The following is a 230,686-nucleotide window of genomic DNA, read 5'->3' on the forward strand; positions in this document are numbered from 1 at the left end:
GGCAATTGCAGAGCCGCGGCGGTTTGCTGCAAGTATTCGAGCGGAACACCGGCGTCAACCAGCGCGCCCAGAATCATGTCACCGCTGGCGCCGGCGATGCAATCGAAGTAAGCAAGAGGCATGAGGGATCAAATCCTGGAAACGATGAGGTCCATCCCAAAACGGCGCGCCGCGGCGGCAGACGGGATGAAGTGAAGAGACCGAATGTCACTGGCTGAATTTTACAGGGCGATGATTGCCGATCCAGTCCACGATTGAAATGGCAAGCGAAAAAAACGATTGATCACCCACACGCCGCCTGCCGCCTTCAGGCGGCTTCAGCTTTTAGCCTGAGAATTGATTCTCAGGCGCGCTGGCTTACCACCGCACCGCGGCACTCGCCCAGGTGAAGCCGCTGCCAAAGGAAGCCAGAATCACATAATCACCGGGTCTGATTTTGCCCTGCTCCTGCGCTTCATCCAGGGCAATCGGAATCGAGGCCGCGGTGGTGTTGCCGTAGCGTTGAATGTTGCTGAACACTTTTTCCGGCGGCAGTCCCAGGCGCTGGGTCACCGCCTCGGTGATGCGCAGATTGGCCTGGTGCGGCACCACCAGCGCCACCTGCTCGAGCGTCAGGCTGTTCGTCTGCAGCGCTTCCATGATGACTTCCGGGAATTTGGTGACCGCGTGTTTGAACACCTCCCGGCCGTTCATCTGCGGATAGCAGGAGCCGTCGGTGAGAATGCCGTCGTACAGCCGCGGAATGCGGCGGCTGCCGGGATTCTCCGCCCACAATTCCTTGGCATGGCGGCCGTCGGCGTGGAGATGCGTTGACAGCACGCCGTAGCCCTCTTCATTCGCTTCCAGAATCGCGGCACCGGCGCCGTCGCCAAACAGCACGGCGATGTGGCGGCCGCGTTCGTTGTATTCCAAACCGGTGGAATGCACCTCCGCGCCCACCAGCAGCACGCGGCGATACTGCCCGGTGCGGATGAAGGCATCCGCCACGGCCAGGCCGTAGATGAAGCCGGTGCATTGCGTGCGCACGTCCAGCGCGCCGATGCCGGGGATGCCGAGCATCTGCTGCAGCAGGCAGCCGGAGCCGGGAAACATGTAATCGGGACTCAGCGTGGCAAACACGATGAAGTCGAGGTCCGCCGGTTTGAGTTGGGCGCGCGCGAGCGCGATTTTGGCGGCCTCATAGCCGAGATCGGACACGCCGATCTCGCGGTCCACAAAATGCCGTTGTTGAATGCCGGTGCGCTCGCGAATCCACTCATCGCTGGTGGGCACGAGCTTGCTCATGTCTTCATTGGTCATGACTTTTTCCGGCGCGTAGCGGCCAGTGCTGATAATGCGACTGCGGATCATAAGCCTCTCTCCTCTTCAGCCAAAGAGCGTTAACCACCGTCAGGATGCCGCGGGCGTCATGGCGCGGGAAGCATCTTCCTTCGGCTCGACGAAGCGCGCGAAAATCTTGGGATAAAGCAGCCGGGTCGCGATTGCGTAAGCGGCAAAAATGTACAGTCCACCGATGAGCAAATCAACAACATAATGCTGATTCAAATACACCGCCGAGAACCACACCCCCAGCGGATAAAGCACCATCAAGCCGAGATAGCGGCGGAATTTCTTGTAGGCGAAGAACACGATCACGATCGGGTAAGCGCCGTGCAGCGAGGGGATGGCGGCAAAGTGGTTGGCGTTGAACTTGCCCCACAACGTGGTGAAGAAATCGAAACCGATGAAGCGGTCGATGTCGATCATGCGGCCGGCGCTCGTGCCCCAAAAGGTGGAGTTGGGTTCCGGCTGGCCGAAACCGAAGCTGTAGACATACCACGGCGGCGCCGCCGGGTAGAGCATGAACGTGATCAGCGCGAGCAGATTGAGCGTGGTCAGGGTGTAGACGAATTTATAGAACATCGGGCGGTCATTGGTGGTGTGCCAGAAAATCCAGCCCAGCACCAGTGGCAGCGCGAAGTGCATCACGTAGAGATTGCCCGCCAGCAAATCGATGGTCACCTTGAGCCAGTGCCAGTCCTGGTCGAAGCGCAGGGTCTGCAAGTCGAAGGGCGGCATTGCCATTCCCGGCAGCCACTGAAAGAACCAGTGTTCCAGGCGATAAGGCTCGGTGACGTGAATCGCGCCGCGCACGGTATCGGCGATGCCCCGCATCATGTCATAAGCCACCCAAAACAAGATGAACGGCAGCCAATCCAGCAGGAAGCGTTTGGCGCGCCCCCGGCCCAGCACGAAGGAGAAAACGAGCAACGCAAAAAAGTAGTGATCGGGGCGGCGGTTGGTGACCTGGTTGATGAGAATGAGGTAAACGATCACGCCCACGAAGATGAACCACTTCCAGCGCTGGTCGGGATGCTGCAAATGCTCGCGCAGTTGCTGCCAGCGTGATCGCCACGCCGGTGGCGGGGAAGAGGAGTGACTGTTTGCAGGCGGCAAAACTGTCTCCGTGAAAGGTAGCGTTCAGGGCTGGAAGAAATGCTGTTCATCCTGCACTTGCTCTTCGCGCAGGAGGGCGAGCGCATGGGGCAGAACCGGCAGCACCACCGCCAGATTCTCGCGCACGCCTTTGGGACTGCCGGGCAGATTGATGATCAACGTCCGGCCGCGCACGCCCGCCACGGCGCGCGACAGCATCGCATACGGCGTTTGGCGGAGGCCTGCCGCTCGCATCGCTTCTTCGATGCCCAACACGCGCTGGTCGATCACCGCGAGCGTAGCCTCGGGCGTCACGTCGCGGCGGCTCAAGCCGGTGCCGCCGGTGGTGAGAATCAAATCAGCGTGTTCCACCTCCGCGAGGTGAATCAGGCGATCGACGAGCTGGCCGGCGTCATCCGGCAGCACGAGCTGTGCGAAAACCGGCAGGCCGTGCTGCTCGAGCAGTTCCCGCAGCACTTGTCCACTTTCATCGGCGCGACTGCCGGCGGCGGCGCGATCACTCAACGTAACGAGCGCGATGCGATAAGAGGCTTGATTCATGGCTCAGCGACTTCGGCATAGTAACGGTCTGGTGATGCGATTTTGGCGTCCGGGCGGGCCGGCGGAGCGGGGAAACGGTTCAGTTGAGCGGAGTATCGAATTCGTCGAACAGCTTCAGGATTTCTTTGGGGGAGGCGGCGGTGAGGAGTTTGTCACGAAACTCGCTGCGGCGGAGCAACCGGCATAGTCGGGCGAGAATTTGCAGGTATTGGTTGGCTTCGTCTTTCGGGGTGCCCATCATAAAGATGAGTTGCACTCCGTCGCTGCGCGTGGCCGTGAAGGGGATGCTCCGGCTGGTGCGCGCGAAAGCGATGATCGGTTTCTTGACACACATGGTGCGCGTATGCGGCAGCGCCACCCCTCTTCCAATGCACGTCGGCTCAACGGCCTCGCGCTCGATCACTTCATGCAAGAATTGGGCAGGCTCGGCGATGGCCTCTTGCTTCGCCATCTGCGATACCATCGCGCTGAAGGCCTCGTACTTGTCGTCCGCGTCGAGATCGAGAAAGATCAAGTTCTCCGACAAGTAATCGGACAATTGCACGGGGAAGACTCCAAAGTCCATTCTCATTCGACAAATGATTAGGTCGCTTTGTCGTCCTGACGCTCACCCTCTTCCCGGGGCCTTGCCCAAGATATTCTCCTCTCTCCGGTCATATCGTTGGGGATGATTGTGCGAGTTGTTTTCCTCTCTCCTGCCCGGCGCAATGCCGAGGCTGCGAAATTTTTCAACGCAGCAAAATATAGCTTAGCGCCTTCTAAGAGTCAACAAGTTTGTCGCAACACGCTCCTCGAGCAGCGCAAGCATGGCCGGCATTCAGTGAAAAAGACTGGCGCTCGCATGCGATTGTTCAAGCGGCGGCTTGGGGCACACCAGCCGATTTCGCGTGCTTGCCAGGAATGGTGTACCGATTCACCACTCGCCTTTCAGTCCGAAAATGGGCAGCACTTGACTTCACTGCAACCGTTCGCGCCGCGCTTTCCGCTCGCTCGCAAAAACAGATTGCATTCGTAGCAAACTTTTTCGTTATATCCAGGCTGAAGAACCGCCGCCCCCGTGACTTCACTGCTCATTTTGAAAAGGCAGCACTGCATGTTTTTCCTCATCGCTTTCAGTCTCTACGCGTTCGCTTACAGTTATGTCGGCTGGCGCCTGTTGGCCCCGCTGCAAATGAACGCGCTCAGCACCGGCCTCGCCTGGTTGGGCATCCTGGTGTTGATCGCGTTGCCGCCGCTCACCTTCAGCATTTCCCGCCGCCCGCAAAAGCCGTGGTGGCAGCGGCCGCTGGCGTGGCTCACCTTTTTGAGCATGGGCGGTTTGAATTTTCTCTTCTTTCTTTTGTTGCTGCGCGATCTCGCCGGGCTGGCGCTGTGGGGTGTGCAGCATGCCATTGCCCTGGTGCAGCTCTCGCCGAATGGCGCGGCGTTGCTGAACGGAAAGCAACTGCACGAGCTGCTGCTCACCACCAATCTCGCGGTGCTGGGATTGACCGCGGTGCTGGTGGGCTACGGTGTTTATCAAGCCCGCCGCACGCCGGCCGTGGTGGAAGTGACCGTGCCACTGCCCAACTTGCCGCCCGAGCTTGAAAGCCTCCGCCTGGTGCAGATCAGTGATTTGCATGTCGGAGACACGATCTCTGCCGCCTTCGTGAAAAAAGTGGTGGTGGCCGTCAATCGTCTGGCGCCGGATGTGATCGTTTTCACCGGCGATCTGGCCGATGGCCGGGTGGCTCATCTGCGCGAAGACGTCGCGCCGCTGGCCCAACTCACCTGCCGCTACGGCAAGTTTCACATCACCGGCAATCATGAATACTATTCCGGTGCCGAGGCCTGGCTGGCGGAGGCGCGCCGCCTGGGCTTCACCGTGCTGTTGAACGAGCATCGCATGGTGACGCACGGCAACAGCCGTGTGCTCATCGCCGGTGTGCCGGATTTTGGGGCCGGGCCGTTTGTGCCGCATCACGATTCCAATCCCGGCCAGGCCCTCGCCAACGCACCGCACGCCGAGGTAAAAATTTTGCTGGCGCATCAGCCGCGCAGTGTTTTCGCGGCAGCCGAGGCCGGTTTCGATCTCCAACTCTCCGGCCACACGCACGGCGGCCAATTTTATCCCTGGAATTTTCTCGTGCCGTTGCAACAGCCTTATGTTTCGGGTTTGCACCAGCACGGCAGCACCTGGATCTATGTCAGCAACGGCACCGGTTATTGGGGTCCGCCGATTCGCCTGGGCGCGCCCGCGGAGGTGACGTTGATCAAGTTGAAGAGGGGATAGGCAGAACCAGCGCGCAGGCACAGGTTGCTGCGTCAGTCCTAATGGTATCGACATTCTTATTTCACCAGAATGGTCTGGCATTGGTGGGGAAAAATGTTATCATTTGCCCCAACCGCCCCGAACGGGGCAGCATGCAGCAGCGAAGGGCAACGCCCTGGTGAAGAAGCCGATCACAGCATCCGCAAGCCCCATGGGGCGGAATAGGACCGCGGTGTCGGGATCGTTTGCAGGCAATTCTATCTCGCCCCGTCGGGGCTTCATACCCGAGGCGGTGGCGTTTTCCAGGGCGATGCCCTTCGATCTCACCTCTGTCCTCGTTGGGGACGCGAAATTGCGGCGGGGACTTTTTCCAGGGCGATGCCCTTTGCTGTCACATTTGTCACCGTTGATCTGATACCGTTACCCACTTCCCATTCCAAGGAAGAACCTTGAACCCCTCACACGATGCCCCCGCACGCACTTCTTCTGCTGCCCCGCCGCAACTCTCCCGGCGGCTCGGTTTGTTCGACGCCACCATGCTGGTCATGGGCGGCATCATCGGCTCGGGCATTTTCATGAATCCCTACGTCGTCGCGCAGCAGGTGCACACGCCGTTTCTCATCTTGGGCGCGTGGCTGTTCGGCGGCGTCATTGCCTTGCTCGGCGCCTTCATCTACGCCGAGCTGGCTGCGCGCCTGCCCCAGGTGGGCGGGCAATATGCCTATCTGCGCGAAGCCTATCACCCGCTGGTGGCGTTTCTTTACGGCTGGTGCCTGTTGCTGGTGGTGCAAACCGGCGGCATGGCCGCGGTGGCCGTCACCTTTGGCCGCTATTTTCTCGAGCTCACCGGTTTGGCGCTCGCGGATTGGCTGGTCGCGGCCGCGGCGCTGGCGGTGCTGACGCTGGTCAACTGCCTGGGCGTGCGGCCAGGCAGCACGGTGCAGAGCATGCTGATGCTGCTGAAAATCGCTGCGATCGTCGGCTTGGTGGTGTGCGGCTTCTGGCTGGCAGGCGAATCCCACCTCACCTGGCAGCCCCTGCTGGACCGCCCGCCGGGCCTGCCGTTGCTGTCGGCAATGGCGGCCGCCATCATTCCGGTGTTTTTTGCGTACGGCGGCTGGCAAACGTCGAGCTTTGTGGCCGGCGAAATGCGCAATCCCGGCAGAGATTTGCCGCGCGGCTTGCTGCTCGGCGTCGCAGGCGTGATCGTGCTGTATCTGGCGGTCAATCTCGTGTGCGTGCACGTGCTGGGCGCGGCGGGACTCGCGCAAACCAACGCGCCCGCCTCGCAAGTCATGCGCGTGGTGCTCGGCGAAAAAGGCGCGGCAGTGATCGCGATCGGCATTGCCATTTCCACCCTCGGCTTCCTGAGCCAGGGCATTCTCACCGCGCCGCGCGTGTATTTCGCGATGGCGGAAGACGGCGTGTTCTTCAAAGCCGTGGCGCGGCTGCATCCCAAGACGCACGTGCCGGTGACCGCGATTGCGTTGCAGGGACTGTTCGCCATCATCATCGCCTTCTCCGGACGCTATGAACAGATTCTCAACTACGTCGTGTCCGTTGATTTCATTTTCTTCGGATTGACCGCCACCTGCCTGTTCGGGTTGCGCCGGCGGGAAAAAGCGCGGCCGCCTTCCGCGGGCTATCGCATGCCGGGCCATCCCTGGAGCACGGCGTTCTTCGTGGCCGCGTGCTGGTTGATCGTGCTCAACACCTTCATTGCCTATCCGCAAAACACCTTGATCGGCCTGGTGATTTTGCTCGCCGGCATTCCGGCGTTTTTCTGGTGGCGGCGAGAAAAACCGCAGTGAAAGAATCATTCCCAAGGCTATCAGGTGCAATCATGAACCGCGTCATGAACTCGCCCTACATGGAATGGGCCAAGCTGCATTCCGGCAGCCGTTACAATCTCGCCTCCAGCGGTTTGGTGAACTATCCGCTGGCGGAATTGCAGGTGACGCTGGCCGATCTCGAATTGACCGGGCCGGCCGGCTATGGCTACGAGCCGCTGCAGCAGGCGCTGGCGCGCCATTGCGGGGTCGATCCCGCCTGCGTGGTGACGGCCAACGGCACGTCGATGGCGAATCATCTGGCAATGGCGGCGGCGTTTGCGCCCGGCGAAGAAGTTTTGATCGAGCACCCGACCTACGAATTGTTGACTTCCACCGCGCAATTTCTCGGCGGCCGCGTGCGGCATTTCAACCGCAATTGGGTGGACGGGTTTCGCGTCGATCCCGCCGAGGTCGAACGCGCGCTCACGCCGGCCACCAGACTCATTGTGATTTCGAATCTGCACAATCCCAGCGGCGTGTACACGGACAATGATACGCTGCGGCGCATCGGCGAACTTGCGCAGCGGGTGGGCAGCCGCGTGCTCGTCGATGAAGTCTATCGCGAAGCCATGTTCGAGGCCAGGCCGCCGAGCGCGATTCATCTCGGCGAGCAGTTCATCGTCACCAGCAGTCTCACCAAAGCCTACGGCCTCAGCGGCCTGCGCTGCGGGTGGATCCTGGCCGCGCCGGACTTCGCGAAGCAGATTTGGCGCTTGAACGATCTCTTCGGCGTCAATCACCCGCACGTGGCCGAGCGCTTGAGCGTGCTGGCGCTGGCACAAATCGCGGGCATCACTCGCCGCGCGCAAACCATCCTGCAGGCAAACCGCAGCGCCTGGCATGCCTTTCTCGATTCCCGGCCCGATTTGCAGGCCGTGCCGACCGAGTTCGGTATGATCAGTTTTCCACGGCTGCGGCCGGGCAACGTCGAGGCTTTGTGCACGCGGCTGCGCGCGAAGTATGACACCACGGTGGTGCCCGGTCACTTTTTCGGCATGCCGCAGCATTTTCGCCTTGCCCTCGGCGGGCAGGTGGAAATGGTCGCCACGGGTTTGCAGCGATTGGCGCAGGCGCTCGATGATTTGCAGGAGTGATGCACTTGCCCTGCCCTTAGTCCTACAACGTTGAGTCGAATTCTACTGCACAGACAACGAGCATCAAGAGGGCGAAAGGTAGCAGCGAAGGGCAACGCCCTGGAAAATCGATAACCATTGCGTTACCACCAAGCCCCACCTGGGCGCCATAGAACCACGTCAGGAATACCGCCTCTGCAGGGCTAAATGCGACAAATCCTATCGGTTCCCAGGGCGCTGCCCGTGGACTATTCCATGCGACCCCGTCGGGGTCAACCCGGCCTTCTCAACGCGGAGAGTGTATACCTAATTGCAGTATTAGATAATCACCCGTTGTGGCGGTGCTCCTTCCACAAAGCCCGATGAACCCTGCCGGCAGCAGCCATTCGTCACAAGGCCGGCAACCTTTCCCCCTCCACCTCCGTCGAAGTCGCAGAGTTTTTTCTCTTCCCCCCTGGTAACTTTTTAAGATTTGCGTTGTCTTAAGGGCCAGCAAGCCACGGGCGCAAAGTTGGGAATGGCCTCCGCTCCCACCCTTGCTGTGCCGCATTTCTCTTTTGCAGGAGCTTCCGCATGACCAGCAAGTTACTCACTGCCGTGCTGTTGCTGCCGGCCGTGGCACTCGCCGCGGCCACCCAGCCCGCCGCCAAAAAGATGTATCACACCAAACACCTCAATCCGCATCCGCCGGTCATCGACGGCCGCCTGGACGATCCGGTCTGGGAAAAACTCGAATGGGCCGGCGATTTTACCCAGCGCGAACCGAATGACGGCAAACCACCGTCTCTGCAAACCAGCTTCAAAATCACTTACGACGACAAAAATCTCTACATCGGCATTCGCGCGCACGACGACCAGCCGGAGCAGATCGTGCGCCGCGTCACGCGCCGGGATTCTTTTGACGGCGACTGGGTCGAGATCAACATCGATAGTTACTTCGATCACCGCACCGCTTTCTCCTTTACCATCAATGCCGCGGGCGTGAAGGGCGATGAAGCCGTTTCCAACGACGGCGAGAACTGGGACGCCAACTGGAATCCGGTGTGGTTCGGGGAAGTGGCGGTGGACGACCAGGGCTGGTGCGCGGAGATGCGCATTCCCTTCAGCCAGTTGCGCTTCGGTGACAAGGAGGCGCACGTGTGGGGCATGCAAGTACAGCGCCGCATCTTCCGCAAGCAGGAACGCTCGGTGTGGCAGTACATTCCGCAAAACACCGCGGGCTGGGTGAGTTACTTTGGAGAATTGCACGGCCTGAAAGGCATTCAAGCGGCGCAGCGCATCGAGATTCTGCCCTATGGCGTCAGCAGCCTGCGACGCGCTCAAGAGCAGGCGGGCAATCCCTTCGCGACCGGCGAGCATCGCAAACTCTCCGGCGGACTCGATGCCAAAGCCGGCGTCACCAGTGATCTGACTTTGGACCTCACCCTCAATCCCGATTTCGGCCAAGTCGAAGCGGATCCTTCCGAAGTCAACCTCACCGCCTTTGAATCCTACTTCCAGGAAAAGCGGCCGTTCTTCATCGAAGGCCAGAGCATTCTCGATTACCGGCTGACCGGCGGCGACGGGTCTTTTTCCAACGACCGGCTGTTCTACTCCCGGCGCATTGGCCGCGCGCCGAGCCTCGCACCGGAGCTGGCGGACGGCGAATTCATTGCAATGCCGGAGAATTCCTCGATCGTGGGTGCCGCCAAATTGACCGGCAAAACGCAAAGCGGACTTTCGCTCGGCCTGCTCGAAGCCGTGACCGAGGAGGAGGAAGCAGAGATCGCTTTCAACAGCGAGCGCCGCCGCCAAGTCGTGGAACCGCGCACCAATTATTTCATCGGCCGCGTGCAGCAGGATTTCAACCGCGGCACGAGCGCCATTGGCGGCATGCTTACCGCCACGCATCGCGATCTTGCGGGGACCCGCATCACCAGCCTGAACCGCGCCGCTTACTCCGGCGGCGTGGACGTACGCCATCAATGGCATGACCGCAAATACTATCTGGAAGCGCTGGGCGTGGTCAGCCACATTCGCGGTGACCGGGCGGCAATTGCCGAGGCGCAACAAGCCTCGCAGCGATACTTTCAGCGCCCCGACGCCGATTATCTCGAGTTCGACCCGAACCGCACCTCCTTGACCGGACACGGCGGCAATTTGAGCGTGGGCCGCGGCGGCAACAGCCCCGTGCGCGCGAATCTCGCGGTCACCTGGCGGTCGCCGGGCTTGGAGTTGAATGACGCCGGTTTCATGCGCCAGGCGGACCGCGTGATGCAATCGCTGTGGCTGGGCTACCGCTTCACCAATCCGGTCGCGATCTTCAATCGTTTGAACCTCAATGTGAATCAATGGCAGGGCTGGAACTTCGGCGGCGAGCCGGTTTTCAGCGGCGGCAACATCAATGGCGGCGGGCAACTGAAGAACTACTGGTACGTCTGGCTGGGCGTGGGGCGCGAGGGCGAGGATTTGGCCACCACGGCCTTGCGCGGCGGGCCGGCGTTGCGGCTGCCGGCGCAGTGGAATCAGTGGATCACCGTGGAAAGCGATCAGCGCAAGGCAGTGCAAGTGGGCGTGAACAGCTTCAACAGTTGGGAAGACGTGGGCGGCACGCATTACCACGAAGTCGGCCTCTGGTTGGCATTCCGTCCCCTCAACGCGCTGTCACTCCAGTTCAATCCCTACTACGGCTTCAATCGCGATGAATTGCAGTACGTGAACACGCTTGCGCACGGCGCGCAGAGCCGCTATGTGTTCGGCCGGTTGCAGCAGAAAACCGTGGCGTTGACCGCGCGCGTGGACTACAGCATCACGCCGAATTTGTCGGTGCAATACTACGGCCAGCCGTTCGTCTCCGTGGGGAAGTTCTCCCAGTTCAAGCGCATCACGGCGCCGCGCGCCGATGATTATGCCGAACGCTTCCACGTTTTCACCAATGAAATCGCGCGGGAGGAAGCGAAGGGACTGTTGCAGGTGGATGAGGATTTGGACGGCAACACGGACTACGCCTTCGAAAACCCGGATTTCAACTTCCAGCAATTCCGCTCGAACTTGGTGGTGCGCTGGGAATACAGCCCGGGCTCGACTGTCTTTCTGGTGTGGTCGCAGGGCCGCACCGGCACGAATCCGGCCGGCGGATTTTCCTTCCGGAATAATTTGAATGATCTGTTCAACGTTTATCCCGACAACGTCTTCTTGATCAAACTGAATCGCTGGTTTTCGCTGTGAGCGAGGGCGCGCCGGCGGCCGGCAGAAGAGGCCGGGGCATCGGCAGAACTCTCCAGCCGCGTCCGGACTCTGCCACACGAAAACGCCGTGACTGCTCGCACTCGTGCCGCGCGGACATGGGCGATGAAGGCGGCGGTCTCAGCCGGTGACCGTGAGGCCGCCAACCACTTCCGGCTCGACGACCCTGGCAGCGCGCGCTGCCTTCTGCAAGTCAACAGCGCGTGCCGAGGCGGCCGCTCGGGCCGGTGTTGTTTCCATGCCTGCATGCCGGGGAGGATCCCGCCGAACGCGAGGGGTTGAACGTCGCCGCGACCGAGCAGTCTCAAGCCTCGCAAACCCTGAAACAAGTTGCCGCGGTTTTTCCCGGCCGCGCAGCGTCCCACCGTCGAGGTGAAACGAAGAAAACAAGACGGCTTGGTGTCGACCTGTCACAATCGCGCGCGGCTCCCGTATAAGCCTGCCGTCTTCTCTCACCCCTCGGCACGCCGTCACCAGGAGAATTGAACATGCGCACTGCAGCCACGCTTAGCCTATTGCTCATCGGCCTAGCGGCTTTTGCCCGCAGCCAGCCGGATGATAGCCGCCCGTTTCAGCCCAACGTTCTACCGGCGCTGGAAATTCGCCGAGCGGCCGCGCCCATCCAAATCGATGGTGAGCTTGATGATCCCGGTTGGCAGGAGGCCGTGGCGGCCACGAATTTCGCCGAGATCCGTCCGGGCGATCAGAGCCGGCCGCCGGTCAACACCGAGGCCCTGGTGGCCTACAGCGACACCCATCTTTATCTTGCCTTCAAAGCGGCGGACAGCAACCCGGGCGCCATTCGCGCCTCCCTGCGTGACCGCGATCAAATGTGGCAGGACGATTTTGTCGGCATCATCCTGGACACCTACGGCGACGGCGCCTGGGCGTATGAGATTTTCGCCAATCCGCTGGGCGTGCAGGGCGACGCGCGCTGGACCGCGGAGAATGAGGACGACGGTTTCAATCTCATCTTTGCCTCCCAAGGCAAGATCACCGCCGCCGGCTATCAGGTGGAAATGGCGATTCCCTTCAGCAGCCTGCGCTTTCCGGACAAGCCGAAGCAGAATTGGCGCATCACTTTCTTTCGCACGCACCCGCGCGACAGCCGCCGCCAGTATTCCTGGGCGAGCGTGAGCCGGGACAATCCCTGCTTCCCCTGCCAATTCGGAACCCTGAGCGGAATCAACAACGTCAAGCCGGCCGGCAAGCTCGAGCTGCTGCCCTCGGTCATCGCGTTTCAATCGGGCCGCTGGCGGGATTGGGAGGATCCCGGCGCCGGCCTCGCCAACTCGAAGGTCGACGGCGAAGCCTCGCTGGGCGTGCAGTTCGCCTTTACCCCCAGTCTCACCGCGGAAGCCACTTACAATCCGGATTTCAGCCAAATCGAATCCGACGCCAGCCAAATCGACGTCAACACGACGTTCGCATTATTCTACCCCGAGCGCCGGCCGTTCTTTCAGGAGGGCAGTGATCTGTTCAACACCTGGTTCAACGTGTTCTACACGCGTTCGATCAACAATCCTGTGCTGGCCACCAAACTGGTCGGGCGCCTGAATCGCACCAGCATCGGCTACGTTCTGGCGCGCGACGAAAACTCGCCAGTCATTCTGCCGTTCGAGGAACGCAGCGCGTTCTTGAGCGCCGGACGCAGTACCTCCAACGTGCTGCGTTTGAAGCGAACTTTTTTGGAAGATTCCTATCTCGGTGCGCTCATCACCGACCGGCGCCTGGAGGGCGGCGGCGCGGGCAGCATCATCAGCATCGACGGCCTCTGGCGCTTTCGCCGCAATTACCGTCTCGAACTGCAAGCGCTGTTGAGCCACACGCAGGAACCGGACAACGCCGTGCTCACCGCCGAGATCAGCGCGCGGCAAAGTACGTTTGATCGCGGCCAACACACCACCGCGTTTGATGGCGAATCGTTTTGGGGGAATGCGGTCTACGCCAGCTTCGAGCGCGAGGCGCGGCACTGGAGCTTCGATTTTGATTATGTCGGATCGAGCGCGACCTTCCGGGCGGATAATGGCTTCATTACCGGCAATGATCAGCATCAGTTCGTCTTGTGGAACGGTTACGATCTCTACCCCAATACCCGGGTGGTTGACCGCCTCACGCCCAGCCTGGTTTTTGGCCGCTTTTTCAATTACGCCGGCGAGCGCAAGGATGATTGGATCCGGCCGCGCTTGAACCTGCAGCTCAAAGCGCAAACCAGCGTCTTCCTGGGCAGCGTGTTCAGCACCGAACGCTTTCGCGGCAAGGAATTCCCCGGCATTCGCCGCCTAGAAATCGAAGTCAACAGCAATTTCAGCAAACCGCTGAATCTGGGATTTTGGCTGGCGCACGGCCGCTTCATCGCCCGCAACCTGGCGGACCCGGTGTTGGGCAGCGGCACGGATCTGCAGGCGTGGGCCACGATCCGGCCGCTGAGCCGCCTGGTGATCGAGCCTTCATTCCTGCATGCGCGACTGCGCCATCCCAACCACGGCCCGGAAATTTTCAACGGCTACATTGCGCGCACGCGCCTGAACTATCAATTCACGCGCGAGCTGTTTCTGCGGCTGGTGGCGCAATACAATGATTTCGACCAAGTTTTGAATATCGAGCCGCTGCTGAGCTACAAGCTCAACCCGTTCACGATTTTTTATCTCGGCACGACGCATGCCTTCGAAGAGCTGGGCGCGCACCGCGATTTCACCCAAACCCAGCGCCAGTTCTTCATGAAATTTCAGTACCTCTTGCGCGTGTGAGCGGCGCCGCGGCGCACTGCGCAAGTTTCCGGGCAATTCTTGTGCAGTCCCCGGAATCCCCTCACGCCTGCAAACGGCAATCTTCGCAGCAGGGCTGGACTACCTCAAAAAAACATTAGGAAATTGTGGCGTTCGTGCAGTGAGGTTGGCGGGCGTTGGCGTGCGCGCGGCCGGGCAGGGTTTCCGACATAACGGCCACGACAATGATTCCGGAGAGAAAAGTGAGGCCGGCAACCGCCGCGATTGCGGTGGTCAAGTTGAAAACATCGGCAAGCAGTCCGGCCGCGAGCGCGCCCACGGCATAGCCCGCGTCGCGCCAGAGCCGGTAAACACCCACTGCCGAGGCGCGCCAGGCCGGCGGGGCAACGTCTGAAATCGCGGCCAGCAAAGTGGGATAAACCAGCGCCGTGCCCGATCCCAACAACACCGCGCCGGCCAGCCACGCCGAGAAATCCTTTCCGACGACGAACAGCGCAATGCCGAGCGCCTGCACCACCATGCCGAGGGCGATCATCCATTTGCGGCCCCAGCGGTCGCTGAGCGCGCCGGTAAAGAGCTGGCTGATTCCCCACACGCCGGGATACACTGCCGCAATGAGGCCGATATGGCCGAGCGACAATCCCGCGGCCGCGAGAAAGATCGGCAACATCCCCCATACCATGCCGTCGTTGAGATTATTCACCAGGCCGGCCTGGCTGGCGGCAAACAGCGTGCGATTGCGCCAGGTGGTGAGCCAAAACACGGAGCGGAAGGAGGCGGACGCATTGTTGTTGGCGGAGGGTCGCGCCGGCGGCAGCAAGGCAGCTTCCTGCGCAACGTGCCGTCGGGTCTCGTGCACGAAAAAAATCGAAAACAACAATCCCAGCAGGCCGAACGCCAGGCCCGGATAGAAGGGCGCCGGCCGCAGTCCGTACTGCGCCGCGAGGTAGCCGGATGCCAGCGCCGCGAGCGCGACGGCAAGATAGCCGGCAAATTCGTTCAAACCCATCGCCAGGCCGCGCTGCTGCGGGCCAACGAGATCGATCTTCATGATCACCGTCGTTGACCAGCACAAGCCTTGATTGATCCCCAGCAGAACGTTGGCGAAGACAATCCAGTTCCAATTGGGCGCGTAGATGATGAGCAGCGGCACCGGCAGACCCAGCAGCCAGCCTGCAATCAAAATGGGCTTGCGGCCGAAACGATCCGACCAGCGCCCGGCCATGACGTTGGCCAGGGCTTTCACCACGCCGAAGCTCACCAAAAAAGAAAGCACCAACGATTTCGAGACCAGCCCGAAATCGTGCTCGGCGATCAACGGCACCACGGTGCGCTCCAGGCCCACCAAGCCGCCGACAAAGGCGTTGATCAGCACAAGCAGGGTGAATTGCCGCCAATTCGGCCGCAATCCCAATTCAACCGGCCCGCCTTCATGTTGGTGCTTGCGAAACATTCAGATGACTCAAAGCCTGCCGCCGCTCGGCAACAGGATTATGCCGCGGTGATATCCGCTATTCTCATCATGGCCGCGCCGGTTTGGCCGGGCAGGTGCTCAATCCGAAAAGCGCGTAGAGCGGGCACCAGGAAACCAGGCCGGTGAGCAGGGGAATGAATCCCACCAGCGCGAGAAAGCGCAGATTGCCCTCGAGCACGAAATACAGGCTGAAGAGCACCAGCGCCAGGATCAGGCGAACGGTTTTATCAAGGGAACCGACATTTGCTTTCACAACTCACCTCCGTAGCGAGTGATACTTCATTCAAATGAGTTTTCATTCAACAGCGTGTCCGCTGCTTTGCACACCAGCTAGCACATTGACCGCTGGTCTTCCGTGACTATGCCGCAGAGCAATCAAAAAAAGTGAGCGGACTGCATTCGTGGTTCCGGTGAGAATCCGGCGAGAAGAAAAACCTCACGGCTCAGCACGCCGCCTGGATCCATTCGTGTCTGTCGGAAAATACACCCACCTCGGCTGAGCCGAGGTTGCTAAAACTTCGCGTGGCGTGGAAACTCTGAGGATTTTGAGGCAACGGCCAAGCCGTTGCAGGAACATTCTCCCAAAAGCTCGCGCTTGCGGACAGACACCAGGCACACCCGTTTTCTTACGCGGCACGGACGCCGCCGCGCGGGCCTAATTCGCGTCTGTCGGAAAACGTTCCCACCTCGGCTGAGCCGAGGTTTCCAAAACGCCGGGCGTCGTCAAAACTCCCGGGATTTTGAGGCAACGGCCAAGCCGTTGCAGGAGCACTTCATTCAAAAGACCACAATTTCGGACGGACACTAATTTACATCCCTTCAAAAACACTACCGCCCGGGCGCTTCGTCATGAAGAGCAGCGAGTTCTATTCGGCTTGTGCACGCTGCGAGGCCGAGCGCCCGGGCAGTCTCTTCATTTCCGGACAGACGCTAATTCGCCAGCACTTGATCAATGTGGCTGGCAATGACTTTTTGCGGTACGGCGCCGACGATGCGATCCACCACTTTGCCGCCCTGGAACAGCAGCAGCGTGGGGATGCCGCGAATGCCCAGCTCCGAAGGCATGAAATTGTTGTCGGCGTCCATCTTGCCGACTTTCACCTTGCCGGCGTATTGCGAGGCAATGGCTTCCACTGCGGGCGCCACCATGCGGCAGGGCATGCACCAATCCGCCCACACATCAACCAAAACCGGAATGGCGGATTCCAATACTTCCTGCTTGAAATTGGCATCAGTGATTTCGATAGGCTTGCTCATGATCATCTCTCCTGTTCAAGATTGATTTCATCCGTTTTGCAGCATTGCTGGCGGAATCAGCGAACATAGGCACGATCACCTCGTGCTTGCTTGCCTTGCTTTGTGCAAGTGATCCCGCGTGTCATTCAAAAGGAATCCGGTGAAAAACTTGGCGCTGTGCTCACCTCTTCCCAGGATCCTTGCGGGATGACACTGGTGGCGACCATCCTTTCGGCTTCAAGCCGTTTCCACGCGGGCGGCCGCACCAGCCACCGCACGCGCCGCTTTGGCCTTGCTCTCCCGCAGGCCGTAAAGGTAGGTGCCGAGAAAAACACCGAAGAGCGTGAACAGCGCGCCCAACTTGCCCTCGCCCAACATCGCGAGCGCCGTGCCCGGGCAGGCGCCGGCCAGGCCCCAGCCCAGGCCGAACAGCACGGAGCCGGGGATGAGCGAGGATTTGTAGGGCTTGCCCTTGAAGGCGATGGGCTTGCCCTCGAACAGCGTGCGGGCTTTCATGGCTTTGAGCAGCGCGACACCGAGCGCGCCGAGCGTCGCGGCCGTGACAATGACCCACAAGAGCTGGAAATGCTCAAACAAGAACAGCTTGGCGTAGAAATCGTAGGTGGTGGCACCTGCGCGGCTGAGAATGAAACCGAACAGCGCCCCGAACAACAGAAACGAGTATTTCTTCATGATCATTCTCCTGAATCAGGCCAGCAGCCGGAAGAGCAACTGCACCATGATAATTCCACCCACGAAGAAACCGGCGGAAGCGAGCACGCTGGGCGGATTGAGCATGGACATGCCCGCAATGGAATGGCCGCTGGTGCAACCGCCGGCCATGCGCGAACCGTAGCCGATCATCACGCCGCCCATGATCAGCACCAGGCCTTTGGCCCACAGCGCCTGCGGCAGCACGCTGTCATACATCTGGCCCATCGAGAAGCTGGCGACGATTTCACCCGGTGAGGTCAAAGCGCCCAGCAGGCCGCCGAGCGGAATGCCGATGATAAACCAGAGCCGCCAGTTGTTGGCGGTTTCATATTCGCCCTCGTGAAAAAACGAGGCATTCGAGACAAAGCTACAGACGTTGCCGAAACCAGTGGAGGCGCCCAAGGCATTGCCGGAGACGAGCCACTGCAGCAGCGCATACGTGCCCACTGCCAGCCCGCCGACCCAGCCGCTCCAAACGATGACTTCCGTCATGTTCGAACCTCGCGAAGAGTGAATGAATGGACTTGTGTTTGATTTGAATAATCAGACTGCGCGGCAAACCGGAAGCGCAAGCCCTCCGGTGTGCGGCAGGAGATCCGGCAGCAAACGATCGCCCGCCTAGTTGACCGCTTCGACTTTGCCGCCGGCACTCTGCCAGGCGACATACCCGCCGCTGAGATGAACCACCTCATAGCCGTGGCGCTGCAGCCAGGCCGCGGCAATCGCGGAACGATTGTCGGTGCGGCAATGCAGCAGGATGCGGCGATCCTTCGGCACCTCGGCAACGCGCTTGGGCAACTGTGTGTAAGCGAGATTCTGCGCCTGCGGCAGATGTCCGGCTTCGAATTCCGCCTCCCCGCGCACGTCCAGAATCAGTGTGCCCGGCTGATCGAGGTTGCCGTTCAGCTTGGCGATCGGCAGCACTGCGATTTTGGCGACTTTGCCGCCGCCGGCCTGATATTGCGCGAAGGTTTCCGGCGTGGCGTAACCCGCCACCGCATCCAGCCCGATGCGAATCAAGTCGATCACCGCTTCTTCCACGCGCTTTTCCTCGACGATGAGATAGAACGGCTGGTTGGGCTGGAGATAGGAGCCGGTGGCATTGGGGAAATAATTGGACAACGGCGCCCACAGCGCGCCGGCGATATGGCTTTCGCGGAATTGCGGCCACGGCCGGGTGTCCACGATAACGGCGTTTTCATTCACCAACCGCTTGAGCGCCTGCACGTCGAGCGGCTTGGGTTGCGGCAGTTTGCCCAGGATCGCCGGGCCTTCTTTGTTTTCGCGTTTCATGCGGGCGAAATAAAGCGGCGGCTCCGGCTGGCCCGCGAGAATGGCTTGCACAAACCGGCCCTCTTCCGTGGCGTCGGCAAGCGCGGCGTTGAAGCGTTTTTCATAGCCCACCGTTGATTGCGGCACTGCGCCCAGGGCCTTGCCGCAGGCGCTGCCGGAGCCGTGCGCCGGCCAGACTTGCATGTAATCCGGCAGGTTCTTGAAGCGTTGCACGGTTTGATAGAGCACGCGCGCCGCCGGCTCCTTGGCGCCGCTTTGTCCGGCCGCAGTTTCCAACAAATCCGGCCGGCCGACATCGCCGACGAAAACGAAATCGCCGGTGGCAATGCCCATCGGCTCGTTGGCGCCGCCGCCGAGATCCGTCACCGTGAAGCTGATGTGCTCGGGCGTGTGGCCGGGCGTGTGAACGGCTCGCAACTCGATGTTGCCGACTTTGAAGGTGTCGCCGTCTTTGAGCAGTTTATGATCATAGCTGCCGCCGCCCTGTTTTTTGTCGAGCCAGCGGTACTTCCAGTTTTCGTCGCCCTCATCCGAAACGTACAGGCGGGCGCCGGTGCGTTCCGCCAACTCACGCGCGCCGGAAAGGTAGTCCGCGTGGATGTGGGTTTCCGCGATGGCGGTGATCTTCATGCCCTCGCGCGCCGCCGCTGCGACATAGCGGTCAACGTCGCGCTCGGGATCGATCACCACCGCTTCCCCAGTGCGCTGGCAGCCGATCAAATAACTGGCCTGGGCCAGCTTCTCGTCATACAGCATGCGAAAAAGCATGAGAGAACCTCCTTATGATGGTTTGAGTTTTTTCGAATACAGCCCTTCGTCGCCGGCCATGACATGCGCAACCGCTGCGCGCCGGCGGTTTATGCCAGAAACAACTCTTTGGTCACAATGTAGGCGCCCATGATCAGCACGAACCAGCCGAAAGCCATCTTCAGCTTGCCCGCGGGCGCGTGTTTGTTGAGATAGGTGCCCAACGCAATGCCCACCAGCGGCAGCAACGTGATAAGCATCACGAAACCGTAGTCGATGTTGGCCACGGCCTGTGCCTCACCGATGAAACCGATCAGTGACTTGGCAGCGATGATCAGCAAATCCGTGCCGATCGCCACTTTCATGGGCAGGCCGCCCAGCAGCACCAGCACCGGCAGGATCATGAAGCCGCCGCCCGCGCCCACGAATCCGGTGATGATGCCCACGCCCAGCCCGAGCGCGAAGATGAGCGGAATCTTGCTGCGGTGCAACTCCACCGGCGGCCCGGCCAGCTCCGCCTCCTTCTTGCTGCGAATCATGGCGATTGAAGTGATCAACATGAAAATCGCGAAAACGATCATGACCATCACATCTTTGCTCAGCACCAGGCCGCCGGATTGCAGTACCGGATCGGGAATCGCGGGAAAGATGAAACGCCGGGTAAGATAAACGCCCAGAATTGCCGGCGTGCCGAAAATCACGGCCATGCGCGGGTTGGATTGCCCGCGGCGCAGATATTCAATGGCGCCGGCCAGCGCGGTGGCGCCCACGATCGCCAGCGAGTAGCCGGTCGCTTGCGTGGGCGACACGGCGAACAAATACACCAGCACCGGCACGGTGAGAATCGAACCGCCCGCGCCAATCAATCCCAAGACCACTCCCAACGCCAGCATCGCGACATAGCCCATTGCCATACTCATTTCCACAGAATCTGCCCTCTTGAGAATCTATCGCTTTTTCCACAACCAGGGTATTGACCGTGCTCTTTGGCACTCTCAGGGTTAGAGACACAGTTGCGAAAAAGGTTCCCGCAGGTTGCTGTGGGCTGGGCTAAGCGCCAGATTGGAAAAGAATTACGTGGCCGCCGCGCGCGTTGTCATGAGGATGTGAAAGCTGTGTTCAACCGGTACACGCTTTGGGGCTGAGCGCCCGGGCGGTTTTTTCATTTTTTGGACGGACACGCGCCTGATCTCCCACGGCTGAGCCGTGGGATTTCCGAATGCCAGATTCACGCTCACAAGAATCTCGAAAAAAAACTCGGCTCTGCCGAGGCTGAACATCCACACCAGCCTGATCTCCCACGGCTGAGCCGTGGGATTTCCAAATGCCAGATTCACGCTCACAAGAATCCCCAAAAAAACCTCGGCTCTGCCGAGGCTGAACGTTTCCCGGACGGACACGAATATGACAGCGGGGAAATTCTCAGGCGGGTCGCTTGACCGAACGCTTGCTGGCCGGCCGGCCGGCGTGTTTGAATTCCTGCAGCAGCAAACGATGCAGCGGCTCGGGCAAAGGCCCGCGCTTGAGATTCAAACAAACTTCGTGGGTCAAATCGAGAGTGGCGAACAGAGATTGGCAGCGTGAGCACAACTCCCCGGCGGCAAGGGGAAACTCCACGCCCCGGTCGAGCGCTTCCTGCTTGGCATGCAAAAGATGCAGGCAAACTTGTTTTTCATGATCGGGCGGCGGCGCCTTGCGCTTCGGCAGTTTCTTCACCAGTTCCTTGCGCAACAGCAGCCGGCCGCGATGCACGCGCGTTTTGACCGTGGCTTCCTTGATCCCCAAAACCTGCGCAACTTCTTCCACGGAGAATTCCACAATGTCCTTGAGCAGCAGCGCCATGCGAAAGGGCGGGGGCAGCTTGGTGAGGCCGTGTTGCACCGCCTCCTGAGCCTCGCGGCGCAGCACGTACTCCAGTGGGCCGTCGTGGCCAGAGGGCAGATCGGGAATCTCACCCTCTTCCGGAGTCGGCATTAGCTCGGCGAGGGATTGCATGCGTTGGGGCTGGCCGGCGCGTTTGCGCTTGATGCGCTTGCACGTACGCACCGCAATGGTATAAAGCCAGGTGCCCGGTTGCGCGCGGCCTTCGAACTGCTCCCACTTGCGAAACGCGCGCAGGAAGGTCTCCTGCACCAAATCTTCCGCATCGGTTTGCCGGCCGCACATGCGCAGACCCAAATTGTAGATGAGTCCGCCATGCGCTTCCAACAGGCGGGGAATCGCCTGCTCAGCAAGCTCAGTAGCGGGAGGGGCCGGCATTCGCGGCTTCACGGGCTTCATGCTCTTGCTCATTTGCTGTGATGCGCAAGACGACAGCCGTTTTCAATTGAATGAAAAGTTTGTAGTCTCCACTCCTTGTGAGCGGCTGTTGAAGCCAATGGACTCGCGGTTGCAACAGTGCCCCACGAGGGGGCAGGACTACGAACCTGCACACGGGTTTGAAAAATGCTGTCATGAGAGAAACCGCCCGGGCGCTGGACCCCGCAACATGCACAAGCGAAAAAAAATGTGCTCCTGTTCAAGACAAAGCGCCCGGGCGGTGGCGTTCTGGGACGGAGCAAATATAGTAAACCGGCAGTCCACTTACAAACATTCTAATACCGGCCGGCATTCCCGGCCACTTCAGCCGCGCGATTTCATCGCTTGACAAAGTAGTATTTTTTCGCTAAGCTGCCGCGACTTCAGGATTGATTCCCCCCTCGCGCCGTTCTGGACCCCGGCCGCAGACTCATGATTCATGAACTCAGCAAAATAGGTATCCGATGAACACCAAAAGAGCAGATTTCACTCATTCCCAAACCCGTGAACCACATCGTGAACGCACCAAGGAAATTTTGAGCAAGCACCCCGAGGTCCGGCAGCTTATCGGAAAGAACCCGTACACTTTTTTGATCATTTGCGGCATTGTCGGGCTGCAGATTGTGAGCGCTTACCTCATCAAAGACCAGCCGTGGTGGGCGGTGCTGCTGCTGGCCTACACCATCGGCGCCTTTGCCAACCATGCCCTGTTTGTCATGATCCACGAATGCGCGCACAACTTGCTCTTCGAAAAGAAAGCCTTCAACAATCTCGCGGGCATCATCGCCAATTTGCCGATCGTCGTGCCCAGCGCGATCTCGTTCCAGAAGTACCATCTCAAGCATCATGCCTTCCAGGGCGTGTATGAATTGGATGCCGATTTGCCGAGTCACTGGGAAGCCAAGCTCATCGGCAATTCCTGGTGGGGCAAAGCGCTGTGGCTGCTGTTCTATCCCTTCTTTCAGGCCACGCGGCCGCTGCGCTTGAGGGAGCTGAATCTGTGGGACGGCTGGAGCATCTTCAATCTGATCGTGCAACTCGGCTTTGACGTGGCCGTGTTCGTGTTCTGGGGACCGTGGGCTTTCATCTACCTGCTGGCTTCGCTGTTTTTCTCGATCGGCCTGCACCCGCTGGGCGCCCGCTGGATTCAACGGCACTACATGGTCGACGAAAAAGGCGTGCAGGAAACCTACAGCTACTACGGCCGGCTCAACACCCTGGCCTTCAACGTCGGCTATCACAATGAGCATCACGATTTCCCCTCCGTGCCGTGGAACAAGCTGCCCGACATCAAGCGCTCCGCACCCGAGGCCTACAATAATCTGATCTCGCATCAGTCCTGGACCCGCCTGCTGTTCCAGTGGCTGTTCGATCGCGACCTGTCGCTGTATTCCCGCGTGGTGCGCGACGAGCGCGGCCAGGTCAAGCTCAGCGACGAAGCCCGGCATGATCTCGACATGATCAAACAAACGCCGGCCATGAAAGCTTGAACCCCTCCGCCGGCAAGGTTGTGCGCGGGCCGGCGCTGTTTGCGGTTGTTTGCACGAAAGGCCGGTGCGTGACCGGCCTTTTGCATTTCCTCTTTCAATTCGAGCAGCCTGTATGCCTCTCCGCGAGGAAGAGCGCACGGTGTTGACCACACCGCGCGCGCTGCTGGTGCACATCGAGAAGGGCGAGGTTCGCCACGCCCAGGAACGCTGGACCAGCGGCCTGACCATCGGCCGCAGCGCCGGATGTGACATCAGCTTCGTCAATCCCGAAGTCAGCCTGCGCCACGCGCAAATCGTCTTCGAAGCCGGCCGCTGGTGGGTCATGGATTTGAACAGCACCAACGGCACCTTCCTCAACGGCAATCGCATCGATCGCGCGGCGCTGCCGGCGCGCGCCGATGTAGAACTCGGCCGCAATGGGCCACGCCTCACGCTGCAACTCGAGCCGCTCGGCGAAGCAGTGTTGCCCCTGCCGCCGGTTGCGCCCGCCTCCCTCACCCAAATCGGCAAGCGCTACTTTACCCTCTCCATGCCCAGCAAGATTGGCGAGCACACCCTGCTCATTCGCCGGGCGTTTCAGCGGGTGCGGCGCCAGCACGCGCGGCGCTACTGGGCGATCATCGGCGTCATTGCCACGCTGCTGCTGGTCACGGCCGGGGCGTTGTATTATCAAAGCGTGCAGGTGAAACGGCTGGAGCAATTGCATGCCCGCGCGGAGAGCATGTTTTATGCGATGAAAGCCCTGGAACTGGAGATTGCCACGCTCGCGCCCGCTGCTGCCGCGCGGCCGGGCGCCGAGCTGCGCCGGTTGCAGGAAGATTACAGCCAGTTCGTCGCCGAGGCTCTGGGCATCACGCCGGACAAACTCTCGCCGCAAGACTGGCTGATCTACAAAATCGCGCGCGACTTCGGCGAGTGCGACGGCAGCATGCCGGACGATTTCAAGCAAACCGTGCGCGAGTACATTGCCAAATGGCAAACCACGCCGCGGCTGCGCCAGGCCATTGCGCTGGCCCGGCAAAGAGGCTACACCAATCGCATCAAGGAAATCATGCGGCAACACGGTCTGCCGCCGCAGTTTTTCTATCTCGCGCTGCAGGAGAGTGATTTCGAAGTGACGCGCTGCGGCCCCGAGACCGTCTACGGCATTGCCAAGGGCATGTGGCAGTTTCTGCCGCGCACCGCCAAAGATTACGGCCTGCGCGTTGGTCCGCTGCAGGGCTATGCCGAATTCGACCCCAAGGACGACCGCCACGATTTCGAGAAATCCACCACTGCCGCGGCCAAGCATCTGCGCCTGCTCTATGACACCAAGGCGCAGGCTTCCGGCTTGCTGGTGATGGCTTCCTACAACTGGGGGCAGGGCAATGTGCTGGCGCGCATCGAGCGCATGCCGAGCAACCCGCGCGAGCGCAATTTTTGGCGGCTGCTGAAAAGCGAAAAAATCCCCGCTGAAACCCGCGACTATGTCTTCTACATCATCGCCGCTGCCGTGATCGGCGAAAACCCGCCGCTCTTCGGTTTTGATTTCGCCAGCCCATTGCAGCAAAATTGACTGCTCCAACCGCAATCCCTCTCTTACTCTTACTCTTACTCTTACTCTTACTCTTACTCCTACTCCTACTCCTACTCCTACTCAACCCTCCCCAGAAAACCTCCCACCCCTGCGTGAATCCGCCAGAACTGTGCCTCCCAGCCTGCGGACAAAATGCCGGCGCTAAATCCCGAGCGCCCCGGCTTTGAGCACTCTTCCCGCTTGCATTTCGCGCACGTCGTGCCTATACTTTCGCCATGCATGAATCGGCAACTTCCCCGCAAATCTGGCAGCTCGAGCGCGAGATCTTTCAGCTTCGCACGCTGCTGGAAGTGGCGCAGGCGCTGGGCGAATGCCGGGAGCGTCGCAGCCTCTACAGCGAGGTGCTGGCGATTCTCGCGGGCACTTTCGGCGCCGGCAAGGCCGTGGCGGTGGCGCAGGACGAAGACGGCCGCTGGCATTGCACAGCCAGCCGCGGCGAATTGCTTCCGGAAGCCGTGACCGCCGGAATCAACCAGGCCGGCGCCTTCACGCTGGAGAAAATCCTGGCGGCGTTGCGGCAGTTGCTCGACCCCAGCCTCGGCATCGAGCATTTTGCCGCCGGAACCTTCAGCCTCGGGCGCGATCACCGCGCGGGCGCTTTCGTGCTCGGCCCGCGCTTGCTGGGCGAGCCTTATGCCGAGGCCGATCGCGAGCTGCTCGAAGCCGTGGCCGGCTTCAGCGGCCGCGCCCTGGAAAACCTGCGGCTTTACGAAGCGCTGCAGGAAACCCAGGAGAAATTGCGCCTGGAAAACCTCGCGCTGCGCGAAGCGGCCAAGCGGGATTTCAGTGATGCCGCGCTGCTCGGCAAGAGCGAGGCGATTCAGCAGGTACGGCAGCAGATTCGCAATTTCGGCAGAAGCGACGCCAATGTTTTGATTACCGGTGAAACCGGCACCGGCAAGGAACTGGTGGCGCGCGCCCTGCACTATCATTCTCTGCGCGCCGACGGCCCGTTTCTCGGCGTCAATTGCACCGCCATTCCTGAGAATTTGGTGGAGACGGAGTTTTTCGGCATCGAGGCCGGCACGGCCACCGGCGTGAAGAAACACGTGGGCTGGTTCGAGCAGGCGCACGGCGGCACGCTGTTCATCGATGAAGTCGGCGACATGCCCGCGGCCTCCCAGGCCAAGCTGCTGCGCGTGCTGCAGGAACGCCGCCTGCGCCGCATCGGCGGCGACCGCGAAATTCCGGTCAACGTGCGCGTGATTGCCGCCACCAACAAGAAACTTGCAGAGGCGATTACCGCCGGCAGCTTCCGTGAGGATTTGTTCTATCGCCTGGCGGTACTGGAATTGCGCATTCCGCCGTTGCGCGATCACCGCGATGACGTGGCAGTGCTGGCGCAGCATTTTCTCGGCGTGTTCGAAAACAAGCTGCGCCGCAAAACCGGCGGACTTTCCCCGGTGCTGTTGCAGCATTTGGAAAACCATCACTGGCCCGGCAATGTGCGCGAACTGGAAAATGAAATCGAGCGGCTGGTCACTCTGGCGGAAGAGGGCCAGCTTCTGCTGCCGGAACAGCTCTCGCCCAAACTGCGCAGCACCGCCGCGCCGGCAGCACTGCCGCGGCCAACCGCCGCCCGCCTGCGCGATGCCGTCGATCAGCTCGAACGCGAGATGATTGCGGCAGCGCTGGCGCGCTATCACGGCAACAAGAGCCAGGTCGCGCGCATTCTCGGCCTGAGCCGGCTGGGCTTGCAACAGAAAATGGTCCGGCTGGGCGTGACGAATCCGAGTGCGGACAAGCAATAGCCAATTTCCGGATAGTTTCTCTGTAAGTGATCGTGAGGAATTTGAGTCGATAACCAAAAAATTCACAGGTGATGTCTCATGCGACAAGTCATCATTTATCCTGGCGAAGATGGTTACTGGGTGGCGGAATGCCCGAGTTTGCCCGGTTGCATTAGCCAGGGCAAAACCAGACAAGAAGCCCTCATGAATATCAAAGAAGCTATTATTGGATACCTGGCGGCTCTTGAGGAAGACGGCCTTCCGGGTCCGGCAGAAAATTTTGAGGCGATGCTGGTGGCCGTATGAGCAAACTGCCGGGAGTTTCCGGACGGGATGGTGTCAAAGCACTGGGAAAAGCACGTTGTCAGTTCAAAGGGCAACACGGGAGCCATATGATCCTGCGGCGAGACAATCCATTCTCTCAAGTTGTTGTGCCCGGGCAGGAAGAACTGCACCGTGGCATTCTCGCGCGACTTTCAGGCAGCCGAGACTCCGTGTTGAAGAATACATGAGTCGATTGTGAAGCATCGATTCTGCCGTCGTATCATTTCGCCGTTCATCAACCCCCATGAAAATCCGCTCCAAACTGCTGCTCGCCGTTCTGCTCGAAATCGCGCTGACCATCGTCATCGTGATTCTGTGGGCCTATCAAGGCGCGCAGGATGAGCTGGAGCAGCTTGCGCGCGACCTGCTGCGCGCGCAAACCGATTTCGCCTACGCGCTCTGCGACCGCTACAACCAACGCTACGGCGGGCCGACGGAGGAGTTGAAAGAGCAGCTCAGCGCGGTGCGCATCGCGGTGGATGGCTACATCGTGGCCATCGACAACTCCGACACGCCCGCCAAGGGCAACCTTATCATTCACCCCACCAACGTGGGCGACAATCTCAACAGTCCGCGCTTTCCGCACATTCAGAAGATCATCAACCGTATCGATCGAGCCGGCAAGCCCGACCGCTATTCCGCCTACGACGAATATCATCAGGAAACCGGCGCGCGCGGCCGGCAGGGCGAGCGCAAGATCGTCTACTACATGTATTACAAACCGTGGGATTGGATCCTGCTCTCCTCCGCTTACGAGCGCGATCTCTTCCAAAGCGCGGACGTCGTGCGTCACCGCACCGTCGAGGCCATCGCGGCCGTGGCGATTCTCACGGTCATCATCATGACCCTGTCGATCCGCAAGATTCTCGCGCCGCTACGGCAGTTGAATCAAACCAGCCAGGAGGTGGCCAACGGCCGGCTGGATGCCACCTTTGCCATCGACTCGAAGGATGAAATCGGCGAGCTGGCGCGGTCTTTCAACAAGATGCTGCAATCGCTGCAGCACAATCTGCGCATCACGCAGGAGTTCGAGATCGCGCGGCGCATGCAAACCGAGATGCTGCCCGCGGCCCCGCCCAATCTCCCCGGCCTGCAACTCGAAGCGACCTCGCTGCCCGCCACCGAGGTCGGCGGCGATTTCTATGATTTCATCACGCTGGACGAGCACCGGCTGGCGATCATCGTCGGCGACGTGTCGGGCAAGGGCGTGTCGAGCGCGATGGTGGTGAGCGCGGCGCTCTCCGCGATTCGCTTTGCGGCGGAGGGCCATCAAACCCCGGCAGAAATTCTGGCGCTCGCCAATCGCCGGCTGGCGGTGGATCTGCAACGCGGCATGTTCGTCGCCGCCTTCTGCGGCATTCTCGATCTGGCCCGCGGCCGCCTGCTCTACGCCAATGCCGGCCAAACCCTCCCGATTCTCTACCGCAACGGCGAAGCCATGCTGCTGCCCTCGCCGGAGGAGGGTGATCGCTTTCCGCTCGGCATCCGCCCCCAGATCGATTACGGCCAGCGCCCTCTCGAGCTGGTTGCCGGCGACTTGCTCGTTTTCTACACCGACGGCATCGTGGACATGATGAACCGCGACAACGAGCCTTACAGCTTCGAGCGCTTGCGCGCCTCGGTGCACCGCCACGCGCGTGAATCCAGCAACGGCATGATTCAGGGATTGATCCAGGACGCCGAAGCTTTCTCCGGCAGCCGCGATCATTCCGATGATCTCACTTTGCTGGTCGCCCGCTTTGAGGGCGTGCCGGCCACGGTGCGGCGGTTCGAAGAAAACGGCCGGAATGCCGCCGCCGCGGAACAGGCCATCGAAATTCGCCTCTCTCTGCCTTCGCAGCCCGGCTTCGAGAAAATGGCGATGGAGGCCGCGGCCGAGCTGGCGCAGCAGCTCGGTTTTCCGGCAAACCGCGTGGAAGATTTGCGCACGGCCGTGGCGGAAGCTTGTTTGAATGCCATCGAACACGGCAACAAACTCAATCTCATGAACCGCCTCGATGTGTTGCTCCGGCCCAGCGCGCACAGCCTGACCGTGCAAGTCATCGACAACGGCAGCGGCTTTGCCTTCGCGCTGCCGCCAACGCTCAGCCTCGAACGCAAGATCAGCGGCGAGGAAAGCCCGCGCGGCTTGGGATTGTTCCTGATCGCGAAACTGGTGGATCACGTCGAGTACAAAGTCCTGCCCGAACTGGGGCACGTGACCACCTTGCGGATGGACAAGGATTGATTTCCGCTCGTGTCCGCTCCGGATGAAGCGGAATTGCACGCCGTCAATTGAACATTTGCGGAGTTCCGACCTGATGAAGATCTACTGCCCCATTTGCCGGTGGCAACCCACGGCCGACGCACGGTGGATTTGCCATCCCGGTTGCGACCATTGCTGGAACACGTTTGACACGCACGGCCGCTGCCCGCAGTGCGGCAAGGTTTGGCGCAACACGCGCTGCCTCGTTTGCCTGGAATGGTCGAAGCACGAGCACTGGTATCACGATCTCGAACCGGCGGTGCTGGAGGAGTTCGAGGCGAGTATGGTGTTGAATTGAATTTGCAGGTTGGATGGTCATCGACTTCAGGATCATGCCATGCAGCATTTCTACTACACTGCTTCACAATTGCACTGCGAAAACGTGCCGCTGGCGCAGGTAGCGGCCAGGGTGGCAACGCCGTTTTACTTGTACAGCCGCCGCACCTATCGCGAGAATTTTGCCGAGATCGATGCCGCGTTCGCGGATCATCCGCACCGGATTTGTTATGCGCTCAAGGCGAACTCCAATCCCCATGTGTTGCGTGATTTGGCCGGCTTGGGCGCGGGCGCGGATGTGGTTTCCGTGGGCGAGCTGCAGCTTGCCTTGCAAGCGGGCATGGCCGCCGGCCGCATCGTCTTTGCCGGCGTGGGCAAGCGCGATGATGAAATCATGGCAGGATTGCAGGCCGGCATTCGCGGCTTCAATGTCGAATCCGCAGCCGAACTGGCGGTGATCAACGAACTGGCGCGGCAGCAGAATCGCGTGGCGCCGGTGGCACTGCGGGTCAATCCCAACATCGACATTCACGGCCATCCCTACATTTCCACCGGCCGGCAGGCCGACAAGTTCGGCGTGGAATTGCCGGCCGCGCGCGCGCTGCTCGCCCGGCTGAAAGACTTTGCGCACGTGCGGCTCGTGGGTTTGCACATGCACATCGGCTCGCAAATCACCGAAGCTGCTCCCTTTGCCGCGGTCGGCAGCGCCATGGCGGAATTGGCGCAACAGGCGCTGGCCACCGGGCAGCGGGTGGAATATCTCGATGTCGGCGGCGGACTGGGCGTGCTCTACGAAAACGCGATTACCCCGGCCACGGAAACCGCACCGGCGGCAGGACTGGCGCTCGCGCCGGCGCAGGTGGCGGAGTTGTTGCTCGCGCCTTTGCGGCAATTCGATTGCGAGATTCTGTTCGAGCCGGGCCGGGCATTGGTCGCCACCAGCGGCGTGTTGGTGACGCGCGTGTTGTATGTCAAGGAAGCGCAAGGCAAGCGATTTGCGGTGGTGGATGCCGGCATGTCGGATTTGATCCGGCCGAGCCTGTATCAAGCCTATCATCAAATTGTGCCGGTTCAGCTCACGGCGGCCGAGCAGGGGAAGTATGACGTGGTGGGTCCGATTTGTGAATCCGGGGATTTTCTGGCGAAGGAGAGAGAACTGCCGGCGCTGCAGCGCGGGGATTTGCTGGCAGTGATGACCGCCGGCGCGTACGGCTTTTCGCTCAGCTCGAATTACAACGCGCGGCCGCGGCCGGCGGAAATCATCGTGGACGGCGGCGAAATCTTGATCGCGCGGCCGCGTGAAAGTCTGGAGCAGATTTGGGTGGCGTGAATCAAATCATCGCAGGCAGGAGCATTGACCGGGTTGCGCCCGCAGCGGGCGGCTTCATTCGCGGCGGGGCGGCGGAATGCCGTCATCACCCGGCCCGATGACGCGCGCGGCGGTGAAGCCCTTTTCATGCACCTGCCGCAGCGTGCGCCGGGCGCGCCCTTTGGTGGCATAGGTGCCGACGCACACGCGCCATTCGCCTTCATACAGATACACGAAATTGTTGATGCGTTTCATGCGCAATTGATAGGCGAGATGATCGGCATCGAGCCGCTGGGCAAACGCATCGACCAGCACCGAGTAGGCATATTCGCCCAGTGGACTGGCCGGGGGTTCCAGATCACCGCCGGCAGGCGGCTTACCGCCTTCGGGCGGCGGAGCAGGCGCCTCAGAATCCGGCGCGCCGGTGGAGACGCCATCCCGCACCGAAGGAGGATTCTGCCCGCGATCGGTGCACGCGACAACGAAGAGCAGGGCCACGACAGTGCAGAAGTATCCCAACTTGAGCTTGGGAAAGAGCGGCAGCGCAATCATAATCGTCCTATCGCATTACTCTGGAAAAGCTTTTACGCCCGCGAAGAGGTTGCAGCGCAAGCTTCAAACTTGCTTCGTTTGCAGACGGGAAGCCGGCGCTAGTGATGTTCGCGACACTCGATGTCCTTATCGCCGGGTTTGCGAATCTTTGCCTTGCTGTAGCCAAATTCAAACACCAACTTGTTCAGCATTTTCTGCGCGGGTTTGGCATCCCAATAACGCCCCACGGAAACCACCCAGCAGCCGTTGCTCTGTGGGTAACAATAGTTGTGAATACGGTCCTCGCGCAGTTTCTGCGAAAATCCGCGTGCACTGACCTCGCTGGGGAAGACTTTGATCACTACGGTGTATTCATCGGGACGGGGCAGGCCTTGGGTGTAGATGGGTTGTTGGCAGCCCGAGCTGGGTGTGCCGATGGACTCCTGAACGCCGTCGCCATTTTCTTGCTCTTCTCCATTGTCATCGACGACGCAGATGCACGAGTTTCCGAACCCCAAGAGCAGCGCCACCATCAAGATGGCGAACAGCGGCTTTGATATCATGTCCTTCCGCCTCAGCGTTTGGCCAAATCCCTTTGTTGCGGCGGAATTTAGTCAAAATTTCCGCCGGGCGCAATATCATTCTCGAAGGTGAGGGGTGTTTCTCGTGCGCCGTAACGGCACCGCCGCGATTGACATTGAGTCTGCGGCTGGCTATTATGGGACAAAAACCAAGCGATGTCAGTCATGAGCCGAACGCCGTTGATCTCCGTCATCATCCCGACTCACAATCGCGCGGCGTTTTTGCGCGAGGCGGTGGCTTCGGTGTGGGCGCAAACCGAGGCGGATTTCGAGCTGTTAATCGTCGACGACGGCTCCACCGATGCAACGCCGCAAATCTGCGCGGCCTGGGGAGAGCGCGTACGTTACCTGCGGCAGCCGCGGCGCGGCGTGTCGGCCAGCCGCAATCATGGCCGGCGCGAGGCGGCCGGCCGTTTCCTCGCCTTTCTTGATTCCGATGATTTGTGGGCGCCGGAAAAACTGGCAGGCCAGCGGGCGTGGCTGGAGCAGCATCCCGGCGTGCTGTTGTGCCACACCAATGAAATTTGGATTCGCAACGGCCGCCGCGTCAATCAAAAGAACATTCACCGCAAGGCCGGCGGCTGGATTTACCCGCTGTGCCTGCCGCGCTGCGTGATCAGCCCGTCGGCGGTGTGCATGCGGCGCGAGCTGTTCGAGGCTGTGGGGGAATTCGATGAAGAACTGCCGCTCTGCGAAGATTATGATCTGTGGCTGCGCGTCACGGCGCGCCACGAAGTCGGCTTTCTCGATGCGCCGCTGGTGATCAAGCGCGGCGGCCATGCCGATCAGCTTTCGCGCAGCGACTGGGGGCTGGATCGCTACCGCGTGCGGGCGCTGCTCAAGATGCTGCACCACGGCGGCCTCCCGGCCGATTGGCAGCACGCAACACTTGCAATGTTGCTGCAAAAATCCCACATTCTGGCGCACGGATACGCCAAGCACGGCAAAACACTGCCGGCGAGCTACTATGCTTACTTGATGGAGGCCTTTGGCGCCGAAGCCGCCGGCCAGGTTTGAAACCATGATGAGGCGAGGTGTGGCATGATTCAGATCCGCGAAATCCTGATCCCGACCGACTTCTCGGAGCCGCCGGCGGCGGCGATTGGGCACGCTGCCATGCTGGCCGAGCGGTTCGGCGCCCGACTCACCATGTTGCACGTCATCACTGCCAAAGAGGGCAAAGCCGCGGCGGAGTTCCCGGAGCTGGATCCCGCCCGTGACGAAGAAGAAGCGGCGGCAGAGGAGGAGGTTGCAGAGCGCTTTGGTCTGCAGCCGCTGCAACGGTTGCAGGTGCGGCGGGAGCTGCGCCACAACGCCCATCCCGCGGAAGAGATCACGCGCTTCGCCGCGGAAATCCAATCCGACTTGATCGTCGCCGGCACGCACGGCCGCAGCGGGCTGAGCCATCTGTTCATGGGCAGCCTCGCGGAAGACTTGATGCGCTCGGCAAACTGCCCGGTGCTGGTGGCACGCACGGCCGGTCCGGCAGCCACCGAGGAAGTGATGCCCTATCTTCAAATCCTCGCGCCCATCGACTTCTCGCCGGACAGTGAGAAGGCCCTGCGCTATGCCATTGCGCTCAGCCAGTTGTTCAATGCCCAGCTTCAGATTCTGCACGTCGTCGACATGCCGGTTTATCCCGCGCACTACGCCGTCAATCACGCGCTCGCCGAGCAGTTCAGCAGGGATTTCATCACGCTGTCACACGAAGAAATGGAACGCTGGCTGGCCGGCTTCGAGCAGAAGCCGCGCCGCCACCAAACGCACGTGCAGGTGGGCCGGCCCTATCACGAAATCGTCAAATTCGCCGAAGCGCAGGACATTGATTTGATCGTGATGGGCACGCGCGGTCTGAGCCGGCTGCAGGAGTTCTTCCTGGGCGGCAATACTGCCCGGGTGATCCGCCATGCGCCGTGCCCGGTGCTGGTGGTGAAGTTGAATGAGAGGGATTTCGTGCAATGACAGAGCACGGACTACGGCAATTGCAATTGGCGGCCGCGCTGCAGTCCGGCCGGCAGATTCATCGGCACTTTTTTGGAGGCATTCATGCAATACGGCACGGTCAAGAGATGGGACCCGACCAAGGGGTTCGGCTTCATCACCACCGATGAGGACGAGGATCTTTTCGTGCACGCTCATGATTTGGACGCCAGCGTGCCGGGCCGCCAGCTCAAACCCGGCCAGCGCGTGGGCTTCGACGTCCGGCGGGAGATGAAAGGCGATCGTGCCGTGCGCGTGCGAGTGATGAAGGGGTAGAGGTCGAAGGACGCTGACAGGAGGAATGAAGATGAGATTGTCGGTAAATACCTCCGTGCTTGCCTGGGCGCTGGCGCGTTCCGGCCGCGCTCGAGAGTTACACACCAGCTTTCCGCGCCTTTCCGATTGGTTAAGTGGTGAAGCCAGCCCGACTCTTCGCCAACTCGAGGACTTTGCAAGGGCATCTCGAATGCCATTTGGATATTTGCTGCTCGAAGCACCACCCGCCGACCCGCTTCCCATTGCTCTTTTCCGCACAAAAGAAGAAAAAGACACGCCTCCCGGCGTGGCCAGTCCGGAACTTATTGATACAGTGCATTGGATGTTGCGGCGTCAAGCCTGGTTTCGTGAGCAGCTTATCGAAGAGGGGTGGGAACCGCTGCGGTTTGTTCGCTCGGCATCGCTCACCGCTCCTCCTGAAGAGGTTGCACACCAAATGAAAGAGATTTTGGGATTGGGCCCGACGTGGGTTGACGATCATCGCAACTGGACGGGCGCACTGAAAGCTTTGATTGATAAGATTGATCAGGCCGGAATTCTAGTGGCTGTCAGTGGCATTGTGGGCAACAACACGCACCGCATTTTGAAAGTCGACGAGTTTCGCGGTTTCGTTCTGGCAGATGAATATGCTCCGCTCGTCTTTGTCAATGGTGCGGATGCCAAGGCTGCGCAAATGTTCACACTGGCACATGAACTTGCCCATGTCTGGTTCGGCCAAAGTGCTGCGTTCGACCTACGCAATCTGGAACCGGCACAGAATAGGATCGAACAGGCCTGCAACCGCGTCGCGGCAGAATTCCTCGTTCCTGCCTCGCTATTGCGCCGTTTCTGGCCCTCGGTCCGCAAGATGAGCAGCCGTTTCCAGGCTATTGCTCAACAATTCAGGGTTAGCGAGATCGTGGCCGCTCGTCGCGCTCTCGAGCTCAGTCTCATCACAAAAGAAGAGTTCTTGAAATTCTATCTTGCCCAAACCGAACGCGAACGCCGGTCACAACAGGGTAGCGGTGACTTCTATGCAACTCAGAATCTTCGTATCGGAAGGCGTTTTGGAGAGGCAGTCATACGTGCTGCCCGGGAAGGTCGTTTGCTTTATCGCGAGGCCTACCGGCTTGTCGGTCTTCACGGCCAAACTTTTGACCGCTATGCACAGGCGATTTTGGGGATGGTGGCATGAATGCAATGCCCACCTATGTTTTGGATGCCAATGTATTCATCCAGGCAGCGCGTCGGTATTACGCCTTCGATATTGCGCCGCGATTCTGGGAGGCGCTGGTGGAGTATGCTGAGCGAGGGCGCTTGATAAGCATTGATCGTGTCAAAGTCGAGTTAGATCGCGGCAAAGATGAACTAACACAATGGGCCAATGGTCGATTTCAACAGTGGTTTCGCCCCACCAATCGTGACGATGTGCTAATTGTCTACCGTCAAATCATGCAATGGTCGCAAAGCCAGCATCAATTTACCGCAGAGGCGAGAGCGGATTTTGCCGACGGTGATAATGCCGATGCCTGGCTTGTGGCTTTTGCCCACGCCGATGGCAAAATCATTGTCACCCATGAAGAGTATGATCAATATGTGCGCCGGAAGATCCCCATCCCCAATGCCTGCCAGCCATTCAAAGTCAGGTGCGTAGATACCTTTCAAATGCTTCGTGAGCTTTGTATCCGGCTGGGCTGATGCACTCCATCTCTACCCACAGAGCCATTGAGGAAAGACCAACGGGAGGCTTCAGTCATGCGCACTGCCCGGAGTTGGAGCAGCAGTTGGCCTTACACATTGAACCGAATGTTCAAAATGTCGCCATCCTTCACCACGTAATCCTTGCCCTCCAGCCGAAGCAGGCCTTTTTCCCGGCAGGCATGTTGGCTGCCCTGGGCGATCAAATCCTCATAGTGCACCGTTTCCGCGCGGATGAAGCCCTTCTCCAAGTCGGAATGAATCACACCGGCGGCCTGCTGTGCCCGCGTGCCGCGCCGGATCGTCCACGACCGGCACTCGTCCTCCCCCACCGTGAAAAATGAGATCAGGCCAAGCAGCTCGTAAGAAGTGCGGATGAGCTTGTGCAGCGCCGGCTCGGTGATGCCGAGATCGGCCATGAAAGTGGCCGCATCTTCGTCGCTCAGTTCTGAAATCTCTCGCTCGATTTCCGCGCTCAGCGAGGTCAGAGCACAATGCGGGGTCACGTGCGCCGCCAGGTTTTTTTCGATTTCGGCGGCTTGCGCAATTCTGTCCTCCGCGATGTTGATGACGTAAAGCAGCGGCTTGAGCGTGAGAAACTGATAACCGCGAATCATCTTCTCATCCTCCGCTGCCAGCTCCAGCTCGCGCAGCGGCTTTTCCTGCTCGAGTTGCTGGCGGAAGCGCTGCATCAACGCCAGCTCCCGGACCTGCAGCTCGTCCTTGATCTTGGCCAGGCCCTTTTCCAGGCGCTCGATGCGGGTTTCGACCACGGCGAGATCGCTGAGCAGGAATTCGCTGTTGATGAAATAGATATCCTGGCTGGGATCGATGCGGTTGAGCGGATGAGGCATGTTTTCATTCTCGAAGGCCCGCACCACCAGCATGATGGCGTCCACGTTTTTCAGATTCGCGAGAAACTGCGGAGACAGGGCCAGGGGCTTGTCGCCGCTGCTGTCCAGGCCCTGAACTTTGACATACTCGATGACGGCGTTGACTTTTTTCTTGGGATTGAACATCGCGGTCAGCCGGTCGAGACGGGCATCAGGCACTTTCACCATGCCGCGCTCCATCTCGGGCTTGTGAAAGGCGCCCTCGGTGCTCTTGTGCTTCAGCAGAGTGGAGAAGATCGTCGTCTTGCCGGCAAAAGGCAGGCCTACAATTCCAATTTGCATATGGCAATCCTGGTTGAGTTGCGGTTCATTCGTGCACCGGCAAGATAGCAAAGGGCACCCGCCAAAGTCAAGGCGCGTCAGAGATAGGCAGTGGTGAATCGGACGGGCCGTTCTGTGGCTTCCCGCACGCGAAACGGAATGCGGCCGAGCAGGCGGCCGCTTTGCGTGCGCACTTCGACGCGCCAGAGGCCGGGCTCGGCGTTGCGTTTGCGCGTATACCAGCGCCAGCCGCCGTCCCGGCCGCCGCGCGCTTCGTAGGAAATCTCGTCGCGCGTCACCCAGTCGCCGGCCGCGTTCTTCTTCTGCCAATGATGCACGATGCGCTGCTTCAAATCCGTGGGCGCGAACACCGCGGCGAAACAGTAAATCGTGTCGCCCGGCGCATAGGCAAAGTCGCGGTCATCCTTCTTGAACACCTGCCACCAGGCCGGCGCCGTGTACTTGACTTCATAGCGGTCCTCGACGCGCCGCACACTGCGGTAGATACCGCCATCCTTGAGTGCCAGCGGCACGGGCGGCATCCAGTTGAGAAAATAGAACAGAATCTGCGCGGCGAAGATCGCGGCGGGCGGCCACAGCAGCCGGCGCAGATCGTTTTTCATCTCGGCCAGCGATTTGCCGTAAATGGCGAGCCAAACGCCGGCGATCAGCGCCAGGCTCAACATCCCGCTCGCGAGAAACATCAGCGCGTTCATCACCCGCGTCACCACCGGCAGAAAGAAGGTGAGAAAGGCGAAGCAGCAGAAGAAGTAGATTGCGACCAACAGACGAATGTGGCGCAGGCGATGCGAGAAGAATTCGTTGATCAGCATGAGCGCCACCAGCAGGCCGATGAAGAGATAGGAGGTGAACACGCCCGCGCTCTTGAAGTAGAACACAACGTAGCTCGACAGCAGGCTGCCGAAGAGGAAATGCAGGCCGAAGATGATCCAATCCCGGCGCTGCTCCAGCCAGGCCGGGAAGCGGTACCCGCGCTCAAGCCGGCCCAGGATGATGAGCAGCACGCCGGCGCACAGGGTGTAGATCAGCAGGATGACATTATCCAGCCAGGCATCGATGCGCGTCAGCGTCAGGGAATCGTAGACGAAACCCGTGGCAAAAGCGGCGAGGGGAAGATATTTTTCGTAGCGGCGGTACGTGCTCTCGCCCTTTTGCTTGAGTTTCTGCGCCTGTTCCAGTTGTTGTTGATAAAACGTCTGCCATTTCGTGCGGTACGCCTCCAGGCGCTGCCGGCACCAGGTAATCTGACCTGCGAACATGTTCTCCCTCGGATTGGTGAGGCTTGATCGTGCGCCAGCGCCTGCCGCTGCCGGAAAAAGCGCTTGCGTCTCAGACAGGCTGGCCGTACATTGCCGCCGCCAATGTATCGAATTCACGCTTGCGGTTCAAGGGTGACCAATCAATTCGCAGGGACACGGCATGCCATCCTTTGATATTGTCAGTGAGGTGGATTTGCAGGAAGTCGATAACGCCCTGAACAACGCCAGGAAAGAGTTGGCGACCCGCTATGACTTCCGTAACTCCAACACGCGGCTCGAGCTCAACAAGAAGGAATTGACGATCGCGCTGCACACCGAAGACGAGATGAAGGCGCGGGCGGTGCGTGAGATTCTCTCCATTCACCTGGCGAAGCGCAAAATCGATCCGCGTGCTCTCGCGTTCGGCGACCCCGAGCCCGGCCAGGGCAAAACCATCAAGGTCGAAGTCAAGATCAAGAAGGGGCTGGACAAGGACACCGCGCGCGAAATCGTCAAGATCATCAAGGACAGCAAGCTCAAGGTGCAGGCGGCGATACAGGACGAGCAGGTGCGGGTGACCGGAAAGAAGATCGACGACTTGCAGGCGATCATCAAGCTGGTGCGCGAGAGCAACGTGGAAATCCCGGTGCAATTCGTCAACATGAAAAGCTGAAAGAGACGGGAACGTCCCCTCCTCTTCAATCACGGGAGAACTGCCATCGACACCCCTTCCACGGGCCGCGTGCGCACGGCCTATCTCACCCTGATGACGTTGCTCGCGCTGATCGGCGGGATGATCGGCGTGATGGTGATCAGCGTGGTCACGCTCGGGCAGGCACAGAACTTCATCACCACCACCTTCGGCAGTTGGATCGGGCGCTTCGTGCTCGCCTGCGCCGGCGTCAAGATCAAATTCCAGCATCTCGAAAATCCGGTGCGCCGCCCCGCCATCTTCATCGGCAACCACAGCTCAACGCTCGACATCTTCTTGATTCTCGCGCTGCGGCTGCCGCGCGTGCGCTTCGTGGCCAAGCACGAGTTTCTCTACAATCCCATGTTCGCCGTCATGGGCCTGCTCAGCGGCCAGATCTTCGTCAAGCGCCAGGATTCGGCACAGGCGGTGGCCACGCTCAATCGCGCCTATGCGCGCATCCGGCGGCAGCGCTACAGCCTGTTCGTCATGCCGGAAGGCACGCGCATCGAACACGGCGCCATCGGCGTCTTCAAAAAGGGCGCTTTTCGCATGGCGATGGATCTGCAGTATCCCATTGTTCCAATCTACTTCGGCGGCGCGCGCCGGCTGTGCCCGGGCAAATCGCTGCAGGTGCGGCCGGGCACGGTGTTGCTGCGTTTTCATCCCGCGGAAGAGACCAGCACCTGGACGGCCGACAATCTCGACGCCCAGGTCGCGCGCATCCGCGAAAACTACGTGCGTTGGGATCAGGAGTTCATGGCGAATTACGAGACGATGATCGCTGCTTGAGGTGCGTCCGCGCTGCGGATCACCCGCCGGGCTTGCCCGGTACACCCGCTGTTGCCGCAAACAGAAGAAGAGGTTCCGCCAAGACGGCTCGCCTGCCATTCCGGACTGGACCAAGGAAGAAGAAAAATGAAACGAGTTGCCTGGGCAATCTGCCTGAGTTTCTCCCTGCTGGCGTGCACCAGTGAACCGGCGAAGCGGTCGGGTTCGCAAGCGGCGCTGCCGGCCCTGCCGCCCGGCGATCCCCGGCGCGATGAGATCCTGCAAGAGATCAGGAATTACTACAGCGATTTCAGCGCGCGCAATTGGACCGCCTTTGCCGAACACTTCTGGCCCGGCGCCACGTTGACCACCATTTGGCAGCCGCCGCAGGAAACGCAACCGCGCGTGGTGGTGACTTCACTGCCGGAGTTCCTCGCGCAGACGGCCCAGGGCCCGGACAGCAAATCGATTTTCGCCGAGCGCATGCTCGACGCTGAAGTGCACGCCTTTCAGGACCTGGCCCAGGTCTGGGCGCGTTACCAAGCGCGCTTCGGCGAGCCCGGCACCGTCGAGACGTGGACCGGCATCGATGCCTTCACCCTGATGCACCATCAGGGCCGCTGGAAAATCGTGTCACTCGCCTTTGCCAGAGACTGACCATGAAACGTTACGCCGAAGTACTGCGCAACTACCTGGGCCGGCGCGGAGAGTTGCGGCCGGTCTACGGGGGCTTCCACTTTGCGGTGAGCAAATCTGCGGCCGGCAGCGCGCAACTCGTCGAAATCGGCGCGGACTATGCCGAGTTCGCGGTGGCGCCCGGCTACCTGCTCGTGCCGCTCTCTTTGCTGGTGCTCGAAATGGAATCAGTGCCGCAGCCCGCTGCCGGAAAGACGTGAGATCTGGTAACTGCAAAACGAGGAGTATTTCTCAAGATGATAAGTGTGCAGCCGCCGAGCGGCACCCGCGACTTTCTCGCCGATGAATTGCGCAAGCGCCGCCAGGTGATTCGCGTCATTCAGGAAGTGTACGAGTCATTCGGCTTCGAGCCGCTGGAGACGCCGGCGTTCGAGAATCTCAGCACGCTGCTAGGGAAATATGGCGAAGAAGGCGACCAGCTTTTGTTTCGCATTCTTCGCCGCGGGGAGAAATTGCAGGAGGTGCTGGCAGCCGGCGCGGGCGCGCAAAACGAACTCAGCGATCTGGCGTTACGCTACGATCTCACTGTTCCATTGGCGCGGGTGATGGCGCGCTATCGCAGCCAATTGCCCAAATTCTACAAGCGCTATCAAATTCAGCCGGTGTGGCGTGCTGACCGTCCCGCCAAGGGCCGCTTTCGCGAGTTCATGCAGTGCGACCTCGATGTATGCGGCAGTTCGTCACTGGTGGTCGAAGCCGAAGTGTTGGCGGCTGCGTGCACCGTGCTGGATCGCCTGCAGTTCAGCACCTACAGCATCAGCCTCAACCATCGCGAAGTCTTGCGCGGGTTAATCGAGGCGGCGGGCGCGCCGGCTGAGCTGGAAGCCACCGCACTGGTGGCGGTCGACAAGCTCGACAAGCTCGGCACTGCTGGTGTGCGCGCGGAGCTGGTGCAACGCGGGCTGGCCGTGCCGGCGGCAGAAAGACTCCTGCGGCTGTTGGAGCAGGTGCAGAATCTCCCGGACAACGAACAGCGGCTGGCGCGCCTCGGGGAAGAGCTGCACCGGCCCGCGGCCGTTGCCGGCCTCGAGGCGTTGCGCACGATTCTGGTACTGAGCCGGGACACGGCTGCCGGGCCGCGATTGATGATCAACCCCAGCCTGGCGCGCGGCCTGTCTTACTACACCGGCGCGATTTTCGAAGTGATTGTGCCGGGCGCGGCCGGCTCATTGGGCGGCGGTGGCCGCTATGACGGCCTGGTCGGCATGTTTGCCGGGCAAGTGATTCCCGCCTGCGGCTTTTCGCTTGGGCTGGAGCGCGTGGTGTTGGTGCTGGACGAACAGGGCCGGTTTGATGCGGCGGCGGGTGCAATTCAAGTTATGCTCATGAATTTTGCCGAAACCCAGGCCGAAGTTTTGGCGCTCGCCAACCGGTTGCGCGGCCTGGGCGTGTCTTGCGATGTCTATCCCGAGGCCGCCGGTTTGAAACAGCAATTCAACTATGCCGCCGGCCGCAACGTGCAGTATGTCGGGTTCTACGGCGAGCGCGAGCAGGAAAGCAACCAACTTCGCCTGAAGCGCCAGACTGATGGCGCGGAGTTGAGCCTGGCTCTAAATGATTTGGAGAATGAGTGGAAAAAGCTGACTAGGCTGTAGCGGCCGCGCCAAAAACAGCTTGACTTTGGCCGGCGGATTCTTTATTGTACTGCCGCTTTTTGGGGCTGTAGCTCAGTTTGGGAGAGCGCTTGAATGGCATTCAAGAGGTCGCCGGTTCGATCCCGGTCAGCTCCACGTCAACTTGCAAAGGCGCTTCGCGGTAGCGCCTTTTTCATTTTCCCGCGGCCAATGATGAAAACCAACTGCCGCGGCGCCGCCACCGCCGACTTTCTGCTTGATTATCGCTCTGATTCTTTTTAATATTGCGCCGTCTGTGCCAGCAACTTGTGACCGGCGCTCATGTGTCGTTGAGGAAAGCAGCCCATGTCGATGCTCAAGGAATCAATCGAAATCAAGCGGCCGCTTGCCGAGGTGTGGCCCTATCTCGACATCGCGCACTGGCCGAAGGTCTCACCGATCTTTCAAGAAGTCGAACCGCTCGATGACACGATGAAAACGGGCGCGCGCTACCTCGTCACTGCCGGCCCGGGTGAGGCCAAGGTCAAGTACAATCTCGAAGTCGTTGCCTGCGATCAAAGCCTCGGCCGCCTGGTTTACAAGCGCACCGGCGGGCCGCTGCCCGGCACCAGCGAATGGTCACTCGCCACCACGCCCTCCGGCACCCGCGTCGTCTACACCAACTACTACCAGCACGACTTGAATTCCACCGTGCTCAGCTCCATCATGCGCGCGATGGAACGCTTTCTGAATGACTTGCGCAACGCGGTGGAAAACTCAGATAAGAAGCCGCAATAAAACGGCAGGTCCACTGCCGTCTTCTGTTTTCACCCGCCACGGCTGTTGCTCCGCCCGGATTCTGCTTGCCCGCCCCCGCCGATCGTCGCATCCCGGCAGCCACCCCGGTCACCTGAAATAATCTCCACCTTCGTTGAACAAAACATCCACCACGCTGAGATTGGCGATGAATTCGCCATAGAGTTGATGATAGCTCATCTCCCGCCGCGGCACATAATGCAACTCGAGGCCGGCATGGGCAAAGGCTGCTTCCGGCAGATTGGGCGCCGCTGCTGCGGTGAGGTAAGCCGTGCCGCCCAGTTGTTTGATTGCCGAAATCAGCCAGGGCTGCTCTGTTGCCGCGAGCGCGAGTTCTGAACTGAGGTAAACCGGTTTCGTGATTTTCAGACAAGCACAGATCGTCTCGTACAGCGCCAGATTGAGATCGAGCAGCCGGGTCCAGTCGCGGCGATAGATCGCCGCGAAACGATCGGCGAATTGCAGGAAATAGGGCGCGAGATTGTAATTCGTCTGCAGGCTGCGCCAGTGGCGCCGCGCCCAGGCCTCGTTGCGATTGATCTCGACCTCGCGAATCGCCTGGCGGCCCCGGGCTTTGGTGAGCACCGGCACGGTCAGCCAGCGCGCCCCCTCCGGCGTCTTGATGCGGCCGCGATTGATCACGCCATGTTTGGAATACTGCAGATGGTCGGCGAACAGCAGCGCCTCCGCGCGTGCCAGCTTGCAAAAAAGATCAGCGCCCGGCAAATAGGCGGGAAGATGTGCGGCAATGATTTTCATTCGGGTGGCTTCGAAGTGATCGCACTGCGGTAATCCAGCCCTCATCGAAACACAAAAGCCATCCGGCAGTTGCCGGATGGCTCGAGGTGTTGCGCCCGGCCTCAGCGCTGGGCGCCAAACAAAAACGACAGACCGGCGAGGTCAGGAGGCTTTGGGCGCCAGACGGCCGCCGAGCACCCGTCCCACCATCGCCACCACCGTCGCGATGATCGTGTTGACGATTAGACCGGAGACGCGCAGTCCCGTTGCCTTCGCCAGCGTCACCGCCTGATCCGGCGGCACGTTCAACGCATCCCAATGGCGAAAGTAGGAAGTTTCAAAACTGCCAACATAGCTGACGAGGGTCAGTACCAGAACCCAAAGCTGCGCGTACACGCCGATGCTGGCGCCGGTGAGCGCGGTGCCCAGCCAGTTGAAGCCGGCGCGCTGCGACAGCGCGCCGAAGTAGAAACTGCTGATGACGGTCGCGCCCACCACGGAAAACATGGCGTTGCCGCGCGGCGCATAGGGCACCCCGGCGAGGCCGAGAATGAAGCGCGAAATCGCGTAAATGCCGATGAGTACGTACGCCAGCCGCACGAAGCGAATGGATTGAGCCAGCATGAATTCCTCCTCTCCTGATTGATGTGAAAAATACCTGGCGCGTGTGCGCCGTTGACTGCGACTTGCGACCCGACCGCCGAACCTTGTTCGGTGGCCGCGGTCATGATCGCCCGGCAAACCGGCCGGTTGGCATTACTGCATCACGGTCAGCTTTTGAATGGCGCGCAGGCCCGCCGAACGCAATTCCACGAAGTAAAGGCCGGCCGCGACCCGCTCGCCGTTCGCCCGGCGGCCGTCCCAGCGGGCTTCGTAGTAGCCGGCAGCCTGGTTTTCATTCACCAGGCGCCGCACCTCATGGCCGAGCAGATCGAAAATGCGCAGCGCCACCGGCTGCGGCGTCGCATGCGGCAGCTCATAACGAATCACGGTAAAACCCTGGCTGGTGAGCAGCGGGTTGGGGTAATTCTGCGCCAGCAGAAAACGCTGGGGAACGTTCACATTCACACTGATTTCCGGCGAATACTCAAACGCGCCGTTGAAATCGACCTGGCGCAGGCGGTAGGTGTACTCCCCGGGCTGCAAATCGCGATCAACAAAATTGTAGTACCGTGTTTGCGTGGTGGTGCCGTGGCCGGGCACGAAGCCGATGGTCTGCCACGCCCGTGCGGCCTGCCGGCGTTCCACTTGAAAGCCGAGGTTGTTGGTCTCGCTGGCAGTGCTCCACTGCAGCTCGGTTTGATTGCGCTCGACCTGCGCGTGAAAGGCGACCAATTCGACCGGCACGGCATCGATGGTGGCAATATTCGAGTAGGGCGAGACATTGCCGAAGGCATCGCGCGAGCGCAGCACGAAAAAGTAACGCGCTCCCGTGGTGAGGTTTTCGATGATCACTGATTCGGTGGTGCCAGGCACGCCAGACGCAGGCAAATTACCGGTTCTGCTGGCCGTGTTTTCAAACCAGGCATTGACGTCAGCACCCACCGCTGTGGTCGAGTAACCCAGCTCATAGCTGGCCACGGTTGAGCCGACATCTGCCGGCGCGGTCCACGACAGGGCCACGCTCGTGGCGGTGGAGTTGGAGACACGCAAATCCGCCACCGCCGCCGGCGCGATGCCGTCGTAGGTTTGCAGATTCAGAATCTGGCTCACCGGCGCTTCGGCATTGGCATTGAGCGCCACGGCCTGCGCGCGCGTCAAATTCGGGCCGAGAATGTAGGAGATGAAGCCGAGTTGAAAGGTCGCCACAATGGGATTGTTGTTGATGCCCTGGATGATGAAGCCGGTGTCGCCATAGGAACGGCCGTCGCCGGTGTCGCTGGTGCCGTCGCCGGTGCCGCTCATCGCATCCCAGAAGTAATATTTTTGCGTGGTGTTCGGGATGTTGTCGATCCCGAAGATGCCGACGAAGCTGCCGTGCTGATTGGAGCTGGCGCTGAACCAATTGCGCTTGGGCAGGATGTCGATGACGCCCTCGGCCTCGCTGATGCCGCCGGAGGCGCCGGTAATGGTGCGTGGCGTGGTGGTATTCTTGTTGTACCAGGTTTGATTGGCCATGTTCGAGTTGAAGTCAAAGGTCGCGCGCAGCAGCCGCGCGCCCAGGGCCGAAGGCAGAGGAATCTGTCCGGACAGTTGCTGGGAAAAGGGATAGAAAAAGAGCGCGATGGCAACGGTGTCGACGTTGACGTTGAGCACGGAAACCGAAACGTTGATCCGCTCTTGCACTTCGCGAATGACGCGAATCTTGCCCGCAACGGTTCGCAGGCTGTTGTCCAGCGCGATCAGGTTGTCCTGCTCATTCGCCGTCACCGTCTGATTGCCGATAATCGGAACCGAGACGACGGCGCGAATGCGCAATTTCAAGCGGTCGAAAAAGTCGATGCCGGAACCGCCGAATGAGGCCGGCACCGCGAGAAAATCCGGCACACCGTTGTTGGCATGTCCTTGAATGTAACTCACGCCGCGCACCGTATCGGCGGCCACCCGGCCTGCCGGACTGGGGGAATACCGCATGTAGGAAGCCACCGCGGGGTCGGGCGCCAGCGTGCTGGAACGATGCAAGTACACATACGCCTCGCGGGAAGTTTGCGGATCGAGCAGCCGGATTTCATAGCGCGGGAAGCTGCGCGCCGAGGGGTCGCTAATCCAATTCCAGAAGGCGGCCTGCTCGCCGGCGTCACGCGCCATGAAAAGAAGCTGGTCATTGTCGTCCAGGCGGCCGTCTTTCGGCGCAAAGTAGCTGTTGGGCAGGGAATCGCCCTGCACCACTTCCAGCCCGCGCTCATCAATTTGAAAGGGAATCTGTTGCCACACGCCGCCGCGATAAGCATACATGAAAAGTTGATTGACCGGCGCAATGTCACCGGAGAAATCCGGAAAACTGAAGGCTGCCATTTGCACGGGCTCATACTGCCGATCTTGCGTCAAGGTCTGTGCCGGCGCAGGCGGCGCGAGCAGCGCGGCCATCAGCAGGGCGCAACCGGTGAGGCCCCAATGAACGCGATCGTAACGAAGTTGCCGCATGTACGCCTCCGTGAGGAAGAGGTGAATCACTGGTTTGTTGGCGTCGCTTCGCTGTCCTCAAAACTCTTGCTGAAAGAGCCCTGGTCCGCGGGGTTCTTGGTTGCAGAAAACATGCGCGCGTGTCCGGCATGCGTTGCGGGAGCGGCGGCTGCGCGTTCGTCACGCCAGCCAGCAGAAGCGGCACTCGCTGCCGGCCGCCGCCGGGCGGAATTCGAACGTGAAGCGATCGGCGGTGCGCGGCGTCCACACGCAGGACCAGTTCGGGCACTGGCCGGCGGTGCAAATGCGCCTGCCGCGATGCGTGACCACCACGCCGAAACAGAGCAGATCGCCGCGGCGGTCGTGAATGTCATCCGTGAGTTGTTCCAAGCCCTTGCCGAATTGCCAGCGCAGCACCGGAAACTGCAACTCGCGGCCGCGCTCGGCGAACAAGCCGGCGACCAACACGCCCGCGAGTGCCTGCAGCACCTCCGGCGTCACTTCACGGTCAACGTATTTCGCCGACGCAAGCACACCGGCGCGCAATTCGCCGCCCTCCGGCAGCACGAGGTCCGGATGAAAACGCAACTGCTCGAGTACGCACAAGTCTTCATCGTACAGCAACTGGCCGTAGAACTCCTGCGCCAGCACCGCGACCGGCTGCGGCGGCTGGAATTCCTGCAGCGGCATTTCAATCACCTCGACGCGGCGGCTGATCGCGGCCGGCAGTCGCTCGAGCCGCTGCCGCGCGAGTTTGGCCAGCAGCGGATTCTGCTCGACGGCATACACGTGCCGCGCGCCCAAACGCGCCATCTCCACGGCAAACACCGCGAGGCCGCAGCCGCCTTCCACGCAAACTTGACCCTGGATCCGTTTCTGGTGCCGGCGCAACAGGGCGCGATAGACGCTGGTGCGGCGGGTATCCTCATAAATCGAAATGAAGGCGAGCAGATCGTCAACGGCACGGAAGCGCCGCGGCGAAAGATGGTTGAGAATGTCCATGCCGAAAATCCATGGTAGCTGCCCGGCGTCAGCGCGCGTGCGGGAGTTGCCTGGTTTGATGAAAAAGGCGCGCAGCCTTGCGCGCGGTGGTCATGCGATGCGTGTCCGTTCGCGATCCTTCGTGGTGAGACGTCCGGCGGCAGCTTCACAAGCCAAAATTGGCGAAATAATACACTCAAGGAATTTGAAACGCAAGGCATTTGTGGCGCCCCGCCTGCGACTGCGTCCGTGTCGTTTCCGCTCTTGCCTTCGCTGCGATTTCTGTTTACCTTGGCCTGCCTTTGGGCCGGCTTGTCCGGTTTCCGATTTCTCATGAAGGTGAAATCACCCACAGCGCGGAATTCCCTTATGCCGATCCCCTCTCCCTTCTACTCGCGCATGGCGCCGCTCTGTCAGAGCCTGGACTGGCGCAATTGGGCGGGCTATGCCGCGGTGAGCGTCTACGAATTTTCACACGAACGTGAGTACTATGCCATTCGCAACGCCGCCGCTTTGATCGATGTTTCGCCGCTGTTCAAATATGAAATCCGCGGACCGGAAGCACGGCGGCTGGTGGATCGTGTCATCACGCGCGAGGCGCAAGCCTGCCGCGCTGGCCAGGTGCTGTACACGCCCTGGTGCGATGAACAGGGCAAGATGATCGACGACGGCACCGTGGCGTGTCTCGCCGAGGATCATTTTCGCATCACCTCCGCGGATCCCAATCTGCGCTGGTTCCAGGACTGCGGTTACGGCCTGCAGGCCCAAGTCGAAGACGTCAGCGCAGCGCTGGCGGCACTCTCACTGCAAGGGCCCAAGTCGCGCGAGATTCTGCAGCAAACCGTCACCGGCGTGGACTTCACCGCGCTGAAGTATTTTCGCCTGGCACACGGCCGGCTCGCCGGCAGGCCGCTCACCGTCACTCGCACCGGCTACACCGGCGATCTCGGCTATGAGCTGTGGTTTGATCCCATCCATGCAGAAACGATGTGGGACGCGCTGATGGACAAAGGGAAAGATTATGGCCTGCTGCCGGCCGGCATGGTCGCGATGGACATCGCGCGGGTGGAGGCGGCCCTGCTGCTCGGCGACGTGGATTACATCTCCAGCCACAAGGCGCTCACGGAAGCACGCAAATCTTCACCGCTGGAAGTGGGGTTGGAATGGGCGGTGAAATTCGACAAGGGCGACTTCATCGGCCGCCCGGCTTTGTGGGCTGAAAAAACGCGCGGCCCGAAATGGCGCTTCGCCGGACTCGAGGTCGATTGGCAGGAATTGGAAGCCCTCTATGCCGCGGCTGACCTGCCGCCCCAAGTGGCCGGCCGCGCCTCGCGCCTGGCCGTGCCGATCTATCGTGACGGCCGCCAAATCGGCCAGGCGACCAGCAGCACGTTTTCGCCGATTCTGAAGAAGTTCATCGCCCTCGGCACGGTCGAGAGCCAATATGCCGCGCTCGGCACCAGGGTCGAAATGGAAATCACGGTGGAGTTCGCGCGCGAGCAAGCCGGCGCCACAGTCGTGAAGACGCCGTTCTTTGATCCGCCTCGCAAGCGGCTGTGAGACGGCCGCTATGTCCAGCCTTGACACGACGAATATCTTTTATTTTCTTCACATTAGGAGGCCACGGCCCGGGAATTGTATCCCTACTGACCGCAGATCGAATTCAAATCAGCATTCATTTTTCGAAAGAGGTGAAACATGCGGAAGTACGGGTTGCTCCTGGCGGGCTGTTGGTGCGGGTTGATGATCGGATGCGGCGAAGAGAGCACGGCGCCGGAGCCGCAGCAGGCCACGCTGCGCCTTTGGCTGACCGACAAGCCGGCCGCGTTCGACGCCGTCAATATCACCTTCACGGAAGTCAGTGCTCACCGCAACAATCAATGGGTGGTGCTGAGCGGCCAGACGCAAACCGTCAATCTGCTGGACTGGAACAACGGCAAGACCCTCTTGCTCGGCCAGGCCGAGGTCGAAGCCGGCGCATACACACAAATCCGTTTGCAGATTGCGGCAGCGGAAGTGGTCTGGCAGGGGCAGAGCTTCAGTCTCGATGTGCCGAGCGGCGCGCAAAGCGGCTTGAAGCTGCTCGCCAACTTCGAAGTCGCCGCGGGGTCGACTTACGATCTCGTCCTTGATTTCGACGCGCAGCGTTCGATCGTGATCACCGGACCGCGCCAACAACCCAACGGCTTCAAGCTCAAACCCGTCATTCGTGCGGCGGCGCTGGCACTCACCGGCTCGATTTCCGGAACCGTCGTGAACCGCGAGGCCTTGCCGATGGCCTATGCCATTGCCGGCGGCGATACGGTGACCGCGAGCGTGATCGAGTCCGGCACCGGTTTCTTCCGGCTGGCATTTCTGCCGCCCGGCGGCTACACCGTCAGCATTGCGGATACGCTGGGCCGCAGCTTCCTCCAGGAGCAAGTGCCGGTCACGGCCGGCAAAGACTTCGGCCTGGGCACTGTAACCTTGCAGTAATTCTGCCCGCCCCCAAAAATCGAAAGCCGGCAGCATGGTTTATGCAGCCGGCTTTTCTGCTTCATCCGCTAGCCGCGAGACGAGGTGCGTCGCGGCTGGCTCACCAGTTTCACCCTCTCGCTTTGTTACTCCTCTGTCGCAGGGCTCACGCCGGCCAGGCGCAAAGCAATGGCGGCCGTGCGCTGACTGGCGCCGGGCGTGCCCAACCGCTCGCGCACCTGCAACAAGGCTTGGCAAATCGCTTCCCGCTCCGGCGTGGGCTGCAAATAGGGTGACAGCGCCTCCGCCACGTGTTGCGGTTGAAACGCCTCCTGCACGAATTCCGGCGCGATTTTGCGATTCGCCACGACATTCACCAAACCGATATGCGGCAGCTTGACAAGACGCTTGCCAATGGCATAAGACAGCCGCGAAACGCGATAGACGATCGCGAGCGGCGTGCCGAAGCAGGCGGTCTCCAGCGTGGCCGTGCCCGAACACACCAGGCAGGCAGTGCTGTCGCGCATCAACTCGTAAGTGGCATCACTGAGCAAGCGCACTTCGCCATTGGGGATCATTTCTTGATAGAGGCGCACCGGCAAAGTCGGCGCCTGTCCCACGGCGATTTGCAGACCGGGGTGGCGTTGACGCAATTGCTGGGCGGTGGTGATCATATCCGGCAGCAGACGCATGATCTCATGATGCCGGCTGCCGGGTAAAAGTCCGAGCAACGGTTTGCCTTCAACGAATCCGTGCGCCGCAAAGAATTCCCGGCGGGAGAGGCGGGGCGACAAACCTTCCAGCAGCGGATGTCCGACGAAATGCGTGCGCACGCCGGCATCGGCAAACAACGGTTCTTCGAAGGGAAACACCACCGCCAGCTCATCCACCAATTTCGCCATTTTGGGGATGCGGTTCTTGCCCCACGCCCACACTTGCGGCGCGATGTAGTAGAGAATCTTGCAGCCGTGCCGCTGCAGCCGCCGCGCCAGCCGCAGATTGAAGCCGGGATAGTCGATCAAAATGACAACCGCGGGCCGGCGGCGTTCGACTTCGGCCAGCAGCGTCGCCATGACTTTGCGCAGGAACGGCAGATGGCGAATGACTTCCGAGAAGCCGACCACCGCCATATCGCGAATGTGAAAAAGCAATTCCATGCCGGCGCCGGCCATGCCATCACCGCCGATGCCAAAGATGCGGCAGGTGGGCGCCGCAGCCTTGAGCGCCTGCACCAGACGGGCGCCGTGCAAATCGCCGCTGGCTTCGCCGGCCACAATGAGAATGTCGGGAGAGGTGGGCATGGGTCAAGATTTTGTTTTGTGCTTCGCCGCGGCGGAGCGCTTTGTCTGTGCCAGAGAATTCGGCTTGACGGTATGCGCCAGCGGGGCTATTTGCCTGTGCAATAGAATTCGACCTAACGTTGTAATGCCAAAAGCGTATCCCCAGACTCATGCGCTGCTACCCGGCAAGAAATTTCCGCGCCGGTTGCGTTTCCAACGCCTGGCCGAGCCGGCTGCCTGCGCGGTTTCACACGGCTCTAAAATCTCCAGATCAGAAAGATCGCCAAGCTGACCGCGGTAAAACTCATAAGCGTGTTGCGCTCGATCTTGAGTGCGCGGCGGAGTGGCATCACGTCGACCGGTTGCTTATTGAAGGGCGTCAAGCGTGGCAGAAAGCGCGGCACGTTGTTGAAATAGTCGGTGTAGACCTGGCCAAAGCGCTGCTGCAAGTGTTCCTCTTCCAATGCGATGATCATGCGGTATTGCCAGGCAAAGGCCGCCACGAACACCAGCAGCATCCACGGCATCCAGGCATTGGCCATCAAGCACAGACCCAGGCTCAGAATGAAATTGCCGAGATAAAGCGGATTGCGGACGTAGGCAAACGGTCCGTGCGTGATCAACACCGCGCCCGCGCCCACCTGCCCGGTGGTGCGGGTGGCGCCGCCGGCGTGCCGCACGCCCCACAGCCGCAGGCTTTCCCCGGCCAGGGCAACCAGAAAACCGGTGATCAAGCTGACGGGCGTGGGCTTTGCCAGCAGCAGAATTGCGATCAGCAACGGAATCGGGGTGTAACTCCGATACTTGAACAACGACGCGCGCAGATCCATGTTCATCTCGATTCAGGTGGAACGGCATTCGCCCGCAAGCTTTGCCAACTGAGCTTGAGGCCGGCAACATACAAGACTCCGATTACCAGCGCAACGCCGGAAAAGATCACGTAGCGCAGCGGAAACGCCGGCGGCGAGAAAACCTTGAACGCCAACTCGGAAAAGACGCTGAGGCCGCGCAGGCTGTAAATGGCGGCAATGATGACCAGCACGGGCAGCAAGCCGGGCAGCCGCCGCAGCCAGCCGGCGCCGGAGAAGGCATACAATCCCGCGACGGCAAACAGCAGCGCGATGCCGAGCGTCAGCACCGCAGGCAGTAGCGAGCCGGCGGCAGCGCGGCGCGCCAGCTCTTCACCGGCGCCGAAAAAACGATAGCCGGGCGCGCCGGCAATGACAATGGCAACATGCAGCAATGCCACCAACACACTCATGATGCCGGCCAGCGTGAGCATATTCTTGCCGGTGAAGACCATGATTTCTCCCTTCTCACAAGATCTGCTTCGCAAAATTCAAATCCTCCGGCGGGCAACGGGCGCAGATGGCACGCGCCGGCGCCGGCCGGGGATTCATCTTCAGTTTGCGACGGCGCAATATAACAAGCGGCCGCCGCGAAAGCCAAGTGTTTTTGCGAGGGAAACCTGCCAGCGCCGCCCGCGATTGCCGTGCCTTGCCGGTATCCTCTGCTGCTGGAAGCAGGCGGCCGGCACCAAGTTCGAGCTGGAGACACTTCGGCTGAGGCGGCGCGGCCGCGAGGCTCTTGTCTCCGCGATTGGCCGCCAGCGCCAGGCTCCTCTCCCGTGAGAAGCCTGGCCGCGCTCATGGATTCTTCCGTTACTTTGCAAGGATGGCTGCATGTTCATGGATCTGAAACTCGTGAAACCGGCGGCGCTGTGGCTGCTTTGGCTGCCGCTGCTCGCCGTCGCACAAACAACCAGTGATAGTGCGGACTTCCCCCGCACCTCTCTGCGTGTAATGGCCGGCCGGCCTTCACCGATGGAGAGCCAGGCCCAGGCGGTGTTGCTCAGCAATGCCGACGACACGTTTCTCCCGGCCGCACAGAGATGGCGCACCCGGGGCGTGCAAGTGTTCTTCAGTCTCGGTGTCAATCGCGGACCATATCAAGACTATGTGCTGGGCATGTGGGACGGCACGCCTCATCCGGGGGAATACCAGCTAGCTGCGCCGGAGAGCCACAGCAGCAGCAACACCGTGTTGTTTCCCACGCCCTCCTTCATCAGCTATCTCAACGCCAAAATCACGCACGCGCTAGATTGCGGCGCCGAAGCGATCATTCTCGAAGATCCTGCCTTTCTTTCAGGCGCGGATTCGAGCGCAGCGTTCAAGCGTGCCTGGCAGGAAGCCACCGGCAGCGACTGGCAGCCTCCGGCGCAGTCGGCCAAGCTGCGCTATGCCGTGGGCAAGCAGCAACAACATCTCTATTGGGAGGCGTTGGTCAGACTTTTTGCTCACGCCAAACAACGCGCGCAAGAGAGCAATCGCGAAGTTGCCTGCTATCTCGCCACGCCCAGCCTGCTGGCCAACAGCCGGCGCGGAGCCATCGGTCCGGCCACGCGCGGTCTGCACATTCCTGACTGCGACGGCCTGTTGGGAATGGTGGGACCTGAAGCGCTGACCGCGCCCAGCCGCTACGCCGGTGTCGTGGCCGCGCGACCGTTCGAGAATGCCCTGCTGGAATACGGTCTGTTTGCCAATCAAGTGCGCGGCCATAACAAACAACTGTGGTTGCAAATCAATCCGTTTGAGGCGAAGGAACCGATTTCGGCAGCGGAGGCCGAAAGCCGGCTGCGCGCGCAGGTCACGGCGGCCTTGTTTTACCCGGAGCATTGGCGTTTCGAGCTGCCCAACTGCGCGGAAGCCTGCGACCGTGTGCCCGCAGATGGTGCCAATCGTTTTCAGCAAATGCTGCTGACCATCGCGCACGTACTCAGCGACATGCGGCAACCGGCAACGCCGCCGGAGGCCGCCGAGCGCGGGGTCGGCATTCTGTTGAGCGAGGCCATGCTGCTGCAGCGCGCCGCGCCCGCGTCGAGTGATTCGCTGCTGTCGTTCTTCGACGGCCTGGCCCTGCCGCTGCTGAAGCACGGCGTTTTCGTTGCGCCGCTGGTCATGGAGAACCTGCATCTGCCCCAGTATCTGAACGGCTACAAAGTGATTTTCCTGAGTTATTCTTTCATGAAGCCGCAGGATCATGAATGGCATGAGCGCCTGACCAATTGGGTGCGCGCCGGCGGAACACTGGTTTTCATTGATGACGGCAGCGACCCGTACAATCGCGCCGCGGAGTGGTGGCGCCGCGGTATGTTTGACTACGTCCTGCCGGCGGAGCATTTGTTCGAGACGCTCAAGCTCGGTTACTGGCCCAAGCCCGGGCGCAATCCCGTAGGCATGGGTTCGTTCATCTATTTGACCGAAGATCCGGCAAGCTATGCGCACCGCACAGCGGCGGCCGATCACTTGCTGGAATTGGCGGGCGCCGCGCTGCCGGCCGGCCGGAAGATCACACCACAAAACTATCTGCGCTTGCGCCGCGGGCCATATCTCATCGCCGCCACTTTTGCCGAAACCGCGGACACCAGCGCCCAAATGCTCGCCGGTGATTTCATCGATTTGTTTGACCCGCAGCTTCCGCACCGCAGCCGGATCAGTGTTGCGCCCGGTGAGCAAGCGCTGTTGCTCGATCTCGCCAAAATCGACAGCTCGGCCGCCCGGGTTTTGGCAGCCTCCGCCGGCGTCACGCAGGATCGGAAGCAGGAAGGCGAGTATTCCTTCGTCGTGAAGGGGCCGGTGGGCTTGCCTGCGCGCGTGCTCGTGTTTGCGCCGGCGCGCCAGGTGCAGGCGATGGCAAGCCACGCCGGCACACCGGTGAAATTTGAAATCCAGCATGATGGCATGCTGCATTGGCTGGCATTCGAGAATCAGGCGCAGGGTGTGATGGTGCGGTTGAATTGGAAGGCGGAGGAACCGGGCGGGAAGGCGGAGGCAAATTAGTGGTCGGTTACTTTGAAGAGGGCGTCCTGCAAAAAAATTGCTTGCCCCATCCTTTGGCTGACTCGCAACACGTTCGAGACCAAGTTGATTGCGAGCGCGGCCAAAGCCGGCGCCGGCGCTCAGGGTCAGAATGAAATTCTGGAAATTTTGATGGCAAAACCACTGGGGCAAGACGATTGAATGGTTTTGCCTGAAATTTTTCTCAGTGCCGCCCGCAGCGTTTCAGTTTCCACTGGTTTGAAAACTGGCGCAGGATGCCTGCAACAAAAAATCCCACAGAAGAGGCTGTTGTTCTTCTGTGGGATTTCCGTTTGGACGAAAGCTGTACCGAACGCGGCGCGCGGCGTCGCGGCTTTCAAGCGGGATGACGGCCGCTCAGAATCGGCCGCTCGAGTGCAGGCATTGGCAAAGGAACCGTCGCACAACCGCGATCGCGCTCAAACTTTATAGAACACGATGGGGCAAACCACGGTCATCGCGCCGCTGGCAATGGTCTCATATTTCCAGCGCTTGATGGCATCGATGATCTCATTCTGGAATTCCGAGATGGCGATTTCCGAGCTGAGCACGACGGCTTTCGCGACCGTGCCATCGGCGTTGATGGTGATCTCGACCTGCACCTTGCCGCCCATGTCGGGATTGAGCTTGAGATACTTGTTGTAGATGTATTGCAGCCGCCCCATGTTCTTCATCAGCACGGCGCGCAGCGATTCTTCGCTGCGTGCGCCCATGGCTTCCTGCGAACCGCCGGTCTTGCTCATGGTTTCGACGCGCACCCGCGCCGCCTTCTCCAGATTCACTTTCTTCTGTGAACCGACGTCGCCGGCAAGGATCTCATCGATCTTGGCGCCGCCACCGCCCTCGCCCTCTCCGATCAAGCTGGCGGCGAGAATATCGTTCGGGTCTGCGGCCTGGCCTTCGCCTGCTTTGCCGCGGCCGCCGGCGGTCAACTTGGTATTGGTGACCACGCTGGTCAAACTGGTGGCCAGGTCATCATCCAGCAATTGCCGCAAGACGCCACTCTCCTGATCGCTGCTGCCGCTGCCGGTCAGCAGTGCCAGCGCCGCCATGTTTTCGAGATTCACGCCCTGGCCGGGATTGTCGGTCTTCTCGCCATAGCCCACGTTGCGTTTGCCCTCACGCTCTTTGGTGGAGCCGTCTTCCGCGCCTTCTTTGTTTTCTTTCTTGGCATCGTCCGCTGCCGCATCAACAGTGGTGGCTTGCGCAAGCTGTGGCGGCGGTGGCGGCTCTTCAATTTTGGGGATGAACTTGCTGATGCGGCGCACGATCTGCTCGACGGCAACTTCCTGCCGGGGCGGCGCAAACGGAATGGTGCTGAGCCAGTAGGACATGCCGGAGGTGAGCGTGAGCAGGGTCAGCAAAACCGAGCGAAACAGACCGTCTTCCCGCAGGCTCTTGAAAAACGCCCGGGTCGGGGAGAAGCCAGCAAAGACGAGCGTTTCGACCGGTGTGTTGTCGAAAGCAAAATCAATGCGCACCTCGTCAAGATAGACGTAGCCGGCTTTGCCCGGGGTCAGCGCAATGTAAGGGTAGCCGTCGCGTTTGGGCAGCAGGCCATGCGACAGCAAATCCGTGAAGTCCAGCCGCTTGCTTTCCTGCACCACCTCGCCGCGGCAGCCTTCCAGCAGCCGCAGCTCGTAGCCGCTGCCGTTGGGAACGAACATCTGCATCTTCTTGGGGAAACGCTCACCATAGAGCACGATGTCGTTGTCCGGGCCGCGGCCGATGCTCAAAGCTTCCTTCTGGCGCAAATGGCGTTCGCGCACTTCACCGTTGCGTTCGATGCGCAGCTTTAAGTGTTGCATTCCTGCCATTCTAGATCGAGTGTTTGGTGAATTCGCATCCCTGGCTCACGAAGGATTGCCGTAAACCAGCAGTTCCATGTTGTTGTAGCCGGTGGCACCGCAGGTGGCCATCACGCGCTTGATGATTGCAAACGGCGTGTCGCGATCGCTCATGATCACCACCTTGCCGTGAAAACCGAAGCGCTCTTCTTTCGCGCCCAAACCTTCCGCCACCGAGCGCGAGAATCGCAGGGACTGCTGCAGCGCCGGAATCTGCAGCCCGGCGCCCAAGTCAATCTCGTCGATCTTGACCAGGGGCTTGTCGTCCAGCATGACCCATTCCTTCGTCACGGCCACGATCGGCGCCACTTTCGGCTTGATCGTGCTGGTCGATTTGGCCAGGGTCAATTCCGGACTGACCGTGACGAACTGGCCTTCCGCCGAAAAGCTCTTCAGCAGAAACACCAGCAAGATCGTGAACATGTCCATCATCGAAGTGAGCCGCAGCGACAGATCCACCCCCTGGCTGCGGCGATTCACTTTCTTGAAACCATCGGCGGAATGTCCTAATTTCAACATACCTCAACCTGAGATTGAAACGTTGGGGAATCCGGCTTCGCGGCAGCGGTCCATGATGTCGATCACCACCTGGTAGCGGATGTTGTCCTCCGGTGCAATCACCACGTCGACCGCGTCCGGGAACTTCTGCTTGACCTGCGCCAGATAGGATTTCAACAGGTTGTAATCATAACCATCCGTCTGGCGCGGAATGAGGCCGAAGGTGAAGGTCGGGCTTTTCAGCTCGATGCCGTTTTCGCGGATCGCCAGCAGATTCAGCACCGCCGGCTTGCGTTCCTGCGCTTGCTGTTGCTGCTGCGCCTGGCGGCTGCTGGATTGCATCTCCGGCAGGGAAATGTCCAGCACCGCCAGCTCCACGAAGGTGGCGGTCACCAGCAGGAAGGGCACCAGGATGAGAAACAGGTTCATCACCGGCATGAGATTGAGATCGCCGGCGGACTTGCGCTGGCTTCCCAAGGCTGCTTTGAGATTCATTTCGTGGTCCTGGAGCGGCTCAAACGTTGAAAGATGCGCGCGGCATTTTCGTTGATCTCGTCGGTGATGGAGGAAATGCGCTCATTCAACATCGAGTAGAAAATCAGCGTGGGAATGGCGACGATCAGGCCGAAGGCGGTGGTGTTCATGGCCACCGCGATGCCGGAGGCCAGCAACGCGGCTTTCTGCGAAGCATCGGCGTTGGTGACCGCGGCGAAGGAATCGATCAGGCCGAAGATCGTGCCCAGCAGCCCGAGCAGAGTCGCGATGTTGGCGAGCAGCGAGAGATACGAGGTACGCTTCTCGATCTTGGGGATTTCCGACATCGCCGCCACTTCCATGGCGTGCTGCACGTCACCGGGATTCTTCATGAATTCTTCCAGGCCGGCGCGCGTGATGCGCGGCAGGGCGGCTTGCGACATGCTGCACAACTCCATCGCGTTGGCGATGTTGCCGCGTTGAATCAGCTCCAGAATCTTGTTGACGAAGGCGGTGGAATCGATGCGATTCTTGAAATTCAACACAATGAAGCGCTCGATGATGATCGCCATCGCCAGAATCAACGTGAGCAGGATGGCCCACATCCAGCTTCCGCCTGATACGAAGAAATTGACCATTGCACCCATACAGGTTCAAACCTCCTTGACTTGAAACCGAATTGAAACGAAAGAAAAATGTCAGAAAACTGCGTCCCCACCGCGCCGCCGCCGGGCACAGCGCTCACAGCCGGACGGCGGCAGTGCCGGCCGGGTGAATGCCCATCCTGTTCCCTGCAGAATTGAATCGCGATCAATCACCAGAGTGTTTGATCCTTGAGATAGCGGCGGGTATTCTGAGGATGGTAGTCCTTCTCGACCGGCCGGAAGATGTCGCGAAAGAAGGAACGATCGATTTCGATGCCGTCCACTTTCGGATCGCGGCCGGGGATGATGAACAACGCCTGCGGCTTGGCAATCGTGCCCAGCACCTCGATGTTCTTCATGAAGATTCTTGCGCTGGCGGCGTCTTCATCGACCGCGGGCGTGTAGCTCGTGTCCTGCATGGCGGCCGATATGGTGGTGTCGGGCACGGCCGTTTGCTGCGCCCAAGCTCCCGCCGCCGGCCCGAGCAGCACTGCCAGCAGCGCGGCGCCACCCAGCCTGGTAAACGTTCTCATCATGCCACTCTTTGATTCCACGTAAAACCGGTTCCTGGCCTCCGGCATTCTGCGCCGCAGACCGGAACGCGCATCACTTCTGATTGCCTTTCGCGGCCGCGGTGGCAGCCGACTGCATCTCGGCGGGTTTGGCCGTGCCCGTTACTGGCGGCATCGATTGCGCACCGCCCTCGCCGACGGGAGAAGCGTTGAGATGGCCGTTGGTGGCCGGCATGGCCTGTTCTTCCGCGGGCAGCTCTCGGCCCAGCTCGACGGCGAGCGTCTGCAAACGCGCGCGGCTCTGGTCGACCCATTCATTCGCGATCTCGTTCTCGCGCGCCTGGCGCAGATTGGCTTCGTAAGTCTCAAAGGCCTTCTCTTTGAATGGGCGAATCCGTTCTTCCAGCTTCTGTTCGTATTGCACCTTCAAATCACCTTCGAGCGCGGGCCGCGGCGATTCCCAAAATGCGCGCGCAAACTCCTCGAACGCCGCGCCGATGCGATGCACCGCGGCGGTGGCCCATTCTCCCACTTGATATTTTGCCGCCGTCGTGTAGGCCGTCTGCACGTCTTTGAACAGCGTTTGTTTGCGCTGCAGGCTCTTGTCGAGCGGCGGTTCGAGATTCACCAGGCGATAAGATTCAAATTGAATCTCACCCAGCATGAATTGCGCCTGGGCGGGGAAATAAGGCTCGACCGGCCGGCCGCTGCGCTGGGCTTGCAGGAACACTTCCGCGACGCGGCCGAAGTAGTTGGCGGCCACACGGTGGTCCTGGCGCTTGAAGCAAATGTCACCGGCGCGGCAAAGCGCTTCCATCATCTGCTCGGTCTCCGTGGGATTGCTCGCCAGGAAGCGATCATACGTCTTCAGGGCGTTCTCCTGCAATCCGGCGCTTTCATAGCAGCGCGCCGCCGCGAAGATGGCCTTGCCGGCATAGGGCGAATTGGGCCGGGCCGTAACCAGGGCCAGGTAGTTTTGCGCGGCGCGCGTCCATTTGCTGTCTTCCTCGCACAGCAGCGCGGCGCGGTACAGCGCTTCGTCAACGCGCGGCGAGGCTGGGAAGCGGAAATGGAATTTCTCATAGATCTCGACGGCTTTGACCTTGTTGCCGGCCTTGTCATATGCCGTCGCGGATTCCGCCAGCGCCAGCTCCGCAATGGTGGAATCCTGGCTGCTGGCGGCGACGTTTTCGAAAGCGATGGCCGCGATGTTGTGCTCGCCCTTGGCTTTGAAGCCGTCCGCCAGCTTGAATTTCGCCGAGCTGATCACGCGCCGGGCGCGGTCGATCTGCAGGACGGAATCGGGAAACTGCTCCACCACCTTGCGCGCCCATTTTTCGGCGAGCAGATAGTTTTGCATTTCCATCGAGCATTGCGCGTGCAGCAGATGCGCCTGCACCACAAAGCGGGAATTCGGAATGGTGGTGATGATCTTCTCATAGACTTGCTGCGCGGCCCCGTAATTCTTCAGGTTGAACAGGGTCTCGGCATACTTCATCAACACGTCGGGATAGCGCGGACTCGCGCTCATCAGCACGGCGAAATCATTGCACGCCGCCAGCAGTTTCGGATACACCGTGTTGGGCACGCTGAGCGTGTCCGGCCGGCCGCTGCCCAAAAAATTGGCGAGCGTGAAGGCGGTGGTGTCGGGATGATTGACCGTGGCCAACTCGTCGAAGTGGCTGATGATGCGGTTGTAGGCGGCGTCGTCTTTGAATTCCGACTTGGGATAATTCATCATCACGCGCTTGTAAGCCTCGGCGGCATTGGCAAAATCGCGCGTCTCATAAAAGCATTCGGCGAGATAGTAGCTGATCTTGGGCGCGTTCGGCGTCTCCGGGAATTTGGCGACATATTCCTGATAGCGCTGAATCGCGAGCTGATAGGCGGCGATGTCCTTGTTGGCCTGCGCGCGCGCCTGTGCTTCGGTGCCCAGGATGTAGAGATGCTGTTCCGCCAGCGCCAGCGCTTTCTCGCGCTTTTCGCCCTCGGGGTGTTTCTCCAGCCAGGCGCTGCCCGGGCCGTAATTGTTCACCAGCGTGAGGCGCGCCGCCTCCGCCTTTTCGGGCTGATCGCTGCTCAAGTAGCTTTCCACCACTTCGTTTTGCAGCAGCGGCGCCTGGTCGTTGAACGGCCACATTTCCAGCGTGATTTCCACGGTGCGGATGGCTTCGTCATAGAAGTTGCGGGCGCGATAGGTTTCCGCCAGCTTCAGGAAGATCTCGATGCCGTAATCCTTGCCGCTGTACTTGACCAGAAACTCGCGCGCCTTCTCGGGACCGCCGTATTCGGCAAAGCTCTGCGCGATGTATTCGATCGCCTCCTGCCGCAAATCCGCCGGTGTCTTTCCCAAACCTTCGGGGTTTTTGACCTCTTTGATGTTGTTGATGTCGTCGATCAGGTAAATGAAAGTGCTGATAGCCTTGGAATAGTCGTTGATGTTGTAGTAGGACCAGGCGAGCTTGTAGAGCGCCATGCTGAAGAAAGGATTCTGCCACTGATTGAGCAGCTTGGAGTAGTACTGCGTGGCGGTGGCATAGTCCTTTTTCTCGAAGCAGGCCTCGCCGATGCGGAAGTTGGCCTCCAACACATAGGCGCTGTTGGGATACTCCTGAATCAGGCGCTGGAAGAAATCGCGCGCCTTGTCATTGTTGCCCTCTTCAAGATGGCAGAGCGCCAGGCGGTAAATGATCCTGTCATTGAAGGGGGCGGTGGGATACTGGTTGAGCACCTTGTAGCCCATGGCGATGGCCTTGCCGTAGCTGACGCGCGGCAGTACCGGCTCGTTCTTGATTTCACCGGCGTCGAAGCGTTTGAGCTCACGCTCGTAGACGGCCATTTGCTTTTGATAGTCCCAGGCCGCGCGTTTCACGTACAATTCCAGCAATTGAAACATGACGCTCGGCGAGAAATCGTTGTCCGGATATTTGCGGAGCAGTTCTTCGGCGTTGGTGATGGCGGCGTTCAGATCACCGACGTAGATGCTGTCGCTTTTGAAGTAGGTGTTCCTCTTTTCCGGCAGGCTGGCGGGCGTGTTTGCCGCCGGGGCCTTGTTTTCCGGGGCGGCAGCCGCTTTCGGGGCCGGCGTCGCAGCCTGGTTTTGTGCTTGCGCGCCCCGCCCGCACAGCAGGGCGGCGGCGAGCGCAAACACGAACAACGGGGAAGTCGCGGCAGCCCCGGCTCGCTTGATGACGTGTTTCATTTTCGGCGTGACCTCATTTTGCAAGGCAAACAACCTGCATCACCTCGGCATTCCCTTCAAAAACAACGCCCGCGCCTTGCCATATTCGGCATAAGCTCGCCAATGGCGCCGCGACTCCATTCGCGTAATATCCGAGCGAACTTGCTCGACTTTTTGCGACACTTCCTCGAAAATCCTGCGCTCCGCCAGCATGCTGTCCACCAGGTCATCTCGCGACTTGGCGAGATGGTCATAATGATCCTGAATGTACTTGGGCACCTGGCCGGCGCCGTCCAGCCGGATGGAATCGATCAGCTTCGACTCCAGCACCAGCAACTGCACCTTGAGCTGCTCCAGCGCCTTCTGCTGTTCGCGCAGACCCAGTTCAACCAGCGCGACCCGGTCGGCCACGTTGTTGCCCTCCGGGTACTTGCGGATGATGTAATCGTATTCCTGCACCGCGAAGTCGTAAAACTCGAGTTTCAAGTAGGACTGGCCCAGCAGGAAATGCGCCTCTTCGCCATATTCCGAGTCATCGAATTTCTTGATCAACTCATTCAGCGTGATCACCGCGCTCTGAAAGTCGTTCATCTTGATCGAAGACCAACTGCGTACCAGCAAAGCCCGCGGGTAATCCTTGTGGTTGACCGGAATGTTCCGCAGATGCGAGATCGCTTCGCGATAGTATCCCAGCTCATAGTAGATGAATCCGAGCGTCAGGTGCGCATTGACCTTGACGTCGCGCTGCTGCTCCGGACGGATGATCGGCAGGCCGACTAGCTTACGCAAGGCCGCCAGGGCGTTGTTGATGCTTTTTTTTTTAGGTGAGAAAGCCCGATCGTGTACAGGCTGAAATCGTAGAACTCGCTGCGCGAACCGACTTTGCTGAGAACGGCGATGGTGTTGTCATAGTCGTGCTCGTGAAAGTAGGCCATGCCGGCAAAATAGTGCACGCCGTCGATCACCTCGGTGTGCGGGTAATTCGCGAGGATGGCCTCGTACACCTTGACGCTCTCGGGGAAATTCTCCGCCTGATACTGAATGCGCTGCAGTCCGTGCAGCCCCTGCGCCACGTATTCGCTCTTGGGAAACTTGGTCACCAGAAAGCGGAACATTTTGTGCGAAGACTTGAACATGTCCATCGAATACAGGCATTCGCCCAAATTGGCCAGTACGCCGTCGGCCTGGCTGAACGCGGGATAGTAGTCCAGCAGGATGATGAACTCGCGCGCCGCTTTCCAGTAAGCGCGATCATAGTAGAATTTCAATGCCTCGCGGTAGATGCGCGAGGCCACTTTTTCCATATTGCGGTCGACGGTACGGTTGCCGGCGGCCAGTTTCTCCTGTGCCGCCGCCGGCCCAGCCAGCAGGCCGGCGCCGCCGATTACCACCATTGCGACCAGCACCGACAATCGTCTCAATCCAGTCTGCCAAATCAGATGCGCGGAATTCATGGCTTCTCTTTTTTCTCAGAATCGTTGCTTTCCTGCAATGATTTTTCCATATCCTCCAAGTCTTCCCTGGCACTCTCACGTTTCAAACGGACCCGCTCCAGCTCGGGGTCGGCGCGGCGGCGGCTGCGCTTGCTGGAGAGCGCCGGGGAAGCGCCGCCTTCCCGGTTGAAAGCCATCTGATAGTTGATGCCCAGGATCACCTTCCAGTCCGCATAGTCCTTTTGGAAGACGGGATCGCTGCGCAGGGCCGCCGGCTTGTCCAGCCCCACATCCACCGCCAGATCCATGATCAAGTTCCACGGCCCCAGCACCTTCATGCCCTGCGACACGCGCGTGGAATTCTCGGCATAGCTTAACAGCTTGTGGTGGGCGAAAATCTCGCCGGTATATTCGGTGTAGAAAGTGATCGAACGAATCGGAAACTTGAGGCCCACGCCCAGCAGATACTGATCTTCATCATCGACGAAGAAGTCGCGATCGAGCGTGTGATCATAGTAACCGAAATTCAGGTATGCCTTCAGCGGCACCAGCGGAAAGCTCTCGGTCATGTCGATGGTGAGCAGGCCTTGCAAGCCCGCGCCGACATTACCGGAGGAATAGGGCTCGAATTGCACGTTGTGATTTTTGGCCGTGGGCAGGCTGACGAAGCCGCGCAAGCCGGTGGAGAGGCCGGCGGCGGCGAAGGGCAGCGCCAGCTTCAGCCCCAGTTGCGTGTCGCCCGGCGGGCCCCAGGCGTGGCGCTGGTCGTCTTGATACGGCACCACGTGCAGGCTGAATTCCAGGCTGTTGGTCAAGCCGAGTGTGATGCCCAGCGACAGCGTGTGATCCTTGCCGAGATTGCTGCGCTCTTTGGGCGGCTCGAGGAACGTTTGAAAGTACGAATTGAGAAAGATCTGTTTGCCGCCCAGCGGCTCGGCGGTGAAGACGCGCATCAAGCCGCGGCCGCCGTAAATGGTGGTTTGCGCCGGCGCGGAAGTCGCACCCACGAGTGCGAACACAAGGAGGAAGCCAAGAGACGTCGAACGAGTCACGAGAAGAACCATGATGCATTTCGGGTGAACAAGCCGCGACGGCAACCCGCCGGCCAGGGCGCGCTGTCGTCGATGGTGATTTGGTGGAGCTGTCCTGCGTGTGCGCCCGGCCCGGCGCCGATACCGGCGCAGGTTTCCAGGGTCGCGCGCCGGACAGCTTTCTCATGAAGCGTTATATAGCGACAAAGGCAAATGATTGCTTAAACCTTTTATCAAATTCAGACAGCCAAGCGCGAAAGACAAATTCGTAAGTCTGCCACGGTGAGAGCAGGAGGCTGCTCAAATCGATGGAATGACCTTGACAAGTATTATGCCAGGGTGATGATGGACAAATCCCGGCCAGGCCGTCATCATCCAGAATTTGCCAACAGTGTATATTTGTTATGACGTACACAACAGCGCTGCGCTGGCTCCGTGGCCCCAAAAGCGTGAACGCGTGGCTCACGCTGAGACACGCCGATTGCAGGAATTCCGTTTACGTAACTCTCGAAACTTGCGACAGCCCTCGTTATTGCCAGGCGGGCCACGCAGAGAGGCGGGCGCGACAATGAATTATCCTTCTAGTGTGGGCGGGAATTCGAAGCCGGTGCACCAAAGATCATGACATGCTGATGAGAGTTGCGGTTTGCAGTGTGGCGGGAAATATGCTGCCGTTCGGGTGGTGGGACCAACGGTGCGCCTTATGAAATCAAAATCGGCGCGGCATGCACCAAAACAAGAATCCCCAAGAGCAAATTGCTCTCGGGGATTAGCTGGTGCCGAAGGGGGGATTCGAACCCCCACGGGCGTACGCCCACTGCGCCCTGAACGCAGCGCGTCTACCAGTTCCACCACTTCGGCGTTTTTTTGAAGCGGGCGCAATGTATTAAAGCAGCCGGCGAAAGTCAACATTTTTGTTGGTGCGCGAAGACCCTTGATTTTCTTGGCGGCAAATGTTATGTTGCGGGCGTTTTGCTGTCCCTGATCGACCTGACTTGCGAGACCCATGGCACAATCCGAACGAAAAATCATCGCGCAGAACCGCAAGGCGCGACATGACTACGAGATTCTCGCCACCTATGAAGCCGGCATCGTGCTGCAAGGTACGGAAGTGAAGAGCCTGCGCGACGGTCGCGCCAATCTCAAAGACGCTTATGCTGCCGTGCGCGAAGATGAGGTCTGGCTTTACGGCGTGCACATCAGCCCATACTCGCACGGCAACATCAATAACCATGAGCCCGAGCGCGACCGCAAGCTGCTGCTGCATCGCAACGAGATTCGCCGCTTGATCGGCAAGACCAAGGAAACCGGTTTGACGCTCGTGCCGCTGCAGCTCTATTTCAAGAACGGCAAAGTCAAAGTGGAGCTGGCACTCGCCAAAGGCAAGAAACAATACGACAAACGCCAGGCCATTGCCAAACGTGATTCCGACCGCGAGTTGGCGCGCACGTTTCGCGCCAAGCGGGCAGCCGTGCCTTGACCCGCGGCAGGCGCTTCCAATCGCGATTTGGCTTGCAACCTCATTTTCAATCCGTCACCCATTTGGTAAACCATGACCAACGCCTACGACATTCTGCTCGAGCGCGGCTTTGTGGAACAAGTTTCCGAGGAAGAACGGCTGCGCCAGCTTCTCAGCGAAACCACCATCACTTGCTACGTCGGCTATGACCCGACTGCGGCCAGCCTGCACGTCGGCAATCTGCTTTCCATCATGATGCTGGGGCATCTGCAGCGCGCCGGGCACCGGCCCATCGCATTGTTGGGCGGCGGCACTGCCATGATCGGTGATCCCAGCGGCAGGACCGAATTGCGCAAGATGCTCTCGCGCGAACAAATCGTCGACAACGGCCGCCGGATTCAACAGCAATTCAGCCGTGTGCTGGATTTCGGCGCCGGCGGCGCGCTGTTGATTGACAATGCCGACTGGCTGCTGGAGTTGAACTACGTCGAGTTTCTGCGCGAGATCGGCCGGCACTTCAGCGTCAATCGCATGCTCGCTGCCGAAGCCTACAAGATCCGTCTCGAGACCGGGCTGTCGTTCCTCGAATTCAATTATCAACTGCTGCAGGCGTATGATTTTCTGATGCTGTATCGCCGCCACGGCTGCCGCCTGCAAATGGGCGGTAACGATCAGTGGGGCAACATTCTCGCGGGCGTGGAGTTGATCCGCCGCGTCGAGGGGCAGGAAGCCTTCGCGCTCACTGCGCCGCTGCTGACCACTGCCGGCGGCCAAAAAATGGGCAAAACCGCCGCCGGCGCAGTCTGGCTCGATCCGGAATTGATGCCGCCTTTTGATTTCTATCAATACTGGATCAACGTCGATGACCGCGACGTGGTGCGGCTGCTGCAGTTGTACACCTTCCTGCCGCTCAGCGCGATCAGCCGTTTCCGCCAAGTGCAAGGCGCGGAGTTGCGCGAGGCCAAATCCCTACTGGCCTTCGAAGTGACCAAACTCATCCACGGCGAAGCGGCGGCGCGCAACGCCCGCGAGGCGGCGTTGGCGCTGTTTGCCGAGAGCGGGGATGGCACCGGCGCGCCGCAAGTCGTCATGAATTCCGGCTTATTCAAAGAAGGTATCGGCATCGTCGACTTGTTTCACGCCGCCGGCTTGGCGTCTTCGAAGAGCGAGGCGCGCCGCCTCATCCAGCAGGGCGGTGCGTATGTCAATCGCCGCCGCATCGAATCGATCGCAGAGCGGGTGGGCTTGTCTGATTTTGAAGAGGGGGAGTTGCTGTTGCGCGCGGGCAAGAAGCGTTATCAGCGCGTGGTGATCGAATCGGACTGAGGCGCGCGAGGTGGGCCGGCAAGCGATGTCCGCCGGCGCTGCCTTGCGGGAGGAAGCCTGCGGAGAATCAGGCCCCGGGGCAGGAATTTTCAAGATGTTGCAGCATAAGATTTTGAACAGCCGAGCGACTGTGCGAACTCGCCGACTTTTGAGAAAGTGTTTTTGCACCGGCCTGGCCGTTGCATCAAAATCCTCAGAGTCTCACGGCACTCCCAGCCTTCGCCACTTCGGCTCAGCCGGGGTTGAAGCCATCGCGGACTGACAGCAACCGACTCCTACAAACCCGAGCAAGCGCGCGTCCGCATTACCTCTGCCAGTTTGATTTCGAGCGGCGGGCCCAAGGCACCGCCGCTTTTTTTGCTGCCGCTCGTTGGCGGGCTTGCCGTGCGCAGCAAACTGGCGCCGCAGGGAATCACCTTTCACCATTGCGACCGTGCGGCTGGCTCCAGCACCCGCCGGCCGGCGGTTGTGAACGAAAGCCGCTCGGCCTGCTCACGTTTTTCTCGCCGCGTCATCAGCGCTTCGACCGCCACCGCCACCAAAATGCCGCCGACTGAGTCGATGATGTAGTGATACTGAATCACAAACGTGGAGGCGGACAGCAGCAGCACCAGCGGCAGCACCGTCCAGAACAATCTGCGAAAGCTTTGGCGCAAGGTGAACAGCGCCGCCCAGGCAGCGGCAACATGCGAACTCGGAAAAGCGGCGCCCACCACCGAGCCTTTCGCCTGAATGAACAATATCGAGCTGTAGAACCAGCCACCGGCAAACAACAAGTCGTGATCGAGATTGAGCACGTGATGCGGGCCGCGCGCGGGCAGCAGCAGAAAGCAGGCATAGCAGGTGTACATCACCAGGCACAGCCGCGCCATCACACCGTCAAAAGCCGGCTTAGTGGGAGCAACGTCGCGGCTCAGTCGCAACGGCAGATAATGCACGGCCGCCACCAGCGGGATCAGCAGATAGTAGCTCCAATACGCGAAGGAGAAGATTTCCGTCGTCAGCGGGGTAAGGTGCCGCGCAAAGAACTCCCAGGGATGCTGCTGCAAAAACCAAACGTCGCTGCGCAGCAGAAACGGCTCGAGCCAAAACGGCAGGAAGAGCGTGACCAGACGGCCGATGGTGCTGAAGAAGAAGGTGAACAGCAGCACCGGGTACCAATCGCGCAGCCAACGCAGCGCAACGGGCAGTCGTTGCTGGTATCGAATCAGCGCGAGGAGGCCGGCAATAAGCAGGGGATGAGCCACGGCAATGACCGGCCACAAGTGCACGTGCTTGCCGGAAAGCAGAATCAACACCGGCACGAGAACGAGATAACCGAGCGTCAGTTTGTCGAACAGCAACAGGCGGTGCCGCCAGAAATCGTGAAAGTGAGGGATGTGATTCTGCATGAAAGCAACCGTGACTCGAGATGAATTCCCAGGTTCGGTTCAATCCGCGGCGGTTGCCGCTTGCCGCACGAAATCAATAATCTGCAGATAAACAGCAGCGGGCACTTCCCGGCGAAAACCGTGATGCAACCCTTTCCGGCGCAGCAACAACTCGGCACAGGCATCCGTCGGGCACAGATAGGCGCCGCGGCCGGGCAAGTTTTGGCGGGCGTCAATGACAAAGGTGCCGGACTGATGGCTGATGCGCAACAGCTCGGTTTTTGCCCGCTTGCGGCCGCAGGCCAGGCACGTCCGCTCCGGCGTTGCCCGTCGTGAGCGGAGATCAGCCAACCCGGCCACCCGCGAGCCGCCGCTGCGCGGCGAGAGTTTGAGGTGAAAAAAACATGGGCTGACAATAGCACGATTTCCGCAAAAAATCAATGTCAAACTCGAAACCGGCTGCGGCCAATGTTATGCTTGACTTTTAGGGGATGGTTTCATAATATCGCGCGTCAATTTTCGCCATGTCCGATTGATTTTTCACGCGTTTGCCGCCAGCGTGCCATCATCCCAATCTCATCGTCAAGATTACCCTGCTCGTGAGTCATGGCTGAAATCCGGCAGTTTCGCCGCCCGCCGGCTACGCGATTCCCGGCCGCTGCCTGTAGAACTAAAGACCTGGTCGTGAGCTAACCCCTTTCTTGTCTCGAAAAAAACATGAGCATCTACGGGCAATCCCATCGTTTTGGCATCGGTTCCGCTTGGACACCGGCGGTCAAGACGTTGATTCTTGCCAATATCGTCTGCTTCGTGCTGCAGAATCTCGTGGATCTGGTCTTCAAGGTCGATTACCTGCAGGCCTGGTTCGCGCTCTCGCCGCTTTCCAGCCTGGCGCAGCCGGCTCAGCTCGCCTTCCGCGAGGACTTCGCAGTGTGGCAGCTCTTCACCTACATGTTCCTGCACGGCGACATCTGGCACATTCTCTTCAACATGCTGGTGTTGTGGATGTTCGGCTGCGAGCTGGAGCGCTTCTGGGGAACGAAGGAATTTTTCCGCTACTATGTCATCTGCGGCGTGGGCGCCGGCTTGGTGCACCTGTTGCTCAATTTCAACTCGGCGATTCCCGTGCTGGGGGCTTCGGGCGCGATCTTCGGCGTGCTGGCTGCATTTGGCCTGACCTTCCCGGACATGATCATCACCTTCCTGCTGTTCTTCATCCTGCCGGTGCAGCTCCGGGCGAAGTATTTGGTCATGATCGTAGCGGCCATTGCGCTCTACCTGGGCGTGCGTGGCCCGGCGGACGGTGTGGCCCACTTTGCGCACTTGGGTGGGATGCTGGTAGGTTTTCTTTACCTCAAAGTCAATTGGCCGTGGAAAAGCTCCGGCCGGCGAAACTTCGACTACCAATCCTACTCGCCGCCCGGCGGCCATTCGCCCGGGTTTTTCGCCAAGATCTCGGATTGGTTCAAGCGCCGCGCCGAAGCCCGGCGACGGATGGAAATCGTGCGGCGCCGCCAGGATGAGATGCACCTGCGCGAAAGGGTCGACGCCATTTTGGACAAGATTAATGAAGTCGGATTCGACAACCTTACTCCCGAAGAAAAACAAATTCTCAAACGGGCCAGCCAATCGCTCAACCAGGAAAATATCCGCTCGCAAGATTTCGGCCCCAATTGACTCCGGCCCCACCCGTCTCTTGACTGCGCGGGGAAAGCGCGCGCCCGCCGGCGCCCTGCTTTTGCTCCTGCTGCTGCATTTTCTCCTTCCGCCCACGGCTTGGCCGCAGCCTGGCGCCCCGCCTTTGGGTATCATCAAACTGCCTGAAACCGGTGAGATCGAATTCGTCGCGCTCGGCGAATTGGCCGACTATTTGGAATTGCGCACTTTCTACAGCGAGAAGGCGCGCAAAGTCATCGTCTACGTCGGCGAAGCAGAGGTCAAAGTCACCGCCCTCAATCCCTTCGTGCAGGTGGGCGGCCGTACCGTGCAACTGCCGGTGGAGACCGGCTATGCCGAGAACGATATTCTCGTGCCGCTGCGCCACTTCGCCAATGTCATTCGGCCGCTATATCCCCGTGCCTGGCCCGCCAGCTTGGGCGGCAGTGAGGCGACCGGCGAAACCGCCAGCGCCAATCTCACCGAAATTGCCGTGGAGGAAAAAGCCAACGGCACCCTGATCCGCATCGAAGCCACGCAGCCGTTTGCGCGCAAACACTTGAGCACACGCGTCAGCACCGGCTGGCTGTATGTCGATATTGTCGGCGGCCGTGTCGCGCCCGGCGCCGTCCGAGCGCTGGCCGCCACCGGCCTCATCCAGAGTGTCGCACCGGTGCAGACGGGCGAGGTGGCGCAGCTCTCCTTTCAACTGTCGCAGGAAATCGATCCGCAGCGCATCAGCATCAGCGGGCAGGGGAATCAGATTCTGATCTCACTGCCCACGCAGGAGATCGTTCCCTCCACGGTGTTGCGCAATCTCGAAACCGTACGGCAGAAATGGCGGATCGATACCATCGTGCTCGATCCCGGCCATGGCGGCCGCGACCCCGGCGCCATTGCCAGCGACGGCACGCGCGAGAAGGACATCACGCTGCAGGTGGCCAAACGCCTCAAACGCATGCTCGAGGAGAAGCTCGGCCTGCACGTGGTGATGACGCGCGATTCGGATGTGTACGTCAGCCTGGATCAACGCACCTCCCTGGCCAACTCGGTGGAGGGCAAACTGTTCGTGAGCCTGCATTGCAACGCCAACCGCAGCCGCCGCGTGAACGGCACCACCACCTATTTTCTCGGCCCCGCCAAAACCGACGAAGCGCTGGAGGTGGCCCTGCTGGAAAACTCCGTGGTGAAATACGACGCCGACGCGCCGGTCGATACGCAAAGCGAGGAGGATTTCATTTTGACGGCGATGGCGCAAAACGCCTTCAATCATGAGAGCGAAGACTTTGCCGCCCTCATTCAGGAGGAAATGGGCCTGGCCGTCGGCCTGCCCGATCGCGGGGTCCATCAAGCCGGGTTTCGCGTGCTGGTGGGCGCCTCGATGCCCAACGTGCTGGTGGAGATGGCTTTCATTTCCAATCCCAAAGAAGTGCGACTGTTGCGCGATGCCGGCGTGCAGGACCGCATGGCGCGCGCGATCATGAACAGCATCAAACGCTTCAAAGAGAAATACGAAGCCGGATCTTGAGCCGCCTGCCACTGCCAGAATTCCCTTGCAACAATTCCCAATTCTCTTATATTTTCCCCCGAAAAAAACAGCCGCAACTTGGTTTGCGGCTTTGTTCATTTGAGACGATTGTGCAGAGCTGCCGCGCGCGTTGCTGGGCAAGAACACTCCAGGCGTGACGGAAAAACCCATCCTGCCAGGACGGTTTGCCTGCCCCGGGTTTCTGCTGCATGGGAAGTACTCGAGAGTAGAATCGCGATGCTGAACTGAGTTCGATGACAGATCCTGCCATTGACCTTACCGGCCGGCAGCGCCTGGCTGTACACCGGTACCTGCCCTGAATCTTGGATTGAACTTTGAACAAAAGCCGGCTGCGAATGACGCTCGTTGGCGCAGCCATAGACGTGCAGCATTCGGCCCCTTTGCCGCATGGAAATTTCAGAAGAGTTGTTGCGGCGAATCGTCCGGGAGGCGGTTCAAGAATTGGGTGCACAAGCCGACCCGGAGTTGATTCGCAAGGTCGTTCTCGAAGTGATTCGCCGGTTGCAGCAGGAACAACCCTCCCCGCCATCAGACCAACCTTGAGCTTGGCTCGCCGGGATGGCGCCGGCCGCCCACACACCAAACTTTATGAGGAGATTTGCATGGAAAGCGCGACCCCCTACAAGTACGTTGAAGCTGCTCCCATCAAACCCAGCGATGATGATCCCTTCGAATCCATGATGGCGCGCTTCAAAGTCGCCGCCGAAATCCTGGAACTGGATGCGGGCGTGTACGAATATCTGCGCACGCCCATCCGGCAGATCATTGTGTCGGTGCCCATCCAAATGGATGATGGCAAAATCGAAGTGTTCGAAGGCTACCGCGTCATCCACAACGAAGTGCGCGGGCCTTCCAAGGGCGGGCTGCGCTACTCGCCGGATTTGAATCTCTCCGAAGTGAAGGCGCTGGCCGCGTGGATGACGTGGAAATGCGCGGTGGTCAATATTCCCTTTGGCGGTGCCAAAGGCGGCGTGAAGTGTGATCCCAAGAAGCTGACCAAAGTCGAATTGGAGAAGATCACCCGGCGCTATACCGCCAACTTGCTGGAGATCTTCGGCCCCGAGCGCGACGTGCCCGCGCCTGACGTTAATACCAACGAGCAGGTGATGGGCTGGATCATGGACACCTATTCCATGCACGTGCGCCACACCGTCACTGCGGTGGTGACCGGCAAACCCATTCATCTCGGCGGCTCCCAGGGCCGCGTCGAAGCCACCGGCAAAGGCGTGGTCATCACCACCAGCGCGATGATGGAAAAACTCGGTATCGAACTGAAAGACGCCCGCATTGCGATTCAGGGCTTCGGCAATGTCGGGTCGGTGGCGGCGCAGGAATTTGCCGCGCTCGGCTGCAAAGTCATCGCCATCAGCGATGTCACCGGCGGTTACTACAACGCCAAGGGGATCGACATCGCGGCGGCGATCAAACACCGCGATGCGCACAAGGGCCTGCTCGAAGGCTTCCGGGGCGGCGATCCGATCTCCAACACCGAGCTGCTTGAACTCGAATGCGAAGTTCTTGCGCCCTGCGCGCTGGAGGATCAGATCAACAGCCGCAATGCCGATCGCATCAAAGCCAAGATCATTGCCGAAGGCGCCAACGGCCCGACCGCGGCCAAGGCCGATGCCATCCTGTCCAATCGCGGCATCGTGGTGATTCCGGACATTCTCTGCAATGCCGGCGGCGTGACGGTGAGTTACTTCGAGTGGGTGCAGGATCGCATGGGATATTTCTGGTCCAAGGAAGACGTGTTCTCCCGGCTGACCCGCATGCTCAACGAAGCCCTGGACGACGTCAACAACACCGCGGAGAAGTACAAAGTCAACATGCGCATCGGCGCCTATGTGCTTGCCATCGACCGGGTGGCGAAAACCCTGGCGCTGCGCGGCATCTACGGCTGAGCCGAACGCCAACAAAGCTGCAGAAAAGACAAAAGCCCGAGTGGGAACCTCCCGCTCGGGCTTTGCATTTCCGTCAACTGGTGCAGCAGCTGCGGCCGCGGCGCGGCTCAAGCCAACGTCGTGAGGGCCCGCCAAAGCGCCAGCACAAAGGCCAGCACCGTCACCGCGATGGCCGCCACACCCCAAAGCTGCATGCGATAGTTTTCCTTGCTCTTCTCCGAGTAGCCCAACAACATAGCGGCGAGATAGCCGCCGGCAAAGCCGCCGGCATGCGCCCAGTTGTTGACAATGCCGCTCATCATGAAACCATAGACGAACATGATGACGGCGAATTGCAGCGCCTGACTGTAGACCGACTCGCCGAACCGTCCGCCGCGGCTTTTGCCATAGTAAACCAGCGCGCCCAGCAACCCGAACAAAGAACCGGAGGCTCCGATGGTGAATGCGACGCCGGCAAAAAAGGAAATGAGAAATCCGAGCACGCCCGCAAAGGTGAAGATCACGATGAGCCGGCTGGTACCGAACAACTCTTCCACTGCGGGCGCGAGTTGGTGCAGGCCCATGAGATTGAACAGAATGTGCGGCAGGGAGCCGTGCAGATAGATTGCCGTGATCAGCGTCCACCAACGGCCGTCCTGCATGGCATAGCTGCCGGTCATGCCGAGCTGGTCGAGCACCACACCGTCCGGCGAGAGAAAACCGAGCAACATCTGCAAAATGCCGCCGCGGCTGCGAAAGATGGCGCTGGGATTGAGCAGCAATGCCACGGCGTATAACGCCAGACACACCGCCATCACCGCCTGCGTGAAGCCGAATCGCTCGAGCCAATGCTTCAATTTCGGTCCCACCCCCCAGAGGCCGGGATTCCGGTAGCCGCAATGGATGCAGGTTTCAGCATTCCGGCTGATCAGCTTGCCGCAATTCGGGCAGACGATCGCGCCCACACTCTGATTCGTCATTTTTCTTCTTTCATTAATTGTATCACCCGGCAGAAATGCAGAGCACGGCACGCAACCGCGAGGCCCGGCCGTCTCTGCCCGGCCACAGTAAAGTGTTCGATTTCAACAAACCGCTGGGAGTCTAAGCCTTCGACTCAATATTTGCAAGCACTTTTTCCCTTCACGCGCCGGTGAAAACAGCCGACGAAGTTTCCCGTTGCCCTTTGGAATTATTCTTTGTAATTCCAGCCGCACCTCTCCACGCTTTTCGCGCTTTTCACCGCCAGACCGGAGGCAGCCAGCCATGACGCGGCCCACCGCTTTCTCCTTCGAAGAACTCGCCCGCAACTGTCACAACTATCTCGAACGCCTGATCGATGCCAACGGACTGCCGTACTTCAACGTGTTTTGGACTACGCCCGCCGAAGCGGCGCATGACTGGCCGGATTTTGGCGACGTCACCAGCCGGCAATTGCAGGCCGCCATCATGCTGCGCCGCATGACCGGATTGCCGGCAGCGACCGTAGAAATCTGGCTCAACCAAATTCTGGCCTTGATCGATCCCGCTGATGGGCAATTGTATCGCCCGGCGACTCCCTACTGTGAGCCGGTCGCCGATTGGGGCGATGCGGGACTCACGCTCTACGCGCTGGCCACCGCCGCCATTGACCGCCAGGACCCCAACCTACGCCGCGCCGCAGCAGATATGGCAGAAGGCATGCTGCGCCGGTTGCGTGGCGGCTTCACGCCGCCGCTTGGTATTGCGTGCTTTCCCCTCAAGCCGCTGATGGTCACGGCGCGGTATCTGCAATGCGAAGCAGCACTGGAAGCAGCCCGCTTGCTGATACACCGTTTCATCCTCACCGGCAACCTGTTCACGCCCGACAACACCTTCGGCCCCGCCGGCCACATGCACAGCAATCTCCGCACGATGGTGGGCGCGGCGGACTATGCCCTGCTGACCGGCGATCCTGTTTTGTACAGTCGCATGGCGGCGCTTTACGGCTATGTCAAATCCACCGGCACGCGCTTCGGCTTCCTGCCCGAGGTGATTGGACGGCAGTGCGATCTGATCGCCTGCGAAACTTGTGCGCTGATGGATTTCGCCGGCATGGGCGTCACACTGGCCAACCATGGCCATCCCGAATACTGGGCCGACATGGAGCGCCTGGCGCGCAATCACTTTGCCGAAAGCCAGCTTGATGAGGCCGCCTGGCTGGAGTCCGACAATCGCCGGCGCGACACCTCCCAATTCACCTGGCGCGACATTGGGCCGCGCGTGCGCGGCGCCTGGGCAGGCTGGAGCGCGCCAAATCATATCCTGGCCTACCGCGAGACCTTGAATGCACATTGGGGCGGGCCGGAGCTGCGCGATAAAACCCGCGCGCTGCAAAACTGTTGCGGCGGATCGGGCGTGCACGGGCTGTTCACTCTGTGGAGAAATGCCGCGCGCTGCGAGGGCGGCGTCCTGTCGGTCAACATGCACTTGGACAAACGGCTCCCGCAGGCGGAAATTCGCTGTCAGCAGCCTTATCACGGCCGGCTGCAAATTGCGTTGCATGAGGCGGCGGCCGTGCGGGTGCGCATTCCTGATTTCACCACGGCAGAGGCGCTGCAGGTCGAAGTCAACGGCGCGGTGCTGCCGCTCGCGGCACAACCGGTCTTAAAGAGCATCTTTCATCCGGCAGTGGAACAACAACAATCAGCGGCGCAGGTGTCGGGCAACTATCTCGAGTTGGGGCGCTGCCAAACGGGCGACCGGATCGTGGTAAGCTATCCGCTGCCGCTGCGGGTGGAAGAGATCGCGGTCGGCAATCCGGGGTTTCGGCAGTGGCGCTATCGCGTCACCTGGAAGGGCGACACCGTCGTGCGCCTGGAGCCGCTGGGGAATGATGCCTCCCAAGCCTATTCTGATTTCGACAAAACCGAGGTTGAAGTTTTCTACGGCGAGCAGGGTCCCGGCCGGCTGTATCAGCGCGACCACTTGCTGCAGGAAGCTCAGCCCGAGCCGGCCGAACTGCATGAAGATGACGGCAGCCTGGATTTTTGGAAGCTGCGATGAGAATCAACTCGAATCTTGGTGTCGCGCCGACAACCCTCAGGATTACGCCATGATGACTTCCCGCGAGCTGGTCAAAGCCTCTCTGGAATTTGCCGGGCCGGAGAGAATCCCCCGGCAACTCTGGCTGCTGCCGTGGGCGGAAACGCATTTCCCCAACGAGCTGCGCCAGATTCAACAACGCTATCCGGATGACATCATTTCAGCGCCGGCCTGCCTGCGCCGGCCGGCGCCCACCCAAGGTGACGCCTACGCACCCGGCGTTTACCTGGACGAATGGGGCTGCCGCTTCGAAAACGCGGAGGCCGGCATCATCGGCATCGTGCAGCAGCCGCTGCTGGCGGATTGGCAGGAGGTCGACACCGTTCGAGTGCCGGAGGAGCTGCTCAGCGTCGACGTCGAACAAGTGAATGCCTTTTGCCGCAGCACCGACCGGTTCGTGCTCTCGGGCTGTGGGCCGCGCCCGTTCGAGCAGATGCAATTCATCCGCACCACCGAAAATCTGCTGCTCGACCTCGCCCAACCGCCCGCCGAGTTCTTTGTGCTGCGCGACCGGCTGCATCAATTCTATCTCAAACAACTGGAACTGTGGGCCGGCACCGAGGTCGACGCGCTGACTTTTCTCGATGATTGGGGCATGCAGCACGCCATGCTGATTTCACCCGCGATGTGGCGCCGGCTGTTCAAGCCGCTTTATCGCGACTATATCGAAATCGCGCATGCGCACGGCAAATACGCCTTCATGCATTCCGACGGCTACATTCTCGACATCCTGCCGGATTTGATCGAGCTGGGACTGGATGCCATCAACGCGCAGCTTTTTTGCATGGGTGTGGAGAGAGTAGGGCAATGCTGCCGCGGCCGGCTCACGTTTTGGGGAGAGATCGACCGGCAATATTTGCTGGCTTATGGCACTGCCGAGGAAATCATCGCCGCGGTGGAAAGCGTAAAGCAGTCGCTGTATGCCGGCGGCGGCGTAATCGCGCAATGCGAATTCGGCCCGGCGGCAAAGCCGGAGAACGTGTCGCTGGTCTTCGCAACGTGGGAGCGGCTGTCGCACTCGCTCCGGCCATGATCGACGCAGAAACCAGTGCGCGGTTACCGTGAATGCGTGGACCTGCCCCCTTGGCGCATCGCTCCAACCCATGCATTGATTGCTTCGACAGCGACACACGAGGGGGCGGGGCTACAAAAATCTATGGACCCAGTGCACTCGCGTCCCGGCGGGGATGCTGTCCAGCGTCACGCAGCCTTCATCATTACGGAGAGGCCTTCGCATGAGTAAAATGCTCTTGGGGCTGACTTTGCTCGTGGTTGCCGCCGCCAGCAGCTTTGCGCAACCGTGTTTCCGCTACGACCAAAAGAATTCGTGCTCCTCCTACCCTCTCTCCGATTTTGTTGCGAGCGTGCCGCTGCCCGGCGCCAACGGCGCGCCCGCGCGCCACGTGGATTTGGGTACGAGTTTGGGCTGGTTGTTCACGCTAAATGAGAAAACTGCGGTGGGCCCAGCCTTCTTCTTCTCAGCCTATTTGAACGGCGGCTGGCATTCGCAGCTTGGCGCACAAGGCCGCTTACGCTACTGGTTGAATCCCAACCTGCATGTTGATTTCTCGCCGGGCGCAATCCTCCGCGACAGTCCCTATCCCCGCGGATTTGCAGGATACACCGCTGAAATCTCAGCCGGCTATCGCGACTGGGTGAGCCTCGCCGCCCGCGTGGATCGCGTGCGCGTCTATCCGGATGATCATGACACGATTCTGCAGATGGGGATCAAGTTGGGATCATATGCCGGCATGGGATTGACCGCGGTGGGAACAGTCGCAGGCGGGATCGCTTACCTCCTCAGCCAGATCGACTGAGGCTTCGCAAGTAAGATCGGCACTCGCGAAACAGACTTTTCTGCAACGGATTGAAACAATCCAACTGATTCCAGGCTACGCCATCTGCCGGTTTGCTTCGCCTTGAATATTGCCTGCCAATCTTCGCCCATACTCACCTGCCCTGGCGATGGCAGGATCAGGGGCGAGCCCAACACGAGGCAAGATTCAGCATGCTCACAAGAAGACATGCGTGTTTGAAAGCGGAACCTACGCTCAGCGATACATGCCGCCGGCGGCATCTTCCGGCACGATCAGTTGTAATCCGTCCTCCGGTTTGATCACTTCCCAGCCTTTTTCCGGATTCACATAGACGGTCTTCAACCCCGGCGGTATGGTGAAATCGCGCGCCGGATAAAGCGCAGTGGCGCGTTTCATGAAACCGGCCCAGATCGGCACGGCGCCGCGACCGCCATCCACCCCGCGGCCGTCACGCGTGCGCATTTGCGCATCGCGATCGTATCCCACCCAAACCGAAGTGGCCAGCGAAGTGGTGAAGCCGGTGAACCAGGCATCGGTGTACTCCGTACTGGTGCCGGTTTTGCCGGCGACCGGCGCGGTGAAGCCGAGCGCGCGAATGCCGCGGCCGGTGCCGCCTTCGATCACGCCGCGCATCATATCGAGCATTTGATACGTCACGCGCGCATCAAACCGGGTCTCGCCGAAACTGTACTCCCGATCCAGCACCACGCCGTTGACGTCCTCGACGCGCTTGATCAGCACCGGCCGGTGATAAACGCCGTTGTTGGCAATCACGGCATACGCGGCGGCCAGCTCCAGCGGCGACATGCCGGCCGTGCCGAGCGCGAGTGAAATCACTTCATCAATCGGCGTGGAAATGCCCATACGCCGCGCGGTTTCCACGACTTTTGCGGGCGTGACTTCGGCTGTCAACTGCGCTGAAATGACATTGAGCGATTGCATCAGCGCTGCTTTCAGCACCATCTCACCGTGATAGCGGCGATCGAAATTGCGCGGGCGATAGGGCCGGTTGTTGGCATCACGCAGCGTGGTGAGCGTGTCATACACGAGCGTGCGCGGCGTCACCCGCAGTTGCTCGAGCGCCGTCAGATAGACAAACGGTTTGATGCACGAGCCGACGTGGCGGTTCGCTTCCACGGCGCGATTGAACGCCGCGGGCACATAGCGCCGCGCCCCCACCAGCGCCTTGACTTCGCCGGTCGGCACCGCCAGCGCCACCAGCGCCGCCTGCAACGGCAGGCCAGTGGAATCCAGTTCGGCCTCCAATTTGAGCGCGCCGGCTTCGACTTCCTGCTCGGCGATGGCCTGCAGCACGGGATCGAGCGTGGTGTAGATGCGCAAGCCGCCGTATTGCACCGGCTCGCGGCCGTAGCGCGCCTGCGCCTCGCTGATCACATAATCGATGAAATCATTGCCGAACGAGCGCTGTTTGGAAAGGTGAATCGAATCCGCCGCTGCCTGCTGCCGTTGCGCCTCGCTGAGATAACCCTCCTTCGCCATCCGGTAAAGCACCAGCCGCTGCCGCGTCTTGGCGTTGTCAAAATGGGAGAAGGGATTGAGCTTCTGCGGCGAGTTGAGGATGCCGGCGAGCATGGCCGCCTCCGGCACGGTCAGATCAGCAGCGGACTTGTTGAAGTATTGCCGCGCCGCGTCTTCCACGCCGTGCGCCGCGCCGCCAAAATAGACAAGATTACAGTAGGCCTCGAGAATTTCCCGCTTGCTGAACGTCGCTTCGAGCTGCAGGCTGATGAGAATCTCCTTGAGCTTGCGGCCGAAACTTTTTTGAAAGCTGAAAAAGAGGTATTTCGAGAGTTGCTGGGTGATGGTCGAACCGCTCTGCAGCGGATGACCGGTTAAGCTGCGATAGGCGCCGCGCAGCAAACCGAGCTTGTCGATGCCACTGTGCCGGTAAAAGCCGCCGTCTTCCGTGGCGATCACGGCATTGAGAAAATTGGGACTGATCTTGTCGAGCGTGACATAAGTGCGGCCGCCCAGCCGCTGCACCAGCGTGCCGTCGGCGGCGTAGATCTCGGTCGGTCGGGCAAACACCAGGCTGCGCAAATCGCGGGGCAGATAAGGCAGGTCGCTCAGGACCACGAAAAAGATGATCATAGCCGTGAGCAGCAGGCCGGCCGCCGCCAGCATCAGACTATAGAGGATTTTGGCTCGCATGCGCTCCGGCTCGGGCGATGAAATCCATGGTCCATTCTTCCGGCAAATAGTAGATCAGGGCGCGGCCGTCATCGAGCGCGAAGGCGGTCTCCACAAAGCCGGCGGTGCTGCGGTTGGCGAAGCCGACGCGCGCGAGGTGCGTGCTGGGATCGGTCAACACCGGCAACTCTTTGATCATTTCCGCGCGCTCATCATAGAATTTGCGGTCCAGCACTTCGAAGAAATCGGCGGCGCTCAACACCCGGCCGGCGAAGCGCGCCACTTGGCGCACGTCCATCTGCCGCTCCTTGCCGTGATTGACGATCATTTCGAGCTGATCCGCCGGCAGGGAGGTTTGATACAACACCTCGCGATTGGCATCGAGCAGAAACAGATCGAGACGGTCGGGATAGCGGTTGACCGTGACCTGCGCGACGCTGCGCTCGCGGTTGAAGCTGACCATGCTGCCGGTGGGCACCAGCAACGGCCGGAACAGTGCCGGCAGCTCGCGATAGATCAAGCCGAATTGTTCGGGCGGCAGCTCGGTGCGGGCGTTGGAGGCGGTGAAATTCACCAGCTCCTCGAACTTCGAGATGCCGGCGATCAAACTCAACTGCTCGCGCCGCACTTGTGTGATGCGTTCGAGGTTGGTGTTGGCGAGCAGCCGGTTTTGATCCTCCTGCCAACTGCGGCCGATCTTTTCGCGGCCGGGGTTGTGCCACACCAGGTACCGTCCAATCGCGGCCTCGACGATGTTGAAGCCCAACTCGCCGATCACAAACAGCAGCGCGAGCGCGCCGAGCCATAGCCAGGGCGTGCGCACCAGCTTGCGATAGTCCTGTGTAAGTTCCGACATTGCTTTTCAATCATCCCGTGAGAATGAAGCTTTGCGGGCGGATCGAGGAGCAGAAGCCGGCCGGAAGCACCGGCAACGGCAAGGCCCCGATCATGACCCCAATTCCCCTGCTGGCAGACTTGGCGGAATTCCTGCGTGCCGGCATTCAAATCACGCCCACTGCCGCTTGCGGCAGCCAGCCGACTTTGCCATCCGCCAGCCGAATGCGCGCCCAAGTGCCGCTCAGCTCTTGCAATTGCACTTTCGCGCCCTCGTGCAGAATAAAAGCCTCGGTGGCGTCCGCGGCCGGCGAAGTATGCACAATGACGCGTCTCTGCAGCACGATGCCATAACGCGAGGTGCGCTGCTGATAAAGCTGCGCGGCAAAAATCACGGCCAGCACCAGCACGCCCGTAGCCGCGACCCAGGCCAATCGCCGGCCGGCAAGCTGCCAGATTCGCCGGCGGGCGAGAAGATTTGCCGCCAAACCGGCGAACAGGAGAATCCAAAGAATCAGGCCGGCCAGCGCCACTTGCTGAATCGAAAAAAAATTGAGGGCGGTCTGGCCCCAGGCCACGACCAGCGCAACCGGCGGTTGCGGAATGCGATCGATGATCGCGAGATTGGCCAGTTCGAGATTGAAGCGAATATCGTCATTGCGGCGATTGAGGCGCAGCGCCCGCTCATAGTTGAGAATCGCCATGCCGGGCTGCCGCTGCTTGAAGTAGGCATTGCCGAGATTGTAGTAAACCTGCCAGTTTTCCCGGCCGAGCGCGATGATTTTTTCATACGCTGCTGCCGCCTCGGCGTACTGTCCGGCTTGATAATGTTGATTGGCTTGGTTGAACAGGCTGCCGGCTTCATCCGCAGCAACGACGCGCACAAGCCCGAACAGCAGCGCCAGCATTCCGCCGGCCACAAGGCCGCTGCCCTTGCGGTGGCTGACACCTGTCCCGCGGTGCGGCGCAGCCGTCTCGAGACTGCGATCGGAAGGATCGTGCCGGGGAATCATCACAGCGCGTCCTCCAGTTGTTCGAGCACGCCGGCGGCTTGTTGATAGAACTGCTGCATCTCCGCGCCATTGGTGGTGGCCGGTGCAAAGCGTTGATAGTCGCAAGTGTGCAAGCAGTTGAGATAGTCGCTGATCAGCGCCGGCGCGACATTCTTCTCCTTGAGCAACTGTTCGATGTGATCCGTAACCAAACCGGCTTCCGCGACGTTGAGCTTGTTGCCGAGAAATCCCATCAACGCCCGCTGCACCTCGGCGTAGAATCCCTTGCTGTCGTTGGCCTGCAGCCGTTTCTTGGCCGCTTTCAACTGGCGTTGGGCAGCGGCAGCGGCGCGGCGGTTGCGGGCATAGGCGACATTGGTAGCCAGCTTGGCTTGATGGCGCTGCCACACCAGCGCGCCGAGAAAGCCGACAACCGGCAGCCCCAGCAGCGTGAGAAACCACGCGCTGGTATAGTTGACCGCGCCCAGACGCTGCAGCGGCGCCGCGCTGGTGGCGATGAAGCGTATGTCCTGGCCCAGCAGCCGCACGTCCTCTTTCGAGGCGCCGCTCAGCGCGGCGGTGGCATACTCGGTTGTGCCGGGTTCGACCGTGAGGGTGATGGGCTTGGTGCTGGCCGTGACGTATTGTTTTGCGCGCGGATCAAAGTAGGCGAAGGTGATTGGCTTGATCACATGCGTGCCGGCGTAACGCGGCACCATCACATACTCCCAGCTCTTGCTGCCGGTGATCTGCGTATCGCCATGCTCGACGTCTTGCGAAACTTTGGGATCGTAGACTTCAAAATCAGCGGGCAGCTCCGGCGCGGGAGCCGGCAAGGTTTTGATATTGCCCTGCCCGGAGATTTTCACCGTGAGGGTAATGGCTTCGTTCGCTTTCACCGCGGTGCGGTCGACCATCGCACTGAGAGTATAATTGCCCACGACGCCGGCGAATCCCGCGGGCTTGCCAGACGCGGGCAGCGGCAGCACTTCGATTGCCACCGGCCGCGAGGCGATGGTGACGCGCTCGACCGGCGCAAAGATCGGATCATCAAAGAAGCTGTCGAAAATGTCGCGCGGTCGCCGGCGCTGCGCCGCCGTCACCTCGCAATCCAGGCTCATGGCTTCAATCGTGCCGCGGCCCGCGGTCTGGGGAAAGATCGCCGTACGCTTGACCTCGGCGACGAGATAGCGCTGGCCGTTGATGACTTGTTGATAGGTGCGCGGCTGCCGCGGCATGGGGAAATCCTCCACCCAGAAGCCGGTGAAGGTCGGCAACTTGGCATTGCCATAGTTGCGGACGTTGCGGGCAGTGTAGATCTTGAAGGTCACGATCACCGGTTGGTTGACAAAGACTTGCTTGCGGTCGACTTCGGCGCGCAGAAAAAGGCTGCCATCCGCGGTGACATTCGGATCCGCCTGCGGCGCCGGCGCGCCGGGAGCAGAAGGCTGGCCGCCGGCTGCCGGCAAAATTTCGATGCGTATTGGATCGCTGCGATAAGCCTGGCCGCCGGCTTCAACCTCCACCGGGCCGATCGCGAAGGATCCGCTGGCAATGGCAATGAAAGTGTAATGATAGGTGTGCGAGGACGACATGCGGCCGTTGACGATCTGAATGCTCTGCGAGCTGCTGGTGCCGGCGAGGCGCGCAAAGCTCTCCATCTCCGGCAAGTTCGGTTGTCCGGCATTGCCGCCCGTGACTTCAACGCTGAGCGTGAAATCTTCATTCAGGCCGATGCGGGTGCGATCGACCGTCGCCGTCACCGTGACTTGCGCAAGGCCGGCAGAAGCATAGGCAACACCGAGCATCACCAAGAGAAAGATCGATCTGGCGACCGCGGCCGGAGCTTTTCCCCGTGTGCCAGCCAGCATCGCTTCACCTGCGCGCCGGCCTGAGAAGCAGAGATCCCGGCGTGCCGAAACGCTGCGGCCTGATCTCACGCGTGGTGGCGCGGCGTTTCCCGCCAAGCTGACGGAGTTGTGCCGCCACGTATTTCTTGCTGCCATTCTCATCACCAATCCTTCTCCACCCGCACCCGCCCGCGCGCCTTGATCTGGCGCTGCTTCTGCGCGTCCTTCTCCTGCTTCTGCAGGGCCTCCAGCAGGCGCTCCGCCTCTTCTTTGCTCAATTTTTGTTCTTTGCCCTGGGCCGCCTGCTGCTGATTCTCCTGCTGCTCGCCGGAGGATTGCTGCTGCTGCTCTGCTTGTTGCTCGGCCTGCTGCTGTTGTTCCTCCTGACCCTGTTGCTTCTGCTCGTCTTGATTCTGCTGCCCTTGCTGCTGTTCCTGCTGTTGTTGCTGTTGCTGTTGCTGCTGCTGCTGCTGTGGCTCCTTTTGCGCGTGTTGCTTCAGCTTGGCCCGCACATACTCCAAATTGTATTTTGCGTCTTCGTCGTTGGGATTCAGCTTCAGAGCCTGTTGATAGGCGAGGATGCTCTCCGGCCACTTGTTCAAGCGATAGAGCGTGTTGCCCATGTTGTAATAGCCCTGCGCCTGCAACTCAGGATTGTCGCTTTTTTGAATCGCCTCCTGATAAGCCTTGAGCGCTTCTTCATAGTTGCGCTTTTGATAAAGCGCATCGCCGATATTGAACTTCACGATCGGCGAAGCCGGATTGTCGATTTCCGCATCGCGATAGTGATCGTTGGCTTCGTCGTATTTGCCTTCGGCATAGCGGCGATTGCCCTCCTGCACCTGTTTGCGGCCGGCGCCCTGCGCGTGCAGCAGGGCCGGCACCAAACTCAGCAGCAACAGCAGCGGCACGCAGCGATTCTTGCACGGATTCATTTTCATTCTGGGTTCTAAAACCAAGTGTTGGCCTCAGGCCGCCGTAACCGGCTGGCCGGGCCTGCCATCCCGTTCCTCCGCAGTCAGCGGCGAAACCAGCCGGCCGCGCCATTCCGTTCTGCCTTTGCGGCGCTCGGAAAGCAACAACTCCACCAGCAACAGCGCCAGCCCGAGGATCAACACATATTGAAAGCGTTCTTCATAGTGGGAAAACTTCAAAGAGGCCAGCTCTTTCTTCTCCATCCGCGCGATTTCCTCGTAGATGCGATCAAGCTCGGCCTCGCCCGAGGAGGCGCGATGATACTTGCCGCCGGTCTGCAGCGCGATTTTTTCCAGAGTCAATTCATCCAGCTTGGTGACGACCACTTCACCGCCGCGGCTGCGCTTGAACTCGCCGGTGCGGTTGCCCTGTGTATCGACCACGGGAATGGGCACCCCCTTGGCCGAGCCGATGCCGACGGTGTAAATCACCACGCCCTGGCGTTCTGCCTCTTCCGCCATGGCCATGGTGTCTTCGTCGTGGCTTTCGCCGTCGGTGATCAGAATCAGTACCTTGTACTGCCGCTCGGTGTTCTCGAAGCTTTGCAGCGCCAATTGAATGGCCTTGCCCAGCGCCGTGCCCGGCGTGGGAATCAGTCCGGGCTCGAGCACATCGAGAAAGATTTTGGCGGCGCCATAGTCGAGCGTGAGCGGGCACTGCACAAAGGCCTCGCCGGCAAAGGCAATCAGCCCGATGCGGTCGCCCTGCAGCTTGTCGATGAACGAGGCGACTTCATGCCGCGCCTTGGCCAGGCGGTTGGGCGGCACATCTTCCGCGTACATGGATTCGGAAACATCGATGGCGACCATGACGTCCACGCCTTCGCGTTTGACCTCCTCCAATGCCGTGCCCACCTGCGGCCGCGCCAGCGCCAGAATCATGAATCCCAGTGCCAGCAGCAACAACACCTGTTTCCACACCCGTCGCTTGCGGCTGTAGGCCGGCATGAGCTGTTGGAGCAGCAGCAAATTGCCGAAACGCACCAGCGCCGCCCGCCGCCACCGTTGCACGAGATAAAAAAATACGAGCAGCAGCGGCAGAGCGAGCAGCAGATACAAAACCGTGTCGTTGGCAAAACGAATCATGTCACCTCGTCACCAACTCTCTCATGTGGATCATGCGCAGCGCAACGGCCTCCGGCCGGCAGGTTCCGGCAGCGCCGCGGCGCCCCTCAGGGTATCTTGCGAAACACCGTGCCGGCCAGCACCACCTCGATGAACACCAAACCGAGCGCCAGCGCCAGCCAGTGCACGAACAGCTCGCGATAGCGGGTGAATTGCTTGACCTCGACTTTGGTTTTTTCAAGCTGGTCGATCTCCGCAAAGATTTTCTCCAGACTCTGGCGGTCAGTGGCGCGGAAATATTTGCCTTTGGTCAGCTCCGCGATTTTCGTGAGCATGGCCTCGTCGATTTCCACCGGCATGGGCACGTAGCGCTTGCCGAAAATTGGATCCTGCACGGGATAGAGCGCCTGGCCGCGCGTGCCGACACCGATGGTGTAGAAGCGAATGTTGAACGCCTGCGCCAGCCGCGCCGCCGTGAGCGGATCGATCTCCCCGGCGTTGTTGATTCCGTCGGTGAGCAGGATCACGACTTTGCTCTTGGCTTTGCTGTTGCGCAGTCGGTCGACCGCGGTGGCCATGCCCAGCCCAATGGCGGTGCCATCGTCGATCAAACCGACATCCACTTTCTTCAAGAAATTGATCAGAATACCGTAGTCCAGCGTCAGTGGACATTGCGTGAAGCTGCGCGCGGCAAACACCACCATGCCGATGCGGTCGCTGCTGCGGCCGGTGATGAACTGCTCGGCCACCAGCTTCGCCGCTTCAATACGGTTCTTCGGCCGGAAGTCCTCTGCCAGCATGCTGCTGGAAACATCGAGCGCCAATACGATGTCGATGCCCTCGGTGGTGATTTCCTCCTCGGTCTGCCCGCTCTGCGGCCGCGCCAGCGCCACGATCACCAAGCCAATTGCCAGCCAGCGCAAACCGAAGAGCAGGTGCCGCGAGGAATAGCGCGAACGCTGCGGCAAGGACTTCATCAAATCGAGATTGGAGTAGCGCAGCGTGGCCGTGCGGCGCTGATAGCTGCGGACATGCCACCAGGCCAGCAGCGGCAGCAACAACAGGAGAAAGAGAAACTCAGGATGCGCGAAAGTCAGCATCTCAACCTGCCTCCGCCGGCACGGGCTCGAGTTTGCCTGCCGGCACCGCGGCGGCGGCTTCCGCAGGGGCGGGCGCCGGCTTGGTCAACTGCACGAAAGTCTGAGCGGCGGCCAGCAGGCGTTCATGCTGCTCCGCCGGCGGAATGAACTTGGCAAACTTCACCAAATCGCTTTGCTCCAAAAGCTGACGCAAAAGGTCGAGTGCCTGCGGTTCGAGGTCGACGCGCTCGAAATGTTCCAGCACTTCGAACGTAGTCATCTCCAGCGCTTCGACGCGATAGCGGCCTTCGAGGTAGCGCCGAACGATTTCCGACAGAGTGCTGTAGAAGAGTTTGATCTCGCCCGCCGCCAGCAAACCGCTGTCGCGCAGGTCGGCCAGCGCCGCCAGCGCTTCCTCATGCGCCGGTCGCGGCGGGGTGACGCGCTCCGGCAGCAAGCCCTTGCCCTGGCGCCGGCGCCACCAGTAATACCCGCCGGCGGCGAGCAGCAACACGCCGGCGACGATCGCGCCGATCAGAATCACCCGGCGCCAGTCGCGCGGCAGTTCCCACGGCGCTTTGATCTCGCGAATGTCGCCCGCCTCACTCGGCCGCAGCGAAGCCACGTAGAGATCGAGTTTTTCGGTGCGTAAAATCTGCCACACGGAATCCGGCGGCTGGCGATATTGCAGCGTCAGCGGCGGAATCTCGAAACGGCCGGTGTCGAAAGTCGAAATCGTATAAGCGGCTTCCTCGATGACAGCACCACCTTCCCGCCGCGCCTCCGGCGTTTGATAGCCGCGAATCTCGAAGCCGCCGAGATTGGCGGCCGGGCCGGGCCAGCGCACCTCGACGTTCGGCGGCCGCCGCAGCCGCACGCTGTATTGCACGGTGTCGCCGATGGTCAACCGGGATTTGCTGACGCGCGATTCGATCGTGACCGCAGGCCCCGTCTGCGAACTGCCGTTGCCGGCGCACAGCAGCAGTGCGCCAAGCACGGCGAGCAGCAGCGCCCGGCCGTTATTGCACTTTGTCATCGTAGATCACGACTCCTTCAGCACGCATCATGCGCTCGACCAGGCGATCGTAAGCCTCCTGCTGTTTCGCGCGCACGTAATCCTGCATCACGCGATTGCGCACTTCCTGAAATGCCGGCGGCGCCGTTGCGCCGGTGGAATCAGCGGGAGCGTAGCGGTCGAGATTGGCGCGATAGTACAACTCGAGATCGCTTTCCTGAAAATCAACCTTCTGCGCGACTTCCTCCTGCAGCAGCTTTTGCACCATGAAGTTCTTCTTCGCCTGAAAGGCGGCGTCGATCACCTCCTGATCGCGCTCCAGGCCCTTGCGCTTGGCGGTGCCGTACAACAACTCGGTGGCAATGTATTGCCGCAGGAACTCCAGCCGGTCGTTGCGGTTCTTGATTTGCGCCAGCACGAAGGGCGGCAGATTCTTGATTTCGAATTCGAGATCGCCGGAGGTGATTTCACGGTTGCCGATTTTGGCCACCACTTCGCCCGGCCGCTTCTTCGTCACCTGCGCGGTGTCGAGCAGCGTGCTCTCTGCCAGCGCCTGCTGGGCATCGGCCGAGCGCTGCAAGCGCTCGAGACATTCAATGATGCGGCGGCCGGCATCATCCACCAGGCCGCTGCGCGGATAAAGCTCCTTCACGCGCAGATAGTAAGCCAGCGCCGATTCATAATTGCGCAGCCGGTCGAAATAGATGTTGGCGATGGTGAAGCTGAGGTTGGCCTGCTCTTCCTCATCGAGCGGGTAATTCTCCAGATACCGCTGGTACTCCGCCACCGCCTGCTGATACAGCTCGCGGTTGTAGAGAATGTTGGCAAAATCGCGAACCTTTTCGCCGGGCAGATTCTGCTTCTGCTCCTGCTTGCAGCCCGGCGCCAAGATCACCAGCGCCGCGAGCACGCCGAGACGGCCAACAGCCCTCGGCAGGTTCGCCAGCATGCTTCTGAAAGTGCTCATCTTGAAGGTATCCCACAAGTGATGCTGCCGGTCATGAAATCATGGCCTCAGCGAAAACGTTTCGCCCGCATCTTGAAAAACCGCACCAGCGGCTCGATGTAGGGTTGATTGGTGCGCACCTCCACGGGATCGACTTTGGAGGAGCGCAGGGTTTTCTCCCGCAGCAGACCGCGCCGCGCCGCTTCCCGCGCAAAGGCCTGGCGGTTGGCGGCATGCGCCGTGTCGAGCAGAAAGAGTTCGCCGGTTTCGGCATCCTCTAATTCCACCAAACCGACGTTGGGAAACTCCAGTTCGCGCGGATCGGTCACCGGAATGGCAACGAGATCATGGCGCTTGCTGGCCACGCGCAGCGCCTTTTCATAGCCCGCGGAAAGGAAATCCGAAACCAGAAACACCACCGCCTTGCGCCGGATGACGCGATTGAGATACTCCAGCGCCGCCGCGATGTCGGTGCCGGTGCCCTCGGGCTGGTGATAAAGAATCTCGCGCAGCACGCGCAACACGTGGCTGCGACCTTTCTTCGGCGGCACGAATTTCTCGATGCGATCGGTGAAAATGATCAAGCCCACTTTGTCGTTGTTCTTGATCGCGGAGAACGCCAGCAGCGCGCAAATCTCCGCGGCGAGATCACCCTTCATTTGCTCATGCGTGCCGAAGTTGCCGGACGAGCTGACGTCAACCAGCAACATCACCGTCAGCTCGCGCTCCTCGTCAAAGACTTTCACGTAGGGATGGCCGGCGCGCGCCGTAACGTTCCAGTCAATGTTGCGAATGTCATCGCCATAGGTATACTCACGCACCTCGGAGAACTCCATGCCGCGGCCCTTGAACACGGAATGATATTCGCCGCTGAACACGTCATTGACCAGCGCCCGCGTCGTGATTTCGAGACGGCGGACTTTTTTGAGAATTTCTTTTGGAATCATGGCTCGATTGGCCGGAGCTGCAGTTGCAGTTTCGCCTTCCTGCCCGCGCTGCCGCCCGCCGGCAACGCGCGCACCGCCTTACGGGACTTCGATGCGGCTCAACACTTGCGCGATGACGTATTCCGTGGTTTTTTCCTCAGCTTCGGCTTCGTAGGTCAAAATGATGCGGTGGCGCATCACATCCAGGCCGATGGAACGCACGTCTTCGGGCGTGACATAACCGCGGCCGCGTAGAAACGCATGCGCTTTCGACGCTTGCGCCAGAAAGATGCTGGCGCGCGGGCTGGCGCCGAATTGAATCAAATCCTCGAGTTCCTGCAGGCCGTATTTCGCCGGCTCGCGCGTCGCAAATACGAGATCGATGATGTAGCGCTCGATCTTTTCATCAATATAGACTTCCGTAACCACCTGGCGCGCGCGCCGGATGTCCTCCGGCTGCACCACCGGCACCACCTGGGCGAAATGGCCGCGCGTCATCCGCCGCATGATCTCCAGCTCTTCCTCTTTGTTGGGGTAACCGATGGCGAGCTTCAACATGAAGCGATCCACTTGCGCTTCGGGCAGCGGATAGGTGCCCTCTTGCTCGATAGGATTCTGGGTCGCCAGCACCAAGAACGGATCATCGAGCTTAAAGGTGTTCTCCCCGATCGTCACCTGGCGTTCCATCATGGCTTCCAGCAAGGCGGATTGCACTTTGGCCGGCGAGCGGTTGATCTCATCGGCGAGAATCAGGTTGGCGAAAATGGGGCCTTTCTTGGTGGTGAACTGGCCGTTGCGCTGGTCGTAGATCAACGTGCCGATCAAGTCGGCAGGCAGGAGGTCGGGCGTGAATTGAATGCGCTGAAATTTCGTCTGAATCGCGGCTGACAGCGTCTTGACGGCCAGCGTCTTGGCCAGACCAGGCACGCCCTCCAGTAAAATGTGGCCGTTGCTCAACAAGCCCACCAGCAGCCGCTCGACCATATATTTCTGGCCGACGATCACTTTGCTGATTTCCTTGGTCAGCATTTCAACAAATGCACTCTCGCGTCGAATCTTCTCGTTGATCGCTTGAATGTCAACGTTCATTGCACCTCCAGTTGGATCCGAATGGAATGATGGTCTGCGGCCCGGCTGGCAGCAGCGCGGCCGCGGCGGCGGCTCTGCTCCGGTCACCCTCCGCGGCGCGGCAAACGCACGCGCTTCACTTCAATGACAGCGCGGAACTCTCGGGCCGGTGGGCACGCAGGAAGCTCTCGGTCATGGCATATGCGCGTGCCAAGCGGCTGGGGTCACCGCTGGCGCCGGAAAACTTGACGACATCGCTGGTCTGTAACACTTCCTCCAGTTGCGTCGCCTGGCTGGTGGCGTCCGGATGCAACCGGCGATAGGCCGCCACCACTTCCGCAGTAGTGATGCCTTGCGCCGGAATCTCGAAGCGCCGGTGCAAATAGGCGCGCAGAATTCTGGATAATTGGGTGAATGCTTCCTTGGTATCGACGGAATGCAAGTCCACCGTGGCCTGCAGCTCCTCGTAGAATTCGTCTTCCAGTGGCTTGGGAGCCGCGGCCGCAAGTTGCGCGCGGGCAGCCCGGCGGCGCTGCGCCCGCCACAGGACGAATCCCACACCAGCCGCCAGCGCGACTCCCAGAGCCGCCAATGCAATTACGGCGACCGGCGTCTCTCCCGGCTCCGGCACCGCCTCGACAACTTTGGTGCTCAAGCGGCCGGCATACAACTCATGCTTTTCATTGGTGGCTTTATCGAGATAGCTGACTCGCATGGTTTCGACGTAACCCATGCCCAGACCCTGCGGCCGCAAGGTGTATTCGAAGAAGTGAGTCGCGACCATTGTTCCGTTTTCGGCGCCGACGCGATTCGCAGAGGCCGTGCCCACGAGTTTGAGGTTGGCAAGGCGCGGCGGCTCCGGCGGGTCCACTACCACGCGCGCCAAATCGCCGCGCCAGGTAAGCTCCACCCGATAGACGGCGGTGCGATTGAGCGGAACTTCTTCAGGTGTCAGCGTGGCGCTCAGCTTGACTTCGAGGGTTGGCTGCGCCTGGGCGGAAAAGAGCGAGAGCAGCAGCGCGCCCAGCGCCAGGATCAGAAATTTTCCTCTCATATCATCATAGACGGTCATCTGACGGCTCAAAAAAAAGCCGCGATGAAGCGGTGGCCGCTCCCGGGGCTGCCACCAGCAAGACATCGGGCCTATAAGACAGAAATTGAAGCAAAAAAGTTTTACGGCTTGGCATTCGGGCCGGTCGGAGTTTTTTTCGAGGTCGCGCCTTCCGTGGCGGCGGGCGCGGCAGGGTTGTCCTTGGAATCGGTGAAAAGATTGAGGTCGCTGACATCCTGACCGAGATGCTCCAATTCCCAATCCACCGAGGGGACCAGCTCGTGATCGGGATACTTCTGTTTGAACGTTGTGTAGGCGGTGCGTGCCCGCTCCAGATCCTTGATATGGTTGGCGTAGATGTAGCCGATCATGAATTGGGCCTGGGGCACGTGCCGGCTCTGGGGAAAATCAGCAACCAGTTGTTGAAACGCGTCGACTGCACGCTGGTATTGCTGCTGGTGATTGAGGCAGATCATGCCGATGCGCTGCAATACTTCGTCGCTGCCCTCGGCCTTGGGAAAGCGTTGCAGCAGCGCCTGCGAAAGCAGCAGCACGCTGTCGAATTCCTGCCGGGATTCGTGATTCTTGATCTGGTCGCGCAGTTCCGCTTCGCTCAAAGTGTTCGCGCTTTTCAGCAGCGCCAGCCGCGTTTGCGCCTCGTCGAATTTGGCATTCTGGGGAAACTGCTGGTTGAGCTTCTTATAGTAATTTTCGGCTTGGGTGAATTCACCGCGCAACTCCAGCTCACGCGCCTTGCTGTAGAGCTGTTCTTCATTGAGTTTTTCACCGCAGCCGGTAATGAGCAGGGATATCGCAAACAATCCGCTCAGCAGCCTGGTCGTGAACATCACATCCTCCGCTGGTAGGGTCGAATATTTTCTTGGAGCGCGGAAATCTAACGAGGGAGCGTCATAAAATCAAGGGAATTCTCCCCCTGAAAACAAAAAGGCGAGATCACTCTCGCCTTTTGCTGCATCACAGGATCATTGCTTCAATTCTTGGTAGAACCTTCATCGACGACTTCGAAATCCGCGTCCTCGACTTTGCCCTTGCCGGCGCCGCCATTGGTGCTGGTTTGCTTGCCGGCGGCGTTGGCGGCTTCATACATGCGGGTGGAGACTTGGTTCCAGATCGTGTTGAGCTCCTCGGAGGCCATCTTGATGTCGTCGACGCGCTCGGATTTCATCACCTCACGAATCTTCTTCACCGCGGCTTCCAGCCGTTCCTTGGAGGCGGCATCGAGCTTGTCGCCCATGTCGCGGATGTTTTTCTCGGTCTGGTAAACGAGTTGATCGGCGCGGTTGCGCGTTTCCACCAGCTCGCGCCGCTTCTTGTCTTCCGCCGCGTGCTCACGGGCGTCGCGTTCCATCTTGGCGATCTCTTCCTTGCTCAGGCCGGTCGAGGCTTCGATGCGAATCGACTGTTCCTTGCCGGTGGCTTTGTCGCGCGCGGATACGTGCAGAATGCCGTTGGCATCGATGTCGAAGGTGACTTCGATCTGCGGCACGCCGCGCGGTGCGGGCGGAATGCCGTCGAGAATGAAGCGACCGAGCGTGCGGTTGTCGATCGCCATCTCGCGCTCGCCCTGCAGCACGTGAATCTCCACCTGGGTTTGGCTATCCGCCGCCGTCGAGAAGATTTCCGACTTCTTGCACGGAATCGTAGTGTTGCGCTCGATCAACTTGGTGGTCACACCGCCCAGGGTTTCGATGCCCAGGGACAGGGGGGTGACATCGAGCAGCAGCACGTCTTTCACGTCGCCGGACAGCACGCCGCCTTGAATCGCAGCGCCCACCGCCACGACTTCATCGGGGTTGACGCCCTTGTGCGGCTCTCTGCCGAACAACCGGCGCACGATCTCCTGCACTTTCGGCATCCGCGTCGAGCCGCCCACCAGCACGACTTCGTCGATGTCGCTGGTGCGCAGATCCGCATCGCGCAACGCCGCTTCGCACGGGCCGATGGTGCGCTCGAACAAGTCATCGCAGAGCTGCTCGAACTTCGAGCGCGTCAGCGTGATTTGCATGTGCTTCGGGCCGGCGTTGGTGGCGGTGATGAACGGCAGGTTGATGTCCGTCTGCATGACGGTGGACAACTCGCATTTCGCCTTTTCCGCGGCTTCCTTCAAGCGTTGCAGTGCCATCGGGTCCTTGGAGAGATCGACACCTTCCTGCTTGCGAAATTCCGCCACCAGCCAGTCGATGATACGCTGATCGAAATCATCGCCGCCGAGATGGGTGTCGCCGTTGGTCGCCTTCACTTCGAACACGCCGTCGCCGATTTCCAGAATGCTGATGTCGAAGGTGCCACCGCCCAGGTCGAACACCGCGATTTTTTCATCTTTCTTCTTGTCCAGGCCGTAGGCCAGCGAAGCGGCCGTGGGCTCGTTGATGATGCGCTTCACCGTCAGGCCGGAAATTTCGCCCGCTTCTTTGGTGGCTTGGCGCTGGCTGTCGTTGAAGTAGGCCGGTACGGTGATGACCGCCTCGGTGATTTTTTCGCCGAGATAGTCTTCCGCGGTTTGTTTCATCTTTTGCAGAATCATCGCCGAGATTTCCTGGGGCGAGTACTCCTTGTCACCAATACGAACCACGGCGACATCATTCTTGCCCGAGACCACAGTGTAAGGAACCGACTCGCGCTCACGTTTGACTTCACTATGCCGGCGTCCCATGAAGCGCTTGATCGAATAAATCGTGTTGGTCGGATTGGTAATGGCCTGGCGCTTCGCCACCTGTCCCACCAGGCGCTCGCCGTTTTTGGAAAAGGCCACCACCGAAGGCGTGGTGCGCGAGCCTTCCGAATTCGGAATCACCACCGGCTCGCCGCCTTCCATGACCGCCACGCACGAATTGGTTGTGCCCAAGTCAATTCCAATGATTTTGCCCATCGCAAAAATCCTCCAGATCTAAGATCAAAAGTTCTGATTGGTTTCTGACGCAAGACCAAGATTTTCTAATAACTTCATTTGTCATCAACAAACGCCATGCCATTGCTCACAAACACAAGACGCGATTCGCGTCCACTGTTTTTAAATGGCTTAGAATAATGAGAGTGAAGGCGGGTGAGGTGAGCAGCAGGTCTTTTTTTCAGGGAGATGACAGCCTGGCAGGAAAAAACATGACGGCTCCAGAGAATGGAGCCGTCATGGTCGTTGATGCTAACGTTTTTCGCTGAAGAAATCGTCGTCACCGGCCCCACGGCGGCGCTCATAGGCTTCTTGCGCTTCGCGGCAGCGCGGCGTCCAGGGCATGGCTTCCAGGCGGGATTCCGGTATTTCCTTGCCGGTGTCGATGCAGTAGCCGTAGGTGCCTTCCTTGACACGCTTCAAGGCGTCTTCGATCTCGGAGAGAACATCCGTGTCCTTGGTCAGCAGGCCGGAAATGTACTCGCGGTCACGATCGAGCTTGGCCGATTCCTCGAATTCCGCGCTGCGCGTCGTGGTCGAGCCTTCGAAGTCGTCCTCATTCTGATTGAGCGCGCGCAGGATGCGCTCACGTTCCTGCAGCAGTCGTGACTTGTAATATTCGAGCTTCTTTTTATCCATGAATCTGACCTTTCCTCGAACAAGGTTTCTGCTCAAAGCCCCGGTGTCTGTCAAACCATCCCGTTCAAAAATGGGCTGGAATCTAATCATTCCCCCTCTTCAATGCAACAAAGAAATTGGCGTCGCGCCGTGAAATGCGAAGCAGAACCACCTGGCGATCCTTGCTCGCGGCGAGCACTCGGCGGTATTCCGCCACCGTGCGCACCGGCTTGCGGTCAACTTCCTTGATCACGTCGCCCGGGCGAAGGCCCTCCTGATCGGCCGAGCTGCCGGCTTCCACCTCGATGACAACGACACCGGTTGACTCCAAAATGTCGAATTCGCCGGCAAGTTCTTCGGTCAAATCAGCCACTGCCAGGCCCAGGGCTTCGGTGCGCGGTTCATCTGCCGTCACGGGCCGGTTGGGATCCTCCGGCCGTTCGCCCAACTTCACCGTGAGGGTACGCTCGCGGCCGTCGCGGATCAGCTTCACCTGCACCGCCGTGCCGGGGCGGAAGCCGGCGACAATATTCATGAGATGGTTTTGGTCGCGAATCGGCGTGCCGTTCAGCGCCACCACAAAGTCTTCATCCTGCATGCCGGCTTTCTCGGCAGGGCTGCCGGGCATGACCCGCGTGATCAACGCGCCGTCCGTGGAGGGCAGGTTCATTTCGCGCGCAACGTCTTCATCCACGCTCTGAATATTGACGCCCAGCCAGCCGCGCACGACTTTTCCCGTCTCAATAAGCTGGGTCATGATCTGGCGGGCCAGGTTGATCGGAATTGCAAAACCGATGCCGACATTGCCGCCGCCCCAGCCGCCCGAGACAATGGCGGTGTTGATGCCCACCAACTCGCCGCGCAGATTGACCAGCGCGCCGCCGCTGTTGCCGGGGTTGATCGCGGCGTCGGTTTGAATGAAGTCTTCATAATCGATATCGCCCACACCCACTTGCGTGCGGCCCTTGCCGCTGACGATGCCGGCAGTGACGGAATGGGCGAGCTGCAGCGAGAAGGGGCTGCCCACCGCCAGCACCAGCTCTCCCACCTCGAGTGCATCGGAATCACCCAGGCGCGCGACCGGCAAATTGGTCGCGTCGATCTTGATCACCGCAAGATCGGTTTTGGGGTCGCTGCCCACGATCTTGGCCTTATAGCTCTTCTTCTCGATCAACACCGCGATCTCGTCCGATTCGCGAATCACGTGATTGTTGGTGAGCACGTAGCCGTCGGGACTGATGATCACGCCTGAGCCCAAGCCCTCCTGGCGGAACTCGCGCTCGCCCCGGCCGCGGCGCCGGCCCCACCATTCCTCGTGAAAAAACTCCGTGAAGGGATTGCGCACGCGCACGACTTTCTCGCTGGTGATGCTGACCACCGTCGGCATCACGCGCTTGGCCACGGCCACATAAGCTTTGCCGGTGGCGGCGAGGTCGGCCTCGCCGGACAGTTCCGTCTCCGTGGCAGCCGGAGCGCCGAGCGCCGCTTTCGGCTTGTTCTCCGCCAAGCCGGGCTTGGTCCAGTCGAAATTGGAAGCGATAATCAAGCCCGCCAGCGCACCGAGAAACAGCATGAGCGACATGACGCCGAGGGTTTTGTATTTAGCCATCACACCTTCTCCTGAAAAAGGGATTGGTCATCTGCGCGTGCCGGCGGGCAGAACCGCAAGACTCCCGACGGCGCAGAGGCCGAATGCCGGAATACTTGCCGGCGCGAAATAGTCCCACGCAAAGCCGTGCGCTGCGGCTCAGGCGGCGCCGCTGCGATAGAACCGGATTTGCACTTTCTCCAGCGTCGCCAGGCCTCCGCTCAGGGCGCCGTCCACCACCGTCATGAAGCGTTCCAGCTTCTCCCGGGTATCCACAATCTCGACGATGATGGGAAGATCTTCGGACAGCCGCTCGATCTTGAACGTATGAATCCGGCTGTGAGCGCCGAAGCCCATCATGCCGCGCAGCACGGTTGCGCCCGCCAAGCCGTGCGCGCGCGCCTGCAGCACGATCCATTCATACAATGGCTTGCCCTCGTGTTTGTCGCTCTCACCGAGGAACAGGCGCAACAAGTAACCTTCTTCGGGCAGAACCACGAGCTCACCTCCACAGTAGGTAGGCCAGTGAGCGTCCCAGCCACACGGCCGCAAGACCCACAACGACCTGGACGTTCAAATTCACCAGTGCCGCCAGGATTTCACCACTGCGCAGCAGATTCATCGTCTCATTGGCAAACGTCGAAAAAGTGGTGAACCCGCCCAGGAATCCGATGAAGAGCAACAGCCGGGCTGCGGGTGTAAGGTAGCCGTGCCGCTCGGCCAATTGCGCGAGAAACCCGATCGCCAGGCATCCGGCCAGGTTGACGACGATCGTGCCGAAAGGAAACTCGGAGTCTTTGGTCAGTTGCTGAACGTAGCCGCTGACGAGATAGCGCAGAATGGATCCGGCAAAACCGCCGATGCCCACCAGGATCACTTTGAGCATGACGCTGATTTCAGAATTGAGGATGCGCAGGAGTCATCAGCGTTGGCGCGGTTAAGGGCGGACTCCATCGCCGCAAAAATATGGCAACCCGGCTTCCCGCCGGCAGAATTCAAACGACCTTGATGAATTGATCCCCCACGCGATTGAGCGTCTTCACGCCGAAATTGCGCAGCCGGAACACTGTGCCGCGCTTGGTGCCGGCCGGCACGTTCAGCTCGACCAGCTTGCCTGCAATGGTCGGAATGCGCAGGCGCGTCCCGGCTTTCAACGCAGGTTCATCCACGTGAGTTTCAAAGTAAATGTCCGCACCGGCGCGGGTAAAATGCGGGTGCGGCTCCACTTCCACGTTGATGATGATATCACCGGAGGGTCCATGGCTGGGTTCTGCCGCCAGTCCCCGCAGGCGCAATTGATGCCCGCTTTCGACGCCGGCCGGCAGCCGGATGCGAATCTTCTTTTTCGATGAAATCTGGCCGCTGCCGTTGCACCGGCTGCACGGCGCATACCCTTCCTGGCCCTTGCCATGGCAAACCGGACAGGTTTTCTTCTGGCGAATCGAAATTGTGCGCTCCGTGCCGCGCACAGCTTCCAAAAAGGAGATGCGAATCTTGCCCGTAATGTTGCGCGCCGCGGTGTGCGTGGGCGTGGGGTCGGAGTAAATGCCATTGAATCCGAAGAGGTCGCGCAACAGATCCGAAAACGCGAAACCCTGCCCGAAAAAGGAGCCAAACGGACTGTGGCCGCTCATGCCCGGCATGCCGAAGCCGTGGCTGCGCAGAAACTCCGGATCAAAAGAGAACCATTCACCGTTGGTGGTGGCATCCGGCCGGCCGTAGAAGCGCAACTGATCGTACTTGTGGCGCTTTTCTGCGTCGCCGATGATGTCATACGCTTCGTTGATCTCCTTGAAGCGCTCCTCGGCGGCCTTGTCGCCGGGATTGGCATCAGGATGATATTGCTTGGCCAACCGGCGGTAGGATTTCTTGATCTCCTCCGGCGGGGCTTTCTCGCTCACGCCAAGAATCTTGTAGTAGTCTTTGAATCGCATCTTCGGAGCCATGATGCTCTCGCCGCACTGCTTGCCGCGAGATGGAAGTCACTGACAGATTCTCTCAAAGCACAGCGGCTGCCTCACCTTGCACGGTGGACATTCTACTGGGCGCTGTGACAAGTTGACAAATTCAATTGATTTAACCGGGGATGAAAAGCAATTGATATGCCAGAATTGTTGCGAAATCGTCTCGCTGTTTTTGAGAAACTTGAAAGCAGTATAACCATGGAGATTGAAACCCGCCTGCCAGGATGGCTTACCAGCAGATGATTTGGCAGATAAGGAGGGAAATTGGTAAAGTAGGGCAAGGAGACCCTCGCACGCGCGGACGCTGGTCGGCCGGGGCTGCGCGCGGTTTCGCTGGCTAGCGCAGCAACAACAACTTGGTCAATTGCCGATGACCGCCAGCCTGTAATTCACAAAAATAGAGGCCACCGCTCACGAGATTCCCCACGCGATCACGGCCATCCCAACGAGAAAGAAAGTGGCCGGGCTGGTAAGCTTGATCGACCAGCGTGCAGACTTCGCGGCCCAGCACGTCGAAGATGCGAAGGACGGTGCGGCCCGCTGTCACCGGCGAAACAGGAAGCTCATACCGAATCTCGACAGCAGCGACGCTCGACCCACGGCGCCAAGGATTCGGATAACTCTGCTGCAGTTGAAACGCCATCGGCAGGCTCACTGGCGCCGGCGCCTCGATTACTGCCGTCGTGCCTGCGAGCCAGTCCAGCACTCGTTGCATTACTTCTGCACGGCCGGCATAGCCGGGTCGCGCACCGGGTCCGGGATTGACGGCTTCAAATCCAAAACCAAAGAAGACCAGCCGGGAATGATTGGCAGGATCCTCCACCCGCAGGCCGGCCGCGCTGCCTGCCGTCGTATCATAGACCACGCAGACTTGCGCCCGCCCGCGCGGAAGAAGCGCATCGCGCGAGCTTTGATTGTTGGCGCCCAGCGCGCCGGCGGTGATGAGATTGATCAGTCCCCGGCCCACCGGATCACTTTGCACGCCATGCAAGAGGGGATCATCGAGATTGCGATCAAAAGCAGCGTGCAAGCGGTCGGAGAGAAAGCGCGTACCGTTCAAGCTTTCTGCGATGTTCTGGCCGGTCAAGAACAGCCGGCCGCCGCGATCCAAATGCGCGGCCAGCGAATCCGCCTCAGCGGCCGAAATCACCTCCGCGCCGGCAGCATTGCCGGTGAACCAGATGACGGTTTGGCGTTTGAATTTGGGCGCGAAACTCAGCGGCGCCGGACCGCTTTGGGCCTGGCGCCAAACAGAGCAAGTCAACTGCAGTTGCTCCAGCACCGGCACATAGAATTCCTCGAATGCGCCGGCGGGATCATCATTTACCAACAACACCTCGGCGGCCGCGACGGCAATATCAAGATGATTGCGCGCCGCCAGGCCGATTGCCACAGGCGAAACCACTGCGCGCGCATAAGGAATTTCCGGCTCAATCTCCAGGCGATCATAGCGGAGTGCCGGCGGCTGGGAGGCATAAAGGCCGCTGAAGGCAAAACGGCCCTGCGCATCGCTGTCCGCCGTGCGGGTGAAATCCGCGCCCACGTCACTACTGGCATGCAGTCGCAAGCGGGCCCGCACCGGCTTGCCGGAAACGTCACGCACCGTGCCGGTGAGTTCCGTTTGTGGCTGCGGAAGCAGGACACGGTCATGCTGCACGGTTTCGCCGTAAACCAGCGTCACGGTGCTGGTGTCTGCCACAAACGGGAAGGCCTGCAAAACGATGGTCACCGTCTGCGGCGGGGCTGCCGGTGCGGGCGCCAGCAAGCGAAATTCATAACGGCCGCCGCGATAAACCGGCTGCTCGAAATTGCGCTCCACCAGCGTGGCGCGCAGATTTGCCACCGGGCTGCCATCAACCGCGCTGGCCGCGCCGCCTGCCACCACCGCCACCGGCAGCGCAGGACCGAGCTGCGTTTGAAAAACGCCGCGTCCGTCCGTGCGTCGTGCAAAATAGTCGGGCCAGGAGGCGCGAAATAACTCGGCCTTGGCGAGATCCGCAGCCGCAGGCTGGGCGCCTTGCTGCAGCAAGTAAATGTAGGCTTGGCGAAAAATCTTGGGCGCCGCGGCGTAATCGGGACGGCGCTCGCCTTCCACCGCGATGATGTCCGCGATCGTGACCGAAATCTTGCTGCCGGATACGGTCACGCCGGCCGCCGGAAATCTCGCCCGCTGCTCCAGCGTCACGCCGGGAAAGTTGATCACGAAAGAGGGCGGAATCTCGTGCGCCGGCCGCAAGCCCATCAGATAGTGATCGAGCAGACTGAAGTTGTCGAACGCGCGCACGCTGGTGAAGGTGCCCTCGCCGTTGTCGTGCCAGCCATTGCCCTCCATCACCGAGCCGTCGGTTTCGAAAAAGAAACTCCAATGCGCCAACCCGCGGCCGAGCAGCAGATCAGATTCTGTGCCGTTGAGGCGGGCGCGTACATAAGCGCCCCACTCGTGCTCCGCTTCCTGGCCCAGCACATTCAGAAAGCTGAATCCGTTGGGATCGACCGGCCAGTGGTTGATGTAGTTCATGTGCAGAAAGCCCTGCAGCCGGCCGGTGCTGCCGTAGGCGGAAGAGAAGTCGAATGGCCCCAGGCCAATGCCGGCCACCGCATTGCGCACGCCCTGATAGAAGGCGCCGAACGGCGCACCCAGCAAATCGAAATCCGTAATCAAAACCAGTTGCTCGAAGCTGTCGGGCTGCACTGCAAAAAAGCGGCGCGCAATGCCGGCGGTGTTGACGATGCGGTAGGGAATTTCGGCAAAGGACTCAAAGAGAGCGGCGGCTTCTGACCCGAGGAAAGGAAGATCGTCATAATCCACGGCTTGATATTCGGCGTCGGGGTCGCCGCGGGTGAAGCCGGTGATGATTGCGCTGCCGTTGCGCGCGAGCTGAATTTCCACCCCGTGGTAGACGAAATCAAATGACCCGTCCGCAAACAAGGTCACCTGAAAAGTGTTGGAATTCTGCGTGTCGAATTCCGGCAACTTGTCCCAGGTCATGGTGAAGCGATCAGCGGCCTGGCGATAGTGAAGCGTGCCCGCTGCCAGCGGATTGAGATCCGCAAACAGCGGCGCGATCAGGGGCAGCGCCAGGAAGAAATCACTCGGGTCATAGAAGGTGGGATTGCCGATGCCGCCGAAGGTCAGATTGCCGTTGGAACGGATCCACACGTGATCCCACACTTGACCGGCGAAAGGGAAGGAGAATCCGGCGGCGAAGGGGACACGATGGTTGGTGTCATCACCGGGATGCAGCAACGTGCCGGTTGCCGAGTCAAAGGCAAAAGGCAACGCGCTGATCTCGAAGCCGCCGCGGGCATTGGGCGCGAAATGCAGCCGCCGGCCATCGAGATCAAAGGCGTTTCTGCCGGGTTCGGTGATGAGCGTGCCGTCGTCTTCGATAATCACCAAATCACCGGCCATGTGAACGCGGGCGGGGGCGCTCGCGGCCTTCTGCTGCCGGCGTTCGGCAGAGCGCAGGCGGTCGAACACGATCGCATCAATGGCGCTGCCGGCATAGGTGCCGCACGGGGAAAACTCCCCCGGCCCGACAGCGTGGCCGCGCGGCCGCAGCGGCCGGGCGCTTCCAGCCTGCGCGGCGCTGACGGCAGCCGCCAACAGGCCGGTCAGAACGATTGCATGAAAAAGGCGGTCGCGGTCGCGCTCAAATGCCATGAACTTTTACCCGCGCAGAGAGAGAACTGAGTCGGTGGGTTCTTTTTGCTGGATTGATCCAAGCCTTCACGCAAGCGTGCGAATCCACTCTGCCGGCGGATTCATTGCGCGCAGGCGTTGACGCATGCACCTTCTTCTTCTTGAGATCAACAAATCTGTCAAAGCAGTGCTCGATCAACACCGGCCGGGCTTGGCCGCGCGCGCCTGCTTTCCGAAAAGCGGAAGATCGGCACACTTGTCTGCAAGCAGTCGCGGCTTAGCCCGGCCGGCGATTCACCTCATTGCAGCACCAGCAGGCGGCGCACCGCGCGAAATTCGCGGCCACCGTGCGCCGCGGTCGCCTGCATGCGATAGAAATAGATGCCGCTGGCCACCGGCCGGCCCAGGGCATCCCTGCCGTTCCAAGTCGCGAGGTGCGTGCCCGCCGGTTGCGAACCGGAGACCAGTGATGCGACTTGCTGACCCAGCACATCGTAGACCGTGAGCTTGACCTCGGCATTCTGCGGCAAACTGTAGGCAATTGTTGTCAACGCAGCATTGCCGGAGGCCGAGGGCAGGTTGCGCGCGAAAGGATTGGGATAACTCTGGCCCAGACTGAAATCCGCCGGCACTTTGGCGGGCGCTTGGCGATCGTTCACCGCCACCGTGACACCCGCGACCACGCGCACGCGATCCACAAACCAGCCCGCGGAAGCCGCGGCGGCGTTGCCATCGGTCTGAATGCGAAAACGGATCCGCACGTTGTTGAAGCCGGCGCCGGTGAACGCATTCATGGAAAAACCGCGCTCACGCCACTGCGATTGCGTGCCGCGAAATTGGTCGGTGAGCGGCGCCCAGTTTTGCCCGCCGTCACCGCTGATCTCCACCACGCCGAAGTCTTCCTGATTGGCGGAGAAATAATGCTGCTCGGAGAAATACAGCGTGGCTGCAGAGAGCTTGCTGAAATCGAGCGGGAGGTTGAGCGTCATTGCGGAGTTGACGTTGGCGGTGTAAAGCGTGCCGGGGTTGCTGGAGGCCGCCCAGAGCCCGTCCGCCCGGCGCTGGCGAGTCAAACCCCAGCGCTCAGGCTCGACCTGCCAGGCCTGCAAGCCGTTCTCGAAATCTTCCATGCCCACGATGAAGCTTTGCTCCGGCGTCACGCCGCGATTGGCGGCAGCGGCTACATCACGCGCGCTGACGTAATACGTGACCGTGTCGCCATAGGCAAAACCACCGGGAAGCGCGCCGGTATAAGTGTTGGGCGCGGCGGCCGCCAGCTTCGTGCTGTCGCGCAGGCCGGAGGTTGCGCGATAGTGCAACCACACTGCCTGGTCATTCACGCCGAGGTTGTCCGACACTTCCGCGGCCACCGCAAACGGACCGGCGTTGTCGATCACATTGGGCAGGGTGGTGAGGTTGGCGAGCACCGGCGGCGTCAGATCGGCCGCGGAATTGTAGGAGTACAGGCGAATGGGCGCGGAGAAGCCCTTCTCTGTGCGCGCCAGAATGAAGTATTCCACCGTTTTGTTCGCCTGCCCCGGAATCACCGCCTGATAGTTGCCCTGGCCATCACTGGTCATGACGGCTTTGTTGAATGGAAAAGCGCCGTCGGTATCCCAGAAAAGCACGGCTTCCTGCAGCGGGCTGAGGGTCGAGGTAATGCGCGCGGTGACGGTGCGCGGCTGCACGAAATCCTCGGTATCGCGCAGCGGTTCATGCTCGAAAGCAAAGCCGTTGAGCCAGTTCATTACGCGGAACATTACTTCCCGGCGCACCAGCGAGTCGACAATGGCTTCATAGCCGCCGAAAGCAAAATTCACCACGCGATGATCGCCGGCATAGCGCACTGCGCCCGAGCGGTTGTTGCCGTAATTGAAGATGCTCACCGCCGGCGCAATGGCCTCGATCTCGCTGGGAAATTGCTGCGTGGCCGAACGGCCGGGCTGGAATACTTCAAAGCTCAGGCCGTCACCGATGGGATCGCCGCTGGCGCCGGTGAGCGAGGAGAAATCCGAATCGTCAGCGAGATACCTGGCATGCAGATGGCTCTCGTAGAAGGCCAGCGATTGGCCGGCAGAGCGATCGAATTCATTGGTGGCGCCGGGGTGGTTCTGATCGCACATGTCCCAGCCGATGTCCTGCCCGGAAATGAACAGATGGCCGCCGGCAGCAAGATACATTTCCAGTTCGGCGCGATCGGTCGAATCGAGCGCGGGGAACTGCCACTCGCAGATCCAGATGACGGTGGAATAGCCTTTCATCTTGTCGAACGAAGGCGTGCCTTGCAGAACATGGTCGTGAATCTCGTAGCCAAGGCCGAGGCTGTCGAGCACGCTGGCATAATATTGCTCGACGTTGTTGGTGCCATCATCATCATCAACCACGAGAATGGAGGGGCTGATGGCGAGTGAGAATTCCAAGCTGGCGCGATAGCCGTTGTTGGCCCGCAGTTCCAGCGTTAGTGGCGCGCGATGCGGAAACGCATCCGGCGAGAGCGTGAGGGTGAAGGGATCCGCCGTGTTGGCTGTGGTATTCTGATTGAGATTGGAGAGGCCGGGCAGGCTGCCATAATTGGCGCCGGCTTTGGGGACGGTAACCGCCCAATCATTGCTGCGGAGCGTGGCCGTGAGGTTGGTGGCATCGCCCCAGTTGTTTTCCAGCGAAACGGTCAAGGTGGCGGTTTCGCCGGGCTCGAGCACGCCGTTGCCATTGCCGCCGGCAGCATCGGCAATGGTGGTGGCGACCAGCTTGATGCGCGGCTGCGGGGTCACCGTCTCGGTCACGGCGCGCAGCGCATTGAGGCGGCCGGTGCCGAGTTTGCCAATGAAACTGCTGTTTCCGGCATCAATGTTGTCTGCCGTCTCCACGACCTGAAACATCACCTGTGCCGGCGTCCAGTCGGGATGTTGTGATTTCACCAGGGCCGCCAGGCCGGCGGTGAGCGGCGCCGCCATCGAAGTTCCGGAGTAGAAGGCATAGCTGTCGTTGAAAACGGTGCTCAAGATGCCGACCCGGCCGGCGGGTTGATCGCCGCCAGGCGCTGAAACTTTCACCCAATCGCCATAAGAAGAATAGGAGGCTTTGCGATCCTGTTCGGTGAGTGCGGCCACGGAAAGCGCGAACGGCGAAGTCGGCAGCGGATTGCCGGCTTCGGTGCCGCCATTGCCGGCGGAACACGTAACGACGACCCCGTTTTCAAAGGCATAGCGCGCACCATCCAAAACGATTTCCGAGTTGCCGTAGCTCAAGCTGGCGACGTCAGCGCCATTGTCCGCAGCGTAGATGAAGCCCTGCGACATCCAATCTGAGCGGCCGACACCCAGGCCGGCGGTGTTTTGCCAGCCAATGCGCAGCGGCATGACGGTCACATTCCAGGAAATCGCCGCGACGCCGGTAGCGTTGTCGGTCACCGCCGCGGCCAAGCCGGAGGTATGCGAGCCGTGGCCGTTGAAATCCATCGGGTTGTTGTCCGCCACGTCGCCGTCTTCGCCGATGGCGACATCTGTGGCATTGTCCACGAAATCCCAGCCGCGGATGTCGTCAATGAAGCCGTTGCCGTCGTTGTCGATGCCGTCCAGGACTTCATCGACGTTGCTCCAAATATTGTCCACCAAATCCGGGTGGTTCCAGTCGGTGCCGGTGTCGATGATCGCGACCACGACCTCCGCGCTGCCCTTGGCCACCTCCCACGCTTCCGGCGCTTTGATTTGGGGGAGATGTTGCTGCTGCGGGTAGCGCGGATCATTGGGGGTGGCGAGCGGTGCCGCTTGCGGTGCGGCGGCTGGCTGGCGGACGGCCACGTCCAGCGGAATGACGTAAACCGGCTCGGCATATTCCACCGCGGGATGGCGCTGCAGCTTGGCGGCCAGTTGCACCACGTCGGTCGGCTCCGGCACCTGCAACTCGAAGATGCGGTCCAGGCCGAGGTCGGGTCGCTGCGCCAGTGCCTTGTTCTTGATATTGCTGAAAGCCGGCGCCGCGGCAGTGGCGCCGTGCGCGCTGGTGAGGGCCTGCAGCGTTGCCGTATTCTTGTAGCCGTGTTTGAACTTGACGATCACGCGGCCGGGAACATAACCCCAACCCGGCGGCAGTGCGGCGCTCGTACCCGCCGGCTCAGCAGCCGGCGCGGCGCCCGCAACGAACAAGAGAACAGAAAGCAGCCAGTAACTCAGGAGACATGAAGAACTGCGCTTCATCGTCGGGCTCCTCATTGAGATTGAAGGGTAAACAGCAAAGCAAAGCCGGGCGCACCAGCGCTGCGCCGCCTCTTGGGAGATTGCGGATTACGTGCACACAGACGGGAAGGTCGATGGTTGGAGGGCTTGCTGGCGGAGAACAAAGAGCTGGTTCTGGGTGAGCCTGGGCTCATAGCGAAATGCCATGCCTTCCATGAACTTGAATGCTTGCAGGAGGACCTTCGCGCAGTCACGGCGGTGTGGGGGAAAAGCTCGTACCTGGGATCAAGCTCGCCGCGCAGACAACTCAACGGCAGCACCGTTGAGCAAATCGCAATGCGGGCGCAATATCTGGAAACTGGTTTACAAAGGCAAGATTTTTCTCAGCAAAAGCGGGATGAAGCGGCGGGTCTGCATGGTTTATTCGAGAGCGGGGGCGGCCAAAACCGAGACACCAGGCATGCCTGGACCATTCAAATTTTGGGCTTGAATGACAAGATATTTTTGCCGATCTTTACCGCCGCTTTAAGTTTTTCGCCGCCCGGCTGTCGCGGTCCTTCCCGGAAGGCCGGAGCGGTTCCCCGGCGGCGGAAAAGATCGAGTACCCCGTAATCAGAGCTAGTGAAGGAGGATGCGATGGCTCAGCGTTTCGTTTCCAACAAAGATGAAACCGCGCGGCTTTTCAAAAACGATTTTCTCGAGTTTTTCACGCATGTCCATTTCACCGTGCCACTGTTCCTCTACGTTCCAGTGGTGCTCTATTTGTTCTATCACGCGGCGCTGAAAACCTCGATCACTCTGCCTGCCGCCGCCGGCATGTTTGTCGCAGGCGTGTTCTTGTGGACGTTGACCGAGTATGTTTTGCACCGCTTCGTGTTTCACTATCACCCCAAATCGCGACTGGGCGGCAAGATTCACTTTCTGTTTCACGGCATTCACCATGACTATCCTAATGATTCCACCCGCCTGGTGATGCCGCCAGTGGTCAGCCTGCCGCTGGCGTTGCTGTTCGGCGGTTTGTTCTGGATGATCTTCGGACCCACCTACTTTGCCCCGACGTTTGCCGGCTATCTGGTTGGCTATCTGTGCTATGACATGATCCACTACGCCACGCACCACTTTTCCTTGAAAAGCCGGGCGGGCCTGTGGCTCAAGCACCATCACATGAAACACCATTTCCAGAATGAAGACCGCGGCTACGGCGTGAGCACCCCGCTGTGGGATTATATTTTCGGCACCATGCCGCCCGCCAAGCAGCAGTCGCCGGCGCCGGCCAACTTATCGAAAAGCGTGAACTAACATGATCGCTCTGTTCCAGAAAGTCGGGGCAGCAGTCTTCAACTTCTTGTACCACGTTGGCAGCTTCGGCAAGCTCATGTATCGCACACTGCTTGCCTTCGCGGACATGCGGACCTGGGCGGGCCTGGTGGCCGAGCAGATGATGAAAATCGGCGTCCAGTCCCTGCCCGTGGTCGCTTATATTTCGATGTTCATGGGCATGGTCACCGCGCTGCAGGCAGTGCATCAGTTTACCCAAACCGTGCCGCTCTACATCACCGGCACCGTGGTGGAAAAAGCCGTGATGCAGGAGCTGGCCTCGGCCATGACGGCGCTGGTGCTCGCCGGCCGCGTGGGCGCGGCCATAGCCGCGGAAATCGGCACGATGAAAGTGACCGAGCAGATCGATGCCCTGGAGGCCATGGCCTTCAATCCCGTGGCCTATCTGGTGGTGCCGCGCCTGATCGCCGGCATGGTAATGCTGCCGGCGCTGGCCGCTTTTGCCGCTTTCATCGCCATGATTTCCGGCTGGCTCACCGCCGTCTCGCTCGCCGACATCACCACCTTCGAGTTCTTCAAGGGGGCGAAGCAATATGCCAACTGGCGCGACTTTGCCCTGCCCATTTCCAAATCGATCCTGTTCGGCGCGTCCATCATCATGGTCGCCTGCTATCAGGGCTTCAACGCCAAGCAGGGCGCGGAGGGCGTGGGCAGCGCCGCCACCAAAGCGGCGGTGGCGGCGTGCTTGATGATTCTTACTCTGGATTTTGTCATGGCCACCGTCATCCTGGCGTGATGCGCCCGGCGCCGGCTCTACGGCCGCAGGCCGGCGGCAAAAAAAGGTGGTCTCAGCTTACGTTGCACGCATGATAGTCATTGAAAATCTGCAGAAACAATTTGAAGACCTGCCGGTTTTGCGCGGCGTGAACCTGACGATCGAGGATGGCTGTACCACCGCGATCATCGGGGGCAGCGGGTGCGGCAAGTCGGTGCTGCTCAAACACATCATCGGTTTGTTGAAGCCGGAGGCCGGCTCGGTGCTGGTGGACGGCGAAGACATCCCGCGGCTTCCCTATCCCCGCCTCGTCGAAGTCCGCAAGAAGATCGGCATGGTGTTTCAAGGCTCGGCCCTGTTCGATTCCATGACCATCGAAGAAAACATGGCAATGGGCTTGATCCGCCATACCAAATTGACCAGCCGCGAGATCAAAGACCGCATCGCGGAATCACTGAGCATGGTCGGCCTGGCGGGCGTGGAGCCGAAGTTTCCGGCCGAGCTGAGCGGCGGCATGAAAAAGCGGGCCGCGATCGCGCGCGCGCTGGCGATGAAGCCGCAGTTTCTGCTCTACGACGAACCCACCACCGGGCTCGATCCGCCGCGCGCGGATTCCATCAACCAGGTGATCTTCGATTTGAACAACCAGCTCGGCGTGACCTCGATCGTGGTGACCCACGACATGCACAGCGTTTACCGCGTCGCGCACAAGGTCGCCATGCTGCACGAAGGCAGGATTCACTTCTATGGCACGCCCGAGGAGCTGGCACAAAGCGATGAGCCGGCGGTGCTCGAATTCCTGGAAAGCGCGCGCGGACACGAATGGTTGAAGCGCGAGGAAGCGTGAGGCGGCCGCGCCGGCTGGTTCGGCGCGTTGATCAGCCAGGCCGTAATTCCTCGCAAAAATCAACCGCAAGTCACCGTTTCAGGACAAAGCCAAATCAGGTCCAGGTTGGGCCGTGCGTTTTTCGTCATCTTTGATCTGTTTGGGAGCTACGCCATGCGGCGATGGACAAATGAAGTGATCGTGGGCGCAATGATTCTGGCCGCGATCGCGATTGGAATCTACGGCTACGTTTTCCTGCGCGACATACCCGTCCGGCAGCACGGGTTTGAAATCAACATCATTTTCAACAACGTCACCGGTCTCGAAAAGAACGATGCCATCACCGTGGGCGGCTACAAGGTCGGACGCATTCTCGACATGCGGCTCGATCAGGGCCACGTGGTCGTGCGCGCCTGGCTCAACGGCCAAACCCCGTTCAGCCGGGATTCGCGCTGCGCCATTCGCAGCATCGGCATGATCGGTGAAAAATACATTGACCTGATGCCCGGCACGGCGCCGGAAGCGCTCAAAAAAGGCGACACCATTGTCGGCGAATACATCAGTGACCTCGCCGATGCCGGCGGCGGCATGAACGAAATCATGGCCGAAACCAAGGGGCTGCTGCAACGCATCAACACCGCAGTGGACTCGGCGCTCGATCGCTCCGCCCAGCGCGCGGTTTCCGCCACTTTGATCAACATGGAAAGCATTTCCAACAAGATCAATTACAACCTCGACAAGGACCGCCGCCACCTCAGCAACACCATCGCCCGGTTTGACAGCATCTCGCGCGAGCTACGCGCCTTCTGGCAAACCAACAACGCCTCGGTGGACAGCATCATCGGCAACATGAACGCCAGCACCGCGAATTTGCCGGCGGTCATGGCCAAACTCGACAGCGCCGTGACTTCGGCGCAAAAGCTGCTGGCCATGGTGGAAAACCGCCAGGGCGCGGTGGGCAAGGCCATGTATGATGAAGAGCTGTACGACAAATTCAACCGCACGGTCGATGAGGCCAATCGCCTGCTGGAAGACGTGAAGAAGAACCCTTCAAAATATCTGCAATTCAGCGTGTTTCGCTTCTGACGCGCCGCGCATAGAAAGCCGAAACAGAAAAGCCATCCCCGCAATGGGATGGCTTTTTTTGTTTCGGCCAATTGCGAATACCATTACCCGGCAACGGTTTCCAGCCAGCGCCCCCCACCAGCAGGCTGGCATCGGGTTCACGAAATGATGCCAACCGCAACTCCACCCCAAAGCCTGTACTGAGCAGCAGAATTGTTCTTGACTTTTTGACATTTGCAGCTATTTTACATCACAACTGTTAAATGTGCTTGACACTCCCCGGTTACTCACTCCGTCTTTTGTGTATGTGCGCAATTATGGCGAACACTCAAGGCAAATACCGTGTTGCCGCCACATCGTCCGATAATCATCAAGAGCCGCTGGACCATGAGACTTTGGAATTCCTCAATGACCTTTGGATCCAACTCTCGCTACAGGTTTACCTGCAAGAGAGGCTTGAAAGACTTTTGGAGGACAAAGAAACAGTGTGGGATGACAGGTTAGAAGCCCATATGGATCGTTTTCTGGAGAAGGTATATGCCTAGCAAAGCAAATACCAACCCACCCTCGTCGCGGTCAATCGAAGAATCTGACTCAGATCCCGGCGACAAGGGACCAAAAAAGGAAAATGAGAGCGGTAAGGCCTCGCAGGCACAGAACAAAGCCGAAATGGAAGAGAATTTTGCCGACGTTATTGCAGAGCAGATTCCGGAGCCGGCTCGCAAGATGTTTCAAATGCAGATGGCAATGATGCAAACCGTCTCTCGGCGAGCGCCATCGCACCCCCTGTTCGAAAAATTCACACCTCAACATATCGACAAGTTTCTCGATTATAGTCAAAAGGAAGATGAAAACAAGTACAAATTGCAGAGCACAAATCGGTGGTTTCACCTTGTATATGTGACCTTGGGGCTGGGTTCTTTGCTTGCCTTGATCTTCTTTCTGGCGCCTCAAAACCAGGAGTTGCTTACAGAGTTCTTGAAGCTCTTGGTGGTTTTTGCGAGCGGCGTAGGAAGCGGCTATGGTTTGAGATCCTATCAAGAAAGAAAGAAGTAGACTGATTCCAAGCGCTCAATACCTCGTTACCTTCTCCGAAACCCGCTCATCTCCGCGCCGATCTTGTCCTGCACGCGCCGAACGCCGCCGGCGGAACCCAAAAAATGCTGCATCATCATCGCAAACACAATCTCCTCGCCCTCTGCCGTCGTGGTGTAGCCTGACAGCGAACTGACCCCGCTCAAGCTCCCGGTTTTCGCCCGCAGAATGCCCGCGGCCGCCGTGCCTTTCATGCGATTGGCCAACGTGCCATCCACGCCGGCAATCGGCAGCGTGGTCAGAAACTCGTTGCGCACCGAGAAATCCCGCCACATCGCGATCAGCAGCTTCACGATTTCATCCGGCGTGATGAGGTTGTAGCGCGACACACCCGAGCCGTCCGCCAGATTCAGCGCGTTGGTATCGACTTGTGCAGTGGCCAGAAACCGGCGAATCACCGACATGCCCTTCTCACCCGTACCCGGCCGGCCGGCGCGTTCGGCCGCCACCACCTTCAACAACAACTCCGCGCTCAAATTATCCGAAATCTTGTTGAGATTCAGCAACAACGGCATGAGCGGCGCGCGATGCTCGGCGAGCGTCACCGCCTGTGCCGGACGCAAACCGCGCAATACGCTGCCGTTGAACTTGATGCCGTTTTGCCGCAGCAATTCGCGCAGAATCTGCCCGGCAAAAACTTCGGGCTGCGCGACGGTCCGCTCGAACTTCTGCGGTTTCTCGGCGAGCGCCAGCGCGCCCTCGACTACAAAGACATTCGCGCCGCGCCGGCTAACCGAAAGACTTGGCAGACGCAATGAATCCATTTGCGCCTTGCTTGCCGCCGTCACACTGGTGTTGATGATATCGGTGTGCGGCGTGTTCGGGACGATTTGTACCTGCGCGATTTCCCCGATACGCGCAGCCGGAGAAACGGTAATGGTCACAGTGTTGTCGTTCACCGCCAGCGCGGAGAAGCGTTCATAATCATCGTCCCACATCCAGCCCGCGCCCCAGCGCACGTCGTCAAAGTAATAATCGTCGCACAGCAGATTACCGCGAATCTCACGAATGCCCTTCTGCGCCAGCGATTGTGCCAGGCCGAACAAATCATTCGTCGTCAAATCGGGATTGCCGCGGCCCACGAGGCAAAGATCACCATGGATGATGCCGTCGCGCAAAGCCGCGGAATCGCAGTCCAGGCTGGTGTTGAGTGTGAAATCCGGGCCGAGCAGCTTGAGCGCGGTCGCGGAGGTGAGCAGCTTTTGATTCGAGGCAGGATGAAACAATAGGTCCGCATTGCGTTCATACAGCACCTCGCCGGTTTGCAGGGATACGACTTTCACACCTGACGTCGAGCGCGCGAGCGCGGAGTCGGCGAGAATGGCGTCAATGCGCCGCCGTAAGACCGCGACGGCGTCTGTGTCTTTTTCTTTCAATCGAGTCCCGGCCGCGCAGCCCAGCAGGCTGAGCGCAGCCGACGCGACGATCAAGTGCCGTTTGATAAAAAAACTTGTCATATGACCTCACTCCATGAAACTCGAGATTTGTCATCAACCACCGGTTCTCTCATCCAGGGGGGAACCTGCCATGTCACCTCACTCTGAGAATCTCAAATAATGCCATTAACCACCAGCCTGTCATCCCGAAGGGATCCTGTGAAGTACTCGCGACAACGCAAGGGACTTGCGAAGTACTCGCGAGCGGGCAGTTGCTGCACAAGATTCTTTCAGAGTGACAATTGCGGTGTGGATGCCAGCGTCAACGTTGCGAAATGCGTTCGATTATGACGTTGCCAAAATCGTCAGGCAGCCCAGCGCCGGGGCCGTCAATTCCATGCGATGAGCTGCGATAAATTCGGTCACGGCGGAGACCCGTACCGCCAGCAATTCGGTGAATTCCTCTGCTTCGCTGGCATGCTGCGCGGACTGTTTGAGTTGCGCCATTGTGGATTTGATGCGCGTCAAAAAAACGATATCCGGTTTCAATGTGGCGGGATGCTCGACGATGCCATTGCAGCATTCGACATTTACCTCCTCGGGCATCAGGCCCAACTCGGCCGTGACTTCATCGGCGATGGCGGCAAACAAATCCGGCTGGCCTGCGCGCAGATGCAGGTTCGGATGCGCATGCCCGCCGATGACGTCCAGCATGCCGGGCGCTTCGCCCAAGTGCATGCTGCGGCGAATGATGGGCGTATAGTCATCCGAGGTGACGACAATGGCGCTGACGCCCAGGCCGCGTGTGGCTGCGGCTTCGCCCATTTCATGGATATGGGCATTATTGTAAAGCTGATCGCGATAGCAAGTTCGCGTCAAGCTCAACTCCAGAAGCTCCGGATTTGCTGAAAATTTCTCCAACCGAAATAGCTCGCCATTGTAGAAGTGATTGCCGGCGTTTGCCGCCAACTCCTGCCAAAACGCCTCTGCCCGCCCGGCATGCGGCGGCGGCAATACATGAAGATGATCTTGGAAATTAACTCTCACTTGACGGGGCAGCCAATGGCCCTGGCAGAGCAGACGAAAAAGAGGCGCAGAATTTTTCATGAAGAAGGTGTGATGGCACCCGCTACCTTTTGCAATTCGACAGTATTATCCAGCATCGAGTATCCAGCGACCAGAAACCTGCTACTTCAAACAAACACCTTATGCGATTTGGCCAACTCGGCCGCAGCGGGCGTCACCTTGGCGCCCGCAGGCACTTTCATTCTTCTTTTTTCCAGAATGGCGCGGCGCACGTCGTTTTCGGTGATCAATTTTACTGACGCTTCGACGTTCTTCGAGTGGCCGGTAATATAGACTTTGTCGCCATTCGTGAGTCCCGCCGCATTGGCTTCATCGGTGTCTAAATGAAAATCGAGTACAAAGGAAGGATCGACGCGGATCAAAACATTATCAAAAATAACGCCGCGATCTTCACTGCCCGCCGGCAGCATTTTGGGCAGCGGCGTAACGATGACGCGATCGCGATCTTTCACGCCGAATTTCTTCGCGTCCGCGGGACTCATGTGAATGTGGCGCTGTGGAATGATGATGCCTTCATGCAATTCCACTTCTCCCTTCGGGCCGACCAGCCGTGCGCCGGCTGAGCCTTTCAAATCGCCGGAATAACGCACCGGCGGATTGATGCCGAGAGCGATGGCATCGGTGCGAGAAATTTCCAGTTGTGTCTGCCCGCGCGCCGGGCCGACTACGCGCACGCGTTCGAGTCTGCCTTTGGGGCCGATGACGTCAACGGTTTCATTCGCGGCAAACTGGCCTTTTTGCGAGATGTCGCGCAGTTTGGTGAGCTGATAGCCGGCGCCGGTTCCGGCGAGCCCGGTCGAGCCGAAGAGCTTTTCGACGTCCGCTTGCGAAAGGTGAAAGTGGCGATTGGAAACGCCGACGGGGATGGTGAGGGGCATAATATGATCCGAAAAGGATTACTCCAACACTTCGGTTAAGCGGGAGCGGAGCGCCGTTTGCTATAACTATTTGTTTTCCATTTTATCATTTATCGACAGTGAATTTCCGCCTCAGGAAGTCAAAAACTTCCTTCTGCTCGTTTTTGGGTAGTTTCCTGATTCTCCCAAGAATGTTAAGTGCTGTATCTGAAGGCGGCTGAATATTTGCCCGACCTTGATTACAGGCGGAACACAGAACACGGAGATTCTCTTCGTCATCTGACCCACCTTGGCTGATTGGCTTAATGTGATCAATGTGGAGTCTGACTTTGCGATTTGGATTGAACGGATCTGGATCGCCAGGCCCGGCACCGCACAATTGGCAGGTGAATCCGTTCCGCTCAAGAATCTTGTTTCGCAGTTGGGGCGAAATGCCTCGAGCAATGACAGGCTTACATTCCAACGTTTCAAGTATGTACTGCCCAGGCTTTAGATCGGCTCGGTCTACATGGCTCTTGATTTGAGAGCATTCCTCGCCCCAAAGTTCTCGAATTCGTCTAGCATACTCGCTCCGTGCAGCTTTCCTTATTTTGGGGGTTGTGAAAACCTTTCCGAAATAGGTAATAAGCGACAAAAAACCTCATTTCCTAAAGACGTTTCTACGATGCCAATCCAAAAATTCTGCCTTCGGAACAAAACGACGTGGTTTTTGAACCATTTTTCCGTCGAAGTCTAGTATTGTTTGCCGCACGAAAATGTTGTTACTGCGACGCGCTTCGTCGGCCACGCGGATAGTGAAAGACTCCGTGACAGTAAGCAGACCAGAATCAAAGGCCCCGTCGTGCAGGAGGCAGAAGCAAAACCCGTTCTCCGGATTCAGACGGTTCTTCTTGTCAACTGACCAAGGGACGATATGACTAGCTACGAGTAATTGGAGGAGATCACACTGACAGACGCAGCAAACAGAATCGTAGCCCGCAAGCACACTACGCCGGAAGAAATCCTGGTAAACTCGCTGCTTTGTGATGCCTCGACGCTCAGTAGCTCTTTCAGGTAGACGAAAAATTTCGGGTGTTTTTGGAGTCGAGGCGCCAAGTTTTTTTCTGATTCGTTGACTTTCTCTGACAAGTGCATCCCAGTTACCATAGAACTCCTCCCATATTGCCCTATCTGTCTTCGCGACATGCCTAAGGCCGGATATACCCTTTTGAGCAAGCGTTGGGTCAAACGCACCCAAGTTGCCAAGTTTACGAGCTGCCGAACCTGGTGTCCGACCAAGGAGATTGGCTAGGGCTATCACGTCCGGATTCGACGCCCTTGTCTTCGCGAATGGAATTTGACAGTAGGCGTGAAGAGCCAAGATCAACTCATCTCTGCTCCACTCTGTGCCATACTTGTCCACTGCTGACCTCATTTCTTGCTGTATGGCGCTATAACAACGCACATACCGTTCTTGTCATGCTGGGGATCGTAGTCTCTATCCCTGTCAACAAGATAGTTGTGTCTCAAAGATGCGTGTTCTATTCGCTCAATATGGTAAGGAACGCCGTCTATTATCAGTTTGCCTGATTCTCGGTCGCCTTCTGCCGTCAGTGGCACGGCAATGGTATCACCGAATTCAGTCTCGATCGTGAGGGAAATTTTCATTAGATGCACCTCATCCAGCTTTCTTTAGAATGTGTTCCTACAGGTCGAAATAGGTCATGACTTCTTCTGGAATTGCCCAGTATCTGTGCTTTTTTGGCTGGACTTCGCCCGAAATCCAAATCAAGGGTGCTGGTTCGCTATCAATCTTGGGGGAAAGAGCATGCTTAGATCTATAAACTTACATCCGATGATAAAGGCGCACCAGCGGGTTTGAGGTACGCCGTAGTCCGCTGTACAGAGTTTGGTAAACGCCATCTTAAAGCCCAGGGCATGTGCGACCTCGTTAATCTGATCATGTTCCGCAGATCCAAGGAGCCGCGGAACATTTTTCATCACAAAAATTTCTGCCCCTGAATGTTCCACAATCTTTAGAAAAGGCATCCATATTTGTTTCTTCCATGGCACGCTCCTATGTTCAACGACGACAAAACCTAACCGTACTTAAGTTCGAAGTTTTCCTAATTTGACACAACAAGTTGAAAAGCGCAAGGGAAAATCCTGATCACAGTATTCTCATTCAAACGTCCACAGATCCGGAATGCTGCTGAACGCAATGCGCGTGGGCGCGGCATGTTTGGAAGCGTGAATGCCGCCGAAGTAGACGACGCCGTTGCCGTATTTTGCGTTAATGGCATCCATCGCCTGCGCGAGTTTGCTGCGCTTGGGATCTTCGAACAGCGAGAGATTGTGCAACTCGTTCGGCACGAGATCGAGCAGCGTCACGCTCACTGCCACGGGGTTTCCATGCGGGCGTTCTTGCCATAACCTCGCCAGCGCCTCGAGCATCGTCAAAGTGTCCTGGCATTCGACCATGCTGATTTGTTCCGACCAGCCCTCTTCCCCACTGAAGCGGATATTCACCGCCAACACACCCGCCCAATAATTCATGTGCCGCAACCGCACCGCGGCTTTGTGCACGAGTTTTTTCGCCACGGCGTAGGCGCCCTCGTCATTGCGCAATTCCGGCGGCAACACATGCGAATGCCCGACCGTGCGTCGCTGCGTTGCGATCTCCGGCAAATCATCGCCGCGCAGCCAGTGCCAAAAGCGTTCGCCGACAATTCCGCCCCAAACTTTGCTCATCTCGCTTTTCGAAAGCGCGCAAAGCTGTTGTACGGTATAAACGCCGTGCTTGAGCAGGCGCGTGTTCATGCGTGCGCCGATGCCCGGCAAATCCTGCAATTCTAAAGGATGAAGAATCCCGGGCAGATCTTCGGCGCGAATCACCACCAGGCCGTCAGGCTTCTGCAAATCCGTTGCAACTTTCGCCAAAAATCGGTTGGGTGCCAGGCCGACAGAACAGCGCAGCGTGCTGCCCACTTTTTCCCGCAACGCCTGTTTGATTTTCCGGCCAAAGGCCAGCGCCTTCTCAAGTTCACGCTCCCGCCCAATCAGCCGGCACGCCATTTCGTCAATCGACAACACCGCGGCCACCGGCAGGCAGGATTCCACCGCCTGCACGATTTTGTGATGATACTCGACATAAACGCGATGCCGCGCTTCGACCAATTGAATTTTTGGGCAAAGCTTTTTGGCGTCGCGCACGATGGTGCCGGTTTTGACGCCGAAGGCTTTGGCTTCATAACTCGCAGCGATGCAACACGTGCTGTCCGTCATCACCGGCACCACGCCCACCGGTTTGCCGCGCAGCTCGGGCCGCAGCTCTTGCTCGATGGAGGCAAAATACGCATTCAAATCGAGAAAGAGCCAGCGCAACGGCGGTGGCATTTCCGGGACGGTCGAGGAGAGAGACATGCGAGGAAATCTTCCAACCAAGCCGGACAAACTACTTGCACCACAGCCGCACGCCTCCCGCGAGATTGTGCGGCTGTGATCAATCGAACTGGAAACCGTGAACTCACGCACTGTCAAGCCCAAGCCGGGCAAAATCGCGGGGCCGGCAACTGGGCTGCCGGCCCAATCTTTTCACCGTGGCTTGGCGAAAGCTTTGCGCCGTGCTTCGGCGAGTGCAGGCTAAACGACGTTGCGGCAGCGCGTCTATCACCAGGCGCCCAGAATCGCGCCGGCGAGAATGAAGCCCACGACGTTGTATCCGGCATCGATGAGGAAAAGCTTGAGCGGCCTGCCCTCAAAGGTGCTGGTGGTGAATGCGGTCATGGCCACCAATCCCAAGCCGGCCATCAAACCGGTTTGCGCGCCGGTGAACAAATTCGCCGTCGGGTGTTGCTCCACGAAAATTGCAAGCACAAACGCGATGATCAGCGCGCAGACGATGCCCACCAGGTAGGCCTTGGCCGCTCCTCCCTTCTGCTTGATCGCCTCCTCCGAAGTACCTACCAGCGCCATCCAGGGCTTCGCGAACATAACGGGTGAATACCACAAACCTCCCAACACAAAATAGACCAGCGCTGCCACCAAAACCGCCAAAGGACTGGTTGGCATATCTCACCTCCGAGGACTGGGTTCAAAACAGGGCGTGCCGCGCGGGATCGGCACAATCCGGCGCGTACGCGCGTGGCAATGGCCGTCAATCTAATTCTCCGTCCGCCAATTTCAAGCGTTTTGTTGCCAAGGTTGCTCGTGGCGGCCGAAATTGCGCTTGACATCCAAACAAAAACTGTCTATATTTTTTGCGCTTAAACGAGCCGGCGCGCGTTTCCGCTCGGGCAATTGCGTGCGGAAACTGCGGGCTGGCGCAGAGATGGAGGTTGTCGAACGTATGCCGCGTGGCCGGGTCAAGTGGTTCAACGAGAACAAGGGGTATGGCTTCATCGAGCAGCTCGATGGGGGCGAAGACGTGTTCGTGCATTTTTCTGTGATTCAAATGGAAGGCTTCCGGACGCTGCCGCAAGGGGCGGAGGTCGAATTCGAATGTGTGCCGGGTGAAAAGGGATTGCAGGCTACCAAAGTCATCAAGCTGTGACCGGGGCGCACCGAACCAGTGCCGAGTTACCGCCTGCCCGGCGGGCCTGATCACGCTGAGGAGTGAATGTGAAGTTTGATGCCAAAGCCATCCAGAAGATTGCCGAAGCGTTGCAGACGGAGACCAAGCAGCGTGGCAACAACTTTCGCATGGTGCTCGACCATCCCGAATCAGGACGGCGGCTCTCGCTGGAAATTTATCCGGACATCGCCATCGGCAGAAACAAGGGCAGCTTGATCTCGGTCTACACCGCGTCGAGCCATCTCCAGCTTCATTTCTGCACCGGCTACGTCGTCAGCGAGTCCCTGGGTGAGGTCACCTTTGTCGCGGAAAACAAGGGCAAAGTGTGCGGCTTGATCATCGAGAAGGAAGCCGGTTGCTCGTTGTTCGCCAATGTGGATGCCAGAGTGTTGTCAGGCGATTTCACCACGCTCGGCCCGGAAGTGATGCTCTCCGGCATCGCGCTCTCGCTCACCGAAAACATTCTACCCAAGCCCAAGAAAGCCCAACGGCCGAAAAAGACCGCGAGAAAAGCGGCCAAGTCATCCCGGCAAAAGGCCGCGCCGCGCCGGCGGAAATAACCGAAAGCGTTCCGCAGAGATGTGCAGCTTGCTCTCGGTGCATGAACTTCTTCTGCCCCAACCAGATAATCGGCATTGAACACAGCGCTGGGAAATTACCTCTCTGAATTTCTCGACTACCTGCGCGCCGAGAAACACCTCGCCCACAATACGGTCATCTCCTACGGTTTTGATTTACGCCGCTATACGGCGTTCCTCGCCGGCCGCGGCCTCACCACCCCCGACCAGGTCACCGTCACCGACATCCGCGCACTGCTCACCGAGCTGACGCAATTGGGGCTTGCCACCACCAGCATCGGCCGGCAGCTTGCCGCCATTCGCATGTTTCATCGCTATCTCGTCGGCGAGAAATACTGCAATCACGATCCGGCGGAGCCAATCGCGCTGCCGCGCCAAAGCCAAAAGATTCCCCGGGTGCTGGACATCTCCGATATCGAACAATTGCTGCAGCAGCCGGAGGTCAGTACGGTGCTGGGCGTGCGCGATCGCGCCCTGCTGGAGTTTCTCTATGCCACCGGCGCGCGCGTTTCGGAGGCCATCGAATTGGGAATGGATGATCTCTTCCTGCCGCAGCGCCTGGTGCGCATCTTCGGCAAAGGGCAGAAGGAACGGCTGGTGCCCATCGGCGAAGTCGCGGTCAGGTGGCTGCAGGAGTATTTCACGCACGCCCGGCCGCGGCTGATTCGGCGGCGCGCGCAGGACAAGGTCTTTGTCAACGCGCGCGGCGGCAAGCTCTCGCGCATGGGCGTGTGGAAAATTCTGCGCGGCCATTTGCAGGCAGCCGGCATCACCAAACCCGCCTCGCCGCACACCATTCGCCATTCGTTCGCCACCCACTTGCTGGAAGGCGGCGCGGATTTGCGCGCGGTGCAGGAAATGCTCGGTCATGCCGATTTGGCCACCACTCAGATCTACACCCATCTCGATCGCGCGTACTTGAAGGAAGTTCATCGCCAGTTTCATCCGCGCGAACGCCATTTTGATGCTACAGGTAAATAATTCGTCTCAATCTGAAAATGCTCCAATCTCGGCTGAATCCGGGTTTCCAGTACTTCGAGCAACGTGGAAACTCCGAGGTCTTTGATGCCACGGCCATGCCGTGACAGGAACACTCTTGTCAAATCGCGCAAATCACGCCCAACTCGCACGCCCAAGCCTGCGGGCATGTCAGGCTCATTCGCACAAGGAAATTGCCATGAAAACCGACGCCGAAATCGAACTCAAGAATCTCTACACGGCCGCGGACGTCCCAGCGGCGCCGGAGCCTGCCGGCGAATACCCCTTCACCCGCGGCCTCTTCGCGGAAATGTACCGCGCCCGGCTGTGGACCATGCGGCAATACAGCGGCTATGCCACGGCGGAAGACACCAATGCCCGCTTTCGCTATCTGCTCTCGCAGGGCCAAACCGGCCTGTCCACCGCCTTTGATCTGCCCACCCAAATGGGCTATGACTCCGATCACAAACTGGCCGACGGTGAAGTCGGCAGAGTGGGTGTGGCAATCTCGAGTCTGGAGGACATGGAACGCCTGTTCGACGGCATCCGCCTGGAGACGGTCACCACTTCGATGACGATCAATGCCACCGCCGCGATTCTGCTGGCGCTTTACATCGCAGTGGCGAAAAAGCAGAATGCGGACTTGCACGCGATCAGCGGCACGGTGCAGAATGATATCTTAAAGGAGTACATCGCGCGTGCCACCTACATCTTTCCGCCCGCGCCCTCGCTGCGGCTGGTGACCGACATGTTCGAGTTCTGCTCGCAACACACGCCCAAATGGAATCCGATCTCGATCAGCGGCTATCACATTCGCGAGGCCGGCTCGGACGCAGTGCAGGAAGTGGCATTCACCTTTGCCAATGCCATCGAGTATGTGCGTCAGGCCGTCAAGCGCGGTCTGGACGTGAACGTCTTCGGACCCCGCCTGTCGTTTTTCTTCAACAGCCACAACAACTTCTTCGAGGAGATTGCCAAGTTCCGGGCGGCGCGGCGGCTGTGGGCGCGCCTCATGAAGGAAAGATTCGGCGCGACCAATCCCAAAGCCCTGCTGCTGCGCTTTCACACGCAAACCGCGGGCGCAACCCTGACCGCGCAGCAGCCCGACAACAACATCGTGCGCGTGACCCTGCAGGCACTCGCCGCGGTGCTGGGCGGCACCCAATCGCTGCACACCAATTCCCGCGACGAAGCGCTGGCGCTGCCCACCGAGGAATCGGTGATGATCGCGCTGCGCACGCAGCAGATCATCGCCTATGAAAGCGGCGTGGCCGCGGTCACGGATCCCATCGGCGGCAGCTATCTGGTCGAAAGCCTCACCAACGAAATCGAGCGCCGCGCCGAGGAATACCTCAAGCGCATCGATGCCCTCGGCGGCGCGGTGGCCGCAATCGAAGCCGGGTATTTTCAGGAGGAGATTGGCCGGCGCGCGTGGGAATACCAGCAAGCCATCGAACGCGGGGAAAAGATCATCGTGGGCGTCAACAAATTTCAAGTGAAAGAAGAAAAGAAGATCGATCTTTTGCGCGTCGATCCCCGCATTCAAGCGCAGCAAATCCAGCGGCTGTCCGAGTTGCGCCGCCGCCGCGACCATGCCAAAGCCAGCGAGCTGCGGCAGAGACTGGAAACCGCGGCCCGGGGCAAAGAGAATCTCATGCCGCACATCATCGCCTGTGTCGAGGGCTATGTGACGCTGGGAGAAATCGCGGATTCGCTGCGCGAGGTGTTTGGGAGGTATCAGGCGAAATAGCCGGCCCGATGGCTCAGGCCTTTGTCAAGCATCGTGCAGTGAATGACGAGTATCCAGCCTGGACGCGCCGGAACCTGAAAAGGGGAAACTCACGCAGAGTCGCCAAACTGCCTGGCCAGCGTCTGCCCGGAATCATTATCGCCCGGGCGTTTCGTCATGAATAAGAACGCGTTTTGTTCGACCCGTGCACGCTTCCGGGCCGAGCGTCCGGGTGGTTTCTTCATTTCTGAACAGGCACGAGCGATTCTGTGCGGAACCTTTGCGGCTCTGCCGTGCCACAGGCACCAAGGCAAATCGGATTTGGCATTTCATCGATGAGCCTAAGATGCCACCCCTGTCTGCCGCAAGCGGACGCGGGCGTCATGCTTGCTGCGTGAGTAAGATGACACTGGCCTCGATAATTTGCCCTTGAGTCTGAACGAATGTTTTCGTACTCTCCGGCGTCGAGGCCGGGCCGGTTACCAATACCGATGGCCTTCGTGAATGGTTATGACGAATTGTGACGATGACAACGATGCCTTCCAGCACGACGCAGCCCCATGAGCCGACGCACTGAGACTCCCTTCTGGAATCCGGACACCCTGCAATCCCTGCTGCCGACGCGAATCGTCGGCCGCCAACTGATCGTTTTCAACCGCATCACTTCCACCAATGATTTTCTCAAGCGTGCGGCACGGCGCGGCGCGGCCACCGGCAGTGTGGTGTTGGCGGATGAACAAACCGCGGGCCGCGGCCGCCTGCAGCGGCCCTGGCAATCGCCGGCCGGCAAGGGCTTGTGGTTCTCCGTGTTGTTGCGGCCGCAGCTTGCGCCCGAAAAACTCGGCATGATTTCACTGGCGATTGCAGCGGTGGTGGCGGAAGTGTTTTCGAAGTTTTGCCGGCAGGAATTTCAAGTGAAATGGCCGAACGACGTGTTGTTTGAAAGCCGGAAAGTGTGCGGCATCCTGTGTGAAACGCAAATCGTGCAGGATGAAATCGAGGCGATCATTGCCGGCATCGGCGTGAACGTGTCGCAACAGCCGCAGGAATTTCCCGGCGAGCTGCGCGACCGCGCCACTTCGCTGGAACAGATTTGCGGACATCCGGTCGATCGCCAGCATCTGTTGCTCGAGCTGCTGGCCGCGCTGGAGAAAAACCTGTTCGGCAATCTGCGCAGCAAACTGGTGCTGCTCAAAGCCGCGTGGTGCAGCCGCTGCCGCGATTTCGGCCAGCACCTGACCGTGACGCAGGCACCGATGGACAAGCTCAAACGCATCACCACCGGTGTGTTCGAAGGCATTGGCGACAGCGGTGAGTTGATCCTGCGGCTTTCCAACGGCACCCTGCAATTCTTCTCGGCCGGCGAGATCACCCTGGCGCGCGAAGGCTGGTCGCCTTCCAGCCCCTGAGGCTCTCCCACCCCACCGCCGGCCCGCTGCGCCGGCAACACCCAGAAAGAACCCCCGGCATGCTTCTCGTCATTGACATCGGCAACACCAACATCACGCTCGGCCTGCTCGAACAACACCGCCTCGCGGCAAGCTGGCGGCTGCACAGCAAGAACGCCCACACCAGCGACGAAGTCTGGATCATGCTGAAGCTGCTGCTGGAATCGGAGGGCTTTGGCCTCGCGCAAATCCGGGGCTGTGCGCTCAGTTCGGTGGTGCCGCATCTCACGCCGGTTTTCGAACGCATGATACAGCAGCGGCTCAACGTTCCCTCCGTAAACGTCACTTCGGATTTGGACACCGGCATCAAAATCCTGTACGAGAATCCACAGCAAGTGGGCGCCGATCGCATTTGCAACGCGGTGGCGGGTTATGCCAAATTCGGCGGGCCGTTGGTGGTGGTGGATTTCGGCACGGCCACGACCTTCGACGTCGTGACCCGCAACGCGGAGTATCTCGGCGGCATCATCGCGCCGGGGCCGGAGACCACGGCAACTGTTTTACATCACGTGTCGGCCAAACTGCCGCGCGTGGAATTGGAATTTCCGCCAAGTGTGATTGGCCGTACCACAGAAACGAGTATTCAGGCGGGCTTGATGTTCGGCGGGGTGGAGTTGATCGACGGCCTCAATCGCCGCATCAAACGCGAACTGGGCGAGGACACGCACATTATCGCCACGGGCGGACTGGCGAATGTGTTCCTACCTTACCTTGACACCGTTGAGCGCGTCGAGCCGGATTTGACACTGGAGGGTTTGGGAATTATTTTCGCGCGCTGTGCCCCGCGCTGAAATTTCAGAGACCCGCGTTTTCACAACACCCTTCATTATCTCCCTGAATCATCCTCCTTTTTTGCGTCGCTCGACTCTAGCAGACACGGGCGCAACTCCATTCAAACAAACGGGCCTTTTCTCGTGCCAATATCATCTGACAGGCTCGCGCGCAGCAATGTTCCTCGTCCGTGCAGCGCGTGAATCAATTCCTTTGCCAGCGGCGCGTCCGTTGCTTCCTGCAGGCTGGAATCGTCGATGATCGCCTGCATCTCTTGTTTGAAGGCGAAGTAAGGCTCGCGGCTCGCGCGAGATAAGAAGATGCCGCCGGCATCGAAATACCAATCCCGCATCGCTTCCGAGGTTTGTTTTACAGTTTGATGGGTAAGCGGCCTTTCGGCTGAATAGCGCGCCAGCGGCTTCATGATTTTCCACAATTTTTGATAGGCCTCCAACCGGCTTTTCCGCAGTTCCTTGTCATATTCAACGGTCAACTCCAGCCGTGCTTTCGATAGCGTGACAAAGTAGGTAATCACCGCGGTGATGGCGCCGGAGATCAAGCCGCTCAACAACGATAAGAATGCTTCGTTCATCGCATTCTCCTCAGAAAAGGCGAATCCTCACCCCATGAAAATCCGTGCCTGAAAGCGGATGCCAACCGGTGACGTCATATCTCCCATAATCATAGCACAACTCGATATGTTCCGTAATCAGCCGAATGAAGTAGGAACTTTGCGGGGAGGGCTCCAAAATCACATTGAGCAGGCCATAAGAACTTATGCTCGCGCCGAAGGTGTTGTATTCGACGCGGCCAAGCGGATCTTGGTAATGACCATAACGAAGAAATATAAACTCATTGGCGCCGAGTTCCCAGCCGGCCTTGGTGATGATTTTGGCATTTTCCTGCCGCAGGATCACATTCTTGAAGAAGTCGATGTCGCCCAGGAAATGGGCATACGTGACGCTGTGGCGATCAACCCTGCGCACGAGCAACTGTTCAGCCTCATACTGATGTTCGAGAGAGACGAGACGCCACGGGCGACCGTGGCGAGTGCTAGTAAGCCCGGCGTTCAGGCTCAATCCCACTCTCGCGGTGCGCGGCAGTGGATCCGCTTGCGCGGCGTCAATGTAGCTGATGGCATCCCCGATATTGCTTTTCGAATATCCCAAGCCCACGCCGAAGACCGGGCGCACTCCCGGGCGAAGCTCCAGTGTCTTGCCGGTGAGACGCGCAATGATTTCCTCGCCGGGGGCATACAAAACCACGCCGAAATCATGCGCTTTGATACTTGTCGAGGCAGGATAAACCAAATTTATGGCGGGGCCTAGTTCCGACTCAATACTTTTGAAACTCCACCCGAATCCGGCTTTGATCCAATAATCGAAGCCCAACCCGACGGTCCAGAGCTTGGCCCTTTCAACGGTATGCAACACGGCTATTGGCGTGGGGTCATCAGGGCCGGTAACGACGATTTCGCCGAGATCAAGATTGACGCGTGTATAGCCAACACCCAGGCTCACGGGAAAGCGATGATCGAGTTTCTTGAGATCATAGCCCGCGATGAACGTCCTGGCGTCATAGAAAATATCCGGGGCCAAGCCCGCCAACCAGTCGCTTTTGGCGGGAAAAAACTCCGCCATGAAGAAATTTTCATTCGCCCAAACGCCCAGTCGCGCAGGATTGAAGGCAATGCCAAGAGCATCGTTTTTCGCGGAGGAGACCGACGCGCCTCCCATACCGTTGGCGCGCAGGGAAGGCTGAATGAGTAAGAATGTTGCAGCAGCAGAACCCGGCCCCTGCGCCCAGGCCGCGGACATAAGGCTCAACATCAGCAGCACGGACAGCAATCTGATCGTTTTCATAGGAAACCCCTTGCACTTGAGTTTTGAATGGGCAATTGATTTGGCACGTGGCAGCGTATCATGTCATCGAACGGCGAATGACACGCGCAAGTTCATTCCAAATCGTCACCACCAGCAACGCTTTCAACTCAAGGGCTGGGCTGTGGCCACTCGCGGCCGGCATCATTCACAAAAAGCCGAGGCCAGGGAGCGCGACGCTGCCATGCCCACGCTGCCGTTACACCGAGGCCGGCATCATTGCGCCATTACCGTGCGGAATCAATTCCGGCTTTGCCTTCATCTCTCCGGAAGCGGTTGCCGGCATTGTGCTGGTTTCCGGTGATTGCCGGAGCGACCGCGGCGCCAACAGCGTCAACTCGCGCTCGGGTCCGGGCAAATACTCCCAACGCTTCAACTCTGCCTGCCAGCCGTGCGCCGGCAGCCGGCGCAATTCCACAAAAGACTTGCTCAACTCATTGCGCACCACACCGCTCTCTTCTTCAAAAACGGTTGTCCAGGTTCCGGAATTCAGATAGATCATGTTTGCCTCCGGCCAAAACTGCTTGTCGGGCTTGTGCGTGTGCCCGCTCACGGTAAGGAAGGAAGCCGTAGCAACACGGCGAGGCAATTCTTTCGTCATGACAGCGCGCGGACCTTCTTCTTTGCCGCGGGCGTAGCGTTGGTGCAGCAGTTTGCCCCATTGCGCAAAAAGCCAGGGCAGGGCAATCAGCGCAAGCAGAATCAACAGCCAGCGTTCCGGTCCGCTTTTGGTGAAATACAGCCACAGCGCGACAGCCACTGGAACCAGCACGCGCGCCACCTGCAGGCCGCCCAAATAGATCAGCCGGCGCGCCGGCGGCTTCGGCCAGAGCAGGAGAATCGCTTTGCACAATTGTGGCAGCAGCTTGATGGCCGTGCCGGTGTGCGCGCGCAGGAGATAATTCACCACGCGAATGCTGGGCCGCACATTGTCAAGATAAGGCACGACCCTCTCGATGTGATTGACGAAATAGCGATTGAACCAGGAACCGGCCGGAAGCTGAAGCGCCTGCGTGCGGGCCTCCTGCCAGGCCTCGGGCGTGGCCGTGACCCATTCGTAGCGGTGGCCATGCTCGACGCGGATCGCCTGCCACAGCTCAACGCCCTGGCCCCAGAACTGCAGCCGCCGGTCGTCCGGAGGAACTTCGAGTTGAAGGCGCAACCAGGCTTGCACCAGTTCCTGGTCGAATTCTTGATCATGATTGCCGGTGATGATGATAAGCGGAAAACCGGCCTGCAGCCAGGCTCGCAACGCCGCGAATACCGCGGCGTGACCCTGCCAGGTGAGATGCAGGCGATAAACCGACTTGAAGTCCTGCGTGTCAAGTCCATAACGCTTCTCCTGCAACACGCTTCTGCCTGCCGCGGTGCACGCGCTCCACCGGCTGCGGCCCAACACATGCTTGCGCCAGCACGCAGCGAACGCGTCGAAGTCGGCGAGCATCTGCCCCTTGTCGCGCTGCTTCAAATACGTCGCCGGGATTTCCTGCAAGAGTTTGCGCCAGGCCTGCAACTCTGCCGGTGATGCCGGCGTGCGCGTGATGCGCAGAAAGTCGATGAAGTCACCATTGAGGATCAGTAGGCACTTCTGCTTGTTGTTGCGTGCCCGCTCGCGCTTGTGCTGCAGAAACGCGGCGAATTCATCGTCACAGGTGAAATTCTCCAAGCGATCCCAATAGACCGAGCCGGAGGCGCGGCCTTCACTGAGATGCAGGTCGCTGACCACCAAAACCTGCTGGAGATCGTCCGCGCCGAGATCGCGCGGGACGAGCGGCTGATAGAAAGGTGCCGTCTTGTGAAACTTCAGCATGATAAAAATCTCCCTGGCGGCTGGTTCGAATCATTCTCCCGGCTTGTCGTCGAGGGCGAGCAGAAAGGCCACCAACGCGGTGACGGTGTCGCCGCCGGGTTGGTCTTCAATCCAATACTCGTGACCAATGCCCTGCACATTCATGTCTTCCATCGCCACGCGCGCCGGGCTGCCCGGCACCGGATAGACTTTCTCTTTGTTCGCCGCAATCACTTTGGCGCGCTCGGATTGCAGGACGACGGCCTGCAGGCTCAATGCGGCATTGGGACGAAAATAGGATTCGGGATGCGCTTCGCGATAGGCGAGAATCTGACCGGCGCCGTAAATCTTCTCCACGGGCGCGCGGCGCAGCAGCGCCTGCAAATCATCGCCGGCCGGCGGCATTTGCGGATCGAGCGCCACCGCCACCCCGCCGTCATGCAGATACGGTGCAGTGCCCCAGAGATAGCGCAGCGTGACGACTTTGTAACCGTACTTCTGTTTGCTGCCGAAAAACTTTCCCAGAAAACCCCAGAAGCCCTTGGCGATGGCTTTGCCGGTGGCAGGATCATATTCCGGCGCGATGAACGTTTGCAGGGGCTCGGTCGCCAGCGCGCGCGCGTTGTTCGTGGCGATCTCGCGCAGCGGAATGATCTTGTTGTTGGTGAAGAACGGGCCGGCATGACACTGCGCGCAACCCTGCGCCTTGAAGATCTCATACCCCTTTTCCACCAGACCGGCGCTGCGCGCCCGGGCCAGCAGCGCGGTGTGATTAGTAGGCGGTTGCACCCAATCCAACATCAAGCTCACGGCCTCGGAAACAAATTCGTCGGCATTGAGGCCGTAGGTCGCGGCCAACTGCTCGATCTGGTATTGCTCGCGCACATGGCGCGGCGTAATGACGCGTGTTCCGAGCATGCCCGTCATCTGGCTGCGCTGGCCGCCGTCACTTCCAAACTCGCTGGCTTTGCGCACCCGGCGATGCGTTTTGTTATCCGGATGCTCCAGGACTTCTTTGGGCACGACCGCGGGAATATCATCGATCAGCACCACGGCATCGTTGTCCAACACACCGGGCATGCCGTCGCTGAGGCCGAGAATGTCGTCGCGCAGTTTCTGCTTTTGCGCGGGATCGTACGCTACTGCGGGGGAATAATGTGTGATCAAATCAGCATATTGCGTCGAGGACAACACCGAAAAAATCCCGGGCTTCATCCAAAAAAGCAGTTTGGAGGTTTTGCCGCCGCGATCTTTGCACAAACCCACGAGTTGCGAGGGATCGAACGAAATCGTCCACACGTTGTTGTTGCGGTCGGAGGCATTCAGCATCACGCCGTCGTAGTTAAACGGCCAGTTCTGCCGCGTGAATAGCGCGGGATATTGCAGCGGATTGTGAATCGCGTCCGGCGTGTCGTCGAAGTAGCCGCGCGGCATCATCTGCACCCCTCGCACGATTTCGCTGGTGACCTCTTGCGGCCGGCTTTCATAGTTCCGCAGAATTTCCTCCATCCAGGCCTTGGCCTCGGCGGGCGTCTTTTGCCCCGGCCGGCCGGAAGCGAACAACGCGGCAATCGGATTGGAAGCCGAAACAAAAACCCAACCGAGGTGTAAATCTTGATTGCCGACGGCCCAAGCGTCTTCCGGTTTGAAAGGCGTGCCGGGCGTGGCAACTCCCAAATGCGCCGACCGGAGATCCGTACGGCCATCCCAATCGACATCGAGAGAGTAGTGGCAAATCGCGCACGACATGCCGACGCGATATTTTTCCGGTGGCGCAGCACCTACGCCGTGATCGCCGGCGGCGTAGCGATTGGGATCGAGCAGATAGGGCAGGTTCTTCTCTTCCTCGGGCGCCGGAACCGCAACAATGCCCACCGGCCAAGTGGCGCCGGCTTCGACATCCAAACCGGTGTGCAGCCGCTCCGGCAGCGGCAGACCGCCGTGCAGCTTGCTGCCGGCGGGAAAGGTCACAACCAAATCATGCGTGTAACCGCCGCCATTGCCGCTGTAGAGATTGCCGCGCACACTGTCGAGCGCATCGATGGCTTCGACAAAAAACTTGAAGAAACTCTCTCTGCGCCAGCCGCCGGTATCCGGCACTTCCACCGTGCCGTTGAGAAAGCCGGTCACGTCGGTGAGCAGCCGTTCGTTGCCGAATGTTTCGTTGCGAAACCACTCTTCCCCCCACTCGACCCATTTCATGTATTCCTGATAGGGAATTTCCTGGCCGTTGTATTTTGGGATTGTTGGCCCCGGCAATTCGTCGCGCAAGACGTCGTGGTTGCCCCAATCGTAGGGGGAGGGTGGGCAGCCCAGCAAACCCAAGGCCAGCAACCCGCACGCGACAAAAAGCGTGATCCTGCGGTGCAGCTTCATGTGCACTCCTTTGAGTTATTGGTGAAGAAAGAGATTGACTGATGCAGCCTGCCGGCGGCCCAGGGTGACGAACGAGAGGCCGCGTCTGGCAACCGGCAGAATCAGGGGAAATTCGCGCGCCATGCGAATTCCTGCCGCTGCGCCACGAGGCGAATGGCAACGCACGCCAGAATTGCCGCGGCTTGCAGCGCGCCCAGCACGATGACAAACGGTTCCTTGTTGTCCACCCCGTGCAGAATGACGGTCGAAGCGAAAAAGGTCACAGCAATGACGATCTGTATCGCGGCGCGCTGGAGGCGCAGCCACTTGGCGGTGGAAGAGAGCGCCCACACGGCCGCGATGTCGAAGGCCCACCAAAGCGTGATGATCAGATTGATGGTCGCCACCGCGACGCCCTGGTCAGCAAAAAACTCCGCGAGACTGCCGTGAAAGAAAACGAAAAAGGAATAGTAAATGTGAATCGCATACGAGAGAAAGCTGAACGTCCAAAAGAGCAGCCAGTAGTTCTGTTTCTTCTGCGATTGTTGCGGCAGCACATACAGGCACATGGCCGGCGTGAACAGAATCATGGTGGTGCGGGCGGTGTAAAGGATTTTGTAGAACAGAACCCGCTCGGTCTGTGCGGCCAACAGCAGGGCGAATCCCATTAACGCCAGAAACAAAGCGCCGGTGCTTAAGAGTTCCTGCCATGACAAGTTTTTGAAAGTTGGTGTCATTGATTCTCCAGAACCGAGAGTGAGCAATGCAAGCATTGATATTAGCTTTATCCCAAAGACACCAGCGCGGGAACTCTTTCTCATGGAATTTTCGCCAAACGCCGCCCCTCATGCCGCGCCAAACAAAAAAGCCAGCAGTGATCGCAAGATCAACTCCTGGCTTTGTTGCAAAAGGCTGTCTCGCGCGAGTCAGCCACTCGAGGTTCGGGAAATCCTCAGGTCAAAAGGGTCACCTCTCAAAAGAAATAACTCAAGCCCACCCGCACGTTTCGGGGATTCCCCGGCGTGAAATGCAGCTCCGACACTGCCTCAGTTTCATTCGGCAGCCGCGATTCCGTGTCGAATTGCGCCTCGTTCCATTCCGTGTCCGTGAGATTTTCCAAAATCACATTGAGTTGATAATTGCCAAAACGATAACCCGCAGTGAGATCCAGCACCGTGTAGCCGAGCGCAGTAACTGTGTTTGCCTCGTTTGCCGGGCGATCACCGAGGTGGCGATACCGCAGGCTGCCCTCGTAACCGGAAGGATGTTTCACCGTCAAACCGCCGGTCGACGTCAAGCGCGGCGCCAGCGGAATTTCATCGGCATCGGCCGGCTCATCGCGCAATTTGCCGCGCGAGAGATTCAGGTCGGCATCAGCATAGAGCCACGAAGTCAAACCAAAGCGCGCTTCGAGATCAAGACCATAGCGTTGGGTACGGTCGCTCAGCTCGGTGGTACCTTCGTCGCCAATGTACACAAACTCGCGCTCGAGATTCAGACCCCATGCCGCCGCGCCGAGGTTGAGACGATGACTCGCGCGCAGGCGAAATCCAATCTCCCCGCCGGTGGCGCGCGGCAGAGTTTCATCGTCGCGAATCGCAGGATCGAGGTTTGCTGCTGCCAGCCGCGAGGAAATCTCCTCCTCGCTCAAACCCTGCTGTTTGTATCGTCGCATGGAATCACTGACGCGCTTGGCGATCACGACATCGCGTGCATCATTGGAATGAAAACCGGTGCCGAAATTCACAAAAATATCAAACGCATTCGTCGGGCTGACCACGAGATTCGCTTTGGGACTGAGAATCGTTTTCTGCGCGAAGCCCGAAGCATGCGGCAAATCGGAAGGCATGCCTTCGAGATGATCCTCAACATCATAGGTGAAATAATCGGCGCGCAAGCCGAGCTGCAAGCGCAGCATCGGGCTGAAAATGATTTCTTCCTGCGCCCAGAGATTGAGGCTGCGTTGGAAAACGTCAGAATCCACCAGCGCCTGCGCGCGCACGCGGCTCGGACTGCGCCACAATGCGACCGCGATGTCATCCGCGCGATAGCCGCCGCCCAGCGTCGCCGTTGCAAGCATGCCGCCAATGTCATGATGAAAACGATAGCGGCTGTTCAAGCCCAGAAGCGTGCGCGCGTCGGTTTGCTCGATCATGTCGCCATTGACCGGATCGTTCAGAAAAAACGTGAAATTCGAAAACAGCTTGAAGTTGTAGCGGGTGGTGTAAGCGCGAATCAGGAACTCGCTGTTGCCCTCGCCGTGCGCCTCGTAGGCGAGATTGAGGTTCTGCCGGCCGGTAGTGCCGCCTTCAAGATCATCGAGTGAACCGAAGCGATTGATCAATCCCGCTGTCACCGCGCGCTGCGGAATCTGCCCGGAAGCATCCCACGCCGAACTGAATCCGCTGATGTCAACCGACAACTTGGACGTCTCGTTCAGGTGGGTGTGAAATTTTCCAAAAAGATTGACGCGGCGAAAGCCCTGAGGACTGTCAACCGGGCCATCGGTGCCGTAAAACTGCCCGGCGAGGTAGGCATTATTGTGAATGCCGGCGCTGGGGATTTGGTAAAGCGTGGTGAGACGATACGTTTCAAACTGGCCACCTTCGAGCCGCACTAGATTGGATTCGATGTGATCGCGCGTGCGCATGGCCACTGCACCGGCGGTGGCGAGATCACCAAACTCCGCGAAGTATGGGCCTTTGTAAACCTCGAGGCCGTCGATCACCTCGGGAATGATGAAATGCAAATCGGCATAGCCCTGGCCGTGGCCGTGCGACACCATGTTCACCGGCATGCCGTCCACCGAGATATTGACGTCCGTGCCATGATCCGCATCGAAGCCGCGGAGGAAAATCTGCTCGGCCTTGCCGCCGCCCGCGTGCTGCGCGATGATCAAGCCGGGCGCGGCTTGCAGCAGCTCTTGCGCGGAACGATTCGGGCGCACGCGCAGATCGAATTCGCGCACCGCGCGCGAAGAAGCCGCGGAATACGGCCGGTCGGCCTGCACCAGAATTTCGCTGAGATCGAGCGACTTCTGCTGCAGATCGAACGTGAGAGTTGTTTCGCTTCCAGCCGCCACTACGACGCGCTGGCGAACCGTCGCGTAACCGATCAAGCTCACGACAAGCTCATACTCGCCGGGTTTCAGACGCGTAATGGCAAAACCGCCATCTGCGGCAGTGTTCGCCCCGTGGCCCGTGCCGCTGAGCACGACATTCACTTCAGCGAGACCCTTCCCGGTTTCAGCGTCCTGCACGACGCCTTTGATCGCGCCGGTTTCCTGCGCCAAACTCTCAATGGGGATGAAACCGATCAGACCACAAATCATTGCCAGATGAAACAACCGCCGAAAAACACGCATGCAATTCCTCCTTGATGCTGGGTGCTGGATGCTGGATGCTTGATTCTTGATACTGGATGCTGGATACTTGCCCCGTGCCCCGTGCCTCTTGCCCCTGGTCACTGAACACGGGCCGCTGCGATGTGCTTGGCGGTGTCCGCATAATGCCGCAGCCGGATGACTTTGCCGTTGTCATCGAACGTCCACAGATGCATTTCCTCGTCGCGGCAAACCACGCCGGTGCCCGGGGCCTCGAATTCAAGAACGAATTCGGCTGCCACCTGATTGCCGCCGGCCAGCAATGACAGCACTCGAAACTCTCTGATTTTGAACGTACTCACGATTTCAAAAAATTGCAAGGCGCCCGCCTTGCCCGAGCGCGCTTGCAGCCACGGCACGCCAGCTTTTTGCGCGGAATTGTCCGCCCAGGACTCCCACTGCACGTTGTCAGAGAGATGCTGGATGATGCCCGGAATATCGCCTTTGCCAAACGCCGCATAGATGGCGGATACGGTGTCAAGATGATTGGCCATAATTTTCCTCGAGTAGATGGGTTACGGGGATGTGGTGATTGTACTTCACAGATACGATGAGGAGGAGGGGTTGGATTTCATGCGAGCGAGGAAATCCTCTTGCGCCTAAACCGGCACTTCATTATGTTCGAGCGCGCACGAGACACGCGTGTTCAAGTTACCCGGAGAAGGCCATGACGACCTCAGAATATGCTGAAAGAATCGTAGAGATGATCAAAGCGCGACCGCCCAAAATCAAGCAAGACAAGTTGCTTTATGAGATTTACGTAAAGTTAAAGGTGGCGGACGGATTGCGCGCTGTCCAGCAAGGCAGGGTTCACTCGCATGAACAAGTGCGGGAGGATATGTGGAAAATCATCCATTCCAGTAATCCTTCTTCGCATCCTTAAACAAAAGGAAAGAATCATCTATGAATCCAACCACTATCCAATATGTCTCAGATGAAAAAGGCTCGCCCACGGCCGTAATCGTTCCCATTGAGCTGTGGCGAGAAATTAAATCCGCCAAGGAGACGGCTTACCTGCTCAGAAGCAAAAACATGAAGCAACGCCTGCTTGCTGCGAGAAAGCGTAAAAAGGGGATAGCATTTGATGAAGCACGCAAGAAGCTTGGAATTTGACCCGGCCGGCTTTTAAGATTTGGCTTGGTGGGTGGAAAAAGATCGCAAGAAGGCGCTGCGCATTGTCAAAATGCTCAAAGAGATCCAGCGCGACCCTTTTCAAGGTGTCGGCAAACCTGAGCCGTTGCGGCATCAATTTGCCGGTTGCTGGTCCCGGCGTATTGATGATGAGCACCGTTTAGTTTATGAAGTCTTCGAAGATAAAATTCGAATTCTGGCTTGCCGGTATCATTATTGATGGGGACTTTTATGCCCAAAACCGTTTTCATCAGTTACTCCCACCACCAGGGCGAATGGGTGTGGCAGCGTTTGAAGCCCTGTCTGCAAGCCGGTGGCGCAGAAGTACGTATCGCTGTTGAGCGTGTTTGCGCCGGCGTTTGGTGGTTGCCCATGGTGCCGGGGAATAAATTACGCGCGTGCCGCTGATGGCAAGATGGTTGAGGGAGAGGGGATAGTTCCTGCTACTGCCCGGGCGCTCCCAGCGCCCGGGCTGTGTCAAACTCACTCCACCACAATACCCTCAATCCCCTCGGGCGCGGGCGGGTATTTCATCTGCAAGCCCTCCAACGCTTCGACAATACATTCCGATATCACGAAATTGCGGTACCATTTCTTGTTCGCCGGCACGATATGCCACGGCGCCCAGGGCGTATTGCATTTATTGATCGCGTCTTCGTAGGCCGCCATGTAGTCATCCCACAACGCGCGCTCCTTCAAATCGCCGAGATTGAACTTCCACTGCTTGGTCTTGTCGTCGCGACGTTCTTCCAGCCGCTCTTTTTGTTCCTGCTTGGAAATGTACAGGAAGAATTTGAGAATCGTGACCCCGTTGTCTGCCAGCAGCTTTTCGAAGTTGTTGATGTGATCATAGCGCTTTTGCCACACTTCCCTGGGCACGAGATTGTGCACGCGCACGATCAGCACATCTTCATAATGCGAGCGGTTGAAAATGCCGATGTAGCCGCGCGGCGGCACGTGCTGGTGAATGCGCCACAAGAAATCGTGCGACAATTCCTCCGGCGTCGGCGCTTTGAAGCTGGCCACGCGCACGCCCTGGGGATCGACGCTGGACATGACGTGCTCGATCACGCCGTCTTTGCCGCCGGTGTCCATCCCCTGCAAGACGATCAGCAGCGCATGCTTGCCTTCCGCGTACATGACTTCCTGCAGCTCATCCAGCCGCGCGAGATTCTTCTCCAGATCTTTCTTCGCCTCATCTTTGTCTTTGTAATCACCGGTGTAGCCGGGATCAAAGTCTTTCAAACGGATCTTTTGATCGAAGGGAACCTGCAACTTCTGCTTCATGAAAAGTATTCCTTTGTTTCAAATTAGAGAACTACTGCGCAGCGGAACGCGCCGCCGGGTCACCTGCAAGAAGAGCTGCGATGACGGCGCTTTCATTTGGCAACTCCTGCGCAAAAAGCCAGTCAATTCGTAGCCAAAACTCTGGAACAGCGGCAGAACGAACGACGCCATTGGCATCCACCGGCAACTCTTCCCAAACACCATCGTGATTTTTCCAGAAGAAAGCCTCTTGCCGAAAGGGATCGATCACCCAGTACTCCAGCACGCCATACTCGGCGTACAAATCCTTCTTCTCGCCCAAATCCAATTTCCGGCTGCCCGGCGAGATGATTTCAACCACGAGATCCGCTGCACCCAGCAGGGCCTTGCCTTTGCACTGGGCAAGCCTGGCTTTGCTGATGAACATCAAATCCGGCTCCGGCGCATTGAACTCGGATAGTTTCATTGCCGCGCGCGATCCGAGAACGTGCCCCAATCCTTTTTCGCGGACAAAGCCACGCAGGATCATCAACAAAAACCCAAAGAGATCCTCGTGCTCAAAAGTCGGTGGCGAAGCCATATAAATCACCCCATTGATAAGGTCGGCCTTTTGGTCTTCCCGAATGATTTCACAAAATTCGTCAAACGTGATTCTTTCGCGCGGTGGCGCCTGGCGGGGCAGCGGCTGAGTCAGGATATCGACCTCTGTTGTCATGTTTCATACCCTCAATGTTTGAGGAATAGAGTCCTTGTCTGCCTGAAAATTGGAAAAAAATCTCAGCCGCGCAACCTCAAATTGTAAAGCGCGTCTGTTCGGAAGGGCCGTCAAAGCCCATCACCTGGAACAATGACAGTCTGAATCATCGTTTCGAATTTCAGGATTATGGGATTGGCGGATTGTTGCTCATCACCCAATCCCAAACTCCATCGATCCGATACTCTGATTTTCAGTGCATACATCCGCACTTCACTTCGCCAAAACCCACGCCCGCGCCCTTCCACAAAAACGCTTCGCTGGTCTTGGCATTCTCCCAGTAGAACGGCAGCCGCGGCCGCGAAACATTGCCGGTCTCGTTCATGGTTTCAGCGTCGTACAAACGGCCGTTCTTCATCACCTGCGTGATGAATTCGGTGTTCTGAATATTCTCCAGCGGATTCTTTTCCAGCACGATCAAATCCGCGAGCTTGCCCGGTTCGAGTGAGCCTAATTCTTTGCCCATGCCGATGTACTCCGCGCCGTTCAGAGTGGCCGCACGAATCGCCTCCAGCGGCGTCATGCCGCCCTGCGCCAGCATCCACAATTCCCAATGCGCGCCCAGTCCCTGCAACTGGCCGTGTGCGCCGAGATTCACTTTCACGCCGGCATCACACAAGGCTTTGGCTGCCTGCGCATTGCCGATATGGCCGAAATCATCGTCGGGAATCATCATGCGCCGCCGTGCACGCGCGTCAATTATCGGGCGCGGGGTGAAATGCAGCAGCCGCTGCTTTTCCCACACGTTGGTTTTCTGATACCAATAATTCTCACCCCACATGCCGCCATAGCCCACGATCAGCGTCGGCGTGTAAGCCGTGGCCGTGCCGCCCCAAAGTTTCAGGACATCCTGATAAACCGGCGCAACCGGAATCGAGTGCTCGATGCCGGTGTGGCCGTCGATCACCATCGACAAATTGTGATAGAAAAACGAGCCGCCTTCCGGCACCACCAGCATGTTCAATTCGCGCGCGGCCTGCAGCACCTGCTGGCGTTGATTGCGGCGCGGCTGATTGTAACTCTTCACCGAAAATGCGCCCACGGCTTTCAGGCGGCGCAGATGTGAGCGTGCGTCGTCGAGATTGTTGACCACGGCTTTGAAGTCGCCGTCGGCGCCGTAGAGGATCGTGCCGGTGGAGTACACGCGCGGCCCGGTGATCTTGCCGGCCGCCACCATCTCCGCCAGCGTGAACACCGTTTCCGTGTACGCCGAGGGATCGTGCATCGTGGTTACGCCGTAAGCGAGATTGGCAAAATAGGCCCAGGGCTGCTGCGGCAGCAGTCCCGCAAAGAAATGATCCGCATGCGCATGCACGTCCACGATGCCCGGCATGATGGTCTTGCCGGCGGCCGCAATGCGTTTGGCGTCGGCGGGAATGGTGACTTCACTCGCCCGGCCAATCGCCGCAATGCGATTGCCTTCGATCACGATCGTGCCGTTCTCGATTACTTCATCGCCGCGCATGGTAATAATGCGCGCGCCGGTAAACGCGAGCTTGCCGGCAGGCACATCCGTCTGCAATTTCAATCCGATTTGCAGGCCAACGGAATCCGGGCCCGCAACGCTGTCAGGCGCGCCCGGGAGAAAGGCGAAACTCTGACGCAACTCGCGCGAGAACAATTCCGGCCCGATCAGCCAGTGGAGTTTTTGACTGTCGCCGGACCAGTGCAGATAGTCGCCGGCATCGCGGGTGACGCGTTTCACCGGCACCGCCTTGGTGCCGTTGTTCAAATCAATTGCTCCGCCGGTTTGCGGAAACGGCGCGAGGTATGCGTTGTACAGCTCCGTGAATGCCACCCATTGCTCATCGGGACTCAGCGCGATTTGATTGACATACTTCAAATTGAAATGGGTGCGTTCCTCGCCGCCGTCGAGGCGAACGCTTTTGTATTTCTTCTCCAGTCCACCGCCGGTTTGAAAGAAGATGCGATCGCCCTTGCGGTTGAAGCGCGGGGCGTAGCCCTCCTCTTGAATGAAATTCTCTTCGCCGCCCTCGGCAGACATCCAATACAACCCGGGCTCCACGCCGTGCGCAAATCCCAGCACCGAATTGCCGTTGTCGCGCTGATACACGATCTTCCTGCCGTCCGGCGAAAACGAGGGTGTGTTGTAATAACCCTTGCGCCGCGTGAGCTTGACGGGATTGCGGCCATCCAGTTTGACTTTGTACAAGCCGCCCAGCGCGGTATCACTCCAGGTGGCATACACAATCCACAAACCGTCGGGACTGAACGCCGGAAAAAATTCATGCAACGCGCTGTTGGTCAAGCGTTGCGGCTTGCCGTTGGGCAAAGCTTTCTTCCACAATGATCCCACGGCGCTGAAGACAAGGGTCTTGCCGTCAGGCGACGTCACCGCGTCGCGAATCATTTTCACCGTAAACGAATCCGCATGCACGGTTTGCGGGAAATGCAAGGCTTCGGTAATGGTTTGTTTGACGTTGACGGTAAACGGTATCTGGGTTGCCTGCTTCGTTGCGATGTCGATGCGCCAAATTTTGCCCTGCGCCCAAATCACAATATTTTTGCTGTCCGGCGTCCAGGCATAGTTGGGATAAACGCCGAAGGTGGCCCAGGTCTCCTGCTGATCTTTATTCAAGCCGTCATAGATCGGAATCTGCTCGCCCGTTTTCAAATCCTGCAAATAAAGCACGCTGTTCAGCCGCACGCGCCGCACAAAGGCGAGATACTCGCCGTCGGGCGAGGGCTGTGGCCGCACCGCACCGCCGGCGCCGGTGACATAGTTTTTCAAATCACCCTTCTCACGATCGAGGCGGCGAATGACGTAAATCTGGCCGTTGGGATCTTTGTTGTATTCAAACGTATTGCCGCCGCTCATGTCTTCGCTAAAATAGATATAACGGCCGTCCGGCGAAACCGCCGGTTCGCCGGCATCTTGCTGATCATTCTTGCGTTTGGTGAGCTGCAAGCCTTCGCCGCCGGTGAGATGATAGAGCCACATTTCACCCGCGCCCAATGAACGGGTGCTGGTGAAATGCTTGCGTGCGATGAGATAATTGCCGTCCGGCGTCCACACCGCATTGTTGAGCAAACGAAAATCTTCCTTCGTTACCTGTTTGAGGTTGGAGCCGTCGCGTTGCATGATCCAAATGTTGTCCCCGCCGGAACGGTCACTGGTGAAGCTGATGCGCTTGCCGTCGGGACTGAAGCGCGGCTGCACTTCGAAGGCCGGGCCGCCGCTGAGCAGTTTTGCTTCGCCGCCGGTGATGGGCATGAGGTAGATGTCGCCGAGCAGATCGAACACAATGTCCTTGCCGTCCGGACTAACATCGAGATTCATCCACGTGCCTTCGCTGGCAGTGAAGGCAATCTCTTTGGCCGGGCCGTGCGCCGCGGTCACGTCCCATTCTTTCTTGTCCGCCTTTTTCGCCGGCGCTTTCGTGGTGTCGCTGGCGGCGGGCGGCTGCGCCAGTGCGAAATGCAACGCCAACAGCAGACTCAAGCAGGCAACAGCCGGAATTTTCGATTTGCACATAATGCTTCTCCTCACGGGATGATTGCGTTGGAGGTGGATTGGAGGTGGAACGGTTTGCGGGTCTTTCTTCACGCCCTTTCCTGGGGATAGCGCAAGCCCCATTGCCGGCGAATCTCGTCCATGGTTTGCATGAGTTGCAGGGACTCGTCGGGCGGCATGATTTCGCTTTCCAGCCGGCCGGCCCGCAAACAGGCCATCACTTCGGCGGCCTCATGTTGATACCCAAAACTCTCATAAGGCGCGTGCACGGTTTGTTCCGGCTGGCCGCTGCGCGCCAGCGTAACCTGCGTGGCCTTGAAAAAGGCGGAATGCAGTTTGATGCGTCCGGCGGTGCCGATGATGGTCGCTTCTTTCGGCGTGTCGGTGCGATTGGCGGCGGCCAGCACGGCGAGCTGGCCGTTGGGATAGCCGAGAATCACACCGCATTGTTCATCTACGCCGGTGGCGCCGAGATGCGCCATACTGGTGAGGCGTTGCGGCGGGCCGAAGACCATCGAGGCAAGGGCGAGCGGATAGATGCCGACGTCCAGCAGCGCGCCGCCGCCCAACGCGGGCGCGAACAGCCGGCTTTGCGGATCGAACTCCGCGCGAAAGCCGAAATCCGCGAGCAGCATTCGCGGCTCGCCGATTATTCCGTTTGCCAGCCACGCGCGTGCTTGCACCACCGCGGGCAGGAAGCGCGTCCACATGGCCTCCATCAAAAAGACCTGCTGCTGGCGGGCGAATTGAATGACGCGCTCCGCTTCGGCGGCGTTGATCGTGAACGGCTTCTCGCACAGCACTGCCTTGCCGGCCTCCAGGCACAACAAGCAGTTCTCAGCGTGCAAGGAATGCGGGGTGCCGATGTAGATCACATCGATCTCCGTGTCGCGGGCCAGGGCGGCGTAACTCGCATGGCGCCGGGGCACATTGAAGCGCGTGCCAAAGGCTTCAGCCGCGGCTGCGGTGCGCGAGCCGACTGCTTGCAGTTGCGCCTCCGGTAAAGTTGCCAGCGACTGCGCAAACACCTGCGCAATCCGGCCGGTGCTGAGAATGCCCCAACGGATTTTTCGATTTTCCATGTTGGCTCCTGGTTCGACCTGGTCAGGGATGGCCGTCGCTACCACACAGTCAATCGCAAGATAGTATTTTCGCCACCAATGTCCAGTAGAAGCCGGCCCACCAGGGAGCCAGACTTGGATGCCAGCGGCCAGGATGGCGGGTAGAATCATGGCGTGCAATCCTGAGTTCGTGCGGCTTCAGTCGAGTTGCGCATGAGCCAACCGCAAGGCCTTTGTTGATTTCCTCGAAACACATACGCATATTGCAAATATGACAGCAGTGAGTTTTGAATGGGATCGCCGCAAGGAGAAGTCCAAGATAAAAACCACGGTACTTCCTTCGATGGGGCGCGCACGGTCTTCTACGATGAGAATGCCATCGAATTCTCCGATCCGGATCATTCCGAGCATGAAAACCGCTTCATCCTTCTGGGAATGAGCGCGAAGTTACGGGTTCTCATTGTCTGTCACTGTTTACGAAGAAGCGAGACCGTCATCAGAATTATTTCGGCGAGAAAGGCGGACCGGGAAGAGGAACGCGCATACTGGAGATTGAGAAAATGAGAGCGCATTACGATTTTTCCAAGATGAAAAGCCGCAGAAATCCTTACGTCAAACACTTGAAGCAGACTGTGACGATTCGGTTCGATCGTAACACCGTCGCTTATTTCAGGTCTCTGGCGCAGGATACCGGAATTCCCTATCAGAGCTTGATCAATCTCTACCTGCGCGATTGCGCGGTTCATCAGCGCAAGCTGGAAATAAAGTGGACTGAAAACACCGGGAAGTCGACTTGACTACAAAGGCCTGGGCGGGTGCTGTGCGCCATTGCTGCCAGGCGTGGCTTGGCGCGGATTCGAACTTTGCAGGGTGCCGGCGGTGAATTTCTGTCGCGGCAAAAGCCGCAGCGGGTTTGTGGCGAAGTTGACATGAAAATCAAACACAAAACCACATCATGACTTTTCAAAGCCTGCAGCGGAAAAAGCTCGCCCTTTGCATTGACGCCGGAGAATATGAAGGATCGAGCTTGTTTGCGATGAAGCTCTACGATTACATTCCCGACGCCGCCTCTGAGAAACAAGGATTCTTGCGCGTGATTGACGAAGAGGGCGAGCCTTATTATTATGACGCCCGGGCTTTTCTTAAAATCACTGCGCGCCGTAACGGCCTGTCGATTCCCTTCGCTTCGTCACACAAATCCCGTTCGAAGCGGGCTCAATCAAAGACACGCAAATCCTGAGCAAGCCCTCAAGGGATTTTGTGCCGCCACGATGCTCGCCACCAATCCTGGCCTGCTTTTGAAATTGTTCGCCAATTGATGCCAGCGATTCAATGCGTGACACAGTTTTTCGATGCCTTCCGTGCCAGGCGTTTTCCCACCAATATGCGGCTGTTCATGTGCTTAATAAGCCTGCGCCAGGTTTTCAGTCTGTCTGAGAACGTGGCGTTTAGGATGTCATTCCGGAGGAATCTTCCCAAGTATCAGCAAGCATCTGTTTGAAAAGCAAAATGATTCCTGCGGAATCACAGTGTTGTTAGGGCGGAATTCAGCCGGCTGAGCTCTTACGCTCAGGCAAGATACCAGCAAACGGCTGGAAATCAGTGCGCACAACTCACTGCCCACGGGAGTTTTGCACTTTTTTCACAACCATCCTGGCGATCAGATGGTGAAAGGCGGGGCCAGACCCGGGCTTGGGGGAGGTGAGATGGCAGTCGCAGCTCGTTCATCCCAAGCCTGAATTCACCCACCATTGGGACAAACTTTGTCTTGAGAATTTCCCCGCGATTTCGGACATTGCGCCGCGGCTCGAGTCGTGACTGCCAGGGCTGGATACCGAGGCTGGTGAGGGGCCGCTGGGTCCACGCCTGTACTTGTCTGGAACAATCGGCTATTCAACCGGAAAGGGGTTGTTGCATGAGGCTCAAACACACTGCTGTGGTTGCAATTTTTCTCTTATCGTTCAACGCCGGCTTCGGCCAGGAGGAAAAACCGCGCATCGCGGTGCTCGATTTCGAGAGCATTGGCTGCGACTCCTCCCTCGGCCTGGCGGCCTCCGAAATCCTGCGCACCGAGCTGGGCAGCCTGGGCACCTATCGCATCATCGAGCGCTCGCAACTGGTGAAAGTGATGGAGGAGCAAAGCCTGCAAATCTCCGGCGCGGTGGATGAGCAGGCCATGGTCGAAATCGGCAAGCTGCTGGGCGCGCGCATGGTGGTGGTGGGCAGCATCGTGCGCACCGGCAAAACCTACACGCTCAATTCGCGCTTCATCGACGTGCAGACCGCCGAGGTGAAAAAGAGCCAAAACATTCGCGGCAACAGCGAAGACGAAATCTCCAACATGTGCTCGAGCCTGGCCAAGGTCATTTCCGAAGAGGGCACCAGCAGCGGCGGCACGGTCAGCGAAACCACGCTCGGTCGCATCTGGCTGGTGCAGGAAAGCGATTTCACCGGGATATGGACGCGGCGCGGCCAGAGCAACGTTTTCGACGCCGTCTGGTTTCCCACCAAATCCGGCTTGCGCGCCGAGCTGGCGATGGCGGAACCGGCCGGCAGCGCGCTCGAAATCAGACGCACGGATCAGGGCAAACCGCTGGGCAGTTATCGCGGCACGGCAGCGGCCAGCGGACAGAGCTTTCACGGCACCGCCACCTGGTCGCCGCAGGTTTCCTGGCAAGGCGAGTTTTTCTTCGAGGCGCCGGGCACGCAGCGCGGTTTGGGTACGGTGTGGGTGGTCAAGGAGGGCGACTTCACCGGCATCTGGCGGCGCATGGGCGAGAGCAACAATTTCGAAGCAACCTATTTCCTGAACAAAGGCGCGGTGACCGCCGAGCTGGTGGTGGAGGGCATGGACAAGGGCGCGTTACGCATCAAGCGCTCGGCCAAAACGGGCGTGCTGGGAAATTATCAAGGCTGGTTCAGCGCCGGCATGCGGCACGTGAGCGGCAATGCCGACTGGCTGCCGAGTCTGGTGTGGTCCGCGGAAGTTTTCTATTGAGTGACGTGCCCCGCCCCAGTGTGACAATCTCGAATGGGGCGGGCAGCAGAGTTTATCCTGTCCTGCCGTCAGGAAGAACAGGAAGGAGAGGTTATCCCCAAAAAGAAAAAGCAGCAAGACCGGCATGACACTGGCACTGCTGGCCTCTGCCCGCATGAAGGCAGCGACCAGCACCGCCGTCTGCTGCTTTTCCCCCCGGTTTTCCCGCTTGCCTGCGAGCCTTTCAAAAATGAACCGTGGCCACCATCACGGTGGCAGTCGTCACGGCGATTGGACCGGAATTGGGCGGCAGCGTAATGTTCAAGCCCGGCTCGACGCCCAGGCTGAATTTGGGATTGAGGAAAAACTCCCCGCCGAAATAAAGGCTGCCGGCATACGCGGTAGCACCGCTGCCGGGGCCGCTGGGGTTGGTGTTGATCGCCTGCGCCCGCACGCCCCAATAAGGCGCGACGCGTTGCATGACTGGGTAGATACGCAAGGCCACACCGCCGCCAATCGTGGTGGCTGAATTCTCCAGGTAGTTGACGGTGAGGAGGGGCGCCAGCACGAATCGGGGCGTGAGCCAAATGGGGATCACAATATTGACCGGCGCAGTTTGCAGATAAGTCGAGACACCCCAGGTGCGTCTGATCTCCCGTTCCTGTGTCTGTGCAAGACACGGTGAGCTTCCCCATGCGAACAAACCGAGTGCGCACAACATCACGAACATGCGGCGACAGTTTTTCATGGCGCGAACCCTTTCGATGGCTGAGACGAAGAGCAGGTAGAAGTCAACTTTCGCGGTGACCACGGTCACGGGCGAAAGTTGTTTGTCCGATATTACAGCCTTCTTCGTCAGGGTGCGGAAGCCCAAGCGCGGGACTGTCCCCGGAATGTGACAAAAAAACCCCACAAAAGCGCGAGGCCGTCTCGCGGTTTCTGCGGGGTTTTCTGTTCGTACGCCAGTCAGGAAAGGCTGAGCCGAGGCTTTTCAGAATCCTTCCAAATAAGAATCCAACCCTCGGGCATCCCACGGCCAAGCCGTGGGGGAGCCGGCTCACAAGACCGTCACTCATTGGACGCAGGCGAGTGCGTGTCAAATCGAAGATGCTCCGGACTCGGCTGCGCCGAGGCTTTCTCAATCTCGACGCAACGGCCCAGCCGTTGCAGGAACATTCTCTCACAAACGCGCGCGAATGTCTGATCGAAAACGCTCAGCCTCGGCTGCGCCGAGTCTCCCCAATCCGCGAGTACCGCGGAAATCCTGAAGACCTCGACGCAACGGCCGAGATGCGTGTCGAAAAAATTCTGAGAATGCCGTTGCAGGAACATCATCTCAAAAACGCGCGCTACATGTTTGCGATCAACGCCTGCCCAAACTCCGAGCATTTCACTTCTTGCGCGCCTTCCATCAAGCGGGCGAAATCATACGTCACGACTTTCTGCTGAATGGTTTTCGCAAGCGCGGTTTCAATCAAGCGCGCGGCTTCGTGCCAGCCCAGGTAATCCAGCATGAGCGCGCCGGAGAGAATGACCGAGCCGGGATTGACCTTGTCCTGGCCGGCGTATTTGGGCGCGGTGCCGTGCGTGGCTTCAAAAATCGCGAAGCCGATGTCATAGTTGATATTCGCGCCGGGCGCGATGCCGATGCCGCCGACTTGCGCGGCGAGCGCGTCGGAGATGTAATCGCCGTTGAGGTTGAGCGTGGCGATGACGTCATACTCATCCGGCCGCGTGAGGATTTGCTGCAGAAAGGCGTCGGCGATGGCGTCTTTGATGAGAATCTTGCCGGCCGGCGGTTTGCCGCCGCATTCTTCCCAGCTCACGGTGTGTTCGCGGAATTCTTCGCGCGCCAACTCGTAGCCCCAGTCGCGAAAGCCGCCTTCGGTGAATTTCATGATGTTGCCCTTGTGCACCAGGGTCACGGATTTGCGCTTTTGCGTGAGCGCATAATTGATGGCGGCGCGCACCAACCGTTTGGAACCCTCCGAGGACACCGGTTTGATGCCGATGCTGGAGGTTTCGGGGAAACGGATCTTCTTGACGCCCATTTCGCTTTGCAGCCAGGCCACGACTTTTCTGGCTTCGTCGGTGCCGGCACGGTATTCAATGCCGGCATAGATGTCTTCGGTGTTTTCACGGAAGATCACCATGTCGACCAATTCCGGCCGTTTCACCGGCGAGGGCACACCGGAGAAATAGCGCACCGGCCGCAGGCACACGTAGAGATCCAACAGTTGCCGCAGCGCCACGTTGAGACTGCGGATGCCGCCGCCGACCGGCGTGGTCAACGGGCCTTTGATCGCCACGCGATATTTCTTGATGGCCTCGAGGGTTTCCTCGGGCAGCCAGGTGTTGTTGCCGTAAACCGCCACCGATTTTTCACCGGCATAGACTTCGAGCCATTCGATGCGGCGGCGCCGGGCGTAGGCCTTGGCCACGGCGGCGTCCAACACCGCTTTGGCTGCGCGCCAGATGTCGGGGCCGGTGCCGTCACCTTCGATGAATGGAATAATCGGATCGTCGGGCACAATCAGTTTGCCTGCTGCGAAGCCAAGCGCATGGCCGGCGGAAGGGCTTTTGACACGTGTCATCTGTTCCATCCTCAATCCCTCTCAGAATACTGAATGTATGTTGGTGAGCTGTTGCCCGGTTGCTGGCGGCCGCCCGGCCCGGAATCATGCCGGAGCGCGACGGCAGTCTGTCAGCGCGCGAGGTTGAATTGGAAACGGGCAGGCGCCGAATGAAACGAAATCGCGCCGCCCAAAACGAGAAAAACCCCGGAGAGTTCGGGGTTTTCAGCAAAGCGGTGAACCATTGAAAATCGCAACGGCTGCCCGGAGCTCAGGCGACTCTTTGCCGCAGGAAGTCCAGGCGTTTCTGTTTGGAATCCAGGCCCAGGTCTTTGAGTCGGCGCCGCACTTCGAACCAGCTCAGGCGGTGCATGCCGTAGCGCGGAGTGGAGAGCATTTGTTTGATCTTGAAGGTGCCGGCCTCGGGCTGTTCGGTGATGATTTCGCGGATATAGTCATCGACGCTGCGCGCAGTGGCCTTGACTTTGGCGGGTGCAGGCTGGTCCATCACCATGGCGCTGGGCGCGTTTTTGACCATCACGCCGCCGTTGTCCGCGGGCACGGGCTTGGGCGCCGGGCGGGGCGTAGCCTTGCGTGGCAGGCTGCTGTTGCGGTCAAAGTCATTCACCGCTTCTTCGATGGTGTCAAAGGCTTTGAGAATGTAGTGAAACTCCAGCAGCTCGAAGACTTCATAGACATCGGGGATCATGCGGACCAGTTTCAAGTCGCCGCCCTTCTCCCGAATGCCCTTGATTTCGCTGATGAAGATTCCCCAGCCTGCGCTGCTGATATAGTCGACATTGCCGAGATCGATGATAATGTCGTTCATACCGTTCTTGAGCAAACCTTCGAGCGCATGCTCCAGTTCGGCGGAGGTGGTGGTATCGATGTAGCCACCGACCTTGATCACGGCAATGTTGTTGTTGACACCGGTTTTTTCCACGGACACCTGAATACCTTCCATGGTTCACTCCTGAGGCATTCTCTCTATGTTCGAACCGTTGCGCAATATACAAGAATAGGGATCAAAGTCAACAGGGATTTGCCGCTCCCTTGCGCGTGCTGCGGCCGGTAATCCCGGCGGAACGTCACTGCCGGCACCTGGCGAAATGGCAGACTGTCTTATGCCGGAGCGGCCGGGCTTTGCATCAGGCGGAAGCGCGCTTCATCATCATGCGCGCGGCCAGCTCGATCTTGCGGCGAATGTCGTCGCGGCTGGGGTCGATTTCCAGCACGCGCTGCCATTCCTTCATGGCTTCCAGGTACTCACCCCGATTAGCAAAGATCACACCCATATTTTCATAGGCGGTGGTGTCCGAAGGATCGAGCTCTTTCACCCGCCGGTAGGCACGGCTGGCATCTTCATACATGCGATTGCGGAAATAAGCGTTGCCCAAAATGCTGTGCGCTTCCTTGAAGTTGGGATAGCGTGCAATCGCCTGGCAAAATTCCGTGATAGCCTCGTCAAACTGTCCGCGTTTGTAATAGCGCAAGCCGGCGATCAGGAGTTTTTCGCGTTCTTCTTCGCTGGGCTCGCCGTTCCTGTCTTCCGGATTCTGCGGCGCGGCCACCACCGGCTGCTCGGGCGCCGGTGTCGCGACCGCCGCAGGCCGGGAGTCGTTTGCCGCAACTGCAGGTTCTGCTGCGGCTGCGGGCGCTTCGGTCACCTGCTCAGGTTCTTGCGCACGGTCGTGCGGCGGCTGCGCCTCCGGCTCAGGCGATTCCTCGACCGCGCCGGTCGAGGCATGCTGCAGCAGTTCGTCGACTTCGACGAACGGCATTGCCGGCGTCTCCGTGGTGATCGGCGGCGGAGTGCCTGGCGAAGCGGGTGGCGCGGGCTTCACTTCGTCGGCTGCGCCGTTGGCCGGAGTGGTTTCCGCAGCCGGCGCGCCGTAATCAAATCCAAAACTCGACTCGATTTCACTCTGCAACAGATCTTCGACGGCAGAGTAGATGTCGTCATCGCCGCGGTTGAGTGTGATGCCACTGGTTTCTTGGTGGCGTGGGCCGGGCTTGACTTCAGGCGCAAGCGGTTCCTGCAACACCACCGGCTCAATGGAAGGCGGTTCGGGAAACACCACCGGTGGTACGGGCGGCTCGTCAATGATGGTGCCGCCGGCAAAAAGCTCGGCAAAATCAAAATCCGTGGCGGCGATGGCGTCCAGGCTGCTGGTGCTGCTGTTTTCCGGCGCCGGCGTTTCCGGTGCGGCGCTGAAATCAAAAATCGAGGGATCAACCGACAAGTCCGGCGGCACATGTTCCGCAAGCGGCCCGGGCGGTGGCGCCGTGCTCTCCTCGCCGCTTTTGGTCAAATCACGGCGGCGCCGCGAAACGATCGCGAAGGGTGTCTCTGCCGGACTTCTTTCCGGCGCGGCCACCGGCTGCCGCTCGCGGGCGGGCGGTTCGGCTGCGGCCGGTTTTTCGTATGGCGGTTTTGCTTTGCTCTCGGCAGGGGCCGGCTCGCCGGCTGGCGGTCGGGTGATGATGACTTCGCCCTTCAGTGTCAACATCGGCGTGCCCGGCGGTTTCATCGGCCGTTTGCTGCGCATGCCACGCGCCACAAACGCCTCGCGCAATTGCCGGGTGTTCAGCCGGCTGCGCACCAGCTCGTCATAAATTTTGTTTTCACTGATGCCGCAGAAGTCATACCTCTCGGTGTTGAGCTCTTCACTGATGCGCTTGGCGCCAAACTCGGGGTTATTTTTGATGATATCGAATATCTTGATCTTGTCTTCGATGGCGATGTGCTTGGCCTCGACCGAGGTCTCGGTATCGATTTCAAAATTCTCGAAGCCCTTCTCTTCGAAATCCTTTTTGTATTTGTTGTAATAAGCGTAAGTGGTGATGCCGGCGGCTTCACAGGCTTCGCGAATGCTGGCGCCGGTGTGAATCGCCAGGTGCGCCTGCTTGGCCCGCCGCAGCTCTTCCTTTTCCGGCGAAGTCTTCTCTTTGACCGCGACCAGGGTGATGTCGTCCGACTGCGGGGCGCCCTCGGTAAACGACAGAATCTCGTCCTTGATCATTTCGACAAAGGGTTTTACCCGCAGATGGCCATGGTCGCGGATAATTTTCAGCAACCGTTCCTCTCCGAACAGCTCGCGCCGGCTGTTCATCGCCTCGGTGATGCCGTCGGTGTAGATGAGCAAAATGTCATCTTCCATCAGTTGGATGGTATCACTCTCAATCGACTTGCGGAACAGGTCTTCGTCCGGCAGTTGGATGCCCACCGGAAAGCCACGCGGGTTGAGATAATAGGTTTTCTTGGTGGAGGCGCGGTAGAGAATCATCGGGTTGTGGCCGGCGCTGGCGTAGTTCAGCCGCCGGCGCTTGCTGTCGATGATGACATAGAACAGCGTGACGAACATGCCTTTCTTCACGTCGCCGCTGACGAACTTGTTGACGCGGGTCAACACCTCGGCGGCGTCCTTCACGCCGCGCGCCTCGGTGCGCAGCGCGGTGCGAATCATGGTCATCACCAAACTGCCCGGCACGCCCTTGCCAGACACATCCGCGACCACCACGCCCAGCGTGTCCTTGTCGACTTCGACGAAATCATAGTAATCGCCGCCCACTTCGCGTGCTGCTTCGTAGTGGCTGGCCAGCTCATAGCCCTCCAGCTCCGGGAAATCGCTGGGCAGCAGCGTCTGCTGAATCTCCTGCGCCACTTGCATCTCGCGCTGCAGCCGTTCCTGGTCGGCGAGGTTCTTCTGCGATTCGCGGAATTTACTGGTGATCTCCGAAAACGCCTGCGCAATCTCGCCGATCTCGGAAGAGTCGTCGATGTCCATCTCGTCGCCCAGCTCGCCGTGGCCCGCGCGCCGGATCCACTCCGTCAGCTTGCGCAGCGGATTCATGAGCATGTAAATCATCAGGAACGAGCCGATCGCCGCCACCACCGTCACGGCGATGGCGAACCGCGCCTGATCCCAGCGCTGCGCGGAAATGCGGGCGCGGACATAGGCGGCGGAGCCGCGCACGTGCAACGTTTTGGTGCCCCCGCCCGCATCCTTCACCGGCAGCACGCTGGTGAGATCGTAGACTTCGGTTTGCCCGGCCGAAGGGTTGGCAATGCCGGTGGCTTGATACAACTGAATGCCTTCCGCCACGGTTTCTCCCGGCGACACCGACTTGCTGTAGGGCAGAAACAGGGCGGCCGTGGTGTTGTGCCCGATGATCTCGTCGTGCTCATTCACCAGCACGAGGTCGTAGAGCAGATTGTTGTACGGCCGGTAGAGGCTGCTCAGGAGGTTGACGATGGCGTCGCCGGTCATGTCATCGAGCACTTCCGGCTGCTCGCGCAGGGCTTTGGTGACCTGGGATTCGACCGAGCGCAGCGTGTTCAGGAAGGTTTCGCGCTCGGCGCGCTCCAGCATGAAAAAGGAGTAGAAGTAGCCCGCGGCAATCACCGCGAGCAAAATGCCGAAGGTGCGCAGCCAGTACTTGGCCTTGAGCGAAAACGGAATGGCCTTGACGGCGGAGGCAATGGGCTTGGCCAGGCTGCGGCGCAAGCGGGTGCCGTCGCGCAGCTTGGTCAGGCGGAGCTCATTGCCCTCTTCGGTTTTGCGGTAGTCGACCTCATCCATGAGCTTGCGCATCATAAAAATGCCCAGGCCGCCGCGCTTGCCGATTTGCACGTAGCGCTGCAGATCCGGGGCTTGCACATGTTTGGGGTCGAAGTATTTGCCCTGATCGATCAGGCAAATGGTGAGGCTGTTCTTCTTGATCAGCGCGCGGATGAGAATGAAGCCGCCGCCCTCGACTTCACGGTAGGCGTGGCGGATGACGTTGGTGGCGGCTTCGTCGATCGCCACTTTGAAATTCTTGATGACTTTTTCGGAGAAGCCGTACTTCTTCCCGATGCGGCTGATGAAATCGCGCAAATCCGCCAGGTAATCGATATGAGCCGGAACTTTGAGTTCCTCTTTGACGATTTGCTTGAACAAGAAGCTTCTCCGATAGGCCTTGTGCAGGCATGAACGCTTCCGGGCGAGGGGGCCCCGGCAGGAAACGGTCCGGTGGCGCAAAATCAAGGCACAACGACGCGCACCGACTTGCAGCGCGTCCTTGTGCCTTGCGGATGACTCAGGCGGCCGGTGCGCCGCCGGTCAAAACATCGGCATTTTTCGCGAGAGATGCAAGCCTGGCTTTCACTTGCGTAGCTTGTCGCGAATCAGATCGATCAAGTCCAGGATGCGTTTGTTGTAGCGCTGCTGGCGCTGAATCTCCTCGAGCATCTTGAGCGCCTCCTCGGAACGGCCGCTCTTGTTGAGGCGCAGCGCTTCCACGTACTTGCTGCGAACGTCCTCGCTCGCGAAGGCTTCCTCGCGCGCATTCAGGCGTGATTCGGCGTCCCAGATGTACTTGTCGATGGTCTTGTTGCCGGGCTCCGCTTCCTTGGCGCGCTTGAATGATTCGATGGCCTCGGCATAGCGGCGGTCGATGTAGTATTTCACGCCCTGGTTGAAATGCTGGCCGATGGTGAGCTTGCGGTCCAACTCCGCCACTTTGGCGGCGATGGCATTGCGCTCCGCGGTCCCCAACTCGGCTTCATTGAGCAGGCGGTTGTACGTTTGAATGGCTTCGACGTTGTTGCCCTGGGCTTCATAGGTTTGGGCGCGGCGGCGCATCTCCGCCACGCGGTTTTCCATCAGGGACTTGGTGCGTTCGATCCAGCTCCTGAGCTCGGCGTTATCCGGCACGCGCACCAGCCCGGCTTCCCAGGCGTCGATGGCCTGGCGGTACTGCTCCACATCGAAATAGCGCTTGCCCTTGTCGAGCTGCTGCGCAACGAACATGCTGTCGGCGCGCGCCACTTTCGCGGCCTCGGCCTGGGCAATCTCCGCCTGCTTGCGCGCTTCTTCTTCCTCCATCTTCTTTTCCGCCCGGTTCTTCCACACCAGCGCGTCTTCGTTGTTGGGGAAGATGTTGCTGGCCTGCGCGAAATTCAGGCGGGCTTGAAAGAAGTTTTGCTGCTGAAAATAAGTCCGGCCCTTGGCCATCAGCTCGTCGAATTCCGTTTGCTGCTCCAAACGGCGCTGGTTCTCAATCTGCTTAGCAATACGGTCTTTTTCCCGGTCGCGCGCAAGCTGAATCAGCTCATTTTTCGTGCGGCCGAAGTGAATCGTCAGGCTCACGCGATGTTCCATGCCGAACACGCCAAAGCTCTCTTCACTGGCGTACTTGCCCATGGCGTAGTCGATCTGGAAATTTTGGTAGACGACGCCGCCGCCATAGCTGAAGACACTGCCGTTGTATCCGGCGCGCAGCATGGCCTGGTTGCGATAGATGTACTCGCTGCCGAAGGCCATGCGACTGTCGGCCTGCGCCCGCTGTTCATAGCACAAGGAGAGGTTGAGGGCGTCGCCGCCCTCGCCGACGCGAATGGGCTTGGCGAGTCCGGCGCGCAGCAGCCGCGGAAAAGTCTCCTCAGTGGAGCCGAGCGTCAACGGTGTCATCACCAAATTCTCGAGCGCCACACCAAGCGCAAGATCCTCCAGCACGCCTTCGCCGAGATCCGGGCGATAGACCGCGCCGAGATCAAACGCCACGCTGGCAGTGGGGTCGGATTGGATTGAGATCACTTGCCGGTCAAGCTTGATATTGGCGCCGACCGAAAGCCCGAAGTTCAGGCTCTTGGCGCCGCCGATGATGATGCGATCCTGCCCGAAGGTGTTGCTCTCGCTCAGAATCTCGCCGTCATCCCGCACGTGCTTGACGTCGCCCACGTCCCAGTGCAACCAGCCCACCCCGAAGGTGCCGTAATCGAGCGTGGGATGCACATAGCCGACGAAGTGATACTTCGTGCCGTCGATCAGGGGCGTGTAAAACAGCGCGACGTTCTTCTGCTGGATGAAGTCCAGGCCGCCGGGATTCCAATAGAGCGTGGTGGCATCCGTCGGCATCGCAACCGTGGCGCCGCCCAATCCAATGGCGCGCGCGCCCACGCCCAGGGCAAACAGCGGATGAGTGCCGCCATCCTGCCCATGCGCGGGCAAAACGAGCACAGCGCTGGCAAGAAGGAGGAGCCAGGCCGGTAGGCGGTTTCGCGCTTGAAACCGCCGCTCGCCCTCACGGCTGGGGTTGTTAGCTTTGGCTTGCAGTTGCATCATGTCGTCACCTGCTGGGATTCTGAACGTTCACCGGCCCCGCGTCCCGGGGGCTGTCCCGGTTTTGGTTCTATCGAGACTTTCTAATGTCAGCGTCACCGAACGTACGCTCGTGCACTTTCGAACTGGCGTTGCGCGCAGACTTCGCCGGCGGACCGGCGCGCACGCTGCCGGCCACTACTTCACCACGGCCACTTTGGTGGTGGTCACACCAAACTTGGTTTTCAAGATGCCAACATAGACGCCGTTGAGCACCAGATTGCCCTTGCCGTTCAAGCCGTTCCACTCGATGTGGCTGCTGGCAAAGGAGCCGCCGCGGCTGCCCGCCCGGCCTTGCGGATCGGTCGCCTTGTAAGATTTTGCATATACCAACTCTCCGATCAAGGTGAAGATACGAAACTCGACCTCGGAGTCTTGCGGCAGGAAGTAATTGAAGCGGGTGATCACACTGCCATCTTCACGCGGCGCGAACGGGTTGGGATAGTTGTAAAACGAAGTTTCGAATTTGTCGTCAAACGGCACCAACATGGCCGAGGCGAGCACAAAGTCACTGCCGCTCAGGCCGTCGCTGGTCACCACCTGCACGCGCGGCTGCGGCTCCACTTCGTCAATGGCTTCGACATTTTCACTGTTGACGAACGCCAGCTTGAAATTCTTCACTGACACGTTATCCGCAATATCGACAAGCACATCGATCAAATCCGGCGAGCCGCTGGGCAGCGTGTCCTGCCGGGTGAAGGAGATGATCAACGGATTGGTGCTGGTGATGGCAGACAACTGGCCGTACTGAATCGCCGGATCGGCATGCGAAACCACGCGCAGCCGCTTGATGGCGGTATTGGGCGCAATCGCATTGGCGTTTCGATCGAGCAAATGAAATGCCAGTGACTTCAACAGGATGTTGCTGGAAGTCGCGCGGCCGTCATTGAGCAATCGCAGCGTCATCGCCGGCACGTTTTCCTGGCCGCGTGCCACCGGCCCGTCCTCGGGCCCGCCCTCGCTCCGGCTCAAAGAAGCGACCGTCAAGCGCTTGCGTTCCGTTTGAATCGAGACGTTGGCGCGCTGCACGCGCACATCCGCTTCGCGATTGGTGTTCTCATCGAAGGGCAGCGGCTCCTTCAACTCCAGCAGGATGCTCTCCTGCGTGGTCGAGGGTGTGGTGCGCGCCTTGACGCGCCAGCTCACGGTTTGCGCCGTGGTGATTTGTTCCAGCGGATCCGAAGCGGCGTAACCCTCCGGCAACTGGAGGGCAAAGCGAAAAGCCGTGTTGACCTGCGCCGCACCGAGATTGGCCACGCGCGCGGTAACCGTGAAGATCTGGTTCAGCCCAACCACGCCATCCAGCGCGGCAGAAGGCGGATCAGTAATCTCGCCTTCCAACGCGAGAGTGGCGCGGGGAACGATGTCGATTTTCAACGGCGACGAAACCGCCAGCAGCTCTTCTCCGCTGTTGCGATCCTTGCCGCTCACGCGCACGTGCACGAGCTGCCCGGTCGTCGCGAGCAATGGCGCTTTCAGGCGCCAGGTGGTGCTCACTTTGGTGGAATCCAATGAGCTGATGAAAACTTCGCGGTTGTCGATCACTTCGAAATTCGCCGGGAACAATTCGGCCTTGACGCCGACCAGCTTGCGGCCGGATATGGTGGCTTGTACCTTGAATTCCTGCTCGGTGCTGACGATGCCGTCGGTGGCGCCGCCCGGCTCCGAAATCACAAAGGTGATGGGATTGATCGCCGCCCCCAGGTCGGTCAACACTGGGATGCGCTTGAAGCCTTCATTCGCCGATTCCGCCCACGCGGCCTCCAGGCCGATGTTCTCGTCAAACGGCCGTTTGGTGATGCGCAGCGTGAGAAAGTCCGAGACCGTGGGCGTGGCCGGCGCTTGCGCCAACCATTCCACCACGCCGTCCACGGGAATATTGCGCTCCAGCTCATCGAGCGCGACCACGCCCGTTTGCCCCAGTTGCAGCGCAACGCGCGCGGAATCCACCACGCCGGCGCGGCCGAGGTTGCTCAAGCGTGCGCGAATCTTGAAGGTCTGTCCGACGGACAGCTCGTTCTTCAGCTCGACATTGTCCTTGTTGTACAAGCTCACGCTGAAATCCAAGCGGGCTTTGCTCACCGTGGTGACGGCGATCGTGTCACGATCGCTCACGGTGGTGCCCAGGCCGGTGCGGCCGGTGGCAATCACCACGAACTGGCGCGCCGTTTCGGCCGGTTCGCCGGGCGCGACAATCTCCCAGCGCACGGTGTCCGGCAAGTCTGCTTCCGCCGGCACCACCAACAACAGCGGCGCGGGCGATTCGCTGCTCAGGTTATAGCCGGCGCCGCTCGGCAGCGCGAGCTGAATACGGCGGTCGCTCAGGTCACGGCTGCCCTGGAAAGTCGCCACCAGCATGAACTCCTGGCCGGTCGAGACCGTGCCGTCGCGGGCGCCCGCGGGGTCGCTGACATAGGTTTTGAGCACGCTCAGATCGGATTTGACGACTTCCACCTGCACCGAGTCGGCGTCGTTTTCGATTTCGGCCGAGAGCCGGCTGTTCAAATCCATGGGCACCGTGGTCATGCGCACCACCAACGGCGTGAGGTTGATCGGCACGTCGGGCGCGCGAATGCTCCATGTCACGCTGTCGCCCACGGTGAAAGACTGCTCGCTCTCGCCCGGCACCGGTCCGGTGATTTCGAAGCCGTTCGGCAGGAACAACGCCAGGCGGCCGCTGGCATCCACTGCCGCAGCATTGGCGCGATTACTCACCCGCGCCGACAACCGAAAGATCTCGCGCGTGGTCAGATCCTGTTTCTCGACATTGGCCGTGAGTTCCAGGCGCGCCGGCAACTGAATCCGCACCAACGCAGTGGTGTCGGTGCCGTTGAAAATCAGGGCCGGGCCGCCGCTGCTGGCGGCGGTGGCGGAGAGAATGCGCGCCACGAAGCGCTCATTGGTGATCCCCGGTGTCGGCGCCGTGGCGGCATTGACGGCAAAGCTCAGCGTGCCGCGCTGGCGTTGCGGCAATTGCGCCAGCGTTTGCTGGGGCGTCGAAATGAACGAGCCGCCGTCGGTCACCAGCTCGACCAAAACGTCTTCGACATCTTCGAAGCCGCTGTTCTCGATCTCGACGGTCACGCTGAAGTCTTGATTGGTATTGACCAGACCCACACTGGTGCCGGCAAAGAAGTTGTTGACCACCGGCGTGGTGGCGCGCACAAAAACCGCAGCCGTGGTGACGATTTCGAACTGGCTGTTGCGGCTGTCACGCAGCCGTTGGTTGTTGTTGACGTCCAAGCCGTTGGCCGCCACCTGCAAAGTGGCGGTGCCGCCCAAACCGCCGGTCTTGGTCACAGTATAGATCAACGTATCGACTTCACCGGGCCGCAGCAACAAATCGCCGCTCTTCACCAGCGCCGCGGGCGGCGAGATGACGTAGTCTTCCTGCACGACATCATTGACCTTGATCACGACGTCGGATTTTTGCGGCGGATCGAGCTTCACCACTGCGCCGCCGGTATCCTGCAAAACGGCCCGAACATACCAGGAGACGCCGGACTCAGCATTCACCTGCGTAATCGAAGGAATCACATTGCTGAGGTAGAGGCCGGCCGGCCGCTGCACAATCACCATCTCGGAATTGTCCACCGGCGGATTCGTGTTGGCGGTGGTGAGCGTGTTGCCCGCAGTCGCCGCCGAGATCACTGCCGTAATCACTTCATTGGGATTCTCCGTGGCGCTCGCGCTCACCGTGAAGTTGACCGTGCGCGCCTGCAGGCCGGGCACACCGCCCAGCACCGGCCGCTCATCGGGATTGATTACCGAGCCGCCGCTGCTGGCCAACCGCACTTTCACATCCTGCGTGCTCTCTTGCCCGGAGTTGTAGATTTCCACCTGCACGCCAAAACTCTGATTGGTGTTGACGCGCGGCAGATTGGGCGCGGAATTGGGCGTGAGAACAGCGGAAAGAATTTGCAGCAGGGCCGGCGTCTGCACCGTCACTGAAGTGTCGCCGCCGCTGGCGGTGTCGTCCGAGCGAAACTCGCCACTGTTCAACTCGGTGGCGCGCAGCTTTCCGCTGATGTTGCTGGGCCCGGTTTGTGAACCGGTTTTGGTGATTTTGAATTGCAAGACTGCCGAGGCGCCGCCGGCGATCCGGTTGCCGCCGCCTTGCAGCGTAGTGGGATACTCCACCACATAATTGCCGCCATCCACGCCGAAATCGATGCGTGTTTGCGCCGGCGCGAAATCAACCTGCACGTCGCTTTCTCCGCGATTGGTCACGTTCATGTCGACCGTCCAGGCGCGCGTCTGCTCGCGCGTCACCGTGGCCTGCGAAGCGACCAGGGAGGTGATATCCAACAGCGCCGGTGTCTGCACCACAAAACTGCCGCTGCTGCCGTCGCTCACCGCGTCGATCGTGCGGCCGTTGGATTGATCGATCACTCGCACCGAGCCGATCACCGTGGTCGGGCCGCGCTTGACGCCGGTGCGCCGGATTTCAAAGCGCAGTGAATCCGTGGCTTTGGGCGCCAGGATCACCCCGCCCGAGGCGCGGAAGGTGGTGGGCTTCACCAAGTCATATTCGCCGGTCACCTGGCCGCCGTTGAGCATCTGCAAATCCACGCTCTGCAGCCGCACGTCGAAATCACCGTTGTTGGTGACCGTCATCATCACATACCAGTCCTTGTCCATGTTCTGCGTCACGGTCGCCTGGCTGCTGCGCAGGCTCACCACCTGCACCTGACCCGCGCCGGTCACGGTCAGCTCGTTGGCATTGGTGCTAAGATTGGTCGTGAAGCCGTTGCCGTTGTGGGAGCCGCGCAACTCGATCGTAGGCGTGTAGGTGGTCTTGGGCATGTTCGCCGGCACAGCCTGCTGCTGGAAGGTCAGGATCGTCGTGTCGCTGGCGGCCAAACGCGTCGTCATGTTGGCATCCAGGTTGGCGGTGTAGCTCACCCCGCCGCTGCTGAAGCGCAAGCGCGTCAGGCTGGTAAGCAGATCGACTTCCGCGGTGCCGCTATTGATCACGCCAACTTTGAAGGCGTAAACACCACCATTGTTGACGATCTTCGGCGTCAGACTGCCGCCGAGATAGGTGACCACGGGAATGGTCTGCACTTCGACCAGCGTGCGGCCAATGGTCGTGTCCGCCACCGTGACATTGCTGTTGGTCTCTATGGCCGCGACCTTGGGCCACAGCCGCACAAAGCCGGGGTTGTTCCCGGTGATGGTGACATTGAATTTCAAACTGTCCGTGCGGCCGCCCAGCAGCACCGGCGAAGAAGTGCCGAGCCAGTACGCGGGTTGCAGCACCGCCGTGTAACCGGTTTGAAATTGATTGCCCAACCGGAAGCGCAGATTGGTCGAAGTATCGGCGCGCACCGATACCTGGCTGTCGCCCTGGTTGCGCACCTCCACCACCACGCTCCAGGCCGTGGTTTGCCCGGCCGTCACCTTCACCTGTGAAGGCCGCACGCTCAAAATCTCCAGCAGGGCCGCGCTTTGCACCGTCACCGCACCGCTACCGATGTTCGAGGGCAGTTCGCGGGTGCTGTTGAGCTCGATTCCCTTCAGGCGCAGCGTGAGCGGCTGTGAGCCGGTGAGCAGGCCGGTTTGGGTAACCGTGACGCGCAAAGTCTTGGTGGCGAGGCCGGCAATGATGGAATCGCCATCGGCAAACGTGCGCGACTTGTCAAAAACATAGCCTTGATTGTTGCCCACCGCGACGGTGATCGAATCCGGTTTCAGCTTGACTGCGCTGCCGCCGGTGTTGGTCACCGTGGCCGTGATCGTCCAGGCAAAGCTGCGGCCGGCCGTGACATTCGGCTGCGAAGGCTGCACCGCCACGACATTCAACACGCCGCGCGTTTGCACATTCACTTCGCTGCCGCCGCCGTCATTGGTATCATCACTGACCACCAGGCCGGTGCCGGAATCCGTGCCGCGCGCCACGCCCGAGATGCCCGCGATGCCGGGCGTGCTGCCGGTTTGCGTAACCCGGAATATCACCGTCCGCGTCGAATTGCCCGGCAGCACCGTGCCGCCGCCCTCCAGCGTAGGCGGCGCGATGGTGTATTGCGCAGTCACGTTCTGGCTGCCGATGGTGAAGGTCAGGCGCGTCGCCGCCAGGTCGAGGTTGACGCTCGAGGGCGCGAGATTCTGCAACAACATCCGCACATTCCACTCGCGCGTCATGCCGACGGTGACTTCACCCTGCGAGGGCGTGAGCGAGACGATGCGAAAGGCATTGCCTTCTATCACCACCCAACTGTCGGTGGTGGTGGCGTTGAGATCGCTGGTGAGCGCGACCGAATTCGAATCTTTGCCGTAGGCCGCGGCATCGAGCGTGATCGCGCCGGTGGCCGCGCCCAGGCCGACATTCACAATGAAACTGAAATCTTTGGCGTCGTTGCCGGCGATGACGGTCGGATTGCCGGCGTTGGCTGCCACGATATAATCACCCGTTTTGTTGAGCGGGCCCTGCGCGAATTTCAGGCGCACGCTGTCGATCACCGCGGCCGCGGAATTGCTGATGCCCAGATTGTTGGCGATGCGCACCGTCACGGCGATCCCGGTCTGGCCGCGCGCCACTGTGTCGCGCGCCGTGGTGACCGACTGCACCGTCAAGTTCGCCGGCCGCAACACCGTCCACGTGTCCTTGTTGTTGGCGTTGTTGGAACTGACCGGAGTGCCGTTGATGGTGCCGGAAACGTTGCCGTTGAGGGTAATCAATTCCAGCGCCGCGCCTGGTTTCACCGTCACGTCGAATGACAGCGAGCGCGTGGAGTTCCCCGGAATACTGGTGGGGTTGCCGACGCCGGGCGTGACGATATAGTCCGAGGTGCGATCCACCGTGCCCTGAAAAGTCAGACCAGCAGCCAGATTTTGAATCGTCGCCGTGCCGAGGTTTTGCACCGACATGCTGACGTTGATGCCGGTCTGGCCCTGCGAAACAAACGTCGGGTTGGTGGAAATGCTGGCAATGCTCAGACTGCCGAGCGTGATGGTGGTGCTGCCGTTGGCGCTCAAACCGCTGGTGACGTTAATGGTGGCCGACCCGCCAATCGTGCCGGCGCGGAAGGTGAACTGCAGCCGGCTCTGCGCATTGGTCTCGATCTGATGACCGGTGGTCTCACCGTCCGTGTCCGGATTCACGATCTCGCCAAACGCTTGTGGTGTAATCGAGACCGTAAAAGTCTGGCCGGGACCGACCAGATTGCCTTCGGCATCACGAATGATCGAGCTGGTAATCACCGCAGTGCTGGCGCCATCCGCCGGCAGACTGGTCGGCACGGGCGTGAGCGTGACCGCACCTTTGGGCGCGCCCGGCAGAACCGTGATGACTCCGGTTTCTGCTGAAATGCCCGGGCCATATGTTCCCACGATCTTGCCCGCGACTGAGCCGTCCGCGGCGCCGGAAGAAGGTGCAAAGGTAAAGGAAGAAGCAGTGCCGCTGGCGGGCGGCGCGAGTGTGCCGGTGCTCGACCAGGTCACTTGCACTTCACCGAGATAGTTGTTGCCGACGTCATAGCCCGCCGAATAGATGGTGATTTCCTGATCCGTGCTCATGGTGCGGCTGGGATAGGGCGCGCCGCCGTTGTTGGGCGCAGTGCGCAAGATGACCTTGGACACCTGCCCGCGAATGACGTTGATCGTGCCGCTGTTGCCGTTGATCACCGCCGGATTCGGATGCAGCGTGCGAATTGAGCCGGTGCCTTCGGTCACCGCCGTGAAGGTGGTGGAGGTTCCGTTGCTCGTGCTCAGATTGCCGATGCCGCCGTCCAGGCTCCAATTCACCACTTCATCTGAAATATAGTTGTTGTCGACATCATAGCCGCCGGCGTGCACCGGCAGCGTCTGCCCGGGGTTCAACGTGACGTTGCCCTGCGGCGCCGTCTCGCCCACCTGGCCGCTCAACACCACCACGCGATGCAAGGCACCGACATTCACTGTAATCGTGCCGGTGTTGTCGAAGCCGGCACTCGCGTGGGTTGCGCGAATGGTGCCGCTGGCCGGGGCTTTCGTCGGCCGGAACACGACGGACGCGCCGGTGGCATTGACCGCCGGCGCCAACGTGCCGGCGCTCGACCAGGTCACGGACTCATCTCTGATATAATTGTTGTCTGCGTCGAATCCGGCGGCATGCAGCGCCAGTTCCTGATCGGCTGTGATCGTCTTGGGGCCCAGTTCCGTGCCCGGCCCGGCAGGACCTTCCACGACTTTCACATAGCTCAAAGCGCCCGGGGTCACGGTGATCGTACCGGTCAAATCGCTGCCGGCGCTCGCGTGCGTGGCGCGAATCTGGCCGGCGCCCACTTTCATGGCATTCAACGTCGTGGAAATGCCGATCGTCGGGGTCAGCACGCCGATCGCGTTGGTCACGCTCCAGCTTACCGAAACATCTTCGCGATAGTTGTCATCCGCATCGAAGCCGCCGGCATGCACCGTTCGGCTCTCGTCGGTGGTGAGCGAGTCGTTTTCCAGCTCCGCGGTTTGGCCGCTGCCACCGAGGAGTACCTTAATGTGATGCAGCGCGCCGAAGGACACGGTGAGGTCGCCGGTGGCGTCATCGGTGGCAAACGCATGATCCGCCGACACTCTGCCGGTGCCCGGCCTTCTCAGAACCAGCGTCGTCGCGGTGCCGCTGGTGGCGGTCAACGTGCCGATGTTGTTGGTCACCGACCAAGTGACATTCTGATCGCCGAGATAATTGCCGTTGGCATCATAGCCGGCCGCGTGCAATTCCAGCACGTCGTCGGTGGTCAAACTGAGATTCCCCAGCTCCAGACCGGTGCCGCTGGGGCCGCGCACGATCTTGATGTAGCTCAGATTGCCGGCAATGACCGTAATCGGGCCGGTAGCATCCGATTCCAGCGTGGGATGCGTGCCGGTGATCACGCCGGTGTTCGGCGTGGTGGCGGTCAAAACCGTGCTGCTGCCCACGTTGGTGCTCAATGTGCCGATGTTCCCGCTCACCGACCAGCTCACGCTCACGTCGCCGATATAGTTGTTGTCGCGATCGAAGCTGCTGGCATGCACCGGCAACGTTTCGCCGGTGGTGAGCGTCGGGCTTTGCACCTCGGAAGTGTTGCCCGACAGGCTGTTCAAAACTTTGATGCGGAAAGGTTGGCCGCGATTCACGGTAATCACGCCGGTGCTGTCATCCGGAACCGAGCCATGATCCGCGACGATGCGGCCGGAGCCAGGCACGCGCGGATCAAAGTCCGTGACCGTCCCCACGCTTGGCGTCACCACGCCGATGCCGTTGCGCACCAGCCAGGTGACGGATTGATCGCCCAGATAATTGCCCTCGGCGTCATAGCCGGCGGCATGCACCTTCAAAGGGTCGTCCGTGGTCAGGGTTCTGGCACCCACTGCCGGGCCGTCGCCGGTCGGGCCTTCGACGATGCGAATGCGCGCGAGATTGCCGGCATTGACTTCGATCGCGCCGGTGGAGTAGTCGATCAGCGTCGCGTGGTCGGCGGTAATCTGGCCCGTGCCACGATTGCGTGCGGTGAAGCGCGTGGAAATGCCACTGAGCGGATTGAGATCGCCGATGCCGCCCGTGACGCTCCAGGTCACCGGCACATCCTGAATGTAGTTGTCATCGACATCGAAGCTTGCCGCGTGCATGTCGAAAGTGGCGCCGGTGGTCAAGTTCAGCGTGGTTACCACGCCGGTATTGCCGGAGGTGTTGGCCAAGATCTTGACGCGATAAGCGGCGCCCGTCGTGATGGTGATCACACCCGAGCTGTCATCGATCACGCTGGCATGATCAGCCACAATGCGGCCGGTGCCGGTTTTCCTGGCGGTAAAGGTGGTGGCATTGGCGTTGACCGGGGAAACCTCACCGATGCCGCTGCCCGTCAAAGTCTGCACCGACCAGGTCACCGTCTGGTCGCCCGCAAAGTTGTTGTAAGCATCATAGCCGGCCGCGCGTACCGTCAGCGATTGATCGGCATTCAGCGACTTGGCGCCCAACTCGGCACCGCTGCTCTCCACCACTCGCACGCGCTGCAACGGCCCGGGATTCACATTGAAGCTGCCGGAGGTGCCGGTTTTGCCGCCGCCGCTGGCGGTGAGGGTGAGGCCGCTTTGCGCCTTGGTAATGACGGCATTCGAAACCGTCACGGTCGTGCCGTTCATCGCCACGCTGGTGGGTGAGAGCGTACCGGTGGCCTCGGTGAGCGTCAGCGTGCCGATGAAACTGACGTCGTTGTTGTTGCCGTCTCTGGCGGTAATCGTGAAACTGAAACCGGCGCCCGCCGCCTGCGTGCCGATGCTGCTGAACACGAAGCGGTCAAGGCCCGCGGCATTGACGTTAAAGGCATTCGAAGTGCCGGAATGGCCGGCGCCGTCATTCACGGTAATTTGGCGGTTGCTGCCGGCTTGCGGAACCGTCACGGCCTCGGTGCGCACACCCGCGCTGAAGGCGCCGCTGGTCACCGGCTGAATCGAGCCGCTGTTGATGCCGATGCTCACCGTGCCGGTGAAACTCGTCACCGTGTTGTCATATTGATCCTGCGCCGTCAAGATCAGCGGAAAGCTCTGCCCCGCCACCTGGTCGGTAATGGGCGCGAGGTAAAACTTGGTCAGAGCGGCGTGGCTCACGTTGAACGCATTCGAGTTGCTGGATTTGCCCACGCCGGTAACCGTCAAGCGATTGTTGTTCGCACTCTTGGTGATCGTGAAATTTTGCGTCAGCGTGCCGGCAGTGAAGGGATTGCTGGTGGCGGGAGAGAGCGAACCGGTTACGTCGCTCACGGTCACCGTGCCGGTGAAGCTCGTCACCGGGTTGTTGCTGGCGTCCTTGGCGGTGATGGTCACGCTGAACGGCACTCCCGCGGTTTGATTGCCAATGGTGCTGAGGTCGAAATGATCCACCGTGCTGGCAATCACGTTGAAGTTGTTCGAGTTCCCGGCTTTGCCGCCGCCGCTCACGTTGATGCGATTGGCCGTGCGTGTTTGCGTGATGGTCACGCTCTCATTGCGCACCCCGCCAATGAACGCACCGCTGCTGGCTGGCCAAATCGTGCCCGTCAAATCGGAAATCGTGACCGTGCCGCTGTAGCCGGTCACCAGATTACTGTAGGCATCGCGGGCGCGCAGCGTAATGGTGAAGGGCACGCCGGCGGCTTGGTCCGGAATGGTGTCGAGCGCAAAATGATCGAGCGCTGCCGCGACCACATTGAACAAGTTGGAGGTTCCAGCCTTTTCCGGCACGCTGCCTCGCGCGGTCAGTTGATTGTCGGTGCGGGCCTGCGTGATCGTCAGGCTTTGCGCGGCGAGCACGCCGTTGCTGAAATTGCCGGTGGTGACATTGAGCGTAGTCAAGTCGGTGATGCTTACGGATTGATTGAAGCCCGTCACCGTGTTGTTGAATTGATCCTGCGCTACCAACCGGACGGTGAAAGGCGCACCCGCGGTCTGCGTGCCGAGCGGATTGCCGCTGGTGTTGGTCAGGCTGAAATGATCCAGCAAATCGGGATTGACCGTGAAGGAGGCAGACTGGCCGATTTTGCCGCTGCCGCTCGCGGTGATGACCACGCCCGATTGCGCTTTGGTGATGCGGGCATCGGCAATCGTGCGCGAAGTTTGCCCGCTGAACACCAGGCTGGAGGCGGTCAAGGTGCCGGTGTTGTCGGTCAACGTCACCGTGCCGGTGTGGGCCACGTCATTGTTGTTCGCATCCCTGGCGCGCACCGTCACGCTGAAGTTCTGGCCGGCGGTCTGCGCCGGAATGGCGTCGATCACAAAGCGGTCGAGCACACCGGCATTGACCGTGAAGGCATTCGACAGCTCGCTGAACCCACCGTTCGTAACCGTGATCTGGCGGTTGGTGCCGGAGTTCGAAATGCTCACGCTGCCGTTCCACACGCCGCTGATGAAGTTGCCGCTCACATTCGGCGAAATCGTGCCGCCGCCGCTGACGGTCAGATTCACCGTGGCGGTGAAGCCGGTGACGGTGTTGTCATTGGCATCCACCGCCCGCACGATCAACGGAAACGGCACGCCCGCGGTCTGCGGCGAGGCAACACTGGCGATGCGAAAATCCGCGTGCGGCCCGGCGTTCACTGCAAAATTGTTGGATATGCCGTTGCGCGCCGGCGTGCCGCCGTTCACCGAAATGGCATCAGTGCCGGAGGTTTTGCTGATCGTCACCGTGAGCGAAGCCAGCTCACCGTTGGTGAAATTGCCGCTGGTCGCCGGCACGATACTGGTGGTGGTGTTGGACAGCGTCACGCCGCTGTTGAAGGAAGTGACCACGTTGTTGTACACATCGCGCGCCACCAGCTTGATCGGGAAACTCGTGCCGGCCGTCTGGCTGCCGAGATTGCCGCCGGTGGTGTTGGTCACGTCAAAATGATCGAGCGCCGCAGGCGCAACACTGAAACTGTTCGATTGCGCCGGCTTGGCGCTGCCGCTGGCGTTGATCACCACGTTGCTCTGCGCTTTGGTGATCATTGCCGCGTTGATCGTCACCGACGCTTGATTCGAAAAAGTCGCGCTCGCCGGCGTCAACGTGCCGGTGTTGTCCGTCAAGGTCACATTCCCCGAAAACAACACATCATTATTGTTCGCGTCTTTTGCGCGAATCGTCAGGTTGAAATTCTGCCCGGCGGTTTGATTGGAAACAGGATCGATGACAAAACGATCGATACCACTCGCCGTTACGTCGAAGGGGTTGGAATTCTCATTGAAACCGCTGCCTGAAACCGTAATGATCCGGCCGGAGCCGACATTCGAAACACTCACGCTGCCGCTCCACGCGCCCGCCACGAAATTGCCGCTGGTGGCGGGAGAAATCGCGCCGCCGCCGCTCACCGTCAGGTTTACCGTGCCCGTGAAACCGGTCACGGTGTTCTCATTCGCATCCACCGCTCTCACGATCAACGGAAACGGCACCCCCGCGGTTTGCGGACTGCCCACCGGCGCAATGCGAAAATCGGCCAAGGCCCCGGCATTCACGGCAAAATTGTTCGAGACTCCGCTCACGCCGGAGGCACTGTGCTCGGCCGTAATCGCATCCGCGCTGGCGCTCTTGGTGATCGTCACGCTCTGCGCGGCGAGTATGCCATTGGCGAAATTGCCGCTGGTGGTGGGGACAATGCTCGCGGTCGTGTTCGCCAGCGTCACCGTGCTGCCCGGGCCGTTGTGCGAAGTCACGATATTGTTGTAGAAATCGTGGGCTACAATCCGAATCGCAAAAGCCGACCCGGCGGTCTGGCTGCCGATGCTGCCGCCGCTGGTGTTGGTCACTTCGAAATGATGAAGCTCGGCGGGGTTGACCGTGAAGCTGTTGGATTGCCCGGTCTTGCCGCCGCCGCTCGCGGTGATCACCACATTGGCCTGCGCCTTGGTAATCACAGCGTTGACGTTTTGCGAAGTTTGCCCGGAGAACACGGCGCTGGTGGGATTCAACGTGCCGGTGTTGTCGGTCAACGTCACCGTGCCGCTGTGCGGAATGGCATTGCCGTTGGCATCTCGTGCGGTCACGGAGAACAAGAACGCATTGCCGGCGGTCTGCGAAGCTGGAATCTGCGAGAATTCAAAACGATCGAGCACGCCGGCATTCACGTCGAACATATTCGACTGGCCGGTTTTGCCGCCGCCGCTAACGGTGAGGCGATTGTTCGTGGCGGTTTGCGTGATGCGCAGGGTTTCGGTGCGCACCCCGAGGCTGAAGGGACCGCTATTGGACGTTGGCGTCACGGTGCCGGTAAGATCGGAAATCGTGACCGGCCCGGTGAACGTGGCAATGGTATTGTTGAGGGAATCTTGGGCGGTGAACGTGACGGCAAAGCCCACTCCCGCGGTTTGCGGCGTGGCGATCGGGGAAACGGCAAAATGGTGCAGCGGCCCCGGATTCACGTTGAACACATTCGAGCTGCCCGTGTGATTCAGGCTGTCTCTCACCGTGATGATGCGGCCAAGCCCGGCTTTGGTGATGACGACTTTCTGCAGGCGCTGGCCCAGCAGGAACGTGTCGCTCAGCGCCGGCACAATCGTATCGGCATTGAGCGCGATCGCAACTTTGCGCTTGAAGGTCTTGACCAGATTCTCATGAACATCGCGCGCCGAAATATTGATGAAAAAGGAATCGCCCGCGGTTTGCGTGGCGACACTGTCGATCTTGAAATGATGCAGCGGCGCCGCGCCGATGCGAAAATATGCCGACCGTGCGCTGTCAATGCGCGCGCCGGCCGCGTTCAGCGTTTCCACAAAAATCCGGAAGCTGTCGGCAAGCGTCGAGTTGTACACGATCGCAATGCTGAACACCGCGGTGTCGCCGGCGGCGAGTGCCGTGCCGGTGCTGTCGCGCGTGAGCGTGATCACGTGATTGGTGTCGGCGATCGCCGCATAGCCGCCGTCCAAACCGTTGTCGTTGAAGGCTGCCGTCGCGGTGGAATCCACGAAACTCGGCGGGAAGGACAGACGGATTTTGCCGTCGGCCGGTATGCCGGTGCCGCCTACGCCGCCAGTGAGGCTGGTGATGAAACTGATTTTGTAGATGGCGCCCTTGCCGGCGGTGGTGTCAGAAGGGGTGACCGTGACTTTGGTCAGACTTCCTTGTCCGAAGGCGGGTGCGATGGCGAGGAGCAGGGCCAGCCCCAGCGCGCGCCAGCTTGGCGCCGCAACCCGCTGCGCGTCAAAATTCATGACTTGCATTGCTGATCTCACGGGGAGTTAGAATTCGATGCGATGATTCTTCCGGGCCACCTGCACGGTCTGGCCGGACGAGCGGATCTCCAGGCCGACTTCATAGCTGTTCGTCAGCCGGCTGGGATTCTTGATCAGGCCGAGCTGCAGCTCCACTTTGCGGCCGGGCGGAATCACCGCGCCCAGGCCGGTGCGCTGCACCCGCACCTGATTGCGTTCGCGCACCAGTTTGAAGCCGCCATTGATGCTGGTCGAGCTGGCAACGCGCAACAAACTCAAATCGAACTCTGCCGGAAAATCGAGAATGATCTCCGCGCGGCGGGTGAGGGAATCGGCCGTGGTGAAACTGATTTCGTACAGCGAGACCTCGCCCGGCTGTGCCGCCAGCGCCCGCACTTTGACGGGCAAATCCGGTCGCGCGGCAGCGGGTGGGTTGGTTTGTGCCTGGCCGGGCGCGGCTGCCAGCAAGCTGGCAGCGAGAATCACCACCGGGCACCATGAGACAAATCTCGAGTGGCTCATGCGTTCCTCTTCTTGTATCAGCGAAGTGACATTGTTTCGGGGTGAGACACGAAAGCAGTTGTTAATATTTGAATTTTCGGTAACCGGCGACTTTTTATGCAAATCCCAAGCCACAAAGGGGCAGCCCCGTGGTCATTATGAAATTGATGGTATGACTGCAATTAGAGAAGGCAGGATCGGTGGGCGGCGCTTCCGGAGAGCGAAGAAATTCCCAAGAAGTATCACAGTTGACACAAACGCAAATCGATCTGCTCCACGGCGTGACATTTCACGCCGCATTCTCCACAGCCGGAGAGGGACTGAGTTGCTCCAGTTTTCCAACAACCCTCGGGCGCACGCCGAAGCCTGGCGGCTCCGGCTTCGGCATTATTTGAACAGCGCGCGCAACAGAATGAGAAACCCCTTGCCGTCGTTTTCGGTCAGCTTCAGGTTTTTCTCCGCGCGCTTGAAATTCGGGTTGATGCGCAGCGCCGTGCGGAATTCATCCAGCGCGCGCAGGAAGAGATTGCGGCATTGAATCAAATAGGCGATGCCGAGATGGTTGTGCAAATCGGCATACTCGGGATAATCCTGGATGGCCTCGCGCAGCTTGTCGGTGTAGCGCTGCACAAAGGCGTCATCGCGACCCTTGCCGCCGTACATGAATTTGAGATAAAACTCATTCTCATAGTGGCTGAAGGCCTCCGCTTGCATCTCCTGCCGCATGGCCTGCAGCTCCGCCGCCGCCCGGCCAAACTCGTTGCGACCGAAGTGTTCCTGGCATTTCAGCAGCCGGCTGTTGTCGCGCCCTGCCGGCGTGGCCTGCAGCACGCGCTCCAATTGCTCGCGCACCTGCTCGATGTGTGCGGGCAGTTCGGGCAGCGCGCTGCGCACCGCCGGCGAGGCCAGCATGGTGAGATTGGCGAGCGCGCGCAGCAAGAGCGCATGAAAAAACCTGGGATTGATCTGCAGGGCGGTATCGAACGCCTGCAGCGCTTCGGCAAACTTTTCCTGCTCCAAATAGGCCACGCCGAGATTGCAATAGCCGTCGGCATACTTGGGGGCGCGCCCCAGACCTTCGCGCAAAACCTTTTCGCTTTTGCCGAATTCGCCGCGGCGCAGATAGGCCATGCCGAGGTAGTTGTAGGCGTTGGGAGAGTCGACGTCCAGGGTGAGGGCGAGCTCGAGTGTGGCGATGGCGTCGTCCAGCAAATTCTTCTGCAAAAAAAGCTGGCCGAGCTTGAGGCAGGAGAGCGGATGTTTCACTTCGCGCACTTTGTCCGCGATGTGAAACAGCAACTCCATTTCCGCCACCATGTCCTGGTGCACGGCATGCAGCTTCTTGGCGAGGTGTTGATCGCCGGCATCGCCGTTCACGGGCACTTCGCGCTGGGCAACGATGCGGCCATGGTCGAAGATGTGGGAGATGATCTTGGCGTTGCTGGCCGAGAAGCTCGTTTGCACATGAAAGCGATGGCCTCCGGCCTGTACATCACTGTTCAATCCGAGGTGTGGCATGAGTCTGTCTGAGAATGAACTGCGCGCCTGCTCCTGAGATGAAGGAAGGATCGTTCTAATCCTACTGGCGCCGGGAGATCATCATTCCGGCGGAGGCACGCGCGCCGGCAGATTTCTCCGGCCAACGTGCGGGCGGCATGCGCTCGACACCAAGCAAAAACTCACTCCGAAGAGGCCGGCGGGGGCTCCGCCTTCTTGCCCGCGGCTTCGCCGCCGCTTTTTTCTTTGCCCGGGGCTTCCGCCGCGCCGGCAGCGGGCTTGGCCTTTTCTGCTTTGCCGTCGCCGTTTTTCGTGCCGGCGTGCTTGTAGTCAGTCAAATAAAAGCCGCTGCCTTTGAAGATCAAGCCGGTGCCGCCGGAAATGCGGCGGTTCACTTTGCCGCCGCAATGCGGGCATTTCTCCACCGGCGGCGCGGTAATGCTTTGAAAAATCTCCGTGGTGCGGCCACAGGAGGAACAGTCATAATCGTAGGTTGGCATAAACGACTCCCAAATGCTGGAAAAATTTCGAGCGCGCGGAATTTATGAAAATTTGGGGCGGCGTCAAAATGAAAAAACAGAGAAATCCACTTCCGCACCCCATTTGCTGCTCTCGCCTTCTTCTCCGCGGTCCGCTTCATTGCAGCAAGACAGCCTTGCGAGTTTGTGTAAATTTCCCTGCGGTTATTTTGTAGAAGTAGAGGCCGGCGGCTGCCGCGCGCGCCGTAAACGTCACCTGATGGGTTCCGGCCGTCCTTTCGCCATCCACCAGCGTCGCCACTTCGCGGCCGTACACATCGAAGACCTGCAGCGTCACGTGATTCTTCACAGCCAAGTGAAAGCCAATCACGGTTGACGGGTCGCCGGCGACGCCGTTCATGGAAAACGGATTTGGATAATTTTGCCACAAATGAAAATCGTGCGGCGAGACAGGTTTCATCTCGCCCCCGGCAACGGCGTTACTGACGACAAAACGATAGACGAGTATCACTGGCGGGTTCGCATAGGTTCCCTGCGCGGTGTCCGCTTTCTGTATGGCTAGAAAAAGTTGGCCCGAGTTCGGATCAAAACTGCCGCCACCGATTTGGTGCTCGGCATTCTCGAACGGCGTCGGCAACGCGCCATGAGCATAGGGCCGCACCGCATGCGGCGCGAGCCGCCCGTTCTTCACGTTGAGCAAATCATTCACGTCCCAAAACCAATAGGACTGCTGATAGTCTTTCGCATCGGGGGCGCAATAGCCGCCGCACTCATTGCCGTTGTTCTGCGTGCATTTGTAGCACACGCCGCTCTGATGGCCGCCGGAATAGCCGAACGTCGCATACGTGCGCGTGCCCGGCACAATCAAGCCAAAAGTCACGCGCGAAAGATGGGTCCACAAATCGTTCTGGCGTGAAGTGTTTTCAAGATCCTCGTGCAGGGGATGAGCGAGACTGAAATCGAGCAGCGTGGTGGTTGGAATCGGATTCGGCACGTTCGCATTCGTAAGATCGCGCGCGTGGCATGCGAACGCCGACGGTCCGACGCTCAGGCGGCTGATGATCGGCATGCCGCTCGATTGCCCGGTGAGATGCGTGCCGCCGAGCAGGCTTTGCCACACCTCCGGAATCGGCGCAAGCCAGCCGGAAGTGTGACCCGCGCCGCCGGCGAAGGCATAAAAGCCCTCAACCCGCGAGTGCGCAAGATCGCTGCTGTTGCGCACGATGAGTGTCGTGTGCGTGTTGCTGCCGTCCGCGTCGTAATACTCGTACGCATTGACGACGAGCTGCCCGTCGAGCAATCCCAAGCCGCCGATGACGTCCAACGCCTGCGGATTGCCGTTGCTTGCGCGATCCAACACCGTGACGAAATCTTGCAGCGGCGCGGCAGCCATCTGGAGATCTGCGAGTCTGGTGCTCTTGACCAACGCGGGCACGGCAAACTCGGCAATGGCTTGTTGCTGACTATGCCCAACGATGAAGATTGAATTGCGCGCTGGATTATAAACCAACGGGCCTTCGGAATAATTCAGAGACGACGCGCCGAAGTCATCCGACGGCAAACGAAACGCGCCTTCGTATTGCATCATCGCAACGGTGAGCCGCGGTAATGCAGCCGGCGGCGTCTGCGCGCACAGGCGCGCGGATAAATACAGAACTGCTGTCAACACAATCAGAAGTCTTCTCATGCCCATCCTCACTTTCTGCTACACTCGAATCGCGTTACGCGTTTGCGAATTCTTTTCGGCGGTGTGTTTGCAGGAATAATCGCCGCCAGGTAAATCACGCGGGGCGAACGTCAAAGCCTGCTGGCTCCCCCAATTCGCTGGGCACCATCGTCGTGACCTCTCTGCCATTCACTGCGAAAACTTTCAACGTTGCACAACTGTCTACTGCCAATCGAAAACGGATGACTGTCGCACGGTTGCAGGAATTCGGATAATTCCGCGCCCATGCAAAACCCGCGGGGCGAGCCACGGTTCTTGCCGCGACTGCGGTCGCGGCAGCAATCTGCGCTTGCAGAGGGGCGAGCGTTGTTTCTGCAGCATGCGCTGACAAACGGCTTGCGGCCCGCTGCGCGATTCTGGCGAATGCGTCATTTTTTCGTGAACGGCAGGAGTGTAAGTCAGGCAACCGAACAGGATGATATTGATGGTGGATTTACGCTATCAAGGTAACGGTGCACCAAATCTCCGCACGCGCGGCAACTGGATGGGTGAAGTCGTTTGTTTCGGCATTCATCGTTTTGCAGCGCGTGCGGTGCAATTCCGGGCTGAAGGCGCAAGCGTGGCGTCGCGCTTCCACTATCTCGAGGCTGGGTATGTGAGAACAAACTGGAGAGAGAACGCTTCGGCACGAATGTGGACCAAGCGGATGACCGGACAAGGCCACCGTCTCACATGCTCACTGCCGGGTCATGACATGCTCGCGATCTTTGCAACCGTCTGATCGAGCTGGCGCATCGCGGCCTGCAAATTCTCCATGGAATTCGCATATGAAATGCGCACATGCTGCCGGCTGCCAAAAGCCTCGCCGCCCACCAGCGCCACGCCGGCGTGTTCGATGAACAGATGCACCAAATCGGAGGGGGACGCAATGGTTTTGCCGGCAAACGTTTTGCCGAGCAACGGCGCGACATTCGCAAAAATGTAAAACGCGCCGCCGGGCAGGCGTGCTGAAAGCCCGGGCATTTGATTGACCGCGGCGTGCACAAAATCACGGCGCTGCTCGAACTCATCACGCATGGCGGCCAGCGCCTGCTCCTCCATGGCCAGCGCCGCGCAACCAGCCTCCTGCGAAATGGAGCAGGGATTCGAAGTCGTGTGGCTTTGAATCTTGGCCGCTGCTTTGGCTATGGCAGCCGGCGCCGCCAGATAGCCCAGCCGCCAGCCGGTCATGGCGTAGGCTTTCGAGAAGCCATTGATCAGAATCAAATGCTCGCGCAGCTCGGGAAAACTCGCGAGACTGCAAGTTTGCGCTTCGCGATAAACCAGCTTGAGATAGATCTCATCCGCGAGCACGTAAATCTGCTGCTGGCGGATGATCGCCGCGAGCGCCTCGAGCTCGGCGGCGGAATACACGGCGCCGGTCGGGTTGCCCGGGCTGTTGAGAATCAGCAGCCGGGTGCGCGGCGTGATCGCGGCCGCCAGGGCCGCCGGCGTGATTTTGAAATCATTTTCATCTGCCGTCGGCACGAACACCGGCGTCGCGCCCGTCATTTTCACCTGTTCGGGATAACTCACCCAGTAGGGCGAGGGCACGATCACTTCATCCCCGGGATTGCAGAGCGCCAGCAGGGCATTGTGAATCGCCTGCTTGGCGCCGTTGGAGACGACCACTTGCGCCGGCGTGTACGCCGGGCCGCCGAGTGCGTGCAGATGCCGGCAAATCGCTTCGCGCAGCGCCAGCGTGCCGACATTGGGAGTGTATTTGGTTTTACCTGCGCGAATGGCGCGAATGCCCGCTGCTTTGATGTCTTCCGGCGTGTCGAAATCCGGCTCACCCGCACCCAGATCGATGACCGACTTGCCTTGGCGGCGCAGTTCGGCGACCAGCGTGGTGAGGGCGAGCGTCTCAGAAGGTTGAATGCGCTGGCAGAATTCGGATTCTTGAAATTGCATGACACCGTTTCGTGCAAAATTTGAAACACCTCAGTGAACAAACGCAACGGTCGCGGCCGGCCAAACCCTGGCCACGGCCCAGAATGCCGTTTGCGGGAGATGCGAATTCAAAACTCTTCGCCTGCCATGAGGGAACAGATACACGCGACATTCACAATATCCTCGACCGTGCAGCCGCGTGAAAGGTCGTTGGCCGGTTTCGCCAAGCCTTGCAGAATCGGGCCGATCGCCTGGTAGCCGGCCAGCCGCTGCACCAGCTTGTAGGCGATGTTGCCCGCGTTGAGGTCAGGAAAGATCAGGACATTGGCGTTGCCCGGCACGGCACTGTGCGGAGCCTTGCGCTGCGCAATCGCCGGCACCAGGGCGGCATCGGCCTGCAACTCGCCGTCCAGCGCCAGCTCCGGACGCAACTGCTGCGCCATGGCGGTGGCGAGCCGCACTTTCTCGACCGCGGCATGCGTGGCGCTGCCCTTGGTGGAAAAGGACAGCAACGCAACCACGGGCGTTTCGCCGGTCAGTTTGCGATGCGTGTCCGCAGCGGTTACCGCAATCTCAGCGAGCTGTTGCGGCGTCGGCTCCGGCACTACCGCGCAATCCGCGAAAGTCAACACCTTGCCGTTCAGCGGATTGACCATCAGAAACACACTCGACAACAGCGAAACGCCCGGTGCGGTTCCAATACACTGCAGCGCGGCCCGCAAAACTTCGGAGGTGGCAGCGGTGGCACCGGCCACGGTACCCGCTGCCCCGCCGCCATTGACATAAGCAGCGGCGAAATTAAGAGGATTCTGCAGGCGTGCCAGAGTCTCTTCCTGGGTAAGATTTTTGTGCGCATGCCGCCGTCGCAGGTCTTCCGCCCAGGCGGCAAGCTGCGGATGGCGGCAGGGGTCAACGATCTCGATTCCCGCCAGCGCAACACCGAGGGACCGGGCAGCGGCGTGAATGTCATCCGGGTTGCCGATCAGCACCGGCACGGCCAGACGCCGGCGATACAACTCGACCACCGCCTGCAGCGTTCTCGCTTCGGTGGCTTCGGGAAAGGCGAGGCGGCGGGGCTGCTGTTGGGCGCGTGCCGCCAGGTTTTCCAGAAAATTCATGATTGCGCCAGCTTTTGCCGGATGCGTTCGTTCACCGAGGCCGGCACGAAGCAACTGACGTCGCCGCCGAGCCGGGCCACTTCCTTGACGATGGTGGAATTGAGGTAGGTGTATTTTTCGCTCGCCATCAAAAACACCGTGTCCAGGCCGCGGGAGATCTTGCGATTGATGAGCGCCATCTGAAATTCGTATTCAAAATCGGAGATGGCGCGCAAGCCGCGGATCATCACGCTTGCCCCGCGCGCCGCGGCGTATTCCACCAGCAGCCCGGAGAAACTCTCGACTTCGATACGTGGCAGATGCCCGGTGGCTTCGCGAAACATCGCGATGCGCTCGGTGACGGTGAACAGGGGATTCTTCGCGGGATTGGTGGTGACTGCGATCGTGACGGCATCGAACAACTGCGCGGCGCGCTCCACGATATCGAGATGGCCGTTGGTCACGGGGTCGAAGGTGCCGGGGTAGATCGCCAATTTCATGTTATTCCCGTTGGTAGAATAACAGCCTGGTTTCACTGATGCGTCGTTCCGACCGGAGTTGTAGTCCTGAAGGTGCCGGGGGCAGGCGGAGGCGAACGGAGGTTTCCAGCACGAGCCTGCCGGAGGCCGCCAGCAGTGCGGGTGCGGCCAGCGCCTGCAACAGCCGGGAGTAGCCGTCAAAGTCGTAAGGTGGATCGGCCAGGACAAGATCATAAGGCGGGTGGGCCTCGCCCCGGCGAGCCAAAAAAGCAAACGCATCTTCAACCAGCACGGCCGCGTGGTCGTCAAGATGCGTTTTCTGCAAATTCTTCTGAATGAGCTGGGCGTGCTGGCGGCTGCTTTCCACGAAATCGACCCAGGCGGCGCCCCGGCTGAGCGCTTCGATGCCCAGACCACCCGCACCCGCAAACAGATCGAGCACGCGCGTGGCACGAGTTTCCTGCCCCAGCACGTCGAACAAAACCGTGCGGGCGCGGCTGCTGGTCGGGCGCACCTGCCGGTGGCGCGGCGCCAGCAACAAGTGGCCCTTGCGCGTGCCGGCGATCACTCGCATGGCGATCAGAGCATCTCGACAAGATTGAAATTCATCACCAAATCCAAATTCTCATCGCTGAACGTCTTATGATCCACCGGGCAGAGGATGATCTTCGCGATGGTGAGGTTGGGATTGGCATCGGTGAATTCCTGCAGGAAGCCCTGGATACCGGCGTTGGCGCCGGCGAGATGAATCTGCATGGGTGTGCCGGCGCCCGCGGCTTCGGCCTGGCCGGTGCGCATGCTTTTGATGCTCAAGCCCTGGCGCTGCGCCAATTCGCGCAGCCAGGCGGTCACCTGCTCGCCGCTCATGCGATTGAGCGTGCCGCGAAAGCCGGCCAGCCCGGCACGGTCATCCATCGTGCCGGCAACCAGAACTTTGCGCAACGCGCCGCCGCTGCTGGGCTGCTCGGATTCCGAAACGGTTTTCAAATCGCTGGGCGAGACGTTGGCTTGAATGGCGCTGGTCAGCGTGCTGGTGGCATCAGAGGAGCTGGAGAGAAACTCCACCAGAAAACGATTGTTGCGGTCGCCGTGATAGGTGATCAACGTGAAATTGTTGGGGGCCGCGAAGGAACGCACCAGCGACATCACCGCCCACATGCCTGTGCGGGTGGAGGCAACCACTTCCCGCTCACGCGGCGCAAGCGTCTCGAACGCCTCCAGCCCGGTGGGTTCCGGCGGGGTGGTGGTCATGCCCGCGGCCGAATCGAGACCGGTGGTTTCACCGCCCGCCAACGGCTCGTCGGGTTGGGTTTGAATGGGAGGCATTTGCGTGGTCGCTTTGCGCTCGCCGCGCGGGATCATGAAGAAGACCGCGGTCAGGGCCGCCAGAATCAAGCCAAGGACAATGAGATAGGCCTTGGTGCGGGAGGAGCCTTCGCTCTGCGTCTCCAGCGATTTGCGCGCGAAGGAAGAGCCGATGGTGTCACGTTGAAAGCTCGTTCCCGCGGTTTCACGGCCAAACGAAGTCGTGCCCGCCTCATTGGCCTTGCTGGGCTCATCGAGGTTCACCGTTTTGGCGTAATTCTCTTCGCTTTGGCGGTCCTCGCTCGCGTCGTCGTCTCCCAATAGATTAATGTCGACCATTACCGGCCTCCACTCGATGATAGAAGTGATGAATTGCGATCTATAATTTCTTCAGCGCCGCGCCGACGGAGACCACGAAGGTTTCGGGATTCTCCTGCATGGAGAGATCGCCAACGACAGGCGCCGTTTTCAGTCTGCGAAAAGGATTGGCGCGGTCGATGCGGACGTTGTGGCTGTTCTGCAGAGCCTCGACCAGCCGATCGGTGACGTGATCGCCGTAGACAAATATGGCGTTCAATTCGTCCACGCCCTTGCCGAGCTTGTTCTCCAGAACAATGCGCCGCAGTTCCTTGGAGATGATGCGCGGCAGAAAGTCGCGATCCATGTTGGTCACGTCGTTCTGGTCTTCCAGGGGATATTCGACCTCCTGCGCGGCAAAAAACTTGGCGTTCTGCAGGATGGAGAATTGCAGGTTTTCCCGCCGCACATCCACCAGAGCCACCCATGGTGTTTCGGCAAAATCGTAGTTGGCTTCAACCACGCGCTGCGCCGCGAACACGTCGACGTCCACCGCGCGCAGGCGCAGGTCCGTGTTGTGGAAAATCTCCTTCAGAAAATCCACAACCATCTTGCGCACGATCACCACCACGACTTCGGCGAACTCCTGGCCGGCGCCCGGTTCGTAGTATTCGTAGGCAATGTGATAGTCGGTGAGCGAATTGATCACACATTGTTCCACTTCCCAGTCGACGTGGTCTTTCAGGCGGCTGCCCTTCAAGCTCATATCGACCGGGATCTTCTTGATCAATACCGCATTGGAATCGAGAGTGAAAACAGCGCGGCGGGCCTGAAAGTCGGAGACCTCGTACAAGCGGTTGACGTCTTCGGCGAATTTGTGGATCAGCGCGTTGTCCTTGAAGGAAGTAATCTGCAGCGGTGCCCGCACCCGGCCCTGCGCCAGCCGGGTAATCTTGGCCTCGCCGTTTGCCCGCGAGATTTCGGTCAGGCGCAAAGTCGTCTCACGAATGCTTACGCCCACAATCCCTTGTGAAGAAGCGTCCACCATAGTCATCCCAGCCGTTCACGTCGATCAGACGATTGAACCAAACAGTAGATTTGTCGTGACTGTAACTTCATCTGCCTTCGGGCCTGCCTGCATGGAGACCCTGACAAGCAGGTTCTTGGACATTGTCCTTAACTATCGACAAAGATCTGATTTTGGCGAAGGTGTTTTGCCGCTTCCGCGGCTTTCGCCTCAATCAACGGTCACCAGCGGCGCCAGCTCGGCCAGTCGCTTCTTGCCGATGCCCCGGACTTTGGCCAGCTCGGTCACGCTGCGAAACCGGCCCTGCCGGGTGCGGTAGTCGACAATGCGTTGCGCCATCACCGGCCCGATGCCGGGCAAAGCCGTCAATTCCGCCGGCGTGGCGGCGTTGAGATTCACACGGGCCGCAACCGGTTTGGCGAAAGCAGCCGCAGCCGTGTCGGACGGCACCGGGCGCGCGCGCTCCTGCACGGCCCGCACGAAATCGTCCATCACCGCGGCCTGCTCCGGATCGAGCGGAGGCGGCGGCAATTGCTGCCGATAGAACATCACCACACAGCCGGCGCCAAATGCCGCCAACAAGAATATTGTCGCGCGCTGTTCTTGTCTGGTCAGCCCCCACATGGCCACTCGGTGCAATTGGGCCCGAATTTTCCGGGCCGGTTTGTACGACTCGCGGGCTTAGGAAAATGCTTCCTTCATTTTCTGGAAGAAACTCCGGCTGTCCGAGGGCGGTTTCAAGCCGTCGAGCTTCGCAAGCTGCAGGAAGGCCTCCCGTTCCTTGGCGGAGAGCTTGGTCGGAATCCACACCAAAACCCGCACAAGCTGGTCGCCCCGGCCATAGCCGTTCAAATGCGGGATGCCCTTGCCGCGCATCCGCAAAATGCGGCCCGATTGCGTCCCGGCTTGGATCTCCAAAATCGCCTCGCCCTCCAGCGTCGGGATGGTGACGCGATCACCGAGCACAGCCTGCGTGAGGCTGATCGGCAATTCATAAAGAACATCGTCGCCGTGCCGCTCGAAATGCTCGTGCTCCCGCTCGCCAATCACCACGATAACGTCGCCGGGTGCGCCGCCGCGGGGGCCGACATGCCCCTCGCCGCGGATGGTGAGGTAATTGCCGGAAGCAACACCGGCGGGTATTTCCACCGACAGCGTTTTCTCACCTTCAACCCGGCCCTGCCCGCGACAGGACATGCACACTTCTTTGACGATGCGGCCTTCGCCCTCGCACTGCGGGCAGGTGGTAACGTTGATGAACTGTCCAAAAATCGTGTTCGACCGGTGCCGAATCTCGCCGGTGCCGCCGCACGCCGGACAAGTGACCGGTTTGCTGCCCTTGGCGCCGCCCAGGCCTTCACAGGCGTCGCAGCGGGTGTAGGCTTTGATCTTGATCTTCTTGGTGACGCCGGTTGCGATCTCCTCGAGGGTGAGATTCAGGCGCACCTGCAAATCGCTGCCGCGCGGGCTTTCACCGCGGCGCCGGCCGGAACGCCCGCCGCCAAAGAACTCACCGAAGATGCCCTCGGACATGAAGGTGCGCAAGGCGTCCGAGAGGTCGAATTCAAAATCGCTGAAGCCGCCACCGGCGCCGCCGCGCAGGCCGGCATGACCAAAGCGGTCGTAGGTCGCGCGCTTCTGCGGATCGCGCAGCACTTCGTAGGCTTCCGCGATTTCTTTGAATTTCTCCTCCGCCGTCTTGTCGCCGGAGTTGCGGTCCGGGTGGTACTGCATCGCCAGCTTGCGGTAGGCCTTCTTGATGTCCTCTTCCGAAGCACTCTTTTGCAGGCCGAGCACTTCGTAATAATCTCGTTTGGGCATGATCGCGCTTACCGGGTGCTAGGCCGCGTTCGAATCTGACGGGGGTTGTTCCTGGCTGACGATGACTTGCGCGGCCCGCAACACACGGTCGTTGAACAGGTAGCCGCGCTGCAACTCCTCCACGACCAGTCCCGCGGGTTTGCCTTCCACCACTTTCGCCGAGACCGCCTGATGAAACACCGGATTGAATTCGGTATCGATCGTGGTCATAGGCTTCACGCCGCGATCTTCCAAGACCTTGAGAAACTTCTGATGAATCAGCACCATGCCGTTGAGCAGTGAATCGTAGTCCTTGACCTGATCCTTGGCACTGAGCGGCCGCTCCAAATCGTCGATGATCGGCAGTAAATCCGTGATCAGGCCGGCGAAGGCGCTTTGCAGGCGGCTGTGGAAATCGCGGTCGGTGCGCTTGCGGAAATTCTCCAGCTCCGCGGCCAGCCGCAGGTAACGATCCTTCAGGCTGTCATGTTCGCTCGCCAGCTTCTCATGCGCTGCCTTCAGTTTTTCCAGCTCGGCATTCGTGCTCTTGCGCTTGGCAAACAGCTTGGATTTCTTGGCGCCCTCTTCGGTGACGGCTTCCTCGAGCGGGGCTTCATCAAACAGGTTGCCGACTCCTTCCGCTGGCGGCGTGGCCTCAGCGATGGCGGCCTCGGCTGCGGTCTCTTCCGCCAGCTTCTCGGGGCCGGCGGGCTCCGCCGTATGGCCATTACCGTTGCTGGCGCCTTCGAACACCGGTGCGGCGTCGCCGGTCACGGTCTCCGGCTGTTCGTCTCCGGCAGCTTCGGTTTGCGTCTGTGCAACGGGAATTTCTTGGTTGTGCTTGCTCATAGTCCTGGTATGCAATCCATTTCAGGTAAAATGTTCAACTGGTGTTTGCAGATCATTCATGGCAGGATGCCTCCGGCACTGCAGCCGGCGGCTTCTTGGTCTTTCGTAGTCCCGACCCGTGATGGGTCGCTGTCGCAGCCAATGCCTGTGCGGGTAGACGCAATGCCCCCGGAGGGGCAGGACTTCGAGATCACGGTAGCAGAATACTAGTTCGCCGCACTGCTGCCGCCCGCTTCCTCCGTCAAGATGTTGCTCAGCGCCTTGGCCATAAAATCCACCAGCGCCACGACTTTGGAATAGTGCATGCGCGTCGGCCCCAGCACGCCGAGCGTGCCGGAAACGCCGCCGATGTGATACGAGGTCGTGATCAAGCTGCAGTACTTGATCAGTTCTTCGCGATTCTCCTCGCCGATGGCGATCGACAAATCGCCCATGCTGTCATTCTGCTCGAAGAGATGAATCAAAATCTCCCGGCTTTCCAGCAGATTGAGCACATTGGAGAGCTTCTGCTGATCGGAGAACTCCGGCTGCGCCATGATGTTGTTGGTGCCGCCAAAATGGAAATTGCGATGGACCACTTGTTCGAGCTGTGGCGCCATCGAATTGGCGATGGTGAGCACCAACTCCGGGTTGGCGACGTTGAGGTCGCGCAGCCGGCCATCGAGCGTGCGCTTGATTTCCTGCAGGCTCAGGCCGTTCAGGCGCTCGTTGATCACTTCCGCAGTGCACTCCAACACTTCGCGCGAAACTTCGGCATCCATCTTGAGCATGATCGTACGCACCAGGCCGGAGTTGATGGTCAACACCATCAACACCTTCTTGTCCGCAACCGGGACCAGCTCGATCTTGGTGAAAATGCCCTGAAAAAAGCGCGGCGACAGCACCACGCCGAGCTGGCTCGAGACGCGCGCCAGCACCTGCGAGGCGGCATCGAGAATGACGTCGACCTCTTTGGACACGCGCACGAGTTGCGCGGTGATCTTCTGCTTCTCCGGCTCCGAGAGCGCCTCGACGCCCATCAGCGAATCGACATAGAAACGGTAGCCCTTGTCCGTCGGCACGCGGCCCGCCGAGGTGTGCGGATGCGTCAGATAGCCGCGCTCTTCGAGATCGCCCATGACGTTGCGAATCGTGGCCGAGCTCAGAGTCATGCCGACTTTCTTGGCAATCATGCGGGAACCGACCGGCACCGCGCTGCGGATGAAATTCTCAACAATCAAGTTGAGAACCAAGCGCTCGCGCTCAGTCAGCGGCTCATGACTTTTGATCGCTTCCATTTGGAACGGATTCGATGATATTTTCAGGCATGAATGGCGGCGATGATCAACAAAATTCGAGTTTTGGCCGGTGAAGATACTACTTTTGCTTCCGCTAGTCAAGCAAAAATTCCCCCCGCCAACCAGCAGGATGTTACAGAAAAACAATTCGTTGTAACAATTGGCGTTACATTTGCAGTCAAAAGCAAAAGGCCCTTGCGCACCGCGGTGCCCTCAAAGGCCTTTTCCAAACATTGCCCGCCGCCCTGTTATCCAAGGCAGAGCACCTCGCATAGAATATTTTCACTGCGGAAATGCAGTGGCATCATCAGGCGCCGAAGCAGCCGGCAGCTCAGCCTGCCGGTGCCAGTGCAACGGCTGCAAGGATTGCTTCTCCCACGGCTCGCCACCCTCCGGCGTTGCCTCGAGAGCCTGCAGCAAAGCCTGCAAATACTCACGGAACGCCGCGAGCGCGAGGCCGGCGAAATCAGGCGGCGCCACCTCCAGTTTGACCAGCGCATTCTTGAGATGTTTGATCGCGCCGTGGCGAATGCCCCGGCGGATTTGATGGTGCGCGGCGGCCGCTTGAATCAAACCCTGCACGAAGAAGCGCCAGGCTTCCGGGTGGCGCTGCCAGATTTGCTCCCAGGCTTCGTGCGCTTCCCAATACTCGCCGGCGTTGAATAGCGCGACACCGTGTGCGAGATCGGCGCGATCCTGCTCACTCAGCTTCGGCGTGAGCTGCGCGGCGTGCGGGGGCGCCGGCCGCAGGCGGTACCGGCTCGATGATTTCGCCGAGGACGGAGCGGATGGTCCACTCTTCGGCTTTGGGGTAGGCTTCATTGAAATCCAGCATCGCGATGGTTTCCCACGGGCAATACTTCGCGCACAAGGTGCAACCGATGCAGCGGGTGAGATCCACTTCGACGAGCTTGTGCACGGTGGGATTGTCCGGATCCGGTCCGGGCACCACCACGATGCAATCAGGCGGGCAAAAATCAATGCACACCATGCAGCCGGTGCAGCCGGCTTGATTGATCACCGCGAGCTGCTTCGGCCGCCGCGTCTTGCGCAACTGAATCGGCTTGTCGTACTTGGGATCTTTCAGCGCCATGAATGCTCCTGCCGTGAGGGTGAGCGTCTCAGCCCGTTGACCGGGCGCCGGCAAAACAAGTGAACCGCAATCTAAAATTCCCCCACAGAAATGCAATTCGTTTTTTGCGCAACGGCGCGACCGGCTCAGGCCATGGCGCGGCGCCTGGCTTCGGTGAGAATCTCCGTCGTGGCGGTGGCACCCACTCGCGTGACACCCAAGCCGCGCACGCGCAGCAAATCCTCCAGCGTCCTGATACCGCCCGCAGCTTTGATTCCCACGGTGGACGGGCAATGCGCCCGCATCAGGCGCAGATGCCGATCAGTCGCGCCGTGATATGCGTACATGCCGTTCGCCTGCTTGACGAAACCGTAGCCGGTCGACGTCTTCACGAAATCGACCCGGTGCGCAGAACAAATCTCGCAAAGCTTGATGATGTGCCGGTCCTGGAGATAATCATTCTCAAAAATGATTTTCAGAATGCCGCGCTGTCCGGCCGTCAGCTCGCGGGCCGCGGCAATTTCCGTTGCGAGATAATCCCAGTCATCGCCCAGCACTTTGCCGATATTGACCACCAGATCAATCTCCGTCGCCCCGCACGCCATCACTTCCTCGATTTCCGCCAGCTTGATGCGCACCGGACTGTTGCCGTGCGGAAAGGCCACCACGGTGCAAACCGCCACGGTGGAATCGCGCAAAATGCCGGCAGCCTGCCCAACGAAACAAGGCTTCACGCACGCGGCCGCAACGCCATATGCTTTGGCCAGCTCGCAACCCGCCGCCATTTTGGCATCGGTCAAAGTGGGATGAAGCAGCGAATGATCGATCATCTTCGCCAACGCTGCCGGGGAGAGGTTGTTCATGGCAAACACTGTGCAAGTAAGTCGTCCATCGAAGTTCCAGCCTATTGATGAAAAGTTTGCTGCAGCGGCCCGGCCGTTGCGGCAAACGCCTCAACGATTCCGCGCTGCTTGAAGTTTGGGCGAATTCCAATTCCCCGCCGTGCCGGTAACGTGACTGATGATTTCAATCCCAAACCGGTTTCACAAAATGAGAGAGCACGGACAACAGCCGGGTAGGCGTTTCCGTGCTCTCATTGCTGCAAACCGGCTGTGCAGGAAGGTCAGCGCGATTTCACCGCGGCGCGGCCGGGAAACCGTGCGCTCTCGCCCAGCATCTCTTCGATGCGGAGCAATTGGTTGTATTTGCAGATGCGATCGGTGCGCGAGGCGCTGCCGGTCTTGATCTGGCCGGCGTTGGTGGCCACCGCAATGTCGGCGATGGTCGCGTCTTCGGTTTCGCCGGAGCGATGCGAAATCACCGCGGTGTAGCCGGCACGGTGCGCCATGTCGATGGCGGCGAGCGTCTCGGTGAGCGTGCCGATTTGATTCACTTTCACCAGAATGGAGTTGCCCACGCCCTGCGCAATGCCGGATTGCAGGCGTTTGGTGTTGGTGACAAAAAGATCGTCGCCCACCAGTTGCAGTTTATCACCCATCTTCGCAGTGAATTCTTTCCAGCCGGCCCAATCATCTTCGGCCAGACCGTCTTCGATCGAAATGATGGGATATTTCTTGGCCAGCTCGGCATAGTAGGCAATCATTTCCGAAGCGCTCAGGCTGCGGTTCTCGGATTTCAGCTCGTAGACTTTGCGCTCCTTGTTGTAGAACTCGCTGGAGGCAGGATCGAGGGCAATGCAAAAATCCACGCCGGCTTTCAGGCCCAGGGCCTCGGCCGCCTGCATGATCACCATCAACGCTTCTTCATTGGATTTCAAATCCGGCGCGAAGCCGCCTTCGTCGCCGACCGCGGTGTTGTAACCTTTCTTCTTCAAAACGGATTTCAGGCTGTGAAAAATTTCGGTGCCCATGCGCAGCGCTTCGGCAAAGTTGCGCGCGCCCACCGGCATCACCATGAACTCCTGCAGGTCGACGTTGTTGTCGGCATGCGCGCCGCCGTTGATGATGTTCATCATCGGCACGGGCAGGGTGCAGGCCGAGACGCCGCCGAGATAGTGAAACAGCGGCAGATCACTGGCACTCGCCGCCGCTTTTGCCGCGGCCAGCGATACGCCGAGGATGGCGTTGGCGCCCAGCTTGCTTTTGTTTTCGGTGCCGTCCAGCTCGATCATGGTGCGGTCGAGTTGAATCTGCTGCGTCGCTTCCAGGCCCACCACCGCCGGCGCAATCACTTCATTCACGTTTTTTACGGCTTGCAGCACGCCCTTGCCGTTGTAGCGCTTGGGATCTTTGTCACGCAGCTCAATGGCTTCATGCTCGCCGGTGGAAGCGCCGCTCGGCACGGCCGCGCGGCCGAGCAGGCCGTTTTCCAAAACCACGTCCACCTCAACGGTGGGGTTACCGCGTGAGTCCAAGATCTCGCGGGCATGAACTTCGACAATCGTCGTCATAAAATCTCCTTGCAGATGACCGGCGGCAGGAACAGACGCCGCCTGTGATTTGAGAATTGTGCAACTACAGATGCGCCGCTGCCGCCGGTGACAACGAGCAAGCATGCGGAAAACTGGCGAAGTTGGTCAACACTGGCTCATGCGGCCGGAAGAGCTTTTCACGCGGATCGGTGCCGGCAGATTGAATGGTGCTGATTCTCCGGCTTGCAGGCCTCACGATCGCTGTCTTTCCACTATTTCCGGCGGATTCTCGCATACGCCAAAGCATGCGCAGTCAATGACGCTGCAAAGTTACGAAATCCTACCTCTGCAGAGGGTTCGCTGTACGCTCCCCGCAGACCATCTTTTGCGTTGGATAATAAAAGACAGGCTGCGTCGTAGAGCCGTTCTCGAACAAGCTTCTCACAAAGGATGCGGTAGCGCTCGGCGTATGAGGTGCCGTGGAACTCTCGGAATACTGGGAAGTGCGGTTGTTGCAGGCTGACCGGAGTCCTGGATTTCGGCGAGTCCTCGAGCAACATAAAGTAACCGGTCCAGGGGCGCGGTGAGCCTGTGAATGCTCCCTGCCGGTAAGCCAGGAGTAGATCAGTTGCGCTGCCGATCGCCTCTTCAGTTCGATTATTGAAGTTGTTACCGAATGAACCGATCTGCGATTTGAACTCCACGACCGCCAGAAGTGTGCCGTCCACCAGAGCAACGAGGTCCCATTCCTTTGCGGGCCGAAACCAGCCTGGGACAATTTTGTGTTTCTTGCCAACGTGAATGGCTTCCGCAGGCAGTTCGCTGTCCTTCAACAAGCCGGCCATGAGCTGGACAAAGCCATCAATATGCTTGCCGCCGGTTACTGCGCTACGGTTGCCGTAGTCCTTCTGACCTGTCTTGTGTCCTTGTGCCATTGCCTGCCTCTGGCGCGTCTCCCAGAACTGACGAACGGCAGCCCGAACTTTGCTGTCCAGACGATCCATGCCGGCCTCTATTCCCGATGAAAATTGAGCGTCACCTCGCTGAAAAGACTCTGCGTCGCTTGCTCGATCAAGCCGGAGGCCATTCGCCAATAGTGGGGATCAACCTCGACGCCAATGCTATTGCGACCGCAGCGCGCTGCCGCGATGTTGGTCGTGCCCGTTCCCATGAATGGGTCGAGCACCGTATCACCAACAAAGCTGAACATTCGAATCAGCCTCTCCGCCAGCTCGATTGGATAGGGTGCGGGATGGTTCCTGGTTGACGCACCCGGCACATCATCCCAAATCAGCCGGAACCACTTTTGATAGTTTTTCTCAGGAATGACACTCATGACGCGCGTCGCCAGCGACGGGCTTCGGTATCCTCCCGGCTTCCGCTGCATCAAGATGTATTCAACGTCATTCTTGATGACCGCGTTGGGTTCGTATGGCTTCCCCAGGAAGCCAGAGCCATTCTCGACTTCATATGCGGCGTTGGCGATCTTGTGCCAGAAAATGCCCTGCAGGTTGTCAAACCCAAGCTTTCGGCAATGCTCCTGGATGGAAGCGTGGAGCGGAACGACCGTGTGCCGGCCTTTGTTCCGCCGCCGGGACAGGCAAACATCACCAACCACGATGATGAGCCGGCCCCCGGGCACCAAGGCTCGGTAACAATGGGACCAAACGTAGTCAAGCTCTGTCAAAAACTCCTCATAGTCTGCTACCTCACCGAGTTGACCATTTGATTTTCTGTATTCTTTGAGTGTCCAGTACGGTGGAGAACAGATCACAAGATGAACACTCTCCGGATCGAGGAAATCCATATATCGTGAATCCCGCAAACAGAGGTCATGCTGGCTCGGAACACGTGCGAGCGACTCATCGATCAACTTCGTCAGGCTCTGATCCTTGGCAATACGAGGCAGCGCAGTCTGATGGTCACCGGCAATATCACCGATCTCCCCGGGGACATACCGCGCCAGGTCTTGTTCATCCTTGCTTAACTGCCGGGTTCGCACCGGCGTCACACCTGTCGGCGACCGGCCAGACAAATCCACTGCCTTTGTCAATATTGCCTCTTCAACCTTAGGTCGCATTGGGAATCCTGTTCTCGTGATTCCATTCACATCGGTTTGCGGCACCAGTAAACCGGCGGCCTCGTACCCGCCTGCCCCTACTCCACCACTTCCACCTTCAACAGATTCGTTTTGCTGGTCGCACCCGGCGGCAGGCCGGCGGCAATCACCACCTTCTCGCCCGGCTGGACCAGGCCGTGCGCCAGCGCGATTTCCTTGCACTTCTCGATCAACGCGTCGGTGTGCTCATATTCTCGCTCGAGAAAGACGGGATAAACACCCCACACCTGCGCCAATTGCCGGGCGGTGGCCAGCACCGGACTGATCGCAATGATCGGCACCGCGGGCCGGTAACGCGCGATCATGCGCGCGGTCGCGCCCGATTGCGTCGGCGTGAGAATGGCCGCCACCTTCAAATCCGCGGCGATGGCCGCCACCGCGTGGCTGATCGCCGCCGGCACCGTCACTTCGCCGCGCGTGCGTTCCACCGGCAGCCAGTTCTTGACGGCCAGACGCGTTTCCGCGGCGCGCAGAATACGATCCATCACCCGCACCGTCTCCAGCGGATACTCGCCCACGGCCGTCTCCTCCGAAAGCATGACGGCATCGGTGCCATCGAACACGGCATTGGCCACGTCGGCCGCTTCGGCGCGCGTGGGGCGGGGACTCTCGACCATGGACTTCAACATCTGCGTGGCGGTGATCACCGGCTTGCCGAGCTGGTTGCATTTCTCGATCAGATTCTTCTGCACCAGCGGCACGCGCTCGAGCGCGGTTTCCACCGCCAAGTCGCCGCGCGCCACCATCAAGCCGTCACTCACCGCGATGATCGCTTCGATGTTCTCCAGCGCTTCGTGCTTTTCGATCTTGGCGATGATTGGAACAACGCGGCCGCATTGCTGCATCAGCTCACGCAACTCCTCAATGTCGGCCGCCTGCCGCACGAAAGACATTGCCACGCAATCGACTCCGGCTTGCAGGCCGAAGCGCAAATCGTCCTTGTCCTTCTGCGTCAAGCCGCGCACGCGCAACGAGCGTTTGGGCAGATTGATGCCCTTGTGGGAAGTCAGCCGGCCGCCGTTGATGACGCGGCAGGTGATGTCATGCCGATCGGCCTGCAACACGCGCAGCTCGAGGGCGCCGTCGGCGAGCAAAATCGCGTCACCCACCTGCACCTGTTCCGGCAGGTCCGCCAGCGAAATCGCGACTTCCCGCTCGTCGCCGCTAACGGTGCGGTTGGTGAGCGTGAAGGTTGCACCTTCCTGCAGCGTCACCGGCGCGGCCAGCGCGCCGATGCGGATCTTCGGGCCGGCCAGGTCTTGCAGAATCGCCACCGGCTGCCGGCCGGCGCCGGCGGCGGCGCGAATCAAACTGATGCGCTGTTGATGGCCGTCATGATCGCCATGCGAAAAATTCAAGCGCGCCACGTTCATGCCGGCCTCGATCAAGCCGGCGATCTGTTCCGCCGTTGCACTCGCCGGACCAATTGTGCACACAATCTTCGTTCGCCGCAGAATCACGGTATTTCACCTTCTGCAATTTCCACCACCATTGCCGGCAAGCTCGCGCAACCAACCAACTCGCCCGCAGCCGCCGGGTGCCCTGCTGCGCATTGTCGCCGCCAGCCTAACCGGCTATTGCGTCACGAACTCAATCAGTTTCTTCCCCACAAAAGTATTGTCGTGAATGCCGCCAAACGCCGCGCTGCCCGGGCCAAAGGCGAAGATCGGCACCATCACACCGGAATGGCCGCCGGTGGTAAAGGCGGTCTTGGTGACTTTCTTCTCGCTGATCGAACCGTCCAGCAGAGTGTAGCCGCCCGTCTCATGATCGGCCGTCACGACGACGAGGGTTTCCTTGTTGCTTTTGGCAAACTCCAGCCCGGCGCCGATGGCGTCATCGAAATCCACCATCTCCATGACGACGCCTTCACTGTCATTGTCGTGGCTGCTCCAGTCGATTTGCGAGCCTTCCACCATCAGAAAAAAGCCGTTGCGATTTTGCGAGAGGATGGCGATCGCTTTGCGGGTCATCGCGGGCAGCGTGACTTCGCGCTTGTCCGCTTTGGGCAGATGCACCGGCTCAAACAGGCCCACGAGTCTCTTGGGCGTGGCCAGCTTCTGAAACTCCGCGAGCGTACGGATCGCGACGCGGTCTTTGGCCAGCACTGCCCACAAATCCTGTTCGTCTTCGCGCTGTCCGCCGCTTTGTGATTTGGGGGCGAAATGACTCCAGCCGCCGCCCAGCATAACGTCAACCGGCGCTTGGGCGAGCTGCGCGGCAATGTCGTAATACTTATTGCGGTCGTCGACGTGCGCGGCAAAGGAAGCAGGCGTGGCGTGGGTGATCGCGCAGGTCGCCACCAGCCCGGTGGCTTTACCTTTTTCCGCGGCATATTCCAACATGGTTTTCACCGGCCGTTTGTTCAGATCGACCCCGATGGCCTTGTTGTAGGTTTTGACGCCGGCCGCCAGCGCGGTGGCGCTGGCCGCGGAATCCGTCACATAGGATTCGGCGGAGTGAGTTGTCAGCAAGCCGCCGGAAGTGCATTGTTCTAGTTGAAGCGTGCCTTTGGCCGTTTTGCCGGCGGTTACCTGGGCGACGCCCATGCCGTCGCCGATGAAGAGAATGATGTTCTTGGGCGGACGTTCCGCCGGTGCGCCGGCCCACAGAGACCCGGCCAACAACAGAATTGCCAGAACTGCAGCGCATTGCTTGTGCATGGTGCGATCGCCTCCGTTTGTCATCATCCGACTATTCGAGTTCAACATTCAATTGGCCGATGGTTTGGGAGCGGGCAGCGCAACTGAGGAATCTGCCGGCTGGCGTTGCTGCGCCGCCTGAACTTCCTGCTCCAGGCGCTGCACCGCCCGATTCAGCACCTCCTGCCAAAGCTCAGGATGCGCGCGATAATATTCCGCCGCCGCCTGCAGCATGCGCCGGTCATAGCCATGCGAGGCCAGGATGGAATCAGCCGCAGCCGGCAGCAGGGAATCCGGCTGGGCCGACTGCAACAAGACCACGTACACCTCGGCAAACTTTCCGGCTTGCAGCAGCGGATTCCCGGGCTGACGGTTGCAGCCTGGCTGCAGCACGGCCGCGCCGATCACCATCAGAAAAACACCGGCGGTCATGCTGGCGTTGAGCAACTTGGGCTGCTGCTTCCGGGCCGCGGTGACCCAGGCGGGCATTCCGCCCCGCGTGAAAAGGAATGACCTGGTCATTTGCGAATAAACTCAACGCGCTGGTTCACCTTCTTGCCCTCGACGGTATTGGCATCGCTGAGCGGCCGGGTCTCGCCCCAGCCTTTGGTGCTGAGCTGCTGCTCGGCAATCTTGTATTGCGCGATGAGATGATCTTTGAGCGCCTCGGCGCGCGCCTGTGACAGCTTGACGTTGTCGCTTTCCGAGGGCAGTTCGTTGTCGTGGCATTCAACGGAAAAATTCAGAGTGGCATCGGCGCGCAACAGGTCGGCAAACTGTTTGAGCGTGGGGGTGGAGCGCGGCAGAATGGTGGCCTTGCCCGGCTCGAACGAGATGCCATAGGCCACGATCTTGCCCGAGCTGCTGAGCTGGTTCGAGAGCGGCGCCGGGCCGGCAGCAACGGTGAAATTGGTGAACCAGCACTTGTCGTCGCTCGCGTCTTCTTCATCCGCGCCGGCGAGAAAAAGCTCCAGGCGGCCGGCCTTGAAATCGCTGCTTTTGGGAATATTGATGACGCGCTCGTCGTCCACATAACATCTCAGGCTACTGCCATCCACCTGCACGGCGAGATGGTGCGGGCCGTTGGTAAGATCGATGTTCTTTTCCGAGGTCAGGCCGGAAGACATGCTGAAGAAAAAGGAAGGCGGTTCGAGCGTGAGCGAGAGCCAGTCTTCTTCCGTCGCGCCGATGAAGTCCAGCCGGTAGCGGCCGCTGTAACCTTGCAGCGTGACATTGAAGTCCATCTCGACGGTGAATTGCGGCGGCAGCTTGAGCTCGAGCGGAGCGAGCGTCGCCTGCTCCTGGGCATGCAGCCAGGATTGCTGGTTGACCTCGAGCACGCGCACTTTGGCGTTCTGTGGGAGCACGGACCAGGCGCCGGGCGGCTCGCCGGGCCGGTCGCCGGAGAAATCGTCGAAAAACAAAACCTGATGACCGGGCATGTAATCGTAGGTGGTCCAATCAATCGGCGGGCGGGGCAGCGGCTGGGCCAAAAGGTTGGCAAGAGGAAACAGCAGGAACCGCCACCAGCCGCGGCATTTCTGCAAAACAGTCATGGGTCATTCTCCGGCAACGGATGCGTTGGTCTGAGCGCGCAATTTAGCATAATTTTGGGAAAGTTCAAGCGTGGGATGGGTGGGGAAGGCGATTTTTTGCCGCCGTGATACTGCCGTCTTCGCTGCTCACTTTGCGGCCGCCTGCGCAAAAGATGAGGTCCACGCGCACGCGAGAATTGGAATGAATCGCAGGCACGCCGCACGAAGAGGTTACGCGCGCTCGATCTCCTGCGGCTGGGCTGCGGGATGACTGCAGCTTGAATGAGATGGGGAGGAATCCTGCCCAAGCGTCACCGCCCGGGCGCTTCGTCAGGAACAAGCGCCCGTCTTATTCGACTTGTGCAGGCCTCGGGGGCGAGCGCCTGGGCGGTTTCCACGTTGCGGGGCAGATACGAGCCAGGCAAAATGGCGTTCAACCTGGGTCGGAGCGCGCAGTGGAGAAGATTCTTGCGCGAACAGCACTGTCTCGGCACAACTGAATCAAGCCGCGGCCAGGCTCATGTTCGCGCACTCCGGCTCTTGACTCAAAAGTTGCAGAACTTCCTGGGAAGTGGTGGCGGTCAAGAGTTGTTCGCGAAAGGCGCCGTTATGAAGGAGGCGGCAAAGCTGAGAGAGCAGTTGCAGATAAAGGTTGGGGGCGTCGGCCGGCGTGCCCATCATGAAGATTAGATGAACGCGATCTTTTGGAATGGGCGTAAAGGGGATGCCGCGTTTGGTGCGCGCGATGATAATGACAGGGCGATCGACGCATTGCGTGCGGGCATGGGGTAGGGCAATACCGTGCCCGACACAGGTCGGTTCGATCTCTTCGCGCGCGATCACTTCCTTGAGAAAGGTGTGGGGCTCGCTGATCATGTTTTCGTGCGCCAGCGTCGAAACCATGGCGCGGAAAGCTTCGGTTTTGCTTTCGGTGTTCAAATCCAGCAGGATCAGACTTTCGGAAAGATATTCGGATAACCGCATCGGAAGTCTCTGAAGTCCATTCATGAGAAAAAATCCTTAGTCCTTAAGTGTCTACTGCCTTCCTTGTTGGGTTGCCGTTCTTTTGGCCCGCTTGCCAGCCAGCAATGCCCATGCCACCAAGTGAGTGACAATCCTGTTATGAGACTGCTTCAGGTGAAACATTCATTTAGCAGTTTCCCCTCACCATGGACAAAGCCAGCAAAATTGTTTCACTCTGAAGCAATGTCGCAGCGAATGGCAAGCGGCCGGTTTTTCATGAAACTGAGTAAAGATTCACCGAGGACACGACAGGCTGCGCAGGCCGTGAAGCCCGCCCAGGGACTCCACCGCAACCATCGGCGGTGCAGGCGCACGCTGCCGGCAGCAACTCTGCAATTGCATTGTCCGGGCGATTTGGCTATATTGAGCGAAATTTTCGAACAAGCTGCTCACCTTTCACAGGGGTCAGGTGGCGGTGATTTCGCTTCCCTTCTTCGCTTCAATCTCAGCGCGACTGGTTCTTCGGCAGCACGCGGTTCAGTTTGCCCGGTTGACCGCGGCTCTGTTCTTCGTGTTGACGACCGCCGCGCCGGCCCTGGCTTGGGCCACACTTCAGAACGAAAAAAATCTCGCGGAAGTCCTCGCTAAAGCGGCGCAATTGCTGCAGGAAGGCAGCCCACGCGCCGCCCTCCGCACGTGTTTTCAAAAACATGCCGAGGGGCAATTATTCGAACGGGCCTCCCTGGCTCTGCAGGAGCGGTTCTTGTTCGAGTACATCGATGCCTGCATGCACGCCGCCGACCGGCTGCCGGCGCGGCAGGCCAAGATCTATCTGGAGGAAGCCATCACTGTTGCGCGCCGCTATCTCAAATGGTGCAAGGGCCCGGGCGCCGGCTTGGTGGACAAGTGGCGCAAAGAGGGCATTGACCGCGACCGCATTCCCGCGGTCACCTTCGCCTTGGGGATTGCTCATAAACGGCTGGCCGCGCAGCAGCCGGCGCAGCGTCGCGCCTTGCTGGACGCCTACGAGGAGGCTTCCTCCCTCTCCGCCCATTTTTTCAGCCCGCGCTCGCTCGAGCTTTGGGAGGAAAGTCTGCGAATGTATCCCACCTTTGTCCGCATGGAAAGAAATGATCGACGAATCCGGGAGCGCATCAAAAATGATCTCGAATATCGCGAGCGGTGGCAGGCCTATCAGAAATTCTTGGAAGCATTCGAATCCGTGCCGCGGATGCGCGCGATGGCGCGGAGCAAGCGCAAGGTGGTTCTGGCCCTGTTGCGTGAAACGTGAGCGCCGGCGCGGGATTCTTGGCGTGTGGTTGGTGCTGCTGCTGGCCACTCCCCTGTGGCCGCAAGCGTTGCCGCCGCTGTGCCTGCATTTCGACCCGCCGGCGATGGAGACGGTCACCGATCCAATCTCGGCCACTCTTCTGGTGCGCAATGCCTCCTGCTCCCACTTGACGGTGTTGAGCACAACGATCGAGTTGCCGGAGGCATTGACGGCCGGCAGCCGGCAGCGTGAATTGCCGGTGGCGCACGGCACATTTGATCTCGATCCCAATGGCAGCAAGGAGCTGCAAATCCGCGCGGCCGGCGTGGGGCTGGGCGCGGCCTGGCAGCTTCTGTTCTATCGTCACCAGAAGTATCGCGGCACTATCCGCCTCAAGTACGAAGTCGTGGGCGAGGCCAACCGTCCCGAACACGTGGTTGAGCTGCCCTTTTTTCTCAGCCCGCTGAGCACCTGGTGGGCAGTGGCGGTGGGGGGAGTACTCGGCGTGATCTTGGTGATGGGCTTTCGCTGGTTGTGGGGTAGATACCGCGCCGCTGCCGCGCCGGTCGCCCACCCGCCGCACTGGCTGACGCTCGGCGTTGGCAGCCTGGTGGTGCTGCTGGCCGCTTTTCTTTTTCGCCTCACCGCGATGGAAATGCCCGAGTTGCCGATCACGTTTCATGTGAAAGATTTCTACGGCGGCGTCTTGATTGGTCTGGCGTTTGAGCCGCTGGCCAATTGGTTTTCTGAACTGGTCAAATCCAAATGATCTCACCATAAGGAGGCAGCATGCTGTTTCGTCTGCTGTACGACGACCGGCTGGCGCAGGCGGCGTATTTGATCGGCTGTCAGCGCAGCGGCGAAGCGCTGGTGATCGATCCCGAGCGCGATGTCGAGCGTTACCGTGACGCCGCGGCCCGGGAGGGTCTGCGCCTCACCGCCATCACAGAAACCCACATTCATGCGGATTTTCTCTCCGGCTGCCGCGAACTTGCCGAGGTGACGGGCGCGACGCTTTACCTCTCCGATGAAGGCGACGCGGATTGGAAATATCAATGGCTGCAGCACAAATCCGGCGGCGGCAGCTATCAACATCAATTGCTCAAACACGGCGACACGTTCAAAGTCGGCAACATTCTCATACAAGCCTTGCACACGCCCGGCCACACGCCCGAACATCTGAGTTTTTTGGTGACGGACTTGGGCAGCGGCGCCAACGAACCCATGGGCATTGCCACCGGCGATTTTGTGTTTGTCGGTGATGTCGGCCGGCCGGACTTGCTGGAAACCGCGGCCGGCCAGGCCGGCATGAAGGAGAAGTCCGCGCGTACGCTCTATCAGTCGCTGCAGGAATTCAAGAAGCTGCCCGATTATCTGCAACTGTGGCCGGGTCACGGCGCCGGCAGCGCCTGCGGCAAAGCGCTGGGCGCAGTGCCGCAATCCACGGTCGGCTACGAAAAGCGCTACAACGCCTCGCTCGCCTATGCCACCGACGAAAACCGCTTTGTCGCGGCTATTCTCGAGGGCCAGAGTGAACCGCCCTTCTATTTTGCACGCATGAAACGCGACAACAAACTTGGCCCGCCGCTGCTCGGCCGGTGGCCCGTGCCTGAGAAACTGGACGCCCAAGCCTTGCGCCGCCTGGACGGCCGCGCAGTCGCCATTATTGACACGCGGCCGTGGACGGAGTTTCGCGCCGGCCACCTCACGGGCGCCTTGCACGCACCGTTCAACAATGCCTTTCTCACCCTCACGGGTTCCTATGTTTTGTCGGGTGTGCCGATCTACTTGATCATTGCCGCGGAGCGCGTGACCGAAGCAGTGACGGCGCTCATTCGCATCGGCCTGGATGAGGTCGCCGGCTATGCCACGCCGGAAACGCTCGCCGCATTGCAGGCAGGCGGCGACAGACTCGTTTCCACCACCGAGATCGAAGCTCAGGAATTGCAGCGCCGCCTGGCGCAGCAGGACTTGTTCGTGCTCGATGTGCGCGCCGGCTTCGAATATGAACTCGGCCATTTGCCGGGCGCGGTAAACATTGCGCATACCCGTTTGCTCGGCCATCTCGAGGAAATTCCCCGGCAGAAGCCGGTGCTGGTGCATTGCCAGGTTGGCTCGCGTTCCCGGCCGGCGGCCGCGCTGTTGGAGCGCCAGGGCTTTCAAGTGATCCATCTCGCGCGCGGCTACCACAGTTGGGTGCAGGCCGGCGGCGAGACGGCGTGAGGAGAACCAGGTTGCTGCACGAGTTGCCAAAAGGCTTCCTGCCTGCTTCCGGCGCATGTACGCATCAATACACAAACGACACTCCTCCAGGCGCCAGCGAACGGCCTCGCGCATCCCCGATTTCTGCTTTTCAGCGCATTACGCAAGAATGGTGGGAGAGACACAATGATCGAAGACGTTCTTGGGGCTATCTTCAAGGAAGCGGCCAAAGCTGGGCAGTGGCTGATTGAGAAAAACAAAGAGCTGGATTACACCGGCGCTGCTGCCAGGCGCTACGCTGCTCATTTGGAAGAACGCTACAATACCGTCCGTGTTTTTGGCATGGACAAACCCTTGCCGCTGCGCGAAATTTTTGTCAGAGTGAACGTTCTCGAAAAGATCACCGCGCGGCAACGAATCTCCATTGATGACCTGCGCAGCCAGTTTGAAAGCAACCGCCGCAGCTTCGGGACTGCAATCAAAACGATGGACGGCCTCGCGGTTGCCAATGAGCTGGCCAAGTTCATCGTCCTGGGCAAGCCGGGTTCAGGCAAGACTACCTTTCTGAAGTTCCTGGCCCTGCAGAGTCTGGATGGCAGACTCAAACAAAAACGCCTTCCCATTTTTGTTGGAATCCGGGACTTTGCCGATTCCGGCAAGACGCTCTTTGAATTCATTAATTCCCAGTTTGACCTCTGCCATTTGCCCAATGCTGTGCCCTTTGTCACTCGAATTCTAAACCGGGGCAAATGCCAGATTCTCCTGGATGGCCTGGACGAAGTGAATACCGAAAGAAGAGATGAAGTCATCAAGGAGATTTATGATTTCACTGAAAAATACAGCAACAACCAGATCGTTCTAAGTTGCAGAATTGCGGCGTACAACCATTGGTTTGACAAGTTCAACGACGTTGAGATCGCAGATTTCAACGAAACGCAAATGCGCAACTTCGTCCATAATTGGTTCAGGGGAGAACCGGAGGTTGTTGAACAATGCTGGCGAAAACTGAATGAGAACCGGCGCATCCAGGAACTGGGCACAAATCCGCTTCTGCTGACGTTGCTGTGCCTATCCTTCAATGAAGCCATGGATTTTCCGCAGAACCGGGCGGAGCTTTACCGGGAGGCCATTCACGCATTCCTGAAAAAATGGGACAGCAGCAGGAGGATCAAACGGGATGAAATACTGTATCGCGGTCTCACCGCCATGCGCAAAGAATCCCTGTTTGCGAGAATTGCTGCAGCGGCATTTGAAAATGATGAATACTTTTTCCCGCAGCGCAACCTGGAGCTGTGGATACTCGATTTCGTCAGACATCTGCCGCGCGTCAGGCGGGAGGCGCCCGAACCCGATGGCGAAGCTTTGCTCAAGGAAATTGAAGCACAGCACGGTATTTTTGTCGAACGGGCCAGCCGCATTTATTCCTTTGCCCACTTGACCTTTCAGGAGTATTTCACTGCAAGATACCTCGTCGATAACGCCGCCAAGGGAACCATTCAAAAACTGGTCGAACATCACCTGATCGACGATCGCTGGCGGGAGATTTTTCTGCTGACGGCAGAAATGCTGGATGATGCAAGCCAGTTGCTGCTGCTCATCGATCAGAAATGCCAAGCCATCGGGTTGAACACCACCGTAACAAAGTACCTGGAAGCAAGCAACGAAGTCGTGAAGGCCTCTTCACCTTATCCGCCGCCGATCAACCGGGCATTGGCGCTTTTCAAAATTCTGGATCACACCCTGCAGATTCTCCTCGTCAGGGAGTCAAACCAGCGCAGCCTTCTCACGCAAGCGCGGGAGCTGGCGTCTGAGCTGGCGGTTGGCATTGCCTATGAACTTATCGGCACTGCGGCCATTCACAGCACGCTAAATTGGGATTACGCATTTGAAAACGCCAAAGCCCATTCATTCGCGGTGGCCTTCAACTACGACACCGAACTCGTTGCTACTGAGTTGATCTCTTTTCTCAAGGCGAATGTCATTCTGATCGAATGCTTGAACACCGAGTGTTGTGTTTCAGAATCTGTGAGACAGGGGGTTGTCGACGGTCTCTTGAGTTCTTCGCGGTTTCAACACCCAGAATCCCGGTTACGCCAGCAAGGTCTGGGCCATGCCCTGCCGTAAAAGCCGAAACGGCGCTGGCCGACAGAGAAGTGCCCGGGCTTGAAGGTGCGCTGCAGAAGGAACAAGGGGCATACGTCTGCGTATGACTCCCCGTCAAATCCCAAGCGACGGAGGATAGCATGGACACCCGCATTCTACAGCGCATTCGCGAAAACCTGCAGCGCCAGCGCCAAAACCTGCTGGAATGGTGGCAGGCCGCGCCTAGCGCCAAGAAAAAAATCCGCGTCGGCCCGCTCGAGGAAACCTCGGTACAGGCGCATCTCCAACGCCTGGAAGAAGCGCTCGCCAAAGCCGAGAATCAAACCCTCGGCCTGTGCGAAGTCTGTCACGAATACATCGAAGCCGACCGGCTGGAGATGGACTTCACCGCCTGTGTGTGTATCGATCACTACTCCGCCGAACAACGCCGTGAGCTCGAAGCCGAACTCGAACTTTCGCACAAAGTGCAGAAGGCGCTGCTGCCTCAGGAGATTCCCCATGTTCCCGGCCTGCAACTCGCGGCCTTCAGCCAACCCGCGGCCATTGTCGGCGGAGACTACTTCGACTTCTTTCACTTCCGCGACGGCGCGCCCGGTCTGGCGGTTGCCGATGTCATGGGCAAGGGCGTACCCGCCAGCATGTTGATGGCCAATCTGCAGGCGGCCTTGCGCATTCTCGTGCCGGAAAGCGACGGACCGGCGGCGGTGATCAGGCGGCTGAACCGGCTGTTCTGCCACAACGTGCATTTGATCAAGTTCATCACCATCTTTTTGGCGCGCTTCGAGGCCGGCCGCCGGGTGCTGGCATATTGCAACGCCGGCCACAATCCGCCATTGCTGCTGCGCGGCCTGGAGCAAGCCGGCCCGCCGCTGCAATGGCTGCAACCCACCGGCGCCGCCATCGGCCTGGCAGAGAGTTTCGACTACCGCGAGGAAACCGTCGCGCTTGCCCCGCGGGACGCCTTCGTGCTGTACACCGACGGCATCACCGAGGCCATGAATCAAATGCAGGTGGAATTCGGCGAAGAACGGCTGGCGCAAACCGCGGCGCAGTTTCGCCACTCCTCGCCGCAGGACTTGATCCGGCACGTGCGCCTGGCTTTGCGCGACTTCACCGGCAGGAATGGCTTTGCCGATGATGTGACCATCGTGGCGGGCAAGGTCGAATAAGCCGCCGGCTCTTCATCACGGCTGTTCTCATCAGATTGCCGGTTCGAGCTGCAGGCCGTCTCAAAACTCGCATTTCGTATCTGCTCCACACTTCGCTATGCTAGTTGCCGCCATTGTGGTGCTCGCCTTTTTGACCTTCGGCTATGTCTGTGCGTTGCTCTGGCTGACGCAGGGATTGCGCGCGGCGCAACAACTCCACAGTGACGAACACGAACACCACGGACAATCCTCGCCGGCGCTTCCACCCACCGTCACCGTGATCGTTTGCGCCCGCAATGAAGAAACGCATCTGCCGCAGTTGCTGGCCGATCTCAGCCGGCAGGACTATCCGGCGGAGCGGCTGCAAATTTACCTGGTCGATGACCGGTCCAGCGACGGCACCGGTGCACTGATGGCGGCCTTTGCCGCGCAGCACCCGAACGCCCGCCACTTGCGCATGCACGACACGCGGACGGATTTCGCGCCCAAGAAGCGCGCCCTGGATCATGCCATCCGCCAGGCGCGCGGCGAAATCATTCTGCTCACCGATGCCGACGCGCGCGCGGGCCCAACCTGGGTGAGTGAAATGGCGGCGCAATTCCGCCCCGGCGTGGTGATGGTCTGCGGCTATTCGCCTTACCTTCCCCGCACAACGCTGCTGCAGAACATTCTGGCGTTGGAGTATTTTTCGCTGGCGGCCGTGGCAGCCGCCAGCATTGGCGCAGAGCGGCCGCTGACCTGCACCGGCAGCAATCTTGCCTACCGGCGGGAGGCCTATCTCGTCATCGATGGTTTTGCCGGCATCGCCCATTTCGTTTCCGGTGATGACGATCTCTTCCTGCACAAGATGCACGATCATCATCCCGGCCGCATCGCTTACGCCGGCCATCCTGCCATTCAAACGGCGGTGCGGCCGCCGGCTTCCTGGCAGGAGTTTCAATCGCAGCGGACGCGTTATGCTTCCAAAGGGCGCCATTACCGGCCCGGCGTGACGCTGGGTTTGGCCGCAGTGTACTTGCTCAATCTCCTGCTCGTCGCCGGCCTGCTGTCCGTTCTGCTCGGAACAACAGCGGTGTTCGCCGCGACGTTGGTCTGCGGCAGCCTCAAAGCGGGCAGCGAATTTCTCTTTCTGCGGCGCGCGGCAGCCTGGTTCAAAGAGGAAAGCCTGCTGCAATATTTTCTCCCCGCCGCGTTGTTGCATCCGTTCTACGTGGTCTATTTTGCCACGCGCGCGCCCTTTGCAAAATTCACCTGGCGCGGACAAAGCTTTGCCACGACCACGGCCGTCCAACAACCGGCGACCGTGCGCAGCCGGTGAGGCGCCGCGTGCTTGTCTTGTCCGCCGTTTGCACCAAACAATGACTGCCCGGCCTGCGCGCCGGGAATGAAATTCCTTACCTTCAGTTTGCGATGGATTCTGCCCACGCTCACCGGCAAGAGGCACCCAAAAAGCAGCGGGTCATGCTCGTGCGCGCGCTGTCGAAACTCGGGCTGTGCTCACGCCAGGAAGCACGGCGCGCGATTCGCGCCGGCCGCGTGCAGGTCAATGGCAAAACCGCACGTGACAGTCTGTACTGGATCACGCTCGGCGAGGATCAAATCGTATTCGACGGCAAGCCGCTCAGCGCAGCCCAACCGTTGCGCTATTTCATGCTGCACAAACCAGCAGGCTATGTCACCACCCGGCGTGATTCCTTCGGCCGGCAGACGGTTTTCGATTTGATGCCAATGGCGCAAACCAAACTCGGCAAACCTTCAGGCGCAGCGCCCGGCCGCGATTGGCTCTTTCCCGTGGGCCGGCTGGATTTTGATTCGGAAGGGCTGCTGCTCTTCACCAATGACGGCCCCCTGGCTGACGCCCTCGCGAGTCCAACCAGCCACGTCGAGAAGGTCTATCGGGTGCAGTTGGATCGTGTGCCGCCGGAGACGGAACTGCGGCGGTTGGAGCAAGGCATTCTGCTGGACGGCCGCCTGACGTTGCCGGCCAGAGTTGAATACGAATCGGATCATCACGAAGGCCGCTGGCTGCGCATCACCATGCACGAAGGGAAAAACCGGCAAGTGCGGCGCATGTTTGCGGCGGTGGGCAGCAAAGTTCTGCGCCTGCTGCGCGTTCGCATTGGCCCGCTGAAGCTCGGCAACTTGGCCGTGGGTGAATGGCGGGAACTCGCCGCCACGGAAGTGCAAGCCCTGCGCCGGGCGGTTGCGCGGCCGCAGGCTCCTCAATAAGAAACGACGAGAGATCCCCACCAATAAGTATTTTCGGAAAATCGCGGCTTCACGCCGGACGCCTGCATGACTGGAATCGAAATCACTCTGCTCTGCTTGTTCGGATTGTATACCCTCGCCTCGCTGCTTCTTTTGGTTGGCACGGCCCGGGCCGGCGCTGAACAACACAATCCGAATCAGGCGGCCCGGCCGCGCGTCAGCATCCTGGTCGCCGCCCGCAATGAAGAACGCCATCTCCCCGCCTGCCTGCAAGCGTTGGTGCAGTCCGACTATCCCGCGGCGCAGCTCGAAATCATGGTGATCGACGACCGCTCGACTGATCAAACCCGGCAGATTGCGGCCAGCTTTGCGCAGCGCTACTCCTGCGTGCGCGTGCTTTCGCTCACGCAGCGGCTGGCAGGCATGTCCGGCAAAGCCAGCGCGCTCTGTCAGGGACTGGCGCACGCAACCGGCGAGATCATTCTAGTGACGGATGCCGATTGCCTGGTGCCGCCCACGTGGGTGGCGGCCATGGTCCGCCCTTTCACCCCACAAACCGGCTTGGTCGGCGGCTTCACTTTGCTCAGTCCATTTCACACGCTGCGGCCGGCGCAAGCAACAGACCACTTGTACGGTCGCGTGCAAACGCTCGACTGGATGTTCTTGTTGACCATCGGCGCAGGCGCTGCGGGCTGGGGCAAACCGGTCTCGATTCTCGGCAATAACTTCGGTTTTCGCCGCCAAGCCTATGACCAAGTCGGCGGCTATCGCGCCATCGGCTTCACCATCATCGAAGATTTTGCGCTGATGCAGAAGATCGTCAGCGAGACGGCGTGGCAGGTGCGCTTTCCCCTGGAGTCGGCCGCGGCGATTTACTCCTTTCCGCCCGCCTCCTGGCGGGAGTTTCTGCGCCAACGCCAGCGCTGGGCGGCTGGCGGCAAAGAAATGGGCCTGCTCGCCAAATCCCTGATGGTGGTCGGCTTCAGCGTGCAGCTCGCGCTGGCGCTCGCCGCCGTGCTTTCACCCGCGCTGCTGGCTGCCGGCCTGCTGCTCAAGCTGGGCAGTGACTTCATTCTGCTTTGGCGTTGCGCCGCCGCGCTGCGGGCGCGGCCGCTGTTGCGCAGCTTTCTGTTTTTCGAGTTGTATTTCTTTCTCTACTGCTTCGCTCTGGCGCCCACCATCATGTTGCCGGCGACGGTTCATTGGAAGGGCGTGCGTTATCGCTGGAATGTACGCGGCCAAATCAGAAGCGTGGAAGACTTGCCCGAGTCTGCGCCCTGAGGAATGCCGCTTGCCTGGTGGTGCCTCGCAACGATTGAGATGACATGCCCATTCTGATCAGCTTTTGGAGTTTGGCCGCGGCCGTTGGCTTCGACCTTGACGGGATGACCCTGCCGGTCGCGCTGCTGTTTTTCCTCTATGCCGAGATTCACTATCGTTTCAAATTCACCCCCAGCCGGCTCTATCGCCGCCAGCCCGAGATTCTCGCGGATGTGCCGCAGCGGCTCGAGCCGCACACGCCTCTGCCGGTCTTGTTGATCGTCAAAGATGCCGGCCGCTTTCCCTGCGAGCTGCAATCCCTCACCGTCACGCTGCAGCTCGCCACGCCCGCAGCCGATTCCAGCAAGCCCTTCACGCACCAGATCACCTTCAACGAAATCATCACTGCGCCAATGTGGTGGCGGGTTGTTCCGGTTATTCTGCCGGCCGAGGCACGAGGACTGGCGCGAGTCAACGTCACCATCGAATATCGCATTGGCGGCCGGCAGTTTCGTTGTGTGAATGACAACTATGCCGGCACTCGCCATGCGCCGCTGCAACTGCTGCTCGCGGAGGAGCCGCTTCCCGCGCTGCCGGGCTTTTGCCAGGGCGATTTGCACTGCCACACGGATGCCACCAGCGACCAGGTCGAATTCGGCGCGCCGGCCGGCGCCTATGCTGCGCTCGGTAAAGCCATGGGCTTGTCCTTTTGCGCCGCGACCGACCATTCCTATGATCTCGATGATTTCCCCGATGATTACCTGCACAATGATCCCGAGCTGCGCAAATGGCGCAGACTGCAGGAAGAGATACATGCGCTCAATGCCAGCGCCTCCGGTTTTGTCGTCATTCCCGGCGAGGAGGTTTCCTGCGGCAACGCCGCCGGCCGCAACGTGCATTTCCTCATTCTCAATCACTCCCGCTTCATTCGCGGCAGCGGCGACAGTGCCGAACGCTGGCTGCGCACCCGGCCCGATCACACCATCGCGGAGGTGCTGGCCCAGCTCGAGGCCGGCGCGCTCGCCTTTGCCGCGCATCCCGCCGTGCCGCCGCCCTTGCTGGAGAGAGTGTTGCTCGGCCGCGGACACTGGGCGGACGCGGACCTCGCGCATGCGCGCTTGAACGGCCTGCAGTTTTGGAACGGCGGCAGGCTTTGGGAAGAACAGGGCATGCAACAGTGGCGCGAAATGTTGCTGGCCGGCCGGCGTGTCTACACCATTGCCGGCAGCGATGCCCACGGCAACTTCAATCGCTTTCGCCAGATTTCATTTCCCTTTGTGAAAATGGTGGAGCATCACCGCCATCTCTTCGGCAGTGTGCGCACCGCCGCTCTGCTCGAGGGCGGCCTGCAGCTCGATTCTCTGCTGGCGGCGCTGCGTCACGGCCGCGCCTGCATCACCACTGGTCCGTTGCTCGATTTGCGCGTAACGCATGCAATGGGCAAGCAAGCCCGTCTGGGCGATCACATTTCGGCAGAATCCGGCAAGATTCAAATCTCGGCGGTGAGCACGGAGGAATTCGGCAGATTGGTGCAGGTGAAAATTTGGCGGGGTGACCCGGCGCGGCGGAGGGAGGAAATTATTCATGAGGCGCAGCCGGCTGCTCGAGCGTTTCATTATCAGGCAGAAATCGCGTTGCCGCGCGCCGCGCGTGACTTCTACCTGCGCGCGGAAGCGCGCACCGAGCGTGCGCCGCTGCTGCCCGAGCAAAGTGCCAGTTGCCGCGCCTTGACCAATCCGATATGGGTCACGCCGGCGCATGTACAAACCTGAGCATTTTGCTCTGCGGAGATGCACTGCACGGCGTGTTATCCGGCGAGGAAACTGTGAACCGCCGGGAAACACGCCCGGCGAATCAACTGAGTAAACGAATTGCACCGCCGTGCCGGCTCACGGCAGTGGTCAATGCCGGACCGGTTTTCGGCAAACCATCAACTTTGTTGAGAGGGAGGTGCGCTCATGAAGAAGATCGTTTTGCTGGTCGCAGCGCTGGTTCTGCTGGTGATGAACGGCTGTCTCTTTGTCGAGGCCGTTGAGGTTCGCATCCGCTTCTTTGGCAACGATCAGCCGCCGGAGGTGACGCTGATCTATCACAATCTCTCCAGCGATGCCGAAAGCGAGACCAGGCTAAAGGAAGATTTTGCAGACATGATTTCGAGCTGGCAGAGCAATGCGGACTCGCTCGAGCTGGCTGAAAAAGGATTCCAGCTCAAGGATCAGCAGCTTTACCTGAAAGAAGGCAAACTGCAAGCGCGCCGGCTGGCGGTTGTCACCGGCAACCTGGCGGAGACGCTGCGGGAAAGCGGGCAGAGCGCGGTCGCCGGTGAGTTGCTTTCCAACGACGAGAGAATGCTGGTGATCGACGCGAGCGAAGGCACCATCACCGCGACCAATGCGAAAGTGTACAAGACCGGCAGGAACTTCGTGCTGACCTGGCCGGAGGAGATGCGGGAGATTTATTGGATTCAACGCGTACCGACCAATACCGACGAATATCGCCAGGCACGCCGCAATCGCCCGGCTTTTGTGAAAATGTTCGAAACTTTCCAGCAAGAGCAAGCGGCGGCCGCGAACGTGCGTCAGTAAATCGCCCGGCGAAGAAAACCGGCGGCGAGATGACGGCGGCGCGCGAGCCAACCGGCCTTGCGCCGCTGGAACGGTGCAGGTCGGAGATACTTCAGCGCAACAGCAAGAGCTTTTGCGTGGCAAAGTGGCGGCGGCCCTGCGCCTCGGTGAGTTTCACGCGCACAAAATAGAGGCCGCTGGCTGCCGGCCCGCCGGTTTCATCGTTGCCCAGCCAGCGAAACTGTCGCACACCAGCGGGCAGGGAGCGGCTCAGAATCCGGCGGCCGGTGAGATCATAAATCCCCACCTCGATGACGGCCGAAGGCGCCGGCGCGAAGGCAATGGTCACGGCAAATGGCGCTTGCGCCGGCGCAAAGGGATTCGGGTAGATCTGCGGCAAGGCCAGCACGCGCGGCACCGCGTCGGGCGCAGTGACCGCACTGACGGCCGCGGGGCGAATGGTCTTGCCTGCCACCAACGCGCCGAATTCATCCACGATCTCCAGCCGGACCGAATCCGCGCCGTGCACCGTGACGCGGCCGTAAGCGTCGTTGAAATTGCCGCTGCTGATATTCTGGCCGCCGCCGTTCCAAATGTTGAAACGGAACAACTCGAGCAGAAACACCAGCCGCGAGTTGGATTGTTCGAGCGCGCCCGCCATCAACTCCGGCAGTCCGGCATTTGTGCCGTCGTCAATCGCCGCGGTGTGCGTGTCGCCGCTGAGCACGATCACATTCTTGATATCATGCTCCGCCAGGAACTGCAGCAGCCGCTCCTGATCCGCCGGAAATCCCACCCATTTATCCGCGATTCCCAAACCGATGCGCAGCAGTGAGCCGGTGCCGTAGCCCGGCACCGTGAGGATGCTGTCTTGCAGCATCACGGAAAGATCGATCACCGGCCGCAAGCCGCGATTGAATGGCACGGTGGAGACGATGAATTTCCAATCCGCGGCCGAGGCCTGCAATTCCCGCAGCAGCCAGTCCATTTGGTTTTCCCCGGCCACGTCGGCATAGCCGGCCAGCATCGAATGCTGCGGCGCCGGCGCAAATTCGATGCTGTCGGTCACCGGGTTGTAAACGAAGGCCTCGAGATTGGGACTACGCTGCGCGCGCGTGTCCAGCATGAAAAAGTCGGCGTTGGCGCAGGAGAATTTGTGCCAAATGCCGCCCTGCGGATTCGCCAGCGCATAGCCGGGGAAAGCCTCCTGATAGCCGCGAATGCTGTTCGCTCGCACGCTCGCCGGCACCGTGATTGTGCGCATGGAATCATTGCGTGGATAGCTCAGCGCCGAGGCATCGTCGTTGAGGTAATCATGATCATCATAAACATAGTCGATCGGTGTGGTGCGCAAGACTTGCTGCAGCGCATGCGAGGTGTCGTACTTCGCACGATAGCTCTCCTGCACGCGGCGCAGGTCGGCGCTGAACACGCGCTGCGGCTGGGCCGGTGAATCAGTCGTGTCGGGATAACACCAGTCGCCAATCTGCAGGAAAAAACGCAGATCATCATTCTGCATGACCGTGAAGACCCGGCCATCCTCCGGTTGCGGCTGCCGGCGCATGACGATGCACGAGCCAAAGGCGAACTGAAACGGCGCGCGCTCGCCTTCCGGCGGAAAGGTTTTGAAGCGGCGTACTTCTCCGGCGGGCTGGCCGTTGACCAGCGTGCGGTAGTAGTAGCGTTGATCGGGCTGCAGGCCGGAGAGTTCGAGCAGCGCGGCATAGTCCCGCAGCGAATCGGTGCGCACTGCTGCGCTGGTGCGGGCGGGATTGAAATTCGGCGTCGCGGCGAGCTGTATGGCCACTTCGGCCGCGGGCGCCACGCGCGCATAGAAGCGGGCCGATTGTGAAGTGACCGCACCGGCAAACGGGCCGTGCGTCAGGGTTTGCGCGGACAGCGGCAGCGCGCACAGGCACATTCCCAAGACAATCCAGCCGCAGCAATGCCGGGCAGAGAAGCGAGGCCTTCCGGCAGCGGCGGCATTCGATGATGGCGTTCGTGCCCGCATGTTCATCGGTTCAAAATCGAAAAAGGGTGAGCAGCTTGACTAATGATAGGTTGGGGGATTTCTCCAGCAGTCGTGTCATCCCGCCGGTCTCTTCGTGAGCGAGCGACGCGTCGCAGAATCCACCATGGCTGTGCAGCAAGTATTGAAAGAAGGCTTCCCGCATGACACGTTGGTGTACTGTTACGCCGATTTGCTTGGGTGGCCCATTTGACTTGTCATCCAGTAGGAAACTTGCAAATGATTCGGCGCGGACCGCTATTCTGCACAGGATCCTCGCAGGAAGACACTGGGGGTGGACAAACTTCTCGAGATCACAACGCACGGCGTGGTGTCAGGCCCAACTCAACACTGTCGCGGCGCTTCAGCGTGGGGGAGAGAGAATGCGATCCGGCCGAACTACGGCATAAATGAAGTCGTCGATCGTCTGCCCATCCTTGGTGGCGCTGCAGCGCAGCCGCGCTTCGCACACATAGCCCGCCTTTTCCAGCACACGCATCGAGGCTTTGTTCCATTCGAACACCGTGGCTTGAATGCGGCAGAGATCGAAGTTTGCGAACATGAATGCGGTCATGGCCGTCACCGCTTCGCTGACGATGCCGCGGCCCCCAAACGCCTCGCCCAGCCAGTAGCCGAGCTCGGCGGAGCGGCGATCGACATCGTCTTTCAGCACGAAACCGATGCCGCCCGCGGCCTCATCGCCAACCACGATGGCGAAATTGGTGCAGGGATCTTGGGCGTCGGCAAATGCGATCCACGCCTCGGCATCGGCCAAAGTGTAGGGATGGGGAAAGCGATCGCGCACATTGCGCCAGATCTTGCGATTGTTGGCATGCTGTGCCAGCGCTGCGGCATCGCCCGATTGCCACGGGCGAATGAGACAGCGCGCGAGTTTGAGTTCCATCGGAGGCTCACGTCAGGCGGCCGCGCGTTTGCCCGGAGAAATGCCGGACAGCAGCGCGATTACTTGGGCAGAGCAGTTTTCAACAGCACGGTACACGAGGAGTCCGTCATCGTCTCACGGACAATCGACCCGTTCGGCACGGCGCCTTGCAGCGAACCAAATGCGGTGGCGTAGTCATTCTTCTGCCATTCCAAAAGATAAGCTGCCCAGCGTGAGGCATCCATCAGCGCGGCCTGCCTGGCCTTGCTCTGTGCCACCGCCGCCATTCTCTCGCCCGGCGGGATCTTCCCGCGACCGACGGTCCACAGCGTGCCGGCGGCGCCATCAATTGCGCGCGCGCCCAACTCGCGGCGCGCTGCGATTTCTTGCGGCTGTTGCGTCACTTTTTCCTGAAGCTGCAGCAGGGCTTGCGCCGCAGCTTCGTCAGGCACAGGCGCTTCCGGCGTCGAGGGCGCGCCCTCGCGTGCCGAAATGGCGCCGCCTGGTTCCGTTTCAGGCTGGCGCGGCGGGTTGCCGTTTTGGCAGGCCAGCAGGGCGAGCAGGGCAACTGGAAGGAGAAAGAATGATCGCATGAATGCAGCTCCTTGGTTCGACTTTTTCGAGATGAAGGATGCTGGCTCGGCGCAATGGCCGTTCTACTTCCAACACAACACTGCTTCACTTCAATAGAAGTAGCGTCGAAAGCGGCAGCGAGATGATGCGCGGATCATCTGTCCCCGCCTCCTCACCGAGCGTGATCAGAAGGCCGAAAGGTGCGTTGTAGTGCGACTTTTCGAGAAAAACACGCAAGCCGAGCGTGTCTTTGAAATCGATCTGCCGGCGGTACTTGACTTCCAACGGAATTCGCTGCTCGCCAACGGTAAGAATGAAATCCACCTCCGGTTCGGCGCCGCGTTCGGGAAAATGAGTTACGCCGAGATTGACGATCGAGCGCAGGAAATAGCCGACAACACTTTCAGCGATTCGCCCGGCCAAATCAGCGAGATGCGGAGATCGTTCCAATGCCGCGGGGGCGAGCGGTACGGTTTCTTGCAACCAGGCGGCACGCAAGGCGTGATCGCACAGGCAGAGCTTTGGCGCTCCCCTCTTCTTCTTTAGACGCAACTCATGGGGCTCGATCAAGCGCAACAGCAGCGTGCCGTCCAGGAACTTTAGATAGGCCAGCACGCGTTGCGGGCCGATATTCGCGTGCAAGCCCTGGCGCAATTCCGTCAGGTAGAGGGCTTGCGACGGCGCCTGCCCGGCATAGCGGCAGGCCAGGCGAAACACTTCTGCGAGCAGATGTTCGTCACGCCGCTGGCCGCGCGGTCCCATCCTGAGATCATGCTGAATGGCGCGGCGGATGACGGTTTCGTTGAGCTGATCCGCGAGTTTTTTCCAAAGCAGTTCGGTGCGGCCGTGGGCCACAGGATAGGCGCCGCGCTCTGAGAAAGCTGTGAAAGCAAGACGCCGGAACTCGTGGTGCTGCTCGCCAAAGCGGCGCAACTCCTGCCAGAAGCTTTTTTCCTTCAGCGCCGCCAAGCCATTGTCAGGAAGAAATGCGGCTACATCTCCGAATGCTCTCATGTGACCGATCTCACGCAGGAACAGCGGCCCCATGTCCAGCGTGGTGATGCGCCCCGCCAGGCTGTCCCTGCCGGCCTCAATGCGGAGAGCAGAGCTGCCCGTTACCACCACCCGCACCGGCTGCATATCCACCAGATGTTTCAGTTGCGGCGCCCAATCCGAGAGGTTCTGAACTTCATCCAGGAAAATGAGCGCCTGCTCGCCGTCCCATGCGGCCTGATTCAGGCTCTTCCCCAGCACCGAGTCGGCATACCAACGCACCAGGGTGAGTATCGGTTCGTTCAATCGTTGCAGTTGCGGCAACTCGTCGAATTGAATGCGGAGGATGCGCAGTGGGGCGATTCCTTCATCGAGCAGAGCTTGAATCGTCTGGTTGATCAGCGTGGTCTTGCCAACCTGGCGCGGACCGCGCAAGACAGTGATCGGCGTCACACCGCTCTGGAGATGGTTCAGAACCGGAGCAAAGGCCCAGCGCCTGATCGCCGGCAGGCCAAAAATCCGCTCGCCGCGCCACCAGGGGTTGTCCTCTCGCAAGGTGGCTTCCAAGTCAGCAGAGAGCGAAGAAAACAGAGTTTGTTGTTCCATGGGAGTCAAGAAACCTTCTGGCACTGAACCGCTGACTTGCCGCGAGTTTCCTGCTTGCCTGCAGACCACAGCAAACTCGTGAACAGCCGGAAACGCCACGGCGTACTGCACAGGATTCCTTCGGAATGACACGGGGAATCACTTATGCAAGTCAAGACTGCAAAGCACTACCGCATCGTCGTCTGCGCGGCGGCCGGCGGCTTGGGCAGATCCTTGCGCGGCAGCTTCTCGTCGCGCATGGCGGCGTGATACACAAACGTTGCCATCACCACCGCGGCCTGCATCAAATCGCCGGCCTGCAGATGATCGTAAACGTCCATGTTGGAATGATGCGTGCGCGTGCCGTATTCCATTGGATCTTGAATGAACTGAAAGCCGGGCAGGCCCACGGCATCAAAGGGCAGGTGATCGGTGCCGCCGGTGTTGCGAATGGTGAGCGTGGTCGCGCCCAGGTCCTCCAGCGGCTTCAGCCAGGCGGCGAAGATCGGCCGCACCATTTCGTTGCCCTGTAAATACACGCCGCGAATCTTGCCGGTGCCGTTGTCGAGATTGAAGTACGCCGAAAACCTCTCGTGGCCGGGCGTGAAGCGCATGGTTGCGGGATCGCCGAAATGCTTCTTGACGTACGCGCGCGAGCCCAGCAGGCCCTGTTCTTCCCCGCTCCACAAGGCAATGCGAATGGTGCGGCGCGGCTGCACTGCCAGCGCACGCAGAATGCGCACCGCTTCCATGGCCACGGCGCAACCCGCGGCGTTGTCGGTCGCGCCGGTGCCGGCATGCCAGGAATCGAGGTGGCCGCCGAGCATCACGATTTCATCCTTGAGCTTTCTGTCGGCGCCGGGAATTTCCGCCACCGTGTTGTAGCCCAGCGAATCGGCTTCATGGAATTTGTTCTCGATCTGCACCGCCAGCTTGACGGCAATACCCTTTTCCAGCAGGCGCACGATGCGGTTGTAGTGCTCTGCCGCCATCACCACCGCGGGCAGGTCGACCGGCGCGCCCAGCGTGCGGCTGCCGCCACCCTGCACGAACACGGTGCCGTAGTCGCCTTTGCGGCTCGGCTGAACCAGCACCAGCGCGCCTTCTTCCTTGAAGAAGCGTGCGGCTTTGTCGCGCAGCTCCCGCAGCCGGCGATACTCCTCGCGGCGCGCCTGCCAGTCGGACCGGCCGTTCGGCAATTCCATTTGTGCGAGTTCGGCAAGCTCCTTTTCATCGTGGCGATCGCCTTCCGGCTGGTCGTGAAACGTGATGGTTGCCGGCGGACGGGTGAACACGATCGCGCCGCGCAGTTTACCGCGATATTTCGCAAAATCGGCTTCTGATTCGACACTGGCGTGCACCACGGTCGCGGTCACCGCGCCCGCAGTGCTGCCGGTCCAGGCTTCGGGATAGGCGATCAGCGGCGCGTACTGCGGCTCGATCATTTCCAGGGAGAATTTTTCCATCGTCCAACCGCGGCCGAACGTGCCCCAGCTCTCCAGCGTGGCATTGGCGAGTCCCCACTCTGCCAGTTTCTTTGCGGCCCATTCGCCGGCGGCCTTCAGGTTGGGCGAACCAGTCAGGCGCGGGCCATGCACATCGGTGAGATAAAGAGCGGTCTCCATCACTTTCGAGTTGTTGAAGCCCTCGGCTTTGATGCGGCTGACCATGCGCAGGTCGACGTTTTCCTGCGCCCACAGCAGCATCGGGCCGAGTAGCGCCAGCCACACGAAGACGGCGAACGTTCGTCTCATCGTTCACTCCTGCTTGGTTGGGGGTGATGGGTGCACTGGTTTGAGATGGCGGAAGATACAAAATGAAGCCATACGTGGCGAGTATTTTTTTGGCACAGCCGGAGGGGCGGCAAATTCGCGCGATCGTGGTGACCCAAATCGTGAGCACGCTCGACTCGGCCGGTGGGGCGCCTCACCAATCCACGCGCAGCGAGAACGCGGCTTGCCGGCGGTGGGCGGTCGCGCCGGCTACGAAGCCCGCATTTTTTCGGGCCTCCCACTCCAGCGCCATCCCCAAATAGACCTCCCGCCGGATTTGATTCTCCAAGGCCAAACTCCAATCAAGCGTCTTGATCAACGTGCCTTGCAAGAAGCCCTTGGCATTGCCGTCTTCCGGCCGGTGGGCGCGAAACAAATCGCCGCGGCCGTTGCGCTGCCAGCGCACTTGGCTGGTCAGGCGCAGATCGCGATGCGGCTGCCAGCCGAGTGCCAGCGCGAGGCGATCGGCATTCGGGCCGTAGCGGCTGCCCAAGCCTTCGCCATCCTGCTCGTAGATGTTTTGGGGAAATTCGTGGGTGTAGACGAAAGGATCGACGCGGCTGTATTCCAGCCGCAGCTCCGCGCTGCGCCAGCCGAATGGCTGCGCCCAAAAACCGCCCGCGAGCCAGGCAAGCTTGTTGCCGAAATACGTGCCGAGAGGAAATTCCAGACTCAAATCGTCGATGTAAAGCTCCCCGTAGAGTTTCACGCCCGGCCGCGGAAACCAGGTGAAATCGAGCGTGAGCACATTGTTGTCTTTGTCGCCCAGCAGATGCTCGGCGGCGTGATAGAGCATGAGCGGATTGAGGTACTCGAACTCCGCGCCGCGATCGCCATAGATCACCACCTCGCCGGCGCCAAACAGGAAATTCGAGAACGGCATGATCTCCAGGCGGTGCGCCGCCAGAAACTTGTGCTGTGCCGCGCGCAGGTTGGCGTGCACGAACACGAAGCGAAACTTCCGCCAGCGGGAATCCAAGCGCACGAGATCAAAGGGTTGATTCTCGCGATTGAGGGCGAGCTGCGTGAGCGGGCTCACGCCCCAGGCGAACTGATTGCGGCCGGCTTCGATTTCGAACCAGGGCAGTTGCAGCCGGGCATAACCGATCGCGGTCTCCTGGAAAGCAGACTCGCCGGAAAGCACCACCGGCCGGCCACTGCCGGGCGTGAGCACCTCTGCGGAATCGGGCGCGCCGCGCTCCATAATATTGCTCACCTCCACCGCCAGCAACAAGCGCGGCGGAAGCTGGGCGCGCAACCGGCCGCCGGCGCGCGTGCGCGAAATTTCCAAATCTTCCGCGGCGCTATCCCCGCGCTGGAATTCGAAGCGCTGCATGCCGAAGACATCGACGAAGAGGCGGGCGCCGCGTTCTTCATAGCGCCAGAAATTGCGCTCCGCACCGGCGGGCCGCGTTGCGCCGGCAGCCGGATCCGTGAATTCCGCGAGGTATTGTTCGAGCAGGGCCTCATCGGCGCGGGAAAGCTGGCGGCGCGCTGCGCGCGCCGCCAGCAGAATTTGCCGCACCTGCTCACGATCCACCGGAATCACGTGCAGATCAAGACTGCGCTGCGGCAAATAGGCGACCAGTTTTTCCAGAAAGGGATAAACGGAATGATAAAGAGGAACGGCGGCGGACTGGGCATGCAGCCCAGTGCCGCCGAAGAGGAACCAACAGCAAAGGCACAGGCCAATGCGTGCGGTTGTTTTTGCAGTTCGCATGCCGGACCGGAATCAATTTCCCGGAGCCGGTGGCGCGCCCGGCGGCACCGGCACCTGGTTTTGAATGGGCGGCAGGGTGCGCAGATAAGCCCACACCGCTTTGAGATCACTGTCGGTCATCTGTGCCACGTTTTGCCAGGGCATGGGCGGCAGAATTTCGCGGCCGTTGGGTTGGCCTTGATGCTTGCCGGTGCGCATCGCCTGGATGAACGTTTCTTCGGTCCACTCGGCAATGCCGGTTTCCATGTCCGGCGTGAGGTTGATGGCGAAGCTCACGCCCCAGGGGCCGGCCCACGCCGTGAGCATGGGATTGGTCAGTCCCAGCGCGTTGTTCTGTTGCAAATCACTCGGATTCCACGTGGGGTAGGGCGCGTCAGCCGGATGCCCCGACAGCATTCTGGCAGAATCCGGCAGCGGGAGGCCGGCCGGGCTCATCACCTTGGGCGTGTGGCAGTCGTGACAGCCGCCGATGTTGACGAGATACTTGCCCCGTTCGACGGGACTTTGCTCGATTGCTACCGGCTTTTGTTCACAGCCCGCCAGAGCTGCCAAACAAACGCCGGCAACAAAAACAGCGAGATTCTTCTTCATCTTCACATCCTCAGTCTGTTGATGGTGGGAATACTTGAGAATTGATCACGTCGGCGCGCACACACAGGTTGCGCCGAGTCGGTTTGCAGAAAAAACCGGCCTTCAAAATAACAGGGGGGCGCAAAAAGTCAAACAATTCTTTTGCTGGAGAAAGTGCCGTCACCGCTCAAGCATTTTGCGATTCAACCGCAGCCCGGGCGGACGGGCCGGCTGCAGCGGCAGGTTCGGCCTCAAAATCAACATTGGGCAACGCCGCGAAAGTGAAGCCGCGGCTGAGCAGCACGGGCAGGCAGGCGCGCAGGGCCGCGGCAGTTTTGCCGGCGCAGGCATGGCCGTCATGCAGCACGATGATGCTGCCGGCGGTGGTGTGGCGCACCAGGCAATCGGCAATCTGTGCGGCGGTGCGCTCGGGACGGAAATCCCACGGCAACACCTGCCACAGCACGATTTGATGATCGTGCGTGCGCGCGTAGCGCGTCAGCGACGGCCCAAACGCGCCATAGGGCGGCCGAAACAAGCGCACGGGCGCGGCCGCGAGATCTTCCAAAAGCTTGCGGGTCGATTCCAACTCGGCGGCAAAGGTCTTCGCCCCCTGCCAGCGCAAATTGGGATGATGCCAGGTGTGATTGCCGATGCGATGGCGCGCGGCGAGGGAGCGCACCAGCTCCGGATGCCGCTGCGCCCGTTTGCCGATGAGAAAGAAGGTGGCGGGCAAGCCGAACTCCTCCAGCACCTCCAGAATGAGCGGCGTGCGCTCGGGATGCGGGCCGTCATCGAAGGTCAGATAAACGCGCCGCTGCGACCCCGGCGCGCGGCACCACAGTCGCGGCAGCAATCGAATGAAAAGCTCGGGCATGCGCTCGAAGCGCTTGAGAAGGACTTGCGTCACGTTGCTCTTGGGGTTGAAAAGGGATTGAACCGAGCGGCCGGTGCGGCCGCGCCACGATCAAACAAACAGGCCGATACCTTGATTGCAGTTCCGGCAAATATCGATGCTCGCGCGTTGCGTCAGCATGCGCCGCCGGAATTGCTGATAGGCGCCGGCTTCCCACACCTCGGCGAAGCAGGCGGTGCGCAGATCGCCGGTGGTGTGATGGCCGTTCTTGTCGAAGCAACAGGGCACCACCGTGCCGTCCCAGTTCACCATCGTCGTCAGCCACGGCCGCGGGCACACGCCGCGCCCGCTCTTCACGGCAAAATCACTTTCGGTGAGATGGTAGCGGCGATAACGCTCCTCGCTCGGCAGCCAGGCGCGCGCTTCTTCGAGTGTTTCCACTTGAATGTTCTTCTTCAAAAACCGATCAACGCCAAGTTCCCGCGCAAGCTGCGCCATGGCCGGGAGCTCGTGTTCGTTGTGCTGCATCAACAAAAATTGCATGAAAAGATAGGGCGTTTTGCTGCGCAGCCGCTGCTTGGCCGCCACTAGATTGCGGATGCCCTGCAGCACCTTGGCCAGCGAGCCGCCGGCACGATAGCGGCTGTAAGTCTCCTGCGTTGCGCCATCCACCGAAATTACCAGGGTATCGAGGCCGCTGCGCACGGTGGCCTCGGCGGTGGCGGGATCGAAGTAATGCGCATTCGTGCTGGTGGTGGTGTACAGGCCGCGGCGGTGGGCATAAGCCACCAATTCGGTGAAGCGGCGGTGAATGAAAGGCTCGCCTTGATTGAAGAACACCACGTACAGGGCGCGGTCGCTCAGCTCATCGATCAGCCGGGTGTAGGTGGAAAAATCCATGCGGCCGTTGGGCCGTTCCATCGTGCCGTTGCCGGTCACGCACAGCGGGCAATGCAGATTGCAGATGTTGGTCGGCTCGATGGTGAGCACCGGCGGCACGCCCCAGACGATGCTTCTTTTCAGCAGCGCGGACAATGTGAACGAGGCAAGCGTCTGGGCGGCATTCCACAAGCGCTTCAGCGTGAGAGTCTTGAGCAGCCGGCCGAAGGCGACTTCCTTGCCGAAGGGCATTTCCCAACGATCGAAACCGGCGGAGCTGGCTGCCGGCGCATCGGCGGCAGGCTCTGCAACTTTCGTGTCAGCGGGCAAGATGGGCAGATTGATCATTGCGGGTCGATTTTTCTCCACGTAGCATGAAGGGGATTGACAATCATGTTCACGAAAAGCTGAAGCCGCGCGGGGGTGCCGTCCGTCGCGATCAAGCGCCGCCAAGCCGCGCCGCACTGTGGGGTCACTTATGTCGTCGTGAATCAGCATTCTTTGGAGGTAGTTGCGACGGACGGCTCACGATCACAACATCCACAATGCCAGGAATTTCCAATAGCGTACGCCGGGTGATATCATGTTCCTGGACGCTTGCCGAATCATCATAGATGAACACAATTAATGACTCATAACGTAGATCGCGAAGATAGGGAATGCAATCTTCCTGAACCTCCTTTTCGATTTTCTTAAAGTCATCCTTGCTCGTCGCAAATTTTGCCTCAACGATGAGCTTCAGCGATCCGATTCCAAAATCTGCCTTGTAGGTGGAGTGGCCGAATTTCGGTAACGTATCTTCATCGACGACATCTGGAAAATAAGAGCGGAGAATCAGCCAAAGAATGTCTTGCACCTCGCGCTCTTGTGTGACCGGCCACTTAATGGGCGTCTGAAGTTCGTCCCTATCCCAACGCCAGCGCCTCATTGCAGACTCAAAATTATGAAGCACTGCTGCCACGTGCCTTGGCTGCAATAACGCTGTTCCTAAAGCATGAAAAAGAATCGAATTTACACTCGACCAAATGAAAGCCGCTTGGGAGGCGGACTCGAAATGAAGATTTGTCGCCGTTTGGAACAGGATACTCTGGCGTTCGTTATCTATTTGCTGCTGTGACGGCTCGTTTTGATAAATTTGATGGCGAATAGCCCAGTCGGAGAAGGCCAATTGATACAGGCCTGTCGCAGCAAGACTCACACTTGGTATCTTCGTATCGAAGGCGCGGAAAAAAAGATATTGCACCACTGGATCAAAGCTGGCCACACCCTTCTGCTGCATTTTCTCCAACACTTCTCTACACCAATGAAGAGTTTCCAAGCCGTCATCGCCGAGTGCAAGACTGCCAAGGATGATGCCGAGTAAACGCGTTGGGTTACATGCGAGACTCAGATGCTCACCTTTGAAAGGGTCTCGTTCTCGAATCCGGCTGAGGCCATTAAGAAGTTGGGCATTGAACTTAAAGTTTGGCTTCGCCCACAGAGCATACCCTAGAGCCGAGACATGATCAAGATTCGTTGGCTTGAACTCTGTATCAATCCATGCATCAGTGCATTCAACCTTCCAGTCAATGGTGGCTCGGGCATCATCTTTGAGAATGTGATGGGCTAAAAGCCCCTCCACCGAACCTGGGCAGTTTTGCTCCAGAACGGCAACACGAAGGCGATCCAAACTCGACTGTAGATAGAGATTGTGAGCTATAGAAACCATCTTCTTTCTTTCAGTGCGGTTGCAAGTATCTCAGGATTCCAGTTCTTCACGTGGCGCAGATGGCCGAGAAGGTCGACAATCATATTAGAGTACGAGATGGATACCGGCAGAGTGGAAGGATTAAATCCTCGCCATGACATGAAGCTGAGGTTAAAGACCTGCCGCGTGAGATAGTCCAAACTTTTGAACGTTGAATCCTCGTGAATACTAACAAGAATCGGATGCGGGCAACCTTGAAGCGATGTTTTGACCTGATAGGGGCCGGAAAGCGTGAGAAGCGCAGTGTTGGGGCCAAGCGGGACGCATTGTCCTCGTTGCGGCACCATTTTCCCCTTCGTTGCTCTGCCGAATTTCACTGCCTTGGCGAGGGGATCGAAGAGCATCCAATTATGAGAGTCACTCACATGAAGGAACGCATATTGAACATCAAAGTCTGTAAGAGATGCCGCGAAGATTTTGACCGCTTTCGCCTCTATATCCTTATATTTCTTAAAACTCTGGTGGAAAACAAACCGGACGCGATCCTTCGGCTTCCATCCGAAACGGCTGCGCAACTCCGCAACCGTCTCTTGAAGGGAGTGGATAAGGGTCTCGAGGTACTGCTCGGCGGATACTTCCTGAGTGTTGTTCGCTAAGAGATATTGTCCATCTCCACTAAAGACCGTCGTAATGCCTATCACCTTCTCACCGGCTCCGCGTCTGCTGTCGGTCAGGCGGGCACTGCCGATACCGATGACTATCTCATGTGCCAAGTCGGGGTTAGAAGCCAGCGTCCACGGAATCCCGCCGAGCTTGGCGTACATCGCGAGGCTGACGGTATTGAGTACATATTCGATGTTTTGCCGACGAAGCGTTTCGATTTTCAACAACTGAACAGGAACGCCCTGCGCCATCAATCGGGCTTTTGTCGTGTAGTAAGGATTCTTAGCGTCTGGCAAGTCCCGATGCTGCTCTCGGATAACGGCCAGGGCAAGATTCGGTTTTTCTTTTGACGCTTCCAGAGATGCAAACTTATAGGCATCCTCCAATGATGCGTCCGCCCGCTTCACCTCATGAAACGTGAAGTCGCATGCGTTGAGATGATACTTACGCATGAAGCCTTGTCGAAATGGGGCATCGGGGTTGGTGGAATTTACGCCTTCTTTGAGTTGTTTCAGAAATTGACCAACTTCGCCTACGAATTCTTCCGGGCAGATCACAGCAATTTTAACGCGCTTATCGGGAAACGACTCAACATCGTACGGACCATGAAGATCAATCTGCTTGTCAACCGGCCAGAGAACTGTTATTGAGCCGCCGGGTCGTAGAACGCAACTAGGTGTATTGAAAGTATGGGAATAACCGGCATCCGTACCCTTCGGGCAGTCATGAGGCTTTTTGTTGATGCGTATGCTCAACCCCGCGCTGCACGGAATGGGAGATTTCTCTTCAAGCCAGGTACCAAGCTTATTTAGACGGTTTACCTGATTCTCCGCGCCCAAAACTTCAAATGTCTGCTCCAGTAGGCTATGTGAAAAAGCATCGTATTTGTCGCCCAGCAGTGACTTCCCGACGACTTCGACATTGGTAGGACTCCCTTCGAGATAGCAGCTATCCAGTGAAAACTCTTCCACGTCCGAATCCGAAAGAATTACCACCCCATTTCGTACCTGCTCAACACGACCCAGGTACCTTCGCTCGAAGGGCGTGGCAACATCAGCGTCATCTCGAATACGGACAACATACAGACCCGTGAGCGGTATCCCTTCGGCGTGAAGAGCGGCGACGGTCTTCAAGAAAATGTATCGGATGCCAAAGCCTATCAGTACGCCGCTCGTGATCGCACCTTGATGCGGAGCGAGTGGGCGAACGTCGAAAGTATATTCGGGGAAGATGCCGAAAACGTCCTGCCGAACGCTGGACAAGTTACGATTCTCAAGAAGCAGAGTCACCGGTCGGAAACCAATGACTGTGTGATTGCTGGCTGATTTGAAGAACCGGAATAGAGCATTTCGGGCAAGCGCATTGGCAAGCTGGAAATCGTTCAAGGTGTCGAATTGTTTTTCCTGCCCGATCAACGGCGCGTCTGGCGTTAACCCGATGCAAACGATGGTATTTCCTAAGGCGTGAAAAACATGTGTTGATGCATGCTGCTGCCGGAGCTCACGAAGCTTTCGAGAGAGAACATTTTCCTTTATGCTAAGTTCCGTCTCGTTCCCATCGAAAGAGAGAATGCCACCACGAAATAGATTGGAAGTAAAACGAAGCGGCAAATAGTTCAAATGCATGACTTGTCCTCGACATTCAATGGCCCGCTATCGTTTTGCTGACGGACCAAGTGAACCCTAATAGAATACGAAGCATAAGGATGGCTATTTCTGAGAGCTAGCCTGACATGATGCCTGCTTTCGGGTAAGATCTAACTCAAATTTCATGTACTTGCTGGATGGGCTTTCTTTGCGCCGTCCACTCACAACTCAACAAACCCACCTACCATCCGGTAGGTGTCCCAGTCACTTCTTCCAGCGGGGCTTGCCCACAAATGCAGCGGCGCCGGCGAGCAGATGCAAAATAAGATGCGTGAGTTCCCATCCGCCCAGGAAAATCCAACGCGGCCGGCAGGCCAGACGCGCTGCCGCGCTGCGCAACACCAGGAAATCCGCAGTGGCTTTCAACGCCAGCAGCAGCAGACCCGGCCAACCGGCAAGAAACGGCGCGAGCCAGAGCGCGGCATTGCACGCATGAAAAATCAAATAGCCGAGCTGCGCGGCAGGCACATAGCTTTGAGCCGCGGAAATGTGCCGGCGCTTCTGCCCAATCCAGGCGCGCAGCGAGCGTGGGCCGCCCGGGCTCAGCACTTGCGACTCCGGCGGCAGGGCAAACTCGACTGGGCCCTGCCGCGCCAATTGCTGAAGGAGCACATCATCATCGCCGGAAACCTGCTGCGCGAATCCGGCAAAGCCACCGGCAGCCGCAAACGCGGACTTGCGATAAGCGAGATTCCGCCCCGTTGCCAGGAAGGGCTTGCGCCAGCCCACTCCCGCAAGGCCGGCAGCGGCTACGGCCAAACTGTCGAGCAGCAGCAAACCGCTCATTGCCGGATTGGGACTTATCACCGGCGAAAAGCCCACAACTGCCACCGTGTCCGGTCGAAAACATGCGACCAGAAGTCTCACCCAATCCGGGCCGGGCCGGCAATCGGCATCGGTCAGCAGAATGATTTCATGCTGCGCCGCGGCCAGGCCGTTGGTGAGCGCATGTTTCTTGGAACTGTATCGCTCTGGAACGTTTTCGAGGCGCAGAGCTTCGAATCTGCTGTGTCTCTGCAACTCTGCCAGAAGGTTCGGGGTCGCATCCTCGCTGCGATCATCGACGATGATAATTTGCAGCAGATCATTGGGATAGGATTGGCGTTGCAGACACGAGTTGAGGTCCGCGAGATGCGCTGCTTCATTGCGCGCGGCAACAATGATCGTGACCGGCGGGCACTCGGGTACGGCGCGCTCGCCAGCCGGCTCACGATAGCGCCAGATGCCGCGCATTACCCAGCCGACTAAAGCCAAGTAAATAATAAAACATGCACCGAGAAGAATGGTCAAAGTGGCGCCAAAATATCCAACCGCGCTCTAAAAGGCAAGTGAATTCTGGCCGCGCCGGCCTCTTCAAACGGTTTGAGGCGAGGGTAGACTTCGAGGAGCAGCATCACAGGTTTCCAAGCCTCGCAAAGTGGAGGTGGGCAAAGCACGAAAGTCGATCTTCGCGGCCAAGTGAACCGCAACAAAAAAGGGACACGGCGCGCGAAACCGTGTCCCTTCTCTTTGGGGTAGGTGTCCTTAAAAACGAGTTTTAAGGATGGAAGTATAATGGATGATGGGGTAGCCGAACTCCGTGATGTAACTCGGTCGTCCCATCGCCGTTGTCAAACGTTGTCGTGCAAGCTGGGTGCGGCGAGGTGCCGTGACTGCTGGTGAAGTTGTAACCAAACTGCGTCAGTTGAATCTTCGCTTCTACTCTTAGCCAACTTTGTGCCAGAGAATCAAAACTGGCGCCTTCGTTTTAAGTCGAGTATTATGCGGATCTTTATGCCGTTCGACCTGACCGCGAAGATATTGCAGAAATTTCAAAAAAATGTCTCATCTCAAAACAGCCGGTCTGGGAGTGTATTACTTGAAAACGATTTCAGCAGGGCAAAGTGGTTGACATTGTTGGCAAAATCTGATACCTTGCGCGGCCTGCAAAGGCGTCAGCACAGCAAAACGAGCCGGAGGGCGGCAACGGCGCGCGTGCCTCGTCCCAACCACCTTGCGGCCCAGGCCTTTTTCCGGATTTGAAGCCTTCATGATTCTGAAACTGAAATACGGCACCGGCGCGATTCAGGCGGAATTTCGGCCGCCACGCCAATTCGCCGAGCTGAAACCCAAATACATCGCCACGCTGCAGAAACCCGAGGATCTCATCACCCAGGCACTGGATCACCCCCTGGGTTGCCATCCTTTCGATGAAGTCTTTCGCAGCGCCGGCAACGTCTTATTGGTTGTGCCCGACGACGTGCAGACCGCAGGCGGCGGGATATTCCTACCGATCCTGGTGGAGCGGTTGCACCGCTTGGGGCTTGCGGGTCGCGACCTCACCATTCTGGTGGCCGGCACCTGGGGCGCGCGGCGCAATGGCGTTCCGGATTTGTTGGGCTTGGCAAACACTCGCCGGGATTCACCGGCGGTGATTTACCACGACGCAAGAGAGGCCAACGCGCTGGAATACGCCGGCCGCACGCGGCGCGGCACACCGATTTTCGTGAACCGCCTGCTGCTGGATTTTGACCGCGTGATTCTGGCCGGTGCAGTGAAGCTGCATCCGTTTGCCGGCTACGCCGGCGGCCCCAGCTTGATCGTGCCGGATTGTGCCGGCACCGAGACCATCGAGCGGCTGTACGGTTTGGCGCTGGAAGCCGGCGGCAGCGGCTTGCATCCCCATTGCCGCGCCGGCGTCGTGGACGGCAATCCACTACAACAAGATATTCGCGAAGCGTTCCGCTTTCTATCCATTGACTTTCTGCTGCACACGATCTTGAATGATTGCGGCAATGTCATCGGCGCGGTGGCCGGCGAGGCGCTGCAGGCTTTTGCCGCAGGCTGCCATCAGGTGGATGATCTCTATCGCGTTCCCATTTCCCAACCCGCGGATTTGGTGATTGTCAGCGGCGGCGGCGCGCCCCATGATCAGAGCTTCAGCGAGGCGCACCGCGCCCTGCATCACGCCATGGCCGCGGTGCGGCCGGGCGGCGTGGTGATTTTGGCGGCGGCATGCGATCAGGGCATTGCGCTGGAGCAAACTGCCGGCGGCGCAGTTTCACCAGGCCCGCCAAGCATGGCCGGCGACTTTCTGCACCAGCCTCATTTCCGGGAAGCGCTGGAAGTTTCGATGCGGCAAAAGGCAGGGCAGGCGCGCATCATTCTGCTCAGCGAGATGGAGGCGACAGAGGTTGGCGGTTTGGGCTTTCACATGGCAGCCGGCCTTGGCGAAGCATTGCAACTTGCCGCCCACTGGCTGCCGGAGGCGAAATCCTGCTATTTGCTGCCCAACGGGGCGGTCACGGTGCCTTACTTGGTGTGATTGCGGTTGCTTCTGAATTTGACCCTGTTTGCCGGTATATTCCTGACTGTCATTTTTCGCGCCAACACGCTTTGCCCCGCGCTGCGGCGCGTCCAAGCCAACGCGGGCACGTCCGACGCATGCCGGCAAGCGCCTGCTCCTGAACCGCAACCGATTCCGCCCGCGCCGACCAGCACCGCAGGAGTGGTCAGAACATGAGCCGCCCGTCCGCACAACGCCAACGAACAATCAAGATAGCCGTGCTCGAAAATCCCGGGGGTACTTTGGAAAGGAGATACCTCAATGAAGGAAACGCCGGTGTTTCCGCTTGACATTGCCGCCGTGCAAGCGGCGCTGCGCCGTGAAGGACTGGCCGGGTGGTTGATCTATGACTTTCGTGGGTTGAATGCCGTCGCGCGCGAGTTGTTCGACCTGGCCGCTTATCACATCACCCGGCGCTGGTTTTATTTCATCCCGCAAGCCGGTGAGCCGGTGTTGCTCGCCCATGCCATCGAGAAGATGAATCTTCCTCCCCTGCCGGGACGCATGACGCTCTATGCCGGTTTGGCGCAGATGCGTCAGCGCCTGGATGAGCTGCTGCCCCGGCCCGGCAAGATCGCCATGGAGTACTCTCCGGGTAATGATGTGCCGACCGCGTCCTATCTCGATGCCGGCATGTTCGAGCTGTTGTGCTCCTTCAACGTCGACCTCGTCACCTCCGCCAATTTGATTCAAGAATTCATGGCCAAATGGAGTGCGGAGCAATTGCGCAGCCACGTGGCCGCGGCCCAAGTCGTGCACGCGGCACAGCACGAGGCTTTCAAAATGATTGCAGCCGCGTTGCAGGCGGGCCGCGCCCTCAATGAGTATGAGGTGCAGCAGTTCATTCTCGATCGCTTCGCGCAGGAAGATTGCATCACGGACTCGCCTCCCATCGTGGCGGTCAACGGCAACGCCAGCAATCCGCATTATGCCCCTACCGCCGAGGTGCACAGCCCGATCCACAAGGGCGACGTCATTCTCATCGATCTCTGGGCCAAGAAGAAAACGCCGCGCGCCGTGTTTGCCGACATCACCTGGGTGGGTTTTGCCGGCCAGTCCGTTCCGGCCGCGGTGCAGAAGGTATTTGACACCGTGCGTCAGGCGCGGGATCTGGGCGTGGATTTCCTGCGGCAGAATTGGCAGGCGGGCAAAGCCGTGAAAGGCTACCAGGTCGATGAAGTCGTGCGGCGGTTCATTACCGATGCGGGCTACGGCGAATACTTCGTGCATCGCACCGGTCACAGCCTGGGCACCGAGGTGCACTCCAGCGGGGTGAATATCGACAGTTTCGAAACGCGCGACTCCCGCGACATCGTTCCCGGCTTGGCGTTTTCCATCGAGCCCGGTATCTATTTGCCGGAATTCGGTGTGCGCCTTGAGATCAATGTCTACGCCGGCGAAAAAGGTCCGGAGATTTACACCGAGCCGCAGCGCGAGTTGGTGCGGCTCCAAGTATGATTCCGCCCGCCTCTGCACCGGTGGAGTTGCCCCGCCGCTCGAGGAGGATGGGCGCCGTGCCCGCCATTGGCAGAGTTCACAACGGACAACGTGTTGGCAGAAAGATGGACATCACTCTCAAAAAAGGCAGTGAAATCGAACTGGAGGTCGAGGGCCTGGCATTCGGCGCCAAGGGGCTGGCGCGGCTGAACGGTTACGTCATTTTCGTCGGCCAAGGCCTGCCGGGCCAGCGCGTGCGCGCGCAGATTCTCAAAAAGAAAAAGGCCTTTGCGGAAGCCCGTGCGCTCGAGGTTCTGCGCCAGTCGGAAAACTACGTTGCACCGCGCTGCCAGCACTTCGGCGAGTGCGGCGGCTGCCTGTTGCAGCATCTGCGCTACGAAGTGCAACTGGCTTACAAACGCCGCCAGGTGATCGAGACCATCGAGCACATTGCCGGCATTGCTCAGCCGCAGGTGGAGGAAGCGATCGGCTCGCCGCAGGCCTTCTTCTACCGCAACAAAATGGAGTTTTCCTTTTCCCGCCAGCGCTGGCTGACGCGCAGCGAGATCGAGAGCAACCAGCTCACCGCCGGCCGCGATTTTGCCCTGGGCCTGCATGCCGCCAATCATTATGACAAGACCCTGGCGATCGAGGCCTGCTGGCTGCTTTCCGAGCGCAGCAACCGCGTGCTGCAATTCGTGCGCGCAGCCGTCCAGCAACACCCGTTGCTGCCCTACACCACGCAGGATCACACCGGCTTCTGGCGCTTCCTAGTGTTGCGCGAGGGCAAACGCACCGGCGAATTCATGATCAATTTCGTGACCACCGATGCGCCCGGCGGCCGCGAGGCGGTGGCCGAGCTGAGCCGCAAGCTCGTTGCCGAATTTCCGGAGATCACCACCATCGTGCACAACCTCAACCGCTCGAAAGCGCAGGTCGCAATCGGCGAGGAGGAGATCATCCTGCAAGGCCCCGGCTTCGTGCGCGATCAGATCGGCGATTGCAAGTTTCAGATCTCCGCCAATTCCTTCTTCCAAACCAACACCGAAGGCGCGGAAATGCTCTACACCTTTGCGCGCGATTTTGCCGGTCTCACCGGCGGAGAGACGGTCTACGATCTCTACAGCGGCGCCGGCACCATCTCGATCTTCGTGGCCAAACGTGCGCGCCAGGTGCTCGGCTTTGAGATCGTGCCCCAGGCGATTTACGACGCCGGCGTCAATTGCCGCATCAATGAAATCAGCAATTGCCACTTCATCCTGGGTGATTTGAAAGATGAGCTGGCGCAGGTGCCGCTGCTGATCCACCGCTGGGGCCGGCCAGAGGTGGTCATCGCCGACCCGCCGCGCGCCGGCATGCATCCCAAGGTCATTCAAAAGCTGCTGGAGCTGGCGCCGCAACGCATTGTCTATGTCTCCTGCAATCCCTCGACCTTTGCGCGCGATCTCAAGGACCTGTGCCGCCAGCAGTATCACCTGCAAAAAGTCCAGCCCGTGGATATGTTCCCGCACACCGCACATTGTGAAGTGGTGGGGTTGCTGGTGAAGAACTGATTCTCCTCAGCGTCAGAAAACAAGAATCCCCGGCCAGTGAACTGTGCCGGGGATTTTTATTTGCACCAAGCGCAGGGTCACGGTCAAGCGTCACACTGCTTTGACCTTGAGCCGCTCCCGCGCCTTTTGCATTGCCAGCGCTTCCGCCTCAGCGGCGGTGGCGGCCGTGGCGCGCGCAATGGTCGCGCCCGGATCCACGTTCGCGATGTGGCAATGATAGGCGCTGCCGATCTTGTAGCAGGTGAGATTGAGCTTGACACCCGCCACCTCCCGAATCTCTGAGCGATACTCTTCGGCTTGCATGGCTCACGCACCCTTCTCCACCGGCGCGCCCACCAGATTGCCCCACTCCGTCCACGAGCCATCATAGTTGGTCACGTTGGGAAAGCCGAGCAGGTACTTGAGCACGAACCAGGTGTGGCTGGAGCGCTCGCCGATGCGGCAATAGGCGACCACTTCCTTGTCCGGCGTGACGCCTTTGCCGCCGTAAAGCGCGAGCAACTCGTCTGCGCTCTTGAACGTGCCGTCATCGTTGCAAGCTTGCGCCCAGGGAATGCTCCTGGCGCCGGGAATGTGGCCGCCGCGCTGGCAGGTTTCCGGCAATCCGGGCGGCGAGAGAATCTTGCCGGTGAATTCATCGGGCGAGCGGACATCGACCAAAACGGCGTTGCCGGAAGTCATGGCCTTTTGCACCTGGTTGAGAAAAGCGCGATACGCCAGGTTGGGAAGGCTGGCGCGATAGCTCACCGGTTTGACGGCCGGCACCTCCTGGGTCAGCGGCCGGCCTTCGGCCAGCCACTTCTTGCGGCCGCCATTCATCAGCCGCACGTCCTCGTGGCCGTACATCTTCAACTGCCACAAAGCCCAGGCGGCGAACCAGTTGTTGTTGTCGCCATAGAGAATGATGGTGGTATTGTTGCTGATGCCGCTTTGGCCCAGGAGTTTTTCCAGATCCGCCTGGCTGATGATGTCGCGCCGGACGGTGTCGCACAACTGCGTTTGCCAGTTCCAGCCCAAGGCGCCGGGAATGTGGCCTTCACTGTAGGCGCTGGTATCGACGTCGACTTCGACGATTACCAGGCCGGAGTCACCTTTGTGTTGATCGACCCAGTCGGTCGAAACCAACACCTCAGGATTCGCATAGTCTGCCATGAAGCACTCCTTGATTGGGGTTATTGAGTCCCTCTGCCTCAGAACGATTCTGAGTGGCTTCCTTCAAGCCGCGAGGTTTGTTCCGATAAGGCGGCACAAATCTGGCGAGGAGGGCGTGAGCGCTGCCGAGCAGGAGCCTCACCCTCGTCATGGTTTGAAGTTCGATTGA

General features: G+C 59.7%; 191 protein-coding genes, 2 tRNA genes and 2 pseudogenes (1 of these 195 running past the window's edge). 72 read left to right on the plus strand and 123 right to left on the minus strand.

What is annotated here, in order from left to right; translation table 11 throughout:
• The 5 genes from larC to L6R21_11225 form a co-directional block, all read right to left on the minus strand.
• A protein-coding gene (gene larC / locus L6R21_11205; protein MCK6559753.1) for a nickel pincer cofactor biosynthesis protein LarC crosses the window boundary here: on the minus strand, positions 1-122 show its 5' portion. Its footprint begins 1,048 nt before the window's first position; only the first 122 of its 1,170 coding nucleotides appear in the window; its start codon is at positions 120-122; the stop codon falls past the left edge of the window.
• Positions 123-357: 235 nt separating this feature from the next.
• The gene (locus L6R21_11210) at positions 358-1,350 is read right to left on the minus strand and encodes a ketoacyl-ACP synthase III (protein ID MCK6559754.1); all 993 of its coding nucleotides are present in this window, start codon (positions 1,348-1,350) and stop codon (positions 358-360) included.
• A 39-nt stretch (positions 1,351-1,389) separates the two neighbouring features.
• A complete protein-coding gene (locus tag L6R21_11215; GenBank protein MCK6559755.1) occupies positions 1,390-2,436 on the minus strand; it encodes a phosphatase PAP2 family protein in 1,047 nt (348 codons plus the stop codon).
• A gap of 24 nt (positions 2,437-2,460) precedes the next feature.
• Positions 2,461-2,976 carry a MogA/MoaB family molybdenum cofactor biosynthesis protein gene (locus tag L6R21_11220; GenBank protein MCK6559756.1) on the minus strand — a complete coding sequence of 172 codons (516 nt, stop codon included), beginning with the start codon at positions 2,974-2,976 and terminating at the stop codon, positions 2,461-2,463.
• A gap of 79 nt (positions 2,977-3,055) precedes the next feature.
• Positions 3,056-3,520 (minus strand): PTS sugar transporter subunit IIA, encoded by a 465-nt coding sequence (locus L6R21_11225; GenBank protein ID MCK6559757.1) that lies wholly within the window; start codon positions 3,518-3,520, stop codon positions 3,056-3,058.
• A gap of 549 nt (positions 3,521-4,069) precedes the next feature.
• Between L6R21_11225 and L6R21_11230 the strand changes: the two genes are divergently transcribed.
• The 5 genes from L6R21_11230 (at position 4,070) to L6R21_11250 (ending at position 14,107) form a co-directional block, all read left to right on the plus strand.
• Positions 4,070-5,248: a metallophosphoesterase gene (locus L6R21_11230; protein ID MCK6559758.1), complete on the plus strand. Its 1,179-nt coding sequence runs from the start codon at positions 4,070-4,072 to the stop codon at positions 5,246-5,248.
• A gap of 428 nt (positions 5,249-5,676) precedes the next feature.
• Positions 5,677-7,038: an amino acid permease gene (locus tag L6R21_11235; protein MCK6559759.1), complete on the plus strand. Its 1,362-nt coding sequence runs from the start codon at positions 5,677-5,679 to the stop codon at positions 7,036-7,038.
• Between the two features lie 44 nt (positions 7,039-7,082).
• The gene (locus L6R21_11240; protein ID MCK6559760.1) at positions 7,083-8,153 is read left to right on the plus strand and encodes a pyridoxal phosphate-dependent aminotransferase; all 1,071 of its coding nucleotides are present in this window, start codon (positions 7,083-7,085) and stop codon (positions 8,151-8,153) included.
• Between the two features lie 552 nt (positions 8,154-8,705).
• Positions 8,706-11,339, plus strand: coding sequence for a carbohydrate binding family 9 domain-containing protein (locus L6R21_11245; protein MCK6559761.1), 2,634 nt, complete (start codon positions 8,706-8,708; stop codon positions 11,337-11,339).
• A 506-nt stretch (positions 11,340-11,845) separates the two neighbouring features.
• Positions 11,846-14,107, plus strand: a complete 2,262-nt coding sequence (locus L6R21_11250; GenBank protein ID MCK6559762.1) for a carbohydrate binding family 9 domain-containing protein — start codon at positions 11,846-11,848, stop codon at positions 14,105-14,107.
• A gap of 115 nt (positions 14,108-14,222) precedes the next feature.
• Here L6R21_11250 and L6R21_11255 read toward each other — a convergent pair whose 3' ends face one another.
• The 8 genes from L6R21_11255 to L6R21_11290 all read right to left on the minus strand — a co-directional run bounded on the left by L6R21_11255 (position 14,223) and on the right by L6R21_11290 (position 21,830).
• Positions 14,223-15,539 carry an MFS transporter gene (locus tag L6R21_11255; GenBank protein MCK6559763.1) on the minus strand — a complete coding sequence of 439 codons (1,317 nt, stop codon included), beginning with the start codon at positions 15,537-15,539 and terminating at the stop codon, positions 14,223-14,225.
• 67 nt (positions 15,540-15,606) lie between these two features.
• On the minus strand, positions 15,607-15,813 hold the full coding sequence (locus L6R21_11260; protein MCK6559764.1) for a DUF2892 domain-containing protein: 207 nt from the start codon (positions 15,811-15,813) through the stop codon (positions 15,607-15,609).
• 677 nt (positions 15,814-16,490) lie between these two features.
• Positions 16,491-16,817, minus strand: a complete 327-nt coding sequence (gene trxA / locus L6R21_11265) for a thioredoxin (GenBank protein MCK6559765.1) — start codon at positions 16,815-16,817, stop codon at positions 16,491-16,493.
• Between the two features lie 216 nt (positions 16,818-17,033).
• Positions 17,034-17,489 (minus strand): YeeE/YedE family protein, encoded by a 456-nt coding sequence (locus L6R21_11270; GenBank protein ID MCK6559766.1) that lies wholly within the window; start codon positions 17,487-17,489, stop codon positions 17,034-17,036.
• A gap of 15 nt (positions 17,490-17,504) precedes the next feature.
• Positions 17,505-18,002 (minus strand): YeeE/YedE family protein, encoded by a 498-nt coding sequence (locus tag L6R21_11275; GenBank protein MCK6559767.1) that lies wholly within the window; start codon positions 18,000-18,002, stop codon positions 17,505-17,507.
• 126 nt (positions 18,003-18,128) lie between these two features.
• On the minus strand, positions 18,129-19,571 hold the full coding sequence (locus L6R21_11280; protein MCK6559768.1) for an MBL fold metallo-hydrolase: 1,443 nt from the start codon (positions 19,569-19,571) through the stop codon (positions 18,129-18,131).
• Positions 19,572-19,660: 89 nt separating this feature from the next.
• Positions 19,661-20,464 carry a sulfite exporter TauE/SafE family protein gene (locus L6R21_11285; protein MCK6559769.1) on the minus strand — a complete coding sequence of 268 codons (804 nt, stop codon included), beginning with the start codon at positions 20,462-20,464 and terminating at the stop codon, positions 19,661-19,663.
• Positions 20,465-20,972: 508 nt separating this feature from the next.
• Positions 20,973-21,830, minus strand: a complete 858-nt coding sequence (locus L6R21_11290; GenBank protein ID MCK6559770.1) for an RNA polymerase sigma factor — start codon at positions 21,828-21,830, stop codon at positions 20,973-20,975.
• Between the two features lie 482 nt (positions 21,831-22,312).
• Between L6R21_11290 and L6R21_11295 the strand changes: the two genes are divergently transcribed.
• The 8 genes from L6R21_11295 to lysA all read left to right on the plus strand — a co-directional run bounded on the left by L6R21_11295 (position 22,313) and on the right by lysA (position 30,819).
• On the plus strand, positions 22,313-23,338 hold the full coding sequence (locus L6R21_11295) for a fatty acid desaturase (GenBank protein ID MCK6559771.1): 1,026 nt from the start codon (positions 22,313-22,315) through the stop codon (positions 23,336-23,338).
• Positions 23,339-23,450: 112 nt separating this feature from the next.
• The gene (locus L6R21_11300; protein MCK6559772.1) at positions 23,451-24,893 is read left to right on the plus strand and encodes an FHA domain-containing protein; all 1,443 of its coding nucleotides are present in this window, start codon (positions 23,451-23,453) and stop codon (positions 24,891-24,893) included.
• Between the two features lie 236 nt (positions 24,894-25,129).
• The gene (locus L6R21_11305; protein MCK6559773.1) at positions 25,130-26,665 is read left to right on the plus strand and encodes a sigma-54 dependent transcriptional regulator; all 1,536 of its coding nucleotides are present in this window, start codon (positions 25,130-25,132) and stop codon (positions 26,663-26,665) included.
• A gap of 78 nt (positions 26,666-26,743) precedes the next feature.
• A complete protein-coding gene (locus L6R21_11310; GenBank protein ID MCK6559774.1) occupies positions 26,744-26,950 on the plus strand; it encodes a type II toxin-antitoxin system HicB family antitoxin in 207 nt (68 codons plus the stop codon).
• Positions 26,947-27,156, plus strand: coding sequence for a type II toxin-antitoxin system HicA family toxin (locus tag L6R21_11315; protein MCK6559775.1), 210 nt, complete (start codon positions 26,947-26,949; stop codon positions 27,154-27,156). The genes L6R21_11310 and L6R21_11315 overlap by 4 nt, the downstream gene beginning before the upstream one ends.
• 56 nt (positions 27,157-27,212) lie before the next feature.
• Positions 27,213-29,195, plus strand: coding sequence for a SpoIIE family protein phosphatase (locus L6R21_11320; protein ID MCK6559776.1), 1,983 nt, complete (start codon positions 27,213-27,215; stop codon positions 29,193-29,195).
• Between the two features lie 73 nt (positions 29,196-29,268).
• The gene (locus tag L6R21_11325) at positions 29,269-29,511 is read left to right on the plus strand and encodes a hypothetical protein (protein MCK6559777.1); all 243 of its coding nucleotides are present in this window, start codon (positions 29,269-29,271) and stop codon (positions 29,509-29,511) included.
• 39 nt (positions 29,512-29,550) lie between these two features.
• The gene (gene lysA / locus L6R21_11330; protein MCK6559778.1) at positions 29,551-30,819 is read left to right on the plus strand and encodes a diaminopimelate decarboxylase; all 1,269 of its coding nucleotides are present in this window, start codon (positions 29,551-29,553) and stop codon (positions 30,817-30,819) included.
• Positions 30,820-30,873: 54 nt separating this feature from the next.
• Here the strand turns inward: lysA and L6R21_11335 are convergent, their stop codons facing one another.
• Entirely contained in the window at positions 30,874-31,350 is a 477-nt protein-coding gene (locus L6R21_11335) for an SPOR domain-containing protein (protein MCK6559779.1), read from the minus strand.
• Positions 31,351-31,448: 98 nt separating this feature from the next.
• Positions 31,449-31,892, minus strand: coding sequence for a hypothetical protein (locus L6R21_11340; GenBank protein ID MCK6559780.1), 444 nt, complete (start codon positions 31,890-31,892; stop codon positions 31,449-31,451).
• Positions 31,893-32,075: 183 nt separating this feature from the next.
• Between L6R21_11340 and L6R21_11345 the strand changes: the two genes are divergently transcribed.
• The 5 genes from L6R21_11345 to L6R21_11365 all read left to right on the plus strand — a co-directional run bounded on the left by L6R21_11345 (position 32,076) and on the right by L6R21_11365 (position 35,843).
• Positions 32,076-32,927, plus strand: a complete 852-nt coding sequence (locus tag L6R21_11345) for a glycosyltransferase family 2 protein (protein MCK6559781.1) — start codon at positions 32,076-32,078, stop codon at positions 32,925-32,927.
• A gap of 24 nt (positions 32,928-32,951) precedes the next feature.
• Complete coding sequence (locus tag L6R21_11350; GenBank protein MCK6559782.1) at positions 32,952-33,872, plus strand: universal stress protein; 921 nt, start codon at positions 32,952-32,954, stop codon at positions 33,870-33,872.
• An 84-nt stretch (positions 33,873-33,956) separates the two neighbouring features.
• Positions 33,957-34,166, plus strand: coding sequence for a cold shock domain-containing protein (locus L6R21_11355; GenBank protein ID MCK6559783.1), 210 nt, complete (start codon positions 33,957-33,959; stop codon positions 34,164-34,166).
• Between the two features lie 31 nt (positions 34,167-34,197).
• The gene (locus L6R21_11360) at positions 34,198-35,340 is read left to right on the plus strand and encodes an ImmA/IrrE family metallo-endopeptidase (protein ID MCK6559784.1); all 1,143 of its coding nucleotides are present in this window, start codon (positions 34,198-34,200) and stop codon (positions 35,338-35,340) included.
• The gene (locus tag L6R21_11365; GenBank protein ID MCK6559785.1) at positions 35,337-35,843 is read left to right on the plus strand and encodes a DUF4411 family protein; all 507 of its coding nucleotides are present in this window, start codon (positions 35,337-35,339) and stop codon (positions 35,841-35,843) included. The genes L6R21_11360 and L6R21_11365 overlap by 4 nt, the downstream gene beginning before the upstream one ends.
• Before the next feature lie 92 nt (positions 35,844-35,935).
• Here the strand turns inward: L6R21_11365 and ychF are convergent, their stop codons facing one another.
• Both ychF and L6R21_11375 read right to left on the minus strand, forming a co-directional pair.
• Positions 35,936-37,018, minus strand: a complete 1,083-nt coding sequence (gene ychF, locus L6R21_11370; GenBank protein MCK6559786.1) for a redox-regulated ATPase YchF — start codon at positions 37,016-37,018, stop codon at positions 35,936-35,938.
• A 77-nt stretch (positions 37,019-37,095) separates the two neighbouring features.
• On the minus strand, positions 37,096-38,277 hold the full coding sequence (locus L6R21_11375) for a DUF2914 domain-containing protein (GenBank protein MCK6559787.1): 1,182 nt from the start codon (positions 38,275-38,277) through the stop codon (positions 37,096-37,098).
• A 160-nt stretch (positions 38,278-38,437) separates the two neighbouring features.
• Between L6R21_11375 and L6R21_11380 the strand changes: the two genes are divergently transcribed.
• From L6R21_11380 to L6R21_11410, 7 genes are all read left to right on the plus strand, one after another.
• Positions 38,438-38,929, plus strand: a complete 492-nt coding sequence (locus L6R21_11380) for a YajQ family cyclic di-GMP-binding protein (protein ID MCK6559788.1) — start codon at positions 38,438-38,440, stop codon at positions 38,927-38,929.
• A 69-nt stretch (positions 38,930-38,998) separates the two neighbouring features.
• On the plus strand, positions 38,999-39,739 hold the full coding sequence (locus tag L6R21_11385) for a 1-acyl-sn-glycerol-3-phosphate acyltransferase (protein ID MCK6559789.1): 741 nt from the start codon (positions 38,999-39,001) through the stop codon (positions 39,737-39,739).
• A 126-nt stretch (positions 39,740-39,865) separates the two neighbouring features.
• Positions 39,866-40,375 (plus strand): nuclear transport factor 2 family protein, encoded by a 510-nt coding sequence (locus L6R21_11390; protein ID MCK6559790.1) that lies wholly within the window; start codon positions 39,866-39,868, stop codon positions 40,373-40,375.
• Positions 40,376-40,377: 2 nt separating this feature from the next.
• Positions 40,378-40,614 carry a hypothetical protein gene (locus L6R21_11395; GenBank protein ID MCK6559791.1) on the plus strand — a complete coding sequence of 79 codons (237 nt, stop codon included), beginning with the start codon at positions 40,378-40,380 and terminating at the stop codon, positions 40,612-40,614.
• A 36-nt stretch (positions 40,615-40,650) separates the two neighbouring features.
• Complete coding sequence (gene hisS / locus L6R21_11400; protein ID MCK6559792.1) at positions 40,651-42,009, plus strand: histidine--tRNA ligase; 1,359 nt, start codon at positions 40,651-40,653, stop codon at positions 42,007-42,009.
• A 61-nt stretch (positions 42,010-42,070) separates the two neighbouring features.
• A tRNA-Ala gene (locus tag L6R21_11405) sits at positions 42,071-42,144 on the plus strand.
• Between the two features lie 189 nt (positions 42,145-42,333).
• The gene (locus L6R21_11410; GenBank protein MCK6559793.1) at positions 42,334-42,765 is read left to right on the plus strand and encodes an SRPBCC family protein; all 432 of its coding nucleotides are present in this window, start codon (positions 42,334-42,336) and stop codon (positions 42,763-42,765) included.
• Between the two features lie 108 nt (positions 42,766-42,873).
• Here L6R21_11410 and L6R21_11415 read toward each other — a convergent pair whose 3' ends face one another.
• The 4 genes from L6R21_11415 to L6R21_11430 form a co-directional block, all read right to left on the minus strand.
• Entirely contained in the window at positions 42,874-43,542 is a 669-nt protein-coding gene (locus tag L6R21_11415) for a WbqC family protein (protein MCK6559794.1), read from the minus strand.
• A 141-nt stretch (positions 43,543-43,683) separates the two neighbouring features.
• Positions 43,684-44,145, minus strand: a complete 462-nt coding sequence (locus tag L6R21_11420) for a hypothetical protein (protein ID MCK6559795.1) — start codon at positions 44,143-44,145, stop codon at positions 43,684-43,686.
• Between the two features lie 132 nt (positions 44,146-44,277).
• Entirely contained in the window at positions 44,278-46,605 is a 2,328-nt protein-coding gene (locus L6R21_11425) for a fibronectin type III domain-containing protein (GenBank protein ID MCK6559796.1), read from the minus strand.
• Positions 46,606-46,764: 159 nt separating this feature from the next.
• Positions 46,765-47,586, minus strand: coding sequence for a hypothetical protein (locus L6R21_11430; GenBank protein ID MCK6559797.1), 822 nt, complete (start codon positions 47,584-47,586; stop codon positions 46,765-46,767).
• 348 nt (positions 47,587-47,934) lie between these two features.
• Between L6R21_11430 and L6R21_11435 the strand changes: the two genes are divergently transcribed.
• Positions 47,935-49,125, plus strand: a complete 1,191-nt coding sequence (locus tag L6R21_11435; GenBank protein ID MCK6559798.1) for an aminomethyltransferase family protein — start codon at positions 47,935-47,937, stop codon at positions 49,123-49,125.
• A gap of 138 nt (positions 49,126-49,263) precedes the next feature.
• Positions 49,264-50,040, plus strand: a complete 777-nt coding sequence (locus tag L6R21_11440) for a DUF4382 domain-containing protein (GenBank protein ID MCK6559799.1) — start codon at positions 49,264-49,266, stop codon at positions 50,038-50,040.
• A gap of 125 nt (positions 50,041-50,165) precedes the next feature.
• Here the strand turns inward: L6R21_11440 and lpxB are convergent, their stop codons facing one another.
• From lpxB to L6R21_11455, 3 genes are all read right to left on the minus strand, one after another.
• Positions 50,166-51,320: a lipid-A-disaccharide synthase gene (gene lpxB / locus L6R21_11445; GenBank protein MCK6559800.1), complete on the minus strand. Its 1,155-nt coding sequence runs from the start codon at positions 51,318-51,320 to the stop codon at positions 50,166-50,168.
• Between the two features lie 236 nt (positions 51,321-51,556).
• A complete protein-coding gene (locus L6R21_11450) occupies positions 51,557-52,129 on the minus strand; it encodes an isoprenylcysteine carboxylmethyltransferase family protein (protein ID MCK6559801.1) in 573 nt (190 codons plus the stop codon).
• A 2-nt stretch (positions 52,130-52,131) separates the two neighbouring features.
• Positions 52,132-52,602 carry a hypothetical protein gene (locus L6R21_11455; GenBank protein ID MCK6559802.1) on the minus strand — a complete coding sequence of 157 codons (471 nt, stop codon included), beginning with the start codon at positions 52,600-52,602 and terminating at the stop codon, positions 52,132-52,134.
• Positions 52,603-52,981: 379 nt separating this feature from the next.
• Between L6R21_11455 and L6R21_11460 the strand changes: the two genes are divergently transcribed.
• Positions 52,982-55,138, plus strand: a complete 2,157-nt coding sequence (locus L6R21_11460; GenBank protein ID MCK6559803.1) for a hypothetical protein — start codon at positions 52,982-52,984, stop codon at positions 55,136-55,138.
• A 180-nt stretch (positions 55,139-55,318) separates the two neighbouring features.
• Positions 55,319-55,588, plus strand: coding sequence for a hypothetical protein (locus L6R21_11465; protein MCK6559804.1), 270 nt, complete (start codon positions 55,319-55,321; stop codon positions 55,586-55,588).
• Here the strand turns inward: L6R21_11465 and L6R21_11470 are convergent.
• The 10 genes from L6R21_11470 to L6R21_11515 all read right to left on the minus strand — a co-directional run bounded on the left by L6R21_11470 (position 55,576) and on the right by L6R21_11515 (position 65,637).
• Positions 55,576-56,964 (minus strand): TonB family protein, encoded by a 1,389-nt coding sequence (locus L6R21_11470; protein MCK6559805.1) that lies wholly within the window; start codon positions 56,962-56,964, stop codon positions 55,576-55,578. The genes L6R21_11465 and L6R21_11470 overlap by 13 nt on opposite strands.
• Before the next feature lie 45 nt (positions 56,965-57,009).
• Entirely contained in the window at positions 57,010-57,522 is a 513-nt protein-coding gene (locus L6R21_11475) for a biopolymer transporter ExbD (GenBank protein MCK6559806.1), read from the minus strand.
• Between the two features lie 3 nt (positions 57,523-57,525).
• Positions 57,526-57,996 (minus strand): biopolymer transporter ExbD, encoded by a 471-nt coding sequence (locus tag L6R21_11480; GenBank protein MCK6559807.1) that lies wholly within the window; start codon positions 57,994-57,996, stop codon positions 57,526-57,528.
• Complete coding sequence (locus L6R21_11485; GenBank protein ID MCK6559808.1) at positions 57,993-58,580, minus strand: MotA/TolQ/ExbB proton channel family protein; 588 nt, start codon at positions 58,578-58,580, stop codon at positions 57,993-57,995. Before L6R21_11485 ends, L6R21_11480 begins: the two co-directional genes overlap by 4 nt.
• Positions 58,581-58,789: 209 nt before the next feature.
• Positions 58,790-59,155 carry a hypothetical protein gene (locus L6R21_11490; protein MCK6559809.1) on the minus strand — a complete coding sequence of 122 codons (366 nt, stop codon included), beginning with the start codon at positions 59,153-59,155 and terminating at the stop codon, positions 58,790-58,792.
• Between the two features lie 70 nt (positions 59,156-59,225).
• Entirely contained in the window at positions 59,226-62,333 is a 3,108-nt protein-coding gene (locus L6R21_11495; protein MCK6559810.1) for a tetratricopeptide repeat protein, read from the minus strand.
• Positions 62,334-62,372: 39 nt separating this feature from the next.
• Positions 62,373-63,101, minus strand: a complete 729-nt coding sequence (locus tag L6R21_11500) for a hypothetical protein (protein MCK6559811.1) — start codon at positions 63,099-63,101, stop codon at positions 62,373-62,375.
• Positions 63,089-63,766, minus strand: a complete 678-nt coding sequence (locus L6R21_11505; GenBank protein MCK6559812.1) for a hypothetical protein — start codon at positions 63,764-63,766, stop codon at positions 63,089-63,091. The genes L6R21_11500 and L6R21_11505 overlap by 13 nt, the downstream gene beginning before the upstream one ends.
• A complete protein-coding gene (locus tag L6R21_11510; protein MCK6559813.1) occupies positions 63,763-64,764 on the minus strand; it encodes a hypothetical protein in 1,002 nt (333 codons plus the stop codon). The genes L6R21_11505 and L6R21_11510 overlap by 4 nt, the downstream gene beginning before the upstream one ends.
• 786 nt (positions 64,765-65,550) lie before the next feature.
• Positions 65,551-65,637 (minus strand) — tRNA-Leu (locus tag L6R21_11515).
• Positions 65,638-65,782: 145 nt separating this feature from the next.
• Here L6R21_11515 and smpB point away from each other — a divergent pair.
• Together smpB and tyrS are read left to right on the plus strand one after the other, a co-directional pair.
• Entirely contained in the window at positions 65,783-66,256 is a 474-nt protein-coding gene (gene smpB, locus L6R21_11520) for an SsrA-binding protein SmpB (GenBank protein MCK6559814.1), read from the plus strand.
• Positions 66,257-66,328: 72 nt separating this feature from the next.
• The gene (gene tyrS, locus L6R21_11525) at positions 66,329-67,561 is read left to right on the plus strand and encodes a tyrosine--tRNA ligase (protein ID MCK6559815.1); all 1,233 of its coding nucleotides are present in this window, start codon (positions 66,329-66,331) and stop codon (positions 67,559-67,561) included.
• A 419-nt stretch (positions 67,562-67,980) separates the two neighbouring features.
• On the opposite strand, the gene L6R21_11530 is transcribed toward tyrS, so the two are convergent.
• Positions 67,981-68,952 (minus strand): phosphatase PAP2 family protein, encoded by a 972-nt coding sequence (locus L6R21_11530; protein ID MCK6559816.1) that lies wholly within the window; start codon positions 68,950-68,952, stop codon positions 67,981-67,983.
• Between the two features lie 39 nt (positions 68,953-68,991).
• A complete protein-coding gene (locus tag L6R21_11535) occupies positions 68,992-69,282 on the minus strand; it encodes a YlxR family protein (protein ID MCK6559817.1) in 291 nt (96 codons plus the stop codon).
• Between the two features lie 366 nt (positions 69,283-69,648).
• Between L6R21_11535 and L6R21_11540 the strand changes: the two genes are divergently transcribed.
• From L6R21_11540 to L6R21_11550, 3 genes are all read left to right on the plus strand, one after another.
• Positions 69,649-70,608 (plus strand): rhomboid family intramembrane serine protease, encoded by a 960-nt coding sequence (locus L6R21_11540; GenBank protein ID MCK6559818.1) that lies wholly within the window; start codon positions 69,649-69,651, stop codon positions 70,606-70,608.
• A 124-nt stretch (positions 70,609-70,732) separates the two neighbouring features.
• Entirely contained in the window at positions 70,733-72,115 is a 1,383-nt protein-coding gene (locus tag L6R21_11545; protein MCK6559819.1) for an N-acetylmuramoyl-L-alanine amidase, read from the plus strand.
• A 623-nt stretch (positions 72,116-72,738) separates the two neighbouring features.
• Positions 72,739-74,037 carry a Glu/Leu/Phe/Val dehydrogenase gene (locus tag L6R21_11550; protein ID MCK6559820.1) on the plus strand — a complete coding sequence of 433 codons (1,299 nt, stop codon included), beginning with the start codon at positions 72,739-72,741 and terminating at the stop codon, positions 74,035-74,037.
• Positions 74,038-74,144: 107 nt separating this feature from the next.
• On the opposite strand, the gene L6R21_11555 is transcribed toward L6R21_11550, so the two are convergent.
• Entirely contained in the window at positions 74,145-74,996 is an 852-nt protein-coding gene (locus L6R21_11555; GenBank protein ID MCK6559821.1) for a rhomboid family intramembrane serine protease, read from the minus strand.
• Positions 74,997-75,279: 283 nt separating this feature from the next.
• Between L6R21_11555 and L6R21_11560 the strand changes: the two genes are divergently transcribed.
• The 3 genes from L6R21_11560 (at position 75,280) to L6R21_11570 (ending at position 78,893) form a co-directional block, all read left to right on the plus strand.
• Entirely contained in the window at positions 75,280-77,037 is a 1,758-nt protein-coding gene (locus L6R21_11560; protein ID MCK6559822.1) for a hypothetical protein, read from the plus strand.
• Between the two features lie 49 nt (positions 77,038-77,086).
• Positions 77,087-78,109 (plus strand): methyltransferase, encoded by a 1,023-nt coding sequence (locus L6R21_11565; GenBank protein MCK6559823.1) that lies wholly within the window; start codon positions 77,087-77,089, stop codon positions 78,107-78,109.
• A 202-nt stretch (positions 78,110-78,311) separates the two neighbouring features.
• Positions 78,312-78,893 carry a hypothetical protein gene (locus tag L6R21_11570; GenBank protein MCK6559824.1) on the plus strand — a complete coding sequence of 194 codons (582 nt, stop codon included), beginning with the start codon at positions 78,312-78,314 and terminating at the stop codon, positions 78,891-78,893.
• Positions 78,894-79,127: 234 nt separating this feature from the next.
• Here L6R21_11570 and L6R21_11575 read toward each other — a convergent pair whose 3' ends face one another.
• From L6R21_11575 to L6R21_11675, 21 genes are all read right to left on the minus strand, one after another.
• Entirely contained in the window at positions 79,128-81,065 is a 1,938-nt protein-coding gene (locus L6R21_11575) for a penicillin-binding protein (protein MCK6559825.1), read from the minus strand.
• Positions 81,043-81,900: a hypothetical protein gene (locus L6R21_11580; protein ID MCK6559826.1), complete on the minus strand. Its 858-nt coding sequence runs from the start codon at positions 81,898-81,900 to the stop codon at positions 81,043-81,045. The genes L6R21_11575 and L6R21_11580 overlap by 23 nt, the downstream gene beginning before the upstream one ends.
• A 145-nt stretch (positions 81,901-82,045) precedes the next feature.
• Positions 82,046-82,891 carry a tetratricopeptide repeat protein gene (locus L6R21_11585; GenBank protein ID MCK6559827.1) on the minus strand — a complete coding sequence of 282 codons (846 nt, stop codon included), beginning with the start codon at positions 82,889-82,891 and terminating at the stop codon, positions 82,046-82,048.
• Positions 82,891-84,741 carry a BatD family protein gene (locus tag L6R21_11590; GenBank protein ID MCK6559828.1) on the minus strand — a complete coding sequence of 617 codons (1,851 nt, stop codon included), beginning with the start codon at positions 84,739-84,741 and terminating at the stop codon, positions 82,891-82,893. Before L6R21_11590 ends, L6R21_11585 begins: the two co-directional genes overlap by 1 nt.
• Positions 84,742-84,881: 140 nt before the next feature.
• Positions 84,882-85,661 carry a tetratricopeptide repeat protein gene (locus L6R21_11595; protein ID MCK6559829.1) on the minus strand — a complete coding sequence of 260 codons (780 nt, stop codon included), beginning with the start codon at positions 85,659-85,661 and terminating at the stop codon, positions 84,882-84,884.
• Positions 85,662-85,688: 27 nt separating this feature from the next.
• Positions 85,689-86,780, minus strand: coding sequence for a VWA domain-containing protein (locus L6R21_11600; GenBank protein ID MCK6559830.1), 1,092 nt, complete (start codon positions 86,778-86,780; stop codon positions 85,689-85,691).
• Positions 86,781-86,866: 86 nt separating this feature from the next.
• Positions 86,867-87,859: a VWA domain-containing protein gene (locus L6R21_11605; GenBank protein MCK6559831.1), complete on the minus strand. Its 993-nt coding sequence runs from the start codon at positions 87,857-87,859 to the stop codon at positions 86,867-86,869.
• A 1-nt stretch (position 87,860) separates the two neighbouring features.
• A complete protein-coding gene (locus tag L6R21_11610) occupies positions 87,861-88,874 on the minus strand; it encodes a BatD family protein (GenBank protein ID MCK6559832.1) in 1,014 nt (337 codons plus the stop codon).
• The gene (locus tag L6R21_11615) at positions 88,858-89,820 is read right to left on the minus strand and encodes a hypothetical protein (protein ID MCK6559833.1); all 963 of its coding nucleotides are present in this window, start codon (positions 89,818-89,820) and stop codon (positions 88,858-88,860) included. The genes L6R21_11610 and L6R21_11615 overlap by 17 nt, the downstream gene beginning before the upstream one ends.
• 47 nt (positions 89,821-89,867) lie before the next feature.
• Entirely contained in the window at positions 89,868-90,746 is an 879-nt protein-coding gene (locus tag L6R21_11620) for a DUF58 domain-containing protein (GenBank protein MCK6559834.1), read from the minus strand.
• A 78-nt stretch (positions 90,747-90,824) separates the two neighbouring features.
• Complete coding sequence (locus L6R21_11625; GenBank protein ID MCK6559835.1) at positions 90,825-91,814, minus strand: AAA family ATPase; 990 nt, start codon at positions 91,812-91,814, stop codon at positions 90,825-90,827.
• Between the two features lie 115 nt (positions 91,815-91,929).
• A complete protein-coding gene (locus L6R21_11630) occupies positions 91,930-92,865 on the minus strand; it encodes a hypothetical protein (GenBank protein MCK6559836.1) in 936 nt (311 codons plus the stop codon).
• Positions 92,866-92,966: 101 nt separating this feature from the next.
• Complete coding sequence (locus L6R21_11635) at positions 92,967-93,692, minus strand: tetratricopeptide repeat protein (GenBank protein MCK6559837.1); 726 nt, start codon at positions 93,690-93,692, stop codon at positions 92,967-92,969.
• 143 nt (positions 93,693-93,835) lie between these two features.
• Complete coding sequence (gene dnaK, locus L6R21_11640) at positions 93,836-95,734, minus strand: molecular chaperone DnaK (protein ID MCK6559838.1); 1,899 nt, start codon at positions 95,732-95,734, stop codon at positions 93,836-93,838.
• Positions 95,735-96,004: 270 nt separating this feature from the next.
• Positions 96,005-96,391, minus strand: coding sequence for a TraR/DksA family transcriptional regulator (locus L6R21_11645; GenBank protein MCK6559839.1), 387 nt, complete (start codon positions 96,389-96,391; stop codon positions 96,005-96,007).
• Positions 96,392-96,473: 82 nt separating this feature from the next.
• A complete protein-coding gene (locus L6R21_11650) occupies positions 96,474-97,979 on the minus strand; it encodes a Do family serine endopeptidase (protein MCK6559840.1) in 1,506 nt (501 codons plus the stop codon).
• Positions 97,980-98,117: 138 nt separating this feature from the next.
• A complete protein-coding gene (locus L6R21_11655; protein MCK6559841.1) occupies positions 98,118-98,456 on the minus strand; it encodes a DUF190 domain-containing protein in 339 nt (112 codons plus the stop codon).
• 4 nt (positions 98,457-98,460) lie between these two features.
• Positions 98,461-98,844: a fluoride efflux transporter CrcB gene (gene crcB / locus L6R21_11660; protein ID MCK6559842.1), complete on the minus strand. Its 384-nt coding sequence runs from the start codon at positions 98,842-98,844 to the stop codon at positions 98,461-98,463.
• 109 nt (positions 98,845-98,953) lie between these two features.
• A complete protein-coding gene (locus L6R21_11665; protein MCK6559843.1) occupies positions 98,954-99,904 on the minus strand; it encodes a J domain-containing protein in 951 nt (316 codons plus the stop codon).
• A gap of 355 nt (positions 99,905-100,259) precedes the next feature.
• Entirely contained in the window at positions 100,260-103,586 is a 3,327-nt protein-coding gene (locus L6R21_11670; GenBank protein MCK6559844.1) for a hypothetical protein, read from the minus strand.
• Positions 103,587-103,864: 278 nt separating this feature from the next.
• Positions 103,865-107,761, minus strand: a complete 3,897-nt coding sequence (locus tag L6R21_11675) for a S8 family serine peptidase (protein ID MCK6559845.1) — start codon at positions 107,759-107,761, stop codon at positions 103,865-103,867.
• A gap of 117 nt (positions 107,762-107,878) precedes the next feature.
• On the opposite strand from L6R21_11675, the gene L6R21_11680 reads away from it, so the two are divergent.
• The 7 genes from L6R21_11680 (at position 107,879) to L6R21_11710 (ending at position 112,740) form a co-directional block, all read left to right on the plus strand.
• Positions 107,879-108,352 (plus strand): hypothetical protein, encoded by a 474-nt coding sequence (locus tag L6R21_11680; protein MCK6559846.1) that lies wholly within the window; start codon positions 107,879-107,881, stop codon positions 108,350-108,352.
• 24 nt (positions 108,353-108,376) lie between these two features.
• The gene (locus L6R21_11685; GenBank protein MCK6559847.1) at positions 108,377-109,039 is read left to right on the plus strand and encodes a sterol desaturase family protein; all 663 of its coding nucleotides are present in this window, start codon (positions 108,377-108,379) and stop codon (positions 109,037-109,039) included.
• A 1-nt stretch (position 109,040) separates the two neighbouring features.
• Complete coding sequence (locus L6R21_11690) at positions 109,041-109,814, plus strand: ABC transporter permease (GenBank protein ID MCK6559848.1); 774 nt, start codon at positions 109,041-109,043, stop codon at positions 109,812-109,814.
• Between the two features lie 70 nt (positions 109,815-109,884).
• Positions 109,885-110,640 carry an ABC transporter ATP-binding protein gene (locus tag L6R21_11695; protein MCK6559849.1) on the plus strand — a complete coding sequence of 252 codons (756 nt, stop codon included), beginning with the start codon at positions 109,885-109,887 and terminating at the stop codon, positions 110,638-110,640.
• Positions 110,641-110,793: 153 nt separating this feature from the next.
• Positions 110,794-111,705: an MlaD family protein gene (locus L6R21_11700; protein MCK6559850.1), complete on the plus strand. Its 912-nt coding sequence runs from the start codon at positions 110,794-110,796 to the stop codon at positions 111,703-111,705.
• Between the two features lie 296 nt (positions 111,706-112,001).
• The gene (locus tag L6R21_11705; protein MCK6559851.1) at positions 112,002-112,229 is read left to right on the plus strand and encodes a hypothetical protein; all 228 of its coding nucleotides are present in this window, start codon (positions 112,002-112,004) and stop codon (positions 112,227-112,229) included.
• Positions 112,222-112,740, plus strand: coding sequence for a hypothetical protein (locus L6R21_11710; protein ID MCK6559852.1), 519 nt, complete (start codon positions 112,222-112,224; stop codon positions 112,738-112,740). The genes L6R21_11705 and L6R21_11710 overlap by 8 nt, the downstream gene beginning before the upstream one ends.
• 26 nt (positions 112,741-112,766) lie before the next feature.
• On the opposite strand, the gene dacB is transcribed toward L6R21_11710, so the two are convergent.
• From dacB to L6R21_11750, 8 genes and pseudogenes are all read right to left on the minus strand, one after another.
• Positions 112,767-114,236: a D-alanyl-D-alanine carboxypeptidase/D-alanyl-D-alanine-endopeptidase gene (dacB, locus tag L6R21_11715; GenBank protein ID MCK6559853.1), complete on the minus strand. Its 1,470-nt coding sequence runs from the start codon at positions 114,234-114,236 to the stop codon at positions 112,767-112,769.
• 264 nt (positions 114,237-114,500) lie between these two features.
• Positions 114,501-115,034 carry a hypothetical protein gene (locus L6R21_11720; protein MCK6559854.1) on the minus strand — a complete coding sequence of 178 codons (534 nt, stop codon included), beginning with the start codon at positions 115,032-115,034 and terminating at the stop codon, positions 114,501-114,503.
• A gap of 485 nt (positions 115,035-115,519) precedes the next feature.
• Positions 115,520-116,119, minus strand: a pseudogene (locus tag L6R21_11725) (phosphate propanoyltransferase).
• A gap of 619 nt (positions 116,120-116,738) precedes the next feature.
• Complete coding sequence (locus tag L6R21_11730; GenBank protein ID MCK6559855.1) at positions 116,739-117,500, minus strand: HNH endonuclease; 762 nt, start codon at positions 117,498-117,500, stop codon at positions 116,739-116,741.
• 8 nt (positions 117,501-117,508) lie between these two features.
• Positions 117,509-117,745, minus strand: a complete 237-nt coding sequence (locus L6R21_11735; protein ID MCK6559856.1) for a hypothetical protein — start codon at positions 117,743-117,745, stop codon at positions 117,509-117,511.
• 120 nt (positions 117,746-117,865) lie between these two features.
• A complete protein-coding gene (locus L6R21_11740; protein MCK6559857.1) occupies positions 117,866-118,078 on the minus strand; it encodes a DNA cytosine methyltransferase in 213 nt (70 codons plus the stop codon).
• A gap of 180 nt (positions 118,079-118,258) precedes the next feature.
• Positions 118,259-119,500 (minus strand): DNA polymerase, encoded by a 1,242-nt coding sequence (locus tag L6R21_11745; protein MCK6559858.1) that lies wholly within the window; start codon positions 119,498-119,500, stop codon positions 118,259-118,261.
• A 246-nt stretch (positions 119,501-119,746) separates the two neighbouring features.
• On the minus strand, positions 119,747-120,148 hold the full coding sequence (locus tag L6R21_11750) for a DUF1761 domain-containing protein (GenBank protein MCK6559859.1): 402 nt from the start codon (positions 120,146-120,148) through the stop codon (positions 119,747-119,749).
• 277 nt (positions 120,149-120,425) lie between these two features.
• On the opposite strand from L6R21_11750, the gene L6R21_11755 reads away from it, so the two are divergent.
• The 6 genes from L6R21_11755 (at position 120,426) to L6R21_11780 (ending at position 126,174) form a co-directional block, all read left to right on the plus strand.
• Positions 120,426-120,629 carry a cold shock domain-containing protein gene (locus L6R21_11755; protein MCK6559860.1) on the plus strand — a complete coding sequence of 68 codons (204 nt, stop codon included), beginning with the start codon at positions 120,426-120,428 and terminating at the stop codon, positions 120,627-120,629.
• A 68-nt stretch (positions 120,630-120,697) separates the two neighbouring features.
• A complete protein-coding gene (locus tag L6R21_11760; protein ID MCK6559861.1) occupies positions 120,698-121,210 on the plus strand; it encodes a hypothetical protein in 513 nt (170 codons plus the stop codon).
• 75 nt (positions 121,211-121,285) lie between these two features.
• Positions 121,286-122,209, plus strand: a complete 924-nt coding sequence (gene xerD / locus L6R21_11765; GenBank protein MCK6559862.1) for a site-specific tyrosine recombinase XerD — start codon at positions 121,286-121,288, stop codon at positions 122,207-122,209.
• Between the two features lie 196 nt (positions 122,210-122,405).
• Positions 122,406-123,956 (plus strand): methylmalonyl-CoA mutase family protein, encoded by a 1,551-nt coding sequence (locus tag L6R21_11770; GenBank protein ID MCK6559863.1) that lies wholly within the window; start codon positions 122,406-122,408, stop codon positions 123,954-123,956.
• Positions 123,957-124,495: 539 nt separating this feature from the next.
• Positions 124,496-125,344 (plus strand): biotin--[acetyl-CoA-carboxylase] ligase, encoded by an 849-nt coding sequence (locus L6R21_11775; GenBank protein ID MCK6559864.1) that lies wholly within the window; start codon positions 124,496-124,498, stop codon positions 125,342-125,344.
• Between the two features lie 59 nt (positions 125,345-125,403).
• Positions 125,404-126,174 (plus strand): type III pantothenate kinase, encoded by a 771-nt coding sequence (locus L6R21_11780; GenBank protein MCK6559865.1) that lies wholly within the window; start codon positions 125,404-125,406, stop codon positions 126,172-126,174.
• Between the two features lie 101 nt (positions 126,175-126,275).
• Here the strand turns inward: L6R21_11780 and L6R21_11785 are convergent, their stop codons facing one another.
• The 7 genes from L6R21_11785 to L6R21_11815 all read right to left on the minus strand — a co-directional run bounded on the left by L6R21_11785 (position 126,276) and on the right by L6R21_11815 (position 136,054).
• The gene (locus L6R21_11785) at positions 126,276-126,746 is read right to left on the minus strand and encodes a hypothetical protein (GenBank protein MCK6559866.1); all 471 of its coding nucleotides are present in this window, start codon (positions 126,744-126,746) and stop codon (positions 126,276-126,278) included.
• Between the two features lie 10 nt (positions 126,747-126,756).
• On the minus strand, positions 126,757-128,016 hold the full coding sequence (locus L6R21_11790; GenBank protein MCK6559867.1) for a hypothetical protein: 1,260 nt from the start codon (positions 128,014-128,016) through the stop codon (positions 126,757-126,759).
• Between the two features lie 217 nt (positions 128,017-128,233).
• Complete coding sequence (locus L6R21_11795) at positions 128,234-129,844, minus strand: hypothetical protein (protein ID MCK6559868.1); 1,611 nt, start codon at positions 129,842-129,844, stop codon at positions 128,234-128,236.
• 30 nt (positions 129,845-129,874) lie between these two features.
• A complete protein-coding gene (locus L6R21_11800) occupies positions 129,875-132,199 on the minus strand; it encodes a hypothetical protein (GenBank protein MCK6559869.1) in 2,325 nt (774 codons plus the stop codon).
• 101 nt (positions 132,200-132,300) lie between these two features.
• Positions 132,301-132,915, minus strand: coding sequence for a hypothetical protein (locus tag L6R21_11805; GenBank protein MCK6559870.1), 615 nt, complete (start codon positions 132,913-132,915; stop codon positions 132,301-132,303).
• A 236-nt stretch (positions 132,916-133,151) separates the two neighbouring features.
• Positions 133,152-135,542, minus strand: coding sequence for a TonB-dependent receptor (locus tag L6R21_11810; protein ID MCK6559871.1), 2,391 nt, complete (start codon positions 135,540-135,542; stop codon positions 133,152-133,154).
• A gap of 98 nt (positions 135,543-135,640) precedes the next feature.
• Positions 135,641-136,054, minus strand: a complete 414-nt coding sequence (locus L6R21_11815; protein MCK6559872.1) for a nuclear transport factor 2 family protein — start codon at positions 136,052-136,054, stop codon at positions 135,641-135,643.
• 173 nt (positions 136,055-136,227) lie between these two features.
• Here L6R21_11815 and L6R21_11820 point away from each other — a divergent pair, with 173 nt between their 5' ends.
• The 3 genes from L6R21_11820 to L6R21_11830 are packed head-to-tail and all read left to right on the plus strand — an operon-like array spanning position 136,228 to position 136,911.
• Positions 136,228-136,443 carry a hypothetical protein gene (locus tag L6R21_11820; GenBank protein ID MCK6559873.1) on the plus strand — a complete coding sequence of 72 codons (216 nt, stop codon included), beginning with the start codon at positions 136,228-136,230 and terminating at the stop codon, positions 136,441-136,443.
• A 20-nt stretch (positions 136,444-136,463) separates the two neighbouring features.
• Positions 136,464-136,673 (plus strand): prevent-host-death protein, encoded by a 210-nt coding sequence (locus L6R21_11825; protein ID MCK6559874.1) that lies wholly within the window; start codon positions 136,464-136,466, stop codon positions 136,671-136,673.
• Between the two features lie 19 nt (positions 136,674-136,692).
• Positions 136,693-136,911 (plus strand): Txe/YoeB family addiction module toxin, encoded by a 219-nt coding sequence (locus L6R21_11830; GenBank protein MCK6559875.1) that lies wholly within the window; start codon positions 136,693-136,695, stop codon positions 136,909-136,911.
• A gap of 263 nt (positions 136,912-137,174) precedes the next feature.
• Here the strand turns inward: L6R21_11830 and L6R21_11835 are convergent, their stop codons facing one another.
• From L6R21_11835 to L6R21_11850, 4 genes are all read right to left on the minus strand, one after another.
• Complete coding sequence (locus L6R21_11835) at positions 137,175-137,978, minus strand: polyphosphate kinase 2 family protein (GenBank protein MCK6559876.1); 804 nt, start codon at positions 137,976-137,978, stop codon at positions 137,175-137,177.
• 31 nt (positions 137,979-138,009) lie between these two features.
• The gene (locus L6R21_11840; protein ID MCK6559877.1) at positions 138,010-138,672 is read right to left on the minus strand and encodes a Uma2 family endonuclease; all 663 of its coding nucleotides are present in this window, start codon (positions 138,670-138,672) and stop codon (positions 138,010-138,012) included.
• A gap of 232 nt (positions 138,673-138,904) precedes the next feature.
• Positions 138,905-142,207, minus strand: coding sequence for an amidohydrolase family protein (locus L6R21_11845; GenBank protein MCK6559878.1), 3,303 nt, complete (start codon positions 142,205-142,207; stop codon positions 138,905-138,907).
• Positions 142,208-142,275: 68 nt separating this feature from the next.
• Entirely contained in the window at positions 142,276-143,268 is a 993-nt protein-coding gene (locus L6R21_11850) for a Gfo/Idh/MocA family oxidoreductase (GenBank protein MCK6559879.1), read from the minus strand.
• A gap of 250 nt (positions 143,269-143,518) precedes the next feature.
• Between L6R21_11850 and L6R21_11855 the strand changes: the two are divergent.
• The 4 genes and pseudogenes from L6R21_11855 (at position 143,519) to L6R21_11870 (ending at position 146,245) form a co-directional block, all read left to right on the plus strand.
• Positions 143,519-143,811, plus strand: a pseudogene (locus L6R21_11855) (BrnT family toxin).
• Positions 143,808-144,044 carry a BrnA antitoxin family protein gene (locus tag L6R21_11860; protein ID MCK6559880.1) on the plus strand — a complete coding sequence of 79 codons (237 nt, stop codon included), beginning with the start codon at positions 143,808-143,810 and terminating at the stop codon, positions 144,042-144,044. Before L6R21_11855 ends, L6R21_11860 begins: the two are co-directional and overlap by 4 nt.
• 239 nt (positions 144,045-144,283) lie before the next feature.
• The gene (locus L6R21_11865) at positions 144,284-144,487 is read left to right on the plus strand and encodes a hypothetical protein (GenBank protein MCK6559881.1); all 204 of its coding nucleotides are present in this window, start codon (positions 144,284-144,286) and stop codon (positions 144,485-144,487) included.
• A gap of 675 nt (positions 144,488-145,162) precedes the next feature.
• Positions 145,163-146,245, plus strand: coding sequence for a CsgG/HfaB family protein (locus tag L6R21_11870; GenBank protein ID MCK6559882.1), 1,083 nt, complete (start codon positions 145,163-145,165; stop codon positions 146,243-146,245).
• A gap of 223 nt (positions 146,246-146,468) precedes the next feature.
• On the opposite strand, the gene L6R21_11875 is transcribed toward L6R21_11870, so the two are convergent.
• The 10 genes from L6R21_11875 to L6R21_11920 form a co-directional block, all read right to left on the minus strand.
• Complete coding sequence (locus L6R21_11875) at positions 146,469-146,972, minus strand: hypothetical protein (GenBank protein ID MCK6559883.1); 504 nt, start codon at positions 146,970-146,972, stop codon at positions 146,469-146,471.
• 601 nt (positions 146,973-147,573) lie between these two features.
• Positions 147,574-148,818 (minus strand): NADP-dependent isocitrate dehydrogenase, encoded by a 1,245-nt coding sequence (gene icd / locus L6R21_11880; GenBank protein ID MCK6559884.1) that lies wholly within the window; start codon positions 148,816-148,818, stop codon positions 147,574-147,576.
• 250 nt (positions 148,819-149,068) lie between these two features.
• On the minus strand, positions 149,069-149,761 hold the full coding sequence (locus tag L6R21_11885) for an STAS domain-containing protein (GenBank protein MCK6559885.1): 693 nt from the start codon (positions 149,759-149,761) through the stop codon (positions 149,069-149,071).
• 184 nt (positions 149,762-149,945) lie between these two features.
• Complete coding sequence (locus tag L6R21_11890) at positions 149,946-153,740, minus strand: SpoIIE family protein phosphatase (protein ID MCK6559886.1); 3,795 nt, start codon at positions 153,738-153,740, stop codon at positions 149,946-149,948.
• A gap of 204 nt (positions 153,741-153,944) precedes the next feature.
• The gene (locus L6R21_11895) at positions 153,945-155,906 is read right to left on the minus strand and encodes a PorV/PorQ family protein (protein ID MCK6559887.1); all 1,962 of its coding nucleotides are present in this window, start codon (positions 155,904-155,906) and stop codon (positions 153,945-153,947) included.
• A gap of 174 nt (positions 155,907-156,080) precedes the next feature.
• Positions 156,081-170,561, minus strand: coding sequence for a hypothetical protein (locus L6R21_11900; GenBank protein MCK6559888.1), 14,481 nt, complete (start codon positions 170,559-170,561; stop codon positions 156,081-156,083).
• An 18-nt stretch (positions 170,562-170,579) separates the two neighbouring features.
• Positions 170,580-171,074, minus strand: coding sequence for a hypothetical protein (locus L6R21_11905; GenBank protein MCK6559889.1), 495 nt, complete (start codon positions 171,072-171,074; stop codon positions 170,580-170,582).
• A gap of 366 nt (positions 171,075-171,440) precedes the next feature.
• Entirely contained in the window at positions 171,441-172,571 is a 1,131-nt protein-coding gene (locus L6R21_11910) for a tetratricopeptide repeat protein (GenBank protein MCK6559890.1), read from the minus strand.
• Between the two features lie 161 nt (positions 172,572-172,732).
• Positions 172,733-173,050 carry a zinc ribbon domain-containing protein gene (locus L6R21_11915; protein ID MCK6559891.1) on the minus strand — a complete coding sequence of 106 codons (318 nt, stop codon included), beginning with the start codon at positions 173,048-173,050 and terminating at the stop codon, positions 172,733-172,735.
• Positions 173,051-173,186: 136 nt separating this feature from the next.
• Positions 173,187-174,716 (minus strand): T9SS type A sorting domain-containing protein, encoded by a 1,530-nt coding sequence (locus L6R21_11920; protein MCK6559892.1) that lies wholly within the window; start codon positions 174,714-174,716, stop codon positions 173,187-173,189.
• A 463-nt stretch (positions 174,717-175,179) separates the two neighbouring features.
• Here L6R21_11920 and L6R21_11925 point away from each other — a divergent pair, with 463 nt between their 5' ends.
• A complete protein-coding gene (locus L6R21_11925; GenBank protein MCK6559893.1) occupies positions 175,180-175,476 on the plus strand; it encodes a hypothetical protein in 297 nt (98 codons plus the stop codon).
• Here L6R21_11925 and L6R21_11930 read toward each other — a convergent pair.
• The 22 genes from L6R21_11930 to L6R21_12035 all read right to left on the minus strand — a co-directional run bounded on the left by L6R21_11930 (position 175,443) and on the right by L6R21_12035 (position 196,184).
• Complete coding sequence (locus L6R21_11930) at positions 175,443-176,648, minus strand: pyridoxal phosphate-dependent aminotransferase (protein MCK6559894.1); 1,206 nt, start codon at positions 176,646-176,648, stop codon at positions 175,443-175,445. The genes L6R21_11925 and L6R21_11930 overlap by 34 nt on opposite strands.
• 107 nt (positions 176,649-176,755) lie before the next feature.
• The gene (gene pta, locus L6R21_11935; protein MCK6559895.1) at positions 176,756-177,745 is read right to left on the minus strand and encodes a phosphate acetyltransferase; all 990 of its coding nucleotides are present in this window, start codon (positions 177,743-177,745) and stop codon (positions 176,756-176,758) included.
• The gene (gene coaD / locus L6R21_11940) at positions 177,742-178,224 is read right to left on the minus strand and encodes a pantetheine-phosphate adenylyltransferase (GenBank protein ID MCK6559896.1); all 483 of its coding nucleotides are present in this window, start codon (positions 178,222-178,224) and stop codon (positions 177,742-177,744) included. Before coaD ends, pta begins: the two co-directional genes overlap by 4 nt.
• A gap of 1 nt (position 178,225) precedes the next feature.
• On the minus strand, positions 178,226-178,777 hold the full coding sequence (gene rsmD, locus L6R21_11945; protein MCK6559897.1) for a 16S rRNA (guanine(966)-N(2))-methyltransferase RsmD: 552 nt from the start codon (positions 178,775-178,777) through the stop codon (positions 178,226-178,228).
• A gap of 5 nt (positions 178,778-178,782) precedes the next feature.
• The gene (locus L6R21_11950; protein MCK6559898.1) at positions 178,783-179,847 is read right to left on the minus strand and encodes a type II secretion system protein M; all 1,065 of its coding nucleotides are present in this window, start codon (positions 179,845-179,847) and stop codon (positions 178,783-178,785) included.
• A gap of 40 nt (positions 179,848-179,887) precedes the next feature.
• Entirely contained in the window at positions 179,888-180,859 is a 972-nt protein-coding gene (pilM, locus tag L6R21_11955; protein ID MCK6559899.1) for a pilus assembly protein PilM, read from the minus strand.
• A gap of 183 nt (positions 180,860-181,042) precedes the next feature.
• A complete protein-coding gene (locus L6R21_11960; protein MCK6559900.1) occupies positions 181,043-181,456 on the minus strand; it encodes a helix-hairpin-helix domain-containing protein in 414 nt (137 codons plus the stop codon).
• Positions 181,457-181,513: 57 nt separating this feature from the next.
• Positions 181,514-182,653 carry a molecular chaperone DnaJ gene (gene dnaJ, locus L6R21_11965; GenBank protein MCK6559901.1) on the minus strand — a complete coding sequence of 380 codons (1,140 nt, stop codon included), beginning with the start codon at positions 182,651-182,653 and terminating at the stop codon, positions 181,514-181,516.
• An 18-nt stretch (positions 182,654-182,671) separates the two neighbouring features.
• Entirely contained in the window at positions 182,672-183,481 is an 810-nt protein-coding gene (gene grpE / locus L6R21_11970) for a nucleotide exchange factor GrpE (protein MCK6559902.1), read from the minus strand.
• Positions 183,482-183,687: 206 nt separating this feature from the next.
• Positions 183,688-184,758: a heat-inducible transcriptional repressor HrcA gene (gene hrcA, locus L6R21_11975; protein ID MCK6559903.1), complete on the minus strand. Its 1,071-nt coding sequence runs from the start codon at positions 184,756-184,758 to the stop codon at positions 183,688-183,690.
• 282 nt (positions 184,759-185,040) lie between these two features.
• On the minus strand, positions 185,041-185,508 hold the full coding sequence (locus tag L6R21_11980) for a DUF309 domain-containing protein (protein ID MCK6559904.1): 468 nt from the start codon (positions 185,506-185,508) through the stop codon (positions 185,041-185,043).
• Positions 185,459-185,851, minus strand: coding sequence for a 4Fe-4S dicluster domain-containing protein (locus L6R21_11985; protein MCK6559905.1), 393 nt, complete (start codon positions 185,849-185,851; stop codon positions 185,459-185,461). Before L6R21_11985 ends, L6R21_11980 begins: the two co-directional genes overlap by 50 nt.
• Before the next feature lie 125 nt (positions 185,852-185,976).
• Positions 185,977-186,693: a deoxyribose-phosphate aldolase gene (deoC, locus tag L6R21_11990; protein ID MCK6559906.1), complete on the minus strand. Its 717-nt coding sequence runs from the start codon at positions 186,691-186,693 to the stop codon at positions 185,977-185,979.
• A 260-nt stretch (positions 186,694-186,953) separates the two neighbouring features.
• Positions 186,954-188,240, minus strand: coding sequence for a phosphopyruvate hydratase (gene eno / locus L6R21_11995; protein MCK6559907.1), 1,287 nt, complete (start codon positions 188,238-188,240; stop codon positions 186,954-186,956).
• A gap of 233 nt (positions 188,241-188,473) precedes the next feature.
• Complete coding sequence (locus tag L6R21_12000; GenBank protein ID MCK6559908.1) at positions 188,474-189,205, minus strand: PaeR7I family type II restriction endonuclease; 732 nt, start codon at positions 189,203-189,205, stop codon at positions 188,474-188,476.
• Positions 189,206-189,213: 8 nt separating this feature from the next.
• A complete protein-coding gene (locus L6R21_12005; GenBank protein ID MCK6559909.1) occupies positions 189,214-190,008 on the minus strand; it encodes a site-specific DNA-methyltransferase in 795 nt (264 codons plus the stop codon).
• A gap of 350 nt (positions 190,009-190,358) precedes the next feature.
• A complete protein-coding gene (pyk, locus tag L6R21_12010) occupies positions 190,359-191,756 on the minus strand; it encodes a pyruvate kinase (GenBank protein ID MCK6559910.1) in 1,398 nt (465 codons plus the stop codon).
• 138 nt (positions 191,757-191,894) lie between these two features.
• Positions 191,895-192,983 (minus strand): alkaline phosphatase, encoded by a 1,089-nt coding sequence (locus L6R21_12015; protein MCK6559911.1) that lies wholly within the window; start codon positions 192,981-192,983, stop codon positions 191,895-191,897.
• A gap of 48 nt (positions 192,984-193,031) precedes the next feature.
• Positions 193,032-193,451, minus strand: a complete 420-nt coding sequence (locus tag L6R21_12020) for a hypothetical protein (GenBank protein ID MCK6559912.1) — start codon at positions 193,449-193,451, stop codon at positions 193,032-193,034.
• A gap of 29 nt (positions 193,452-193,480) precedes the next feature.
• Positions 193,481-194,518: an OmpA family protein gene (locus L6R21_12025; GenBank protein ID MCK6559913.1), complete on the minus strand. Its 1,038-nt coding sequence runs from the start codon at positions 194,516-194,518 to the stop codon at positions 193,481-193,483.
• 480 nt (positions 194,519-194,998) lie between these two features.
• Positions 194,999-195,481, minus strand: coding sequence for a PTS sugar transporter subunit IIA (locus L6R21_12030; protein ID MCK6559914.1), 483 nt, complete (start codon positions 195,479-195,481; stop codon positions 194,999-195,001).
• 484 nt (positions 195,482-195,965) lie between these two features.
• Complete coding sequence (locus L6R21_12035; GenBank protein ID MCK6559915.1) at positions 195,966-196,184, minus strand: hypothetical protein; 219 nt, start codon at positions 196,182-196,184, stop codon at positions 195,966-195,968.
• Between the two features lie 39 nt (positions 196,185-196,223).
• Between L6R21_12035 and L6R21_12040 the strand changes: the two genes are divergently transcribed.
• The 10 genes from L6R21_12040 (at position 196,224) to L6R21_12085 (ending at position 208,236) form a co-directional block, all read left to right on the plus strand.
• A complete protein-coding gene (locus tag L6R21_12040; protein MCK6559916.1) occupies positions 196,224-196,751 on the plus strand; it encodes a hypothetical protein in 528 nt (175 codons plus the stop codon).
• A complete protein-coding gene (locus L6R21_12045; GenBank protein MCK6559917.1) occupies positions 196,741-197,499 on the plus strand; it encodes a hypothetical protein in 759 nt (252 codons plus the stop codon). Before L6R21_12040 ends, L6R21_12045 begins: the two co-directional genes overlap by 11 nt.
• A gap of 20 nt (positions 197,500-197,519) precedes the next feature.
• On the plus strand, positions 197,520-198,953 hold the full coding sequence (locus L6R21_12050; GenBank protein ID MCK6559918.1) for an MBL fold metallo-hydrolase: 1,434 nt from the start codon (positions 197,520-197,522) through the stop codon (positions 198,951-198,953).
• A 165-nt stretch (positions 198,954-199,118) separates the two neighbouring features.
• The gene (locus tag L6R21_12055; GenBank protein ID MCK6559919.1) at positions 199,119-201,056 is read left to right on the plus strand and encodes an NACHT domain-containing protein; all 1,938 of its coding nucleotides are present in this window, start codon (positions 199,119-199,121) and stop codon (positions 201,054-201,056) included.
• A gap of 119 nt (positions 201,057-201,175) precedes the next feature.
• On the plus strand, positions 201,176-202,204 hold the full coding sequence (locus L6R21_12060) for a SpoIIE family protein phosphatase (GenBank protein ID MCK6559920.1): 1,029 nt from the start codon (positions 201,176-201,178) through the stop codon (positions 202,202-202,204).
• A 97-nt stretch (positions 202,205-202,301) separates the two neighbouring features.
• Positions 202,302-203,501 carry a glycosyltransferase gene (locus L6R21_12065; GenBank protein ID MCK6559921.1) on the plus strand — a complete coding sequence of 400 codons (1,200 nt, stop codon included), beginning with the start codon at positions 202,302-202,304 and terminating at the stop codon, positions 203,499-203,501.
• Between the two features lie 143 nt (positions 203,502-203,644).
• The gene (locus tag L6R21_12070; protein ID MCK6559922.1) at positions 203,645-204,412 is read left to right on the plus strand and encodes an rRNA pseudouridine synthase; all 768 of its coding nucleotides are present in this window, start codon (positions 203,645-203,647) and stop codon (positions 204,410-204,412) included.
• A 66-nt stretch (positions 204,413-204,478) separates the two neighbouring features.
• Positions 204,479-205,672, plus strand: a complete 1,194-nt coding sequence (locus L6R21_12075; protein MCK6559923.1) for a glycosyltransferase — start codon at positions 204,479-204,481, stop codon at positions 205,670-205,672.
• A gap of 44 nt (positions 205,673-205,716) precedes the next feature.
• Complete coding sequence (locus tag L6R21_12080; GenBank protein MCK6559924.1) at positions 205,717-207,423, plus strand: CehA/McbA family metallohydrolase; 1,707 nt, start codon at positions 205,717-205,719, stop codon at positions 207,421-207,423.
• 186 nt (positions 207,424-207,609) lie between these two features.
• The gene (locus L6R21_12085) at positions 207,610-208,236 is read left to right on the plus strand and encodes a hypothetical protein (protein ID MCK6559925.1); all 627 of its coding nucleotides are present in this window, start codon (positions 207,610-207,612) and stop codon (positions 208,234-208,236) included.
• Between the two features lie 91 nt (positions 208,237-208,327).
• Here the strand turns inward: L6R21_12085 and L6R21_12090 are convergent, their stop codons facing one another.
• From L6R21_12090 to L6R21_12145, 12 genes are all read right to left on the minus strand, one after another.
• Positions 208,328-210,136: an alkaline phosphatase D family protein gene (locus tag L6R21_12090; protein MCK6559926.1), complete on the minus strand. Its 1,809-nt coding sequence runs from the start codon at positions 210,134-210,136 to the stop codon at positions 208,328-208,330.
• Positions 210,137-210,587: 451 nt separating this feature from the next.
• Positions 210,588-211,127 (minus strand): GNAT family N-acetyltransferase, encoded by a 540-nt coding sequence (locus tag L6R21_12095; protein ID MCK6559927.1) that lies wholly within the window; start codon positions 211,125-211,127, stop codon positions 210,588-210,590.
• 59 nt (positions 211,128-211,186) lie between these two features.
• Complete coding sequence (locus tag L6R21_12100) at positions 211,187-211,699, minus strand: hypothetical protein (protein MCK6559928.1); 513 nt, start codon at positions 211,697-211,699, stop codon at positions 211,187-211,189.
• Between the two features lie 85 nt (positions 211,700-211,784).
• Positions 211,785-213,278: an ATP-binding protein gene (locus L6R21_12105; protein MCK6559929.1), complete on the minus strand. Its 1,494-nt coding sequence runs from the start codon at positions 213,276-213,278 to the stop codon at positions 211,785-211,787.
• A gap of 167 nt (positions 213,279-213,445) precedes the next feature.
• Positions 213,446-215,011, minus strand: coding sequence for a M20/M25/M40 family metallo-hydrolase (locus L6R21_12110; GenBank protein ID MCK6559930.1), 1,566 nt, complete (start codon positions 215,009-215,011; stop codon positions 213,446-213,448).
• Between the two features lie 172 nt (positions 215,012-215,183).
• Entirely contained in the window at positions 215,184-216,749 is a 1,566-nt protein-coding gene (locus tag L6R21_12115; GenBank protein MCK6559931.1) for a capsule assembly Wzi family protein, read from the minus strand.
• Positions 216,750-216,761: 12 nt separating this feature from the next.
• Positions 216,762-217,340 (minus strand): c-type cytochrome, encoded by a 579-nt coding sequence (locus L6R21_12120; GenBank protein ID MCK6559932.1) that lies wholly within the window; start codon positions 217,338-217,340, stop codon positions 216,762-216,764.
• A gap of 166 nt (positions 217,341-217,506) precedes the next feature.
• Complete coding sequence (locus L6R21_12125; protein MCK6559933.1) at positions 217,507-218,229, minus strand: polysaccharide deacetylase family protein; 723 nt, start codon at positions 218,227-218,229, stop codon at positions 217,507-217,509.
• Positions 218,230-218,286: 57 nt separating this feature from the next.
• The gene (locus tag L6R21_12130; GenBank protein ID MCK6559934.1) at positions 218,287-219,402 is read right to left on the minus strand and encodes a radical SAM protein; all 1,116 of its coding nucleotides are present in this window, start codon (positions 219,400-219,402) and stop codon (positions 218,287-218,289) included.
• Positions 219,403-219,526: 124 nt separating this feature from the next.
• A complete protein-coding gene (locus tag L6R21_12135) occupies positions 219,527-220,762 on the minus strand; it encodes a hypothetical protein (protein MCK6559935.1) in 1,236 nt (411 codons plus the stop codon).
• Entirely contained in the window at positions 220,750-223,029 is a 2,280-nt protein-coding gene (locus L6R21_12140; protein ID MCK6559936.1) for a hypothetical protein, read from the minus strand. The genes L6R21_12135 and L6R21_12140 overlap by 13 nt, the downstream gene beginning before the upstream one ends.
• A gap of 225 nt (positions 223,030-223,254) precedes the next feature.
• Positions 223,255-224,283, minus strand: coding sequence for a glycosyltransferase (locus tag L6R21_12145; GenBank protein MCK6559937.1), 1,029 nt, complete (start codon positions 224,281-224,283; stop codon positions 223,255-223,257).
• A 540-nt stretch (positions 224,284-224,823) separates the two neighbouring features.
• Between L6R21_12145 and L6R21_12150 the strand changes: the two genes are divergently transcribed.
• The 4 genes from L6R21_12150 to rlmD all read left to right on the plus strand — a co-directional run bounded on the left by L6R21_12150 (position 224,824) and on the right by rlmD (position 229,365).
• Positions 224,824-225,072 (plus strand): hypothetical protein, encoded by a 249-nt coding sequence (locus L6R21_12150; GenBank protein ID MCK6559938.1) that lies wholly within the window; start codon positions 224,824-224,826, stop codon positions 225,070-225,072.
• Between the two features lie 7 nt (positions 225,073-225,079).
• Positions 225,080-226,354 carry a lactate racemase domain-containing protein gene (locus L6R21_12155; GenBank protein MCK6559939.1) on the plus strand — a complete coding sequence of 425 codons (1,275 nt, stop codon included), beginning with the start codon at positions 225,080-225,082 and terminating at the stop codon, positions 226,352-226,354.
• 282 nt (positions 226,355-226,636) lie between these two features.
• The gene (locus tag L6R21_12160) at positions 226,637-227,833 is read left to right on the plus strand and encodes a M24 family metallopeptidase (protein ID MCK6559940.1); all 1,197 of its coding nucleotides are present in this window, start codon (positions 226,637-226,639) and stop codon (positions 227,831-227,833) included.
• Positions 227,834-227,937: 104 nt separating this feature from the next.
• Positions 227,938-229,365 (plus strand): 23S rRNA (uracil(1939)-C(5))-methyltransferase RlmD, encoded by a 1,428-nt coding sequence (gene rlmD, locus L6R21_12165; GenBank protein ID MCK6559941.1) that lies wholly within the window; start codon positions 227,938-227,940, stop codon positions 229,363-229,365.
• 90 nt (positions 229,366-229,455) lie between these two features.
• On the opposite strand, the gene L6R21_12170 is transcribed toward rlmD, so the two are convergent.
• Entirely contained in the window at positions 229,456-229,668 is a 213-nt protein-coding gene (locus L6R21_12170) for a hypothetical protein (protein ID MCK6559942.1), read from the minus strand.
• 3 nt (positions 229,669-229,671) lie between these two features.
• On the minus strand, positions 229,672-230,517 hold the full coding sequence (locus L6R21_12175) for a sulfurtransferase (protein ID MCK6559943.1): 846 nt from the start codon (positions 230,515-230,517) through the stop codon (positions 229,672-229,674).
• Positions 230,518-230,686 lie beyond the last annotated feature (169 nt).

The sequence above is a fragment of the bacterium genome, assembly GCA_023150945.1.
GTDB lineage: Bacteria > Zhuqueibacterota > Zhuqueibacteria > Zhuqueibacterales > Zhuqueibacteraceae > Coneutiohabitans.

What these genes read in the sequence shown, in the direction of transcription:
- L6R21_11210 (MCK6559754.1), bottom strand. Translation starts at nt 1,350, where the DNA reads ATGATCCGCAGTCGCATTATCAGCACTGGCCGCTACGCGCCGGAAAAA.
- L6R21_11220 (MCK6559756.1), bottom strand. Translation starts at nt 2,976, where the DNA reads ATGAATCAAGCCTCTTATCGCATCGCGCTCGTTACGTTGAGTGATCGC.
- L6R21_11230 (MCK6559758.1), top strand. Translation starts at nt 4,070, where the DNA reads ATGTTTTTCCTCATCGCTTTCAGTCTCTACGCGTTCGCTTACAGTTAT.
- L6R21_11240 (MCK6559760.1), top strand. Translation starts at nt 7,083, where the DNA reads ATGAACTCGCCCTACATGGAATGGGCCAAGCTGCATTCCGGCAGCCGT.
- L6R21_11245 (MCK6559761.1), top strand. Translation starts at nt 8,706, where the DNA reads ATGACCAGCAAGTTACTCACTGCCGTGCTGTTGCTGCCGGCCGTGGCA.
- L6R21_11250 (MCK6559762.1), top strand. Translation starts at nt 11,846, where the DNA reads ATGCGCACTGCAGCCACGCTTAGCCTATTGCTCATCGGCCTAGCGGCT.
- L6R21_11255 (MCK6559763.1), bottom strand. Translation starts at nt 15,539, where the DNA reads ATGTTTCGCAAGCACCAACATGAAGGCGGGCCGGTTGAATTGGGATTG.
- trxA (MCK6559765.1), bottom strand. Translation starts at nt 16,817, where the DNA reads ATGAGCAAGCCTATCGAAATCACTGATGCCAATTTCAAGCAGGAAGTA.
- L6R21_11270 (MCK6559766.1), bottom strand. Translation starts at nt 17,489, where the DNA reads ATGAAGAAATACTCGTTTCTGTTGTTCGGGGCGCTGTTCGGTTTCATT.
- L6R21_11275 (MCK6559767.1), bottom strand. Translation starts at nt 18,002, where the DNA reads ATGACGGAAGTCATCGTTTGGAGCGGCTGGGTCGGCGGGCTGGCAGTG.
- L6R21_11280 (MCK6559768.1), bottom strand. Translation starts at nt 19,571, where the DNA reads ATGCTTTTTCGCATGCTGTATGACGAGAAGCTGGCCCAGGCCAGTTAT.
- L6R21_11285 (MCK6559769.1), bottom strand. Translation starts at nt 20,464, where the DNA reads ATGGCAATGGGCTATGTCGCGATGCTGGCGTTGGGAGTGGTCTTGGGA.
- L6R21_11290 (MCK6559770.1), bottom strand. Translation starts at nt 21,830, where the DNA reads ATGAAGCCCGTGAAGCCGCGAATGCCGGCCCCTCCCGCTACTGAGCTT.
- L6R21_11295 (MCK6559771.1), top strand. Translation starts at nt 22,313, where the DNA reads ATGAACACCAAAAGAGCAGATTTCACTCATTCCCAAACCCGTGAACCA.
- L6R21_11300 (MCK6559772.1), top strand. Translation starts at nt 23,451, where the DNA reads ATGCCTCTCCGCGAGGAAGAGCGCACGGTGTTGACCACACCGCGCGCG.
- L6R21_11305 (MCK6559773.1), top strand. Translation starts at nt 25,130, where the DNA reads ATGCATGAATCGGCAACTTCCCCGCAAATCTGGCAGCTCGAGCGCGAG.
- L6R21_11310 (MCK6559774.1), top strand. Translation starts at nt 26,744, where the DNA reads ATGCGACAAGTCATCATTTATCCTGGCGAAGATGGTTACTGGGTGGCG.
- L6R21_11315 (MCK6559775.1), top strand. Translation starts at nt 26,947, where the DNA reads ATGAGCAAACTGCCGGGAGTTTCCGGACGGGATGGTGTCAAAGCACTG.
- L6R21_11320 (MCK6559776.1), top strand. Translation starts at nt 27,213, where the DNA reads ATGAAAATCCGCTCCAAACTGCTGCTCGCCGTTCTGCTCGAAATCGCG.
- L6R21_11325 (MCK6559777.1), top strand. Translation starts at nt 29,269, where the DNA reads ATGAAGATCTACTGCCCCATTTGCCGGTGGCAACCCACGGCCGACGCA.
- lysA (MCK6559778.1), top strand. Translation starts at nt 29,551, where the DNA reads ATGCAGCATTTCTACTACACTGCTTCACAATTGCACTGCGAAAACGTG.
- L6R21_11335 (MCK6559779.1), bottom strand. Translation starts at nt 31,350, where the DNA reads ATGATTGCGCTGCCGCTCTTTCCCAAGCTCAAGTTGGGATACTTCTGC.
- L6R21_11340 (MCK6559780.1), bottom strand. Translation starts at nt 31,892, where the DNA reads ATGATATCAAAGCCGCTGTTCGCCATCTTGATGGTGGCGCTGCTCTTG.
- L6R21_11345 (MCK6559781.1), top strand. Translation starts at nt 32,076, where the DNA reads ATGAGCCGAACGCCGTTGATCTCCGTCATCATCCCGACTCACAATCGC.
- L6R21_11350 (MCK6559782.1), top strand. Translation starts at nt 32,952, where the DNA reads ATGATTCAGATCCGCGAAATCCTGATCCCGACCGACTTCTCGGAGCCG.
- L6R21_11355 (MCK6559783.1), top strand. Translation starts at nt 33,957, where the DNA reads ATGCAATACGGCACGGTCAAGAGATGGGACCCGACCAAGGGGTTCGGC.
- L6R21_11360 (MCK6559784.1), top strand. Translation starts at nt 34,198, where the DNA reads ATGAGATTGTCGGTAAATACCTCCGTGCTTGCCTGGGCGCTGGCGCGT.
- L6R21_11365 (MCK6559785.1), top strand. Translation starts at nt 35,337, where the DNA reads ATGAATGCAATGCCCACCTATGTTTTGGATGCCAATGTATTCATCCAG.
- ychF (MCK6559786.1), bottom strand. Translation starts at nt 37,018, where the DNA reads ATGCAAATTGGAATTGTAGGCCTGCCTTTTGCCGGCAAGACGACGATC.
- L6R21_11375 (MCK6559787.1), bottom strand. Translation starts at nt 38,277, where the DNA reads ATGTTCGCAGGTCAGATTACCTGGTGCCGGCAGCGCCTGGAGGCGTAC.
- L6R21_11380 (MCK6559788.1), top strand. Translation starts at nt 38,438, where the DNA reads ATGCCATCCTTTGATATTGTCAGTGAGGTGGATTTGCAGGAAGTCGAT.
- L6R21_11390 (MCK6559790.1), top strand. Translation starts at nt 39,866, where the DNA reads ATGAAACGAGTTGCCTGGGCAATCTGCCTGAGTTTCTCCCTGCTGGCG.
- L6R21_11395 (MCK6559791.1), top strand. Translation starts at nt 40,378, where the DNA reads ATGAAACGTTACGCCGAAGTACTGCGCAACTACCTGGGCCGGCGCGGA.
- hisS (MCK6559792.1), top strand. Translation starts at nt 40,651, where the DNA reads ATGATAAGTGTGCAGCCGCCGAGCGGCACCCGCGACTTTCTCGCCGAT.
- L6R21_11410 (MCK6559793.1), top strand. Translation starts at nt 42,334, where the DNA reads ATGTCGATGCTCAAGGAATCAATCGAAATCAAGCGGCCGCTTGCCGAG.
- L6R21_11415 (MCK6559794.1), bottom strand. Translation starts at nt 43,542, where the DNA reads ATGAAAATCATTGCCGCACATCTTCCCGCCTATTTGCCGGGCGCTGAT.
- L6R21_11420 (MCK6559795.1), bottom strand. Translation starts at nt 44,145, where the DNA reads ATGCTGGCTCAATCCATTCGCTTCGTGCGGCTGGCGTACGTACTCATC.
- L6R21_11425 (MCK6559796.1), bottom strand. Translation starts at nt 46,605, where the DNA reads ATGCGGCAACTTCGTTACGATCGCGTTCATTGGGGCCTCACCGGTTGC.
- L6R21_11430 (MCK6559797.1), bottom strand. Translation starts at nt 47,586, where the DNA reads ATGGACATTCTCAACCATCTTTCGCCGCGGCGCTTCCGTGCCGTTGAC.
- L6R21_11435 (MCK6559798.1), top strand. Translation starts at nt 47,935, where the DNA reads ATGCCGATCCCCTCTCCCTTCTACTCGCGCATGGCGCCGCTCTGTCAG.
- L6R21_11440 (MCK6559799.1), top strand. Translation starts at nt 49,264, where the DNA reads ATGCGGAAGTACGGGTTGCTCCTGGCGGGCTGTTGGTGCGGGTTGATG.
- lpxB (MCK6559800.1), bottom strand. Translation starts at nt 51,320, where the DNA reads ATGCCCACCTCTCCCGACATTCTCATTGTGGCCGGCGAAGCCAGCGGC.
- L6R21_11450 (MCK6559801.1), bottom strand. Translation starts at nt 52,129, where the DNA reads ATGGATCTGCGCGCGTCGTTGTTCAAGTATCGGAGTTACACCCCGATT.
- L6R21_11455 (MCK6559802.1), bottom strand. Translation starts at nt 52,602, where the DNA reads ATGGTCTTCACCGGCAAGAATATGCTCACGCTGGCCGGCATCATGAGT.
- L6R21_11460 (MCK6559803.1), top strand. Translation starts at nt 52,982, where the DNA reads ATGTTCATGGATCTGAAACTCGTGAAACCGGCGGCGCTGTGGCTGCTT.
- L6R21_11465 (MCK6559804.1), top strand. Translation starts at nt 55,319, where the DNA reads ATGGTTTTGCCTGAAATTTTTCTCAGTGCCGCCCGCAGCGTTTCAGTT.
- L6R21_11470 (MCK6559805.1), bottom strand. Translation starts at nt 56,964, where the DNA reads ATGCAACACTTAAAGCTGCGCATCGAACGCAACGGTGAAGTGCGCGAA.
- L6R21_11475 (MCK6559806.1), bottom strand. Translation starts at nt 57,522, where the DNA reads ATGTTGAAATTAGGACATTCCGCCGATGGTTTCAAGAAAGTGAATCGC.
- L6R21_11480 (MCK6559807.1), bottom strand. Translation starts at nt 57,996, where the DNA reads ATGAATCTCAAAGCAGCCTTGGGAAGCCAGCGCAAGTCCGCCGGCGAT.
- L6R21_11485 (MCK6559808.1), bottom strand. Translation starts at nt 58,580, where the DNA reads ATGTGGGCCATCCTGCTCACGTTGATTCTGGCGATGGCGATCATCATC.
- L6R21_11490 (MCK6559809.1), bottom strand. Translation starts at nt 59,155, where the DNA reads ATGATGAGAACGTTTACCAGGCTGGGTGGCGCCGCGCTGCTGGCAGTG.
- L6R21_11495 (MCK6559810.1), bottom strand. Translation starts at nt 62,333, where the DNA reads ATGAAACACGTCATCAAGCGAGCCGGGGCTGCCGCGACTTCCCCGTTG.
- L6R21_11505 (MCK6559812.1), bottom strand. Translation starts at nt 63,766, where the DNA reads ATGAATTCCGCGCATCTGATTTGGCAGACTGGATTGAGACGATTGTCG.
- smpB (MCK6559814.1), top strand. Translation starts at nt 65,783, where the DNA reads ATGGCACAATCCGAACGAAAAATCATCGCGCAGAACCGCAAGGCGCGA.
- tyrS (MCK6559815.1), top strand. Translation starts at nt 66,329, where the DNA reads ATGACCAACGCCTACGACATTCTGCTCGAGCGCGGCTTTGTGGAACAA.
- L6R21_11530 (MCK6559816.1), bottom strand. Translation starts at nt 68,952, where the DNA reads ATGCAGAATCACATCCCTCACTTTCACGATTTCTGGCGGCACCGCCTG.
- L6R21_11540 (MCK6559818.1), top strand. Translation starts at nt 69,649, where the DNA reads ATGAGCATCTACGGGCAATCCCATCGTTTTGGCATCGGTTCCGCTTGG.
- L6R21_11550 (MCK6559820.1), top strand. Translation starts at nt 72,739, where the DNA reads ATGGAAAGCGCGACCCCCTACAAGTACGTTGAAGCTGCTCCCATCAAA.
- L6R21_11555 (MCK6559821.1), bottom strand. Translation starts at nt 74,996, where the DNA reads ATGACGAATCAGAGTGTGGGCGCGATCGTCTGCCCGAATTGCGGCAAG.
- L6R21_11560 (MCK6559822.1), top strand. Translation starts at nt 75,280, where the DNA reads ATGACGCGGCCCACCGCTTTCTCCTTCGAAGAACTCGCCCGCAACTGT.
- L6R21_11565 (MCK6559823.1), top strand. Translation starts at nt 77,087, where the DNA reads ATGATGACTTCCCGCGAGCTGGTCAAAGCCTCTCTGGAATTTGCCGGG.
- L6R21_11570 (MCK6559824.1), top strand. Translation starts at nt 78,312, where the DNA reads ATGAGTAAAATGCTCTTGGGGCTGACTTTGCTCGTGGTTGCCGCCGCC.
- L6R21_11575 (MCK6559825.1), bottom strand. Translation starts at nt 81,065, where the DNA reads ATGCGAGCCAAAATCCTCTATAGTCTGATGCTGGCGGCGGCCGGCCTG.
- L6R21_11580 (MCK6559826.1), bottom strand. Translation starts at nt 81,900, where the DNA reads ATGTCGGAACTTACACAGGACTATCGCAAGCTGGTGCGCACGCCCTGG.
- L6R21_11585 (MCK6559827.1), bottom strand. Translation starts at nt 82,891, where the DNA reads ATGATTCCCCGGCACGATCCTTCCGATCGCAGTCTCGAGACGGCTGCG.
- L6R21_11590 (MCK6559828.1), bottom strand. Translation starts at nt 84,741, where the DNA reads ATGCTGGCTGGCACACGGGGAAAAGCTCCGGCCGCGGTCGCCAGATCG.
- L6R21_11595 (MCK6559829.1), bottom strand. Translation starts at nt 85,661, where the DNA reads ATGAAAATGAATCCGTGCAAGAATCGCTGCGTGCCGCTGCTGTTGCTG.
- L6R21_11600 (MCK6559830.1), bottom strand. Translation starts at nt 86,780, where the DNA reads ATGATTCGTTTTGCCAACGACACGGTTTTGTATCTGCTGCTCGCTCTG.
- L6R21_11605 (MCK6559831.1), bottom strand. Translation starts at nt 87,859, where the DNA reads ATGCTGACTTTCGCGCATCCTGAGTTTCTCTTTCTCCTGTTGTTGCTG.
- L6R21_11610 (MCK6559832.1), bottom strand. Translation starts at nt 88,874, where the DNA reads ATGACAAAGTGCAATAACGGCCGGGCGCTGCTGCTCGCCGTGCTTGGC.
- L6R21_11615 (MCK6559833.1), bottom strand. Translation starts at nt 89,820, where the DNA reads ATGAGCACTTTCAGAAGCATGCTGGCGAACCTGCCGAGGGCTGTTGGC.
- L6R21_11620 (MCK6559834.1), bottom strand. Translation starts at nt 90,746, where the DNA reads ATGATTCCAAAAGAAATTCTCAAAAAAGTCCGCCGTCTCGAAATCACG.
- L6R21_11625 (MCK6559835.1), bottom strand. Translation starts at nt 91,814, where the DNA reads ATGAACGTTGACATTCAAGCGATCAACGAGAAGATTCGACGCGAGAGT.
- L6R21_11630 (MCK6559836.1), bottom strand. Translation starts at nt 92,865, where the DNA reads ATGACCGTCTATGATGATATGAGAGGAAAATTTCTGATCCTGGCGCTG.
- L6R21_11635 (MCK6559837.1), bottom strand. Translation starts at nt 93,692, where the DNA reads ATGTTCACGACCAGGCTGCTGAGCGGATTGTTTGCGATATCCCTGCTC.
- dnaK (MCK6559838.1), bottom strand. Translation starts at nt 95,734, where the DNA reads ATGGGCAAAATCATTGGAATTGACTTGGGCACAACCAATTCGTGCGTG.
- L6R21_11645 (MCK6559839.1), bottom strand. Translation starts at nt 96,391, where the DNA reads ATGGATAAAAAGAAGCTCGAATATTACAAGTCACGACTGCTGCAGGAA.
- L6R21_11650 (MCK6559840.1), bottom strand. Translation starts at nt 97,979, where the DNA reads ATGGCTAAATACAAAACCCTCGGCGTCATGTCGCTCATGCTGTTTCTC.
- crcB (MCK6559842.1), bottom strand. Translation starts at nt 98,844, where the DNA reads ATGCTCAAAGTGATCCTGGTGGGCATCGGCGGTTTTGCCGGATCCATT.
- L6R21_11665 (MCK6559843.1), bottom strand. Translation starts at nt 99,904, where the DNA reads ATGGCTCCGAAGATGCGATTCAAAGACTACTACAAGATTCTTGGCGTG.
- L6R21_11670 (MCK6559844.1), bottom strand. Translation starts at nt 103,586, where the DNA reads ATGGCATTTGAGCGCGACCGCGACCGCCTTTTTCATGCAATCGTTCTG.
- L6R21_11675 (MCK6559845.1), bottom strand. Translation starts at nt 107,761, where the DNA reads ATGAAGCGCAGTTCTTCATGTCTCCTGAGTTACTGGCTGCTTTCTGTT.
- L6R21_11685 (MCK6559847.1), top strand. Translation starts at nt 108,377, where the DNA reads ATGGCTCAGCGTTTCGTTTCCAACAAAGATGAAACCGCGCGGCTTTTC.
- L6R21_11690 (MCK6559848.1), top strand. Translation starts at nt 109,041, where the DNA reads ATGATCGCTCTGTTCCAGAAAGTCGGGGCAGCAGTCTTCAACTTCTTG.
- L6R21_11695 (MCK6559849.1), top strand. Translation starts at nt 109,885, where the DNA reads ATGATAGTCATTGAAAATCTGCAGAAACAATTTGAAGACCTGCCGGTT.
- L6R21_11700 (MCK6559850.1), top strand. Translation starts at nt 110,794, where the DNA reads ATGCGGCGATGGACAAATGAAGTGATCGTGGGCGCAATGATTCTGGCC.
- L6R21_11705 (MCK6559851.1), top strand. Translation starts at nt 112,002, where the DNA reads ATGGCGAACACTCAAGGCAAATACCGTGTTGCCGCCACATCGTCCGAT.
- L6R21_11710 (MCK6559852.1), top strand. Translation starts at nt 112,222, where the DNA reads ATGCCTAGCAAAGCAAATACCAACCCACCCTCGTCGCGGTCAATCGAA.
- dacB (MCK6559853.1), bottom strand. Translation starts at nt 114,236, where the DNA reads ATGACAAGTTTTTTTATCAAACGGCACTTGATCGTCGCGTCGGCTGCG.
- L6R21_11735 (MCK6559856.1), bottom strand. Translation starts at nt 117,745, where the DNA reads ATGAAAATTTCCCTCACGATCGAGACTGAATTCGGTGATACCATTGCC.
- L6R21_11740 (MCK6559857.1), bottom strand. Translation starts at nt 118,078, where the DNA reads ATGAAAAATGTTCCGCGGCTCCTTGGATCTGCGGAACATGATCAGATT.
- L6R21_11745 (MCK6559858.1), bottom strand. Translation starts at nt 119,500, where the DNA reads ATGTCTCTCTCCTCGACCGTCCCGGAAATGCCACCGCCGTTGCGCTGG.
- L6R21_11750 (MCK6559859.1), bottom strand. Translation starts at nt 120,148, where the DNA reads ATGCCAACCAGTCCTTTGGCGGTTTTGGTGGCAGCGCTGGTCTATTTT.
- L6R21_11755 (MCK6559860.1), top strand. Translation starts at nt 120,426, where the DNA reads ATGCCGCGTGGCCGGGTCAAGTGGTTCAACGAGAACAAGGGGTATGGC.
- L6R21_11770 (MCK6559863.1), top strand. Translation starts at nt 122,406, where the DNA reads ATGAAAACCGACGCCGAAATCGAACTCAAGAATCTCTACACGGCCGCG.
- L6R21_11775 (MCK6559864.1), top strand. Translation starts at nt 124,496, where the DNA reads ATGAGCCGACGCACTGAGACTCCCTTCTGGAATCCGGACACCCTGCAA.
- L6R21_11780 (MCK6559865.1), top strand. Translation starts at nt 125,404, where the DNA reads ATGCTTCTCGTCATTGACATCGGCAACACCAACATCACGCTCGGCCTG.
- L6R21_11785 (MCK6559866.1), bottom strand. Translation starts at nt 126,746, where the DNA reads ATGAACGAAGCATTCTTATCGTTGTTGAGCGGCTTGATCTCCGGCGCC.
- L6R21_11790 (MCK6559867.1), bottom strand. Translation starts at nt 128,016, where the DNA reads ATGAAAACGATCAGATTGCTGTCCGTGCTGCTGATGTTGAGCCTTATG.
- L6R21_11795 (MCK6559868.1), bottom strand. Translation starts at nt 129,844, where the DNA reads ATGCTGAAGTTTCACAAGACGGCACCTTTCTATCAGCCGCTCGTCCCG.
- L6R21_11800 (MCK6559869.1), bottom strand. Translation starts at nt 132,199, where the DNA reads ATGAAGCTGCACCGCAGGATCACGCTTTTTGTCGCGTGCGGGTTGCTG.
- L6R21_11805 (MCK6559870.1), bottom strand. Translation starts at nt 132,915, where the DNA reads ATGACACCAACTTTCAAAAACTTGTCATGGCAGGAACTCTTAAGCACC.
- L6R21_11810 (MCK6559871.1), bottom strand. Translation starts at nt 135,542, where the DNA reads ATGCGTGTTTTTCGGCGGTTGTTTCATCTGGCAATGATTTGTGGTCTG.
- L6R21_11815 (MCK6559872.1), bottom strand. Translation starts at nt 136,054, where the DNA reads ATGGCCAATCATCTTGACACCGTATCCGCCATCTATGCGGCGTTTGGC.
- L6R21_11820 (MCK6559873.1), top strand. Translation starts at nt 136,228, where the DNA reads ATGACGACCTCAGAATATGCTGAAAGAATCGTAGAGATGATCAAAGCG.
- L6R21_11825 (MCK6559874.1), top strand. Translation starts at nt 136,464, where the DNA reads ATGAATCCAACCACTATCCAATATGTCTCAGATGAAAAAGGCTCGCCC.
- L6R21_11835 (MCK6559876.1), bottom strand. Translation starts at nt 137,978, where the DNA reads ATGAAGCAGAAGTTGCAGGTTCCCTTCGATCAAAAGATCCGTTTGAAA.
- L6R21_11840 (MCK6559877.1), bottom strand. Translation starts at nt 138,672, where the DNA reads ATGACAACAGAGGTCGATATCCTGACTCAGCCGCTGCCCCGCCAGGCG.
- L6R21_11845 (MCK6559878.1), bottom strand. Translation starts at nt 142,207, where the DNA reads ATGTGCAAATCGAAAATTCCGGCTGTTGCCTGCTTGAGTCTGCTGTTG.
- L6R21_11850 (MCK6559879.1), bottom strand. Translation starts at nt 143,268, where the DNA reads ATGGAAAATCGAAAAATCCGTTGGGGCATTCTCAGCACCGGCCGGATT.
- L6R21_11860 (MCK6559880.1), top strand. Translation starts at nt 143,808, where the DNA reads ATGAGAGCGCATTACGATTTTTCCAAGATGAAAAGCCGCAGAAATCCT.
- L6R21_11865 (MCK6559881.1), top strand. Translation starts at nt 144,284, where the DNA reads ATGAAGCTCTACGATTACATTCCCGACGCCGCCTCTGAGAAACAAGGA.
- L6R21_11870 (MCK6559882.1), top strand. Translation starts at nt 145,163, where the DNA reads ATGAGGCTCAAACACACTGCTGTGGTTGCAATTTTTCTCTTATCGTTC.
- L6R21_11875 (MCK6559883.1), bottom strand. Translation starts at nt 146,972, where the DNA reads ATGAAAAACTGTCGCCGCATGTTCGTGATGTTGTGCGCACTCGGTTTG.
- icd (MCK6559884.1), bottom strand. Translation starts at nt 148,818, where the DNA reads ATGACACGTGTCAAAAGCCCTTCCGCCGGCCATGCGCTTGGCTTCGCA.
- L6R21_11885 (MCK6559885.1), bottom strand. Translation starts at nt 149,761, where the DNA reads ATGGAAGGTATTCAGGTGTCCGTGGAAAAAACCGGTGTCAACAACAAC.
- L6R21_11895 (MCK6559887.1), bottom strand. Translation starts at nt 155,906, where the DNA reads ATGATGCAACTGCAAGCCAAAGCTAACAACCCCAGCCGTGAGGGCGAG.
- L6R21_11900 (MCK6559888.1), bottom strand. Translation starts at nt 170,561, where the DNA reads ATGCAAGTCATGAATTTTGACGCGCAGCGGGTTGCGGCGCCAAGCTGG.
- L6R21_11905 (MCK6559889.1), bottom strand. Translation starts at nt 171,074, where the DNA reads ATGAGCCACTCGAGATTTGTCTCATGGTGCCCGGTGGTGATTCTCGCT.
- L6R21_11910 (MCK6559890.1), bottom strand. Translation starts at nt 172,571, where the DNA reads ATGCCACACCTCGGATTGAACAGTGATGTACAGGCCGGAGGCCATCGC.
- L6R21_11915 (MCK6559891.1), bottom strand. Translation starts at nt 173,050, where the DNA reads ATGCCAACCTACGATTATGACTGTTCCTCCTGTGGCCGCACCACGGAG.
- L6R21_11920 (MCK6559892.1), bottom strand. Translation starts at nt 174,716, where the DNA reads ATGAGAAGACTTCTGATTGTGTTGACAGCAGTTCTGTATTTATCCGCG.
- L6R21_11925 (MCK6559893.1), top strand. Translation starts at nt 175,180, where the DNA reads ATGGTGGATTTACGCTATCAAGGTAACGGTGCACCAAATCTCCGCACG.
- L6R21_11930 (MCK6559894.1), bottom strand. Translation starts at nt 176,648, where the DNA reads ATGCAATTTCAAGAATCCGAATTCTGCCAGCGCATTCAACCTTCTGAG.
- pta (MCK6559895.1), bottom strand. Translation starts at nt 177,745, where the DNA reads ATGAATTTTCTGGAAAACCTGGCGGCACGCGCCCAACAGCAGCCCCGC.
- coaD (MCK6559896.1), bottom strand. Translation starts at nt 178,224, where the DNA reads ATGAAATTGGCGATCTACCCCGGCACCTTCGACCCCGTGACCAACGGC.
- rsmD (MCK6559897.1), bottom strand. Translation starts at nt 178,777, where the DNA reads ATGCGAGTGATCGCCGGCACGCGCAAGGGCCACTTGTTGCTGGCGCCG.
- L6R21_11950 (MCK6559898.1), bottom strand. Translation starts at nt 179,847, where the DNA reads ATGGTCGACATTAATCTATTGGGAGACGACGACGCGAGCGAGGACCGC.
- pilM (MCK6559899.1), bottom strand. Translation starts at nt 180,859, where the DNA reads ATGACTATGGTGGACGCTTCTTCACAAGGGATTGTGGGCGTAAGCATT.
- L6R21_11960 (MCK6559900.1), bottom strand. Translation starts at nt 181,456, where the DNA reads ATGTGGGGGCTGACCAGACAAGAACAGCGCGCGACAATATTCTTGTTG.
- dnaJ (MCK6559901.1), bottom strand. Translation starts at nt 182,653, where the DNA reads ATGCCCAAACGAGATTATTACGAAGTGCTCGGCCTGCAAAAGAGTGCT.
- grpE (MCK6559902.1), bottom strand. Translation starts at nt 183,481, where the DNA reads ATGAGCAAGCACAACCAAGAAATTCCCGTTGCACAGACGCAAACCGAA.
- hrcA (MCK6559903.1), bottom strand. Translation starts at nt 184,758, where the DNA reads ATGGAAGCGATCAAAAGTCATGAGCCGCTGACTGAGCGCGAGCGCTTG.
- L6R21_11985 (MCK6559905.1), bottom strand. Translation starts at nt 185,851, where the DNA reads ATGGCGCTGAAAGATCCCAAGTACGACAAGCCGATTCAGTTGCGCAAG.
- deoC (MCK6559906.1), bottom strand. Translation starts at nt 186,693, where the DNA reads ATGAACAACCTCTCCCCGGCAGCGTTGGCGAAGATGATCGATCATTCG.
- eno (MCK6559907.1), bottom strand. Translation starts at nt 188,240, where the DNA reads ATGACGACGATTGTCGAAGTTCATGCCCGCGAGATCTTGGACTCACGC.
- L6R21_12000 (MCK6559908.1), bottom strand. Translation starts at nt 189,205, where the DNA reads ATGGATCGTCTGGACAGCAAAGTTCGGGCTGCCGTTCGTCAGTTCTGG.
- L6R21_12005 (MCK6559909.1), bottom strand. Translation starts at nt 190,008, where the DNA reads ATGGATTTCCTCGATCCGGAGAGTGTTCATCTTGTGATCTGTTCTCCA.
- L6R21_12015 (MCK6559911.1), bottom strand. Translation starts at nt 192,983, where the DNA reads ATGCACAAGCAATGCGCTGCAGTTCTGGCAATTCTGTTGTTGGCCGGG.
- L6R21_12020 (MCK6559912.1), bottom strand. Translation starts at nt 193,451, where the DNA reads ATGCCCGCCTGGGTCACCGCGGCCCGGAAGCAGCAGCCCAAGTTGCTC.
- L6R21_12025 (MCK6559913.1), bottom strand. Translation starts at nt 194,518, where the DNA reads ATGACTGTTTTGCAGAAATGCCGCGGCTGGTGGCGGTTCCTGCTGTTT.
- L6R21_12030 (MCK6559914.1), bottom strand. Translation starts at nt 195,481, where the DNA reads ATGCGGTTATCCGAATATCTTTCCGAAAGTCTGATCCTGCTGGATTTG.
- L6R21_12050 (MCK6559918.1), top strand. Translation starts at nt 197,520, where the DNA reads ATGCTGTTTCGTCTGCTGTACGACGACCGGCTGGCGCAGGCGGCGTAT.
- L6R21_12055 (MCK6559919.1), top strand. Translation starts at nt 199,119, where the DNA reads ATGATCGAAGACGTTCTTGGGGCTATCTTCAAGGAAGCGGCCAAAGCT.
- L6R21_12060 (MCK6559920.1), top strand. Translation starts at nt 201,176, where the DNA reads ATGGACACCCGCATTCTACAGCGCATTCGCGAAAACCTGCAGCGCCAG.
- L6R21_12065 (MCK6559921.1), top strand. Translation starts at nt 202,302, where the DNA reads ATGCTAGTTGCCGCCATTGTGGTGCTCGCCTTTTTGACCTTCGGCTAT.
- L6R21_12070 (MCK6559922.1), top strand. Translation starts at nt 203,645, where the DNA reads ATGCTCGTGCGCGCGCTGTCGAAACTCGGGCTGTGCTCACGCCAGGAA.
- L6R21_12075 (MCK6559923.1), top strand. Translation starts at nt 204,479, where the DNA reads ATGACTGGAATCGAAATCACTCTGCTCTGCTTGTTCGGATTGTATACC.
- L6R21_12080 (MCK6559924.1), top strand. Translation starts at nt 205,717, where the DNA reads ATGCCCATTCTGATCAGCTTTTGGAGTTTGGCCGCGGCCGTTGGCTTC.
- L6R21_12085 (MCK6559925.1), top strand. Translation starts at nt 207,610, where the DNA reads ATGAAGAAGATCGTTTTGCTGGTCGCAGCGCTGGTTCTGCTGGTGATG.
- L6R21_12090 (MCK6559926.1), bottom strand. Translation starts at nt 210,136, where the DNA reads ATGTGCCTGTGCGCGCTGCCGCTGTCCGCGCAAACCCTGACGCACGGC.
- L6R21_12095 (MCK6559927.1), bottom strand. Translation starts at nt 211,127, where the DNA reads ATGGAACTCAAACTCGCGCGCTGTCTCATTCGCCCGTGGCAATCGGGC.
- L6R21_12100 (MCK6559928.1), bottom strand. Translation starts at nt 211,699, where the DNA reads ATGCGATCATTCTTTCTCCTTCCAGTTGCCCTGCTCGCCCTGCTGGCC.
- L6R21_12105 (MCK6559929.1), bottom strand. Translation starts at nt 213,278, where the DNA reads ATGGAACAACAAACTCTGTTTTCTTCGCTCTCTGCTGACTTGGAAGCC.
- L6R21_12110 (MCK6559930.1), bottom strand. Translation starts at nt 215,011, where the DNA reads ATGAGACGAACGTTCGCCGTCTTCGTGTGGCTGGCGCTACTCGGCCCG.
- L6R21_12115 (MCK6559931.1), bottom strand. Translation starts at nt 216,749, where the DNA reads ATGCGAACTGCAAAAACAACCGCACGCATTGGCCTGTGCCTTTGCTGT.
- L6R21_12120 (MCK6559932.1), bottom strand. Translation starts at nt 217,340, where the DNA reads ATGAAGAAGAATCTCGCTGTTTTTGTTGCCGGCGTTTGTTTGGCAGCT.
- L6R21_12130 (MCK6559934.1), bottom strand. Translation starts at nt 219,402, where the DNA reads ATGATCAATCTGCCCATCTTGCCCGCTGACACGAAAGTTGCAGAGCCT.
- L6R21_12135 (MCK6559935.1), bottom strand. Translation starts at nt 220,762, where the DNA reads ATGGTTTCTATAGCTCACAATCTCTATCTACAGTCGAGTTTGGATCGC.
- L6R21_12140 (MCK6559936.1), bottom strand. Translation starts at nt 223,029, where the DNA reads ATGCATTTGAACTATTTGCCGCTTCGTTTTACTTCCAATCTATTTCGT.
- L6R21_12145 (MCK6559937.1), bottom strand. Translation starts at nt 224,283, where the DNA reads ATGCGCGGCATCTGGCGCTATCGTGAGCCGGCTGGCGAGCGCGCCGTA.
- L6R21_12150 (MCK6559938.1), top strand. Translation starts at nt 224,824, where the DNA reads ATGCCGTTCGACCTGACCGCGAAGATATTGCAGAAATTTCAAAAAAAT.
- L6R21_12155 (MCK6559939.1), top strand. Translation starts at nt 225,080, where the DNA reads ATGATTCTGAAACTGAAATACGGCACCGGCGCGATTCAGGCGGAATTT.
- L6R21_12160 (MCK6559940.1), top strand. Translation starts at nt 226,637, where the DNA reads ATGAAGGAAACGCCGGTGTTTCCGCTTGACATTGCCGCCGTGCAAGCG.
- rlmD (MCK6559941.1), top strand. Translation starts at nt 227,938, where the DNA reads ATGGACATCACTCTCAAAAAAGGCAGTGAAATCGAACTGGAGGTCGAG.
- L6R21_12170 (MCK6559942.1), bottom strand. Translation starts at nt 229,668, where the DNA reads ATGCAAGCCGAAGAGTATCGCTCAGAGATTCGGGAGGTGGCGGGTGTC.
- L6R21_12175 (MCK6559943.1), bottom strand. Translation starts at nt 230,517, where the DNA reads ATGGCAGACTATGCGAATCCTGAGGTGTTGGTTTCGACCGACTGGGTC.